General features: G+C 48.3%; 151 protein-coding genes, 4 pseudogenes and 1 CRISPR repeat array (1 of these 156 running past the window's edge). Of the genes and pseudogenes, 37 read left to right on the forward strand and 118 right to left on the reverse strand.

Features of this window, described 5'->3' with window-relative positions:
- Both ACFQZE_RS18475 and ACFQZE_RS18480 read right to left on the reverse strand, forming a co-directional pair.
- A protein-coding gene (locus ACFQZE_RS18475) for a DUF1648 domain-containing protein (RefSeq protein ID WP_379359704.1) crosses the window boundary here: on the reverse strand, window positions 1-741 show its 5' portion. 375 nt of this gene lie to the left of the window's left edge; only the first 741 of its 1,116 coding nucleotides appear in the window; its start codon is at window positions 739-741; its stop codon lies beyond the left edge, outside the window.
- A gap of 13 nt (window positions 742-754) precedes the next feature.
- A complete protein-coding gene (locus tag ACFQZE_RS18480; RefSeq protein ID WP_379359706.1) occupies window positions 755-1,135 on the reverse strand; it encodes a GntR family transcriptional regulator in 381 nt (126 codons plus the stop codon).
- A gap of 222 nt (window positions 1,136-1,357) precedes the next feature.
- Here ACFQZE_RS18480 and ACFQZE_RS18485 point away from each other — a divergent pair, with 222 nt between their 5' ends.
- On the forward strand, window positions 1,358-1,591 hold the full coding sequence (locus ACFQZE_RS18485; protein WP_379359708.1) for a hypothetical protein: 234 nt from the start codon (window positions 1,358-1,360) through the stop codon (window positions 1,589-1,591).
- Window positions 1,592-1,847: 256 nt separating this feature from the next.
- Here the strand turns inward: ACFQZE_RS18485 and ACFQZE_RS18490 are convergent, their stop codons facing one another.
- The 5 genes from ACFQZE_RS18490 to ACFQZE_RS18510 all read right to left on the reverse strand — a co-directional run bounded on the left by ACFQZE_RS18490 (window position 1,848) and on the right by ACFQZE_RS18510 (window position 6,413).
- On the reverse strand, window positions 1,848-3,173 hold the full coding sequence (locus tag ACFQZE_RS18490) for a 6-phospho-beta-glucosidase (protein ID WP_379359710.1): 1,326 nt from the start codon (window positions 3,171-3,173) through the stop codon (window positions 1,848-1,850).
- 14 nt (window positions 3,174-3,187) lie between these two features.
- Window positions 3,188-4,174, reverse strand: coding sequence for an N-acetylglucosamine kinase (locus tag ACFQZE_RS18495; RefSeq protein WP_379359712.1), 987 nt, complete (start codon window positions 4,172-4,174; stop codon window positions 3,188-3,190).
- Between the two features lie 103 nt (window positions 4,175-4,277).
- Window positions 4,278-5,126 carry an AraC family transcriptional regulator gene (locus ACFQZE_RS18500; protein ID WP_379359714.1) on the reverse strand — a complete coding sequence of 283 codons (849 nt, stop codon included), beginning with the start codon at window positions 5,124-5,126 and terminating at the stop codon, window positions 4,278-4,280.
- Between the two features lie 395 nt (window positions 5,127-5,521).
- Window positions 5,522-5,863, reverse strand: a complete 342-nt coding sequence (locus ACFQZE_RS18505; protein ID WP_379359716.1) for a cytoplasmic protein — start codon at window positions 5,861-5,863, stop codon at window positions 5,522-5,524.
- A 259-nt stretch (window positions 5,864-6,122) separates the two neighbouring features.
- On the reverse strand, window positions 6,123-6,413 hold the full coding sequence (locus tag ACFQZE_RS18510) for a hypothetical protein (RefSeq protein WP_379359718.1): 291 nt from the start codon (window positions 6,411-6,413) through the stop codon (window positions 6,123-6,125).
- A gap of 1,053 nt (window positions 6,414-7,466) precedes the next feature.
- Between ACFQZE_RS18510 and ACFQZE_RS18515 the strand changes: the two genes are divergently transcribed.
- Window positions 7,467-7,682 carry a hypothetical protein gene (locus ACFQZE_RS18515; protein WP_379359720.1) on the forward strand — a complete coding sequence of 72 codons (216 nt, stop codon included), beginning with the start codon at window positions 7,467-7,469 and terminating at the stop codon, window positions 7,680-7,682.
- Between the two features lie 159 nt (window positions 7,683-7,841).
- Here the strand turns inward: ACFQZE_RS18515 and ACFQZE_RS18520 are convergent, their stop codons facing one another.
- The 10 genes from ACFQZE_RS18520 to ACFQZE_RS18565 form a co-directional block, all read right to left on the reverse strand.
- On the reverse strand, window positions 7,842-8,171 hold the full coding sequence (locus ACFQZE_RS18520) for a hypothetical protein (RefSeq protein ID WP_379359722.1): 330 nt from the start codon (window positions 8,169-8,171) through the stop codon (window positions 7,842-7,844).
- A gap of 333 nt (window positions 8,172-8,504) precedes the next feature.
- The gene (gene guaA / locus ACFQZE_RS18525; RefSeq protein WP_379359724.1) at window positions 8,505-10,043 is read right to left on the reverse strand and encodes a glutamine-hydrolyzing GMP synthase; all 1,539 of its coding nucleotides are present in this window, start codon (window positions 10,041-10,043) and stop codon (window positions 8,505-8,507) included.
- A 148-nt stretch (window positions 10,044-10,191) separates the two neighbouring features.
- Window positions 10,192-13,056: a transglutaminase-like domain-containing protein gene (locus ACFQZE_RS18530; protein WP_379359726.1), complete on the reverse strand. Its 2,865-nt coding sequence runs from the start codon at window positions 13,054-13,056 to the stop codon at window positions 10,192-10,194.
- A complete protein-coding gene (locus ACFQZE_RS18535; protein ID WP_379359728.1) occupies window positions 13,043-14,359 on the reverse strand; it encodes a DUF58 domain-containing protein in 1,317 nt (438 codons plus the stop codon). The genes ACFQZE_RS18530 and ACFQZE_RS18535 overlap by 14 nt, the downstream gene beginning before the upstream one ends.
- Window positions 14,356-15,408 carry an AAA family ATPase gene (locus ACFQZE_RS18540; RefSeq protein ID WP_379359730.1) on the reverse strand — a complete coding sequence of 351 codons (1,053 nt, stop codon included), beginning with the start codon at window positions 15,406-15,408 and terminating at the stop codon, window positions 14,356-14,358. The genes ACFQZE_RS18535 and ACFQZE_RS18540 overlap by 4 nt, the downstream gene beginning before the upstream one ends.
- A 111-nt stretch (window positions 15,409-15,519) precedes the next feature.
- Window positions 15,520-16,869 (reverse strand): polysaccharide deacetylase family protein, encoded by a 1,350-nt coding sequence (locus ACFQZE_RS18545; RefSeq protein WP_379359732.1) that lies wholly within the window; start codon window positions 16,867-16,869, stop codon window positions 15,520-15,522.
- Window positions 16,870-17,068: 199 nt separating this feature from the next.
- Window positions 17,069-17,539, reverse strand: a complete 471-nt coding sequence (gene bcp, locus ACFQZE_RS18550) for a thioredoxin-dependent thiol peroxidase (protein ID WP_379359734.1) — start codon at window positions 17,537-17,539, stop codon at window positions 17,069-17,071.
- Window positions 17,540-17,642: 103 nt separating this feature from the next.
- Window positions 17,643-18,434 carry an ABC transporter permease gene (locus tag ACFQZE_RS18555; protein ID WP_379359736.1) on the reverse strand — a complete coding sequence of 264 codons (792 nt, stop codon included), beginning with the start codon at window positions 18,432-18,434 and terminating at the stop codon, window positions 17,643-17,645.
- Between the two features lie 3 nt (window positions 18,435-18,437).
- Window positions 18,438-19,232 carry an ABC transporter permease gene (locus ACFQZE_RS18560; RefSeq protein ID WP_379359738.1) on the reverse strand — a complete coding sequence of 265 codons (795 nt, stop codon included), beginning with the start codon at window positions 19,230-19,232 and terminating at the stop codon, window positions 18,438-18,440.
- Window positions 19,229-20,257 (reverse strand): ABC transporter ATP-binding protein, encoded by a 1,029-nt coding sequence (locus ACFQZE_RS18565; protein ID WP_379359740.1) that lies wholly within the window; start codon window positions 20,255-20,257, stop codon window positions 19,229-19,231. The genes ACFQZE_RS18560 and ACFQZE_RS18565 overlap by 4 nt, the downstream gene beginning before the upstream one ends.
- A 218-nt stretch (window positions 20,258-20,475) precedes the next feature.
- Between ACFQZE_RS18565 and ACFQZE_RS18570 the strand changes: the two genes are divergently transcribed.
- The 3 genes from ACFQZE_RS18570 to ACFQZE_RS18580 all read left to right on the forward strand — a co-directional run bounded on the left by ACFQZE_RS18570 (window position 20,476) and on the right by ACFQZE_RS18580 (window position 23,564).
- Window positions 20,476-21,600 carry an LCP family protein gene (locus ACFQZE_RS18570; RefSeq protein ID WP_379359742.1) on the forward strand — a complete coding sequence of 375 codons (1,125 nt, stop codon included), beginning with the start codon at window positions 20,476-20,478 and terminating at the stop codon, window positions 21,598-21,600.
- A gap of 147 nt (window positions 21,601-21,747) precedes the next feature.
- Window positions 21,748-23,058: a glutamate-1-semialdehyde 2,1-aminomutase gene (locus ACFQZE_RS18575; RefSeq protein WP_379359744.1), complete on the forward strand. Its 1,311-nt coding sequence runs from the start codon at window positions 21,748-21,750 to the stop codon at window positions 23,056-23,058.
- A gap of 20 nt (window positions 23,059-23,078) precedes the next feature.
- The gene (locus ACFQZE_RS18580) at window positions 23,079-23,564 is read left to right on the forward strand and encodes a GNAT family N-acetyltransferase (protein WP_379359747.1); all 486 of its coding nucleotides are present in this window, start codon (window positions 23,079-23,081) and stop codon (window positions 23,562-23,564) included.
- 233 nt (window positions 23,565-23,797) lie between these two features.
- Here ACFQZE_RS18580 and ACFQZE_RS18585 read toward each other — a convergent pair whose 3' ends face one another.
- The 7 genes from ACFQZE_RS18585 to ACFQZE_RS18615 all read right to left on the reverse strand — a co-directional run bounded on the left by ACFQZE_RS18585 (window position 23,798) and on the right by ACFQZE_RS18615 (window position 30,774).
- Window positions 23,798-24,958 carry a PQQ-dependent sugar dehydrogenase gene (locus tag ACFQZE_RS18585; protein WP_379359749.1) on the reverse strand — a complete coding sequence of 387 codons (1,161 nt, stop codon included), beginning with the start codon at window positions 24,956-24,958 and terminating at the stop codon, window positions 23,798-23,800.
- Between the two features lie 127 nt (window positions 24,959-25,085).
- On the reverse strand, window positions 25,086-25,928 hold the full coding sequence (locus ACFQZE_RS18590; RefSeq protein ID WP_379359751.1) for an inositol monophosphatase family protein: 843 nt from the start codon (window positions 25,926-25,928) through the stop codon (window positions 25,086-25,088).
- A 113-nt stretch (window positions 25,929-26,041) separates the two neighbouring features.
- Window positions 26,042-26,860, reverse strand: a complete 819-nt coding sequence (locus ACFQZE_RS18595; RefSeq protein WP_379359753.1) for a sulfite exporter TauE/SafE family protein — start codon at window positions 26,858-26,860, stop codon at window positions 26,042-26,044.
- A 6-nt stretch (window positions 26,861-26,866) separates the two neighbouring features.
- The gene (gene uvsE, locus ACFQZE_RS18600) at window positions 26,867-27,889 is read right to left on the reverse strand and encodes a UV DNA damage repair endonuclease UvsE (RefSeq protein WP_379359755.1); all 1,023 of its coding nucleotides are present in this window, start codon (window positions 27,887-27,889) and stop codon (window positions 26,867-26,869) included.
- A 3-nt stretch (window positions 27,890-27,892) separates the two neighbouring features.
- The gene (locus ACFQZE_RS18605; protein ID WP_379359757.1) at window positions 27,893-28,210 is read right to left on the reverse strand and encodes a hypothetical protein; all 318 of its coding nucleotides are present in this window, start codon (window positions 28,208-28,210) and stop codon (window positions 27,893-27,895) included.
- A 93-nt stretch (window positions 28,211-28,303) separates the two neighbouring features.
- The gene (locus tag ACFQZE_RS18610; protein WP_379359759.1) at window positions 28,304-29,479 is read right to left on the reverse strand and encodes a D-alanine--D-alanine ligase; all 1,176 of its coding nucleotides are present in this window, start codon (window positions 29,477-29,479) and stop codon (window positions 28,304-28,306) included.
- Window positions 29,480-29,508: 29 nt separating this feature from the next.
- Complete coding sequence (locus ACFQZE_RS18615) at window positions 29,509-30,774, reverse strand: amidase domain-containing protein (RefSeq protein WP_379359761.1); 1,266 nt, start codon at window positions 30,772-30,774, stop codon at window positions 29,509-29,511.
- 259 nt (window positions 30,775-31,033) lie between these two features.
- Here ACFQZE_RS18615 and acnA point away from each other — a divergent pair, with 259 nt between their 5' ends.
- Window positions 31,034-33,745 carry an aconitate hydratase AcnA gene (gene acnA / locus ACFQZE_RS18620; protein WP_379359763.1) on the forward strand — a complete coding sequence of 904 codons (2,712 nt, stop codon included), beginning with the start codon at window positions 31,034-31,036 and terminating at the stop codon, window positions 33,743-33,745.
- A gap of 310 nt (window positions 33,746-34,055) precedes the next feature.
- Here the strand turns inward: acnA and ACFQZE_RS18625 are convergent, their stop codons facing one another.
- Window positions 34,056-34,799 (reverse strand): IclR family transcriptional regulator, encoded by a 744-nt coding sequence (locus ACFQZE_RS18625; protein WP_379359765.1) that lies wholly within the window; start codon window positions 34,797-34,799, stop codon window positions 34,056-34,058.
- A gap of 311 nt (window positions 34,800-35,110) precedes the next feature.
- Between ACFQZE_RS18625 and ACFQZE_RS18630 the strand changes: the two genes are divergently transcribed.
- Window positions 35,111-36,169 carry an alpha/beta hydrolase gene (locus ACFQZE_RS18630; protein ID WP_379360115.1) on the forward strand — a complete coding sequence of 353 codons (1,059 nt, stop codon included), beginning with the start codon at window positions 35,111-35,113 and terminating at the stop codon, window positions 36,167-36,169.
- A 125-nt stretch (window positions 36,170-36,294) separates the two neighbouring features.
- Here the strand turns inward: ACFQZE_RS18630 and folE are convergent, their stop codons facing one another.
- The 8 genes from folE to ACFQZE_RS18670 form a co-directional block, all read right to left on the reverse strand.
- Window positions 36,295-36,888: a GTP cyclohydrolase I FolE gene (gene folE, locus ACFQZE_RS18635; RefSeq protein WP_379359767.1), complete on the reverse strand. Its 594-nt coding sequence runs from the start codon at window positions 36,886-36,888 to the stop codon at window positions 36,295-36,297.
- Window positions 36,889-36,925: 37 nt separating this feature from the next.
- On the reverse strand, window positions 36,926-37,147 hold the full coding sequence (locus ACFQZE_RS18640; RefSeq protein WP_379359769.1) for a YneF family protein: 222 nt from the start codon (window positions 37,145-37,147) through the stop codon (window positions 36,926-36,928).
- A 102-nt stretch (window positions 37,148-37,249) separates the two neighbouring features.
- Window positions 37,250-37,777, reverse strand: coding sequence for a methylated-DNA--[protein]-cysteine S-methyltransferase (locus ACFQZE_RS18645; RefSeq protein ID WP_379359771.1), 528 nt, complete (start codon window positions 37,775-37,777; stop codon window positions 37,250-37,252).
- Window positions 37,764-38,939: a tRNA epoxyqueuosine(34) reductase QueG gene (gene queG / locus ACFQZE_RS18650; RefSeq protein ID WP_379359773.1), complete on the reverse strand. Its 1,176-nt coding sequence runs from the start codon at window positions 38,937-38,939 to the stop codon at window positions 37,764-37,766. The genes ACFQZE_RS18645 and queG overlap by 14 nt, the downstream gene beginning before the upstream one ends.
- A gap of 3 nt (window positions 38,940-38,942) precedes the next feature.
- Window positions 38,943-39,377: a ribonuclease HI gene (rnhA, locus tag ACFQZE_RS18655; protein WP_379360117.1), complete on the reverse strand. Its 435-nt coding sequence runs from the start codon at window positions 39,375-39,377 to the stop codon at window positions 38,943-38,945.
- Between the two features lie 56 nt (window positions 39,378-39,433).
- Window positions 39,434-39,958, reverse strand: a complete 525-nt coding sequence (gene lepB, locus ACFQZE_RS18660; RefSeq protein ID WP_379359775.1) for a signal peptidase I — start codon at window positions 39,956-39,958, stop codon at window positions 39,434-39,436.
- Window positions 39,955-40,515 carry a DUF402 domain-containing protein gene (locus ACFQZE_RS18665; protein WP_379359778.1) on the reverse strand — a complete coding sequence of 187 codons (561 nt, stop codon included), beginning with the start codon at window positions 40,513-40,515 and terminating at the stop codon, window positions 39,955-39,957. The genes lepB and ACFQZE_RS18665 overlap by 4 nt, the downstream gene beginning before the upstream one ends.
- A 114-nt stretch (window positions 40,516-40,629) precedes the next feature.
- Window positions 40,630-41,052 (reverse strand): GNAT family N-acetyltransferase, encoded by a 423-nt coding sequence (locus ACFQZE_RS18670; RefSeq protein ID WP_379359780.1) that lies wholly within the window; start codon window positions 41,050-41,052, stop codon window positions 40,630-40,632.
- Window positions 41,053-41,407: 355 nt separating this feature from the next.
- Here ACFQZE_RS18670 and ACFQZE_RS18675 point away from each other — a divergent pair, with 355 nt between their 5' ends.
- On the forward strand, window positions 41,408-42,019 hold the full coding sequence (locus ACFQZE_RS18675) for a superoxide dismutase (protein ID WP_379360119.1): 612 nt from the start codon (window positions 41,408-41,410) through the stop codon (window positions 42,017-42,019).
- Between the two features lie 54 nt (window positions 42,020-42,073).
- Here the strand turns inward: ACFQZE_RS18675 and ACFQZE_RS18680 are convergent, their stop codons facing one another.
- The 5 genes from ACFQZE_RS18680 to ACFQZE_RS18700 all read right to left on the reverse strand — a co-directional run bounded on the left by ACFQZE_RS18680 (window position 42,074) and on the right by ACFQZE_RS18700 (window position 48,256).
- Window positions 42,074-43,243 carry a response regulator transcription factor gene (locus tag ACFQZE_RS18680; RefSeq protein WP_379359782.1) on the reverse strand — a complete coding sequence of 390 codons (1,170 nt, stop codon included), beginning with the start codon at window positions 43,241-43,243 and terminating at the stop codon, window positions 42,074-42,076.
- Complete coding sequence (locus tag ACFQZE_RS18685) at window positions 43,240-45,117, reverse strand: sensor histidine kinase (RefSeq protein ID WP_379359784.1); 1,878 nt, start codon at window positions 45,115-45,117, stop codon at window positions 43,240-43,242. Before ACFQZE_RS18685 ends, ACFQZE_RS18680 begins: the two co-directional genes overlap by 4 nt.
- A 3-nt stretch (window positions 45,118-45,120) precedes the next feature.
- Window positions 45,121-45,954: a carbohydrate ABC transporter permease gene (locus ACFQZE_RS18690; protein ID WP_379359787.1), complete on the reverse strand. Its 834-nt coding sequence runs from the start codon at window positions 45,952-45,954 to the stop codon at window positions 45,121-45,123.
- Window positions 45,955-45,972: 18 nt separating this feature from the next.
- The gene (locus ACFQZE_RS18695; protein ID WP_379359789.1) at window positions 45,973-46,866 is read right to left on the reverse strand and encodes a carbohydrate ABC transporter permease; all 894 of its coding nucleotides are present in this window, start codon (window positions 46,864-46,866) and stop codon (window positions 45,973-45,975) included.
- Between the two features lie 67 nt (window positions 46,867-46,933).
- On the reverse strand, window positions 46,934-48,256 hold the full coding sequence (locus ACFQZE_RS18700; RefSeq protein WP_379359791.1) for an extracellular solute-binding protein: 1,323 nt from the start codon (window positions 48,254-48,256) through the stop codon (window positions 46,934-46,936).
- A gap of 212 nt (window positions 48,257-48,468) precedes the next feature.
- Between ACFQZE_RS18700 and ACFQZE_RS18705 the strand changes: the two genes are divergently transcribed.
- A complete protein-coding gene (locus ACFQZE_RS18705; protein ID WP_379359793.1) occupies window positions 48,469-49,518 on the forward strand; it encodes a hypothetical protein in 1,050 nt (349 codons plus the stop codon).
- Between the two features lie 146 nt (window positions 49,519-49,664).
- On the opposite strand, the gene ACFQZE_RS18710 is transcribed toward ACFQZE_RS18705, so the two are convergent.
- From ACFQZE_RS18710 to galU, 3 genes are all read right to left on the reverse strand, one after another.
- The gene (locus tag ACFQZE_RS18710; protein ID WP_379359795.1) at window positions 49,665-50,783 is read right to left on the reverse strand and encodes a S1C family serine protease; all 1,119 of its coding nucleotides are present in this window, start codon (window positions 50,781-50,783) and stop codon (window positions 49,665-49,667) included.
- A gap of 19 nt (window positions 50,784-50,802) precedes the next feature.
- On the reverse strand, window positions 50,803-52,098 hold the full coding sequence (locus ACFQZE_RS18715; RefSeq protein WP_379359797.1) for an FxLYD domain-containing protein: 1,296 nt from the start codon (window positions 52,096-52,098) through the stop codon (window positions 50,803-50,805).
- Window positions 52,099-52,313: 215 nt separating this feature from the next.
- The gene (gene galU, locus ACFQZE_RS18720) at window positions 52,314-53,189 is read right to left on the reverse strand and encodes a UTP--glucose-1-phosphate uridylyltransferase GalU (RefSeq protein WP_379359799.1); all 876 of its coding nucleotides are present in this window, start codon (window positions 53,187-53,189) and stop codon (window positions 52,314-52,316) included.
- Between the two features lie 216 nt (window positions 53,190-53,405).
- On the opposite strand from galU, the gene trxB reads away from it, so the two are divergent.
- Entirely contained in the window at window positions 53,406-54,347 is a 942-nt protein-coding gene (gene trxB, locus ACFQZE_RS18725; RefSeq protein ID WP_379359801.1) for a thioredoxin-disulfide reductase, read from the forward strand.
- A 240-nt stretch (window positions 54,348-54,587) separates the two neighbouring features.
- The gene (locus ACFQZE_RS18730; RefSeq protein ID WP_379359803.1) at window positions 54,588-56,513 is read left to right on the forward strand and encodes a glycoside hydrolase family 13 protein; all 1,926 of its coding nucleotides are present in this window, start codon (window positions 54,588-54,590) and stop codon (window positions 56,511-56,513) included.
- Between the two features lie 261 nt (window positions 56,514-56,774).
- Here ACFQZE_RS18730 and ACFQZE_RS18735 read toward each other — a convergent pair whose 3' ends face one another.
- The 4 genes from ACFQZE_RS18735 to ACFQZE_RS18750 all read right to left on the reverse strand — a co-directional run bounded on the left by ACFQZE_RS18735 (window position 56,775) and on the right by ACFQZE_RS18750 (window position 61,007).
- A complete protein-coding gene (locus ACFQZE_RS18735; protein WP_379359805.1) occupies window positions 56,775-57,056 on the reverse strand; it encodes a hypothetical protein in 282 nt (93 codons plus the stop codon).
- Between the two features lie 421 nt (window positions 57,057-57,477).
- On the reverse strand, window positions 57,478-58,323 hold the full coding sequence (locus ACFQZE_RS18740) for a sugar ABC transporter permease (RefSeq protein WP_379359807.1): 846 nt from the start codon (window positions 58,321-58,323) through the stop codon (window positions 57,478-57,480).
- Window positions 58,320-59,633 carry a carbohydrate ABC transporter permease gene (locus ACFQZE_RS18745; RefSeq protein ID WP_379359810.1) on the reverse strand — a complete coding sequence of 438 codons (1,314 nt, stop codon included), beginning with the start codon at window positions 59,631-59,633 and terminating at the stop codon, window positions 58,320-58,322. Before ACFQZE_RS18745 ends, ACFQZE_RS18740 begins: the two co-directional genes overlap by 4 nt.
- 84 nt (window positions 59,634-59,717) lie before the next feature.
- The gene (locus tag ACFQZE_RS18750) at window positions 59,718-61,007 is read right to left on the reverse strand and encodes a sugar ABC transporter substrate-binding protein (protein ID WP_379359812.1); all 1,290 of its coding nucleotides are present in this window, start codon (window positions 61,005-61,007) and stop codon (window positions 59,718-59,720) included.
- A 562-nt stretch (window positions 61,008-61,569) separates the two neighbouring features.
- Between ACFQZE_RS18750 and ACFQZE_RS18755 the strand changes: the two genes are divergently transcribed.
- The 3 genes from ACFQZE_RS18755 (at window position 61,570) to ACFQZE_RS18765 (ending at window position 65,755) form a co-directional block, all read left to right on the forward strand.
- Window positions 61,570-62,598, forward strand: a complete 1,029-nt coding sequence (locus tag ACFQZE_RS18755; protein WP_379359814.1) for a LacI family DNA-binding transcriptional regulator — start codon at window positions 61,570-61,572, stop codon at window positions 62,596-62,598.
- A 4-nt stretch (window positions 62,599-62,602) separates the two neighbouring features.
- Complete coding sequence (locus tag ACFQZE_RS18760) at window positions 62,603-64,552, forward strand: glycoside hydrolase family 15 protein (protein ID WP_379359816.1); 1,950 nt, start codon at window positions 62,603-62,605, stop codon at window positions 64,550-64,552.
- A 768-nt stretch (window positions 64,553-65,320) separates the two neighbouring features.
- Window positions 65,321-65,755: a Dps family protein gene (locus ACFQZE_RS18765; protein ID WP_379359818.1), complete on the forward strand. Its 435-nt coding sequence runs from the start codon at window positions 65,321-65,323 to the stop codon at window positions 65,753-65,755.
- A 137-nt stretch (window positions 65,756-65,892) separates the two neighbouring features.
- Here ACFQZE_RS18765 and ACFQZE_RS18770 read toward each other — a convergent pair whose 3' ends face one another.
- Window positions 65,893-66,528: a fumarylacetoacetate hydrolase family protein gene (locus tag ACFQZE_RS18770; RefSeq protein ID WP_379359820.1), complete on the reverse strand. Its 636-nt coding sequence runs from the start codon at window positions 66,526-66,528 to the stop codon at window positions 65,893-65,895.
- Between the two features lie 40 nt (window positions 66,529-66,568).
- Window positions 66,569-68,524 carry an ABC-F family ATP-binding cassette domain-containing protein gene (locus ACFQZE_RS18775; protein WP_379359822.1) on the reverse strand — a complete coding sequence of 652 codons (1,956 nt, stop codon included), beginning with the start codon at window positions 68,522-68,524 and terminating at the stop codon, window positions 66,569-66,571.
- A gap of 154 nt (window positions 68,525-68,678) precedes the next feature.
- Here ACFQZE_RS18775 and ACFQZE_RS18780 point away from each other — a divergent pair, with 154 nt between their 5' ends.
- Window positions 68,679-69,257, forward strand: a complete 579-nt coding sequence (locus ACFQZE_RS18780) for a guanylate kinase (protein ID WP_379359824.1) — start codon at window positions 68,679-68,681, stop codon at window positions 69,255-69,257.
- 55 nt (window positions 69,258-69,312) lie between these two features.
- Here the strand turns inward: ACFQZE_RS18780 and fumC are convergent, their stop codons facing one another.
- On the reverse strand, window positions 69,313-70,698 hold the full coding sequence (gene fumC / locus ACFQZE_RS18785) for a class II fumarate hydratase (RefSeq protein ID WP_379359826.1): 1,386 nt from the start codon (window positions 70,696-70,698) through the stop codon (window positions 69,313-69,315).
- Window positions 70,699-70,850: 152 nt separating this feature from the next.
- Entirely contained in the window at window positions 70,851-71,519 is a 669-nt protein-coding gene (locus tag ACFQZE_RS18790; protein WP_379359828.1) for a bifunctional 2-keto-4-hydroxyglutarate aldolase/2-keto-3-deoxy-6-phosphogluconate aldolase, read from the reverse strand.
- A gap of 228 nt (window positions 71,520-71,747) precedes the next feature.
- Between ACFQZE_RS18790 and ACFQZE_RS18795 the strand changes: the two genes are divergently transcribed.
- Entirely contained in the window at window positions 71,748-72,425 is a 678-nt protein-coding gene (locus ACFQZE_RS18795) for a class I SAM-dependent methyltransferase (RefSeq protein ID WP_379359830.1), read from the forward strand.
- Between the two features lie 737 nt (window positions 72,426-73,162).
- On the opposite strand, the gene ACFQZE_RS18800 is transcribed toward ACFQZE_RS18795, so the two are convergent.
- Entirely contained in the window at window positions 73,163-74,341 is a 1,179-nt protein-coding gene (locus ACFQZE_RS18800) for a multidrug effflux MFS transporter (protein WP_379360121.1), read from the reverse strand.
- A gap of 179 nt (window positions 74,342-74,520) precedes the next feature.
- Between ACFQZE_RS18800 and ACFQZE_RS18805 the strand changes: the two genes are divergently transcribed.
- The gene (locus ACFQZE_RS18805) at window positions 74,521-75,420 is read left to right on the forward strand and encodes a 3'-5' exonuclease (protein ID WP_379359833.1); all 900 of its coding nucleotides are present in this window, start codon (window positions 74,521-74,523) and stop codon (window positions 75,418-75,420) included.
- Between the two features lie 336 nt (window positions 75,421-75,756).
- On the opposite strand, the gene ACFQZE_RS24380 is transcribed toward ACFQZE_RS18805, so the two are convergent.
- Window positions 75,757-75,969, reverse strand: coding sequence for a DUF6199 family natural product biosynthesis protein (locus tag ACFQZE_RS24380; RefSeq protein ID WP_483874780.1), 213 nt, complete (start codon window positions 75,967-75,969; stop codon window positions 75,757-75,759).
- 148 nt (window positions 75,970-76,117) lie between these two features.
- Between ACFQZE_RS24380 and ACFQZE_RS18810 the strand changes: the two genes are divergently transcribed.
- The 6 genes from ACFQZE_RS18810 (at window position 76,118) to ACFQZE_RS18835 (ending at window position 83,195) form a co-directional block, all read left to right on the forward strand.
- Window positions 76,118-77,032, forward strand: a complete 915-nt coding sequence (locus tag ACFQZE_RS18810) for a DMT family transporter (RefSeq protein ID WP_379360123.1) — start codon at window positions 76,118-76,120, stop codon at window positions 77,030-77,032.
- Between the two features lie 171 nt (window positions 77,033-77,203).
- Window positions 77,204-78,853, forward strand: coding sequence for a PTS transporter subunit EIIC (locus ACFQZE_RS18815; RefSeq protein ID WP_379359835.1), 1,650 nt, complete (start codon window positions 77,204-77,206; stop codon window positions 78,851-78,853).
- Window positions 78,854-79,693 carry a PRD domain-containing protein gene (locus tag ACFQZE_RS18820; RefSeq protein WP_379359837.1) on the forward strand — a complete coding sequence of 280 codons (840 nt, stop codon included), beginning with the start codon at window positions 78,854-78,856 and terminating at the stop codon, window positions 79,691-79,693.
- Between the two features lie 292 nt (window positions 79,694-79,985).
- Window positions 79,986-81,341 (forward strand): extracellular solute-binding protein, encoded by a 1,356-nt coding sequence (locus ACFQZE_RS18825; protein ID WP_379359839.1) that lies wholly within the window; start codon window positions 79,986-79,988, stop codon window positions 81,339-81,341.
- 81 nt (window positions 81,342-81,422) lie between these two features.
- Window positions 81,423-82,331, forward strand: coding sequence for a carbohydrate ABC transporter permease (locus ACFQZE_RS18830; RefSeq protein ID WP_379359841.1), 909 nt, complete (start codon window positions 81,423-81,425; stop codon window positions 82,329-82,331).
- Window positions 82,332-82,343: 12 nt separating this feature from the next.
- Complete coding sequence (locus tag ACFQZE_RS18835; protein ID WP_379359843.1) at window positions 82,344-83,195, forward strand: carbohydrate ABC transporter permease; 852 nt, start codon at window positions 82,344-82,346, stop codon at window positions 83,193-83,195.
- Between the two features lie 82 nt (window positions 83,196-83,277).
- On the opposite strand, the gene ACFQZE_RS18840 is transcribed toward ACFQZE_RS18835, so the two are convergent.
- The 29 genes and pseudogenes from ACFQZE_RS18840 to ACFQZE_RS18980 form a co-directional block, all read right to left on the reverse strand.
- On the reverse strand, window positions 83,278-85,047 hold the full coding sequence (locus ACFQZE_RS18840) for a sensor histidine kinase (protein WP_379359845.1): 1,770 nt from the start codon (window positions 85,045-85,047) through the stop codon (window positions 83,278-83,280).
- Window positions 85,044-86,609 (reverse strand): response regulator, encoded by a 1,566-nt coding sequence (locus ACFQZE_RS18845; RefSeq protein WP_379359847.1) that lies wholly within the window; start codon window positions 86,607-86,609, stop codon window positions 85,044-85,046. The genes ACFQZE_RS18840 and ACFQZE_RS18845 overlap by 4 nt, the downstream gene beginning before the upstream one ends.
- A gap of 141 nt (window positions 86,610-86,750) precedes the next feature.
- Window positions 86,751-88,418, reverse strand: coding sequence for an extracellular solute-binding protein (locus tag ACFQZE_RS18850; protein ID WP_379359849.1), 1,668 nt, complete (start codon window positions 88,416-88,418; stop codon window positions 86,751-86,753).
- A 72-nt stretch (window positions 88,419-88,490) separates the two neighbouring features.
- Complete coding sequence (locus tag ACFQZE_RS18855) at window positions 88,491-89,378, reverse strand: carbohydrate ABC transporter permease (protein WP_379360125.1); 888 nt, start codon at window positions 89,376-89,378, stop codon at window positions 88,491-88,493.
- A gap of 41 nt (window positions 89,379-89,419) precedes the next feature.
- On the reverse strand, window positions 89,420-90,394 hold the full coding sequence (locus ACFQZE_RS18860) for an ABC transporter permease (protein ID WP_379359851.1): 975 nt from the start codon (window positions 90,392-90,394) through the stop codon (window positions 89,420-89,422).
- 354 nt (window positions 90,395-90,748) lie between these two features.
- Window positions 90,749-91,660 carry a proline dehydrogenase family protein gene (locus ACFQZE_RS18865; protein ID WP_379359853.1) on the reverse strand — a complete coding sequence of 304 codons (912 nt, stop codon included), beginning with the start codon at window positions 91,658-91,660 and terminating at the stop codon, window positions 90,749-90,751.
- A gap of 206 nt (window positions 91,661-91,866) precedes the next feature.
- Window positions 91,867-94,092, reverse strand: coding sequence for an ornithine--oxo-acid transaminase (locus ACFQZE_RS18870; RefSeq protein WP_379359855.1), 2,226 nt, complete (start codon window positions 94,090-94,092; stop codon window positions 91,867-91,869).
- A 441-nt stretch (window positions 94,093-94,533) separates the two neighbouring features.
- Complete coding sequence (locus tag ACFQZE_RS24385) at window positions 94,534-94,773, reverse strand: DUF7674 family protein (protein WP_446786401.1); 240 nt, start codon at window positions 94,771-94,773, stop codon at window positions 94,534-94,536.
- Between the two features lie 225 nt (window positions 94,774-94,998).
- Window positions 94,999-95,754: a barstar family protein gene (locus tag ACFQZE_RS18875; RefSeq protein ID WP_379359857.1), complete on the reverse strand. Its 756-nt coding sequence runs from the start codon at window positions 95,752-95,754 to the stop codon at window positions 94,999-95,001.
- Between the two features lie 14 nt (window positions 95,755-95,768).
- Complete coding sequence (locus ACFQZE_RS18880) at window positions 95,769-97,331, reverse strand: polymorphic toxin-type HINT domain-containing protein (RefSeq protein ID WP_379359859.1); 1,563 nt, start codon at window positions 97,329-97,331, stop codon at window positions 95,769-95,771.
- A gap of 10 nt (window positions 97,332-97,341) precedes the next feature.
- Complete coding sequence (locus ACFQZE_RS18885; protein ID WP_379359861.1) at window positions 97,342-97,560, reverse strand: hypothetical protein; 219 nt, start codon at window positions 97,558-97,560, stop codon at window positions 97,342-97,344.
- A 115-nt stretch (window positions 97,561-97,675) separates the two neighbouring features.
- Window positions 97,676-98,086: a hypothetical protein gene (locus ACFQZE_RS18890; RefSeq protein WP_379359863.1), complete on the reverse strand. Its 411-nt coding sequence runs from the start codon at window positions 98,084-98,086 to the stop codon at window positions 97,676-97,678.
- A 493-nt stretch (window positions 98,087-98,579) separates the two neighbouring features.
- Window positions 98,580-98,885, reverse strand: coding sequence for a hypothetical protein (locus tag ACFQZE_RS18895; protein ID WP_379359865.1), 306 nt, complete (start codon window positions 98,883-98,885; stop codon window positions 98,580-98,582).
- 24 nt (window positions 98,886-98,909) lie between these two features.
- Window positions 98,910-99,188, reverse strand: a complete 279-nt coding sequence (locus ACFQZE_RS18900; protein WP_379360127.1) for an Imm30 family immunity protein — start codon at window positions 99,186-99,188, stop codon at window positions 98,910-98,912.
- 204 nt (window positions 99,189-99,392) lie between these two features.
- Window positions 99,393-99,716 (reverse strand): hypothetical protein, encoded by a 324-nt coding sequence (locus ACFQZE_RS18905; protein WP_379359867.1) that lies wholly within the window; start codon window positions 99,714-99,716, stop codon window positions 99,393-99,395.
- A 217-nt stretch (window positions 99,717-99,933) separates the two neighbouring features.
- Window positions 99,934-100,152 carry a DUF4274 domain-containing protein gene (locus ACFQZE_RS18910; RefSeq protein WP_379359869.1) on the reverse strand — a complete coding sequence of 73 codons (219 nt, stop codon included), beginning with the start codon at window positions 100,150-100,152 and terminating at the stop codon, window positions 99,934-99,936.
- 48 nt (window positions 100,153-100,200) lie between these two features.
- Window positions 100,201-100,620, reverse strand: a pseudogene (locus ACFQZE_RS18915) (SUKH-3 domain-containing protein).
- Window positions 100,621-101,215: 595 nt separating this feature from the next.
- Window positions 101,216-101,650, reverse strand: coding sequence for an SMI1/KNR4 family protein (locus ACFQZE_RS18920; RefSeq protein ID WP_379359871.1), 435 nt, complete (start codon window positions 101,648-101,650; stop codon window positions 101,216-101,218).
- A 199-nt stretch (window positions 101,651-101,849) separates the two neighbouring features.
- A complete protein-coding gene (locus ACFQZE_RS18925) occupies window positions 101,850-102,281 on the reverse strand; it encodes an SMI1/KNR4 family protein (protein WP_379359873.1) in 432 nt (143 codons plus the stop codon).
- 53 nt (window positions 102,282-102,334) lie between these two features.
- Window positions 102,335-102,700: pseudogene (locus ACFQZE_RS18930) on the reverse strand (SMI1/KNR4 family protein); the annotation flags it as partial.
- 72 nt (window positions 102,701-102,772) lie between these two features.
- A pseudogene (gene imm47 / locus ACFQZE_RS24390) lies at window positions 102,773-103,566 on the reverse strand (Imm47 family immunity protein).
- A gap of 86 nt (window positions 103,567-103,652) precedes the next feature.
- On the reverse strand, window positions 103,653-103,994 hold the full coding sequence (locus ACFQZE_RS18945) for a hypothetical protein (protein WP_379359877.1): 342 nt from the start codon (window positions 103,992-103,994) through the stop codon (window positions 103,653-103,655).
- A gap of 31 nt (window positions 103,995-104,025) precedes the next feature.
- A complete protein-coding gene (locus ACFQZE_RS18950) occupies window positions 104,026-104,502 on the reverse strand; it encodes a hypothetical protein (protein WP_379359879.1) in 477 nt (158 codons plus the stop codon).
- Between the two features lie 302 nt (window positions 104,503-104,804).
- Window positions 104,805-106,205, reverse strand: coding sequence for an aldehyde dehydrogenase (locus tag ACFQZE_RS18955; RefSeq protein ID WP_379359881.1), 1,401 nt, complete (start codon window positions 106,203-106,205; stop codon window positions 104,805-104,807).
- 138 nt (window positions 106,206-106,343) lie between these two features.
- A complete protein-coding gene (locus ACFQZE_RS18960) occupies window positions 106,344-107,717 on the reverse strand; it encodes an MATE family efflux transporter (RefSeq protein WP_379359883.1) in 1,374 nt (457 codons plus the stop codon).
- 171 nt (window positions 107,718-107,888) lie between these two features.
- The gene (locus tag ACFQZE_RS18965) at window positions 107,889-108,470 is read right to left on the reverse strand and encodes a TetR/AcrR family transcriptional regulator (protein WP_379359885.1); all 582 of its coding nucleotides are present in this window, start codon (window positions 108,468-108,470) and stop codon (window positions 107,889-107,891) included.
- Window positions 108,471-108,674: 204 nt separating this feature from the next.
- On the reverse strand, window positions 108,675-110,561 hold the full coding sequence (locus ACFQZE_RS18970; protein WP_379359887.1) for an LTA synthase family protein: 1,887 nt from the start codon (window positions 110,559-110,561) through the stop codon (window positions 108,675-108,677).
- 183 nt (window positions 110,562-110,744) lie between these two features.
- A complete protein-coding gene (locus ACFQZE_RS18975; protein WP_379359889.1) occupies window positions 110,745-112,523 on the reverse strand; it encodes an ABC transporter ATP-binding protein in 1,779 nt (592 codons plus the stop codon).
- A complete protein-coding gene (locus tag ACFQZE_RS18980; protein WP_379359891.1) occupies window positions 112,520-114,271 on the reverse strand; it encodes an ABC transporter ATP-binding protein in 1,752 nt (583 codons plus the stop codon). The genes ACFQZE_RS18975 and ACFQZE_RS18980 overlap by 4 nt, the downstream gene beginning before the upstream one ends.
- Window positions 114,272-114,403: 132 nt before the next feature.
- On the opposite strand from ACFQZE_RS18980, the gene ACFQZE_RS18985 reads away from it, so the two are divergent.
- Together ACFQZE_RS18985 and ACFQZE_RS18990 are read left to right on the forward strand one after the other, a co-directional pair.
- The gene (locus ACFQZE_RS18985) at window positions 114,404-114,820 is read left to right on the forward strand and encodes a DUF4190 domain-containing protein (RefSeq protein WP_379359893.1); all 417 of its coding nucleotides are present in this window, start codon (window positions 114,404-114,406) and stop codon (window positions 114,818-114,820) included.
- 24 nt (window positions 114,821-114,844) lie between these two features.
- Window positions 114,845-115,600, forward strand: coding sequence for an exodeoxyribonuclease III (locus ACFQZE_RS18990; RefSeq protein WP_379359895.1), 756 nt, complete (start codon window positions 114,845-114,847; stop codon window positions 115,598-115,600).
- A gap of 103 nt (window positions 115,601-115,703) precedes the next feature.
- Here the strand turns inward: ACFQZE_RS18990 and ACFQZE_RS18995 are convergent, their stop codons facing one another.
- Window positions 115,704-116,384, reverse strand: a complete 681-nt coding sequence (locus ACFQZE_RS18995; protein ID WP_379359897.1) for a TIGR00266 family protein — start codon at window positions 116,382-116,384, stop codon at window positions 115,704-115,706.
- 241 nt (window positions 116,385-116,625) lie between these two features.
- Here ACFQZE_RS18995 and ACFQZE_RS19000 point away from each other — a divergent pair, with 241 nt between their 5' ends.
- From ACFQZE_RS19000 to ACFQZE_RS19010, 3 genes are all read left to right on the forward strand, one after another.
- Entirely contained in the window at window positions 116,626-117,492 is an 867-nt protein-coding gene (locus ACFQZE_RS19000; protein WP_379359899.1) for an aminoglycoside adenylyltransferase domain-containing protein, read from the forward strand.
- A gap of 267 nt (window positions 117,493-117,759) precedes the next feature.
- Window positions 117,760-119,541 carry an ABC transporter ATP-binding protein gene (locus ACFQZE_RS19005; protein WP_379359901.1) on the forward strand — a complete coding sequence of 594 codons (1,782 nt, stop codon included), beginning with the start codon at window positions 117,760-117,762 and terminating at the stop codon, window positions 119,539-119,541.
- On the forward strand, window positions 119,541-121,394 hold the full coding sequence (locus ACFQZE_RS19010; protein WP_379359903.1) for an ABC transporter ATP-binding protein: 1,854 nt from the start codon (window positions 119,541-119,543) through the stop codon (window positions 121,392-121,394). Before ACFQZE_RS19005 ends, ACFQZE_RS19010 begins: the two co-directional genes overlap by 1 nt.
- Before the next feature lie 157 nt (window positions 121,395-121,551).
- Here the strand turns inward: ACFQZE_RS19010 and ACFQZE_RS19015 are convergent, their stop codons facing one another.
- From ACFQZE_RS19015 to ACFQZE_RS19030, 4 genes are all read right to left on the reverse strand, one after another.
- A complete protein-coding gene (locus ACFQZE_RS19015) occupies window positions 121,552-122,448 on the reverse strand; it encodes a helix-turn-helix domain-containing protein (protein WP_379359905.1) in 897 nt (298 codons plus the stop codon).
- Between the two features lie 157 nt (window positions 122,449-122,605).
- Window positions 122,606-122,740 carry a hypothetical protein gene (locus ACFQZE_RS19020; protein ID WP_379359907.1) on the reverse strand — a complete coding sequence of 45 codons (135 nt, stop codon included), beginning with the start codon at window positions 122,738-122,740 and terminating at the stop codon, window positions 122,606-122,608.
- Window positions 122,741-122,905: 165 nt separating this feature from the next.
- Entirely contained in the window at window positions 122,906-123,265 is a 360-nt protein-coding gene (locus tag ACFQZE_RS19025; protein WP_379359909.1) for a Lin0512 family protein, read from the reverse strand.
- Window positions 123,266-123,280: 15 nt separating this feature from the next.
- On the reverse strand, window positions 123,281-124,048 hold the full coding sequence (locus tag ACFQZE_RS19030) for an SDR family NAD(P)-dependent oxidoreductase (RefSeq protein ID WP_379359911.1): 768 nt from the start codon (window positions 124,046-124,048) through the stop codon (window positions 123,281-123,283).
- 233 nt (window positions 124,049-124,281) lie between these two features.
- Between ACFQZE_RS19030 and ACFQZE_RS19035 the strand changes: the two genes are divergently transcribed.
- Complete coding sequence (locus ACFQZE_RS19035) at window positions 124,282-125,055, forward strand: MerR family transcriptional regulator (protein ID WP_379359913.1); 774 nt, start codon at window positions 124,282-124,284, stop codon at window positions 125,053-125,055.
- A gap of 131 nt (window positions 125,056-125,186) precedes the next feature.
- Entirely contained in the window at window positions 125,187-126,776 is a 1,590-nt protein-coding gene (locus tag ACFQZE_RS19040) for a stalk domain-containing protein (RefSeq protein WP_379359915.1), read from the forward strand.
- 146 nt (window positions 126,777-126,922) lie between these two features.
- Here the strand turns inward: ACFQZE_RS19040 and ACFQZE_RS19045 are convergent, their stop codons facing one another.
- From ACFQZE_RS19045 to ACFQZE_RS19090, 10 genes are all read right to left on the reverse strand, one after another.
- Window positions 126,923-127,348: a hypothetical protein gene (locus ACFQZE_RS19045; RefSeq protein WP_379359917.1), complete on the reverse strand. Its 426-nt coding sequence runs from the start codon at window positions 127,346-127,348 to the stop codon at window positions 126,923-126,925.
- Window positions 127,349-127,364: 16 nt separating this feature from the next.
- Window positions 127,365-127,895, reverse strand: a complete 531-nt coding sequence (locus tag ACFQZE_RS19050; protein WP_379359919.1) for a hypothetical protein — start codon at window positions 127,893-127,895, stop codon at window positions 127,365-127,367.
- A gap of 139 nt (window positions 127,896-128,034) precedes the next feature.
- Entirely contained in the window at window positions 128,035-129,771 is a 1,737-nt protein-coding gene (locus tag ACFQZE_RS19055; protein WP_379359921.1) for an alkaline phosphatase, read from the reverse strand.
- Between the two features lie 306 nt (window positions 129,772-130,077).
- Complete coding sequence (locus ACFQZE_RS19060) at window positions 130,078-130,236, reverse strand: hypothetical protein (protein WP_379359923.1); 159 nt, start codon at window positions 130,234-130,236, stop codon at window positions 130,078-130,080.
- Window positions 130,237-130,417: 181 nt separating this feature from the next.
- Window positions 130,418-130,762 (reverse strand): hypothetical protein, encoded by a 345-nt coding sequence (locus ACFQZE_RS19065; protein ID WP_379359925.1) that lies wholly within the window; start codon window positions 130,760-130,762, stop codon window positions 130,418-130,420.
- A 173-nt stretch (window positions 130,763-130,935) separates the two neighbouring features.
- Window positions 130,936-132,225: an MFS transporter gene (locus ACFQZE_RS19070; protein ID WP_379359927.1), complete on the reverse strand. Its 1,290-nt coding sequence runs from the start codon at window positions 132,223-132,225 to the stop codon at window positions 130,936-130,938.
- A gap of 211 nt (window positions 132,226-132,436) precedes the next feature.
- The gene (locus ACFQZE_RS19075) at window positions 132,437-133,228 is read right to left on the reverse strand and encodes a class I SAM-dependent methyltransferase (protein ID WP_379359929.1); all 792 of its coding nucleotides are present in this window, start codon (window positions 133,226-133,228) and stop codon (window positions 132,437-132,439) included.
- A 130-nt stretch (window positions 133,229-133,358) separates the two neighbouring features.
- The gene (locus ACFQZE_RS19080) at window positions 133,359-134,357 is read right to left on the reverse strand and encodes a hypothetical protein (RefSeq protein ID WP_379359931.1); all 999 of its coding nucleotides are present in this window, start codon (window positions 134,355-134,357) and stop codon (window positions 133,359-133,361) included.
- A gap of 298 nt (window positions 134,358-134,655) precedes the next feature.
- Entirely contained in the window at window positions 134,656-135,618 is a 963-nt protein-coding gene (locus ACFQZE_RS19085; RefSeq protein ID WP_379359933.1) for an acetylxylan esterase, read from the reverse strand.
- A 111-nt stretch (window positions 135,619-135,729) separates the two neighbouring features.
- Entirely contained in the window at window positions 135,730-136,347 is a 618-nt protein-coding gene (locus ACFQZE_RS19090) for a hypothetical protein (protein WP_379359935.1), read from the reverse strand.
- A gap of 354 nt (window positions 136,348-136,701) precedes the next feature.
- Here ACFQZE_RS19090 and ACFQZE_RS19095 point away from each other — a divergent pair, with 354 nt between their 5' ends.
- Complete coding sequence (locus ACFQZE_RS19095) at window positions 136,702-137,136, forward strand: methylglyoxal synthase (RefSeq protein WP_379359937.1); 435 nt, start codon at window positions 136,702-136,704, stop codon at window positions 137,134-137,136.
- Window positions 137,137-137,152: 16 nt separating this feature from the next.
- Here the strand turns inward: ACFQZE_RS19095 and ACFQZE_RS19100 are convergent, their stop codons facing one another.
- The 13 genes from ACFQZE_RS19100 to ACFQZE_RS19160 all read right to left on the reverse strand — a co-directional run bounded on the left by ACFQZE_RS19100 (window position 137,153) and on the right by ACFQZE_RS19160 (window position 156,471).
- Entirely contained in the window at window positions 137,153-138,304 is a 1,152-nt protein-coding gene (locus ACFQZE_RS19100) for a Ger(x)C family spore germination protein (protein ID WP_379359939.1), read from the reverse strand.
- Window positions 138,301-140,031 (reverse strand): spore germination protein, encoded by a 1,731-nt coding sequence (locus ACFQZE_RS19105; RefSeq protein WP_379359941.1) that lies wholly within the window; start codon window positions 140,029-140,031, stop codon window positions 138,301-138,303. The genes ACFQZE_RS19100 and ACFQZE_RS19105 overlap by 4 nt, the downstream gene beginning before the upstream one ends.
- Entirely contained in the window at window positions 140,028-141,125 is a 1,098-nt protein-coding gene (locus ACFQZE_RS19110) for an endospore germination permease (RefSeq protein ID WP_379359943.1), read from the reverse strand. The genes ACFQZE_RS19105 and ACFQZE_RS19110 overlap by 4 nt, the downstream gene beginning before the upstream one ends.
- 216 nt (window positions 141,126-141,341) lie before the next feature.
- A CRISPR array of direct repeats spans window positions 141,342-145,563; the repeat unit is 33 nt; unit sequence ATTTCAATCCACTCACTCCGAACGAAGTGAGAC.
- Window positions 145,564-145,869: 306 nt separating this feature from the next.
- Window positions 145,870-146,307 carry a riboflavin biosynthesis intermediates N-glycosidase gene (locus ACFQZE_RS19115; protein WP_379359945.1) on the reverse strand — a complete coding sequence of 146 codons (438 nt, stop codon included), beginning with the start codon at window positions 146,305-146,307 and terminating at the stop codon, window positions 145,870-145,872.
- Between the two features lie 222 nt (window positions 146,308-146,529).
- The gene (locus ACFQZE_RS19120) at window positions 146,530-146,964 is read right to left on the reverse strand and encodes a hypothetical protein (protein ID WP_379359947.1); all 435 of its coding nucleotides are present in this window, start codon (window positions 146,962-146,964) and stop codon (window positions 146,530-146,532) included.
- A gap of 29 nt (window positions 146,965-146,993) precedes the next feature.
- A complete protein-coding gene (locus tag ACFQZE_RS19125; RefSeq protein ID WP_379359949.1) occupies window positions 146,994-147,482 on the reverse strand; it encodes a hypothetical protein in 489 nt (162 codons plus the stop codon).
- 711 nt (window positions 147,483-148,193) lie between these two features.
- Window positions 148,194-148,565, reverse strand: a complete 372-nt coding sequence (locus ACFQZE_RS19130) for a hypothetical protein (protein WP_379359951.1) — start codon at window positions 148,563-148,565, stop codon at window positions 148,194-148,196.
- A 333-nt stretch (window positions 148,566-148,898) separates the two neighbouring features.
- On the reverse strand, window positions 148,899-150,563 hold the full coding sequence (locus tag ACFQZE_RS19135) for a response regulator transcription factor (protein WP_379359953.1): 1,665 nt from the start codon (window positions 150,561-150,563) through the stop codon (window positions 148,899-148,901).
- Window positions 150,538-152,520 carry a cache domain-containing sensor histidine kinase gene (locus tag ACFQZE_RS19140; protein WP_379359955.1) on the reverse strand — a complete coding sequence of 661 codons (1,983 nt, stop codon included), beginning with the start codon at window positions 152,518-152,520 and terminating at the stop codon, window positions 150,538-150,540. Before ACFQZE_RS19140 ends, ACFQZE_RS19135 begins: the two co-directional genes overlap by 26 nt.
- 25 nt (window positions 152,521-152,545) lie before the next feature.
- Entirely contained in the window at window positions 152,546-153,379 is an 834-nt protein-coding gene (locus ACFQZE_RS19145) for a carbohydrate ABC transporter permease (RefSeq protein ID WP_379359957.1), read from the reverse strand.
- Window positions 153,379-154,260 (reverse strand): carbohydrate ABC transporter permease, encoded by an 882-nt coding sequence (locus ACFQZE_RS19150; protein ID WP_379359959.1) that lies wholly within the window; start codon window positions 154,258-154,260, stop codon window positions 153,379-153,381. The genes ACFQZE_RS19145 and ACFQZE_RS19150 overlap by 1 nt, the downstream gene beginning before the upstream one ends.
- Window positions 154,261-154,358: 98 nt before the next feature.
- Window positions 154,359-155,744 carry an ABC transporter substrate-binding protein gene (locus ACFQZE_RS19155; protein ID WP_379359961.1) on the reverse strand — a complete coding sequence of 462 codons (1,386 nt, stop codon included), beginning with the start codon at window positions 155,742-155,744 and terminating at the stop codon, window positions 154,359-154,361.
- A 232-nt stretch (window positions 155,745-155,976) separates the two neighbouring features.
- Window positions 155,977-156,471, reverse strand: coding sequence for a GyrI-like domain-containing protein (locus ACFQZE_RS19160; RefSeq protein WP_379359963.1), 495 nt, complete (start codon window positions 156,469-156,471; stop codon window positions 155,977-155,979).
- Between the two features lie 135 nt (window positions 156,472-156,606).
- On the opposite strand from ACFQZE_RS19160, the gene ACFQZE_RS19165 reads away from it, so the two are divergent.
- Window positions 156,607-156,900 (forward strand): RNA polymerase alpha subunit C-terminal domain-containing protein, encoded by a 294-nt coding sequence (locus tag ACFQZE_RS19165; RefSeq protein ID WP_379359965.1) that lies wholly within the window; start codon window positions 156,607-156,609, stop codon window positions 156,898-156,900.
- Window positions 156,901-156,902: 2 nt separating this feature from the next.
- Here the strand turns inward: ACFQZE_RS19165 and ACFQZE_RS19170 are convergent, their stop codons facing one another.
- The 6 genes from ACFQZE_RS19170 to wsfD form a co-directional block, all read right to left on the reverse strand.
- Window positions 156,903-158,105: an outer membrane protein assembly factor BamB family protein gene (locus tag ACFQZE_RS19170; RefSeq protein WP_379359967.1), complete on the reverse strand. Its 1,203-nt coding sequence runs from the start codon at window positions 158,103-158,105 to the stop codon at window positions 156,903-156,905.
- 309 nt (window positions 158,106-158,414) lie between these two features.
- Window positions 158,415-161,378 (reverse strand): S-layer homology domain-containing protein, encoded by a 2,964-nt coding sequence (locus ACFQZE_RS19175; RefSeq protein WP_379359970.1) that lies wholly within the window; start codon window positions 161,376-161,378, stop codon window positions 158,415-158,417.
- A gap of 76 nt (window positions 161,379-161,454) precedes the next feature.
- A complete protein-coding gene (locus ACFQZE_RS19180; protein WP_379359972.1) occupies window positions 161,455-162,387 on the reverse strand; it encodes a hypothetical protein in 933 nt (310 codons plus the stop codon).
- 219 nt (window positions 162,388-162,606) lie between these two features.
- Entirely contained in the window at window positions 162,607-163,059 is a 453-nt protein-coding gene (locus ACFQZE_RS19185) for a YdeI/OmpD-associated family protein (protein WP_379359974.1), read from the reverse strand.
- Window positions 163,060-163,771: 712 nt separating this feature from the next.
- A complete protein-coding gene (locus tag ACFQZE_RS19190; protein WP_379359976.1) occupies window positions 163,772-164,713 on the reverse strand; it encodes an alpha/beta fold hydrolase in 942 nt (313 codons plus the stop codon).
- A gap of 90 nt (window positions 164,714-164,803) precedes the next feature.
- A complete protein-coding gene (gene wsfD / locus ACFQZE_RS19195; RefSeq protein WP_379359978.1) occupies window positions 164,804-166,225 on the reverse strand; it encodes a glycan biosynthesis hexose transferase WsfD in 1,422 nt (473 codons plus the stop codon).
- A gap of 210 nt (window positions 166,226-166,435) precedes the next feature.
- Here wsfD and ACFQZE_RS19200 point away from each other — a divergent pair, with 210 nt between their 5' ends.
- On the forward strand, window positions 166,436-167,278 hold the full coding sequence (locus tag ACFQZE_RS19200) for an ROK family protein (RefSeq protein WP_379359980.1): 843 nt from the start codon (window positions 166,436-166,438) through the stop codon (window positions 167,276-167,278).
- 58 nt (window positions 167,279-167,336) lie between these two features.
- Here the strand turns inward: ACFQZE_RS19200 and ACFQZE_RS19205 are convergent, their stop codons facing one another.
- From ACFQZE_RS19205 to ACFQZE_RS19215, 3 genes are all read right to left on the reverse strand, one after another.
- Window positions 167,337-168,659, reverse strand: a complete 1,323-nt coding sequence (locus ACFQZE_RS19205; RefSeq protein WP_379359982.1) for an ABC transporter substrate-binding protein — start codon at window positions 168,657-168,659, stop codon at window positions 167,337-167,339.
- Window positions 168,656-171,373, reverse strand: coding sequence for a putative bifunctional diguanylate cyclase/phosphodiesterase (locus ACFQZE_RS19210; protein WP_379359984.1), 2,718 nt, complete (start codon window positions 171,371-171,373; stop codon window positions 168,656-168,658). The genes ACFQZE_RS19205 and ACFQZE_RS19210 overlap by 4 nt, the downstream gene beginning before the upstream one ends.
- A gap of 146 nt (window positions 171,374-171,519) precedes the next feature.
- Window positions 171,520-173,256 (reverse strand): ABC transporter ATP-binding protein, encoded by a 1,737-nt coding sequence (locus ACFQZE_RS19215; RefSeq protein ID WP_379359986.1) that lies wholly within the window; start codon window positions 173,254-173,256, stop codon window positions 171,520-171,522.
- Between the two features lie 219 nt (window positions 173,257-173,475).
- Here ACFQZE_RS19215 and ACFQZE_RS19220 point away from each other — a divergent pair, with 219 nt between their 5' ends.
- The 4 genes from ACFQZE_RS19220 (at window position 173,476) to ACFQZE_RS19235 (ending at window position 178,977) form a co-directional block, all read left to right on the forward strand.
- Window positions 173,476-174,912, forward strand: coding sequence for an ABC transporter permease (locus ACFQZE_RS19220; RefSeq protein ID WP_379359988.1), 1,437 nt, complete (start codon window positions 173,476-173,478; stop codon window positions 174,910-174,912).
- A 14-nt stretch (window positions 174,913-174,926) separates the two neighbouring features.
- Complete coding sequence (locus ACFQZE_RS19225; RefSeq protein WP_379359990.1) at window positions 174,927-176,435, forward strand: ABC transporter permease; 1,509 nt, start codon at window positions 174,927-174,929, stop codon at window positions 176,433-176,435.
- A 127-nt stretch (window positions 176,436-176,562) separates the two neighbouring features.
- Window positions 176,563-178,392 carry an ABC transporter substrate-binding protein gene (locus ACFQZE_RS19230; protein WP_379359992.1) on the forward strand — a complete coding sequence of 610 codons (1,830 nt, stop codon included), beginning with the start codon at window positions 176,563-176,565 and terminating at the stop codon, window positions 178,390-178,392.
- 126 nt (window positions 178,393-178,518) lie between these two features.
- Window positions 178,519-178,977 (forward strand): hypothetical protein, encoded by a 459-nt coding sequence (locus ACFQZE_RS19235; RefSeq protein WP_379359994.1) that lies wholly within the window; start codon window positions 178,519-178,521, stop codon window positions 178,975-178,977.
- A 133-nt stretch (window positions 178,978-179,110) separates the two neighbouring features.
- Here ACFQZE_RS19235 and ACFQZE_RS19240 read toward each other — a convergent pair.
- A pseudogene (locus ACFQZE_RS19240) lies at window positions 179,111-180,235 on the reverse strand (collagen-like protein); the annotation flags it as partial.

Genomic DNA, 180,235 nt, shown 5'->3' on the forward strand with positions numbered 1-180,235 from the left:
CGCAAAGCCGCTGACCACCATATAGGTTGACCAATAGCGGCGGAATTTTCTGTTGCGGATAAGCGAAGCTTCCGGGTTTGCGCCTTCCACCACCTGCTTGCTCCAGCCAATGGAAAGATTGCCCAAAATAAACACCAGAAGCAAAAAGGATTGAACCATCGACTGCCAAAGGACCGCCACATACGTCTTGTCGATGCTGCGAACGACGGTACCGTCCAGATCGTATTTCATTGGGATTTGGTTAGGAAAAGCATCGTAGTTCACCAAACAGATGACCACAGTAGCCAAAATGACAATAGCATGAGGAATGAACCAGTAGCTGGACAGAACAAGCTTTTGATTGCGGAAGGAAGTGCTGGCCATGATCCGCTGAGTTTGATCCGTCAGCCATCCTTTTTGCTCTTTCATCCGCTTAACGGCGTTATGCTGTTTCAAATAGACCGCAAAGGACAACAAGAGATAACCGAACACGTGGACAATAAGCAGAGTCGCCCATCTCTCTTCACTGCCTCCCGTTTTCGACCACCACATTAATGAAGCTGTCAAAATAACGCCCGCACCCGCATTCAGCCACACATATTGGCGGCGCAGCTTAACGATAGACGCGTCACCCTGCGCTTGCTCCGGCACAGTTACGCCAAAGCTTTCGATTTTACGAGTCAACAAAGGCATAATGGTCATCAAACATACGAGTGGAAATAAAATCATCGCCGACAAACCAATCATCAATCCGTTAGTCATGTCTATACTCCCCCTAGCTTCTCATATTCGAAAAGACTTCTTTGCATACTTCGCCAAACTGCTCTTCCGTCATGCCTCGGCAAATCGCTTCAGCAATGAGCGGGCGGAGCTGCTCAGCCGCTCTTTTTCTAAATGCCTGATCCGCTGGCGGGAACGCGTCGGGCTGAATGACGACCCCTTGCTTCCGGTTAATTTGCACGTAGCCATCCTGCTTCAACTGATGATACGCCTTGTTGACCGTATGCAAATTAATGCCTAAATCCGCCGCCAGCGCCCTCACGGACGGCAGCGCTTCGCCGGGAAGCAGCTGCTTTCTCGCTATGCCTTCAATAATTCCGTTCACAAGCTGCGTATATATCGGCGTCTCCGATTGGAGATCCAGATCGAGCATCATAACTCCTTCACCTCAATTCACCTATCTGTTATATATCAAGTATAACAACTATAACGAATATATTCAATATGGTAAAATGCCTTTTTTGTAAGATCCTTTGTTAAACTAATTAAAGCAGCAACTGACCTTTTTTTTTTTGCTGGCCGTTTAGTGCAACAATCAGTAAAAGTAAACCGTTTACAATATATGAAATACATGACATGCAAAGAAAGGAGGCCGACATTGAAAAAGGCGTTTAAGCTAATAGCAGTAGTGTTAGGACTGTATCTTATTTACGAAGCCTACTCCATTTATACATTTACCGCCAGAAGTCCTGACGGTAGTATGGGAATGCATAAATTTAATCTTTTCATTCCAGCGACGGATTTTCACTTACAAGCGTACGGAATTTCCTTTTTCTTAGCAGGAGCTTTAATCGCATTGATCCCTTTTATTCGTATCAAACGAAAAAGCTAGCTGGACATAATAGCTCAATGAACCGCCTTTTCACAAAGGCGGTTTTCTTATGGTCAAAAATCAATATTAGAATTTAAGTCATACACTTGTAAAAACAGTTGGTCATTCCGCTATCCCGCACAAAAAAACGCGTTTCCCCAGCCTCCCTTACTAAGGGAAACCGAAGAAACGCGAGTTTAGTTCTGCTGAAATCCAAATCCATTCAATTCAAAATGGATTCAATTGAGCTATATGCTCGAATGATCGCTTTGTTGCTTTAGTTTTTTACCGCTTCATTTTTGAAGTAGTTCGGCAAATAAGATTTGTTCGCTTCCAGCATCTCTTCCATTAGCACTTTGGCTACGGATACGCTTGGTACAAGCGGATGATGAACAAGCGCTTGAAGCGTAATGCCTTTGTCGCCGGAAATAGCGGCTTCGATTGTAAGCGACTCATATGTTTTAACGGCATGGATCAAGCCTTTTACATGCTCAGGTACATTTTGCAGCGGGATTGGAATTGGACCTTGCGCCGTCACGACACAGTTGACTTCAATGCTTGCGTCTTCCGGAAGGAAGTCAAGAATTTTGCCGTTGCGCACGTTCAGTGTTTGAATGTCCCGTTTGTCCGTGTAAAGGGAATGCATCAGGTTTACAGCCGCTTCGGAATAATAAGCTCCGCCGCGCTGCTCCAATTGCTTCGGCTTTTCTTTCAGATTAACGTCTTTGTACAGCTCGAACAATTCAGCTTCCACGCGGCTTACAACTTCTGCGCGAGTGCCGCTTTTCTCAAGCGATGCTTTCATATCTTCAAGCATTTTGTCCGTCATGTAGAAATAACGGAGGTAATAAGTCGGGATAGCGCCAAGCGAGCTTAAGAAATCCGCATCCCAGTCGAACGCCGTCACGTTAGAAGCCGTATATTCGCGGCCTTGACCGATCAGCTCAGGCAGCTTGTCTTCGCCGTTGACATAAGCGGCGGTTACCCAGTGCAAATGGTTAATGCCGACAAACTCAGGCAATACTTCTTTTTCGGTTACGCCGTATTCTTTTGCCAAAAATTTCGAGAAGTTGATTGGCGAGTTGCAAAGACCGACCGTTTTCACTTTGCTGTACTTTTGTACCGCTTCCGTGACGATACCGGCTGGATTAGTGAAGTTGAACAGCCATGCGTCCGGCGCCAGTTCTTCGATATCCTTGCAGATGTCCAAAATAACAGGTACCGTTCTCAGAGCCTTGAACATGCCGCCCGGGCCAGTCGTCTCTTGGCCGATCACACCATGCGAAATTGGAATATGCTCGTCGCGTTTACGCGCCTCCAGCAAGCCTACGCGCATTTGCGTCGTAACAAAATCTGCGCCTTTGATCGCTTCACGGCGATCCAGCGTCAAATGAACTTCAATCGGCAAGCCGGACTGCTCAACCATACGCTGCGCCAAAGCGCCTACGATTTCCAGCTTATGGCGTCCTTCTTCGATATCAACAAGCCATAGCTCGCGGATTGGCATCTCGTTGTAGCGTTTAATGAATCCTTCTACGATTTCCGGAGTATAAGAGGAACCTCCGCCGATAACAGCTATTTTAAGCGCTTTTTTGTTTTGCATAATGATTGCCTCCCTTAAAATGTAATTTTTCTAAGCGTTGCATCCGTTTCTTCGTCAATTACAATACCGCTGCAGTCCATTGCGCTCATAACCGCTCCGATAACGGGGTCAACCGTCAATTGAACGACTGTAGCATTTGGAGCTGCCTCAGCTACTTTCTTTTTGATCGCGTCAACCATATGCGGAGAGCTTCCGCGCGACAATACGCTGCCTGTGAGCACTACGTCGAATACATCGTCTTGCATGCCGAGTCGCTTAATTAAAGCAATGGCGGAGTTTGCGTGCTCGCTGCCCGCTTCCTCCAAAATGTTGATGGCAACTTCATCGCCCTGACCAGCCGCTTCAAACACCAGCTTGGCTAAATCCTTGGACGGCCGTTTGCCGTTGTCGAGGGCGTCGTCGTACATTTCTTTAACGGAGGAGTAGCCCATCTTTTGCGGAACAAGCTCTGTCAGCAGCGAAGGCTTCTCTCTTCCTTCCCAGCTGCGCACCGCAGAACGGAAAGCGTGGATCGCAAGATCCGTTCCCGAGCCGTGTCCGTCGCCGAACAAATATCCGAAGCCGCCGTATTGCAGCTCTTCGCCTTTTGAATTGCGCGCTGCCGAGTTGAAGCCGGTTCCGCTAATAATAACGGCTCCGTACGCTCTGCTCGTACCCGCTCGCATTCCGATCATCGTATCGCAAGCGATGGAGTATCTTTCGTAGCCCAGGGATGCGATCATCGGACGCAAAATATCGTAATCCGGCTCTCTGTCCGCGCCCGCTAGTCCAAAGTAAGCGAACGTGACGTCTTCTTTTGTTACTCCTGCCTCTTTAAGCGCATCGTTGCACGCATTTTCGATATTGGTTCGAGCGACCTGGAACGCCGTTTGATGGTTGCCGTTGCCGCTAAGGCCTTGTCCAAGCACCTTGCCTTTCTCATCTACCAGCAGCGCGTGCGTTTTACTGCCACCTGCATCTATGCCAAGAAATAAAATGTCGTCCACTCCCCTTAAAATCATGCCTGTGCTTCATCATCCTGTTCCTTACACCTTTATATTAATGCAAAAAACACCGTTCCTCTAATAATAAAGAACGATGTTCTAATACTATATTACTATTTTGTTAACGCAGCTCGGAAGGAAGTTTGCCAATATACTGTTTAAAAAGTCGATTAAAGTTAGATAAATTACGAAATCCGCATTCCGCGGCAATATCAATAATTTTACGATCCGTCGTTTCGATTAGATCAACAGCGTGAGACAAGCGGAGCTGAATCAAATAATCCATTGGTGACGTGCCGACTACTTGAGTAAACAGCGTGCTGAAGCGCGATGTGCTAAGATGGGCCGCCTCGGATAGCTCTTTAAGCGTCCATGGATGCTCCATCCGTCTTTCCATTTCTCGCAGCACGGCGCGTATCATTTCCATGCCTCTTGTATGATTCGATTTTTGGTCGGTATCTTTGGCAAAATAACGGTTCACATAGGCGAGAAAGCGGACAAGCTGCGCCCGCACGACCGCCTCGTAATGCGGTTCCTTGCGGATATACTCCTCGCGCATTTCCATTAGCAAGCCGCGCATTCGAGCAAGCTCCGGATGCTCGCGGTCCAGAACATTTTCGAATCTGACGCCCATTTCCCGAAAAGGTCCCAGCAACTCCGTATCATATCGCTGTTCCAGCGCTAAATAGGAAGGGTCGAACATAAGGATGCCCATGACGAGCGCCTCAGATTCCACCGCTCGGTGCAGATCGTTGGAGTTAATGAGTACAATATCACCTTGCCGGAAATCATATCTGCTGCCGTTGATAAGATAATAACCGCTACCGCTATATATAAAATTAATTTCAAGGGCCGTATGCCAATGAAGTCTCTGGAACGGGGGACTCACTCCCTCCGTCTGCGACATTATAATCGGAAAATCATGGGGTAAATCAATTTGGTCCCGGATGACGGGAGGGAACAGCTTCATGTTCTCGGCCTCCTGCTCGTTAAGCTGCATTCGCTATTATTATAGCAAATTTGAAGGGAGGTATCAGCGGGGGCGAGTTTAATCCAGCAGAGCAACTTTAGCGGCTTCTTCAGCAGTTTTAAAAGTGCTGCTGCTAATCACTTATTTTCAAAGCTTACCCATTTTATTATTCTAAATGCTTCTTCCTCGGTAACTATCTCAGAATTGTTATAGTGCCCCGTATCACTCCGAACAAATCGGGGTATTCGATCCAAGCTTTGTCGACTTCGCTATCCAGTTCAATATGCACTAGTTTGCTCCTGCAAATCCCAATAACTTTAGTGAAATTTCCATTCATAAGTTTGTAATAGCGATATGCCATTTTCTATCACCGCTCATCATTCAAAGGTATCGCTCTATGGGGCATAACAAATGATTTTTCCAGCAGGGTACTTACCGTCCCATCCGCATGGCCATCCACCTGATTGATAAATAAGGAACATATTTTCGAATAAATTATCTGTTCTCCCGTTTACCAGACGATTAATCGCACATTTATAAAGATCGGATTCTACTTCTTCAGCAATATCCCAATAATCCATAGAAATAAAGTCAGACGCATAGTTATCAATAGAACCAAAAATAGAAGACAGCTTTTCATCCATTGATTTTAAACGATCATCACTAGCAATAACACTAAGCAAAAAGCCGCTTTCTAAGGATTTAATATCCTGCCATATCGTATCAACAACGTCCAAGTCTTGAGACCATGCAAACTCTTTGGCCCTTTCAACATCCTTGATAAGCCTACTGTTTGCAAGGGGGAATCAAGATTTTTAAACAATTCTCCATTTCTAATAAAGTCAATTACCTCTTGTACCCATTTTGTATGTTCACCATAGCTCATCTTATCTATATTAATCGCCCTTTCCATGGTTTTTCAGTATAACCTCAGCCCATATGACTGATTAGAAAGCTCTTTTGTTTTTTGTCGCGCACTCCCCAATGAGTAATTGTTTAATCCGGCATTCTAAGTAATCCCTCTTTTAGCGCTTTAATTCCTTCTTCCGTAACTAATAAATCTATTGGCTTATTACCGCTAAACGCATCAACATTTTTATGAATCCATGTTTCTGCATTAGCTCCTAGACGGTAGATTATAACTGTCTTAATATCTGCTGGAATATTTTCTTCATCTAAGCATGTTAAAACTTCAACGGGAAATGAATTTATTTCTTCTTTACTAAATTGTACAAACTTAGCCCAATGAACTTCTCTAAATTCCCTTGAAAGTGTTTCAATGCTCATTGAACGCACCTCGATTCAATGTTTTTCCTTGATGGATTAAAAGTGGCACTTTTACTTGTTTTCAAGTTGTATCCCTTTACATAGTCCATTACGAACTGTTTATCTTTCTCACTTTTTGAGAAAACTCCTAGATATTATAAGCACAAAGGAAATGACAATACTTTAATAAGACCATTCAAGGATCTTAAAAGCTGCCTCTTTTCTCTTTTCTCTTTTCTCTTTTCTCTTTTCTCTTTTCTCTTTTCACTATCTCCAATATATTCAAAACCAAAATTAGAACTAAAACAATTCGGGCAGTTAATCTTGGTCACATCAGGAACAGTTTCATGAACAACAGCCGATAACTTCACCCATTCCATAAATTTAAGACTAGTCTTTTTTATTTCCTTTTTCCTTTCTTCTTAATAATCCATATCATGTGATTCAATAATTCGGTTTCCCTTTGCCATAGCTATGTCCATTTATTTTCTATTGTATGGTGTGATTGTGCAAGACTATCAAGGCGGTTTATGCTAGGATTGTGCAGTGTTTTTAAAAACCTTAGAAAACGTCTCCAGTTAAACCGATTTGCTTTTCGAATGAAAAACTCTCTTTTGCTTGCTGTAAATCGCAATAAAAAGAGAGTTTTCACACTCTAAGTACTGTTAAATTGTTTCAAATTAACTGTACTTTCAAAGTCCTTTATTAAAGGACATACCTATAACTCAGCCAGCGGTTTTAAGAAGTAAAATAATTCTGAATACACTTTAGCTGCAGAGCATAAATCGAATTATGGTCAAAGAAGCCGTTAAATCATCTTTATTCGAATAAAACGGATTGCTAAATCCTGTTCGCCTCTGTAAACCTTCTAACTAAACCCAAGCAGTAAATAACCCCTCAGAAACTAGAACTTCTATGTTTTATGTAAATAGTAAGTATCCCTACAAATCAACTAAGTTTAGTCCGATATCACAAAACAGAAAAAAAATCAAGAGTTTTTTCTTGACCCAATAGGAAAAATATAGTATCTTTTGAATGTACTACATAAACTCATTTAGAAAGCGGTGTATTTAAGTGGAAAAGATGGCGATGAACATGATGATGACAATGTGTATGCAAGACATGATTTCCCGTATGAACGGCATGATGACGATGATGGAGTGTATGAAATCCGAAGATATGATGTCGTGTATGGACATGGACATGATGATGAAGAACATGCAAAACTGCGATGAAATGATGACAAAAATGATGAGCATGATGGCTGAAGCGAAACAAATGTCGATGTAAGAAATGATCGTCCATCGAATTTCCCAGATTCGATGACGAATGTATGGCAGAGCACACAAGTGCATGCTCCCCTTGAATATTCCTAATGATGGCAGAGTAGATTAACTACATGCTGTTATCCCCTCAAAAATATGGCTATAGCTTTAAAATCCCCGATGCCTACAATAAACGACGCCCAACTTCAAGCCTTCTTTGTTTCAATGACTGAATCATATATTTCGTCGATTCGATCTCGTACGAGCTTAAGCTTGATTTAATGATTGAGAATAGCTCCAGCAGTTTATGATTAAGATCATTGAATTCACGCCATAATTGATCCTTTACCACTAATTTATCGTTATCCTCTTGCTGGTCTTGTTGTTCCGAAGGGCCACTTCGCATGATTTGCAATATTTGTTCCTGCCACTGTTTGTCGTTAATCCCACCTGCGAAGTTATACAAATCCAGATAGTCATCTAACCATTTTTTGTGTCCGCTACTATTGCTCATCAGAGGCTCCTCCTTCATTTGTTCGCTTCCTATACCTAGTATTATACTCGGAATTATAAGGAATGCAACATCATTTTTTGAAGGGATACTCCATTTAGTTGCGATAGTATAGTGTATATCGATTAATAACTTTTTATGTGCATTAAGCCGGTAGGGTCACTAGGAACACTAGCAATCCTTTATTGGATAATCCCTCACCTCACTGCCGCTTGGAATAAATGACTTCATGAAGTAATTTGCTTCTTTTAACAAAAAAACTCCCTTCTATTTGCTCATTAAGCCAAATAAAAGAGAGTGATTTCATCAATCAAATATCACTGAATAATGCTCGTCCTACTCCCACTCAATCGTAGCAGGAGGCTTCGACGTCACGTCGTAAACGATACGGTTGACGTTGTCGACTTCGTTAACGATACGAACGGAGATTTTCTCCAGCACGTCCCAAGGGATACGTGCCCAGTCTGCTGTCATACCGTCGATGGACGTAACGGCACGGATGCCGACTGTGTACGAATACGTACGCGCGTCGCCCATAACGCCAACGCTCTTCATGTTCGGGAGCGCCGTGAAGTATTGCCAAATTTCGCGGTCCAGACCGGCTTTAGCAATTTCTTCGCGCAGGATCGCATCGGATTCGCGAACGATTTGCAGCTTGTCTTCCGTTACTTCGCCAAGCACGCGGATCGCAAGACCCGGACCTGGGAACGGCTGACGCCATACAATCGCTTCAGGCAAGCCGCACTCTTCGCCCACTTTGCGAACTTCGTCCTTGAACAAAGCTTTAAGCGGCTCAACAAGCTTAAATTTGATATCTTCAGGCAATCCGCCTACGTTGTGATGCGATTTGATCGTTTGAGCTGTAGCTGTGCCGCTCTCTACGATATCGGTATATAGCGTTCCTTGCGCAAGGAATTCGAAGTCGTCCAGCTTGTCCGATTCTTCTTGGAACACGTAAATAAATTCGTTGCCGATAATTTTACGTTTTTGCTCCGGATCGTCTACGCCTGCCAATTTGCCCATAAATCTATCGCGCGCATCGATTTTCAGAACTTTCATATCGAATTTGCCTACAAATGTTTCCATAACGCCTTCGGCTTCGCCTTTGCGCAGCAAGCCGTGGTCGATGAACATACAAGTAAGCTGATCGCCAATCGCTTTATGCAGCAAGATAGCTACTACAGAGGAATCTACGCCGCCGGACAGGGCGCAAAGCACCTTTTTGTCTCCGACCTCGTTGCGAATATCCCGAATCGTATCGTCGATAAAAGACTCCATCGACCAGTTGCCTTCGCATTCGCAAACATTGTACAAGAAGTTGCGAATCATTTCGTTGCCGAACTGGGAATGGCGAACTTCCGGGTGGAACTGAACCGCGTACAGCTTGCGCTCCGCATTGCTCATGCCCGCTATTGGAGCATGCTCCGTGCTTGCATCCACTTGGAATCCAGCTGGAGGCTCGATAACGAGGTCGCTATGGCTCATCCAAACCGTTTGAACGCGGTCCAAACCGTGTGCAATATGGCTTCCTTCCACAAATTCCACTTCTGCCTTGCCATATTCGCGCTTGCCCGCACGCTCTACTTTGCCGTTCAACTGGTGAGACATCATTTGCATGCCGTAGCAGATGCCGAAAATTGGCAGGTTCAAATCATAAATCGCTGGATCTACCAGCGGAGAATTTTCTTCATAGACGCTTGCCGGTCCTCCCGAGAACACAATGCCTTTCGGCTGTAGTTCGCGGATCCGTTCTACCGGTGTGTTGTATGGCAGCAACTCGCTATACACGCCCAAATCGCGAATACGGCGCGCAATTAGCTGGTTGTATTGTCCTCCAAAATCAAGAACAACGATCATTTCATTTTGCTTAGTCATTACCGAGCCTCCCTCAATTGATGTAGTAATTATATATAAGGCGTCTCAAGAGAGTCAAGGCGCGAAGGACATACAATGTATGCCGAGAGCCGCATCATCATTTTCCTTGATGAAATGCGGCCCGAAGGCAAATGTTTTGAAACCGTTTTTATGGTGTGTCTTCGGTCAGCACAGGCAAAGTTCTTTTGAGCAGTTGTCGGTTTTTCGGCAGTGCGGCGAGCGCCAAACATAATGGCTTCAACTCTTCGTATGCAGGAGCGTCCATGAGCCGACCCGGCAAGCCGAATACCGCTTCCTCACGCAATTGAACCAACCGGTCGAGCTTTATCCGATCCTCTGAATCCCATATCTCGCTGACCGCAAGCGCAAACTCGCGCAAGGTGAGAACAGCTGGGTTAAGCGGCTCCAATGACGATGCAGCAACTCTTCGTCCCTCCAAGCGAGATTCCATTTGATGGGATGATCCCCAGCGCATCCTGTCCGCATGAAGATTGTCCATTCCATCCCCCGTACCATACCGAGGAAAATGTCTGCCGCGCAGCAACGCAAAAAGTGCGTCTGCCGCCCCGATCAGCTCTCGGCGCTGCTTTTCCGATGCGGCCAATAGAGCCGCTCGCGATTTGGTTCGCCGCGATAGAGGCTCCACCAAGTCGGCAAGCTGCACCTCAGCTATAGCCGATCCAATCTCGCCCAACTGTCCATAGACGTGCTGCGTCTCATGGAGAAGAGATCGCGCCGGGACGAAATCGTCGCCCGCTGCTCCGAGCCTCGGCGCAACCGTGGCAAGCTCCGCGCACGCCTTGCGGTACCGCCGCAGCGCAAGCGCAAGCCGCAGCCGCTTGCGCTGCGCAAATGCAACAGCGGCGCAAGCGGCTGCGAGCGCCGCGCACAAGGCGGCTGCCGCTGCCGCAGGGGCAGCCGCGGCAGCTTCCGCGGCGTCCGACGCGCCGCGCGACAGCCCGCGCGCGAAGCGCGCTATAGCGGCGGCGCCGACCTCCGCCGCCGCCTCCATCCGTTCGGCGAGGCCCGCATCGCTCGCCTCGCCTCCCGGCCGCGCGGCCGCGCCAGCTTCCGCGGCCGCCGCTTCTGCTCCGCCGCCAGACATCGCGGCTGCGGCAACGGCTTCTCCGCCGGAGAACCCCGGCGTCGGATCGAACGGCACCCAGCCTGCGCCTGGGAAGTAGACTTCGACCCAGGCGTGCGCGTCCGAATTTTTCACTTCGTACAACGAGGCATCGCCGGCTAACGTAATTCCAAGCTTCTTTGCAGCCGCTCCCTCACCATCTGGGGCAGGCGTTCCAGATGCAAATCCTTTCACCCACCTCGCCGGAATCCCTTCTGCGCGCAGCATGACGACCATCGCGGTAGAGAAGTGGACGCAATAGCCGCTTTTTTGCTCGAACAAGAAATGATCGACAAAATCCGCTCCTGCGGGAGGCGGCTCGCTGGCTGTTTTTGAATACGCATACGCAGATTCCAAATATTGCTCAATCGCTTTGACCCGGTCATAGCGGCTCGTTACGCCGCCTCCGGACACTTCAGCGGCCAGTGCGGCAACTCTAGGCGGCAGCGATTCCGGCAGCTGCAAAAAAGGCTCCAGCTCCGCTTCCGTCCAAGCATCCCTCGCATCGCTCCTATTCGAGGATACGAAACCTCCTCTTCCATCCAGCGACCGCAATACATCGGCATCCGCAACCGGGAGTCGGCTCTTCACGGAGTAGCTTTCCAGCTTAACCGTTTCGGTATGAGCATAGAGCGTGCCCGAAGTGGCATTTTCCAAGTAGCTTCCGAGCTTCCGTCTAGGATCGGCGGCAACGATTTCCGTCGCCCTTCCGCCTTGTCCAGACATCAGCAGAGGCATCGCCGCTCTGGGCATCTCCCATAACACAGTCTGAGAAATCCACTGCTGCTCAGGCGATGCGGCAGCTTCGAGAACACTTTCTTTTCCACCGCCTGCTTCATTCCCGCCTTCCATTTCTTCAACCGCAGCTGTCGCACCATCGGAACTTATCGGCAGCAAAGTCAAGCCGCTTATGGAATGGCTCCAGCCTCTCCCGTCGTATACCGACTTCGTTTCGCCACGCCAGTACGCTTTGACAGGGGAATATCCCCAAAACGCTGTCGTATCGTCATCGGCTATCGCCCCGCCAAGCTCCGTATCGTCAAAGCCGTATCCTGTAAGCGAGCTACCAAGCTGCTCTCCCCGCATGCTTTGCACCGTAGTTGTACTGGCACCGCTTCCCCATGAAGATACCTCTTGACTGAGCTGTTCCGAAAAAGCAGCCGTCCATTTCGCTGGGGGCAGCTCGCTTTCCTTCCCGCTGGAGAGGAGCAGAGACAACCCCACAACGGTTACAGTGAGAAATAATGCTCCTCCTAGCCATTTGCCGCCGGACTGCTTCATTTTCATGGCGCTTGCATCCATAATGCGGCGTACCCGCGGAATTGATACAAGAGCGGCCAGCAGCAACCCTTCGGCCGATACTCGCAGCAAACCGCCCATCACGTCCATGCCTAACCAGACATGAAGCAAGATTAAATAAAGCAGCGTAATTCCAGCTAGACCAAGCGATGCTTGTCTTTGCCAGATCAAGGCTTGCAAGGCGGGGGCCAGCATCGCCCAGCCAACAAATAAAATAAGGGTACGCAGCTCGCCGGACATGGCCCATAGTTCGCTTGATGCGATGACCGACAATTGTTCCGCCAGCAAACCTGGAAAAGCGGTTAGCCACTGTATAGCGCTCCCCTCTCCTTTAAACAGCCACGCTAGACTAAACAAAACGAGCAAAGTATGGACGAGCAGCGATACTGCCCCGTTCAATCGGAACAGTCCTACGGTCATAATACATGCGATCACCGTCAGCAAAGGTCCGATATGATAAACAGCCGACCATTGTCCGGAATCGCTCCAGGGCAGTAGCCATTCCGCCAACAGTCCGAACAGCAGAACGGATGTTGCGAGGCGATACAGCGGCAGTTCTTCGGCTCTCCTCCCTCTTTTATCCCAAAGCATAAGCCCCCTCCTCTCCGCCCGTAGAAGCGTGGGCATCTGGACGGTTTGCCACATGCGCCCAGCGAACCCGGATGCCGGCTTGCGACAGCAGCCGCTCCTGCTCGCGCATGGCGAAAGTAAGCACAGCGCTTTGAACAAAAAGATGAAGCTCCAAAACAATTCCCTTCACTGAAAACCGTTCCGCTATCCCGTTCCAGCGCTGCGTATTTTGCCAATCCCCCGTAAATATCGCGATTGTCCCTTTCGACAAGCCGGAGAGCTCCCTCTCCAAAACGGTGCCCAGCACATCCCCCTCTTTAGTTGAATGGATGGAAGCCGCTGACACTGCCAGCTCTTCCAGCCGTTCCAGCAGCTCCTTGCCGGAGGCGCCGCTCAGCCGATGCGTCCACTCATCCGTAGCCGCCGTCGTTTCTCCTCCGCTCACCGCGGCTTCGTAAACAGAGTGGAGCGCCCCTCTTATACAGGCGTCGAATAAACGATTCTCTTCTCCATAAGGAGGGCCGTACCTGTCGATCAAAACGAGGCTGTGCCGAGGCGACCCGCCCGAGCGGATTTTCGTATAAAAACCTCGTCCCCGAGCGGCGGCGCGGAAATCAAGATGGCGAATCGGATCGCCGTCCCGATAAGGCCTCGTTTCAAAGCCGTGTCCGGCTTGTCCATGGGGAACCGTCTCCAGCTCAGCCTCCCAATCTGAGCTAGCCGTCCAATCGTTTGAGTGGCTATAGCTCGAAAGGTTCGAAGCTCGATCAAGCATCCTTTTGCCATCCGGCCCCTCTTTCGAAAACGATGGAACTACGGCAAACTGGGTGGCTAGAGGAAAAGTGCGAGTAACGGCGGTCAGTCCTAACCAATCTCCGAATGTCACTTCAACAGTCTCAAGCCGGTATATGCCTCGCGACAAGCCCTTAAGCGCATACTCCAACGTCACCTTCCGACTGAACATCGGGACAAACAAAGTGCGGTATTCCACAGTTCTTTCCTTTACGCCGCATTCATTTACGGCGCATTCCCGAACGGCACCCCACAAAAAAGGAATCGGCCATTTGCGGGTTAACGAGAGGCTGATGCAAACCTCTCCTCCTTCCTCCGCCACAGCGGAAGAGGGGGCTCGCTCCGCCGTTAGCCCTCTTGCTGCCCAAAGCGGCAGTCCGATACTAGGCAAAGCAATACCCGCTAGCAGAGCAAAGAAAAACCACTCCACAGCTCCGCCTCTTGCTACTACGGAGACAGCGGCTGCGGCGAATGCAATCGCGATCAGCGCCCAAGCGGTTCTGCGAGTGCGGTAACGAGTTTGCTCCCTCATCGCTTGGCCTCTTTCCTAGATAAGCCAACCGACAACTCCGCCGGGAAAGGCGTCTCCCTTACCGCTTTTCGAATAACGGAAACCGCATCCGCACCTCTCAGCCCGGCGCCTCCTCGCAAGGACAGCCGATGGGCAAGCACAGCTTCAGAGGTTGCAAGCAAATCGTCCGGGATCACATAGCTTCGTCCCTCGACATAAGCAAAGGCTTGAGCAGATCGCAGCCAATCTCTTAATGCGCGGGGACTGAGGCCAAGCGTGACATCCGCAGAACGTCTTGTCGCCTCCGCTGCCGCAACCATGTATTGAAACAACGCGGGGTGGACATGGTTCTGCCGCGCTTCCGCTTGCATTTGCAGCCACTCTCCCACGGAAATAACCGGCCTGAGCCTATCCGGCTCCACCCTCCTGCCCAATGCGTACTGCTCCAGCAGCCGCTTCTCCTGATCCGGGTCGGGGTAGCCGATGGACAACCGCATCATGAACCGGTCGAGCTGAGCTTCCGGCAAATCGCTCGTCCCCTCAAAGCTAAGCGGATTTTGCGTCGCAATGAGCATAAACGGAACGGGCAGCCGCCTCGTCTTGCCCTCCACTGTAATGCGCCCCTCCTCCATAGCCTCAAGCAAAGCGGATTGGGTGCGCGGCGACGCGCGGTTTATTTCATCCGCCAACACCACATTCGCCATGATGGGACCGGGCCGGTAAACAAGCTCATGGCTCCGGGCTTCCAGCACCATTCCACCGATGACATCGGCAGGCAGCATATCGGACGTAAACTGAATTCGCTTGAACTCTCCTCCCACCGTTCGGGCGAACGCTTGAGCCAGCATCGTTTTCCCTACTCCCGGCACGTCTTCAAGCAGCACATGTCCGCCTGCAAGCAAAGCGGCAAGCGTCCGTTTAATCGTTTCTTGCTTGCCTAGCAGCACGCTTTCTACCTTTGCCAGCAAACGCCTCAGAAGCACCTCCGGCGCTTCCGGCCACTGATGAGCCCTCGGCGTGCGTCCGTCCTCATGCTCATGCTCCGGTTCTAGAAATTGGGGATTGATCATCGAATTTTCGCCTCCTGAAAAATAAATCTATCTACTTTTCAGTGTCCCCAGCTTTTCCGCCCTTTAGACCTGCTAGATTCCTTGCCCGGCCTCGCATAATAGGCTCTAGCGCTATTCCAGCCAAACCTCTCTGCGCTCTTTGGAATACACATAGTCTTTAACAGCGACTCCAAGCTCGCCAAGCGTCGCCCTAAGCGGAACGTCTATTCCACCTTCTTCCGCTTGCCCGTCCGTCTCGCCGCTCACATTGGCAGGCGGAGCATCGGCCATCCAAAACAGCTTTTTGCCAAGCAAAGTCGCTTCCACTACGCCAGTCGATTCGTCAAGCTCCGCTTCCCCGCCCAGCCACTGGGCAAATGGTTTAAGAGAAACATGAATGGAACCGTTTAATAAACGATAGCTTCCAGCGTCAAATACGATTTGCTCGTCTCCCCAATGAACCGTTAAGTCCGGCTCTTGAAGGGAGACGGCCTGACGCGCGCCGCTTCGGTCGAGAGAGGCGCCAAAACGAACGAGCGGCTCCGTTTGCTCCTCGGTTACAGGCCCCCTGCTCCATTTCGACTTGGAGGCCAGTCGGAACTGCATCGGCTGAACCTCTTCGCTTAATGTTTCGAAACGATATCCAAGTTTTTTATAGTAATGAATGATAGACGGCAGCGCCTTGACCGACTCTTCATGACCTACGCCGTCATGCAGCAGCACATTAAGCGTATCCGCAAGCTTGGAATGTTTAATCGTATTTACAATGTCGGCTGCCGGAACTCCGATCCTTTTGGAATCCCCGCTATCTACATTCCAGTCGTGCACCCGGTATCCGCTAGCCTCAAGCGCATCGAAATAACCTTGATCGAAGTTGCCGTGTGTTCCGCCGGGAGCTCTAAGAAGCGTTGTGCGAATGCCCGTTGCGTTGAAAATGGCGTTATCCGTTTTTATGACTTGCTCTACGAAACCGGAGAAGCTCCCATAAAGACGCTCGTACTTATGATCATAGGTATGATTGCCTATGGAATGTCCTTCTTCGATCATTCGCTTTGCCAGCTTCGGATTGCGCTCCACTTGCTCGCCAAGCACAAAAAAAGTCGCTTTGATCCCTTCTTTTTTCAAAATATCGAGCACTTCGGGAGTCCGTTTGCTAGGACCGTCGTCGAAGGTTAAATAAACGACTTTTTGCGAATCCGCGGCGGCTCGTGCGGGCGCTTCCGCACTGTCTGCAGCGGCGCCTATCGGCGTTGCCCCTCCGCCCCTTTGCTGCGAACCGGCAGTAATCGAGCTTTTTTCGGTTTCCTCGTTTGCATCGCCAAACAGCGGCTGAGTTTCGACTTGATAGGCCACGACGGCTTCCGACAAGACCGCCGGATTGTCGCGAGCCGCTTCTCCTTTGTACAGCATGCTTCCTCCAAACTCCATAACGCCAAACCACAAAACAGCTGCACAAATCGAAGCTTGTACCACTCGCCGCATCGCCATAGCCACCCTTCTCTATCATCCAAAGTTTGCAACGGATTCAATTTGGTAGAGTATATGAAACTTTACTCTATGAAATGACAACGCCGTTCATCTTTTATGGCGTAAAAAAAATCTCAACCCCAAATAAAAAAAGGATATCCCCAGCCATCGAAATGACCGTGAATATCCCTTTGAATTGCTCTGCACAAATTGGTTAACCTTTAAGGCTTTTAACGGCATCAAGCACTTCGCCGGCATGGCCCTTTACTTTCACCTTGCGCCATTCCCGGACGAGATTGCCTTTGGCGTCAATGAGGAAAGTGGAGCGCACGATGCCCATATATTCGCGTCCGTACAGCTTTTTGAGCTGCCATACGCCATAGAGCTCGCAGACTTTGTTGCCTTCATCAGAGAGCAGCAAATACGGCAAATCTTTCTTTTCGATAAAGTTCCGATGGGACTTCACGCTGTCGCCGCTAATTCCGAGCACAATCGTATTATGCTCCGCAAAATCGCTGTAGGCATCTCTCATATCGCAAGCCTGTTCCGTACACGTAGGCGTCATATCCTTCGGATAAAAAAACAGAACGACATGTTTGCCCCGCAGCTCCATCAGTGAGACGACTTCCCCGTTTGAAGCCGGAAGTTTAAACTTCGGCGCCTTTCTCCCAATGGCGATCGTCATGCTCTCTTCCCTCCTTTGATTAAGATCAAGCTAACTAAGTTCGCTGCTCTCCTGCTTTAGGTTAACTTCAAGCCCGCAAAGTCCGCTGCTCTCCTGCTTTAGCTTAAGATCCCGCTCCACGGTAACGTTTCACCCCATGGTTCCAAAACGCAAGCCCGAGTCCAAATACGATGAGTCCCACTACAGGGGTGAGCAAAGCGAGCTGCGACAGATCATCCGTTTTTTTCTCCAAAAAGTAGGACGCCGGAATGACTCCGACAAACGCAAAGGGCAGCACCCACGTTAATACGAACCGGATGGCCTTGTTATAAATGTTAACAGGATAGCGGCCGTAGTTTTGAATGTTGTACATTAACGGCACGATGCCCGTCGGCGCGTCCGAATAAAACGATACCGCATTCAGCGCCGTATACAGCCCAGCGTAAATGAGGACCGCTCCCCCAATGAGGAGCGCCATAATCAGCAAGTCCATCGCTTGGAACGGCAAGCCCATTTCCGCCCAGCAATAAACCATAATGCCTGCGCCTACAAACGAGCCGATAAGCGACGGCGGGTCCACATTTTCGAATAAAACTTGGAACAGGCTATGGGCGGGACGAGTTAACACCCGGTCCATTTCCCCTTTTACAATATACCGCTCGCTGAAATTCCAAATGCTGAACAAGGTGCTGAAAAGGCCATAAGGAATCATAAAGAAGCCATAGACAAACACCACTTCGAGCTCGCTCCATCCGCCTAGCGACGGGGTATGCTGGAACACGATCAATATAAAGATCAAATTCATTCCTTGGAACAACAAATCGGAAATGACCTCAATCCAAAAATCGGCTCGATAGGTCAGCTTTGTTTTCGCATAGTTTTTAATGTATTCCCAAAATAAAGACGCGTATCTCACCCGTTACCCTCCTTGCACGAACAGACGCTTACGCGCCGAACGCCACGTCAGCCCGATAGGCAGCAGCAAAATGGCAAACCATAACGCCTGAATGCCTAGCACGCCAGCCGCTTCTTCCAGTTGCGTCCGCCCCGTAAATACGGAGCTCGGCAAATAAGTAATCGCCTGGAACGGCAGCCATTGCATAATGCCGGACAGCCACCCCGGGAAAAAGGCGATCGGCACAACGACGCCGGAGAACAGGTCTACCATCACCCTCTTCATCCGCATCATTCCCTCATTGTTTTCCACAAAAAAGGCGAACAGCCCTGTCAAAATGTTGAGCTGCGAATTAATCAAAAAGCTGAAAAACAGCATTACAAAATAAATGAGCCATACGACGGGGTCTGTAGGCAGAGAAACCGGAAAGATCAAACAAACGATCCCAAGTCCCGGCACCATAAACAGAATAAAACGGAACAATCCCTCTCCCAGCCCCTGCATCATTTTCACCAGCAAATACGAATACGGACGAATGAGCTGAACGGCAACGCTGCCGTCCCGAATTTCATTGGCAATTTCCCTGTCTAGATTGTTGAAATAAAAAGCTCGCGCCATCCACGATACCGCAATGTAAGTCGTCATCTGGGGAACGGTAAATCCGGCAAGCGACTCTTGGCTGCCATAGATGGCCTGCCAAAGAAAGTAGTAAGCTCCAATGTTAATGGCATAAATCACAATTCCGCTATAATAATTGACCCGATAGGCGAGCATCATCAAAAAGCGGATCCGGATAAAGTCGAGATAAGCGCTCATCATGGGGTTGCCGCTTCCTTCTTGCTAGCATCGGCCGAACCCGAGCTGTAGATGCCCCGGACGATTTCGTCCGTGTTCGTTTCGAATATTTTAATATCGCGGATTTCCGCTCCGCCTACCACTCTCGCCATCGCATCCGAAACGCTCACCTCATGGGGAACGAACAGCTTGGCCGTTACATCGTTTTCCATGCTCCAGCTGACCTCAAGTCCCTCCGTGAGCGATTGCAGCTTGGCAACCGGCGTTTGAGAGGCGAATTGGAACTGGATTTCACGTCCTTTGCTCCACTTTGTTTTAAGCTCGTCCAAACCGCCATCATAAATAATCCGACCGTCGTCCAACATAATAACACGTGAGCAAAGCGCCTCGATATCCTGCAAATCATGCGTAGTCAGAAGAATTGTTGTTCCTTCTTCTCGATTCATTTGCATGAGAAAGTCGCGAATTTCCGTTTTGACAACGATATCAAGACCGATAGTCGGCTCATCCAAAAAGAGAATAGAAGGATTGTGCAGCAATGAAGCGACCAGCTCGCATCTCATCCGCTGGCCTAGGCTTAGCTTCCGCACGGGACGGTTCAGCAAATCGCCAAGCTGCAGCCTTTCTACCAGATTGTTCAACCGTTTGCGAAAATCGCTTTCCGGCACCCGGTACACTTTGCGAAGAAGCTGGAACGATTCGATGACCCCGATGTCCCACCAAAGCTGGGAGCGTTGGCCGAAGACGACGCCAATTTCGTTCACAAACTTTTCCCGGTCCCTATAAGGGACATAACCGTTCACTTTAAGCTGGCCTGATGTCGGAACCAAAATGCCGGTCAGCATCTTGATCGTTGTCGACTTACCTGCTCCGTTCTCGCCTATGTAACCGCAAATTTCCCCTTGTGGGATTTGAAAAGAAATATCTTTGACCGCTCTCACTTCGCTATACTCTCGCTTGAACAGGTCTTTAAGCGCGCCCGACAGGCCCTCGCGATTTCTCTGCACGCGGAAGTCTTTGCGCAAATCCTTTACATCCATAGCCAGCATGCTGTTGTCAGCTCCTCTCGCTTCGACATTTCCTGGGAAATAGCGACCGAATCGTCCTCTAAATGATAAAACTTGCAACGAGTCGGTCATGAGCTTTATAATTTTATGATATGTAATCATACATCAGTTATCTCGATGCGTAAACTGCGGGACAAGCTGCGCAGCTGGATACGGGAACCTCAATTTAGGCGTACTTTGAAAGGAGACCAACGAACGCAATGCGTACACGGTCAAGCGAGCCAACAAAAAAGAAATCAAAATGGAAATGGGTCATTATAAGTGCGTCTATCCTCCTTGCGCTCATCATTACGGCGGCAGTCGTATGGGGCGCGGGCGTTATAAACGAATTGGACAGTTTCCAAAAGAAGCCCGAGAACTCAATCTTTAAGGACATCAAACCGGAAAATACCGTTGAGGTTCCGAAATGGGAAGGCAAAGAACGCGTCAACATTTTGCTGCTGGGCGGAGATGCGCGTGACGCTCAAGAAGGAGAAATCGCCCGTTCCGACTCCATTATGGTCGCTTCCTTCGATCCCGTAACAAAAAAGGCCCATCTGTTCTCGGTACTCCGCGATACGTATGGACCAATCGAAGGTCATGGGGAAGGCCGCATCAATTCCGCCGCCACCATCGGAGGTCCAACGCTCGCGATGAAAACAGTCGGCGATTTGCTTGGCCTCGAAATTCAGTATTACGTCTATACTGACTTTGAAGGCTTTAAAGCTCTAATCGACACGATCGGCGGCATCTACTTTGATGTCGAGAAGGACATGCGCTACACGGACAATGCCGACAAAAACCGTTACGACATCGACCTCAAGAAGGGCTATCAGCTGCTAGACGGCGACAAAGCGCTTCAGTACGTCCGCTTCCGTCACGATGCCTTGAGCGATTACACAAGAACGGAGCGCCAGCGCAACTTCTTGAAAGCCGTAGCCAAAGAACTTCAATCGACTTGGAATTTGATTCGGATGAAAGAAATTTTGGAGAGCGTCTCCCCGTATATCGAAACAAACTTGAGCGTCAATGACATGCTCAAGCTCGGTCAACTGGGAGTTGAAAGCCATGTTGGCGGAACAGCGCAAATTCCTCCAATGGAGCTGGTTAGCGAAGAACAGCGCGGCGGCGCTTCCGTTATCGGAATTCGCGACCACGACGCCTTGCTCGGATTTGTACAGGAAACGTTGTCGAAGGACGAAACGGTTCCAGTTCCTTCGGAATCGCCAAGCCCCGACAGCACGGATGCGAGCAGCAACGGCGGAAGCTCGAGCAGCTATAACAGCTCCAGCAGTTCTAGCCAGTCGAGCAGCAGCTTTAACAGCTCCAGCAGTTCTAGCAGATAGGGCGGGTCCCGAAGCGTTTTCCTGCCCCATTTACGCACCATTATCGGAAGGTCCCACAAGCCGCGAGTGGCCTGCGGGACCTTTTTTATGCCGCAAGATGTACTTAAGACTTTAAAATTCATCTATTTTTGAAAGGAACCTTTTAAAATGACTACACAAAGACCTACTTCCGAATCGCTATACAGCGAAGCTCTTCAACATATCGTAGGAGGCGTCAACAGCCCGTCCCGCTCGTTCAAAGCGGTTGGCGGCGGAGCTCCCGTCTTTATGAAACGTGCGGAAGGCGCTTATTTCTGGGACGTGGACGACAACCGCTACATCGATTATTTGGCCGCTTACGGCCCTATCATTACAGGCCACGCCCATCCGCATATTACGGAAGCGATTGTGCAAGCCGCACGCAACGGCGTGCTGTACGGCACTCCTACCGAACTCGAAATCAAATTGGCCCGCATGATGAAAGAAGCGATTCCTTCCCTCGATAAGGTTCGTTTTGTCAACTCGGGAACGGAAGCCGTCATGACGACGATTCGCGTAGCTAGAGCCTATACCAAGCGCAACAAAATCATTAAGTTTGCCGGCTGCTACCACGGCCATTCCGATCTCGTTCTCGTTGCGGCGGGCTCCGGCCCATCGACGCTTGGCATTCCCGACAGCGCGGGTATTCCAACCAGCATCGCCCATGAAGTCATTACCGTTCCATTCAACGACCTTGAGGCGCTTGCGGAAGCGTTGCAGCGTTGGGGCGACGATACAGCTGCCGTAATGGTTGAGCCGATTGTCGGCAACTTCGGTATGGTCATGCCTCATGAAGGCTTTTTGGAAGGCCTTTGCAAGTTGACGAGAGAAGCAGGAGCGCTTGTCATTTATGACGAAGTCATCAGCGCATTCCGCTTCCATTACGGTGCCGCGCAAACGTACGGCGTATTTGCCGACCACTCAGCCATTGAGCCGGATTTGACCGCACTGGGCAAAATTATTGGCGGCGGCCTTCCTATCGGCGCTTACGGCGGACGCCGCGAAATTATGGAGCAGGTCGCTCCGCTTGGACCGGCCTACCAGGCTGGCACGATGGCAGGCAATCCGGCCTCCATCTCCGCAGGCATCGCCTGTCTGGAAGTACTTCAGCAGCCGGGCATTTACGATCGCATGGACGCTTTGGCGACGAAGCTTGCAAACGGCCTGCGCGAAGCAGCGGCAAGCAACGGCATTCCGCTTACCATTAACCAAATTCGAGGCTCCTTCTCCGCCCATTTCTGCGATCATCCCGTCACCAACTATGACGAAGCGCAAAATACGGACGGCGAAAGATTCGGCAAGTTTTTCCGGCTCATGTTGGATCAAGGCATTAACCTCGCTCCGTCCAAATACGAAGCCTGGTTTTTCACCATCGCTCACACGGAAGAAGACATTGAAGCTACGCTGCAAGCGGCACGCCTCGCGATGGCTAAACTATAATAGGACTAGGAGTGTCTGCGATGAGCTTAGTGACCACCCGTTTTTCGGAGCAGGGCGATATGGGGGCTCTAGTCGACTTAAACAATAAGGTTTGGCATGACGGCAATGCTCCCGCTCCCCTCCACTGGGAAAGCCCTGAGGAATATGCCAGCATCAGTCCGCCGGGAAGTCAAATCGTTGCCGTGCTGGAGAACGAGCTTTGCGGATTCCTCAGCTTGAGGCAGCCGCTCAAGATGCTTCCTTCCAATTCTCATGTGCTGGAAATCGTCATTGCCGTTGACGACAGGTTTAGAGGCTTAGGAATCGGCATGAAGCTGCTGGAGGCGGCAGAGAATTGGGGAAAAGAGAACGGCAAACGCAAAATGTCGCTCCGCGTCATGTCGACGAATGAAGCTGCGATTGCCTTTTATCAAAAGTTCGGTTTTGAGGAGCAAGGGCGGCTGGTCGAAGAGTTTTGCATCAACGGCCGGTACGTAGACGATATTTTGATGTATAAATGGATTTAAACTAGAGATAGATTTACACAGAAAAACGGCCGTCAGAACGGAGTGTTGGCACTCCTCTGGCGGCCGTTTTTGTTGGTTTCTTTTGTTGGTTTCGTCTGTTAAGGTTTTCGGTTTCAATCGTTTTCGCTTTTTTATGTTTTCGCTTTTTTATGTTTTCGCTTTTTTATGCTTCCGCTTCTTATCGTTTTTAATCTCTATCGTTTTCACTTTTACGGATCGATATTTTCCCGCCCTTATGCCGGGTAATCCATTACAATAAGCCTATCGTCTGCTGAGGTCGGAGCACCGCGTCCATCCCGATTGTTTGTAATAAAATATAACTTGCCGTCCCTCAGCTTCACATCGCGGATGCGGCCTTCTCCTTTATGCAGCACTTCCATTTTTCCGGTTTCCGGCGTATAGCGGTAAATGGCTTCCCCTCGCAGGGCGGCGATGACCAGCCTGCCTTCCTTGTCCGCAACAGTACCGGAAGGAGCGATCGCTTCATCTCCCGTATGATAAATCGGCGCGGTCATTCCCTCGCCCCGCTCATCGCCGATAAGCAGCGGCCAACCGTAATTAAGCCCCGGCTCCAAACGGTTTATTTCATCATGCCCTCCCGGCCTGCCGGACGGTCCATGCTCCGTGCTGTACATCGTACCATCGGCGGTCCATGCAAGACCCTGAGGATTTCGATGACCATAGGAAAATACGTATGAGCCAGAAATCGGGTTGTTTTCCGGCACTTCGCCGTTCAATCCCATCCTTAGTACCTTCCCCGCTAGGCTGCTCCGATTCTGCGATCTCCCTTCCTCCATAGCGTCGCCAGTTGTCACATAGAGGTATCCGTCAGTCCCAAACGCCATTCGGCCGCCATTATGGTAAAGATCTCCCGGTATTTCCTCCAGCAGCGCCTTTTGCTCCGTCCACTCCTTACCGGCCTGCTTCAAAACTACAACTCGATTCAAAACCGTGCCATTCTCTAAGTACGTATGGTAGGCGTAGGCTTGTCCGGTCGTTTCAAAATCGGGCGCGAGCAGCAATCCCAAAAAGCCGCCTTCTCCCTCGTGATGTACCGCCTTGGACAATTGTACCGTCTCCCGCTCCAGCTTGCCGTCCTCGATCCGCACAATCGCGCCTTCCCGCTCGCTCAAATAAATCGTCTCCCCGGCGAACTCGATCGACCACGGAATGGAAAGGCCTGTGCCCAATACTTGATAAGGTTCAGAGGATGACGCCGGACTCTCCGTTTGAACCGCTGTGGCGCTAGCAGTCGCTTGCGGCGCCGTTCCCTTTTCCCCATTTGCATTGTTTGACGGATGGACCGCACCTGATTCCTTTCCTTCGCAAGCAGACAGAAGAAGAGCCGTGCATGCCGCTACCGCCGCCAATTTCATATACTGCCTGTTTTTCATAGCCAAACCTCCTCCTTTTGATCAAAATGAATTCTATTGAAAAAAGGACAACTTCGCTGCGCTAATGCGCCTCTTACGTTGTCCTCTTCGCTGTTAAGCCTGTATTTTATTATTGCTAACGGTCTCCTTACGATTTCGCAAGCGCTTGCAGAAACTCATCGTGAATGCCGTTATTTGTTGCCACAACATCCCTGACGCCTAAAGTATACGGAGCTCCTTTGCTGTCGGTAACCCGCCCTCCAGACTCCTGAATAAGCAAGGAACCCGCCGCCATATCCCAGCTGTTAAGTCCCACTTCCCAAAATCCGGTCAAACGGCCCGCTGCCACATAGGCCATATGAAGCGCTGCCGAACCCGCAATTCTTAAATTGCGCACTTGCGGCGCTATCGAAGCTATTTCTTTCAGATTGCGAGGCAAGGCATGTTGACTATCTGCCGGAAGCCCGGTAGCGATAAGACTTTCTCTCAATGCGGCGTCCGTTGAAACGGCCATTTTTTTGCCATGTACGTATGCGCCTTTTCCCTTCTCCGCTACAAAAAGCTCGTCCTTAATCGGGTCATACACAACTCCGACTATAATTTCACCTTTGTAGGCAAGCGCTATGGACACGCAAAAAAACGGAAAGCCGTGCACAAAGTTGGTTGTGCCGTCAATCGGATCGACAATCCATAAGTATTCCGCATCGCTTGCATCAGCAAGCGCCTTGGCCGAAGCTTCCGCTCCTGGCTCTACGCCTTCTTCTCCCAAAAAGGAATGGTGGGGAAAATGAGTCCCTATCAATTTGCGAATGAGCCTCTCGGACCCCTTGTCCACTTCCGTGACAAGATCATGCGCCGATTGCTTTATTTCAAGTTTGGCATGATTGCCAAGCTTCGTTGTAATCCATTCCCCCGCTTTCGCCGCGCAATTGATGGCGACTGCGGTAAAGCTTTTGCCCCCTACGACGAAGCCGTTCGTTCCGTCATCCACGCTTGATCACATCCTTGATTGTATTAGTGGCTGGAATAGCTTTATCGATACTTATCTTATTGTAATACGGCCAAACCCGTTCCAAGTTTCGCGCAGAACAAGCGTATGTCCCGCTACAGATCACGAAAACCTTGGACGATTAAGCGAATCGCGAGCACAAACAACGTCACTCTAAGCAACCATAAGAGCCCTTTCCCGCTCATGCGGACGGCGATCCATGCTCCCAGCTTGCCACCCACCCATGCCCCCGGTATAAGGGCGAGCGCCAGCAGCCAATTGATTTCCCCGAGAGCGATATGCATGCCGCCTCCCAAAATGGACGATAAAAAAATGATGAACATGGAAGTGGCGGACGCCACATGCGGCGGAAACCGAAACAGCAAAACCATTAGAGGCACAAACAGCGAACCTCCCCCGATGCCGAACAATCCTGAGATTAAACCTACCCCAAATCCAATCGCAAGCGCCGGCCATAGACCATAGCTGTATGTATACTGATCTCCCGTAGCGATCTTAATCGTGCGGACGATCGGCCATTGTTTCGTAAACGGTTTCAAATAATCTCGGGCAATGAGCAAACCAGCCATAAGCAGCATAAAAAAACCAAATGCAAGCTGAAATGTCCCGCCTTTCAAATAGCCCGTAGCCACCGATCCGATCATGGCGGCCGGTCCGCTTGTAATAAAGAACAGCCAAGCGCTGCGGAAATCGACGAGCCCTTTCTTTTTGTAGGAAAGGGTTGACGCTAGTGCCGTAACGACCAGCACGGTAAGAGAAATGCCAACCGCCGTCGCATGATCAACGGGTTCTCCGATCAAAGCCGGCGCAAACAGCAGCAAAGCGGGGACGATAATGATGCCCCCGCCAAGTCCGACAATGCTACCGAACATGGCTGCGACAACACCAAGAAGCACAAGCAAAATCCATTCCATCGTCGTTTATATCGGGGTAATTTCGACGCTTCCTCCATCGATTACCTTTACCCCTGCTCCTCTCTGTTCCCATTGTTTCAAATCTTCCATGAGCTTTAGAAGCGCGGCATCTTTGCTTTTGGCCTCCAGCATGCAATCCAGATGGTCCGTCGCGTGAGCTGCTCTTCTTAAAAAGCGCAGCAGCGGCTCCGCCTCCACAAAATCGGCATGGCCGCGAGGATCGCTTGCGCTTTTGGGACTGGACGCATGGATTTTGGGAGGCAGCCGCAAGGAAGAGCCCATCCCGAGCCTGTCCCGCTCCGCTTGCCAAGTGCGAACGATGCGCGGCCAAATGGCTTCCGCCAGCTCGTCCTCAGTAACACCGCCCGTATTGACGGCATGATGATGAATATCGAGCACCATAGGGACGCCTACGCTTTCGGCGGCGAACAACGTTTCTTTTACATTAAACGTTTTGTCGTCGTTTTCAAGCGTGGTTCGATGTTTGATTTCTGGAGGCAAAGCTCCAAATTGCGCAATAAATCTCGCGCTGGACGTTTCCTTGTCCCCGTAAGCTCCGCCCATATGAATATTGTTTTTGGCGGTCTCATCCAGCCCCATCATCTCCAGCATCCGGACATGGTGAACCAAATCTTTTTTCGAGTTGCGAAGCACTTCCGGCCGAGGGGTGCTGAATACGCAAAAGTGGTCGGGATGAAAAGATACTCTCATCGCTTTTTCTTTCACATAATCGCCGATTGCCCGGAACGATGATGCGAGCGGCCCGTAAGGGTCCCATTCCGCAAGACTTTCGTGTGTAGCCAAAGGAATGAGTTTGGAGGAAAATCGGTACATCGCGATATCGTGAGCTCTGCCGTGCTTAAGAATACGCAAAGTGCTCGCTAGATTCTCTTCGGCAATCCGCTCCAATTTGCGAATGCCCGCCTCGCGGTCATCCAGCTTGGACAACGTAGCGTAGGTCATCGTTCTTGAAGGAGACGCATTTTCCAGCAGCGTGCTCATCGCCACAAAACCGAACCGGACGATCATGCCTTAAGAACGCTCCCCAAAAAACATTTCGAACGCAAGCGCCGTTTGAATGCGGGCTTCTTCTTCCGTCAGCTTTCGCACCAGTTCCATCTCCACTTGGGTCACTTCTTCGCCTTGAAAATTGATTTCCGCAATGGAGGCCGAAATGCGTACAATCGCAATCGCTTCGTTATTTGGCGTATAGGCGATCACTTTTTGTCCTGCCGGATAGACGCGGAACCCGCTTTTGACCATCTTGCCTTTGCCGTATTCGAGCAATTCATAAAGCTCCTGCTCCGATTTGAACTTGCATACCGAATTAAACTCCGTCTGGAATCCCATAGTTTGTCGCCTCTCCTTATTTAAGTGAATAGCTCAATCGGCGCGCCGAAGCCCTAAACAAGGTTTCGACGCGCCGGTTGTCGCAAAAAAAGTTTAATTGGTTAAGGACTCGCCTGTAAAATCGATCCGTTGCTTATCTTTGTGACGATCCAGCGCAAGCTCGATTAGCGTTTTTAACAGCTCCTTATAAGGCAAGCCGGTTTCTTTCCACATAAGCGGATACATGCTGAACGGAGTAAAGCCCGGCAGCGTATTCACCTCGTTAATGAAAAGCTGATTGTCTTCTTTTCTGAGGAAAAAGTCGGCGCGCGCAAGGCCCGAACCGTCAATCGCCTGAAAAGCGCGTACCGCCATTTCACGAACGGAATCCGAGATTCCATCCGGCAACTGGGCTGGGATCATCATCGTCGATTTGCCGTCGATATATTTTGCCTTGTAGTCGTAAAATTCATTAGAAGGAGCGATTTCGCCAACTACGGAAGCTTTCGCCTCATCATTGCCAAGCACGCTGACCTCAATCTCCCTGGCGTCCACAAACTCCTCTACAATGACTTTACGGTCAAAGCGGAGCGCATAGTTGACGGCCTCGATCAATTCCTCCCGGTTTCTCGCTTTGGACACGCCTACGCTTGAGCCCAAATTGGCCGGTTTGACGAAGCATGGATAACCGAGCGAAACTTCGCATTCCATAATAAAGAAGGAAGAGTCCTTTTCCCACTGGGTCCGGTTAAAATAACGGAATATACATTGCGGCAGCCCTTCCTGGGCAAATACTTTTTTCATCATAATCTTGTCCATGCCTACGGCAGAAGCAAGCACCCCAGCGCCTACATAAGGGATGTTCGCCATCTCAAAAAGCCCTTGAATCGTGCCGTCTTCACCAAATGTGCCATGCAGCAAAGGGAACATAACGTCAACCGAACCCTCATTACCCGCTTGAACGGCAGGTTTCCCGCTAATTTTCGCTTCCTGAAGCGCGCTCTGCGCAGCTTGCTGGGAAGACGAATCAAGAGCGTTGAACAGCGGGGAAAGCGACAACGTGGACGAGCCTCCGCTTGCGTTGTCAAATCTAAGCGACTCTACGTTTTCCGGCGGGGACAGCAATACGCTTCCTGTTTTCCACTCGCCTTGTTTTGTAATATAAAAAGGTTTAATTTCGTATTGGCTATAGTCAAATTCACGCATAACGGCAAATGCCGTCTGCAAGGACACTTCGTGCTCGCCGGATTTACCGCCATACACCAGTCCGACTTTTATTTTGCTCCCCATAGTCTATCCTCCGGTAATTATAAATTTCGTTATAAAACATCGGGAATATGAAAAAAACGATAACGCGTGTTCCTGGTCCATGCATAGGAATCCCGATAATCCCAATATCTGTGCCGACTCGCAACCGTATTGGCGTTCACAAGCGGCTGGCCCGAGGAATCAAAGGCCGTTACGATCGTGCTGTGCTCGAAGCGTCCGTCGCCATTCCAATCATATGTAATGACGTCGCCAAGCTGCAGCTCATCCGCCGATTGGACGGTGACCGCCTTCAGCCCCGATTTGCGCGCAGCGGATAAATATTGGTTCAGTGCATGGGATACGGCCCAGCTGTAGCTCCACCATTCCTGGCCTTTGCTGCGCCCTTTGTACCACCAGCCGCTGCCCCTTTTACCAGTATAGTTCATAGGAGCATTACCTGCAAAGATGCACTGGGAAACGTAATTGGTGCAATTGACGTCGAACAACTCGTAAGCTGAATTGCCTTCGTTCCACCATCTATCCGCATAAGCGGCGGCCAAATCTCTTCTGTAGCGGGTCGTTCCCGTCCGATTTTGAAAATTCGGCATCACTTCATAATTTAAAAATGGCGTGGACGGCGCAAGGTAAACGCTGCTCTCCGATTCCCCTTCCGCCTCCGCAAGCCATTGATGGACAGATGCTCCATAGCGCGGGCGGCGTTCCGCAATAATGGGCTCCACTTGAAGCACGTTCCAATCGCGCCCTTCGGAAGTAAGCCATATCCGTTCGTATTCAGAACGCTCCTCCATATAATAGAGACCCGATTGCTCCATCCTTCTTTTGATATGCAGCTTCACCAGCACCGATACTTCATGGGTCGACTCGTTGACACGGATAATATCCGCTTTGGTTTCACTTCCAGCAGGCAACGCTCCTCTATATAAATCCCGTTCCCTTATTCGATCCAGTCTTTGCATCAGCCGCTCGGCATGCACTTCATCCGTTACAAAATCGGTCAACACGCGGGCATGCTGCTCCGTTTCCGCTTGATTGTACAAGCTGACATAGCGGTGAAGGGCCGATTTCCAGCCGCTGTCGCTCGATGTACGAGCGCTTCCTGCGAAATCGGAGGCTTGCGGAAGCGCGCTTAATTTTAGCTGGCCCCTCCCGTTGTTCCCCTGCTGTCGCTTCCCGCCGCTAACGACGCTGGCATTTTGCACACGAGCATCCCCCGCCCCCGCTGACTTGGAACTTGCCGAAGCTGGGTGTTTATCCGCTGCCTTGCTATTGCGCTTTGTCCTGCCGCTGCCGGAGTTCCGGCTGTCCGATCTCGACATCGCTACCCCTCCCGACCTAAATTCGATCATGCCGAACATGCATCAAAAAGGCATGCAACAACTGCTTCATTATATGACCGTGATCGGCGGTTCATGTACCATTTCTTGTTCGGGCGGGCAAGGTTAATTACAGGTTCGAAAGGACATAATTGGACTTTACGGAATGACCATTTTAACGCTATACTAAAGACATAAAGTTTTTGAAATCGTGTTTCAACTAATGAAACAGCATCCTTACTAACCGAAGAGGAGAATAACGATGTCTAAACAAAACGAATATTCTGTTCGCACAACACTGGAGTCGGGCGGCAAGTCTTACGCTTACTACCGTCTCGGCGGACTCGAAGAGCAAGGCCTTGGCGATATTTCCAAGCTTCCTTTCTCCATCAAAGTATTGCTGGAAGCAGCCGTTCGTCAATTCGACGGCCGCGCAATCACACCTGAGCATGTTAAACAATTGGCCAACTGGGCAAATGGCCGCGAAGACAAAGAAATTCCTTTTATCCCTGCACGTATCGTTCTTCAGGATTTCACGGGCGTACCGGTTGTCGTAGACCTTGCGGCTATGCGCGACACTGTGAAAAAAGCAGGCGGCGACCCGAAAAAAATCAACCCGCTCGTACCCGTCGATCTCGTTATCGACCACTCCGTTATGGTTGACGCTTTCGGCAGCCCGGAAGCTTTGGAATACAACACAAAAGTGGAGTTTGAACGCAACGAAGAGCGCTACCGTTTCCTTCGCTGGGCGCAAACGGCGTTTGACAACTTCCGTGCGGTTCCTCCTGGAACAGGTATCGTTCACCAAGTTAACTTGGAGTACCTCGCATCGGTAGCCGCTACAAAAACGATCGACGGAGAAACCGTTGTTTATCCGGACTCCCTCGTGGGTACCGACTCCCATACGACAATGATCAACGGTCTTGGCGTAGTTGGCTGGGGCGTTGGCGGCATCGAGGCGGAAGCGGGCATGCTTGGTCAACCTCTGTACTTCGTAATGCCGGAAGTTATCGGCTTTAAGCTGACAGGCAGCTTGGCAGAAGGCTCCACAGCAACTGACCTTGCGCTTACTGTCACTCAAATTCTTCGTAAAAAAGGCGTTGTCGGCAAGTTCGTCGAGTTTTTCGGCCCAGGCTTGTCCAACATCAGCCTAGCTGACCGTGCAACAGTTGCCAACATGGCTCCTGAATACGGCGCAACAGTCGGTTTCTTCCCGGTTGACGGCGAAACGCTTGACTTCCTTCGCCAAACAGGCCGTAAAGAAGATCAAATCGCTTTGGTTGAAGCATACTATAAAGCACAAGACATGTTCCGTACGGACGAAACTCCGGACCCGGTATTCTCCGACGTGATCGAGCTTGATCTTTCCACAATCGTACCGTCCCTTGCTGGTCCTAAGCGTCCGCAAGACCGCGTTGAGCTGACGGCGATGAAGGAAGCTTTCAACAGCATTATCCGCACGCCAATCGACAAAGGCGGATACGGCCTGACGGAAGAGAAAATCGATCAAGTCGTTCCAGTTCCTCACCCGAACGGCGAGCAGTCCCAAATGGGCACAGGCGCAGTCGTTATTGCGGCGATTACGAGCTGTACGAACACTTCCAACCCAAGCGTTATGCTTGCGGCGGGTCTCGTAGCGAAAAAAGCGGTTGAGCGCGGCCTGACTAAACCAGGTTACGTAAAGAGCTCCCTGACTCCAGGTTCCCTGGTCGTTACGGAATATTTGAAAAAAGCAAACTTGTTGGAGTCGCTTGAAGCGCTTGGCTTCCACGTTGCTGGCTACGGCTGCGCGACATGTATCGGAAACTCCGGTCCATTGCCTGACGAAGTAAGCAAAGTGATCGCTGACAACGATATGACGGTAGCTGCTGTATTGTCCGGCAACCGGAACTTCGAAGGCCGCGTACACGCTCAAGTGAAAGCCAACTACTTGGCATCTCCGCCGCTTGTTGTCGCTTATGCGCTTGCGGGCACTGTCAACATCGACCTTGCTCACGACCCAATCGGCCACGACCAAGACGGCCAGCCGGTTTACTTGAAAGACATTTGGCCGACAAACGCGGAAATCAAGGAAGCTGTTGCTTCGTCCTTGAACCCAGAAATGTTCAACGCCAAATACGAAAACGTATTTACGCAAAACGAGCGTTGGAACGCAATCGACGTACCGGAAGGCGAAAGCTACGAGTGGGATGCAAAATCCACTTATATCCAAAACCCTCCGTTCTTCGAAAACCTTGGTTCCGACCTGTCCGACATTGCCGACATTCCTTCGGCTAGCGTACTTGCTCTCATGGGCGATTCCGTTACGACGGACCATATCTCCCCTGCCGGCAACATTACGGTTAACAGCCCTGGCGGCAAATATTTGATCGACAACGGCGTAGATCGCAAAGATTTCAACTCGTACGGTTCCCGTCGCGGCAACCACGAAGTGATGATGCGCGGTACGTTTGCGAATATCCGTATTCGTAACCAAGTGGCTCCAGGAACGGAAGGCGGCGTAACAACTTACCTGCCAACTGGCGAAGTCGAGTCCATCTATGACGCTTCTATGAAGTATCAAGAGAACGGCAAAAACCTTGTCGTTATCGCTGGCAAAGAATACGGTACAGGAAGCTCCCGCGACTGGGCGGCAAAAGGCACTTACTTGCTGGGCGTTAAAGCCGTAATCGCCGAAAGCTTCGAGCGTATTCACCGCTCCAACCTTGTTGGAATGGGCGTTCTGCCGCTTCAATTCCAAGAAGGCCAAAGCTGGAAAACGCTTGGCATTACCGGCCGTGAAACATTTGATATCGTCGGACTTTCCAACGATGTTCTGCCAGGTCAAACGGTTGTCGTAAAAGCGACTCGTGAAGACGGCACATCGTTCGAATTCTCCGCAATCGTTCGTCTAGACTCCCTCGTTGACGTAGATTACTACCGCAACGGCGGCATCCTGCAAACGGTGCTTCGTCAAATGATTGCTAATATGTAACAAGAAACAGGGCGTGATGACCACGCCCTGTTTTTTTGTCTTTTTGAGGGGCTTCGCACGCATTGAAAAGCGCCAGGGAAATCCCTGGCGCTTTTTTTCTGCTTATTTTTCCTGCTTGGATGGATATCTACTTGAATATTATTGTTAGATAACACTCTGAATCATGTATAAGATTCTGATACCGCTAATTTCATTTTCGGCTGATTCGCTCGATTTTCGCTTTCTTGCTCAACCAACTGCCCACGGTGTTTTCGAACACATTTAGTGGTTTTTGGCACAACTAGGCGCCACAGTTGGTGCCCCCGAGTTACTACCTAATCATAGTCCCCATCCGTTTGGCAGCTTCCATCATAATTGGCGCGTATTCCCGCATCGTATCCGGCTTCAGCCTGCTGGCTGGGCCTGAAATCGAAAGCGCGGCTGCAAGAACGCCAAATCGGTCAAATATAGGGGCAGACAGAGCGGCCGCGCCCAGCTCCCGTTCTTCAAAGCTTGTCGCATACCCTTGAACAACGATCTCCTGCAACTGATGATTGTATTGCTCCATATCGATAGTAGATGGCCAGGTGGGCGATGCAAATATGTTTTCTTTTACAGAAGCATCCGAATATGCAATGAGCACTTTACTCGAAGCCCCCGCGTATAAAGGAAGTCTAAGCCCTACCGGAGCCACTCTCCGAACAGCCTGGTTGCTTTGCACCGCCTGCATCCGAATTCTCTCCGAACCGTCCCTAACATAAATGCTGACCGTCTCGCCAAGTTGATCTCTTAGTCTGACCATATCCGGAAGCCATATCGTCGCCTGATCGTCTGAACGGGACAGGTTGGCAGACAGCTCCCACACCTTTAATCCTAAATGGTATCGCTCGGTCGACTGATCGCGTTCGATAAAGCCTTTCTCCTCAAGCGTCGCCAGCATACGATGGACCGTGCTTTTGTGGAGCCCCACATGTTCCGCGATTTCTGTCATTGCCCAATCCGTTTTGGCTGTAAAACACAACAAAATATCAAGTGCGCGGTCAACTGCGCGTACCGTTGATTTACCGTCTTCCATGCGGCGGCACTCCCTTCCATCCTTTATGCTAACTCTCTTTTATATGCTATTTCTCAGCAGCTCATTTGTTGGCTATCCTATTTATTCGAGTTTCACCGTTTGAAACCCTTTTTCAAATTCATTGAAATCGATTCTCAATTAGTATACCTCAAAAGCTCCGTTACCGTAAAGTATTCTCTCTACATTACAGAACGATTACACCGTCCTAACAATCCGTCGACATGAATTGACAGGCCGGAACTCCCGCACTACCATGAAGATACATTAAAAATATAGCGCTTACATTATAGATTGCGGGAGGAACATAGATGATGAATACAACGATGACCCATTCCCCTGCTTTAGACGGCTTTGCTCCGCAGCATCCATTGCTGCCTTCCCTGCCGGCTCTGCCCGCACCGCAAATTCCGTTTCCTACCAGAAGTGCCGGACGCCGCAAGCATCTGCTTGTCGCTTCGCTCACCTCTCTTCTGGCGATGTGTTTAATTGTGGTCCTTATTTTTCACGGCTACGTCGCTTGGATGCTGGCATACCCGTATGTGGCCCCGCTCTCCTCCAATCCTCAGCAAGCAATAGGCGTTGCTTATGAGGATGTCGTATTCCCCAGCTATAGCGGAGAAACGACCGTAAGCGGATGGTATGTCCCTGCTGCCGTACAAGAGGAAACGGCCAATCGCACAGTCGTGTTCAGCCACGGCTATGGCGCCAACCGGGAAGAAGACTGGGTTCCTATGTACGATTTGACCAAGCTCCTTCATGATCTGCAATATAACGTTTTGTTGTTTGACTACGGATATGCTTCCCAGCAATATAAAGCGCCCGCTACAGGCGGTAGAGAGGAATCCCAGCAGCTCTTGGCAGCTATTCAATACGCCAAGTCCAGAGGAGCGGACGATATCGTCGTGTGGGGATTTTCTATGGGAGCCGGAACCGCCCTGCAAACTGCATTGCAAACCGATGAAATCGACGCGATGATTTTGGATAGCCTTTTTGTCCCAAGCTCTGAAGCGTTGTTTGAAAATTTGAACCAGTTTGTCCCGCTACCGCGCTTTCCGTCGCTCCCTTTAATTGAAGCGATGATCCCGCTTTGGACAGGAAGCGGCTTCGGGTCTATCCCTGCCGAGCAAGTGGCTGCGAACCAGTTTGACATGCCGATCTATATTATCCATGGGACAGACGATGCGAAAGCGCCTGCCGCAACGGCCGAACAAATCGCAGCCAATCAGACCCATTCCCTTTCCCGCTCTTGGATTGTAGAAGATGGCCAGCATGAATTGCTGTTCCGAAAGCATCCGAGAGAATATATTCAAAAAACCGCCCTGTTCCTCAGCCAAGTGGACAATGGAATTCAAGCGGAACGAATCAATTAAAGGAAAAGCAATCGTTCAAGTACGGAAAACGGCGAGGCGAAGGAACCATATAAAAAAGAAAAACGAGCATTCCCATAGCGCCTAAGGCGAGGGGGAATACTCGTTTTTTTACTAGTTCATAATATCTATTGTTTCAGCAAAGAAAGGAACTCCGAGCGAAGCGCTGGGCTGGACCGGAACTCTCCGCGAACCGCCGATGTAACGGTCATGCTGCCGGGCTTTTTGACGCCGCGGGAGCACATGCAAAGATGCTCGCCTTCCACGACAACCATTACGCCATGCGGAGATAGCTCCTTGTCCAAAATATCCGCGATTTGCGACGTAATACGCTCTTGTACCTGCAGCCTGCGAGTAACAGCCTCAACTAAACGAGCCAGCTTGCTAAGTCCGGCAATTTTCCCGCTAGGAATGTAGCCGATATGCGCCTTGCCGAAAAACGGCGCCATATGGTGCTCGCATTGGCTGTAGTAGACAATATCTTTCACAATGACAAGCTCCTCATGCTGCTCATCAAATGTGACGCCAAGCACCTCGCGCGGATCGACTTCATAACCCGCAAAAATTTCTTCGTACATCCGGGTAACCCGGGCAGGAGTTTCCAGCAGCCCTTCGCGCTCGACATCCTCACCGACCAGCTTCAAAATCTCTTTAACATGGAATTCAATCTTTTCCCGGTTTTCCGACACTTTTGAATTGACGTAATCCTTTTTGCCCGCCAATACTATCCGCTCCTTCCGGCGATTGCTTCGTTATTGCTTACTTACGAGGGAACTTCTGGTTTTTCATCATATTTTGCGCACGCGACATCTGTTGCTTATTCAAGTTGTAACCCATTTGCTTCGCCATACGCTGGATCATATCGGGATCGTTCTGCATTTTCTCAATTTGCTTGCGAAGATAAAAAATCCCCACAAAAAAACCGCCTGCTGCTCCAGCAATCAACGTTACAATCGGGATAACAATATTGTACCATTCCATCTATGTCACCTGACCCCTTCAATCTATAATTTTATAAAATTCAACACCCTGTATCATAGCATGTCCATGCCCATTTTCGCAATGAATCCGCAGCTTTCAGCCCTATTGCAATTGCTCTAAATCCAAGAGAGCGAGCTTGATCGGCAATCCGCCGCCATAGCCGACCATCTTGCCGCTTGCTCCGATAACCCGATGGCAAGGAACGATAACGGAAACCGGATTTCGGTTGTTCGCGCCGCCGACTGCCCTCATAGCGCCAGGTTGGTATATTTTAAGAGCGATATCTTTATATGAACATGTTTCCCCATAGGGAATCTGACGCAGCGCCTCCCATACCTTCAACTGAAAGGGCGTTCCTGACATATGAAGAGGGAGATCGAACCTATGCAGCCGCTTGGCGAAATAGGCATCCAGCTGCTGCGAAGCCTCATGCAATAGAGGATGATCCCCAGACGGGACCAATGCAGGAAGCTCGTTTAAATCCTCAAAAGCTCGTCCCGCCCACTGCTCCAGCTTATCTCTCTGTGCATCATAACGACCAAAAGACAAGTGGCATATCCCCTCATCCGTCGCCATTACAACAATGGGCCCTACTGGGGACGAGAGTTCCACAGCTCTAATCTCCGTCATGTTCCTTCTCTCCTCCCATGAGGCTCTTCTCCAGCATGGCTAACGCATTTGCGATCATATCTCTCGCTTCCGCATCCTGTTCCTTTTCAAAAGCGAGCCGGAGCGCTTCCTCCCCAAGCGGACTGCCGATTCTGCCAAGCGACCAAGCGGCCGTTCCTCTCAGCACAGGCCTCGGATCGGATTGCAGCACCCCGATAAGATCAGGTACAGCGCTTGCTTCTTTAAAATTGCCGAGAGCAATTACAGCGTTGCGCTGGATCGGCTTTTTGCCCCGCCAGGCCGAGGAAGTGAATCCGTATCGTTCTTTGAACTCCTTGTTGCCAATTGTAAGCAGCGGCGTCAACAGAGGTTTGGCAAGCTCTACGTCCGGCTGCAGCTCCGGATGCTGCGTCCAGTTTTTCCCCCGGTTAACGGGGCAAACGACTTGGCAAGTATCGCAGCCGTACAGCCGGTTGCCGATTTTGCGCATGAACTCGTCGGAAACCATTCCCTTTGTTTGCGTAACAAAAGAAATGCATCGCTGGGCGTCGAGTTCACCGGGCCCAACAAGCGCGTTTGTTGGACAAGCGTCAATACATTTCGTGCAAGTGCCGCAGCCCTCCGTTACCGGCACATCCGGCGGAAGCGGCAAGTTGGTAATCATTTCGCCCAAATAAATCCATGAGCCTAATTCTGGAGATATAATGGAGCAGTTTTTGGCGCTCCAGCCGATTCCAGCCCTCTCCGCAACGGCCCGGTCGGAAAGCTCTCCGGTATCGACCATGCTCTCGCTTCTAAAGCCCGGTACCCGCTCCCTCAGCCAAGCCTCTAGTCTCGCAAGCCGGTCGCGAAGCACCTTATGATAGTCTTCTCCCCATGCGGAACGAGACATAATGCCTCTGCGCGCTCCCGGCTCCGATTTCGGCGGATCGATGAGCTTGGATGGATAGGCTACGGCTATCGCGATTATGCTCTTCGGCTTGTCGAACAGCAGCGAAGGATCCGTCCGTTTATCGAGATCCGGCTCTTCGAATCCAGACTCCCTTCCAAGCTCGCGATGACGAATCAGCCGTTCTTTCAATATGGTAAAAGGCTCCGCCGAAGCTACGCCCACGGTGTCGATACCAAGCTCCTTCGCGGCCGCTTTCATCTCCTGCTTCAGCTTCAGCCACTCGTCTGTCATACTCTACAACCTTTTGACCGCTTCGCGCGCAAGCTCGTCGCAACGATTATTCCAAACGTTATCGCTATGGCCTTTTACTTTGACGTATTCAACCGTGTGCTTCTGCATAAGCTCCCACAGCTGCTTCCACAGGTCTTGATTTTCCACCGGGTCCTTTTTGCTATTTTTCCAGCCGTTGCGCATCCAGCCATGAATCCACCCTTGTTGAAAGCAATTGACGACGTAGGCGGAATCGCTGTATACCTTCACGCTGCAAGGCTCCTTCAGCATGCTTAGCCCTTCAATAACGGCTTGAATTTCCATTCGATTGTTTGTTGTCGCCTTTTCCCCGCCCGATATTTCCTTCTGATGCGCCCCATAAAACAAAACGGCACCCCAGCCGCCTGGACCGGGATTTCCAGAGCAAGCTCCATCCGTATAAATCATAACGTCTTTCATCATTGCACCTCCTATATATAAATAGCGATCGCCCGCAAGCTACCGGCTCCTATCTTTTACAAGTCCCTTATCCTCTTAAGAGGCCAAACCGCAAAATCGGCTTTGCCAACAAGGATTGTCTCCTCCACAGCGCCGAAGGAACGGCTGTCTAAGCTGGCAGCTTCCCTGCGATTGTCTCCCATCACAAAATATTGATCGTCCAAAAGAGTGACGGGACCAAAATTCATCCCTTCTATTGGGAAGTCGGTATACGGCTCGTCTACGCTAATGCCATTCCGGTACAGCTTCGCACCCGATATTTCAATCTGGTCGCCCGGTTCTCCTACAATTCGCTTCACCAAATATTTTCCTTCGCCCATCGATGGCCGAGGGTCCTTTAACACCACAATATCCCCCAATTTGGGGGCTTTGAACCGGTATATTAGTTTATTTACATAAAGCCGCTCATTCCCCTTAAGCGTAGGCTCCATCGAATGGCCTTCCACCCTTGAGAAACTAAATACAAAAACGTTAAGCAAAAGCACAACCAGCAATGCTACAAGACAAGTTTTCGCCCAGCCGAACAAAAACTTCATTCTCATTGTTCGGCACTGTCTGGATGAGCGGCCAGCCACTGCTCGTAATAACCGATGGCCACCTCATCCGAAAATGGCGGTTCGCCCTCTTCAATTCGTGCAAGCAAAGCGTTCAGCCCATTCATGACCTTCGACTGTACAGTCTCCGGATAATGATATTGCTGCTTATGCTGCTCATACTCGTCTTGATCTACAATGTAGCGGCTGCCATCGGCCGTCCGAATAACATCTAGATCGTAGTCGATATAGGTAAGCACTCCTCCCTGCAAATACGGAGGAGAAGCAATATTGCAATAGTAGCGAACACCGCCCGCCTCAAGCAAGGCGACGACATTGAACCACTGTCCGGGAATAAAAAAAGAAACCGCCGGCACACGGCTAATCCATTGCTTGCCATCGGATTCCTGAATCGGCGTCTGCCTGTTGATGACCACAATCATTGATTGCTCTTGATGCTGAGCGATTAGGTAGCGGCTGGGAACAAGCCAATTCTGCTGCCACAGCCGATGGATATGTCCATTGTGCTTGAAGCTTTTAATGATGCATTGTTCATAATTGTCCATGGCTGTCCGTGCTCCTCAGATTCCTTATAGTAATAAGAAAAGCATATCCGTGCGCCAATTGCAATGGCGCGTTCAGATATGCCCTTTGTAAGACTCAAATTACGTTTATTTAATCTACCCCGTGACGATGCTGAGCTTCTGAAACGATCGAAAAAAATCAGTAGCCGCGTAACCCATAGATTCATAGAGCGGCAATACCGGCTCGTTGTGCTCGTCTGCGGTAATCAGAATTTTGCTGACATTGCGTCCTACGAAACGTTGGCGCAGTGCCGATACGAGCGCCCTGCCGACTCCGCTTCGCTGATGCTCTGGCGATACCGCAATTCGATAATAATAACCTTTGTTGTTATCGATTGTTCCGATAATCATACCAACGATTTCGGACTCTTTGACAGCGACTAGAACTAGATCGCTATCCCATGACAATTGACGGGCAAATGCTTCCATTGTTTGCTCATAGCATTCCGTTGTCAGAACTTCTTCTAGCAATTCAGTAAGCGGTTTGTAATCGGACAACTGGAAGGAACGGACGTTCATTCTATTAACACCTTCTACCATGTCATAGTCTCGTACTAGACTAGTATACAACGAATTTTAGCATTTTCACTCTTTTTTCTTAAAATTTCTTTAAAAATAGCGAAAAATCTCCCTCATTCTCGTGAAAGCGCTTAACATTAAGCGCTTTCAACCGAAATTCGTTCGTTTTTGTCGACAAATCTTATTTTCGCACCGCTGGAATAAAACAAATTGTCCCGTGAAAACCTATCATCTGGTTATGAAAATAACCCCCTTCCGGGAAATTCGACTTTTTCAACAGTAATGTTGATTTATTCGTTCCGATGGGGGATAATGGACATGATTAACTACATATTATTTTGGGAGGTAATTCATGATGGCACATCAACTGCCTGCTTTGCCTTATGCGCACAACGCTCTTGAACCACATATCGACACCACTACTATGGAAATCCACCATGGTCGTCACCACAACGCTTATGTAACAAACCTGAACGCAGCTCTGGAGTCCGCTCCTGAATTGCAAAACAAATCGATCGAAGAACTGATCGGCGACCTTGCAAGCGTACCGGAAGCGATCCGTACAGCCGTTCGCAACAATGGCGGCGGACATGCCAACCACAGCTTGTTCTGGGAAACGATTGGTCCTGACGCAGGCGGCGCTCCTACTGGCGCTCTTGCAGCAGCTATCGAAAGCGAGCTTGGCGGCCTCGAAACGTTCAAAGCTGACTTCGCTAAAGCTGCGGCTACCCGCTTCGGCAGCGGCTGGGCTTTCCTTGCTGTAGCAAACGGCAAATTGAAAGTTTACAGCTTGCCTAACCAAGACAGCCCGATTATGGAAGGCGAAACGCCAATTTTGGGCCTAGACGTTTGGGAGCATGCATACTACCTGAACTACCAAAACAAACGTCCTGACTACATCGCGGCGTTCTGGAATGTAGTAAACTGGGCTGAAGTAGGCAAACGCTACGAAGCTGCAGTTAAGTAATTCTATACGAAGAAGCCTCCCGTCAGTTTAGGCGGAAGGCTTCTTTTTTGCCTCTTAAATCCCTATTTTGCCTGAACGGTATTGGCTTGGCGTGCAATCATGCTTTTTACGGAACACTTGAGTAAAGTGCCTCACATCGGGATAACCCGTCAGCTCCGCGATACGCGTGACCGACATGTCCGGGATTGCCAGCAGCTCCTCCGCCCGCTCCATCCTTAGTTTAGTCACATACTCCTTGTAGCCGATTCCTGTCTTTTGCTTAAACAGCTTGCTGAAATAAACCGGATTCAAATAAACGATGGAGGAAACAAGCTCCAACGATAAATTTTGCTGAAAGCTTCCTTTAATATATTGGATCGCGATATCGATGGCGTCATTTTTGTTGTCGGCAGCGGAATCGTCCCGCTCGATCGCTTTTGTGGTATGAAACTTTTTCAGATGATGCGGAATGGAATAAAAGTCGGTCAGCCGGCCTGACAGCTCAAGCTGGAAAGGCATCTTTAGACACCGGCCCAGATGGGCTTCGGCCTCCTGTTTGAAGGCCCCCGCGCCGCTTTCTTCCGAAAATGTAACGACGCCAACCAAAAAGTGGCTTTCCAAGTTGACAATAAATCCTTTTCCATATTGGGCAATGAGCTCTGTCATTACATTTTCGGCAACAAAATTGACAAGAGACAGCTCCGGGCCGCCTTCCAGCTTGAGGCACAGCAGTTGAAACCGGTCATGCTCCTGCTGAAGGGAACTTAAGTCGAATCTCCCGATATCGAGTCCTTGCACCCATCTGCGGAATACCGCTTCCCGCAAATATTTCAGATGAGACGACAGCAGCCCCAGATCGGATTGCTCGCGCCGCCCCCGCTGCCACTCCCCGTACAAGACGTCAACCGATTTGATGATTTGTTCTTTGCCCAAAGGCTTTAAAATATAATCTCTAGCCCCGAGCCTCAAAGCTTCTTGAGCATATGAAAATTCGGAATGAGCCGACACGACAATCCATTTGATGTCTCTATACGTATGACGCGCTTCGGCAAGAAGCTCAAGCCCGTTCATACCAGGCATCATAATATCTAAGAAGACAACATGGATTTGTTCACGAATAAGCGTCTCGAGCGCCTCTGCAGCAGAAGCCGCCGTCCATAGGCGAATATCCGCAAATGCGGAGCCGATTGTTCGCTTTAGCCCTTCCCGAATCGTTTTTTCGTCGTCGACGACCAAGATGTTCATGCCTTCTCCTCCAATCTGGATGGCAAAAGAACAGGAACAATGACCGTAACCGTCGTTCCTTCGTTCGGCTTGCTGTCTATGCGCAGTCCATAGCCGGAGCCGTATTCCAGCACCAAGCGCCGATGCACATTCAGAAAGCCCGCTCCTGAGCCGCGAGACGAGCCGTAAATGGCGGGTTCCACAGTCATGCTCCTCCGCTCCTCTTCCAGCAGCTCGCTCCATTCCAGCCGCTCCGCTCGCACTAGCGAAGCTTTAAGCTCCTCCAGCTTTTCCCACGTGATGCCTGCTCCATCATCGGAAATATGGATGAGCAAAGTTTGGCCTTCGCCAGCCGTAGAAATGCGGATTGTGCCATCCCCTGCACGGCCGGACAAGCCGTGAATGACTGCGTTTTCGATGAGCGGCTGAAGCGTCATTTTGGGAAGCGTTACATGCAGCGAGCTTTCATCAAGATGATGCACGATAGAAATTCGGCCGTCTGATCTAGCGCCAATAATGGCCATGTAATGGCCGACCTGCTCCAGCTCATCCTCGAGCGTCGCGACCGAGCTCCGCCAGTCGCTGCTGTAACGGAACATACGAGAGAGCGACAACACGAGCCCTGCCAGCTTTTCATTCTCCTGCTCATCCAAAAGCCAATAAATCATATCCAGCGTGTTATATAGGAAGTGAGGATTTACTTGCGACTGCAAAGCATGAATTTGAGCGTTCTTTTCGCTTGCGGCCGCAATTTTATTCCGTTCCAGCAAGCTGTTGATTTCGCCCATCATCCGGTTGAAATGCTGGTTTAAGTAATTAATTTCTTCGTATGAGCCCGCCGCATGAAACGGATGGCTTAAATCGCCCCGCTCCACTCGTCTCATCTCTTGAACGACAGATTTGATCGGCCTCGACACCGAGCGGGAAAGAATGAGCGCCACTAAGGCGGCAAGAAAAACAACGGCAACCGTCACCATAACGAAATACCGGTTCGCCGCCGCCTGCTCTACTTTGGCGACCGGCTTGGGCGTAACCGACACAAGCTTCCATCTCAGTTTCTGCTCCGAGACGGTCACGATCAAGTTCTCTCGATCCTCTACGATTTGCGCCCCTTCCTCGTAGGGATATTTTAGATGCTCTGCCCGAAGCAAAGGATCAATCCCCTCAGCGGGGTGATGGGAACCGATAAGAAGCGCTCCTGAATCCGCGTAGACGAAGGAACGGCTCTCCGGCTTGATCATCAAGTGGTTAAGAGAGGTCAGGAATGTTTCGGGATCGGCTTCAATAATAAGAACGCCAAGCGGCACCGTTGTATACAAATTGGTCATTAATCTCCCGAACGTAAAGACGGGATCGTCCTCGCGAACGGTCAGGGAGCCGTCGCCAAGCATTCCGCCCCACTTCAGCGTTCCGTCGGAGAGGCGAATTTCTTCCAGCCAGCCGCTTTTCAAAAATAAAGGGTTAATGGCATGAGTCGTCGACTCATAACTGTATACATGGCCCGCCGGAGAAATAATATGAATGCCTTTGACGTCGTTGTAGCTGTGAAAGATGGTGCCAAGCGCTGCCATCATTTGCAGCTGCTTATGAAACTCATCCTGTTCGTTCGCCGCCTCGCGGGAGAGCAGACGCTGAATTTCCGAATTGCTCATGATGGATTTGCCAAGCCCTTCATATCCCCGAGCAAGCAGCGCAAAGCTGTCCATCGCTTGGGACACGTTCCGCTGCGCGGCCTCCCCGACTCTCATATCGATTTGCTGCGCCGTATAGTGATAGAAAATGCCCGTTAAACCGATTAGCAAAACAAGCGTCGAAGACAATATCCAAATCAATAGACGCGCTCGCAGCGTATTCAGCTTGAGTCCAAACAACCCGGCGCCCCCCAGTAGGGCCATTTCTTATCCTTTGACGGCGCCCGCTACCATCCCTTTTGTAATCTTGTCGGACAGGATGAAATAAACGATGACGACCGGAAGCGCGCCAAGCACAAGGAACGCTCCAATCGCTCCGTAATTCGCCGTATATTGGCCGACAAAGCTGTTAAGGCCAAACGGCAGCGTCTTAAGCGAGTCGCTGGATAAGAAAATGGCCGCGATAATATATTCGTTCCAGATGGAGATAAAAGTTAAAATCGTAACGGTCATAATCGGCGGCACCGTAATCGGAACGACGATGGAAAAGAAAATTCGGTAAATATTCGCGCCGTCGATCATCGCCGACTCCTCGATTTCGCTCGGAATGCCCCGCAAAAAGCCCGACAGAATAAATACCGCCAGCGGAATCGAAAACGCGACATACGGAATAATAATCGATGCATGCGTATTAATGAGATCCATGTTTTTGAAAATAATCATAAGCGGCAGCAGCGTCGACTGAATCGGAATCATAATCCCGATCATAAAGACAAGCATGACCAGGTTGCCATAACGCCATCTAAATCTTGTAATGGCATACGATACCATCCCGGCGAGCACAATGGTAATGACGAGCGTGATGCCTGTCACCCATATGCTATTGCCAATATACTTCAAATAGCTCCCCGACGTAAATGCATCGGCGTAGTTGACCCACATAAACTTTTTTGGCAGCGCAAAAAATTGTCCCGACAATATTTCGCTGTTCGTCTTAAGCGAATACAGCAGCAGCCAAAGCAGCGGGTACAGCTGCGTAACGGCTAGAAGGGCCATAAACATCCAGGCCACGGCTCGTCTGATCGAACGAAAATCTTTCATCTTCCCCATCTCCTTTCTTTAAGAGGCCGCTTCCTCTGCCCGTTTAAACGCGAGGTTCAGCAAAACCGTCATAACGAGGCAAAACATAACCAGAAATGTCGATATGGCGCTGCCGTATCCGTATTTGAACGAGTTGAACGTCATGTTGAACATATGAGTGGAGATCACTTCCGTCGCATTGGCAGGACCTCCTCCTGTCATCACAACGATTAAGTCAAATGCTTTTAAAGAACCGATGACCGCAAGTACAGTCGATATTTTAATAACCGGCGACAGCAGAGGCAGCGTAATGTAGCGGTCCGCCTTAAACCCTTCGGCTCCGTCGATGCTCGCCGCTTCGTAAATGTCGGAGGAAATGTTTTGTACACCCGTAAATTGAATCAGCACGTGATACCCGATATATTGCCAAAAAATAACGAAGCACAGGGCGAAAATCGCCACTTCGGTGTCGCCAAGCCACGTCTTTGTCCACGATTCCAAGCCAACCTTCATCAACATTTGATTCAACATGCCCCCGAGCGAAGCCGGGTTATAAATTGCTTTCCATAGCTGGCCGATGACAACAACCGATAATATGACGGGCAAAAAATAACTGGATACTAAAAAATTAGGCCGTCTGACATATCTGCTAAGCAAAATGGCAACAGCAATCGCAATCGGAATTTGAGCCAGCGAGGCTGCTGAAATATAAAGCGTCCTTAGAACGGAAGGCCAAAAAATGGGATCCTGCGTAAAAAGCACTTTATAATTGTCCAGCCCGACAAAAACTTTGTCGCCCATGCCAGCCCATTCTACTAAGGAGTAGTAGAAGGATACCGCAATAGGCGCAAACACAAACGCCAAATAAAACAACAAGCAAGGAAGAACGAATACCGCCAACGTCCATTTGCTTACTCTCAGTACACCGTTCATTCGTTAACCCTCCCGCGCCTTTAGCAGTGGCAAAGGGAACCTTTCGGTTCCCTTCGCGTGACCTTGCTTATTTTTTGTTAAGCTCCCATGTTTTCTGATGCTCGGCTGCAAGCTCTTCTACATTGACGTCTTGAATGAGCAAGCTTTGCAGGCCCGTCAAATGAATTTGCGTCGTAGCCGGTTCAATCACGTTGTCAAAGTTCATGTCGCCGCCTTGAACTTCGTTGAAGCGCCCCGTTACTTCAATTGCCAGGTCGGAGTAGCCGGCCGCTTTAAAGTCGCCTTCTACCTTTTGAGCCAAACCAACCGCAGATTTCTTCTCAAAAGCTACCTTCGGATAATTGGTCATAAAATATTTCAAAAACTTTTTGCTTTCTTCCAAATTGTCGCTGTTCGCGCCAAGAGCATAAGCTGTGCCCGGAGCGATAACGTAATCTTTGGGATCTCCTTTGCCTCCTACAGTCGGGAACGGCAAGAATCCTACTTTTCCTTTGACGGCAGATGCATCTATAGAGGAAACCTCCCAAGTTCCCATGAAGTACATGGCCGCTTTACCGTCGCGGAATTGCTGGGATGCCGTGTTGTTATCGTAAGTAGCCGCTCCTTCTTGGTAAGCGCCGGCCTGAATCAGGTCTTTTGTTTTTTGGAGTGCTTCAACAAATACAGGATCTGTAAATTGCTTATTGCCCTTCACAACCTCATCCAAAAACTTCGGTCCGCCGTTAACGCGCTGAAGAACGTTTGTAAACATAAAGGAAAGTGGCCATTTATCCTTGCCGCCCAAAATAAAGGCCGGAATACCCGCTTCTTTGAACTTAGGAACGGATGCGATAAGGTCTTCGAAAGTTTGCGGCGGCTGTACTCCCGCTTTTTCGAACAGCTCTTTGTTGTAGAAAATACCTGCAATGTTCATATCGTATGGCAATGCGTAAAGGTTGCCGTCGACAGTATAGTAATCGAGCACGCCTTCCAGAAAGCTGTCGTTCAGACCGTCTGCAACAATGTCGTTCAAAGGAGCGAGAACCTTGCCATTGGCAAAAGGCAACAGCTGCGCACCAGGATTAACCATCGTAATATCGGCCACCTCGCCTGATGCGGCTTGTGTTTTCAGCTTTACCTTTTGCTGCTCCGTATCGAGGCGGTCCCACTCAATTTTAATATTTGGATTTTCAGCCATATAATCATTAACCAATTGTTCTTCTACTTGATATGGAGGAGTTGTCTTGTCCGTTTGGAGCGTTTGCAGGGTGAGCGTAATTTTTTTTCCTTCCGGTTTTCCCGTTGGTTTGTTGCTTCCAGCAGGCGTTTCGCTATTGCCGTTTCCGCAAGCTGCAAGTGCGAGTGTCAACGCCGTCGCAAGCAGCAGGCTTAGTGCGCGTTTCTTTTTCATCTTTTTTCCCCCTCGGTCTTGTGATCGCTTACATTCCTTACTTTACTCTTAATGCCGGGGCCGCGTAATACAAAAAATCAACATCTTATGTTGAAATTTTCTATTTCGTGAAGAAGTAAAACGGGGCTCCAGACACGGCTTAGGCGTTTGCCGCATACGATACAGCAGGATAAACACCTAATGTGATTTTTAGAAGGAGATGAACGTCTTACATGTCACATACTTATGAAAAACCCGCCTCTCAGCCAAAGCTGTCATCCACTCGTCAGTCTTCCGGTGCGGGCGGCTGCGGCTGCGGTCAAAAAAGAGCCTTTGTTCCGACTCCAGGCGTTGTCGTTGATCCCGATTTGTATCCAGCGCCATACCCATACCCGCTGCCTTGGATTCCAGGCCCTTGGATCGGTCCAGGTCCATGGCTCGGTCCGGGCCCGTGGGGTCCAGGACCTTGGCATGGCGGGCTGGGCGGGTTCCATGGCGGGCCCGGTGGCTTCCACGGTGGCGGCTTCCACGGTGGCGGCTTCCACGGCGGCGGCTTCCACGGCGGCGGTGGCTTCCACGGCGGTGGTGGGTTCCATGGCGGTGGCGGTGGACATGGCGGCGGTGGACATCGTGAACCGGAAGTGCTTCCACGGCCAACATCGCCGTCTCAGCAGCCAAGTCACTCCTCAGGTCAAGGAGGACACGGAAGCCAGGGCAGTCATGGCGGGCAAGGAGGTCATGGCAGCCAAGGCGGACATGGTGGGCAAGGAAGTCATAGCGGCCAAGGCGGACATGGTGGGCAAGGAGGTCATGGCGGGCATGGCGGGCATGGCGGACACGGTGGGCAAGGAGGTCATGGCGGGCATGGCGGACACGGTGGACATGGCGGGCACGGACATCACCCGCATGGCCCATTTTTCCCCGGACCTTTTGCCCCTTTTCCACCGGTTCCTATTCCTGTGCCCGTACCTGTTCCCGTCCCGATTGCGCCTGGGCAGCCTGGCTTTGTAACGGTGTTCATTAATGGCGGACGATTGTTCCCTAGCCTTACAAATAGCTATACGGTTCCTTATCGTCCCGGTCTTACGGTAGGAGAAGCGCTTGCCGCAACAGGAGTCGTTTATTTTGCGCCAACCGGCAATGTCGTGTCCGTTAGCGGAGTGCCTATAGCCGGAAATGTAAGCTATCGCATTTTGCTGAACGGACGCATTATCCCGTCCACCCTGCTGCAAGCTCCGGTTCAGCCAACGGATACCGTATCGCTTGAGTTGTTCTACGGTTAACAATTGTTCTGCGATTGACTAACCATTGTTCTGCGATTAGCACAGCGGTTCAAGCCACTAAAAAAGACGCCTCCATTCCACTTTCATAGTGGATTTGGATGCGTCTTTTGCATAGTGGGATGACCGTCTACTCTAAATCTGTACGTTTATTTGCGAATCGCTTTCCCTTTGCCTACAAGCAGCTTTAGCTGATCGTTTTCATAGCCGACTTTGTAAGTGACCTGATATTTGCTGAGCACGTTTTCCCCTTCTCTCCGCTCATCGACGGAAAGTACGGCCGTTACGGAAGCTTCCTCGCCAGTTACCGAAACATGCATATCGTCAATGACGACATTCCGCGTCGTCATATAGCCTTCGCGAAACTTCTCGTAGCTTGTGCCTTCCTTCCAGTTGCCCCCAAGAAGCGAATATGCGTACACGTAGTCGCTGTTGTTCAGACTGTCGTAAAAATGGGTGACCAAATAACGGGCCAGTTGGTCGAGCGATGCATCTTCGTCTTCGTGCCGGTTTTCCGTTTCCTCCGATAATGAAAGTTCAGGCAGCATAGTCATCGGTTCCTTCGACCAGCCCTCCGCCATCGCAAGCACGTTCGAAATCGGAATGCTGAAGCCGATTGCGCCTTCCTCCAATCCGGCGGAATTGATGCCGAGCACAGCCCCCGTTCTCGTATCGACAAGAGGTCCTCCGCTATTGCCCGGAGCAATAGGTGCGGAAATTTGATATAAATCCCTGTACGTGTACGGTTCAATTTTCAGGCTTCGTCCAACTCCGCTAATGATGCCAGTTGTCACTGTATTTTGAAAGCCAAGCGGACTTCCAACGGCAATGACATCGTCGCCCACTTCGCCCATTTCATACCGGACAAGACTAAGCGGCTGCGTACCCGCCAAATCCTTCACCCTGACGACCGCAATATCCGTGTCCGTGCTAATTCCGATCACTTCGCCCACCAGCTCTCGTGCGTCCGACGTTTTGACCCGCACTTCTCTGACGCCGGACACCACATGCGCATTAGTGAGCAGATCGCCTTCTTTATTGTACAGAAAACCTGAGCCTTGATTGCCGGTTTCCGTTTCAATCATAACGACTAGCTTCTGGGTTTCAAAAATAATGTCTTTGAGCGATTTTTTCACATCGCCCACCGCAAGCAGAGGTGAGCCCTCAAGCTGTTTTGGCACTTCCGCGCGAATGGCTACCGCAGCAGCGGCCCCCCCTCCCAAGATAAGAACAGAACCCAGGATGCCGACCCATATCCGTTTATTCATTCCAGTGTTCCTCCTCATCCTAATCCAGGTACCATGTCGCATGGTCGATCACAATCTCGACCTCTTCCGTCAGTACACCGTACACGGTGGATTGAAATTTCATCTGCTCTCCCGGCTCAATATAGTTTGGCGTTGCGCTGGCCGTTCCTTTGCCGAGCTCCTCGCCCTCTTTGCTTTTGACCGTAAACTCCACAGTAACGGAATAAATGGCTCTTGTAGCCGCATTGCGCAAAGTGCCATCTATCGTCAAATCTCCGAATTCATCCAGCGTCGTATCCATAGTGACCACTTCTACCGCCGCCGTTTGGTTAATAAGGTCTTCCTCTGCCGCCCGCTGCATGGCCTGCTCGATTCTTTGCTGCTCCAGACGCTCGTATTTCGCCTGCTCGTCTTGAATATCTTTCCGAAGCTTCAAAAGCTCTGCGTCATCCTTCACCAAAGCCAAGGACCGATTAACCACGGACAAAGCGTCGTTATAATCTTTTTTATTCAACAAGTGCTCCGCATCGCCGATCGTCATTTCTCTAATTCTGGATACGAGGCGTTTTTTCAAGGAGGCCGCTCCCTCGCCTGTCATGCCGTTGACGAGATTAAGCATGTCTCCATGCTCCTTAATCGTCGCCAGCGATTCAAATTGTTTATTGAGCTTTTGGAGCGTCAAATCCATATCCAGCTTATCCAGCCGCTCTCGCAGCTTTATATAGATAGGTTCCTTATGGCCGTTAAATTCGGTCAGAAGCTTCTGCAACGTCTTATCCGCCTCTTGTGTGTTATGTGAGGATAAGCTTGTTTCCACCTCTTTGATCATACGCTCAAGCTCGCTAACATGCTGAATGATTTCCGCATCCGCCGCAATAGCGGCAAAACCAGGACGAGCTTCCGCAGCTTCGACCAGCAAATCCAACGCTTTGTCGTATTCTCCGGCAAGCGCAGCCGTTTTGGCATCGTGTTGAAGCCGCAAGACGGATTCATTCACGTTTTTTTCATAGAGATACAAAAAAAAGACGGCCGCCGCCACCACGAAAACAAGTCCCGACAAGCCCGCAGTCAACAACCAGCCTCGTCCGGACGTTGCTTTTTCATTGCTTTGAAAGGAATCAACTGCTCGGGAACGCTTTTGCAAGCTGGGCTCGCTCAAATCTGGGTTATGACTGACGGCGCTGGTTATTTCAAGAGACGCCGCATCTTCCAAATGCGCGCTCCGTTCGTTATATTCACTGTTTTCCACTATGCGATGGGAATGAAGCCTTCTCCCGCATTGGCTGCAAAAAACGGCGTCTTCCGCAAAGTTTCTGACACATTGATGGCAATACAATTGCTTTCAACTCCCAACCCCAAGTTACTCTCTCTATATATAAACATATGTATCTATTCTATAACAAATAGTAAATAATCTCCATTTCAAAATAGTGGGAAACAAAAGAGGCAGATAGCAAGCATTCCTTGTACAAAAGGAAATGCCACTACCTGCCGATATTTTGGTTTCAACTTCCAAAATGAAATTTTCCCGCCTATCGGAATTGGACAGCCTTATTCGCGAATACCTAGCCTTTCCAAAAGGTATCGCCTTACGTCATCCGCCAGATCCTCTCGTTCCAGTGCAAAGTCAATCGTCGCTTGCACAAAACCAAGCTTATCGCCGACATCATGACGCTTCCCGTCAAAGCAGTAAGCGTAGAGCGAAGAAATTCGCTTCAGCTCCTGCAAACTGTCCGTCAGCTGGATTTCTCCCGCTTTGCCCGGCTCCGCCTTCTCAAGCAAGCGGAAAATATCGGGGTGGAGCACATAGCGGCCCACAACGGCATAGTTGGATGGCGCTTGCCCGGCAGCCGGCTTTTCGATAATGTCCCGAACGGCTGCGACGCGCTTGCCCCGCTCAATATCGACAATCCCGTACTTATGAGTTTGATCCCATGGCACCTCCATAACGGCCACAACGGAAGCTTGCTGCTCTTCGTAAATGTCCATCATTTGCCGCAGGCACGGCGGTTCAGACGTTAAAATATCATCGCCTAGCAATACGGCGAACGGCTCGTCGGCAATAAACCGGCGCGCGCACAATACGGCATGGCCAAGCCCGAGCGGCTCCTTCTGCCTCACATAATAAATATCTGCAAGCTTTGAAATGTCTTTAACAATAGAAAGCATCGTTTCGTTATTTCGTGCCTCAAGCTCCGCTTCCAGTTCCATCGATTTGTCAAAATGATCCTCAATCGCCCGCTTATGCCTTCCGCTAACGATAACGATGCTTTCAATGCCGGACTGCACCGCTTCCTCAACAATATATTGGATCGCCGGCTTATCGATGAGCGGCAGCATTTCCTTCGGCTGAGCCTTCGTCGCAGGGAGAAACCGCGTGCCGAGTCCGCCAGCAGGAATAATAGCTTTCCTAATCGAGTTTTGCATGGCCAATAGACTCCTCTCTCCTTAATAGGGAGATTGTTCATTGCGGACTATTATACCAGTTATTGCAAAGGCAAACCATCCGGCTCTCCCCCATATTGTTGAAAAAAGAAGCAAGATGAATGTTGGATGAACTGTATTGACATTCGTTACAGTTTATACTACCTTTGAGTTAAGATGAAATGACCAGAATAACTTACCCCATTGGAGGAGTGCCACATGCACAAAACCATTATTATCGGCACCGGTCCTGCCGGATTAACTGCCGCCATTTATTTAGCCCGAGCCAATATGGAGCCGCTTGTTATCGAGGGCTGGCAGCCGGGCGGGCAGCTGACGACAACGACAGAAGTTGAAAACTTCCCCGGTTTTCCGGAAGGCATATTGGGAAGCGAATTAATGTCCAATATGCGTAAACAAGCTCAGCGCTTCGGGGCCGCTTTCAAAACGGGCGCCGTCAAAAGCGTCGATTTCAGCAAACGCCCTTATACGCTTGAAGTGGAAGGGCTAGGCCAATTGCAAGCGGAATCGGTCATTATTTCCACTGGCGCTTCGGCCAAATATTTGGGCATTCCCGGCGAGCAGGAAAATATCGGCCGCGGAGTCAGCACCTGCGCGACATGCGACGGCTTTTTCTTCCGCGGCAAAAAGCTCATCATCGTCGGCGGCGGAGATTCCGCTATGGAAGAAGCCGGCTTCCTTACCCGCTTCGCTACTGAAGTTCGGGTCGTAAACCGCCGCGAAGAGCTGCGCGCCTCCAAAATTATGCAGGATCGCGCTCGCAGCAACGAAAAGATCGCTTGGAGCTTAAACCGTACTCCACTTGAAGTTGTTGCCGGAGAAAACGGGCTGAAAGGACTGCTTGTCCGTAACAACGAAACCGGCCAAGAAGAGCTGCTGGAAGCGGACGGTGTGTTTGTCGCTATCGGTCACACTCCAAACACAGGTTTTCTCGGGGGCCAAATTACAACGGATGATCATGGCTATATTATCGTCAAGCCGGGAACTTCCGAAACGAATATTCCGGGAGTGTTTGCTTGCGGCGACGTTCAGGACAATATTTACCGCCAAGCCATTACAGCGGCAGGCAGCGGATGTATGGCCGCGCTCGACTGCGAGCGTTATCTGGAATCGCTAGTTCATGAGACGCAGCACACATAAACTTTTTGGCCAAGCTACTGGAATAAAAAGTGCAATTCATGTATAATAAACGTGTTGAGAGTTCAAAATATAAAGGCACTGCTACCGCATACCTATGTTCGATATATGCCTCGCGAGAGCGGCGCTGGACATTTTCAGGAAAAGGTACAACCTCGGCTAAGTGAGCAGAGGTTGTGCCTTTTTTCGTTGTTGCTTTTCGGAAAAGAAGTGCCAAAACGGAGAAGAAAAGGAGAAACCGCCATGTTATTAGAAGCTATCTACCACAGGCCTAAACAAAATTGGGCTTACGCTTACGACGGTCAAACGCTGCATCTTAGAGTTCGCACAAAACGCGGGGACGCTACGCGCGCCCAAGTTATCGCGGGAGACAAATATGCTTGGGGGCAAACTGTTGCTTCCGTTGATATGCGCATTCTTAGCTCCGACGAAAGGTTCGATTACTGGGAAGCGGCGGTTAAGCCTCCCTTTCGCAGACTTAGATACGCATTCCGTTTTTTTAACGATCAGGAGACGGTCATTTTGACCGAAAAAGGATTTGAGCCGGAACTGCCGGACAATCCGAATACGTTTTTTGATTATCCGTTTCTAAACCCCGTCGATATTTTCGAGCCGCCGGCTTGGGTGAAAGACGCTGTATTTTATCAAATTTTCCCTGAAAGATTTGCAAATGGCGATCCGTCGCTTGATCCCGCAAACGTTGAGCCTTGGGGGGGCGAGCCGACTCCGCAAAACTTTTTTGGCGGCGATCTGCAAGGGGTAATCAACCATCTGGATTATTTGTCGAAGCTGGGCATTAACGCGATTTATTTTACGCCGATTTTTGAAGCGACAACAAATCACAAATACGATACGGAAGATTATTTGAAGGTCGATCCTCATTTTGGAACAAATGATACGTTGAAGGAGCTTATCGCTCAGTGCCGCAAACGTGGAATTCGCGTTTTGCTGGACGCCGTATTCAACCATTCGGGACGCACGTTCCCTCCTTTTGTCGACGCCCAGAAAAACGGGCAGCAATCGAAATATGCCGACTGGTTCCATGTACGCGAATGGCCTCTCGCCGTTGTGGACGGGGTTCCGACTTACGAGACGTTTGCCTTTGAACCGATGATGCCTAAGCTCAATACCGAAAACGCGGAAGTAAAAGCTTATTTGCTGGAGGTTGCCCGCTACTGGGTAGAAGAAATCGGCATTGACGGCTGGCGGCTTGATGTAGCCAATGAGGTTGACCATCAGTTTTGGCGCGAGTTCCGGGCGATTGTCAAATCGGTAAATCCGGAAGCCTATATTTTGGGGGAAATTTGGCACGACTCCATGATGTGGCTGCAAGGGGATCAATTCGACGCCGTCATGAACTATCCGTTCACTAACGCGGTGCTCGATTTCTTCTCTTACGGCACGATCGACTCTGCCGCGTTTTCAAGCGCTATCGGCACTCAGCTTGCAGCCTATCCGCAACAGGTAACGGAAGCGGCATTCAACCTGCTGGACAGTCACGACACGCCAAGACTGTTGACCCTATGCGGGGACGAAAAGAAAAAGCTGAAGCTGGCTGCTTTGTTCCAGCTTACTTATCCCGGAACTCCGTGCATTTATTACGGCGATGAAGTCGGGCTGGACGGCGGAGCCGACCCTGGCTGCCGCAAATGTATGGTGTGGGAGCCTTCCGAACAAGACGGGGAGCTGCTCCAATTTTATTCAGATACGATTCATTTGCGCCACGCGCATGAAGCACTGCGCAGCACGGAGCTGTCTTTCCTTACGAGCGGACCGGAGGATGGCCTGCTCGTCTACGAGCGCCGCTCCGGCGAGGAACGTCTGTTGATCGCGCTTAATGCGCGGGAGTCGTCTGTGGAGACGACGGTGACTATCCCGTCTGCCGTATGTGGCGGGCCAGCCGTACACGCCATTCCTTTCCGCGGGTTCCAAGCCGCTAGCTCCGCTGCGGAGGATGCAGCAAATGCTATTAATGAAGCAATAACTGCTGTTGCTAATGAAAAAGAGGCTGCCGCCCATGCGCCGGAAGGTGCCGCTTCTACTGGGTGGACGGTTCTTCAATCGGGAGCGGCAACGTTCCAAGCAGGCGGTTCGATCAGTACAGACCAACTGGGCCAGCTTAAGCTTCGTCTCGATGGCTACGAATATGTCGTTTTGAAACAAGTATAGAAATTTGTAAGGGACTATTGAAGCATTGAAGGACTGTCCCAAAAAGTAGGACATCTGCTCGTTTGCTTGATAAACAGTTCCCTTAACGAAAAAACACCAAAAATGGCGATGCAAGGGTAGTAATGAACTGTGAATCGCAAGATAGACACTTCAAAAGAGTGATTATCTTGCGGGTCGCCTTTCAATTCATCCCTACATCGCCATTGCTATTTCTTGTTGTTCTATAGTTGTCTTCTTGAACAGATTGTGGGTGAGCGGAAGCTACGAGTTCACCAAGGCAATTGGCACAATTAAATTACCGAAACGGGCTGCTTTGAACGCTCCAGTGGTTTCTGGTACAACTAAATGCTCGAAACGGGCCGGTTTGAACGCTCCAGTAGTTCCTGGCACAACTAAATTACTGAAACGAGGCACTTTGAACACTCCAGTGGTTCCTGGCACAACTAAATTACCGGAACGGGCTGCTTTGAACGCTCCAGTGGTTTCTGGCACAACTAAACGCCCGAAACGGGCTGCTTTGAACGCTCCAGTGGTTTCTGGCACAACTAAATGCTCGAAACGGGCCGGTTTGAACGCTCCAGTGGTTTCTGGTACAACTAAACGCCCGAAACGGGCCGGTTTGAACGCTCCAGTGGTTTCTGGTACAACTAAATGCCCGAAACGGGCCGGTTTGAACGCTCCAGTGGTTTCTGGTACAACTAAATGCTTGAAACAGACCGACCTGAGTGTCTTAGTGGTTTCTCACTCAACTGCGGGCATTACTCAGTCATAGTTGTGCTTTTTCCCAAAAAAGCAGACAAGGGGCTGCCCCAAAGGCCTAGGCAAAGGCAAAGGCAAAGGCAACTAAGGATAAACCGGACCCAAATGCAAAGCCAAAAAGCCTTCAAATCCACCGCTACGGTGGGTTTGAAGGCTTCTTTTTGAATCAAAAAAGGCTTTTGGAACTGCCCCTCACGCTTTATAATTAACCCTTCGATGCGCCGGAGGTCAAACCTTGAACCAGGAAGCGCTGGAGGAATACGAACAGCAAAGTGATCGGAATCGCAATCAGCACGGCACCAGCAGCAAACATGGTAAAGTTGCTGTTTTGGGACGAATTGACAAGATCCCACATGCCTACAGCAAGGGTCCAGTTCTCTTTGCTTCTCAGCACGAGGCGGGCAAAAATAAAGTCGACCCACGCCCCGGTAAACGTCGTAAGCGCAACATACGTCAGCATCGGTCTCGAAAGCGGAAGCATAATGCGGATGAATATTTGAAAATGCGATGCGCCGTCAATACGCGCTGCCTCATCGAGCGTACGCGGAATGGTGTCGTAGAACCCTTTTACGATAAACCCTGAAAGTACGGAACCTGCGGAATAAACCAAAATCAACGCAAAATGCGTGTCCAGCAAGTTAAGCTGAAGCAACACGATAAAGATCGCGATCATACTCATGAAACCAGGGAACATACCTAGCACGAGCAGCAAAGTAAGCGATGTTTTTCTACCTTTAAAACGGAATCTGGACAACGCGTACATGCTGAGCGTTACAAGAATGGTTGAAAAAATCATCGTAAACGTCGCAATTTTGAGCGTGTTCAAATACCATTTCCCATATTGGAAGCTCGGATTGGTGAACAGCTCTTTATAATGAACAAGCGTAAATTTATCCGGTATAAGCGTCGGACTGAACAGCGACGTTCCCGGTCTTAACGAGGATAGCACGACCCAAATAGCCGGGTAAAGCGCACAAACCGCAAGAATAATCAAAATAGCGTAGCTGATCGTCAGACGAAACGCATTTGCTGATTTTTGCCCCATTTTCATTGGATCATATCCTCCTCTTTGTAGGATTTCGATCGACGGTAGCTCCAGATCGACAGCGATGCGATGATCACAAAAATAATGATGCCGATTGCCGATGCCATATTAAACTGGCTGTTGTTCAACGTCAGTTTATACAGCCATGTGACAAGCAAGTCGGTGCTTCCCGCAAACTGATAATCCCCTTTGACCGGATCGCCGTTTGTCAGCAGGAAAATGACGTTAAAGTTGTTGATGTTGCCGGCGAACTGCATGATCAAAATCGGTGCCGTAGAGAACAAAATAAATGGCAGCGTAATGATTTTAAACTTCTGAAAGCCTGTTGCGCCGTCCACGTCGGCCGCTTCGTACATATCTTTTGGAATCGCCGTCAAAATACCCATAATGAGTACCATAGAAACCGGGATGCCGACCCACATGTTTACGAGTATAACGGTTACCTTCGCCCAAAACGGATCCGTGAGCCAAGGAAGCTTGCCCAGTCCGAAATAGCTCAAGTATTGGTTGATCGGACCAAATTGACCGTTGAACAGGTTTCTCATAATAAGTAAGGAAATGAGCTGCGGAATCGCATATGGCAAAATAAAGATCGTACGCCACATTTTTTTGAAACGAACGCCTTTCGATTCTACGATCAAAGCGACGATCATGCCGCCAAAATAGGTGGTAGCCGTAGCAATGACCGCCCAAATAATCGTCCAGGTCAAGACGCCTAAAAATGTATGGCTCCATGTTTTAAGACTGAGCAAATTCGCAAACGTTTCAAAACCAACCCAATCCACCAGCGATTTCGGTGGGATATGATTTGGCGAGGAATAGTTCGTAAACGCCAGCAAAATCATAAATACGATTGGCATTATAGTGAGGAACAACACGCCAAGACCTGGCAGCGTAAGCATCAAATACGGGAAATTGCGGTCCGTCATATAAGCCCACGATTTTTTGAAGTTAGCAGGAGTGTTCCCTTTATCTCTTAAGCTCCCCGTACGATACGCGTCGCGAATATTCATATAGTAAATAATCAAAAAGAGAAGAAACAGGAATATGGTAATCAAACCGCTAATCAGCAAATAGATGGAATGATCTCCTTCCACCCGAACCATAAGCTTGCCTACTTTTTCAAAACCTTGCGTCTTTTCGCCTAGGGTAACAACGCCCCAAACTGCTCTTCCCAAATTCGGGATAAAAAACATTAATGCCGCCGCTTCAACAGCGATAAGTATGAAGCCTTTAATAAACTGACGATTGTACAATTGGCCAAGTCCCATAAACAGGACTGACAAAGTTGCCGCCATGCCGCGATGACGATTCATACCGCCTAGCTCCCTTCCCTTCATGTAAACGTCGGTTCACCCGCCCGGTTAGATCAGGCGGGTGATTCCGACGTTCATCCTAAATTATTTTGCCGCAACGCCATTGTTTGCGTCTTTAATTTGTTGTACTGCGTTGTCCAAAGCTGCTTTCGGATCTTTGCCGGAGTTCCACACATCGGAGAACGCCGCCGCAATCGGGCTCCATACGTTGCTCATCTCAGGGATAGAAGGCATTGGAGTGGATTGGTTAAATTGCGCCAAGAAACCTTTTACGATTTCGTCGCTTTGTACTTTAGGATCGTTAGCCGCTTCTGTATTGGAAGGGATAGCGCCTGTAATTTCAAAGTTTTTCAATTGAGCTTCTTTAGTCGATGCAAAGTTAGCGAACAGACGAGCCGCGTTCGGGTACTTCGAGAAGCTGTTTACATACCATGCTTTAACGCCGGAGAAAGAAGAAGCCGCATGACCGTTAATGCTCGGAATTGGAGCTACGCCAAAGTCAATGCCCGCTTTTTTGTAGTCGGCGATTGTCCAAGGACCATTGATGTCCATAGCCAGCGCGCCGGAAGTAAATAGACCTTTTTTGATGTCAAACGTGATGTCGCCGGAATTCAGCGGCAAAATGCTCTTTTTTAAGGAACCGTAGTATTTCATGCCCGCTACTGCGCCTTCGTTGTTCATACCGATATCGTCTTTGTTTTGGCCGTTGTCGCCATATACATAACCGCCAGTGGAGATGAACGGGTAGTTGAAGTAGAAATTGCCGACTTCCCACATCAGAGCGTATTTATTGTTTTTTGTATCGTTGAATGTTTTTGCAAACTCAACCACTTCGTCAAACGTTTTTGGAGCTTCAGGGATCAACTTTTTATTGTAAAATAGCGCGTATGTTTCTACGGAACGCGGGTATCCGTACATTACGCCGTCATAAGATACTGCATTGTTAGTCAGTTCGGAATTTGCTTTTTTGGATTCTTCTTCAAAGTAGTCGTTCGGCAATACAAGACCGGCCGATACTGCTTTGCCTAAGTTGTCATGAGGGAATAGAACAACGTCTGCGCCAAGTCCCGCAGGTCCGTCGGAAACGAGCTTGTTGACTTGGTCCGCTGCAGGAAGCTCTTCGAATTTAATTTTAACGCCGTATTTTTCCGTAAATTCTTTACCGATTGCTTCTACGAAAGGACGCTCTTCTTTGGATTCCCAAATGAGAAGCTCTGCGCCTTTTTCTGGAGCCAGCTCTCCTTCAACTGCCTCGCTGCCGGGACTGCTCGTAGGAGTCGCGCCGTTGCCAGCGTTGCCGCCTTTGTTTGCATTACCGCACGCAGAGACGATGAATAGTGCAGCGATCATGGTCATAACAAGCCATTTTTTCATTCCTGTAAACCCCTTCCAAAATGTAAGTATGTTCGGATAAGCCGCTTTCATTTCCCGACACCAAACGTCCTGTCCATAAAATGCGATTAATGACCGCTTTTTATGCGATTTGCCCGGCCGCACCCAAAATTGCAGCCTTTTTGTGCCACTGCCATAAAAATTAGAAGCTCAAAGAAACTAATATTAAGCAGATAATTATGCAACTCATTTGCGCAAACGTTTGTACATTTTTCACAAAAAATGCGAGTCTTTCAAGGGATAGTCACTGAAAAGGCTCGTTTTTTCGTAAAAAAGGGTATTGAAAGCGTTATATTCGTGTTTTCAATATACAACATTGATGCCATTTTGTTAAAACGTTTGCACAGTCATTTAAAGCACTCTGCCCTGCACAACCTTCGTTATGCTCCCAAAAGCTCCTCACGACACATTATTTCGTCATTTGAACAGCAAGGCTTCAAGATATATATTTACATGTGAGCAACAGTTGCATTAGGATGAACATAATATTCGTATTATGGACGCGGCGATTGTAAATCGTTACTCATTGGGGGATCTTAATCATATGGTCACAATAAAAGATATAGCTAAAGCTGCCGGGGTTTCTCCTTCCACCGTATCCCGCGTAGTTTCCAATCATCCTAGAATCAGCAAAGCAACTACGTTAAAGGTTAAAAAAATTATGGATGAGATGGGCTATCACCCCAATGTCATGGCCAAAAGTCTAGTTTCCAAAACGACTCGGACATTAGCCATTATGCTGCCGAGACCGGCCGAAGAGCTGTTTCAAGATTTTTTCTTCGGCGAGTTGTTGCGCGGCATTTTAACTCAATCGACTAGGGCAGGCTACGATATGCTGCTGGCGACAGCCACATCCCCACATGACGAAAATGAGACGATTTCGCGCCTCGTATTCGGAAGACGGGTTGATGGCATTATTTTATTGTCCGCAAGAATGAATGACCCTTTAATCGATCTATTGGACAAGCATCGTTTCCCTACTGTGCTGATCGGCCGGTCCGACGGACATGAAAATATTTTGTCTGTGGATAATAACAATGAACAAGCCGCTTATGACGCCACTTCGCATCTTATCGTGCAAGGGCATGAACGTATCGGCTTTGTGAGCGGTCTCCCTGGCCTAACTGTCTCCCATGACCGAATGGAAGGCTACAGACGAGCTATGAAGGACGCCGGCATTGCGATTAAACCCGAATGGATTGTTGAAGGGGAGCTTTTGCAGCAAAGCGGATACCGGGCCATGTCTATGATGATGAGCTTTCCGGAGAGGCCTAGCGGCCTCGTCGTAATTGACGACGTCGTAGGTTTCGGCGTTCTTAGAGCATTAAGCGAGCTCGGTTATTCCGTACCTGAAGATTTAAGTTTGGTCAGCTTCAACAATATTGCCTTATCGGAACTAGCCACACCGCCGATCAGCTCCATAGATATCGGTACGTATCAGCTTGGCTACACCGCTTCGCAATTGCTGATTAAACGCATTATGGAAGAAGATATTCACCAAAACCGCATGGTCATCCCGCACCGGTTAATTGTCCGGGAATCATCCATACAAGCTATACAAAAGAGGAGCTGAACGCATGAATTCAAACAAACCTTTTCTAGTGGACGCTATTATCGGCAACTCGTCCTTTTTGGCGTCGATGGGCCAAACGGGCCGTATGTACAGACTTTGGTGGCCAAACATTGATACTCCGCAGCATGTAGACACTATGCGCACAGGACTGCAATGGGAAAACGAAAAAGATATTGCTTGGTTCGATGGCACAGAAGGCGGCTGGAGCCACAATGCCGCTTATGTTCCGCGCAGCAATACACTTTCCGTTTCCGCTCGTTCCGAAAAACACCCCGTATCGGTAGAAAGCTTGCATTTTGCAGTGCCGAATACAAACTTCATCGTTAGGCAATACCAATTTACAAACACTAGCGAGAGCACGCAATCGTTTTCGTTTATAGTTCATTCTTCGTTTCTTATTAGCGAAAACGGCTTGTACAACACAACGATGTTCCAGCCTTCCGCTGACGCTTTGATTCATTTCCGCAACGGCTACTTTTTTGCGATTTCGAGTGCAAACGTGTGCGCAAAATTCCAAGCCGGACTTTCATGGGAACATGTTCAGTCTGCCGAGCTAAACGGCAACATGATTGATATGCGTCCTGACGGCGCTATGTCTTGGAAAATCGAGGGTCTTGCGCCGGGCGCGAGCGTTACGATTCCCGTTTATATTGCTGCTGGCCGCAATGAAGAACAGGCTTTGAATGAGCTGGCCACAGCAAAAGGAAAAGAAAGCTCCATCTGGGCTTCGGAAACGGATCAATATTGGAGCGACTTTATCGATGCTGCTGCTCCATGTCCGCTGGATGAGCCTGACGTAAAAGAGCTGTATGAGCGCTCTATTCTTATGTTTAAATTGATGTCCGACGAAAAAACAGGCAGCATTATTGCCGCTCCAGAATTCGACGAGCTGTTCCAGCGCTGCGGCGGATACTCTTACTGCTGGGGCCGGGATGCCGCTTTTATTACGACTGCCCTTGACAAAGCCGGTCTATCCGAGCTTTCCGACCGTTTCTATGCTTGGACGCTTACGGCGCAATCGCCGGACGGCTCTTGGCAGCAGCGCCATTATCACGATGGTGGACTTGCTCCTTCTTGGGGATTGCAAATTGACGAAGGCTCCTCCATCATTTGGGGCATGTGGGAGCATTACAAAGAGAAAGAAGATATCGCTTTTGCCAATCTGGTATGGCCTGCTGTTGAGCGCGGTGCCTCCTTCCTGCTCGGATTTATTGATGAAGAGTCTGGCTTGCCCAAACCAAGCATCGACCTTTGGGAAGAGCGCGAAGCGTCCCACACTTATTCTTCCGCTGCCGTTTATGGCGGCCTGACGGCTGCCGCCAGCTTCGCGGAGCTGCTTGACCATCCGTCACTCGCCGAGGCATGGCGCAAGGCGGCTGAGCGCATTTCTTCCGCTATTATGGATGAGTGCTGGAATGAGGAAGCCGGCAGCTTCTACCGCGGCGTTAACCTGAAGGTTGGCAAAGATAAGTTCGATGCCGCCTTGTCTGCTGGATTGCAGGGACAAATCGTCCAATTGGACAAAGGGTATGCCAAGCACGTATTGAAGCATGATCCGATTATCGATATTAGCCTTCTCGGCATTTCCGTGCCGTTTGGCGCAGTTCCGTCGGAGCATGAGCGCATGCGCCGCACAGCTGACGCCGTTGAAGCGGCTTTGACTGTACCTGGAGTAGGCGGCATCAAACGTTATGAGGACGACATCTACATCGGAGGCAACCCTTGGATATTGACGACGCTGTGGCTCTCCCACTACCGTATCGCTACCGGCGATCTAGCGGCAGGCCGTGAGCTGCTGCGCTGGGCGATGGATCATCGCACTGCGACTGGTCTTCTGCCTGAGCAAGTCGACAAGACGACAGGCGAAACGGCATGGGTCGTGCCGCTTACGTGGTCGCACGCGATGTTTGTGCTTACGATTTTTATGCTTGCCGAGGCGGAAGCCGCTTCTTAAAAGGCGGGCGGGCTGTTAAAACAGATCGTTTATGTTTAAGCTTTCAATTTAGAAAAATGGTTAGAAAATGTTTGGAAACACAGCCTGACAAGTCGGGCTGTGTTTTGTTTTTTAAGTAACCTTGCGTATTTGATTTTCGTGGTTTCTGGCGCAACCGGGGACTTCATTTGACGCCCTCGCACACATTTAGTGGTTTCTCGCGCAACTAGAGGCTCCATTGGGCGACCTCGCACACATTTAGTGGTTTCTGGCACAACTAGAGGCTCCATTCGGTGCTCTCTGACCCGTTTAGTGGTTTCTGACACAACTAGAGGCTCCATGGGGCGCCCTCGCACACATTTAGTGGTTTCTGGTACAACTAGAGACTCCATTGGGCGGTCTCGGCCACGTTTAGTTGTTTCTGACACAACTAGAGACTCCATTTAACGCCCTCGCACACATTTAGTGGTTTCCGGCACAACTAGAGACTCCATTGGGCGGTCGCGTCGAGCTCTCCTTTTACACGAAAACATCTCGCTGCTGAACTCCCACTCCAAATTCTGCATACGCTGCTTACATACTGCCTCAAAAAATTTGCTAATAAAAACCTGAGCTGAAAACTTGACAAACGACCATTAATTTATAATAATTATAAATAAGGATTTGATCTAAATATTATTCATTGTATTTCGCTTTGACAATTGGCACAGACTAGCTTGAGTGCTAAAAAGCCGAATACGGGAGCCCTACTCCCCTCAATCTAATAAACCATTTGGAAGGATGATAAACATGACTATTCAACATCATTTAAACCGTCAAATCGCAAACTGGAGCGTACTTTACGTTAAGCTTCACAATTACCACTGGTATGTCAAAGGTTCTCAGTTCTTTACGCTTCACGAAAAATTTCAACAATTCTACGAAGAAGCAGCCCTACATGTCGATGAAATCGCTGAACGACTGCTCGCCGTCAAAGGTCAGCCGCTAGCCAAAATGAGCGATTATTTGGATGCTTCAAGCATCAAAGAAGCTTCGGGCAACGAAACAGCCGTCGAAATGGTCGACCAGCTCATTAGCGATTTCACCGTCATTATCGGCGAGCTGAAAGAAGGCATGGAGGCTGCTCAAGCGGCAGGAGACGAAATTACCGCCGATACACTGCTCGCAATTCACACAGGTCTAGAGAAACACGTTTGGATGCTAAGCGCCTTTAACGGAAGATAAAACTTAAGTTCCCCTATCACACAAACTAAATCTAAATGAACTCGCCATACAAAAAGGGCTGTACAAGGAGAAACGAACAAATCTCCTGTACAGCCCTTTTTTTAAAATACAACTGTCTTACGCATCATCGACACCGATCATCTCAATTGAATACTGCAAGCCCCAAGCCGTTCCGCTCCCCAATAGGCCTCCAGCTTGTCCTCATCCTTCACTGCGGCGACTCCCGCAGGCGTTCCTGTATAAATAATATCGCCAGGCCCTAAGCCGTAGCTGCTCTCGATATATCTAAGCAATTCGGATACGCCAAATATCATATCATTCGACCGGCCGGTCTGAGCCGTTTCGCCATTTCGCAACAATTTGAACTCGACGTCCGCTAGTGCCGCCTCGCCAGGATAAGGGATCCAGCTTCCGAGCGGCGCCGAGTTTTTGAATCCTTTTGCAGAGATCCATGGATGGCCCTTTGCTTTAAGCTTGGATTGAACGTCGCGCAGCGTAAAGTCCAGCCCCAGCGTCATTGCATCGATACAATCTACATCAGCCGCTCCAGGCACATACGATTCGCCAATTCGCAAAACGATCTCAAGTTCAAAGTGAACTTCGCCAACATGAGCAGGAAGAGTAATTTCCTCACCATTCATTCCAGCAACGGAATGTGTCGGCTTCGTAAACACAAGCGGCTCCTCCGGAATTTCATTACCGAGCTCAAGCGCATGCAGTCTATAATTGCGTCCAATGCAATAAATGTTTTTAATGTCCGTTTTGCCGCTCATTGGAATATTCCACCTTTTCCTTAAGTTTCGTAAAATCGGGTTAGCTTTGCTTCTGAGCCGCGATGCGCTCGGCCAGCTCGTTCAGCTCCGTCCAGCGATCCATAAGCTCCTCCAGCTTTGCCTCCAGCCTCTGCTGCTCCTGCATCAGTTCCTGCAGCTTTGTGGAATCGCTGCTGGCCGTTTCCATAGCCTCAGCGTTTCGCGCCAGCTCAGCTTCCGTATCCGCAATCCAGCCGTCTATCGCATCAAAATCCTTTTGCTCTTTGTAGGACATTTTTAGCCCGCGTTCTTTCGAACCCGCTCTCGCCTCGTCAGACGATTTTTTTCCAGCATCCATTGCAGATGTGCTTTTACCGGTACCTCCGGAAATCGACTTCTGTTGAGCGCCCGCTTCAGCCGTCTTTCCTACATAAGTCTGGTAATCCGAATAATTTCCAGTATGGTGAGTAATGACGCCATTTCCTTCAAAAGCGATAATTTTGTCCACCGTCCGATCCAAAAAATACCGGTCATGGGAGACAACAAATACAACTCCCGGGAAGTCGTCCAAATAATCTTCAAGCACAGTCAGCGTCGCAATATCCAGATCGTTCGTAGGCTCGTCCAAAAGCAGCACGTTCGGCGCGTCCATGAGCACTCGGAGCAATTGAAGCCGGCGCTTTTCTCCCCCGCTCAGCTTCGCTATCGGCGTCCATTGCATAGTAGGCGAAAATAAGAAGCGCTCCAGCATCTGGCCCGCGGAAATAGCCGTTCCGTCCGCCGTTTTGACCTGCTCCGCCCCTTCGCGGATATATTCAATGACCCTCAGCGACTCATCCATCTCTTCCCGCTCCTGCGAGAACCAGCCCAGCTTGACGGTCAGCCCAAGCTCTACCGTCCCCGCATCCGGTGCCAGCTTGCCGGAAATGAGTTTCATCAGCGTAGACTTGCCGCTTCCGTTCCGGCCTACGATACCGACCCGATCCTCCGGTACAGCGATATAGCTGAAATCTTGAATAAGCGTGCGGTCTCCGTACCCTTTGGACACGTTGTCGATTTCTACGATCTTTTTGCCCAATCGGGTGGAGGCGACAGACAGGTCCAGCTTTCCTTCCGCTCCTTTTGGCCCGGCAGCCTGGAGCGCTTCAAAACGGTCGATCCGCGCCTTCTGCTTGGTCGTTCTCGCCTTCGCTCCGCGCCTGATCCAAGCCAGCTCGTTGCGCAGCAAATTTTGCCGCTTCGCTTCGGAGGACGCCTCTCTTTCCTCCCGCTCCAGCTTCAGCTCCAAAAACCGGCTGTAGTTGGCTTGATAGAAATAAGCTTCGCCCCGGTCCAGCTCAATTACCCGGTTGCTCACACGGTCAAGGAAATAACGGTCATGCGTAATCATGAGCAAAGCGCCTCTGCGCTTTTGCAGCATGCCTTCCAGCCAAGCAACAGAATCGTTGTCGATATGGTTCGTAGGCTCGTCCAAAATGAGCACATCGGACGGCAGCAATAGCGCTGCCGCCATCGCTACGCGCTTGCGCTGCCCGCCGGAAAGGGTCTCCACCTTGGCCGCATAATCGGAAATGCCGAGCTTGGACAACGCCGTTTTCGCCTCATTTTCCAATTGCCATGCGTCTAGCTCGTCCATCTTTTGATTGGCGCTAATCAGCTGCTCCTGCAGCTGTTCGCTTTCCGGGTTTACAGCAATGGCTTCCATGGCGGAAGCATAGGATTGTACAGCGCGAAGCTGGGGCGAATCCCCTCCAAGCACATGCTCCAAACAAGTTTCTCCCGGCTGAAAAACCGGGTCCTGCGACAACATCCGCACAATAACGCGGCTTCCGACGGAAACGATGCCCGAATCCGACTGCTCAATGCCGGCTATCACTTTAAGAAACGTTGATTTTCCCGTTCCATTCACACCGATAATGCCGATTTTATCCCCGTCCTCAACGCCAAAGGTGACGTCTCGGAACAACGTTTTTTCTCCATATGTTTTTGTTATATGTTCAACCGATAATAAATGCATCCCACAAACCTACTTTTTTAGAAGATAGAGCCGACTAGCACGGCTACCTGTATCATAGCATAGAAAAGCTTGATTCCGCACGATAGCGATTCCCGATTTAACGGATTGAACGAAGCATACCGATAATAGAAATAAGCGAAAGGAGTGTACCGCCATGGCCAATAGCTCCCCCTATCTGTTCATCTTTACCGGAACAAGCGGCTCCGGCCGGAAGACGTCCGCTCACAAAGCGCTTAAAGGCAGCGGCATCGTCCATATTCCGTCCTGCACCGATCGTTCCCCGCGTAGCAAGGAGCATCCAGACAGCGACTACCGCTACGTTAGCGAAGCGCAATTTGATCTTATGCTGCTTAACGATTTTTTTGCCGAGGCGGTTACCATCGACAGACACCGTTATGGCGTTGGAAGACGATTGCTTGAATCTTCTTTACAAGAAGGCAGCCATGCCTACCTTATCGTAAACAAAGAAGGCGCCGAGATGCTGCGCAAGCAATATGGCGAGCGGGTTATCCGCATTTTTCTATACGTGGACAAAATCACGCTGACAGAGCGACTGGAGTCCAAAGGCTTCTCTTACGAGGTGATTGACAATTACTTAAGGCATTATGCGGATGAAGTCGTTTACCGCAAAAGCTGCGAGCATGTAATTGAAAATATAAGCTTGGAGCAAACGGTGGAGCAAATTCGCTCTATCGTTGCAGGGTATGAGCTTAGCAACCGAAAAGATTCATAAAAAATGGCCGGCCCGCACTCGTCTCTGGACGAATGCGGGCCGGCCTTTATCGCAACTAGCGTTTGCCGATCATATTTTCAGGGCGCACATATTCATCGAATTGCTCGGAAGTAAGCAAGCCGCTTGCAATGGCGGATTCCTTCAAGGTCAATCCTTTTTTGTGTGCGTTTTTCGCGATGGCAGCCGCATTTTCGTAGCCGATATGCGGGTTAAGCGCCGTCACGAGCATCAAGGATTGCTCCAGGTTGCGCTGAATAACGGCTTCGTTCGGCTCGATGCCTACTGCGCAATTGTCGTTGAACGAAATCATCGAGTCCGCCATTAAAGCGACGGATTGAATGAAGTTGTACAAAATAACCGGCTTAAAGACGTTAAGCTCAAAGTTGCCTTGGCTTGCCGCCATGCCGATCGCTGCGTCATTGCCGATCACTTGGCAAACCGCCATCGTCATCGCTTCGCTTTGCGTCGGATTTACTTTGCCCGGCATGATGGAGCTGCCCGGCTCGTTTTCCGGAATCGAAATTTCGCCGATGCCGCAACGAGGTCCGCTTGCCAGCCATCTGACGTCGTTCGCGATTTTCATCAAGTTCGCCGCAAGAGCTTTGATCGCACCGTGCGTATAGACCATTTGGTCATGGCTTGTCAGGGAATGGAATTTGTTTCTTGCAGTAATAAATGTTTTGCCGGTCAGCTTCGTTACTTCCTCAGCAACCGCAACCGCATAGTCGGGATGTGCGTTAAGGCCTGTACCAACCGCTGTGCCGCCAAGAGCAAGCTCGCGCATCGTGTCTACGCTTTGGACAAGCATAGCGCGCGTATTGTCAAGCATGGAGTACCAGCCGCTAATTTCTTGGCCAAATGTAATAGGAGTCGCATCTTGAAGGTGAGTACGGCCGATTTTGACCAGGTTGTCAAACTTCTCGGCTTTTGCGCGAAGCGTGCCGTTCAACAGGTCGAGTGCCGGAAGCAACCGATCTTCGACTGCAATTACGCCCGCAATGTGCATAGCCGCAGGGAATGTATCATTCGAGCTCTGGGAACGGTTTACATCATCGTTCGGGTGAACGCGGGTAGCGCTTCCACGAGTCTCAAGAATTTGGTTTGCACGGCGGGCAACAACCTCGTTTACGTTCATGTTGGTTTGGGTGCCGCTACCTGTTTGCCATACGACCAACGGGAATTCCGCATCCCATTTGCCGCTAAGGATTTCGTCTACCGCCTCGCCGATGACAACCGCTTTTTCCTCATCCAACACGCCTAGCTTATGGTTGGCAAATGCGGAAGCTTTTTTGACAATCGCCATAGCGTATACAACTTCAATCGGCATCTTCTCGCCGCTAATTTTAAAGTTTTGAAGGCTGCGCTGTGTTTGCGCTCCCCATAGCTTGTCAGCTGGAACTTTGATTTCCCCCATCGTGTCCTTCTCAATCCGGTAATCCATTCAAGAAACGACTCCTTTACGATTAAAATTAGTCCAAACGGGCAACCCTTTTTCTGTTATAACGCTAATCGCTCCGATAATCAAGCCAAGAACTGGCGAAAGACGAAGACGCCGCTTGGATCTGAGGCTCCAAGGGCGTCTTTTTTGTCTGTCTATAGACCTTTTGCTTCGCGGTAAGCAGCTATATAAGCGGCAGCTTTTTTCTCAATATGAGAGAAATCTCCCGTTTTGACGGCTTCTTTCGTCAGGTCCGAACCAATGCCGACCGCTACCGCGCCAGCTTTGATCCAATCTTTCAAATTATCGAGCGACACGCCGCCAGTTGGCATAATGTTAGCTTGAGGCAGCGGGCCTTTGATCGATGGAATGACGCTTGGCGAATACAGGTTGCCTGGGAACAGCTTCACTACATCTACGCCCAGCTCTAGCGCGCTTTGAATTTCTTGAATCGTCATCGTGCCCGGCATAACCGGAATCGCATAACGGTTGCAAAGCTTGATCGTATCCGGGTTAAGCGCAGGTGCTACCACGTATTCGGCTCCTGCCAAAATAGCGGCGCGCGCCGTCTCCGCGTCCAGAACGGTACCTACGCCAATAATGGCATAGTTGTCCGCATCCGGCTCAGCATCGCTAGTGAATTCCTTCGACAATTGCTCGATCGCCTTAAGCGCAAACGGTACCGTCATCGTAATTTCAATAGCTTTAATCCCGCCTTTAATAGCGCGTCTTGCCATTTCCGCTACTTCTTCTGGGGAATCGGCGCGAAGTACCGCTACCACTCCCGCTTCCGTCAATTGCTGCAACACTCTAAGCTTCTTCATGATCCAGCCTCTCTTCCCTTTGAAAACATCTAGTCTCGTTGAAAACATCTAGTCTCGAAAAAATTTACTAGCGCCATTATAGTCCTTTTAGAGCAGCCCTTCAACAATTTAGAAGAGACTTCAAAGATTTGTCATAGTTTCAACCTATAAAAGTTATAAGTTTTATATATTTCTTCTATATCCTTCCAAGGCGTATGATGATGGTAATCAATTGAAGGAGTGATCGAAATGGATAAAACGTTAAAGGCTCAATTTGATGCAGGCGCCAAAAACTACGACGAGCAGCGGAAAAGCTTGATCCCGTGTTTTGACGACTTTTACGGCGCTGCTGTCGCCTGGACCGAGACGTCGGCGGAGCGCCCTCGCATCATGGACGTTGGAGCTGGAACAGGCCTGCTGGCCAGTATGGTATTAAAAAAATATCCGAATGCCGAGCTTACGCTTATCGACTTTAGCGAAGATATGCTGGCGCAAGCCCGAGCCAGATTTGCCGATCGCGGAGATTTCGTTTATGTGAATGCGGATTATATGACGTATCCTTTTGAAGCAGCTTCCTTTGACGCCGTCGTCTCCTCGCTGTCGATTCACCACCTGCCCCACGGGGATAAAAAACAGTTGTTTGGCACCATTCGCAAGCTGCTGAAGCCGGGAGGAGTTTTTGTAAACGCGGATCAATCCGCCGGCGCCACGGACGCCTTCGATATCGAATACCGGAGACAGTGGGATCAAGCGGTGGAGGCCAGCGGACTTGAGTATTCTCTCATTGAAGCGTCCCGCGAGCGTAGAAGCTACGATATGAACGCCGGACTACCCGAACAATTGAAATGGCTGCAAGAAGCAGGCTTCGCCAGCGCGGACTGCGTCTATAAATATAACGAGTTTACGGTGTATGTGGCGAAGGTTTAAGCAAAAAGCTGGCGAATGCTGGTGAAGGCTTGATAGCAGATTGAGAAGCTGAAAAAGCTGAAAAAGCTAAATAAGCTTCACAAGCTTCTGCTTGCGATTAGGAGTTTTAATCTTTGGGCTTTACCTTTCAGTTACAGGCTCTTAGCATTTATTTCTATAATCCGTGAGCCTATCAACCTGTAGGGCATATGCTTGCATTTGATTAATTAGCCAATTGTGCAATTGGCCGCTAGTCTGACTTGTTCGCCGAAAAAAACGGGAACAGTGGTTTGTGAAACCACTGTTCCCGCTATTCTGCCTTGTGCAAAAAACCACTAACTCCCTCGAAACCCACCAAACGGGACCTCTAGTTGTTCCACAAACCACTAACTCCCTCGAAACCCACCAAACGGGACCTCTAGTTGTTCCACAAACCACTAACTCCCTCAAACCTCACCAAACGGGACCTCTAGTTGTTTCACAAACCACTAACTCCCTCAAGCCTCACCAAACGGGACCTCTAGTTGTTCCACAAACCACTAACTCCCTCGAAACCCACCAAACGGGACCTCTAGTTGTTCCACAAACCACTAACTCCCTCAAACCTCACTAAACGGGACCTCTAGTTGTTCCTCAAACCACTAACTCCCTCGAAACCCACTAAACGGGACCTCTAGTTGTTCCTCAAACCGATAATCCGCTCGTTCAGCCTCTGTATCCAACTTAGAAAATAGCCCTCTCACAAGCGTCACACACAACTACTTCTTTTTAGTTAAAAACAAATAACTCATAATAGCCGCCAAAACAAGCAGCGCAATAACGATGGCTGTCGGCCAAGCCGTCCCTTCTCCGCCAAGCCCCACGAGCGGAGCCGCCGCGCCTCCAAAAATAAAGGACAACATGCCGAGCAGAGCCGAAGCGCTTCCCGCCTGGCTTCCCTGATCTTGCAGAGCAAGCGAAGTCGTGGTGGTTGAAATAATGCCAACGCTGGATACGACAAAGAAAAATCCGGCGATGACCATAGGTAAGCCGACATCCATTCCAACAGCGACCATTAACAAAACAGCTCCCAGTGACGCTATGGATAGTCCCGTTCCAAGCATCGCTCTGGCCTGCACCTTTCCGGCAAGCCTACCGGCGATCTGACTCGCCACAATAATGCCGACACCATTTAAGCCGAAAATCAGACTATATCCTCTCGGAGATACGCCGTAAATTTCCTGCAACACAAACGATGATCCCGAAATGTAAGCAAACATGGCTGCCATAACCAGCCCTTGAGTAATGGCATATCCCATAAAAACAGAGTTGCCGAGCAGCTTTTTAAACGTCTGAAAAGTATTTCGCAACCCTCCGCTGGAACGTCTCTCTACAGGCAATGTTTCCTTGAGTCCAATAAAAACAGCCAAAAATATTAACAGACCCGATACGCTAAGAACGGCGAATACTCCCCTCCATGAGGTAAAGGTCAATATTTCCGCTCCGATCATAGGCGCCAATATCGGCGCTGCTCCGTTAATGAGCATAAGCAGCGCAAAAAACTTCGTCATCTCCGCTCCAGAATACAAATCCCGAACGCTGGCTCGGGCAATGACAATACCAGCCGCTCCCGCAAGTCCTTGAAGGAACCTGAGGGCGATAAAGGCCCAAATATTCGGCGAGATGACGCAAAGCAAAGAAATGAGCGCATACAAGACCATTCCGATTAATAGCGGCCCTCTCCTTCCCCTTACATCGCTGATAGGACCTACTACGAGCTGGCCGAGAGCAATGCCAAGCAAACAAGCTGTAAGGCTAAGCTGCGATAGGGAAGCCGTTGCGCCGAGATCCTCGGCAAGCGCGGGAAGCGCAGGCAAATACATATCAATGCTAAGCGGACCAAGGCCCGACAATGAACCCAATATGGCCGCAATAAGCAGCCTTCTGGAGCGCGGCATCGGTTGCGTGATCGATTTTGAGGTGTTCAATTTTGTTGCTCCTTTCCCTGCAGCCTCCAAAAACGTTAGCCACATTTTATACCCGAACTCCTAATCTGGCAATAACCTCTCCCTTCGCGCATTTGCGGAGCAAATCTGATAGAATAGAGGATACGAGTCAAAAATCGGAGGTTATCCTTTTGAACTATATTGTATTGGACATTGAATTTAACGGACGCAAATTTGCCAGCGACCTTCCAATGGAAGTGATCGAAATAGGGGCGGTTCGGCTGGATGCCGAGCTTCAACCCATAGATGAATTTACCGCGTTTATTAAACCCGTTTATTTTGCCAAGCTTAATTCGTTTATCCAGAAAAAAACCGGCATCCCTCAACAATCGATCGATACGGCGGACAGATTTCCCAAAGTAATTAAAAGCTTTTTGGAGTGGCTTGGAAAAAGCGAAGACCTCCTTCTCGTCACATGGGGTGGCGAAGATTTGAAACGAATCGTGCTCGATACCCGCATGCACACACTCGACGACGCTTACTGGCTGTCCACTCCTTACTTCGACCTGCTCAAAGGATTTCTGCGCGTTCGCGGACTTACGAATGATGTCAGTGTAGAAGCGGCGCTGGCATATGTGGGGCTGTCTTCGGAAGGTTCAGCGCATCGCGCGCTCGATGATGCCCGTATGACGGCCGACATTTTTCGAAAAGTTTTTGCAGAGCTTGATTTCAGCTACAACCAGCATTATAAGGATATGTACACAAATGCAAAAGAACGCAGGCTGGTCAAAAATGCAATCCGACTGCTTCGTTCCCAGAAACAAGAGCCGACTTGGGAGTCGTTTGTTGAACATGTCCTCAAAGACAAAGTAAAGCTCGACGATCCGCGCAAAGCTGCGGAGATGAAGGAATATTTTGCAGCCGAGCTGGCAAAAGCAGCGACAAAAAAAGAAGCGCCCGCTAAGCTTGAAGCTCCAGCAAAAAAGGCGGATGATCCTCAGACGGAATGGAATGAGAATGAGCAATCTCACATTCCAGCAGATCAGAAAGAAGCGGAGAGAGAAGCAATTAACTCTCAGACTGAAGCGTAGGCAAAATGAATGTCCAATGCTCAGACGCAATTGAAGATACAATGGTCCATCGTTTAGACAAAATTTAAAGAAAAAATTAAGACAGGATTTTAGAGAAGTTCAGGCAAAATTGAAACAGCCAGTAACGTCTGGTTAGCATTGCTACGGTACGTCATGACCGGGAGCATCTCAACCAATGTAAAAAAATAAAAGCACATGAAGCTGTTATCTCCAATTTCGGCTTCCTGTGCTTTTATTGATGTTACTTAAATCCCAAAATCTTTGTTTAAAACAAAGGTCGGAAGTTTGAAAATAAATACTTACATTAAAAATATTCATGATCAATGACCAGCATTATTAAACTCGAAACGCTCCTAACAGCGTACAAGCAATTAATCCAACCGCAACCAATACCATTATATAACCGCTAACTTTTGCTCGTTGAATTTGTTTGCGAGTTGGTTTTTTCTTTAGGTGATTTGAAGCTGTAGTTCTAACCGTAAATTCTGGAAAGAAAATGGATAGAAGACCCCACGCAATAAAAATAAGAAATGAAGCACTCAGAATTATTTATCGCTCATTCACTTGCTCTTTTTGCTCTAAATAAAAACTTATTAAAGCCCCCCTTTCCCCGAGGCAAAAATTGCTTTGACACCCGGTGCAGCGCGGAGTATGATCACTTTTGTGCGCATATCAAACGACTGGAGAGAACGTCATCATGACTGGCAACACGAAGGGCATAACCGGATATGAAATTTTATATGTAATCGGCATTATCGCTATTTCTTTTTCATCTATATTTGTGCGGTGGTCGGAAGCGGACGTCGCCGTGATCGCGATGTATCGCCTCCTCCTCACCAACGTGCTGCTGCTACCGCTTGTATGGAAATACAGAAGCGAGCTTTTCGCTCCCTCCATCCGTCAATGGGGATGGCTAGCCGCGTCCGGCTTTATGCTTGCCTTGCATTTCTTGCTTTGGATGGAATCGCTGCGTCTGACGACGGTCGCTAGCTCCACCGTAATTCTTACTCTTCAGCCATTGATGGTCATGTTAGGCTCATACTGGCTGTACAAAGCCAAAGCAAACAAGCCGATGCTGTGGGGAATGGGAATCGCCATTGTCGGCTCTGTCATCATTGGAGCAGGCGATTTCAGCTTATCCGGCACGGCGCTGCTTGGAGACGCGCTTTCTTTCTTTGGCACGCTCGCCATCTCCATCCATATGCTCATCGGCAAAGGGCTGCGCGAAGGCGTCAGCGCATTCGCCTACAACTTCTGGGTGTTTGCGATAGCCGCTTTCTTTTTAGCCGGGTACAACTTGTTTGAAGGAAATGATTTTACAGGCTACAGCGCAAACGAATGGGGTATTTTCCTGCTGCTTGCCATCGTGCCAACTCTGTTTGGACATTATTTGTTCAATTGGCTTCTAAAATATATGAACGCCACCGCGGTATCGATGGCCGTTCTCGGAGAGCCGGTAATCGCTTCCCTGCTGGCCTGGGTTTTGCTCAAAGAAGCTTTGACAGGCTATCAGCTTGGAGCCGGCGTATTTATCCTCTTTGGCGTTTGGCTGTTCATCCGATACGGCAGCGACAGGCCAAAGTTGCCCTCTTCCAATACGGTTTCTTCTTAATGTGATAACTAAACTTTATTTTGACAGATTCGAGGTCTCAAAGGTATAATTTTTGTAAATTATCATAAAAAAACGAACGTGTTACCTATTAAGGGCATTAGTTCAAGAATGGAAATTGTTCTTGGGCTGCGCCCTTTTTTTCTTATACGAAAACGGGGTGTATAGCAAAATATGAGCTACATTCAGCGCATTGGCCGCTCTTTTATGATCCCGATTGCCGTTATGCCGGCGGCCGCCCTTTTGCAGCGTTTTGGAAAAATAGAATTTGATCATCCCATTTTGCAGCAGATCGCCGCTATTTGCGAGGCGGGCGGCGGAGCGATTTTTGACCATCTCCCTCTGCTCTTTGCGATCGGAATTGCAATTGGCCTTACTCAAGGCAAAGGAGTGGCTGCCCTATCGGCCGCAGTCGGCTACACCGTATTTCAAGAAGTAATGAAAACGTTTGAAGCTTCCGCTTCAAGCGATCTAGCCGGGGCCAGCTTCCAAATGGGCGTGCTCGGCGGCATGATTACAGGTGGAGTAACCGCTTATTTGTACAACCGCTTTAAGGATGTGCAGCTGCCGCAAGCGCTTGGCTTTTTCTCGGGCAGACGGTTCGTCCCGATTGTAACGGCACTGACGATGACTGTACTCGGCGGCTCGCTCGGTTTTATATGGATGCCTATCCAAGAAGGTATTCTAGCCGTTGGGTTATGGCTGCAATCGACGGGCGGCATCGGAACCTTTATTTACGGAACGATTAATCGATTGCTGATCCCGACGGGGCTGCACCATATCGTAAACAATATTTTATGGTTTCAAGTGGGCGAATACGCGACCGCCGGCGGCAAAGTCGTTCAAGGCGACTTAACGCGCTTTTTTGCGGGGGATCCGACCGCGGGCACCTACATGGCGGGCTTCTTCCCGATTATGATGTTCGGCTTACCCGGAGCGGCTATTGCGATGGCTCAGTGCGCAAGACCAGAAAACCGCAAAGTCATTATGTCGATCATGCTGAGCGCCGCCCTCACTTCCTTTTTGACAGGGGTGACGGAGCCGATTGAATTTGCGTTTATGCTGGTTGCGCCTCTATTGTTCTTCATTCATGCTGTGCTGACGGGCTTGTCCATGATGATTATGCATTTGCTTGAGGTGAAAATCGGCTTCGGCTTCTCCGCCGGCTTTATCGACCTCGCCATTAACTGGCATTACGCGACCAATCCTTGGCTTATTCCAATCGTTGGCGCAGCCTATTTTGTACTCTACTACTTTACGTTTTACATTGTCATTCGCGCATTCAACCTGTCTACGCCGGGAAGAGCTGTCGACAAATTGGAAGCCCCTATCGACTCGCAGCTAAATTCGGAAGCGGTTGCAACTGAGACGGACCTTCTAACTATACCTGAAGCTTTGGAAGCGTCTCCGAGTGCATCCGGTACAGGCCATACAGCGGCTAGGTCGGATTCGACGCAAGCAGAAGCCCCAGCCGAATCCATTCCGGGAACGCCGCCTGCGCAGGGAGCATCCGGATCGATTGTGCCGTCGCTTAGAATGTCCAGCACAAAAATTATTGCACAAAAATCAACTAGTGTTATAGAATTTATTGGTGGATATAGCAATATTTTAGAAATCGATGCCTGTATTACCCGACTTAGACTTACTTTGCGCGAGCCGACTCTCGTCAAGGAGCAGAGCTTAAAGGATTTGGGCGCGGCAGGCATTATCCGAATCGGCAAACAAGGCGTTCATGTCGTGTTCGGCACGGATTCCGAGCTGATTAAAGAAGAGGTTCAAAAGCAAATGGCTCAGGACGCAAAGCCATCGGAGGAGGTTGAGTAAATGGCGGCAGCCGATAGAAAGATTATTCATGTGCTTTCCAACAATGTCGTAATGACCAAACTATCCTCCGGCAAAAATTCCATTGCATTCGGCAAAGGAATCGGCTTTAAGAAGCAGCCCGGGATGTGCGTCTCTACGTCAGAAATTTCACAGGAGTTTTTGCTGCATACCATGGAAACAATTGAACATTACGAACAAATTTTAAATAACGTCGATACCCGAATTGTCGGTGTGACCGAAGAAGTTATCGCTATGGCCCAGCAGCGGCTGGAGGGCGAATTTTCCGAAACGATCCACGCCGCATTGGTCGATCATATCAATTTTGCCATTGAACGCTGCCGCCGCGGCGTTCTTATTACCAATCCGTTTTCTTACGAAATTCGGCTCATGTACAAGGACGAATATGACGTTGCTGCGGAAGCGGTCAGCTATTTGAATGAGAAGCTGGATGCTAGGCTGCCGGAAGACGAGATCGCTTTTCTAGCGATGCATTTCCACGGCGCACGCAACCGGGAGCGCGGCACAGAGACACTTGCGGTCGTCCGCCTCGTTGCCAAAGTCATGGACGAAGCGAAGGAGCTTGGCCTTCAATTTGGCGATTCGTTCTCCTCCCTTCGCTTTATTTCTCACTTAAAAGGGTTGATAGATCGGATCAAAAAAGAGGCGCATATTAAAAATCCTCTGCTCTCCAAAATTAAAATCGAATACCCTTTATCCTATGAACGGTCGCTTGTTTTGACGGCGATTTTGGCGGAGCAATTGAAAAAAACGGTGCCGGACGACGAGGTCGGTTTCCTCACTCTCCATATCGAACGACTCAATCAGCGCGAGCAAATTTAAAATTATTTTCACATGTAAAAATAAAAAAGATTGACAGAAAAGTTTTTCTTTAATATTATTGCATCGTAAAACAAAATACAGTCTCGCACGATAATGTGTTACCGAAAGGGCATTAGTTATCGAAGCAAGCTAGTTCACTCTAGCTCCGCGCTTCGTTACTATTGTCCTTTTTTTTATTTCCGGAGAGGGGGATCGCATTTCAGCACCCGGGACTGTCGCTTAGCTTCTAAGTTTAGACATTTACGAAATCGCATTCATTTCCAAACACAAACGATAAGGGGAGATTGTACCAATGAAAAAATGGAGAAGCAAATCTTTGGTCATCGCAATGGTAATGGCCTTGACGTTCAGCTTGCTGGCAGCATGTTCCGGAGCCAACAAGGAAGAGCCTAGTAAAGGCGAAAGCTCTGCGAGCCCAAGCGCTAGCGCTGACAACGGTGGAGAAGCAGGCGGACTGACAGGCGATTTTGAAATCCAGTACTTTGTAGGCGGCTACGGCGACACTTGGTGGAAACATGTCATTGCTGAATTCCAAAAGCAAAACCCTAACCTCAACATCAAGCAAACAGCAGGCTCCCAAATTAACGAGCAAATGAGACCGCGCTGGATTCAAGGCACTCCTCCCGACTTCGTTTATATCGACGGCGCTGGCTCCAACGAAGCGCAAATGGTCGCTGACGGACAGTTGCTCGACTTGACGGATTTCCTGAAAGACCTGACAAATGCGGACGGCAAAAAAGTTCTCGACATCGCGATCGGCCAACCAACTGACTACAGCGGCAAAAACTACACGATGCCACTCGTATTCGGATCGTGGGGAACGTTCTACGATAAAGCTTGGTTTAAAGAAAAAGGCTGGGAGACACCTACCGACTTCGAAAGCTTCATGGCTGTGAGCGCCAAAATTAAAGAAGCCGGCATCTCCCCTTACATCCATACAGGCGTATACCCTTACTACATCAACGGCGGTCTGGTCAACTCCGCTATCGTTGCGGCAAACGGCGGCGACGGCTCCATCATCTCCAGAATGGCTGCTCTTGAGGAAGGCGTATTCAAAAGCGAGCCAGTTATGAAAGCTCTAGACAAAATCGTACAGCTTCGCGACGCAGGCTTCATCGATCCAGGCTCCATCGCACTCAACCACACGGATTCGCAAATGTCGTTCCTTCAGCATAAAGCGGCTTTCATTCCGAACGGCCTCTGGCTGGAAAACGAAATGAGCAAAGACGTACCGGAAGGCTTCGAATTTGACTTCGTTCCATCCGTTATGCAAAGCAAAGGCGAAAAATATGTAGCGATCCCTTACACAGCATCTGTAGCGATTGCTGAAAAAGCGAAAAACCCTGAAGCGGCTAAAGCGTTCCTGCAATTCATCTTTACTGAAAAATTTGCTGTAGACTGGGCGGAAATGACTGGCGCGATCATGAACGTAAAAGCGGACCTGACGAACTCCAAAGCAGGCCCTGTCGTTAAATCGGCAATGAGCTACTTCAACAGCCCTAACCTGGTTGTTGCTCCGGCGCTTATCGTTAACGCCGATGTAGAAACGGCTCTGCAAGACAGCATTATCGCTCTTCTAGACAAACGTATCACTCCTGCTGAGTGGGGCGAGCGTTTGGAGAAAGCGGCAGCGGCAGCAAGAAAATAATCGGATTCACCATCTGGGCTGAGGCGAGGCTAACCCCCTCCCTCCGCCCTTAAAAAAGATTTTACAAGGGGCGTGCAAGCCATGACAGCCAAACCAACATCCTATCGACTGAAACGAACCTTGTTCATTCTGGGATTTATACTGCCGACCTTCGTCTTGTTTAGCGTAATTACCCTCTACCCTATGCTTAGAGGCTTGTACATCAGCTTTTTCAAATGGTCGGGCTACTCGGGAAATATGACGTTTATCGGTTTTGATAACTACACAAGAATGTTCAAGGACGAAATTATCGGAACGGCCATCTTCAATGACTTTTTCCTTGTTTTTTGGAAGGTCGTGCTCATTTTGGCGATTGCCACTTTCCTGGCGGTTGCTCTCACTCGTATGAACATCAAAAGAACCGGCTTGTTCCGGGTCATCCTGTTTTTCCCGAACCTCATCTCGGTCGTCGTTATCGGAGTATTGTGGAGATACATTTACAACCCGTCCGATATTGGCTTCTTGAATTCCTTCCTCTCCTTGTTCACCAGCGAACCGGTTACTACGGTTTGGCTCGGGCAAGCGAATACGGCGATGTGGTCGATCCTCGCTCCCGCGGTTTGGGCTGGCATCGGGTTTTATATGATTCTTCTGATGGCCGCAATTATGAACATCCCTGAGTCGTTATACGAGGCTTCCAATATCGACGGCGCCTCCAGATGGCATCAGTTCAAGCATATTACGATTCCGCTTATTTGGGAGCAAATGAAAGTTTCCATCATCCATATCGTCATCACGACGTTGAACGGCTCCTTCATCATTATTTTCCTTATGACGGAAGGCGGGCCCGACAATTCAACGCAAGTGATGGGCTCCTATTTGTATCAAATAGGATTCCAGCAATACCATATGGGCTACGCGTCCGCTATCGGCGTTCTTATTCTGGTGCTGACGCTGATTACATCGATCATTCTGAACCGCTTGCTTAAGCGGGAAACGATACAAATGTAGGGGGCATCCATCATGAAACTAACTAAAAAAGAATCGTTCGTGACGTGGATTTTCCGTATCCTCCTGCTCGTATGGACGGTTGCGGTCGTATATCCGCTAGTATGGACGCTGCTCTCGTCGCTGAAGGACAATAAGCAGTTTTACGGCAACAAGCCGTGGGCGCTTCCGGAGTTTCCGCTGCAATGGTCAAACTTCTCCTATGTGTGGACGGAATACAAATTCGGCGGCTACTTCCTGAACTCCGTTGTGGTCACTGTCGCGGCGACGGCGCTTGCGGTGCTGCTATCGGCCATGACGGCTTACGTCATTGCTAGATATCCGTTTAAAGGCAGCGGCATCCTTTATTTCATTTATATTTCCGCTATGATGATTCCGCTTATTTTGAGCTTAATCCCGCTCTTTTTCCTGCTCGACGGAATCGGCCTCACGAACAATCTGCTAGGCTTGATATTGGTTTATGGAGCCGGAGCTTTGCCGTTTGGCATTTTCGTACTGGTGTCGTTTTACAAATCGCTCCCGAAAGAAATGGAAGAAGCGGCGGCTATCGACGGCAGCTCCGAGGCAGGCACCTTCTTCCGCATAATGCTTCCGCTGTCGAAGCCAGGACTTATGACGGTTGCGATCATGAACATTTTGACCATCTGGAACGAATATATTTTGGGTACGATCATCATGAACGACCCGCTTAAAAAGATATACACGTTGCCCGTTGGGATCGCCGTTATGCAAGGCGAAATGCAGTACAAGACGGAATGGGGCCCGTTGTTTGCCGGACTGGTCTTCTCCATGATTCCGATTATTATTTTGTACACGCTGTTCCAAAGACAAATAACAGGCGGCATTACGGCCGGAGCGGTCAAATAAACGGTTTCTCGTTAACTAAAAAAGCATCGCCCTGCGCTGCAACCGATAATCGGTTCTCGCGCAGAAGCGATGCTTTTTTTCGTTACTCCAGCCTCATATCTTTGGGCTTCTCGGTCGGAATGCGGATCGACACCGTCGTTCCGATCCCTAGACGACTGTAAATACTCACCCCATAAGAGCTGCCGTAATACAGCTTAATCCTCTGGTTGACGTTGCGGATGCCGTAGCCGACATTTACGCTTTCTTCCGGGTCGTTCATTTGCTGAAGCAGCTCCGCGCTAATGCCTACTCCGTCGTCGATCACTTTAAAGAGGATGCTGTCCCCTTCCAAGGAACCGACGATTCGAATATGAATCCGGTCGGCGCACCAAGCATGCTCCAGCACATTTTCAATAAACGGCTGAATGACAAGTTTAATGGTCGTATAGTCCAAAATAGCGGGATCGATATCAAAGCTGACGCTCATCCGTTCCTCGTATTTCGTTTTCTGAATGTTAATATACGCCTTGGCTTGATCCAGCTCGTCGCTGATCGGCAGCAAAGTGCGTCCTTCGTTCAAGGACAGCCGGTAAAACTTCGCTAAATCCATGACCATCCGCTGCAGCTTGTCAAGCTCGCCAAATTTGGCCAACCGGCTTATTGAGCTGAGCGTATTGTACAGGAAATGGGGATTAATCTGCGCTTGCAGCATATCCAGTTCCGCTTCCTTTTTGTCCAGATCGGCCACGTAAACCTTATGGATCAGCTCGCCGATATTTTGCCCCATTTCGTTAAGCGCTCCGGAAATTTGACTGAACTCGTCGCTTCCTTTAAAGTTGATCCGCTTATGGAAGTTACCCTCCTGGAAAGCGTTCAGAACATAAACGATTTTGTTCACTTTTCTGGAAAAATAGTTGGAGAGCAATGCGCCAGACACAAAATAAACGACTGTAAAAATCAAGCAGATAATGAAGGTCAACATCCGCACGTCATCGATCTTTTCTTCAAAGATGGAATTCGGAATGACCGCTGCGATTTTCCAATTGAGCGACGGAAGCGTCTTATCGATCATTAAATAATTTTCGAATTCCGCCGGATTCCACACCTCGCCGATCTTGTGTTTGGATTCCCCCGATTTCATCATCACTTGGCCTTTTTCGTTCAAAATAAAGATGGTCGCGTTGTTGCCGATTTTCGTATGATCAACCGACTGGAACAGCTCGCTTAAATAAACCGTTTGCCGCATAAAGCCGATTTCCTCTGTCGTCCCGACGATTTGTACGCTGACCAAACGGCGAAGAAGAGAGATTCGATCATATTTGGCATCATCTTCGACTTGCTTCCACTGCATGGTCTCCCCGAACACTTCCTCTGGATATTCGGTATACCACTCCTTCCCCTCGATCCGGGACATTTGGAAAACGTCATAAGGACCGTCCATGTTCCTGAGCGGATCATTCCCTTTGTAATCGCGGTAAATTTCGGGGAACAGCGTGTTATGCAAGTAGATCGACAGCCACAGCCGCATGTTGGACGCTTTTTTGTAGGCCTCGATTTTCGGAATAAAAAAGTTCATGATCGCCTCGTAGCCGACCCAGCCCTCCTCGTAGCTTCGCAGCTGCCTTGCAATCGTATGGTCAAAATAAAAAAAGTCGGATACACGAACCACATCTTCCTTCTTGTAGCTTACATTGTCGCTCATTTGAACGAGCGTTCCGTGTACGCTGCTTTCGATTTGCTCGCGAATCGACTTGACGTAGATGGAGTTTGCAAAAAAACCGATGACGACAACCGGAATGACGATAAAAAGACAATAAGACAACATCAGCTTGTAGCCGAACGGCATATACCTGTATTTGCGAATTACGCTCATAGCTTCCGCCTGTATTCCAGCGGCGTCTTGCCGTGGTAGTCTTTAAACTGTCTGCTGAAATAAGGCAAATAGCGGTAGCCGATCAGCCCTGCAATCTCATATACCTTCAGGTTCGTTTGCAGCAGAAGCTCGCCTGCCTTTTCCATTCTGAGCATGGCGACGTAATCGCTGAAGTTGGTGTTCATCTCTTCCTTAAAAATTTGTCCCAAATAATTGGGGGAGAACGAATATTTCTCGGCTACATCTTTAAGAGTAATATTTTCATGAAGCCTCTGCTTGACATCGCCTATGATATCTTGCACCAGCTTCCAATTTTTTTTAAGTTTTTTGGTTTGAAGCATCTCCGACAGCTCATAAATACGATATCTGAGCCATGAGTGAATGTCGTCGATCGTTTCATATTTCAGCAAAACGTCAAGGCCGTTAAAGTCCAAATTCAACATTTGGAACAAATCCTCATTCATCTTTTGCAGGTGGGCATCCAATTTCATAAGCAGGAATATCGTAAAATTTTGAATCGTATATTTGGATCTCATATTGTTTGCAAGTCCGTAAAGCTGGTTCAACTCGTCGTGAACTTTCACCAGCTCATAGTTTGTCATCGCTTCGAACAAGGCGTCGAGCTGAATGTCGAGGCTTTGCACCTCTTTCATCTGTACCGATTGAACCGCCTCGTGATGAATCACTTTTCCTTTGCCGTAAAATACTTTATAGTCAAGCGCCGACTGGGCTTGCTTATACGAATCTTTGAGCGCATACGGGCCGTTTACAGCCACTCCCACTCCAATCGTAGCGGAGAACGAGGCTTCCTTCTCTTTGCCCAGCCGATCTCTGAGCTGCTCCAACCGATGGCCGCTATCGACTAGAAGCGCAATTCGCTTGTCCGTTATTCGGCAAAAATGAGCAATCCCGGCCTCCCCGCATAATGCAAAAAGGGTATCCCAAAACACGTTCGCGAGCTTGCCCTCGTCAAACGCCTCTTCGTTATACCGCATTTTCACCCAATCATCCCGCTCGACGATGACGACGCTGACCGGCCATGACATTTTGGTCAATTCGTATTCTTCCAGCAGCGAGTCCAGCGTTTCCATACTCCACTTTCCTTCTAGGAGCTGGAGCAAATATTCATTTTTCGCCATGGGGATCATTCTTTTGTATAGCTGCTCGGTCTCGATCTGCTTCTTTTCCTCATCAAGCTCCAGCCGCAGCTTGCGCAGCGACTCGATCAGCTCGTTGTCGTCCATCGGCTTCACGACGTAGCTGCATGCGTTAAGAGCAAGAGCCTGTTTCACATAATGAAAATCTTGATAACCGCTTACAAAAATGATTTTGATCTTGTCTTGAATGTCCAGCGCCATGCGGGCGAGCTCCAGCCCCGACATATTCGGCATACGGACATCGGTCACCAAAATATCGATCGGCTCGTTTGCAATCCGCTCACTGGCGGCAAACCCGCTGGTGACGGCATCTACCACTTGCATGCCAAGTTCTTCCCATGGAATAAACGTCTGCATGCCCTTCAAATCCAATATCTCGTCGTCTACCAGCAATACCTTATACATCGGCGTCATCTCCAGGTCAATAAATCAAGTCGGCAAGCTAATAGGCCAATCCTGGGACTGACCGACAACACAATCTATGAAAGAAATAATCCAAAAAGGGTATACCTATTACAGTATACCCTTTCGGAAGAAAGATTTAAATTAGCCGCCCGCGATGATTTCTTTGTTCTTTTTCCATCCTTCGGTACGGTACTCAAGCAATTTTGCATAACCAGCGTCTTGAGCGTCTTTTTCTGCTTTATCAAGAATTTTCTCCACTTCCGCATCGTCTTTCGCCATTACGGATTGAGCGTAAGCCAGTGTGAAGATATCGTCTACGCGTTGCTTGATAATGCCAAGCTCGCTGTCCGGAGCCGGATCAAGGTTGATAAACTCCGTTGCGTTCGCTTGAGTCGGCCAAGTGATTTCGCTTTGGTAGCGAGCTGCCCAGTTTTGTTCAGCAACTGGAAGCGTGCTTTCGTATTTCATTTTTGCAGGGTCGATGTAGCCTGTGTTACCGTTCCACATGATTGGGTCATGCGCTTTTTGAAGCTCTAGAACTTCTTTTGCATCGTATTCAGGCGTGAAGTTCGGGTATCCGTTTTCGTCAAAGCCTTTCCAGTTCTTGCCCTCTGGTCCGAAGAACAATAGGGATTGACCTTCTGGGCCAGTGTACCAGTCAAGGAAAGCAAAGATTTTTTCAGGGTCTTTAGCTGTTTTCGTAATTACGCTTACGTTCCAGCCAAGAGCTGTGTATGTGCCCGGATAAACTTTGTTTTTGTCCAAACCTTCTTTGTGAATTGGCCAGATCATGAAGTAGCCGGAATTTGGATCTTGCTTCGCCATCTCTTGGTGAGCGTTCATCGCAATAACCGTCGGGCTGGACGCTGCGAATACCGCAACGCGGCCTTGCATTACTTTTTCTTCGATTTGGTCAACTGTTTGAGTAAAGGCATCTTGGGAAACCAGTTTTTCTCTGTACAGTTTCGCGATGTACTTTTGCGCTTCGCGGAATGTCGGATCCGTAAATACGGAAGTCAGCTTATCGCCTTGCGGAATAGCGCGAAGGCCGGCATTCAGGTACGAATAAAGTGCATTTTCGCCAAAAGCGGTATAAAGAACGCCGAGTCCTTGCATGTCTTTAGCCAAATGCGGCTCGAAAGGAACGATCTTATCGCCGTATTTTGCTTTTACAGCCGTCAAGTAGGTATACAAGTCGTCTGTTGTTTCCAGCTTAGGAGATCCAAGCTCTTCGTAAACTTTTTTGTTGATTACATAACCGGAGTTGCCGTTCGGACGGCCTGTGTACCAGTTAGGGAATTGATAAAGCTTACCGTCTTCGGAACGAAGCAGGTTGAGGTCGTTGCCCATCCATTTTTTCAAGTTTGGATATTTGTCGAGGTAATCGTCGAAAGCGACCAGCATGCCAGCTTGACGAAGTCTTTCCACTTCAGGTCCACGGTCCATCCACATCACGTCTGGAAGATCGTTCGAAGCGATCATCGTGCTTAGCTTTTGATCCGGGTTGCCGCCTGCGGAAACCGGTTTAATGTTCAGCTTTTTATTTTCGATTAGCCATTTACCAGCAACGGTGCTGTCCCATGCAGGAACATCGTACCAGTTGTAGTGGCCGTACATCGAGAATTCAAGTGCTTCGGAGCCGAATTCCCAAACGTCGGAAGGCTTTTCGCCCGTTGCGTTGCTTGGCTGAGCAGATGCTGAAGGACTTGGAGTTGTCTTCGCGTTGTTCGAGCTGCATCCTGCAAGTACCGTTCCCAGTACTAGAATGGCAGATACGACAAGCAGTGCTGTCTTTCTAACTTTCGTCATGCTTGTATTACCCCTCTCATAGTCGTTTTTTTTATATGTCCAAAGCGCGAACGCTTTAAACCAAATGGAGTGCTACTCTTTCAGAGAGCCGATTAGTACGCCTTTTACGAAGTACTTTTGTACAAACGGGTAGATGAGTACGATCGGAAGCGTCGCAACCATCATCGTCGCCATCGTCAGTGACTTGGTCGTAATCGTCCGCATTCCTTCAAGGCGAGCCTGTGATGCCGTATCGATATTGTTCGAAATATTCGTAACGACGTTAGCGTTCAATATCTGCTTCAGCATCGTTTGAATCGGAACAAGATCTGGGTTTGTAATATAGATACTTGGCATAAACCAGTCATTCCAATGCGAGATAGCCGTGAACAGCGACAACGTTGCGATAACCGGGCCCGACAGCGGCAAAATGATGCGGAAGAAAATGCCCCAGTTTGTACAACCGTCGATTTGCGCGGATTCCTCCAGGCCGAGTGGAAGGCTTTTGAAAAACGTTCTGAAAATGATCATATTCCATACGCTGATAAGCGCCGGGATAATAAATACCAAAAACTTGTTCATAAGGCCAAGCGAGCTGATGAGCAAGTACGAAGGAATGAGTCCTCCGCCAAAATACATGGTGAAGATGAAGAAAAACATAAAGTAATTTTTCCCGATTAGTTCCCTTCTCGTCATGCCGTAGGCCAAAATGGCCGTCATAAGAATGGAAGTTATCGTACCGACCACCGTACGGGAAATGGAAACCAAGAAGCCGTTAACCAGGCGTTCATCTTTGAATACAATTTCGTAATTTTCCAAGGTGAACACGCGAGGCCAGAATGTAATTCCGCCTTTCGACGTGTCAATACCAAGGTTAAACGAAATGACAATCGCGTTCCAAAACGGATAAAATGCACTGAAAGACAATACAATCAAAAACGTATAAATAAAAATCATCATGAGCTTATCGCTAAATCCCATTCGTGCCAAAGCTGTTCGCCTCCCTTTTCGTCAAATTCCTACTACCATAAGCTGTTTCCGGATCTGCGGGCTATATAGTTCGCTATCGTCAGCAAACCGATGCTGATAATGGCTTTGAACAGCCCCACCGCTGTGGCATAGGAAAAGCGGAAATTGGATAAGCCTACCCGATAGACATACGTGTCGATAACGTCCGCTACCGGCATGAGCACGGGGTTCGTTGCCAGCAGGAGAATGTCCTCAAAGCCTGCATTGAGCAAGTTGCCGATCGACAAAATCATGAAGATAATAATAACCGGCATAATCGTTGGAATCGTAATCAAATAAATTTGCTTAAACTTGGTTGCGCCGTCGATGTCGGCTGCTTCGTACAGATGCGGATCGACGCCGGAGATGGCTGCCAAGTATACGATGGAACCAAACCCGATTTCTTTCCAAACATTCGCCGAAACGAGAATCGACCAGAAGTATTCTTTAACCGATAGGAAGTTGACCGGTTCGTCGATCAAGTTAATGCCTTTCAGAAGCATGTTGACGCTGCCGTTTTCCGTTGAGAGCATGGACATAACCAGTCCCGCCACAATAACCCAAGACATAAAATGCGGCAGATACGTAATCGTCTGAACGACGCGTTTGAACACCATGTGGCGAATCTCGTTCAGCATAAGCGCGAGTATAATCGGCGCTGGAAAACCGATTACGAACTTCAATAAAGCGATGACGATCGTGTTGCGCATAACCGTATAAAACTCAGGAGACTCAAAAAACATTTCAAAATGTTTAAATCCTACCCAAGGGTTAGCCCAGATGTTCCCTTTAGTGAAAATGCTATAATCCATAAAGGCGGTCAAAACTCCGTACATCGGGATATACGCGAAGACGAAGACGAGCAGAATTCCCGGCCATACCATGAGCTGAATATCCCATTGCTTGAAAATACGCTGGAAAATATTCTTTTTGCCCTTTGGCAACTGTTGCAATGCTGCATTGCTCTGCCCTATTTTTGCTTGCGACATTTGTATCCTCCTTGCTCCTGTCTGTTTATAGCCCTATTGTAAAACAGGGAGCGAGAGGGATACTATTTGCCTAAACAACAAAAAATGATACTTTACAATGATTATGTATAAAAATAGAGACGAAAGCTTCGTGACATCATTGGAATGTATCATATGTCACAGTTTGAGGGAAATATAGATGAAATAAATGACATTTGGAAGAGGAAAGAGCAAAAAAACCGCGTTCCATAAAGGAAGCGCGGTTGGCGGGATCGTTGATTTTTATCATATTTTGAGATAGATATTGATTTGGATGTTGAGTTAGATATTGAATTAGATTTTAATATTGAATATTGAACATGCGGGCCTTGGTTGCTATCTCCTCCAATGTTTTAATAAAAACCAGACGTTGGCTGGTCGCTCCGCTAGTCTCCGCATAAAATAGCCGAACCAGTCCTCTCCAAAAGGCACATAAATTCGTACTTTATACCCCTCTTGCGCGAGTTTGTTTTGCAGCGCTGTTCCTATTCCATACAACATTTGAAATTCGAAACGATCTAGTTGAATTTGCTTCTCTGTTACTCTTCGCAGCGTTTGATGAACTATTTGGGGGTCATGCGTAGCTACAGCCGCATACCCTTGATCTAGTTGAATGTGAATGAGCTGAAGGAAGGTTTCGTCTACAGTCTCCTTTTTCGGGAAAGCGACCTCCGGAGATTCTTTGTATGCGCCTTTGACCAGGCGAAGATTAGCATTCGACCCAAGCTCGTAGAGGTCCGTTTTGGAGCGGTGCAAGTAAGCTTGAATGACGAGGCCTAGATTGGGATAATCCGGCCGGAGCTTTTTATATAAATCAATGGTCGACTGGCAATGACTGTAGTCTTCCATATCGATGCGGACAAAACGGTTTTGCGTTGCCGCTAGGCTTAAGATAGAGCGCATGTGACGCTCGCATATGGCAGGGTCGAGGTCGAGGCCGAGGCTGGTTAGTTTAAGCGAGAGATTCGCTTTAAGGCTATGGGCTTGCATAGCTTCGAGAGATTTGAGGCATATGTCCGCTGATCGGGCGGCATCAAGTTCATTTTGGACAAATTCGCCCAAATGGTCGATTGTCGCTTCCTTGCCTTCAGCTTCTAGGCGCTTTACGGCTGCAATAGCATCCTGTAAAGTCGTTCCGGCTACGAAGCGACTTGCGCCTAGTTGGGCTCCGTATCTGCGCATGAGCTTCGCTGCCGTTTTGTTTTTTCCTATAGTTAGGAAAATAAGTTTAAGCCCCTTTTCGAGCATATGGTATGCTCCTTTCACTCTAAGTTCAAAGTCAAGGAAATTGAATGATAGTTGCCATTAAGGGCTACCTTTATATCTACTAATTAACTGCCGCTGCAACTACTTCTATAACTGCTTTTATAGCTGCCTTTTTAACTTCTTCTTTAATTGCTTCTATAACAGCTTCTTAGCTGCTTCTATCTGCATGTAACTTGATTTAATGGTTGCTATAGCAGCCGTTTGCCGAACAACGTTTCTATCAGCCGAAGGGCAAGCTCTGCTGTTTTGCTCTCTGTTCCGTCCAGCTTGGGATTGACCTCCACAACATCCATAGAAGTGATGCGGCTTGATTGACTCAGCAACTCCATTGCAAATCGTGCCTCGCGGAAGGTCAGTCCGCCCGGAACCGGAGTCCCAACCTCCGGCGCCTCGCGTGGATCAAGAACATCCATATCCAAGCTCAGGTGAACGCCATCTGCCCCTTCTCTGGCAATAGAGAGCGCCTCGCTCATGACTGCGCTTATGCCAAGACGGTCAATATCGCTCATCGTAAAGCAGCGGATTCCCGCTTTGGATAAGTTATCTTTCTCCCCTTCGTCCAGATCACGGGCGCCGACTAACACGATGTTGCCCGGTTGGAGAAGATTCGGAGTGTCCGAGATATCCGTCAGCTTAAATTGAGCTAGGCCAGTCGCGATAGACAGGACCATGCCGTGAGCATTGCCTGTAGGAGAGGTGTCCTCCGTGTTAATATCGCCGTGAGCGTCAAGCCAAATGACACCAAGCCGATTGTATCGCCGGACAAGTCCGGCAAGCGAGCCGATAGAAACGCTGTGGTCGCCTCCCAGCAAAAGAGGAAACTCTCCTTTCTCAACGGCATAGCTTACGGCTTGGGATATTTTTTGGCAAATCGATTGTACCTCTTTATGGTGTTTGATGAATTTGGTGGTTGTGTTTGATTTGTTGGGGGTTTTGTTTTGTCTGCTTGCGATTGTATTTGGTATGTTGGGGATTGTGCTTAATTTAGAGGTTCTGACGGGTTTAGAGGTTGTGATGGATTTAGAGGTCTTATCGAATTGAACGATTCCCGTGACATCCGTGCAAACAATTTCTTCGGTCACACTCCAACCCAACAGACTAAGACGCTCAGTCAAACCTTTTGCCGTGATCGCATCTGGTCCGTTTTCCGCCCCCATCTCTGCGCCTCCGAGTCCAAAAGAAGCTTTTATAACAGAAATCTTCTTCCGTTTGGGCTGCTTATTAAGTAGGTCTGAAATTTTGTCTAATGCCCAGTCTAGGTGGCTTTTTTCCACAATAAGAGGAGGCGCTATCCGAATTGTCGTATCATGCGTTTCTTTGCATAGCAACCCTGACCGCATCAATTGTTCGCAATAAGGCCTTGCCGATTCGGTTAGTTCAATGCCAATGAACAGCCCTCGCCCGCGAATTTCTTTGATTACGGGGGAAGAGATGACTTTTAGTTTTTGGGTCATGTACTCGCCAAGCTCCTCCGAACGTTCAGCCAGTCCCTCGTTAATCGTCACGTCGATAGCGGCCGTCGCTACCGCACATGCCAACGGATTGCCGCCAAATGTAGAGCCGTGAGAGCCCGGTTCAAACAGCCCCAATATTTCCTCATCTGCCGCGATAGCCGAAATCGGCATTACACCGCCGCCTAACGCTTTGCCTAAAATGTATATGTCAGGAGTCACGCCTTCCCAATCTACCGCGAACCTGCGACCCGTCCGGCCGAATCCTGTCTGAATTTCGTCAGCTATTAGCAGCACTTGACGTTTTCGGCAAAGCTCTGCCGCTCTTGCAAGATAGCCACTTGGAGGAATAATGACTCCCGCTTCCCCTTGAATCGGCTCGACGAGGAAGGCTGCCGTATGAGAAGTAATCGCTTTCTCAAGTGCTAGCAGGTCGCCGTATGGAATGATTTTGAATCCTGGAGTAAAGGGGCCAAAATGACTCCGATATTGCTCCGTAGAAGACATCGATGCGGCCGTAACAGTCCGGCCATGAAAGTTTCCTTCACATACGATAATTTCAGCCGTATTTTCAGGGATGCCTTTAACCCGATAGGCCCAGCGCCTTGCCGCTTTAATCGCCGTCTCAACTGCCTCCGCTCCCGTATTCATGGCTAGTGCCCCGCTTTTCCCGGTGTATGAGGACAACTTTTCATAAAATCGGCTAGCTGCATCATTGTGGAAGGCTCGAGAGACGAGAGTTACTTTGTCCGCCTGATCATGCAACGCTTTGATGATTACGGGGTGGCGATGGCCGTGGTTTAAAGCAGAGTATGCGCTCAACATATCCATGTGGCGTTTGCCTTCCACATCGGTAACCCAAACACCCTGGGCCTCCGTAATAACAATAGGCAGCGGATTGTAATTGCGAGCGCTGTACCTCTCCGCCAGCTCCACCATTTTCCGAGATTCCTCGCCCATCATTGTCCTCTCCCCTTCCACATGTTGCGGATACTGCATTGTATTCAGCTTTTGCCTATTGGGCAACAGCAATGACGGTGTTGAGAAGTTTAGATGTTGTAGGGTACAGAATTAGTTAAAAAGATCAATGAGTTATCTAATTTTATTATTAATATGACAGTGTCCAAATTTTAAAAATGTTCTTCTGACGGAATCGGCTATCCTATCTGGGCGGCGTCTACAGTTGCGTAAAGTTTTGAAATTCCTGAAAGAAAGCAAAAGTAACAAAAAGCAGCCCAATCATGGTAATATCTGACCATAATCGACCTGCTTAGCATAACGGAATAGCGTTAGTTAGATTTATTGATTGATGAGCACATTTGTAATTGACCCCCTCCGCCTCGAAATAAATCAAAACGGTTATCCATCATGGATAACTGTCAATATCTTATGAGTCTTTGCTGACTAGATTCTGTCCAATGCTCTATCAGCTTCTATTTGAAGTTGTATCATTTTGGTTCCCATGTACTTCTGTGCAATACCTAAAATCGATCTGTCATTTTCGAGTACTTCCAACACCGTATTTAAAAAAATGCTTTTTAAGTGAACATCTTTATCAGTAGATACTTCTTCAAAATATTTAAACATACTTTCTAGCAAATTGATGTTTCTTTCCTCGCTTAATAATTTAATTATTTTCGGCATAAAAAATGGATGCAACTGGAAATTTTAGCACTATTCAAGAAGAAGAACGTTACTACAAATAGGTTATAACGTCCGAGCATGTAGCTGTGCGCACACTATTTTGTTGGAATTTTGGTACGGAACTGATAAGGGTAAAGTTCTTTCTGGATGTGCCGCCCGATTCATTCGGCACTGGGTGGGGGGTAAAAGAAAGACCTTGAAGGGGATAACTTCAAGGTCACAAAACTAAAGTCTAACAATTTTCACTTGTTTATCTGCAAATATCTCATTTAATTGGGTTAAAAAAACATTATCTGTTTCAAAAAAATCACAGTCATTTTGTACATTAAGGGTAAATGGGGGAACTACACCAAATCCGCCACAAAAACAATCTTCTAGACTCATTAGATCAAAACCAAAATACCCACCTGAGCCATTAATTGCCTCTCCTAAAGCACAAAAGAAAGAAGTTGAATCCTTTACGTAAGTTGCATCAAAAGAATAGACCCCATGTTTTTCATCTTGTTGATTAGAACTTCTCTTGAAATATAAACGCGCAACTTCTAACCATCCTTCTCTTTGTTGCTCTGTGAGACTAGACCATAAGTTAGTGGATTCAGGCGGTGATTGTCTCCACATTTCCCAAATCTCTAAGGCTTCTTTTGACGCCTTTGATAATAGTGTTCCAATTAGTTCCACATATCTCTGTTTATTCTCAGCCCCAATTTTATGAATGTACAATGGAACTTTCAAGGAGAAATAATACGAACCTATGGAATTTCCATGTACATCAATGATACCTAAATGAATATTTGTAACACTGGATTTCGTCTTAATACAATATTCTTTAAATGATTGCGTTAATTTTAAGTCCTCTAGGATGATTTTGTGGAAAGATTCATTTTTCTCGATTATAGTACATTCTCCTGTAAGCCCTACGATGTCTTCGCATGTTCCCATAATCAAATTACTCTCATCATCTAATATTAAATACTTAGCCATTGTACCTCCCAAATCTATTTTCCACCCTCAGGATACCATGGTCCAGGGAATAATTTAGGTTGTGAATAGTCATGATTTAACACGTATCCAAGTTTTCCGTCTGGTCTTTTTAATATTCTATGGTTTGTTCCAGGTACGTCATATTCTAACGAACCTGCCCACACATTGGTTCCACCACCAGATTTATTTTTCAACTCATTCGCATTAAATACCTTTTGTTTACCAGTAGTAGAGTCAATTCTTGGCGTTCCACCGCCTAAAATAATTTCTTCGTATTGTTCCCGAATTGTTTTTGGCAGAGGATTGGGACTAGAAAGTTTACTATTACTGCATTTCGTATTATGAACCCAAATTCCTAAATTCGTAACATAATAAGTATGGAAGTCAGCAACCGTAAAGTTATAAACTGTAACAGGTTTATCAAGCTTAACGAACTCAATCTTGTCTATTATCAGATTGCTTCCATCAGCCTTTTGAAGTTTATTGCCCACTTGAAGTTCATCGGCGAACATCCACCCTTTACCTTCCACCCAGAACGGATGGTTGTCGGTCGTTTCTATGACTTGCTCCCCAACATACAGCTTAATTATATCATCACGTTGGTTACGGTAAAGTTTTGTTACTTCCTTGTAAGCCAATTCTCCATCAGGGTTATTCTCATCCTTGGCGAGAACCATATCTCCGACTTCAATGTCTTCGATATTCTTCTCTCCTTCATCTGTTAAAACTTTAGTCCCAGCGGTAAAGCAATTACATTCAACGTTTGCATTTCCATCAGGTTTTGGACTTTTATTCGAACCTCCACCAAATCCAGTAGATGATGAATTATTGGATGGGCCACCACCAGATTTCTTTATTCCAGGAATACCGAGCCCAATTGAAGCTACAGTTTCTATACGTTGCCAGATTGTCATGCATGGTTCAGAAGCATGGGCTAAAGCATTAGCTGCATCATATGCAGCAAGTCCATTATCGGCCCATTGGAAGCCTCTGCCCAAAGAACCTCTTATGTTACCGAGGGAGTTCGATATACTCCTCATTATAGGTCGAAATAAGGCTCTGGCAAGAGCATTAACAAAGTGCCCCGTCGGGTCCGTATACTTTAACGGATTATTCTGCACGTAAGCATAGCGATTCTGAGAGCCTGGTTCCATAAACTCTCCGGTATACGTATCTTCGGTCATCATACGGCTAATCTGCGGATTATAGTAGCGTGCACGCAAATATTGCATTCCCGTCGCATCCGTCTGTTCACCAGAATAACCAAAAGGATTATCCCATGTTCCTGTACGATCCGTTACATTCCCCCATGGATCGTAATCCAAAGTCAACAGCGGGTTCCCCACTTGTGGAACAATGGAGCGTACATCTCCATGAGAATCATAGAGATAGAAGCCCGTGACATCAGTATTAGCCGTAAATGATGGAGAAGCCGGGCCCAAAATACGCGCAATACGCTGCATCCCGTACAAATTGCGCGCTATAGGCGTAACTAATCCATCCGTCTCTAGCGATATCTGATCTTGATCCCAATAATACTTCGTAGTGCCTTCACTCGTTATCTGCTCGACTCTCATGTTGTCTCCGTTATACCGGAAACTTGTCCCATAAACGAGTAACCGAAGTTGCTTCGCTTCCGGTTCCATAAACGGCGTCAGTCACGGTTAATCCGCCTTCGTTGAAAGCCTCATTTTCCGGCTGCGTGACCATTAACGGATCATTTAAGGCCATTGGCGACAAGTTGTCTACAACAGAAGTCACCCGGTTCAAAGCGTCATACGTATAAACGCGGCTTCCGTCATCCACTTAATTACCATTTAGATCATAGAGGTATGCAACACTTTCCGCACCACTTGCTATGCTGGTTAACTGATTGAGTGCATTATAAGTAAATGTTTCGCTTATTCCTGCTGCTGTGCTTTTAATATAAATATTGAGGGTTCACCAAGTTTAAGACTTCTCTCATATATGGCGTTATGTGCCAACTATCTTCTAACTCTTCTTCTACTCTTGACCAATACAGGATTGTATTCATGTGAATCTCTATATCACTTACAAGATTACGCTTAATTTGTTCCCAAACCGTAAACTCCATTCCTTTTTCGCTTAGTAAGTCGTTGAAAGAGGAGATGATCACAATCATTAATGCAAATTTCTCTTCACATTTTAATATTAAATTTTCGTAGGAGAAAAGGAATTCATTAATTCTTGAAGTGTCGGCTACTTCATATTCCCAATCTTGACTATATTCATCTGGTTCAGGTAAATTGAGCTTCTCTGCAAGTTTATACATTACTTCTCTTGTAACATATTTAGGGTAATTATTTTCCATAGTTCCTCCAATATCATTTACTGTATGATAGTAAAGGTAAGTTGTAATTATCATTCCGAGGTGGCTGACGAAATGCCTGCCCGATTCATTCGACACAAGGTTGGGTAAACAAAGACCTTGAGGATTAAACTCCCCAAGGTTCAATTAACTATTATTCACTAATTTTTTAATTGTCTAATTCTAAAAAACTGACAAATCCTTCTTTCCATTTGTCCTTATCTATATCATATTCATCTATAATAAACTCAGCAGGATAGTCTTTGAATCCAGGGAGTGCTTTATACTTATTTACGACGGACTCGGCTATTTCCTTGAAGAGTAACTCCCAATTATTTTGGAATTTTCAATACCATTATTTTCATAACTGTGTTGTAACAAGAAGACAGTAACCATCTTTGCTTACCTCCAATCTCTGATAGACACATATCTTCCCATACGTTTATTCGCCACTCTTTCACCTGTCTTGGACAGTCGGTTCATCAGCATCTTGTCATTAACATGGATAATCCTCAATAAATGAAATTACTTTCCCTCTAGCAATAACTCTTTTTCCGGTATTTAATGTAAAACAAAAACCAACCGAAATAACGTCTTGATACTCCTCACCGTAGGGCAAGTAGATCGTTACTTTATGATACTGTCCTCTTTTAATAGTATCTTGATTATGACTCGAAATCACTTTACACATGACCAAATCATTTGCCACACTAAATGATGTCATCATTCCTGAGAAACCTTCTTTTGTCATTCCGCCTTCATCTTCACGTTTCAAATAAATCTCAGCCTCAAGTTCTAGCATTAGAATCTTCTCCTATAGCCATTATTATAAACCATTCCCAGCCATAATAATTTCATCTATCGGCTTCCCGAATTTATCTATTCCCTCTTCTTTAATTTCATTTAATAGTTTAACTATTTCACCTTTTGTTTCCTCATCTAACCTAGACAGCACTTTGCCGTAACTTAATCTGGTTGGTGGATGGTTTAAAATTCTATAATGTAAAATCTCGACCCATTCTTTAGCCTGATTTATGATTTGAGGCACTGATATTGCAAGCAATTGCAATCCTTCTTCAACCTTGTCTCCGTATAAATACTCAATTTCATGTAAAAACCAAACATAACTTCATGATGTTCTGTTTTCTACCTCGAAACGTCTATACGTAACCACATGTTAATTTCATCATAACCAACGACTGTCCCGACAACTGATTCACCGCAACTATAATGGCGCCTGTCATCACTGCAAAGACCGATCAAATCTTCTTCTTTTAAAATCCATCCCTGAGGATAATAATAGACTGCTTTAAAGCGAGCGTACTCTTTTGCCAATCGGGTTTCTCACTTTCTGACTAACCCACAACTTCCTTTTCGTTAGAGTTGCGTTGTTCCATTTTTTCTCAAATTTACTCTGAGAAACGATTTTTATTGTTCCATCCAATTCGCTTTCATCTATACTGCCCTCGAATAAACAATCTTCCAGACATGAAACATGCATATTCCTATCTTTATCAATTATAATCTGCCTCGATGCATAACCATCCGATCTTACTTCTACCCAAAACTCCTCATCTTCAAATTTAATGAGCAAATATCTCGTATTCCCTTTAGCGCTAGAAAGTTGGGACATCTATATCATCTCCAGACGACTTTTCAAAAAAGGAATTTGAATGAGTAGGGTTTAGCTTTCTTAGTCTAAAGACTTGTACTTTTGTTAATGGGGGTGTAAAAGAAATCATCTTATACTCAAAATCGTTACCTTGTATTCTTTTATACAAAAGTGAAATAAACGCTCCCCATTCGCTCTGAGAGAAATCATGGATAATATCTCTTGATTCTAGTAAACGCTAGCCATCGGCACGAAAAAACAGGAATAGACCTGTTCCAAAATCACATTTTTTATTGCTTAATATAGCCTTAGGAATTTCAAAACCACTGTCCCAGTTATAATTAGCAGCAACTATATGAAGATGTAGTGCGTCCTGTATGTTATTCAGTACCGCAGCAGTACTTTTACAATCTTCACTATATAGCAGGTCCTTCAACTTCTGAATTTCTTCATTCATTGCACGAACGAGTCTCCTTTATGTCACTTATCCGATGACCATCAAATTCTAGTCCACAATATTCGTGTCTTTTCCTTCACATAGGGTTTCCAATGCTGTTACTGAATCTTTTCCTAAAAAAATAATAGACTCATCATATGCGGCATAGACTTGTCTGGCGGCAAACATCAAAATCACCATGTGATTATTGTAGGCTTCACCTATAACCACAATTTAATCTCCTATTCGCTGCTCGTACGATTCCACCTTTTCTCGATACACGCCTTTAATTGCACGTATTAGGTTTAAATGAAATTGATCATCTTCCGTGGGAACAGCATGATCCAGATGATCAACAATTAAGCCACCAAACTCCTTTAGGAAAGATACCAGCCCATCATGAATGAAGTGTCCTTCTTCGGTTAGAGCTTTTTGGTATGGTTCAATGTCTATATTCCGTCCTTTATACCATCCGGATTTTAATAATATTCTTTAAGTTTGTTTAGATAACCTTACTAGTTTTCCCAGCTCCATGTATAAACTTTTGTGTTTGAACTTTTAACTTAGGGGTTAATTTTTTTGAGGGTTGGGATGTGTGAAAGAAGCTTAGATTCGCTATCATGGTATGTACCCTTGCCTAGTTTTATCTATTTTTATCTCAACAATAATATCTTGCTCCACTCTTATCGCTACCCAAAAATCTTTGTCACAAAGTGGATTGGGACAGCATACATACCCCTCTCCAGTTAGACTCCCGTCTTGTGGTCTTGCCTGATGTAGTTTGCGTAAGTCAATATCCCATTCTAGTGTATCCCTTAATCTATACCTATCCAGATTGAGTAGACCCATTTTGAATTCGATTTCTGCATCGATAAAGACTTTACATCTTGGACATTCTAAATTTACTAGCAGCAAATTAAACATACCCAAAACAAGCCGCTCCCTTGTACATAATCAGTTGGATTCACGAGACCTTTAATAAACTTCGATTGAACCTCTAACGAAAATCTTTGCTTCAGCAGTAACAATTATTTAATCATGAAGAGAATTAACCAGGAAATACTCGGTATCCCCGCACCGACGCTCAATCTAAGCAGTTAAAATATTCAACTAAAAAATCAAAGAAAGTGGGCCAAGTCTCCTTTAACTCCCCCTTCTTTAACATTTCATCTCCACCTTCAAAATCCACCTTATACACTCTATCCGTATAGGTATCAAGGACAAGCACTGCATTGGCCGACATCTCACTGAGTACAAGATACTGTTCCGGAAAACCATGTTCTTGGCGAGAAATCATCGTGCAGGATTCTATAGTATGAATATCTACAACAATATCTAACAATTCAAAAGAAACATATTCTTCCCAAAAGGGGCCCTCATATTTACTATAAAATTCAAAAAAAGTTCCTGATACAGTTACACCCAAGCGACTAATAGCATTCTGTACTTCGCCTTTATTTTTACGTACGTATATTTCTTCTTCAAGAACCTCTTCAAGCCCGTCAGGAAGATTAGCCAATTTAATATGCCCCCCTCATTCGTTAAGCCCTATGCAATCTCAATAATTATTGATTCTAGTTTTTTAAAGGCTTATTTCGCTGCTACTTAAAATTTCAGAAAAAATAGGGGCTGGCTTATCAATTATCAAAATTAAAAATAACCTATATGACGATGCATCAGAGCAGCCAGCACTCGGTATTCTGTCTTTTTGTTCATGTTTATAACTCCAACAATAGTTTTACCCCGGTTTTACTAATGAACAAATCCTTTAGAGAAGACGCAACGAAGACAGCATCTGCATAATCCAGATCACCAAATCCAACTAAATAAAGACCTAAGCCCTTTTTTCCACTGAGGTAAATCAGTGCCTTTCCGCCCTCATTATCACCAATTGCAAGTGAAGAAGGGATATACTTTTGAATGGAATAAGCCTCGTTCATTTCAATACAAGTAATAGGTCCCCAAATACGAATGTACATCTCGTTTTTTACACTTATCTCCACTTCGGAAGCCTCAAGAACAATGTCCAAATAATCTGGAGGTACTTCAATTTCCGATATTTTTTTGACCCTATTAATATCTTCCACAGAAGCAGGCGGTTGCATAGAAACCACTGAAAACTCATTGCTTAATGAACCGAGTAATCCCATTTAAAATTCTCCATTCTATTTTGGGGTTGAGTCTATACTCCCGAGCTATAAGACTATAGGTTGTCAATCCCTTCTTGAAACAGATCAAGTAAATAGTCATCAAAATTATCATAACTAATGGAGAGCTCTTCCCCTCTTCTAACCCAGACAAACACCCTGTCATCATTAACATCAGCGGAGTACATGCAGCGGACAAACTCTCCCGTATCCTCGATTACAAATAGGTTTAAATCTAATCCTATTCTTCTCCATCGTTTAGTTGCCTTTACGACGGACGCTCCAAAATTTCCTTCGACTCCTCAGACCTCTACCCCACAAATTCCACCTGAGCCATAGTATTTAATAAAATTCCGAGAACTTTGTGGAAATACTACATTAAGCATTTTATCAGCATTACGAATATCCAACTCAGATACTCCTCCAACGAAAACCTCTTCTTGTCCTTACTCTTCAATCATATGTAATATTTGTTTATTCACGGTGTTCCTCCATTATAGTTTGTATCCGTAAAAATATTTCTGTTTCTTCCCCCAGTCTTTCTTCGAAAGCCCTTCAACATAATCAATAAACTCTTTATAATTTTTAGAGTTATTACAGTATAGTAATCGCCAGGCACTTTCTCCCCTGACCAAATCGATAATAGAGAAGGAATGACTTCCATCTCAAGTGCGTATCCGTTTTTAGCAGCAATTAGTACTCTTTCAATCAATTTTTTAGTTAATTCACCCGGAAAAGAGAATTTCTGATTGTAGTAATACTTTTCCGAATCACGGCCGTTGATGTATTCCAAATAAAATTGACCAATCTCTTCCACGGATGATTCTTCACCTAAATGCTCTTCAAAATTAATAAAAGCATCAATAGAATTCCTTATAGCGATCGCAATATCATCCATTTCCCCCACTCTTCAAGTAACGCCAAAAGATATGAAACGACTTCGAGAGAGAGCGTTGCAACTGCCGCTGACGCAAATGTATAAACCATATCTTCTTTAGCTACTTCTAAAAACCGCAAATGAATAGGGTCTCTTAAATCTTCATGAGTGCAAATCGAGCAAAAAATCCGGATACACAAATTGATTACTGCTTCGTCTTGAGAATGATTTAACAAGTGAATTAAAAGTACTTTTTGAGAAAAATCTCCTAGCTTAAAAAGCTCTAAGAGTTGAAGTATACTATCTTGCTCCGTACTCGAAAGTAGAATTCCTTCCTTTTATTTCTTCAATGTTGGAATATGCTCTCTCACCGTACCAACTGCTACTCATAAGGTTCGTATAGCTGGCCATTTCTCACAATCCTTTTCTTAAACCCCGAATCTCTCAACTATTTCAATCGCAATATTCCAAGTCTTAATCTGAACATTAATCTTGCCTTAATCATCTTCTTCTATCGAAATGGCATCCATTCTTTCTCTATCTTCCGCAATTTGCCGTGACAGTTCAAAAGCATTCATGAGTTGTTCAAGCGACAATTCTTCTTCATAGTCTACATTCAGTTTAAACAAACAAAAGTCCACTTTGTATCTTATTAATTCTTCGATTAACTCTTTCATTCTCCTCATATCATCTTTATTTCTCCTACAGAACTCCTGAATAGGACTACGATTTGCAATCCGATTTTTAATATCTAAAATTCCTAAACCTGTCTGTTTCTTAATGGTCATTAACAAATGACTTGAAACTTCAGATCGTAGTATCACAGTGAATCTAACCACTGGGAATTCCTCCTCCTAAAACTTAGGTAGATTATGCTAAACCTATTCGTCTAAGAAATTGATACCATTCTTCTAAATGAGCACCAGGTACAAGTTCCTCATATTTTCTACCAAAAGCGTAGTTAAACAGAAAAAAATTGAAATCTCCTAAAGGTTGACCTACCATATCTGGATGTCCTTGATAGAAACAGTATACTTGTCCAGAATTCTTCTCAATTACTAATGGTTCATATAAAACTTGTCCAACCTCAAGCCATCTTTCCGTTCCTCCAAAAAATTCAGATAAACGAAACTGATGTGAAGATAAACCATCAAATGACCATAAATCAATTGCTCCAAATCTTGCCCCATCGGATTCAGTTAAAAACTCGTAGTACTGTTTAAAAGTTTCCTTGTCGGACTTAATGCCTGTGTTGCCATCATTCAGTTCTCCATAAATGATACTATCTGACAAGACAGCTAGTTCTTCTTTTATTTTCCCCATTATAATTTTCAACTGTCCATTCATCTTTGTTTATCCCCAAATCGTATTGACATCTTCATCTAATACCGCTTCAATTTCATCTTTTTCAAAGATAACAAGATAAACTCTAGGAATGGCTAGCGCTTTAAAGAAACACGATCTAAGGTTTGATTATTCATACAGAGATTTATTAAATTGTAAAATACCAATCTTCCAACTGTCAATTTTTAACTAAATTAATTTATCTTTGATAATTAATAAAAAAAGACCCCATCACCGTCCCACTGGACGATAACGGAGTCTATCACACTACAATTATTAACCCGCTATGCTATTGCTCTTCCCTACTATTTCAAAACCTTCCGAATCCACTTCAGCTTCCCTTTATAAGGTGGAAAAAGAATGCCCGTCTCAAATCTCGTACTCCGCTGCAGCACGCTTTTGTGATGCGAGAACAGATCGAAGCTATGCTTCCCATGATAGCCTCCGATACCGGAACTGCCAACCCCACCGAACGGGAGGTGATGGTTAATAATGTGCGACAGCGTATCGTTCACGCAGCCTCCGCCGAACGACAGCGTCCCCATAACGCGCTCTTGAATCGCCTTATCCTCTGAGAAGAGGTAGAGCGCCAGCGGCTTCGGCCGATTTTGAACAAAACGAATTGCATCATTCAAGTTTTCGTATGTGATGATCGGAAGCAGCGGCCCGAACAGCTCATCCTCCATCGCAGCCCCGCCGACCTTAACGTCGATTGCCCTCCCCACCTCAATTAAAGTAGGCTCAATATACAGGTCCAAACGATCTACTCCGCCGCCGTGCACGATCTCCCGCGCATCCGCTTCCAATATCGCAGCAAGCCGGTCAAACTGCCGCTCGTTAATAATTCTCCCATAATCGGGACTTTTCATCGGATCCTCGCCGTAAAAAGTCTTAATCGTCTCTACCAGCTTTTGAACAAAAGCTTCCTTCACCTCTTCATGCACGAGCATATAATCCGGAGCGATACATGTTTGCCCCGCATTCATACATTTGCCCCAGGCGATCCGCTTAGCCGCAAGCTCCAAATTGGCGGTACGGTCGACGATGACGGGGCTTTTGCCGCCGAGCTCAAGCGTAACGGGCACCAAATTTTTGGATGCTGCCTCCATGACGATTTTGCCGACGCCAGTACTGCCAGTGAAGAAAATATAATCAAAAGGCGAATGAATAAGCGCCGAAGTCGCTTCCTTTTCCCCTTCAACCACCCGAATATAGGCCGAATCGAAAGTATCGGAAATCATTCGGTTAATGACTGCCGATACATGCCGCGAGCTTTCCGATGGTTTAATGACCGCACAATTGCCTGCCGCAATCGCTCCAACAAGCGGCTCCAAAACAAGCTGTACGGGATAGTTGAACGGCCCGATAATAAGCACCGTTCCGTATGGCTCCGCCATAATCCGGCTTTTCGTGCCGAACAGCTGAATGGGCGTTTTTACTTTGCGCGGCTTCATCCATTTCGAGAGCTGCTTCATCGTATAAGAAATGCTGTTTAATACAAGCCCGATTTCCGAACCGTAAGCTTCCGCCTCGCTTTTGCGCAAGTCGCGATGAAGCGCTTCGATCAAATCTCCTTCATAACGAATGATGGCCCGCTTCAGCTTGCCAAGCTGCTCCAGCCGGAAAGCCGCCGAAACCGTCATCCCTTGGCGAAAATAATTTCTATGCTCCTCTAGCATTTCGAGTACCGCATCCTGTGTAGTCATGTGGAGCCCTCCTGTAGCATCAATCAGCGAATTAGCGCGCCGCCCTTTTTCCGAACGACACACCCTTCGCCTCCCGTTCCATTTCCTTTCTCCGCGGGAAAGCCCGTTTCCTTCCTCAATACGAAGGCTCTCCGAAATTTATCCGGCCTTTAAAGCCCCTTGGCCTTTAAGGTAGCTTTTTTGAACCCGGATCAGCCGTACCATAAATCCAATCGCTGCGCAGGTCAAACCGATAATAATGCCGACCCAGAAGCCATATGCGTTAAGATCGGTATAAACCGACAGCGCATACCCGACCGGGATGCCGATCACCCAATAGGAAACAAACGCAATAATAAACGGCTTTTGAACGTCTTTATAGCCTCGCAGCACGCCAAGCAGCGCCGCTTGGGCCGCGTCCGACAGCTGATAAAAGATCGCAAAAATAAGAAACTGCGCCGCCAAAATCGCGACTTCCGGCTCCTTCGTATACATATACGCAATCGGCTCGCGGAAGAAATAAAGGCCCACCGCACACAAAGCCATAAACCCGACTCCGCCGCCAACTCCAAGCAAGCTGTACTGCCTTGCGGCCTTCATCTTCTTCCCGCCAACTGAAAACCCGACAACAATCGTAAGGGCCATAGAAATACTAAGTGGAATCATAAAAATGAGCGATGAGAAGCTAAGCGCAATCTGATGCGACGCAATCGTCAACGTATCGAACAAGGTGCCCATGAGCAGCGTCACAACGGAAAAAATGCTGACTTCAAAAAAGATGCTAAGCCCAATCGGCACGCCGATGACAAATAGCTCCTTCCAAGCCTTCCACGACGGTTTAGCCCACTCCAAAAACAAACGGTATGCCTTAAGCGCAGGCACTTTAAACGTAACGCCGATACTAATAAACAGCATGAGCCAATACGTAATGGCCGTCGCATAACCCGCCCCGATTCCACCTAGCGCTGGCAGCCCGAAGTTGCCGAAAATAAGGCCGTAGTTCAGCAAAACGTTGAACGGAACCGCGAGCAAAGTAATGTACATCGAAATTCGGGTAAACCCTTGCGCATCGAAAAAATAACGCAACACATTAGATAAAAAGAGCGGCACTATGCCGATTAATAAGGCCAGCAAATAATAGTAAGCGACATGCTCTACTTTCCCCGTTAAATCCATTATTCCGAGTATAGGTTTAAAAGCAAAAAGGCCAACGACCACAACTGTAAGCGCAATGACTACCGCGACATACAGTGCCTGATTGATCGAACGGGCAATGGCCTCCCGCTTGCCGCTGCCGATAAGCTGCGAAACGATTGGAGTTACAGCGAGCAGTATCCCGTTGATCCCCGTAATAATCGGCATCCATATGCTCGACCCGATCGCAACACCCGCAAGATCCTCCGTTCCAACATGCCCCGACATAATCGTATCCGCCAGGTTCATCGCGTACAACCCAAGCTGTGTGACCATGATCGGCCATAAAATTTTAAGGAACAAAAACGTTTTTTCCTTCCATGTTTCTGCATGATACATCTTCTAATACCCTCCGTCTGTCTGATTGTGCCGGTTTGATGCAGGTCTCCCGCTGATGATAATGACTAATTACCGCACCTTGTTGCTTGTAAATTTTATGATTTATCTTATTGCTTACCTATTTCGCATTCGCCTCTCGATTACTGCTCACCGCATTCCGAGCAAGCTGAACTACCGAATCCCGCCTGACAAGCTGTTCCAAAAGACGCCCCAAGCCGCTTTCAGCCGTCTCTCCGTCCGCTCGGAACCGCCGTAAACAAGCTCCAAGCAAATGGAATCCACCAAAGCGGAGAAAGCCAAACTTACCTCTTCCGGCTCCAACCCTGCGAGTTCATCTTTAGCTGCCGCTTGTTGAAACTTCCCAAGATATAGAGCGCTGATTCGATCCACATGCTCGTTTGAATAGCGGTTGATTTCCTCGTACAAATGAGACGGCGGATAAAAAGAGATCCGTAAATAAAACCTCAAATGGTTCGAATCATGAAATCGGTCAATATAGGCGCGCAGAGTGGCATACAAACTTTCCTCCAAAGGAGCCTCCGCATCCTTTTCCAACAACGCTGTAACCCTTGCGGTCTCTATGGCAAAAGAATCCCGAACGACCTGGAGAAACAAGTCGTCCTTCCCTTTAAAATGCGCATAAATCGACTGCTTCTTCAGCCCGACTTCATCCGCGATTTGCGACAGAGAAGTTCCTTCATACCCGTATTGCGAAAACAAATGCAGTGCCGCTTTTTTTAGCGCCTCGCTCATTCCAATCTCCTTCCCGTTCCAGCTTAACGACCGTTCGTCAATTTCTCCACTTTAACATAGCGTTCCCGTTCCTTCAAGACATTATGGACTGACTATTTTTGTGAAAATGATGCGCTCCATAAACCGCCAACACAAAAAGCCGCCTCCAAAGTAGTCTAAAACTACCTTAGAGACGGCTCATCTAAAATATGATCAAAATAATGACTATCGCTTAGGAAGCAGCTTCGAATACTCATTCGAAAGCTTCATCAGCTCCATAACATAATCGTAGTCCGCGCGATATTTACTGAAATCCGCTACAGGCTCGTACGTTTCGAGATCAATTGCCTTGCCATCGTCGAAGCCTTTGCCCGGAATAAACATAATTTCGTCATTGTAGAATGTGCCTCTTGGCGAATAAGCTCCGCTCATGCCTACCACGTTTTTCGTTGTGTTAAGCAAATCTTTGCCGAATACCGTATAACCTTCGTCCTTTAAGGAAATACCAAGCACATTAGCCAGAGTCGGCATCATATCGACTTGACCGGCTACGCCCTCGTGAATTTTCCCTTTAACGCCCGGCACATGCATAATAAACGGAACGTTGAAGCGGCTGATTGGGTCCGCATAGTTAATGCCAAGCGTTTGCTCTACCCAAGCCGGATCGTTTTTGGCGCTTTCCAGACCGTGGTGGTCGCCGTAGATCATCATAACGGTATTTTCCCACATGCCTTTTTTCTTCAAGTCCTCTATAAAGCCGCCCAATGCCTTATCGGCATAGTTCGTTGCAATAACGTAGTGTCCAAGCTGCGTCCCGCTTAAATTGGAAGGAACTTCAATATTTTTAAATTCCTTTTTTACGTAGTACGGATGATGGCTGGACGTTGCGACGAAATGCGCATAAAACGGCTTGTCTGCATCATGAAATGCGGACAGCTTTTCTAAGCCTACGCGGTACATTTCTTCATCCGACGCGCCGAAGCCGTCGAAATGGTCGTTTTTGAACGCCGGCCGGTCGTAATACTTCGTAAAACCAAGCGCCGGATACAAATTGATACGATCCCAGAATGTAACATCGTTGATATGGAACGTATTGGATTCGTAGTTCTGCTTAGCCAAAAGTCTCGGCATACTTGGAATCTCACGGTCGCCGAACGCTTTCGACATCGCCATCGAGCCGATTGGATAAATGCCCGTGTTCGCAATAAATTCAGCGTCGGATGTATTGCCGTAGCCGATTTGCTGGAACATGTTCGGGAAATAGAAGCTGCCGTTTTGCACGAGGTCGTTCAGAACAGGCGTTACTTCTTTACCGTCTACTTTTAGGCCGATCATCATGTTTTGGAACGATTCCAACTGGATAACAATAACGTTTTTCCCTTTGGCCACGCCAAAGTAACTAGGGGAGCCCGCCTCTACTTTCCCGCCTTCTTCCCCAACAAAACCTTGCTCAAGCTGTTCAAGCGTCTCGCGCGTTTCTTCCGTCGAGCCGTTTTTGATCGCTTGATTTTCGATTCTTTCGTTAACCGCCTTAGCGACCTGGAAATGGAGAACGCCTAGGCGCTCCGCCTGTACCAGCTCATTCGAGATATCGAGGTCAGCTCGGATGTACAGGAACGAACCCGCCAAAGAGACAGCCATCGCTATTCCGACGAAAAGCGGCTTTGCCGCAGGTTTGCTCTTTTCCTTTTTCCCTTTGCCGATCAAAGACGCTGCATACAAAATAGCGAGAACAGCCAAGTCTAGGAACAAAGTGAAAAACTTCAAATCGATAATGGACTCCACGCTTTCCTTCACTTGTCCAACTTGATCTAAACTGTGCAGAGCCATATAGGTAGGTATGCTTCCAAAGAACGAGAAGTATACCGTACATGCAAACAGTATTAATGAGATCACGATATTGACGATGGTGAAGACTAACGTTTTCCATCTGGCCGTCGTTATCAGTTCGAACAAGCATAACAGTACAAGCAGCGCCGAAGCGTCCGACAGCAGCCTGTCCACCTGTACTCCACCGAAATTGAAGGCTCTGAACAGAACCATCTTGAGCATTAATACAATAAACGTTGTCCAAAATGGCGCTTTGCGATAAACATTTAAAATAGCGTTCATTTCAACTTCACTCCTCTAAAGATTGCCGCTTCAAAAAAGAAAACCGTCAACGTTTGACGGTCTCAATAAACCTATTTGTAAATCTAATATTAACTCATTCCCAATCAGAAATAAATAGGGAACATTAGTTAAACATCTTCGATCAAAAGCTGAATAAATTAATAAAATTGCATTAAATAATGATTAATCTTGGGGCATTTCCCCATCTCCGCGCCATAATTGCCGGAAAGTTTCGCTTGTGGACAGAAGCTGATCCGCCGTCCCCTCCGCTTCAATTCCCCCATCTTTCATTACAATTATATGGTCGGCTCTTGCCATCGCCGTTTTGCGGTGAGAGATGACGAGGCAGGTGGCATCGCCGCGCTCATGGAACAGCCGCTCCCATAGCTTTTGCTCCGTCTCCACATCCAGAGCGCTGGACAAGTCATCGAACACATAAAGCTCCGCTTCTCTAACCAGCATTCTGGCGGCAGCCGTCCGCTGCGCCTGTCCACCGGACAGCTTGACGCCCCGTGGACCTATGACAGTATTCAGTCCTTGCGGGAAATGGGCCAAATCCTCGTCCATGACAGCGGTATGAAGCGCCCGGCTTAGCCCGCCGCCCTCGCCTGGATAACCTAACAAAATATTTTCCTTAAGCGTATCGCTATACAATCTCGGAACTTGCGCCGTATAAGCGCTGATCGGAGGGACGAAAAACGACCCCGGATCGTCCACTTCTTCCCCGTTCCAAAACACTCTACCCTTATCCTTTGGCAGCAAACCAAGCAGCACCCTCGCCAAAGTCGTTTTGCCGGAGCCGATTGGGCCTGTCACCACTGTAAATGTGCCTCTCCGAAGAGACAAATCTACGTTTTCGATCCCTCTCCCCGTTTCCGGATAGCGATACGTCAGCCCCGATGCCGCCAACCGCTGCAATTGATCATGTTTCGCCAATGTGGCGGCAACCGCTCGCTCCCCCTCGGCATCCTTGCGCAAATGAAGCCATTTATGTGCAGTCAGCACCGCTGCGGAAGCTCCTTGCAGAAGAGCTGTCAATCTGGACAGCGCAACGCTCATCTGTTTGAAATAGGTTAAAAACTTTCCGAAATTAGATATGAACTGAGTAACGAAGGTCAAATAATAAACGAATAAGGCAAAGTCTCCGACTGCAAAGTCGCCGCCTCGCATCTTAGACCCGGCAAGCAGCAAAATGAAGCCTGTACCAAGATTCACCGTATTGGAAAAGATGGAGTCCAGCCCTTCCGTCATCAGTTTATCTTTAAGCATCGTTTTCCGCCGGGTGTCGTTCAGCCCTCTGAACCGGTCCACAACCCGCTTCTCCGCTCCCGCTACCTGAATCGCCTGCACATTGCCGAACATATCGCTAATTGCGCCTGTCACTTGGCTCGTCGCCTCGCGGCTTGCGGAGCGGTACTTTTGCAGCCTTGTCGTCGCAAGCTGAGCCGCTATGACAACAAGAACGAGCGGCAGGAAAACAAGAAGCGTCATTTGAGCATCGATCTGAACGAGAATGAGTCCGGACACTACGGCAAAACAAGTCATGCCGAACACATCGACCGACCAGCTTACCGCTTCTTCGGTCTGATCCACGTCGTCGCGGAAATGGCTAATCGCCTCGCCGGGCGAGCAAGGAATCGCCTTGGCCCCCGGCTCCTTCAGCACATGCTCCAGCAAATTTCTTCGAATAAGCATTCCGATACGGAACCGAAAATTGACGTCGGTAATAAATCCGATCCAGATGCTGGCGCTCCGGGCAAGCGCAGCCCCTATCAGCAAGGCGACAAGCGTCCCTATGCCGATTGCAGCCGGATTGTCCAGAGACAACGAGTCAAAAAACGCTTTCGTCAGCAATCCCGGCAGAATAGGCATCAAATAAATAAGGGTCCACATAATCGCATTGGCGATGTACCATAACTTCCGATACCCGATCAAGCGCATCATATATTGAAAAGTACTCATACCGCAGCCTCCTCCAGTCCTGCCGCAAGCATCCGGCTAAATCTCGAAGAAGGGTCTTCCGCGAGCTTCGTTCTCTCTCCTGACTCTACCATTTGCCCCTGTTCCAAAATAACGATCCGATCGGCACGTTGAATGGTCGAGAGACGATGAGCGATAATGACACAAGTCCTCTCTCGAAGCAGCTTGTCAATCGCTTTTTCCAGCCGATGCTCCGTGAGCGGATCGAGACGCGACGAAGCTTCGTCCAGCACGACCAATCCCGGATTGTTCAAGAAGACTCGGGCAAAAGCAAGCAGTTGGGCTTCTCCCGCCGACAAGCTGCCCCCGCCGGAATCAAGCCGGGTATCGAGCCCTTGGGGCAATGAGTCGTACCATTCCGAAAGCCCCAAATCTTTAAGCACTTCAATTATGGCTTCATCGCCCGCTTTATCCTGATAAAAGGTCAGATTGTCTCTTACGCTGCCTTGAATAATTTCAATGTTTTGCGTCACAAGCGCAACTTTGCCGCGCAGTTCTGACAGTTTGCAGTCGCGAATATCGATTCCACCGAGCTTTACGCTTCCTTCTTGTGGATCGTAAAATCTAAGCAGAAGACGGCCAATCGTCGTTTTGCCGCTGCCGGTTCTGCCGAGCAAGCCTAACACCTCTCCCGGCTTAAGCTCAATATCGACATTTTTTAAAATAGGCTCCTCGTCATAACCAAAAGTCAAATGATCGAGCTCCACCGCAAGAGGTCCTTCCGGCAGCTTCGCCCCATGTCCATCCTGTACGCGCGGTGTCATCGCAAACAGCTCTTTAATTCGATGGAGACTGGCATCCGCTTTTTGCAAATCTTCAATTTGCGTCCGAATTTTTTCAATCGGCTTGGCAAGCAGCTCTGTATAAAAGAAAATCAGATATACGGTACCAATCGTAATTTGACCCGTTTTCCATAAATGTGCGCTTATAATAAATGCCATCGCATTGCCGAGCGTAAATACTATGATGGTCGTAATCCACATGGAAGCGAAGCCGAGAAACGCCTTTTTGCGCAGAGGCAGCATTCGTCGCAGCATGGAGTAGAAACGTCCCATTACAAAGCTGGAAGCGCCGTTCGCCCTTGTATCCTCCGTCCCTTCCAAATGCTCGCCGACAAAGCCGTAATATTCAGCGTTTACTTGGCGCCAGTCTTTCCAAACAGGAGCCGCGAATTTGCGAATCCATTGAATAATAAACATCGCAAAAACGACAAACAGCAGCATGCCTGCTCCGATCCATATATTTTCCCGAAATAGGAGCACAATAATGCCAATCATCAGAATGACGTTGCCGGCAAGATGAATGATGAAGCTGGAGAAAAAATTGGCCAGCGCGTTTACATCCCCATCCACTCTCTCGATTAGCGAGCCCGACGTATTCGATTTGTGAAACGACATGTCGAGCTTCATACAATGTTCGGCCAAATCGCCACGCAGCTTGTTAGTGGAGCGCCACGCCAAGTTTTCGCTCACGTAGGTTGCGGTTACGCCAATGATTTGACCGACCAGTGAAAATCCGATAAACATAAGCGCGGCATACATGAGCAATTCAAGCGGCTTATCCGATTGAGCCGTATCAATAAAATATCGAATGATTTGCGGATTGATCAGCTGCAAAGCAATGGATGAAAACAATAATAGCGTTAAACCGATCAGCGCAGACTTCTGAGGAAGCAAATATTTGCGTAACATAAAATAATAATGGTTTGAAGCTTTTTGTCCCTTCTTCATGTCCAAAGTCGTTCCTTTCCAGTCTAGATGCACAAACTTTTGTTGTAAGCAATAGACATGTCTGATATTATTTTTACAGATTGGGCGAATAATCGACAACTTTCGCTCGAGATTACAAAGGAGGAAAATGCATTGACTCAATTTTCCAACCAGGATGGACAGAACAACCAGAACAACTATCAGTATCAACAAAACGGTTATCAGCAGCAGCAGTTCCAGCCGCAATTCCAACAGCAATTTCAACCGCACTACCAGCCGCCAAAAACAAACGGAAAAGCGATTGCGACGCTCGTGCTCGGCATTCTATCGCTCGTTTTGTTTTATGTAGGATTCGTACCAGGTGTTGTCGGTATCATCTTGGGAGCCATTTCGCTTAAAGAAATCAAAAAGTCGGGCGATCAAGGCCGCGGTCTTGCCATTGCCGGTCTTGTGTGCAGCATTATCGGCACCCTTCTATGGGGCATCATTTTGCTGGCCATTGTGGCGGTATTTATATTCGCAGCTGCGGAAGGCAGCAGCTCATATAGCAATTATAGTAGCTTCTACTAAAGCTTTAAGGAGTCTCATACTAATATGACAAAGCTGGTTTCCTGGAATGTAAACGGCCTTCGCGCCTGCGTGGGCAAAGGTTTTCTTGATTATTTCAAGGCGACGGATGCCGATATCTTCTGTCTTCAAGAGACGAAGCTGCAAGCCGGCCAAATCGAGCTCGACCTCGGCGACGAATACGAGCAATATTGGAACTATGCGGACAAAAAAGGATATTCCGGGACAGCGGTTTTTTCTAAGAAAAAGCCGCTTTCTGTCTGTTATGGACTGGAAGAGGATTCGGAATTCGAAGGCCGTGTCATCACACTCGAATTCGAAGAATACTTCCTTGTCAATGTGTATACGCCTAATGCAAGACGCGATCTGTCTCGCCTTGACTACCGGCTGGAGTGGGAGAATCGGTTTCTCTCCTACCTAAATGGAATGAACGCCCGCAAGTCCGTCGTCGTGTGCGGTGATCTCAATGTCGCTCATCAAGCCATCGACCTCAAAAACGCAAAGTCCAACCACGGAAATTCCGGTTTTACCGCTGAAGAGAGGGACTGCATGACGAGGCTGCTCTCGTCCGGCTTCGTCGACTCCTTCCGCTATCTCTACCCGGATAAAACGGATGCCTACTCTTGGTGGTCGTTCATGCCCAAAGTAAGGGAGCGGAACGTGGGCTGGAGAATCGACTATTTCCTCGTTTCGGAAAAAATGGCGGAGAGCATTATAGACGCTGGGATCGAGTCCTCTATTATGGGCAGTGATCATTGTCCTGTTACATTGACCTTGAAATGACCAAGCCCTTCCTAGCGGGAGTCGACGGTTCACCCGTCTGCTGCGCTATACGAAGGGCTTTTTCTTTGTTCGACTAAGAGCTGCATTCCACTGGCCGCTAAAGTTAACCGGAAGTCGGTATGAAGCGGCGCAGCCAATGACCGAAGCCGGAAGGATTGCGGCTTTGAATAAGTACCGTACCTTCTCCGCGGAAGCGGCAAACGAGCATCTCTCCGCTCTTCAAGCTGGAAACCCATCCTTTGGACGACTTTTCAATCCGGTAGTCCATCGTGCTCGACCAAGCGACCAAATGTCCGTTATCGATAACGATTTCCTCGCCCGCTCCAAGCTTTACCTCGTGAATGGCACCAAAGGAAGAAAGAAAAACAGTGCCTCTCCCTCTTATCTCCACTACAAACAAGCCTTCACCGGAAAAAATGCCTTTGCCCAAGTTTTGCATTTTGGTGCTGACTTCAATACCGTCAGTGCTTGCCAGAAAGCCGTCTTTCTGCACGAGCAGCGTCTGAGTCCCATCCAGCTCTACGGCATGGATATCGCCAATCGTCTTAGGCGCGAGCATGAGCACGCCACCGCCGCGTTCCGCGCTGACCTCTTGGAAGAAGAAGCTCTCCCCGCTAAGCATCCGGCCAAGTCCGCGCATAATTCCGCCGTCCGTTGTTCCCCTCAATTCCAAGGAAGGCGACATGCTAACCATCGCGCCCGACTCTGCCTTAACGCGCTCTCCTGCGGACAATTTCAAATTCAGCATCGCAAATGAACCTCTACTTAATATCTCGTATTGCATTCCTATTCCCTCCTGAATTGGCTTATGTATGGAATTATTATGTCCAGTATAGATCATTTTCAGGCAATAGAAAACCTAAAAACCGAACGTATGTCTTCATTTATAACTATATAGCCTCTAGAGAGGAAGGACAAGGTAGAAATTAACTATAGCTTTTGTTTCACCTTGCGCACCTGCCCGCCATGCCTTAAAGTTCACCTTAGTGCTTTTACAAAAATATGAAAACCAAAGGGGTTGCCGCATGAAAGGGCTACACTACGAGGACTGTTCGAACGACGTAAAACGTCAAGCGAGCCTCGCCAAACAATATGTTGAAGATTATTTGAAAGACGCGCTAGTCGGTTTTTATTTACATGGATCGATAGCTCTCGGAGCCTTTTACGAAGGTCGCAGCGATCTCGATATGCTGATTGTCGTGAACAGGGAATTGACAAAAGAAGAGCGATACCAGCTTATGTACGCTTTCCTCCTGCTTCACAAAAAACCGATTCCGATTGAAGCGAGTATCGTGCTGCAGCAAGATTTGCAGTCATGGAAGCATCCCCTTCCTTATCAGTTCCACTTCAGCGACTATTGGAGGAAGCATTATGCCGAAATGGCGTATTGGGAAGACAATCGCTTTTGGGATTTTGAAACGGAAAGAACGGACATCGATCTCGCCTGCCACGTTTCGGTTGCAAGACAAGTCGGCATCGCCCTGTATGGTCCTGCCCCGGAGACGATACTGCCGGTTGTTCCGGAGGTCGACTTCTGGCATTCCATTGCTTCCGAAGCAGATACACTCATGGCGCTTCAGCCAGCACAAAAATCGGAGGAAGCCGCAGCCGGGCATAACGATAACGAGTGGACATTTGACGCATCCGATGCTTATGGAGTGCTAACGCTGCTTCGCATTTGGTCTTACCGCGAGCTAGGCATCCTGTATTCCAAAAGCGCAGCCGCCCTATGGGCTTCTGAAATCCGACTCCCCCAGCATTTGCGCTATATCCCGCTTAGCGCACTTGATGCCTACCTTGGCGCCACCCCATCCTTCCATTGCCAAATGGAGAACTGGATCGAGCTGCGGGCGTTTCTACTAAACGCCTGCCCGATTGCCAAAACCGCATAATCTCAAGGGGCGGGTATCCGCGCTCCTTGAGAAAATACACAGTCAATTGAACGATTCTTACCTACTCCAACCCTCTCTCCCTTTCCACTGACTGCACTCGCTCATTTCATTCGACAAACCTCTGCAAATAAGCAGCTAACTATAAATTCCTTCTATATGATATAAATCTACGCCAATAACTATAAATTTCTCCCCCTCTCTATATCTATACTCTACTAGAATTTTATGGCATCATAGGATATGGAAGTCATTTTGGGAGGTACCGTCGTGAATCCATCATCCAAACCAAAAAGCATCTTCATCGTTAAAAACATGTTGACTCGCGCCAAAAAGCATTGGTTTGCCTACACTTGTGTAAGCGCTATAGCCGTTATTTCTTCCTTGCTCCCCGTCGGTTGGGCGGAAGCGATGCGCCGGCTGTTCGACTCTGCGAATAACCTGGACTTGGTCGCCCTTCAATCCGCTGCCCTATGGTTCGGCGGCGTTTTCCTCGCTGAGCTGGTCATTTCGACTGTTAGAGCTTTTATGATGCAGCGGCTCGCTAATCTCACTACAAAAGAATTGCAGCGCGAAGTGCTGCAGGGGCTTTTTATAATGCGGCTAGCCAAGTTTAAAAGCTGGCATACGGGCGACAAGCTGCAGCGGCTGAATCAATCCGCCGTGAGCGCTCAAACAGGCATGAACCAGAAGTTTCCGGAGCTTGTGCAAAATATTCTTTCTATTATATTTCTATTTATTTACCTCACCGTATTGTCTTGGCAGCTTATGGCCGGAGCGCTTGCCGTAGCCCTTCTTATTCCCTTGCTTAGCAACTTGTTCGGCAAACCGATTCGAGTAGGGCAGAGTCTGACGAACGAAGCTCAGTCCACATCGGATTCCTCGCTTCTCGACCAGCTTCAAGGCTCTGAAGTTTCCCGCAGCTTCGGTCTTAGAGAATCCTTTAATCAAAGGTGGGGAGAGGAGCTGGAGACGACCAGACGCCGCTGGCTTCGAACGGATATGTTTAGAACGGCAACAAACTCCTCCATTACGATCGGCTTTTCTTTCGGCCAAGCCTATATTTTCGGTATGGGAGCGTGGATGGTCACGCAAGGAACGCTCAGTATGGGGGCAATTGCGGCTTTTATTCTTTCCTACGAACGTATCGTATTTCCGCTCGCCCTTATTGCAAATTTATGGGCTGCCGTACAGGATGCATTTGCCCATGCCGGCCGAGTGCTTGAGCTTGCCGAAGAACCTTCCGCCAAAGAAACTCATCATCGCGAGCCCTCATCCCAGAAGCCCCTTATTCAAGGAGACATTCATTTAGAAGGCATTCATTTTCAATATGGCGATCACCCTATCATTCAAAACTTTACCGCTACATTCCGCCAAGGATCTATGACAGCCATTGTCGGTCCAAGCGGCAGCGGCAAAAGCACTCTGCTAAAGCTGCTGCTCGGACTGTACCCGTCAGAGTCGGGCTTGATTCGTTGCGGCGTATCGGAACTAGGAGCTGCGAGCTGGAAGCAATGGCGCGAGCAAGTCGCTTATTTGCCCCAAGACTCCGCCATGCTTGACGCCACTGTCGAGGACAACATCCGAATTGGCCGATTGGATGCAACAGAAGAGGAAATAAAAGAGGCGGCCATTTTGGCTAACGCCCATTCCTTCATCGAAGCGCTTCCCGAAGGATACAAGCATCGTCTCGGCGAAGGCGGCTCCAGGTTGTCTGGCGGTCAAAAGCAGCGGCTGGCGCTTGCCAGAGCGTATGTCCGTAATCCGAATGTGCTTTTGCTCGATGAGCCGACCTCCGCGCTCGATGCGGCCAATGAAGCTTTGATGCAGGAAGCGCTGCGCTCTATTATGCAAAACCGCACTGTTGTTGTCGTAGCCCATCGTCTCTCTACCGTACGCGATGCCGATTGTATTTTATATGTGGAAGACGGGCAGCTTGCGGAATCCGGTACACATGAAGAGTTAATGAGTCTACAGGGCCGGTATGCCGCGCTTGTCCAAGCGGGCGAATGGGCAGACGGCGCCGCATTGCCTGAAGGGAGGCTGGCCTAATGAAAAAGGAGTTTCACATAAGCGCCGTCCCCCGTGTCCGTGAACTTGTCCCGATGATGTGGAATCGGCTTGGCGGCTCAAAGTTTATATTTGTCCTTGCCGTACTGTTTTGTCTGAGCGATATGGTCATTTCCATGCTAATTCCGTATACGATGGAGCTTTACTTTAATGCGTTGGAATCCGGAGATTTGCAAAAGGTTCAATTTTTGCTTATCGCTTTTAATATCGGCTTGCTGCTTCTAAGCGGACTTGGATTGCTAGGCCATTACTTGAAGCAATCCACGATGAGCACTCTACACCGGAAAGTACAGCTGGATCTGGCCGATCAGGCACAGAGAATGCCGCTGGAAAAAGTGCAAGCCACCCCTTCGGCGGACTTATCCCATCGCATTATTTGGGACACGAATCAAGTGACCTTGCTCTTGACCAAAATTTTCAATACGATGGCCGGCCAAGTTTTTATGCTTATTCTTGCCGTCCTTTACATGTTCACTCTGCAGTGGCAAGTTGCTCTCGGCGTCATGCTGCTAATGCCGCTTTGTTTGATTGGAAGCCACTTGATGCGTTACCGTTTGCAAAAAATTGCAAAGGAAGTATCGGATCAAGAAAGCATAATGAAGCAATGCCAGCAGGACGCTCTGCAAAATATGGATATGCTCCGTGCATTCGACGCCGGAGATTGGATGGTGGAACGGTTTACAGTGGAGCGGGATAAACTGAACGCTTTATATTTGCGTAAAATATGGTGGGATCAGCTCGTACATAACGTTTCGGTTACGGCGGCGCTTCTCATCTCTTGGGGCTCCATTTTGGTAACCGCATGGCTAGCCGTTCAAGGAAAAATCCAGCTTGGCGCATTAATGGCCTTCTTTATATTAATTTGGCGTGTTTACGATCCTCTTCTTAAGCTGGGGCAGCATTGGGGCGAGGTTCAACAAGCGAAAGGAGCGGCCTCCCGTATCGCGAAAATATGGAACGCCAAAAGAGAGTCTGCCGCAGCGGTCGATACGGAGCCACCATCCGCAACACCGGTCGAACATTCCGAAGAGGTATTGGTTTGGAACGATATTCGCTTTCATTATGAAGAGAATGCCGGCATTCATGAAGAAAAGGCTGAAGCATCCAAGCTTCATGCCGTACCTGAACCGTTGCTGAATGATTTTCACCTTTCGCTGGGACGCTCAGCCTTCACTGCAATCGTAGGAGCGAGCGGCTCTGGCAAATCGACCGTGGCCAAGCTGGGAGCGTCCCTGCTCTTCCCCATCCATGGCACGGTGAGCATTTGCGGCGCCGCTTCCACGGATTCAGCGGACAAGGCCCGTACATTCGTCTCTTACGTCCCGCAAAATCCTTATTTATTTTCAGGTACGATCAAGGACAATTTGCTTATGGCCAAGCCGGGAGCGACGGACCAGGAAATTCGCCAAGCCGCGGAAATAGCGGAAGTCCATGCTTTTATTGAGTCTCTACCAAACGGCTATGATACGCCGATGAGCGAGCACGGCAGCTCTTTGAGCGGCGGCCAGAAGCAGCGTATGGCTATTGCAAGGGCAGTGCTTGCGGATCGTCCCGTTTGGATATTGGACGAAGCCACCTCCGCGCTTGATATGGAAACGGAACGGCGTGTCATGGATGCGGTGCTGAAGCGGGCCAAAGAACGCGGCAGCTCCGTTCTGGTCATCGCCCATCGCCTAACGACGATACAGGATGCAGACCGCATCATTGCGATGGAGAACGGAATCATTGCAGAAGAAGGCACTCACCGCGAACTGCTGGGGAAACCAAACGGGCTCTATCGCAAGCTGTGGAGTCAAATGGAAGGCAGTGAATTCGCAGCCGTTCATTCGGCATAGCTCTAGAATTCATCGATGGCATATGAAATAAACAAAGAAACCGTTCCTTTCGTAAATGGCGAGTCGCACTTCCATTTACCGAGAAACGGTTTCTTTTTTTCGCAAAAGGAAGAGAGGCTTCCCTCAATCAAAACTTTCCTCCGTCATTTATCGCTTATCATTCTTCTTCGAACTTGAGATTTTCCGGTTCATCGTTTAGATCGCCGTTAATCTGCATATTTGTACTTGGCGTCTTATGGTCCACCACCTCAAAAGCAAAACCGTCCATCCATACATGGCCGCGTCCCGTCAGCAGCACGCCAAACGAGATGCTCGCGCTGTTGTTCGGAACATCCAATACAATGGAATATAGATGCCAGGGCGAAGTGCCGTTGATCGGCCTGTCGCTCATATTGTCAAATTGGATGGAATCCCCTTCCGTATTGTCGACGCGCATCCAAAGCCCGGCAAACGCCTCCACCTTGTCGGCTTTAATAAATGCAGACAACTTAATGCGCTGCCCCCTGTACTTGTCTGCTTTGAATTGCTGCATAATGGTTGCAAATTGGCCACCGGACGTAGCGGTAATGGATTTCAAATACCCCGATACTTTCCCCATATGAACCGTTTCCCGATCCGTTCCCATTTCGTAATGCGATGGATCGCTCCCGCTCAAAATCCAGCCTTTAACGCGGCTTGTTGTGTTCATCGTTTTTGGCTCCTCTCCGCTTGCGGCAACCCCCTGCGCAATCCCCATCAGCTTGCGGTATCGGCCAGGCGGCATGCCAAATTGTTTTTTAAACGCCCTCGTAAACGCTTCTTGCGATTCGAACCGGCAATAAAAAGCAATGCCGATGATGTTTTCCTCCGAGTGCATAAGCAGCGACGAAGCGCAGGCCAGCCTTCTTCCCCGAATGTAATCGGCGACTGTCATACCAACCTCGCTTTGGAAAACGCGGTGAAAGTGAAACATCGAGAAGCTCGCAGCGGCCGCTACGCCCTCAAGTGTCAGCTCCTCCTCCAAATGAGCTTCGATATGTTCTAAAGCTTGGCGAATAGTAGGATGGTAGTTCACGTGATCACCTCTTGCTTCTAAATATAGCATAGAAAAAGGCTGTTCTTTTTGATCAAGATTGCTGCTTTTCAACCTAAAAAAGAGACCTCCGCATCCACGCGAAAGCCTCCTATATATTAATAATTGCTCCAAATCTGCAACGCTGGCTAAAATGCTCTTAGGCTTGCGCCTTCCTTCTGGCGTCGATACCCGCCTGCTCTTCGGCAAAGGCGGAATGGTTTCGACCGGTAAAGACAATACTAAACAAGCAGCTTAGAACGATTGCGGCGCTTTTGAAAGTAGCTTTGTGCATGTTGTCATCTCCTTTGTCGTTGGCCTATGTCCTTATCTTAAAGGAACACCGGCTTACGAACCATCGAACTGGCTTTCAGGAGCATGACAATTTTGTAAGCTTCGCAAATGCCGTCAGTCGATGCCGATCCAAAGAAACCGCTGCTTTGCCGTTTTCGGGGTTGGTTTAGTATCCAACCTCAACCGAAGCTATAACGACATAAGCATCATCATTCCTGTCGTCTTTGTCTGCGAGAACAATCCCGCTTGACGTCAACATGCCTCCATCGACGATATCGAATGTCACTTGCCCGTATGGCAGCTCCGCACGCACCGCTTCCAGATCGAGCCGATCTTTGTCCGCCGGTACGGCGAGCCTAACATTCACTTTCATCCGGTTCAAATCACCGTCCGGAAGCACAGAACGAATGCCGGGCATCGAATTATGATGGATCGCATTTTGAACGGCGCGTACCGCCGCTTTGGTCACATTTTGCCCATGGAGGTCAATGCCCATCCCGATTTCAATAAACATCAGCTTGTCCAATCTATTCGCTCCTCTCTATTGGGAAGTCCAGCCGCCGTCTACCAGCAGCAGCGTTCCCGTCACCAAATCGGAAGCCGGCGAAGCCAAATAAACGACCGCTCCCGCTACATCTTCAATTGTTCCGATCCGGCCAGCCGGAATGCGGGAGAGTACTGCTTCTCTAAAATCCGGTTCATCGAGACGATCCGCCGTTCCCGGAGTATAAATAAACGTTGGGCCTACCGCATTGATATTGACTCCCCGGCTCGACCATTCCAGCGCCAGCACTTTGGTGAGTTGGTTTACTCCCCCTTTGGAAGCGCAATAAGCTACGCCGTCCGGTATGCCTACGATGCTTACTTGAGAGCTGACATTGACAATTTTGCCGCTTCCTTGCTCCAGCATATAACGTCCAGCAGCCTGGCAGCAGAAGAAAACGCCTTTCAAATTAACGTCGAGCATATCGTCCCAATACTTTTCCGTCACCTCTTCCGCGCGCATGCCCTCCCCTAATCCCGCATTGTTGACCAAAATATCGATTCCTCCAAAATGCTGCACGATCCGCTCGAACGCCAATCGAATATCGTCCACCTTGCGAACATCAAGCGCGAATCCTTCCGCTTCGCCACCGGCCGCGCGAATTTCATTGATGACTCCAGCGAGGTCCTCCTTTTTACGCGCTGTAACCGCCACCTTTGCTCCGGCTGCCGCGAGCGATTGCGCCAGTCCGTATCCGATTCCTTTGCTTGCTCCCGTCACGATGGCGACCTTACCCTCTATGCTGAAATTAGGCTGTTTCGTCAACTTTATTCCTCCATTTCATTTTGCCGCGAATAGGCGGACATACGTTTTCTACCTGCATTTTACCATAAGCGGCTGAAGCCAACGCCCCCAATTTCAAAAATGACCCATTTGAGGTTGATAAATATGAATTGAGCTTGTAAGTTTGAGATAGATGTCCTGTTGCACCTCACGTTACGTCAGGTTGTATCATAAGAAATAAACCTCGCATGAAGGAAAGGTAGTGGGCTCTAGTTATGGATCAAGAGACGAAATACGGAATCGGACAATTTGCCAAGCTGACCGGGCTATCCATCCGTACCTTGCATTATTACGACCAAATCGGCTTGTTGAAGGCAAAAAAAGACATCCGCTCCGGTCACCGCTACTATGATCGGAACGATATTGTCATCATTCAAAAAATCGTAACGCTAAAATTTCTTGGCTACAGTTTGGAGCAAATTATTCCTCTTATTGAGCAGCCTCAATTCAATACCGATTTGCTGGAAACCTTGCATGAGCAGAGACGCGAGCTGGAGGCGCAAAAAGAAAAAATCGAAACGGCGCTTAAATCGATTAACCGGGCCGTTTATATTTTAGAAGAGTCCAAAGAAGTAGAAAGCAGCTTGTTAATCAATATTATTCGCACGATACATACGGAAAAAGAACAGCGAGAATGGATGGAGCAATATGTGACGCCGGAGATGCTGAGCGGGCTTTTTGATCGAACGGAAGAAGAGATGGAGGAGCTGGACAAGCTGTTTGTGCAAACAGTACAGGAAGCGAAACGGCTATTCGGACGACCTATTGATGATCCCGAGGTTCAGGCGCTAGTCGAAAAAAACATTCAAATGAGTCTTCAACATGTGGGCGGGGAGGATTCCCTGAAGGAGCTGTTCGAGCTGACAAAAATTGAAGACGATAAAATCAAGGAGTTGGAGGCGCTGACTCCCTCGCCTTTTACACCCGAGGAGGATATATGGGTGCAGCAAGCAATTGAGTTTTATATGAAAAGGAACGGACTCTCGTAGTCCGTTCTTCCTTTTTCCCCTTCAAATCTTAAAAAATATTCATATCCGCTCTTCTCCGCAACCTTTTTCCAGAGGATACGTCTATGTGAGCAGCAACAAAAACAATAAATAAATGTTAGGAGTGGAAAAAAATGAATCCTATTGAACGCCCTCTATTATCCCGCGCTGCATCTGGCGCGACCAAGCTGCTCGTCGCTTCGACCATCGCTTTCAGTACAGTTGCCGTCGCCCTGCCTGCCGTCTCGCCTAAAGTCGAAGCGGCGACCGTTCAAATTTCAAACGCCGAAGGGGCCATTAATCAAGCCAAAAGCTTGAAGCTGCTGCCGGAGGGCGCCACTATAACCTCTACAACGAAACGTCCGAACTACTGGGAAATCTATTATAAGACCGATAAAAAAGATAAAGAAGGCAGGGACCGGCATTTTGGCGAAATTTGGCTTAATCCCGCAGACGGCTCCGTTCTGAAATTTTACGAGCGGTTAGATTTATACGAATATAGCGGCACCGGCGTACAGCCCCCCTTTGATGAGAGCAAGCAAAAGGTGAGCTTCGGGCAGGCTTCTGAAATCGCCAAAAAATTTATCGGCGACCAAGTTTGGAAGCTCGACACGGAATGGAAGCAAAACCTATATCCCGTCTCCGACTATGTAACGCGCACCGATGAAAAGTCCGTCCACTGGGTCCGCTTCGACCGCTCTCATAACGGCATTCGCTATGTCGGCAACCATTTTAAAGTATTGGTTGATCGGGTAACAGGCGAAGTGAGATCGTATGAAGCGTTCTGGAGCAAAACCGAGTTTGTGTCCGCCACAAACTTGATGACAGCGAGCGCCGCCGCCAAAAAGATCGTTAGCAGCGTTAAACCATTCCTTCAATGGAGCGATCAGGGCAATGCAGGAGATCCAGCGAAAAAGCTGGTATACGCGCTTCATCCTTACTATCATATGGATGCAGCATCCGGCGTTTTTCCAAAACGCGAAAATGTAGAGACGCCTCCCTTTACGGATAAGGTCAAGCCGCAATGGAATGCCGAGCTCGCTCAAAAGAAACTGCTTGCTCTCTATGATTTGGAGCTTTCGTATATGCCCGACGAGAAGCATGTCTTAAGACCTCATTACACGCTTCGAATCAAGCCGGGAGTCCCTCTCTTCTATACGGGGCAACATCCGTATCTTGACGCCAACACCGGGAAATGGATCGACTTTGAAAACAAACCTGTCACGAAGCCGCTGCCTCCGGCTGGCGATTGGCTCATCGATACGATCGCTCCGGTCGGCAATGTCGGCTATAAGGCCGCTGTCGTTTGGAACAACGAGCCGCTTAAGCTCGCGAACGAGCCCATTATTCAAAACGGCTTTACTTTGGTGCCATTCCGCGAGCTGCTAGAGAAGCTAGGGGCGCAAATCAAATGGGATGCGGCCAAACGAAAGGTGACCGCCAGCAAAAACGGCACGACCATTGAACTGACCATCGACTCTAAAACGGTCAAAATAAACGGTAAAACGCAGTCGCTCGACGCTCCAGCGCGTATCTCGAACGGCCGGACTTACATCCCTGCCCGTCTAGTGCTGCAAACCTTCGGGGCTAAGGTCGGATGGAATGCCGACTCCAGACTTGTCATCGTCACAACCGACGACAAGCTGCCAGCGCTTACGGCAGGGGATATAAAACAGCTTCGATACAAATCTCATTTGAACGCTTGGGAAGCTAAGCTCAAATAGACGGAAATTCTCCCGCCGGAGTCTCTATTGTTAGAAACTCTTTAGAGCTCTCTGGAGCTCCCACAACAAAAAGCCCCTTGAGCAGGTTGCTAGAACAACTAACTAGTTCTCTAGAAACTGGCCAAGGGGCTTTTGTATTACGGGGATTAAAGTGTAGATACGATCTTATCCAAAAAGACTTTTTCCTGATCGTCCAGCGTCTCCGCTAAAGCGTCCCCCGCCAAACGATAAGCTTCCAAAAGGTAAGCTGTCGCATTTTCTTCATAACCAAGAGCGAAATACGACCTGCCTAAGCAGATGGAAGGCAACGGTACGCCGTTTGCTAGCGTCCACTCCCTCGCAGCGAGCGAAGCCGCGATGCTTCCTTCGTAATCTTTTAGCTGAAACAAGGTGTCGCCTATTCCGCTTTTGATCCAATAGTACATGTCTCTCAGCTCGAACTCGGCTTGGATGATCCGTTCAGCCGCTTCCCAATGATCCAGCGCAAGCTCGTACTCGCCTTCCGTCGAATAACGAATGGCCTCGTTCGCCTCCGTCATTGCCTTGTCTTCCAACTCTTTTATTTTGGTCAACTTAAATCCCTCCTATTTAAGAGTTTCTATTTAAAATATGCTCATTAATAATGTCTATAAATGGCTTTAACGGGTAATGATCGTGCATGACGAGCCAATCTCCGCCTTCTTCCTTTTGCAAAACGATCGTGCCGGACAGCGGAATTTTACCATCTCCCACCACATCGACAACAACATCGTAGCTGAGATCGATCCGATTATCCGTTACCGATTTTTGCTGAAACTTAATATCGTCCAGCTTGAGGTCGCTTTTTTTAATAAACGCAACTTGCAGCGGAAGCGCGTATACTCTGTCCAGGTATCTTTTTTGAAAATAAGAAGCGGTTGCGTAAGGACGAATCTGTTCTTCCTTCTCCTTGTATTGATCTGGGGTAACCTCTGCGGCTCCTTCCCTATATGTCGCTCCAAGCTCCGCCTCCTTATATTTTGTAGCCGTGAATATCGCTTCGTCAAGCTCCTTTTTGGCTGAGCGTTGCTTGTCTGAACATCCAGCGGCCAGCCCCGCGCACAAGATAAGAGCTACAAGGATAGTCATAACTTTCCTCACCTTTATTTCCTCCCTCCATTCACTTCTACCTTCTACGAATTGGAAAAGGAATGGGATTCGTTTTGCTTGTGCGGCAGCTTCCAACGGCATGAAAAAGCGACGCTCCGCATAGGGAACGCCGCTTCTTTTTGCTATCCTGCTATTCTAGAACAATTCGTTCGGACAAGGCGTCCCATATCAGGTTTGTTTCTGTAAGCTCATTGAACGCATCCAGAGACAAATACAACTTTCCTTTGTCCACGTGGCCCGCCAACTCGGTTTCCGTTCCGTTCACCGCTGCTTTGAGCGAATCGAGGCTGACTTTAATGACCTGTTTACCGTAAGCTAGCGTAGCCGTGCGGGAAGCTTCATCCCACGTCACTTTGGCGCCCAAAGCTTCACCTAAAGCTTTAGCCGGGAACAAAGGCCCGCCAGCGCCAGACGATTTGAATTTCGGGTACAGATATTTCTCTTGAAGTTTGGCGCTTGCAGCCGCCAGATCGACGCCGATGACTTCAGCTGAAGCGGTGGCGACACGCGTATTGTCAATTTGGCCTTTGACCAAATCGGCAATCGGACCGTACGCCCATACGCCGACGTCTACTGCGGAGTGGCCGTGGCCGCTCCAGCCGATTAGAAGTCTTTTGCTAATAACCGCGTTATATGCACCCTCTTGACCATAATCCGGATCGCTGCCACCCGTTAAAATCTCCGTCGCTTCCTCGTCCGTCAAATCCGTAATCCAAGTGTTCGCTTGGACAATCGCTTTTACTTCGGCAATCGTTGTCGCCGCTTTTAGCTTGCCTGCAATAAATTCGGAGGAGTTTTTTTGCTTATCCCACAAGCTGAGGTTCAGCTCGTAAATATTGTCGCGGGACAAGGACAACCCGCCCGTCTCGTGGTCGGCTGTAATGACGACGGAAGTGTTGCCGTCTTTCTTCGCAAAGTCGAGCGCCGCCTTCACAGCCGCATCAAAGTCGAGCACTTCTTGCACCATCGTCGGAAAGTCGTTGGCATGGGCAGCGTGGTCGATACGCCCGCCTTCAATCATAACCGCAAAACCGTCCTCGTCTTCGGACAAAATATCGAGTGCAGCATCCGTCATTTCAGCCAAAGAAGGAGTCTCAGAAGAGCGGTCCGGCACATAAGAAACATGCGAGCCTCCGAATAGTCCAAGCACCTTGTCATCCTTATCGGACAAGCCCTTTAGACCGGACTTGTCTTTTACATAAGTGTAGCCTTCCGCTTCGAAATCGGAAATAATGCTTTTGTCAGAGCGCTTTCCTTTATCCGCTTTGCTTAGGAAATTAGCGCTGCCGCCCCCAAGAAGCACGTCCACTCCGCTGTTCAAATATTGCGAAGCAATCGCGCTTTCATTGTCGCGGCTTCTCACGTGAGAGGCGTATACGGCCGGAGTCGCATGCGTGATGCGAGCCGTGGACACAAGTCCTGTAGCTTTGCCCGAAAGCTCGGCCGCTTCAATAACAGATGCATACGGCTTCGCCACATCTTCGTTCGAAACGCTGATAGCCGCGTTATATGTTTTATGTCCCGTGGCAAATGCCGTCCCCGCAGAGGCGGAATCCGTAACGGCGCCGGAAACGATAATGCCCCCGTCTTCGCCGCGATCGGCGTATGTAGTCGCTTGACCGACATAAATGCTGTCCAGCGCCAGCGTGTCTATCCCTTTGTTGTACATTAAGTAATTGCGAGCCGCAGACACTTGAGCCGGCCCCATTCCATCGCCGATCAGCACAATCAGGTTTTTGGACGGCGCGCCCGCCTTTGCCGTGAGTGTCGGCTCGGCACCCTCAGCGAATACCGCTGCTCCTGTGGACGCGGATAATACGGTTAATGCTGCACAGCTTGCCAGAAACGTTCGTGTTGCTTTTTTCATCAAAATAATCTCCCCCATTTCATTTCGTTAATAGGTAGCTTGGAATGCTTCCCATTATGGAGGCGTTTCGTCAAGAGAGCATTAGATGGGCGTGAAGAATGTGTAAAGGGCGTCGCCTAAGCAAAAGAACGAAAAAAAGCCCCCCAAGCATCATGAGGGCAGCTTTAGCCAAACCACGGAGACGTTTATGAATAGACTAGCTAGCCATTCATCAACTGATCCCGTTTGCGACTAAGTAAGCATTCCCATTCGCTTGAGGGTTATATGGAAAGAGATAGGGTAGGAAACCATTTACAGAGGGATCGACTATTCCGCGTAATACCAAATCGTATCCAAGCCAGTTATAGGGCAGTATGGAAGTCTGTCGCCTTCTTTGAACGATTGACGGCGTCCGGCTTCACAAATGTAATCTCCAGCTTGCTCGACCTGTTCACCTGTGCGGTAAGACGTTTTCGTTTGACTCATCCTTCATGCACCTCTTTGCTATAAATTTGCAGATGATTGTTGGACTTCCAATCCGTTCCTGGGAAGCTCTCACCTGCTTGCTTCTTACTTAACCTTCTTTTCCAAAAATGAAACACAGGGCTGCCCCGCAAGGTCACACGACCTTCGAAACAACCCTGTCTAGATGAAGAGCTACCTTCATTTAAAGCGGAATACGATATTCCGAGTTCAACTCCACAATGTGCTCTCCCTGATCATACACCCAACTGAAATGAAACGAGTTGCCTTGATAGTTAGTACGGCTTTGAATATCGGGCACAATCGTAGAGCTCATATGGCTAATCACAATCTCTTCCATCTCTTTCAGCCTTCTTATCGTTTCCGACGCCAAAGCGAGAGCCTGCTCCTCGGGCTGAGAATGCAGAAAATATTGCAGCGCCACCTCTTCGCTCGTTGCCCCATCTTCCACAACATAACCGGAGCCTCGCAGCACTTCCTTCGCCGTATTTGTCCAGTCGGTTACCAAATCAATTGTAATCTCATACATAGCGTATACCCCTATTCCGATTTCATCCCCAGTCAAACGGGTTTCTTCAAATGCAGATTATCCGTCTACCCTACCACATCCAGACGAAAACTTGCAATACGAGCGACTAGGCAAAAGCTTATCTGCTAATAAGCCAACTTAAAGTATAGTTTCTCTGCCCCGTATGTTCGGTGCTAACCGACTTTTTCCTCATCGCCCTTAAGTTTGACAAAACAGGATATCGTATACGAAATAACCAGCAATAGAAAAGGAACCGCGCTAATCAAAACACGGAAAGTCATTTCCGGATTATCGCCGGGCTCATCGCCGCTTTTATACCCGAAGATGACGCCTACGATCAGGAAGGCTAGTGCGGAAATTAGGCCGCTTGAACGGATAATAAAACCGCTGACCGCCGTATAAACGCCCTCTCTTCTTCGTCCCGTCGCCGCAAAGTCTCTATCGATAATGAGAGACGCCACGACAGGAGGCGTAACCAAAAACCCGGCAAGTCCAAATCCGACAATGACGCCGGAGAGAATACCGGTCAATAGCGAGCTGCCGAACCACATTGGGATAACTGAAAGAGCATAAGCAAGAATCGAAATCCGCCATGCTTTGACAGGGTCCATTTTACGAATGAGCCAGTACCAGACACCCACAAGCGGAATAACGGAAACAAAGATGGAAGCGAGCAGCAAAGAGACTTGCTCTTCCGGAATTTTCAGCACATATTTGGCGTAAAACGGAATCATCGAGCTAAGCAATCCGTTCACCGTCTGAGCGAATGAGTTGGAAAAGTTGAATACCCAAAACGGCTTATTGGACAGTGTAGCCGAAAATGCTTCCTTCAGCCCGATTTGCGGAGTTTGCCGCGCTTCCTCATTTTCCTGGGTATACCTCATGCACAAAAGCATAAATACGGCAAACAGCGCTCCAAACACCCACGCCATCTGACCAAATCCAAGTGCGCCGAATACAATTGGCGCTGCCGCCGTCCCGATCAGAATGCCTACGATTTGATACCCTTGCTGAATAGAAGAGGCTTTGGTCCGCAGCTTGCGCTCTCTGAACAGCTCCGGAAACAAGGCTCCGTAGTTCACCCAAAGAATTGTAGCTACAGCCTCGAACAATAGCAGCGCAGCCAAAAACCAAATAAACAAGCTCGTTTGGCCAAGGCCTTCCGGCGCACTGAAAACGAATACAAAAGCGAGCACAAATAATGGAATGGCCGCATAAATCCAAGGTTTGCGACGTCCGTACTTCGTATTGGTCCGATCCGACAAATAACCGGCCAGCGGCTGATTGACCGCATCCCAAATCATAAAAATAACTCGGGCCAGCGCCGCAAGCCCCAGTCCAAGCCCAAGCTTCTCTACATAATAATAGCTGTAAAATGCGCTGAACGCCTGACTCGGTATCATCATTGCCAGCATTCCAAACGCATACATCCACGGCGAATTAACCGCCCTGCTTCTTGCCATTATGCTTCACCCATCCCCCAGAAGTTTGACAATCTCTTCCTCAAGCATACTGTGATTGCCATCCTGTTGCAATGAAAAGATGTACAGGACAAACTCGAAATTTTGCTAGTAAAAAGGGATGTAAAAACAAAGAGCAGCTCATCGTTTCCGCTTCATCCAGCCAAATGAAACAGCCGCTTACCGCCATAAGCGGCTAAGCGGCTGAATCACCTTATTCGGCTTGCGCCGAACTTCTTTTCCAAGCACGGAAAATCATAAACGTCCCATCGTTTGACAGCGGGCTGCGGTCATAACCGCCGTAAACCTCAATATCTTTTAACCCTGCCGCTTCCAACATGAGCCAAAATTCATTCCGGGAATACCATCGAAGCTTGGAGCTTGCAAAGCTGGATTCCGTCAATATGCCGTCCCTATAAATCTCATACCGGTTCCAGTTCGTTTGAATTTGCTCGTTGAACGCAAGATCGGACGCTTGATTCAGCACAATCGTCGTGCCGTGGGGCTGCTCCGCTACGCGGCGGACTGTCCATTCCTTCTTCGGCGCGGTCAAATGCTCCCGTGGAATGAAGAGAGGAACAATCAACTGACCTCCCTCTTCCAAATGAGCATACATCAGCTCCAAAGCTTTCCGAGCTTCCTTCCAATCGGCAACCAGCATAAAGGAGGCCAGCGGAATAAAGATCGTTTTGTACGTATCCGGCAAATCAAGCTCTTGCATCCATTGGTCGTACACGACAGGCGCAACCCCATCGCCCGCTCCCTTTTCCTTGCATATTTCGCGCATTTCAGCCGACGGCTCCACACCATGCACAGGAAGGCCCTTTTTCAAATAGGGCAGAAGCAGCCTTCCCGTACCGCAGCCGATTTCCAGCGCCAGCCCGGGGACTTCCCTCATACACTCCTCGTAAAAGGCCGTGTCCTCAAAGCTATCGCCTGCAAACCATAGATCATATGTGTCAGCTACAATACCTTCATAAGCGCCGTTGTTTTGTCTCGTTTTCAAGCTGGTTTTCCCTCCACCGTATCTTCTTTTTCTCTACCTTTCCATTTTAGCCCAAAGGAAGATACAACTGGAGAGAAAGATCACCTATATCTATTGTTTACCGTCCGCTTCATTCAGGAGATCATCCGATTTAGGAAGCCACATAAGTTTTAAAATAATGCACTCCGTCGTGAGTGGTATCTGTGGAATTTATTCTACGATTCGTGTTGAAATAAAGCTTGCCTCCGCTGCCGATCCCAACGCCCTCTATCTCAAAGAGATCCGAATACGTGGAGGAAGTAATGCGGAAGGACAGATCATTTTCGGATGTGATGATTCCCGAAGCGGATGTTATATTGCTATAAACAAGAACTATACTAACATTTCCTTCTTTAAGAGTTAGCGGAACGTAAATCTTATTGTTATGGTAGCCGAATCCTTGATGGGCAAAAACGCTGGGATTATCGAGATCCGCAACGATGTCGCCGTTGACTTTCGCATCCGCTACATTAATGCTGAAATCTGCCGTAAGAGCAATAGAGCCGCTGTTTGCCGTCAATGGGAGCGTTCCTCGATAAAAGTTTTTCCCGGTTTTGAAGAGAAAGGTAAGATTGCTAGCATCTTTCCCTATAATTTCTACGCCCGACATCGCTTTGTTTGCGCCATTTAATTGAATGCTGTAATTTCCTACTTTTGTATAAGTAGTGCCCACATAATGAAATTTGACAAGACTTAGGCTGCCGCTTTCCATAGTCACTACAAACATATAGAATTCTCCGTTAATAGTGGCGAGCACCAAATCATTGGCATGAGAAAGATACGTCACGTAATCTTTGAGGACGCCTCCGTCATTGTTTTTCATCACCGTAGTCGTTCCGTTGTCCATATGAGTCCGATAAATAACGGCCTTCGTATTGGGCTTGTTTACTTTAATGGAATAAGCGTAAGTTGATCCCGTGTCAAATCCTTGCGTAATGTTGGCGCCCTCAATCGTGCCAAGCGTTGCTACGTCCGCGTAGGTGTTGTGGTAAGCCGCACTCGCTGTAACAGGCAGCATAACGACCGAGATAACCAGCGCTAAAAATAAAGCCAGTCCTTTTTTAGCTCCCATTGCCTTATTGAATAAGCTGATTTCAATTCTCTTCTCCATTCTCTATTCCTCCTAGATTTTTTTGTATGGATTACCCTGCCTATTAATAGTAACCCAAATAATGGAAGAGATATAGATTAAATGGCTATCAAAATACCCTCATGTTCCCAAAAGAAATCCGCTGGCATTGCAGCAAATGGCCACCAATTTGCCTAAGACTAACTTGAAATCACATAAGAAACCACATTAAAACTTAAAACCAATCGTCTTAAAATCAATTGCCTTAATACCAATTACCTTAATACCAATTACCTTAATACCAATTACCTTAAAAGCAGTAGCCCTAAATCCAGTAGCCCTAAAACCAGTCGACAAACCGGTTGGCCAAATAAGCCAGCTTCGCTTCCCTTTGCCGCGCGCCGCCGCCCTCGTGGCCGTTAAAGGGATAGATGTTGATTTCCTTGTCGCTCTTTATTCGGTTGAACGTTGCAAAATACATTTTGGGAGGGCATATTTCATCCTTCAACCCTACCGATGCCAGCACTGGACAATCTATCCGCTCCGCCATGTTCATCGTATCGAAATAACTAATCGTATCCATAACCTCGTTCGTTTGCTCCGGATGCCGTCTTAAATAGTCCGCGATGCTGCCAAAAGCGCCATGATTGCCGTCAATTCGGCTAATCAAATCGCTGTTGCTTGGAACATCGACCATAGCGAGCTTCGGTCTGCCATCCAGCGCCGCTACCGCCATGCCAAGACCGCCGCCTTGACTTTCGCCTTCTATTATAATGCGATTGCCATCCACCTCAGGCTGAGCGCAGGCAAAATCAATCGCTTTTATGCAGTCCATATAGACTTGTCTGTAATAGTATTCGTATTTATTATGGATACCTTTGCTCGCCACATTGCCCAAAAACCCATAGGAATAACTCGCATGGTTGCCCGTGCTGCCGCCTTGGTCGCGGCAATCGACGGACAATACCGCCATCCCCATCATAATCCAGTGCATAAAGTCGGACGGCTCGCCGCGGTTGCCAGTAAACCCGTGGTAGTGAACCAAACAAGGATAGCCGCCATCCTTCGGGCGAGCAGGTACGATGAACCAGCCGTTTATTTTCGTCTCGTCCATCCCATGATAGGAAATCTCGTATACTTTAACGCCTGGAATCGGGTAACGAAGCTCCGTTCGAGTCGGCTCCAGTGGGACCGTTGCCGCCTGCCGAATCGTCTCCTCCCAGAACGCATCAAAATCCGCTTTTTTCGTCAATTCAGGAGCATATTGATACAGCTCTTTCACCGCTTCTTCCATATATCCCATACTTTCCTGCCTCCTGCGCTATACGTTGCTACTTTATATTTGAAAACATCATACCATAGAGGCAAAAAAAGAGGCTAACCGGAATGATCCGGCTAACCTCGCAAGCTTATCTTATTTAAAAGTAACAGAGTAAATAATGTCATGGACTTCTTTTCTGGAACCGGCATCTGAATAGGTACCGATTAAATAAAAGGCGTGCTCATCAATAATGGTGACGTAAACTTCCTGGTTAAGGGCCACATCGCCATTACTCACGGAATTTAACATGACAAAAAAGTCTTTGCCACCCACTTTGACTTCGGAGATGCCGTTAAACTTATATGGCAAATCACTGTTGCTCAGTTCCTCTTTAAGAAATTCAAAAGAATCTTTGTCTAACTTTTCGCCCGAGCCCACCTTGTGACCTCCGACTAAAATGGATGAGCCTAGTTGATTAATGCCATCCGGATATTTGGTTGCCCCCATCAAATACACTAAATCGGTATTCTCTCCATCCGTTTTTTCTATTTTCAATTTATTAGGATCTTCCATCTGGCTGTTGACGGTCTCCGAATCGTGAACTATCCATTCGTGTGGAAATTGAAAAGATACGCCAAAAAAGTCGTTGGTGTAGATTCCATTTGTCACGGTTCCGGTGCTCATCACTTTCTTTTCCCCGCCGCATGCGGAGACAAGCATAAATGCGAGCGCAAGAACCAAGGATGACAAGAGCCGCGTTCTGCTAAACATGTAAATTCTCCTATTCCTATAGTTTTAAAGTCCTACTTCGGAATAGTTTATCACATTAAATATAATATACCAACTATAGAAAAAAATAGATTAAGCAAAAGAGCAACGGGCATAGCCAACCCTCTCATGCCTCTCGCCTCGTTTTTGGACCTCTTCATTTTAAAATGCCTGATTAAAAGACTGGTTTTGAACCGTCCATTCTATGTGTCTGCCATCGCTATATCGGCATTTAAAATGTAATTTTATCTAACATTTAAACAGATTATTATTTCAATTTTGAATAATTGTGTTATATTATATAACATAAATCTTACCTATAATTAACTCAACTACCGTTCGAGAGGGAGAACGCTCATGAAGATCGCCTTAATTGCACATGATTCCAAAAAAGATGAAATGGTCAACTTCGTTATTGCCTACAAGCATGTTTTTGACGCTCACGACATCTATACGACAGGAACGACAGGGGCAAGGATTGTGATGGAAAGCGGGGTAAGGGTTCACCGATTCAAGTCAGGCCCGCTCGGCGGCGATCAGCAGATCGGCTCCATGGTCGCGAGCAACGAAATGGATCTCGTCATTTTTTTGAGAGACCCGCTCGTCGCTCAGCCTCATGAACCCGATATTACGGCACTCCTTAGACTTTGCGACGTTCAATGCATCCCTCTCGCAACTAACATTGCAACGGCGGAGCTGCTCGTCAAATCGGCGGAAAGAGCGGACTTCGCATGGCGCGACCTCGTCAAAGACAAATACAAAACAAGCGCCAAAACAGGGACGGATGGTTAATCCCCTCTGACGCTTGTTACGGAGGCGTTCCTTTATATTTTCCAGTAGTCGTAATGACGACCTCGATTTCAATTTTGCCCAAGTGATCCTCTGTCAAAAAATACGGTTTCCCATCGGCCTCTTTCTTGAACAGCCGGGGATTCCACCGATAGAGCGCTTCGCCAAGCCGAAATGGATCGCACTCCGCCTTCAGCGCTTTGCGGAAGGTCGCAATAATCTCTTTGCGAATATCGTCTTCGGCGCAGTCGCTCATCTGTTTAATACTCGTTTTCTGCACCATGTCCATTACAATGGCTTTTGCCTCGACGTAAATGTTGAACTTAACGGAATCCCCCGCGGCTACCGGCTGTGCAAACAGCTTAGGGTGAGCAAACATAAGCACGGCGATCGGCTTCTCATCCCTTTTAATTTCAAGCGGGGTACGCTCAAGCTTGCTCTCCGCCCAACGGCTTCCAAGCAGATCCCTTTCGGACATCCAACCGCTCATCTTTTTGTTGCGGAAAAAATATTTCCCAGACACTTTAAACATAGGCTTTGGCTTTTTGTCTTCCGTCCAATCCAGCGAATCAATATCAATGGAAGGGATGTAGGCGGGCTCACCCGTTTCGTTCAAAGCCGCAATCACCTGGTTGCCCGCCACAGGAATAACCGTAGAATGAGTCGAGCCCATGTGCGTGTCCATAAATAAAGTGGCATCCAGCGGCGACAGGTTCAATATCGATTTTTGCGTCAAAATATCGGGCAGCTCACGCTTTGTTCCATAGACAAGTACGTTATACCGAACCTCGCGATACCGGTTGATGGTCGCATAGACGTCTTTGACCCCTTTTTTCAACACGCTTTCCGTCATGACGACGGCCTCTACATGGCCCCAGAACATTTTGATTTGAGATGTTCGGCTAATATCGGTCAGAGCCATGGCGAGCGTATCCCCTTCCCCTTTGCCGACCCATACCGGAACCGACTTGCCAAGCGCCACTTGCTCCGTCCGGGCTATGTTGGTGAAGTTCAAAATTTGCGCATACGCGATCCACTTGCCCTTTTTAAAATCCACGCCGATTGCCGTTGCATAAGCCATATCCTGAATTTCCGGCGTATGCGTGCAGCTTCCGAGCAATAATGAAAAGCAGGACAGCGCGACAAGAAGCTTACGGCAAGCCATTCTCATTCTGTATCCTCCCCGCCTTTGTCGGAATCGACCGTATTTAGCGCCACCGGCCTTTTTTTCATCATGCTCCACGGCATTCTAAAAAAGGACAGAAGCAGCTCCTTCGGATTAAGCGGGGAAAGCGGCGCCAAATACGGAAGGCCAAAGGGCCGCAAGCTCGCCATGTAGCCAATCAACAGCACCATCCCAAGGATGACGCCGTACATGCCGAAGATGGCCGACAACACAAAAAAGAAAAAGCGCATAATGCTCACTTGGGTACTTAGCGTTTGGTTCACCAGAGTAACGCCGGATACCGCCGTAATAGCTCCCACCACAACGACAGAAGGAGAGACGAGTCCTGCGCGAATCGCCGCATCCCCTATAATCAAACCGCCAATCGAAGTTAGCGTTTGACCAATCGCACTCGGCAGCCTCACTCCCGCTTCGCGGAAAATTTCAAGCAGCATAAGCAGCAGAAACATTTCCATATGTGAAGAGAGCGGCAGCCCTAGCCGCGTAATGGAGATGGTCGCCATCATTCGGAACGGGATTTGATCCTGATGGAACGACATCAGCGCGACCCAAATCGCAGGCAAAAAAATCGACAGAAATAAGCTGATCCCTCTAATGACTCTCGCAAAGGAAACATAGGCGTAATTAAAATGAGCGTCCTCCGGCGATTTCAAAATAAGCGATATGCCAGCCGGAGCAATGAGCACCATCGGCAGGCCGTCCACAATAATGACGAGCCGCCCGGATAATAGGCTATTGACCGCAAAATCCGGCCTGCCTGTAAAATCCATGATCGGCAGCAGCTTAAATTTTGAATCCGTCATCATCTCTTCCAGATGGCTGATGCTGAGAATGCCGTCAACGTCGATTTGGTTTAGCTTCGTTTTGATCCCTTTCAAAATCGCCGGGTTAACAATGTCGTAAAAGTACAGCAACCCGATACGCGTTTTTGTCCGTGCGCCAAGCGTCATGTACTCGACATGCAGCGAGGGGCTTCGTAATCTTTTGCGAATAAGCGCTACGTTAACCGTTACATCCTCAACAAATCCGTCCCGCGGGCCCTTCACCGATATTTCCGTACTGGACTCAAAAGGAGTTCTGGTCGGCTTGTCCGAAATGTTGATGGAACAAGCCTCACCCGTTTCAGTAAATAGAAGCAGCAAGTCGCCGTTAAAAACAACCTCCGTCAACTTCTCGTCCGTCAGCTGATGAAGCGGAGAAATCGGCAGCACTTTCGACAAACCAAGGAGCGGCCCTTGCGAAAGCCCGCCTTCCCCATAGAGCCTACTTACCTCCGGGAGAATGTATCTTCCGATGTCAGTGGAATGGCTTAAGCCCTCTGCATAGACCATGATGACTGGAGGAGCTGCTTCCCGGTCGTTCCCATAGCAGCAAGCCTGGATCAATACGTCGGCGGAGCCCGCAAATATTTTTTTTATTTGGGATTCCGTCCAGCGGTACTGCTCTTCCGGGTTGTTTGTGCTGCTGTCGCTGGTGTTAGCAGCGTCCTCTTGGCTCTCGTTCGTGTTGTTACCTTTCGATTTACTCTCGTCTGGCTTACTCTTATGTGTTTTACTATTTTCTGGTTTACTCTCATCTACTTTACTCTGGTCTGCTTTACTCTGGTCTTCTTTACTCTGGCCTGTTTCACGCTCGTCTGTTTTTCGCTTGTCTATTTTCACATCTTTATTGCTTTCGTTTGTTCCGCTTCCGTTTGTTCCGCTTCCGCTCATGACGCTTCCTCCGTGCGGGGTGATCCCGCGAACCATGCTACCGCTAGCCAGATGAAAGAAGCGGTCAATAAAACAACCAGCGATATCGGCATGTAATAGTGGTACATCCATAAATAAAATGTGTACTCGTTGACTGGAAACAAAGAAAGAAGAATGTAGCTAGCCATGATAGCGCCGATGGTGATGTAGTGGTTTCGTTTCTTTTTGAACCGAAACAGTTCCACTAACAGATAGACCGATAAGCTAATGCGGATGCTCGCGCCCGACAACCATTGAAAAATCGATAAAAAATCGAGATGCTCAATAAATTGGCCTATTTGTACTAATCTCCATTGCTCGTAAGGGGAAGCCATTTGCATCGACGCCTCCTCGGGACCAAATTCTGTAATCGCACCAACGATTGGACCGAGCGAAATGATGATTGAGAAAATCCCGTATAGGAGCAGGTGCCAAAGGCGAACCTTAGCCTTCAAATGATGCTGGAGAAGAACGACGACCAGAAGCTCTACAAACCCGGCTCCCGCGTAAATGATGCCGTCAATAACAGGGTTCATCCCATGCTCTAAGATGGGACGCAGAAGCTGGTAGTTTTTCATTGGTGAATTAAAAGCTCCGACAAAAATGCCGAGAGATGCCACAACCGGAAGCAGAACCCCCGCCACAATCGCGATGACACGCAGCCCCCACAGCGACAAGATTGAGCAGAAAATGACTAGCGCCACAACGAGCGCCAACTTTGGAGTGGCGGGCAAATAGTTGGTTACATGCCAAGTGGCCGTATGGATGACAGTCATGCCGCCGATTAGGTACATTTGCAAACATACGGGCAAAATGAGCAGCCATGCGACAACGGGAGAAAGGCGATTGGAGAGCCAATCTTTCCACGGCTTCTGCGCCGTTTTTTTCATAATGAAATACAACAGCACAATCCAAATTAGAAACATAGCTCCGGAAACAAGCACCGTAATCCACGAATCCCGCCCCGACGCATCCAAAATCATCGGATTTACAATGACATGGCTCGCCAGCCCGTTCGATAAAGCCAATACCATAAACAACTCTATAAAACTGATCTTGTCGCTCCCGCTCCTCATTTGCCCTCACATCCGTTTGCAAAATTTCCTAATGTATAATTTCCCAGTTGCGAGGCTTAGTTTGTCCTTTTGTTTACTTTTCATTCTTGGAACGGAAAGAAGACCTTGCATGGGGGGCAAGGTCTTTATGGTTCCATAATTAAATTGAAGTGTATACGCACTCAATAAGAAGTAAGAGAATCGATCGAGCTAAATGGCTGGGCAAAACACCTTTAAATTTCAATTCATTCACTCCGAACGAAATGAGACTTCTTTGTTAAATCCGAATTGCCAGCCAAATAATATTTAAATCCACTCACTCCGAACGAAGTGAGACCCGGCTACAGTCTTTGCTAACTGATCAGATAATGATTTCAATCCACTCACTCCGAACGAAGTGAGACATAGTGCTAGGAGGGCTTATCAAGAGGTTAACGATTTCAATCCACTCACTCCGAACGAAGCGAGACCTTCAGCGGACTGGGGTACGGTGACACATATCGATTTCAATCCACTCACTCCGAACGAAGTGAGACAAAGAATCCTGACTGGTTGGACTATGACAACAAATTTCAATCCACTCACTCCGAACGAAGTGAGACTTGGAAACAGGATCCGGAATTCGTGGCCTACAAATTTCAATCCACTCACTCCGAACGAAGTGAGACGCGATGGCCAGACCGTTTCGTTGTGTGGATTGATTTCAATCCACTCACTCCGAACGAAGTGAGACGTACGGGGAGCATTTAACAGAACGTACAATGCCATTTCAATCCACTCACTCCGAACGAAGTGAGACCTGTAACCGGTAAACAAGGTGCATTTCACGCAGATTTCAATCCACTCACTCCGAACGAAGTGAGACAAGCGGCCATCTCTTTCAACAATTGGATGATAGATTTCAATCCACTCACTCCGAACGAAGTGAGACTTTCTTCCGTAATGGCATACTTAAAAACACTTTGATTTCAATCCACTCACTCCGAACGAAGTGAGACTTCAACAAGGGGGGTTAACGGTAGGACCGACGAATTTCAATCCACTCACTCCGAACGAAGTGAGACGTTTGCCAGTGTGCGACAAATGTAAAGATACAGATTTCAATCCACTCACTCCGAACGAAGTGAGACCAATGCGTATGCGCTTCAATCTCATGGTAAAGAGATTTCAATCCACTCACTCCGAACGAAGTGAGACTACAGTCCCCGGCGTCACAAATGCCCATGTCTTATTTCAATCCACTCACTCCGAACGATGTGAGACTTTTACGCAGGTTGAGTTTGACGCAATGAAGCGTATTTCAATCCACTCACTCCGAACGAAGTGAGACCATCATTTTTTTCAGGAAAGCATCACTTGGACCACATTTCAATCCACTCACTCCGAACGAAGTGAGACTTTGCGTAATACCTGTTTTCTTATAAAGTTCTTATTTCAATCCACTCACTCCGAACGAAGTGAGACCAAACAGGTCGATGCGGAATACGACAAGCGTAAATTTCAATCCACTCACTCCGAACGAAGTGAGACTCAGGTAATAAAATCACACTTTCATTCAGAAGTATTTCAATCCACTCACTCCGAACGAAGTGAGACTTGTGGCGAAAGATGGGCAGGGAAATGTCGTTGGTATTTCAATCCACTCACTCCGAACGAAGTGAGACAAGCAAAATAACAAGTATTATAGCTACTCTTCTAATTTCAATCCACTCACTCCGAACGAAGTGAGACTTCAGCTCTCATTCGTGCAGATCAACGGGGAGCAATTTCAATCCACTCACTCCGAACGAAGTGAGACCGAAAAGCTGAAAAAGTATGGCGGCACAACTGCCATTTCAATCCACTCACTCCGAACGAAGTGAGACGGTACCTTTGTGATTTCACCTTGCTGCTCAACATATTTCAATCCACTCACTCCGAACGAAGTGAGACCTGGACAAACAATCCCAATTGGCTCAAGTTGCTGATTTCAATCCACTCACTCCGAACGAAGTGAGACTTTTGGTCCTGCGTAAAGTTGCTAAAACTCTTCGAATTTCAATCCACTCACTCCGAACGAAGTGAGACGACCAGTGTGGCACAAACTCTATTCTGGTCGAAATTTCAATCCACTCACTCCGAACGAAGTGAGACCCATCATCCGAGATAAATTCGTAGATAATCAGGATTTCAATCCACTCACTCCGAACGAAGTGAGACAACTGTCAGAGCTGCGGGGAGATAATCGACGGTATTTCAATCCACTCACTCCGAACGAAGTGAGACCCTGATGGAGCGAGAAGAGCTTAAAGATTATTTATTTCAATCCACTCACTCCGAACGAAGTGAGACTAGAAGCATTAGGTATATTTGCTTTTAATGGTAAATTTCAATCCACTCACTCCGAACGAAGTGAGACAAATATAGCGGAACGGGAATTGAGGACCTACAGATTTCAATCCACTCACTCCGAACGAAGTGAGACACTTCATAGTCGTCCAATGCATACCAAATAGCCATTTCAATCCACTCACTCCGAACGAAGTGAGACGCCTATGCAAATCCGTTTCCCAAACGGAAGCAAGTATTTCAATCCACTCACTCCGAACGAAGTGAGACCGGCTGTTCTTTCGTCGCGTACTCGTCCAGGACATTTCAATCCACTCACTCCGAACGAAGTGAGACTACCGAATAACCATTGCGGTGTTTCTGACATTTATTTCAATCCACTCACTCCGAACGAAGTGAGACCCGAAGCTCGAGGAGGCGCGGGCGGCCGTATTCATTTCAATCCACTCACTCCGAACGAAGTGAGACGCGCCGGGCCCCTAGATGGCGATCGGATACGGGGATTTCAATCCACTCACTCCGAACGAAGTGAGACCGCGCTCGGCTGTCTTATCTATGGACTGCATAAATTTCAATCCACTCACTCCGAACGAAGTGAGACGAATATGACATTGGCTGAGGTGGATCAAATATGATTTCAATCCACTCACTCCGAACGAAGTGAGACCGGGCTTGCTGTTGACCGTTTAGTCGGCATGGGATTTCAATCCACTCACTCCGAACGAAGTGAGACCAATTGTTAAAAAAATATTGATGGTATAACATTATTTCAATCCACTCACTCCGAACGAAGTGAGACGGCATACGCGAGTATGAAGATATGACGCCTCATATTTCAATCCACTCACTCCGAACGAAGTGAGACGACCACACAAGCTGACCGGGATCGGCTAAAGGCGATTTCAATCCACTCACTCCGAACGAAGTGAGACTTACTGATGCTGCTACAACGATCATGACAAAGGGCATTTCAATCCACTCACTCCGAACGAAGTGAGACCGCGAACGAATGGGATGCGGTCGCATAACTCGGATTTCAATCCACTCACTCCGAACGAAGTGAGACAGGCGCGTTGGAGCTGCTAAAGGACAATCGCAAATTTCAATCCACTCACTCCGAACGAAGTGAGACAGTATTTTAAAATCATAGCCGCATAGGGCGGCGATTTCAATCCACTCACTCCGAACGAAGTGAGACAATTGACGGTGTTTGGTGGGTGTTCGACAGGTACATTTCAATCCACTCACTCCGAACGAAGTGAGACCGGATTTATTATCATCGACCAAGATGGTGGAGAATTTCAATCCACTCACTCCGAACGAAGTGAGACCGCCCCCAGATTAATCTCTATGTTTTTTTGGCGTATTTCAATCCACTCACTCCGAACGAAGTGAGACCAGGAGGGGAAAACATCGTTGCCGCCGTTTCTGCATTTCAATCCACTCACTCCGAACGAAGTGAGACAAATACAGTTGTTGTCCGTAATACGTTTAATACATTTCAATCCACTCACTCCGAACGAAGTGAGACTCACTTGGCTCTTAGAGTTAAAAAGCACATCAGATTTCAATCCACTCACTCCGAACGAAGTGAGACCTTTTGGAAAAAATACAATACCGATATGGTCAAATTTCAATCCACTCACTCCGAACGAAGTGAGACAGTGATATACAAATTAGGTTTTACGATAAACTTATTTCAATCCACTCACTCCGAACGAAGTGAGACTTTGAAACGCAAAGAATTATTTAAAGAGGCCTTTATTTCAATCCACTCACTCCGAACGAAGTGAGACCTCCCATTAATAAGATGGAGCACGATCAAGGCAAATTTCAATCCACTCACTCCGAACGAAGTGAGACGTAAGGTTTTAACCATCATCGCAGTAGAGACCGATTTCAATCCACTCACTCCGAACGAAGTGAGACCCGCGAGAAGTCATTCAGCCGGCAACGGTGACTACATTTCAATCCACTCACTCCGAACGAAGTGAGACTCCCCATCACAGCCGCAGCCACTACAATCATAACATTTCAATCCACTCACTCCGAACGAAGTGAGACAGGGGCTTGCGCCCCGTTGATTACATCAATTCCGATTTCAATCCACTCACTCCGAACGAAGTGAGACAGCGAAAAGCAGATTAATTCATTCTTTTTTTGAATAAATCAACCTACCATTCACAACAACCCATATAGAACAAATATAGATGAAAGATTGACGAATGTATAGTAATATGCTGCTAACACTATTTCGACAAAATTCGAGGTGCGAATGTCCCGGGGTTTTTATGTGAGCTTCCCATTCGCACCTCGTTTTCTCTTCCCAACTTTAGATTTTTGTATTTCCGATACTTCTCTAAACGTCCACTCACAACTAAAAAAAGATAACCTAAAAAGGCATTTGCCTCTCAAGCTTATCTTTCCCGAAACTAGCTTATGCTTTATGCAGCAACTCACGAACTTCCATTAAAATTTTCCCCAGCATATTTTTACCGGTGCCGTTCGTCCCGCAACCCCAGTAGTAGTCGTTCGTGGTTTGTTCAATAAGCTCCTCACCAGCAGTGGAGAGCAATGTTTCACGAATATCACTATGGATTTGAAATTTTTGTAAAACAGCCTTTTTCATAATTTCATCTTTCACTTGCTCCCAATCTGGACGCAGAGGCTTCTTACGATCACGTCCCGAATTAGCCGCATCCTTTGGGGTTTTAGCTAATCGGACCTGCTCCTCATAAACAGTGCCAACAAACTTTTGCGCTTGAAAATAATGCTCACTGGTAGGCCAGTACTTCCCATCCAATTGAAACCCATGTTTTGAAAAATTCGAAAAGCATCCAAACTTCTCATTTACTTTATAAAACCTAATTGCCATAACCTTTACCCCCGAATAAGTGTTCCGCCTTTATTTTTTCTCTCTCTGTTTAACTCAAAGCTCTATTTATATCATAGCTCTTAAAAATAGAAATTAAAGGGATAAAATCTTTTAAATTAAACAGGCTGATTTTTGCACTCTGAACAGGTTATTTCTTAGACAATACTAAGGAAAGATTAGTTACCTACGGTTAATTGTTCATTAATGATCATTCAACTTAGTTTATTCGTCAGGCAATGCGTTCCAATATAAATGACCTTCCGGGAGATATAGTGGAGAATCGGGATCGTTTTGAAAAAACGATGGAAACTGGGTTTCACCCTCATTAGCTACTACCATATATGTTGCGTCTTCATTCTTCTTTTTAACGAAGTCCCCAACCCTTAATACAGACAATTCAGGATCTGTTATTTTTACGTTAATGAGCTCATCCGTCCAAGTTTCCCCTTTATCTCTACTTACCGAGCACAGTTCCATAAGCGGCACATGCTTCTGTTCCTCTACAAAAGATAAAAGATCACTCACAAAAAGTCCCTCTTCATCAATGTCTTTATCATTCATCTGATAGTAATTGGCGTTAGTCATCCCGCGTTCCCTATTGGCAGCCCTTCGCTTTAGCCTGCGTGCTTTTCGGGGGTCTAATTTGTTTTGGGTCATTTGTTTCAGCTCCTTTGTAATTATTAGAATCAGAATATATTGTCCTTCCTTATCTTTAAACGTTGGTAGATACTTATCATCGTATTACAAAATCCATATAAATTTATAGCAATCAACCCATAAACCTGATACAACATTGTTGAATAAAATGATTGCATGATCTGCACGCTCTTAGAAAAATCATACCCGCCAAAACTTTCCAAAACAACTGGAGGCTCGTCTTTATACAGGAAATATAATAAAATAATAATTTTAATTATGGAGATAATTAAGAATATAACCCCTGATATTTTTCTTCTCCTCCTATTTTTCTTTAATCCAATTGTCAAAAAAGTGATTGCCATAACTAAAAATATTGTAGTAAAAAAGATTTCTGACATATAAGCTAAACTATAAGGTTCGTCATCTCTATTGCCGTTAAGAAACATGCTGTATCCTATTATTAAGAAATTGAAAGTATAAAAAATAGTTAAAACTATCAAAGAAATAGAAATCCCATACCGTTCTTTTTTAAGCATATTTTGCATCCTTCCCGGTTCATTTTGGAAATTTACTCATAAACAAATGAATAACAATGTTATTTTGTTGCGCTTACTCTTAATAGTTGCCCCTAGAATTGTGAGGTTTTTAATTATGGATATGCCGACTCATATTGTTGCCGTTTGCGGTGTTTTTGGTGAAAACTCAACATAATGATTAAGTCTGTCCGGGAGGTCGAGTAGAAGTAGGCAAAAGCCTGACCGAGGTTTTAATCAGAGAGATTAAAAAGGAAAGTGAAATAGATGTTGTGGTTTCTTATTTATCCGGGGTCTATTCTAATATAGGGGTTAAGACGAAACATCAGATAGCCGCTGGGTTGCAAAGGATACAGCGCTCGATTTGATTACTTCTCAAGCTATGTGTACCCGTTATCAAGCTTATCTAGATTACACTGGAAATCCGCTTTATATGGATTTTGTAACTACGCCAAATTTTGAGCCGAAACATTTAATTATCCTGCTTGCTATAGTCTCTCCGCTCAAGAACTGCCGCTTCGCCAAGGCAGTTCTTGAACTCTGAAATCAATTTAGGACCCTTGTAAAATAAACTTCAGCTACTCTACTCTTTCATCACAATATAAATCAAAACCAATCCTTGCATTAATTGAAGCGGCAAAAATAACAATTTCTTTCGTCAAAACAAACTCTGGCCCATAGCCAACTTCCATTTCTCAAGGTAACAATTAAAAGTCATTCCTTCACAATCTCAACATGTCCACAAATCATTTTCACATCAATATCTCCACCTTCGAAACGAACATAATAGTATTCGTTATATTTAGGTGCAGAGCTGTAAGCATAATTTAGTTTTTTAAAGCATACTGAAACCTCATCAGGGTTCTTTAACTTAATAACGCTAACATCACATATAAAACATTGAAAAGGTGATTCCTCATCGGATTCAAACTGCGTATCAATTTTTAATGAAAGAACACTTCTACAAATAAGTGAACCCAAAAACTCATTTTCGATAGTCGAAGTATAAAAATCAAATTTAAGATCGTTTCTGTTTTTCACAAAATCAATTACATCAATATTCACATTTGAAAACACAGAACTCACACATGACCCTCCCTTTATGTACTTCTCTTTCATTGCCTCTAAATTTTTAAACTCTTCTATGTAACTAGAGTCGTCTACATAACGTACTTAGTCGCTGATTACAGCAAGGTGAATGATTGTCCACTCCTTTCAAATTTATCCTTAACTAAATAAATCTACGACTTTATCAGCATATAATGAACACTCAAATGATCCAAGAACATATTTTAAATTGCTTAAAACTCACTCATTAACTTATGCTCACTACGAATAAGCCCAAACCAAAAAGCCGCCCACGGCCAAAACCGTAAGCGACTCTATACAACTCTAGCTATTTCCCCAACTTCCCCTTCCCTACCGCTCCCCCCGCTCCCGACACTCCGAAGGAGTCATCCCATAATACTTCTGAAACACCTTCGTAAAATACCGCCTTTCCGCATACCCCGACACCGTCCCTATTTCCGTAACGGTTTTATCCGTCGTTAGCAGCAGCGACTGGGCCAGCTTCATCCGCTGGCTGGTGACGTATTCGACGAATGTTTCGCCGAAGTGGTTTTTGAACAGCATGCTGAAATAGCTGCCGCTGATGCCTAGGTGGCCTGCCAACTCCTCTACTCCGAGGTCGGTGGTCAGTCGTTTGAGGATGTAGTCTTTGGCGGCGATCATCAGCATTTCGCTCGATTTTTTGCTGAATGCTTTTTCCATCGCTTCCTCCATAAGCTGGCTAATCGCTCCCATCATATCCTTCATGCTTACACTGTGCTGAAGCTTCCGCCAGACTCGATCTTCTTCCTGCGTTGAAACCATCTGCATCTCCCGCATCTCGCGGAGAAGATGAATAAGCAAATAATGCAATATTTTTTCCGAGCAAACATAGGCCTGCTCATGCTGAGACAAACAATTGCTCTTCAGCCTTGCAAGCGCTCGCTGCATCGCGTTTTGATCCATTTTTCGTAGACTTGCCACGATAGCGTCCATCGCTTGCCAAAGCGACTCTCCAGCTCCTTGGCCTCCCTCTCCTGCCTTAGGATCGGCATATAAATGGCCGTCTCCCGAAGCTTGCAGCAAACTATGCTGCAGCTTCTTATACACAGATGAAAGCTCTCGCATCCCAACTCGCTTCGGATAAGCGATAACGCTGGCCTTCATCGGCAGTAAGTCCGCTATAGCTTCTCTCAACAAAAGCAGCCGTTCCTCGGCAAGCTTGCTATTCCAATAAACGCCGCTACCAACACCGCTTCTTCTATCGTCCACAAATATCCCATGCTCGGCTTGCCCTACTGCCATCCCCTCAAGCTCCGCATCATGCTGGACGAGAATACACCATTCCCCTTCCCGCAGCTGCAGCACGGAGCAAGGCAGCCTCTCCGCCAATGAAGCCGAACGAAGCGACTTCGTCATCTCGGCGTTGCGCCCTTTCCGCTCCGCATCGCTCCACTGCGCCGACAACTGTGCATAGCTGTCGATATCGACGAGCAGCATGCAGTAGCTCATATGCGTAAGCATAAACCCTTGATCCGCAAGCAGCTCCCATTCCTGTTCCGCATCAAAGCCGAGAAGCAAATGGTACAGATGCTGCTCATACGCCATGCTCGCCATCCGGCCCCATCTCTCATCCGCGAGCTTTCGATCTTGTTTGCGCGTCCGTATTTTTTCGCTAATTTGCCTGACGGACTGCTCCAACTGCTCGTAATCGATTGGCTTCAAAATATAATCCCGAACGCCCCTTTTAAGCGCCTCGCGTGCATATTCGAATTCTTGATAGCCCGTGAGCATGACCATTTCGCAATCCGTATCCGTCTTCCGCACCTCCGCGAGAAAGGCCATCCCGTCCATCACCGGCATACGAATATCGCACAGCACGAGATCGGGACGCTCATCGTGAAAATAATCGAGCGCCTCCTTCCCGTTCCGCGCTAGCGCCGCTACCTCGATGCCCAGCTCCTCCCACGGAAGGGCTACCCTCAAATTGTTCAAAATCGGAAGCTCGTCATCAACCAGCATGGCCTTTAATTTCATGAGTATCACCCGATCCCATCTTTGGTATGATGCATTGAATCGATGTGCCGCGTCCTTGCAGGGAACAAATGAAGAGGCCGTAATTCGCGCCGTATTGAATCCGAATCCGATCCGCTACGCTGCGAATGCCAAGCCCCCTCCTCTCCGGGTTGTGCATACGTCCTCCATGTCCGAAAACAGCATCCCCTTCGTCCTTTCCAGCCCCGTCTCCCTCTCCGTTCCCCGATCCCGATCCTGATCCTGGTCCTTGTCTTTGCCCCGATCCTTGCCCTGATCCCGGCACTTGTCTTTGCCCTTGTCCTTGCCTCTGACCGGAAGCATCGCCCCCATCATCCGAAGCCATATATTGAAAGTGGGCGAGCGTCTCATTGCCCATCCCGACCCCATTATCCTCTACACTGAGCAGCAGCCTCTCCCTCTCTTCTCTAGCCCGAATGACAATATGCCCCATTCGCTCAAGGCCGTCAAAACCGTGCTGAATGCAATTTTCGACGAGCGGCTGAAGCGTCAGCTTTTGCACATAACAGTCCAACAGGCTGTCCGGAATATCAAAGGTATAGTTGAAACTGTCCGCGAACCGAAACTTCTGGATTTCCAAATAGCTTTTGACATGCTCGATCTCCTGAAAAAGCGGTATTTCCTCCTGCCCCTTAAAGCTGATCCGCAAAATATTAGCCAGCCGCAGCACCATTTGGCTAACCTTTTTCCCTTCATTTTGCCGGGCAAGGATGTTGATCGATTCCAGCGTGTTGAATATAAAATGAGGCTTAATCTGCGTTTGCAGCAATTGCATTTCCGCCCGGTTTTTCTGCTCCTGCTCCTGCTTCACCCGTCCGAGCAAATATTGAATGCGGCCAATGAGGCTGTTTAGCCCTTGAGCCAGCAGCCCCAGCTCATCCCCGTCCCGCTCTCCCATTCTTATGCTAAGCTCGCCTTCTTCAACTCTTCTCATAAGCCGAACGGCCAATACGATCGTTTTCGCAATTCGATTGACGGAGAACAGCAGGAAATACATCGCCAGCAGCACCGTTACCGCCAAAAATCCGGCCAGCCACCACGCATACTTTACGATTTCGCTGGACAGCGAATTCCACGACGTGACAGACACCAGATGCCAGCTGTCCCGGCCTATGCTAACGCTGGATACGATGCTGTCTTCGCCATAAAAAGACTGTCTGTTGCTTGCAAAGGCCGTATCCATTTGAAAGCTGCTGTCCGTGAAATCGCCAATCGCTCCCCCGTTCATTTCTTCGCTGCTGTCATACAGCACCTTGCCCGCCTTATTGACGATAAAAAATCTCGTATTGTAATGCTCCTGATTAAACCTGAAATAACGGAATACCGCATCGATATTCGTATTTTTAGTCTGAACGAGCAGCACAGCGCGGTCCTGCAGCTTCTCCAAATCTTTGACGACCCGAATTTGCGTAAACAGCGGATCATCGCCCGTCAGCTCGGGATATTCATAAGGCCCGACCCATACCGGCTGCCCGGAGCGGCGGCGCACCTCTTGATATAGCGGATGTTCCTTAAGCTGCGAGAACGGCATCGCTTCAAAATAATCTTTTGTATAAATCGGAATAGCCCGTTGCTCCTCCAGCGGATACATCAGCGCAAAGCTGACGGAGGGATGATTGATTAACAGCTCGCGAAAGCTCTTTTGAATTTCGTTCAGCTCCAGCATCCGGAGCTGGGACAGATCGTTTACGGTAGAGCCGCGCTGGTCCAGCAATTGCTGCATCGCAATGCTCGCAATGGTGCTGTCGGTTACTTTGTTCATTTCGCTGAACACAAACTCGACATTTTGCCGCAGCGCCCGAAGCGTCAGCTCCGACTGCTGCGCATAGTTCTTCTCCACCGTTTGCGATATGAAGTAATAAGCCGCTATCCCTAAAAGGAATAACGGTAGAATGATCAATATGAGAAAGGCGGCGAACAGCTTGAAACGAAGCGACATAAGCGCCCTCCTTCTATTCGGTTCACTAACCCTTTACGCTTCCGGCCGTAATGCCCTCAATAATTTTCTCCTGCAAGAAAGCGTACAGAACGAGAACGGGCAATACGCTGAACACAATGCCGGTGCAAATATAAGCGTAATTCGTTTGGTACGCGTCCCGGAATCCGACCATGCCCGTCGGCAGCGTTCTTAGCGCATCTTTGCTGATAAAGAAGTTGGACAGCAAATATTCGTTCCACACGCCAAGGAAGTTTACGATAAACACGGTGACAAGTGCGGGTACGGTTACCGGCAAAATAATGCGGGTGAACAGCCCGATCGCCCCAAGTCCGTCGACGATAGCCGCTTCCTCCAGCTCGTTCGGTATCGCTTTCATAAACGCGGCGATAAGCAGAACGCTTATAGGCAGAGATCCCGCCGTATAAGGCAAAAACAGAGACCAGTGCGTATTGAGCAGCCCAAGGTCGCTCACCAAAATGTATTGTGCGATGAACAACACGTTGCTCGGAATAAGCATCCCGATCAGTACAACCTGGTACAGCACTTTGCTTGTACGAAGCAGGCGCATCCGCGTCAGAGCAAACGCCGTCCCCGCTGCAAGAATGACTCCCGCTACCCCGGACGTTAGAGACAAGTAAGCGCTGTTAAAAAAATATTTATTAATTTTGGCCGATACCCATGCGTCCACATAATTTTGATAGACGAATTTGGTCGGAAGGCCAAACGGATTTTCCGCAATATCGATGTTGTTGTCCTTCAGGGACGAAAAGACGACAAACACAAAGGGGGCCAGAACGGCGACGACATAGATCATAAGGACGATATGCGGCAGCGTTCTTTTTACCATAGTAAGCGGCATCAGTAGGTCACCTCATCTTTCGTGCGTCCGAAGGTCAATTGGTATAAGGCGGTCAACACCAGCGCGATAACGAAGATCAGCAGCGCCAATGAAGTGCCGTAGCCGTATTCGCCGTACCGGATCGCCCGATTCACCATGTAGGAAGCCATAACTTCCGTCGAACCGACAGGACCCCCGCGTGTCATCACGAGTACAACATCGACAACCCTCATCGCTCCGGCGATCGAAAGCATGACAATTACGGAAATAATCGGTTTAATAAGCGGTACCGTAATGGAAATGGCTCTTTGGAATCCGCTCGCCCCGTCGATTTCCGCCGCTTCGTTCAATTCCTTCGGAATCGCTAGAATGGCAGCCAGCACCAAGACGATGAAGAAGCCCATCCACTGCCAAGCATTTGTAATCAAAATCGCCCATATGGCGTACTTCGTATCCGCAAGCCAATAGATTGGTTCAATTCCGAACAAGCCTAGAAACTTGTTCACGATGCCCACTTCGGGATTGTACATAAACTGCCACAAAATGCCGATGACCGCAGTGGACAAAATAGCGGGCACAAACACCGTTGTTTTGTAAAAGCCTTGAAATCTCTTGACGCTGCCGATCAAAATGGCGAAAAAGATAATGAGCGGCACCTGCACAAATACGGAGAAAAAGATGAAATACATATTGTTTAACACTGATTTTCGAAAATAAGCATCTTTAATGGCATTGACGAAATTGTCAAAACCGATAAATTTAGGATCGTTTAAGCCGTCCCAATCCGTAAAAGCGTAATATGCCGAAGAAAGCATCGGGTAGATCGTAAACAGAAAGTACAGCCCGATCGTCGGAATGACGAATAACGCGTAGGCGTAAGGGTTTTTCAGGGCGCTTCTCATCTAGGGTCGTCCTCTCCTTCCGTCAAAGCCATCGAAGAAGGCGCCGCCCCACCGTGCGGCGGGAAGCGCCTTCCCTTCATTGGCCTGTTAGTTGCCCGTTATTTGCCCGCTTCCGCGTCCAATACTTTTTGAATCGCATCGGCCGCTTGCTGAGCGTTCGCTTGACCGGCAATAATGGCTTGAATTTGTGTTTCTGTCTCTGTGTATACTTTCATCGGAACGCTGATTTCGTAGTGGGAGAAGGCGCCGGCGGAAGCAGCCGCTACGTCTAGAACTTGCTTCACAACCGGATCTTGTACGCCGCTCATGACTTCTGGAGCCAGCTTCATCGCAGGCAATACGCCGTCTTCCAGCAAGCCGCGAAGCTGCATTTCGTCGTTGTACAAGTTTTTGATAAACGCTTTGACCGCTGCCAGCTCGCTTTCGTCGAGGTCGGCGGAGAAGCCATAGCCGTTGCCGTAGTTTCCGTTCAAATACGTTTGGTCGCCTTTGCCGCCAGGTACGGCAGGGAAAGCAATGTAGCCAACGTCTTCAGGCGTAATGTTTTTCGTCAGCTCGTCGTTTTTGAAAGCGGAGGAGCGCCAGCTGCCGTCGAAAATCATGCCGGCTTTACTGTTTAGAAACTCGTTAAGCATTTGGTCATACGTCATGCCAAGCTCGCCTTTGGAGAAGTAGCCCGCTTTGGACCATTGCTCGTATTTCCCGTAAGCGGATACAATTTCAGGAGCGTTGAATTTCAAGGATCCGTCCAAAATACGATCTACCATATCTGGTCCCGCATAACGTCCGATCAGAGTGTTGACTAACATGTTAGGCACCCATGCCGCTTGCGAACCCATTGCAAATGGCGTAATGCCTGCCGCTTTCAGCTTGTCGGCTGCCGCTTCCAGCTCTTCCAGCGTCGTTGGAGCCGCAATGCCGTGTTCGGCAAACAGCTTTTTGTTATAGAAAATGCCTTCGTTGTTGCCGCCGATTGGAAGACCGTAAATTTTGCCGTCCACGACGAATTGGCCGAGATTCAGAAATTTGTCTTTAATGCCCAGCTCTTCAAGAATTGGCGTCAGCTCCAGCAAACGGCCCGCTTTTGCATATTTTTGAGCGTCGCCCATGCCGCCGAACAAGTCGAAGATGACGGGAGGATTGCCGGCAGCCATTTCGGCAGGCAGCTTCGTGTAGCGGTTAACTTGATCCTCGACGCCGTCCAGCTCAAATTTCAAACCTGGAATTTCAGCTTCCGTCTTTTTGACCACATCGTCCAAAATGGCTTTGCGAAACTTTTGCGCGTCGCCGATTTGAATGTGGCGAAGCGACACGGTAAACGGTTCCACTTTCGGTTCTTCAGATGGCGTTGCCGATTCGGTGCCTGTATTGCCTCCGTTGTCGCTTGGCTTCGGTTCCTCTTTGTTTCCACCGTTGCCGCACGCGGCAAGCACAAGCGAAATGCTAAGCATGAAAACGAGCATCAGTACTAGACTTTTTTTCATCCCTTAGACCCTCCATGAATGGATTATTGTCGTTGCTCCCTCATTATAAAAGCGCTTTCTTAGGTGGAATAGGTATAGATTTCAATAATTAGGGACAAAAACATCCACTTTTTCGGGAAAATCATAGATTTATTATGCGAGAGTTTATTCTAGTACGATGAAGAGAGCGATTTATTCGAAAAAAATGCCGCCAGACCTCATCGGGTGCTAGCGGCATTCTCACAAGATTCTATTAAAAGTTTGCTTTCAAAGGCAAATAAATATCAATAACGGCCTCGTCTTCTCCAAGCGCATCGGGATTCGCCCAATATTCAAAATCGAATGGCCGGTCGGCTGCCACTCCGGTTTCCCGGATAGAATCATACGTATCGCCGATTTCCGATTCCGGCCCTTTGTGCGTAAATTTAGCGTATTCCCCGGCAACTAACGTATGCTGCACAGCCCCCTCAGGGATTTGCGCAAATTCGCTAACTTCCACTGCCGCTATGCTGACAAACGGAGTATCCGGCGTCCATTCACAATTAGGGTACTCTTGAACCAAATATATGCCAGCGTTTTCGAGCTGATTCGCGATTTCATGCCGGGTCTCCAGCAATTTCTGCCGCAGCTCGACTACAATGCCAGCTTCCATATCTTGATTTAATGAAGCCTCGACCGAATAACCGACCAGCTTCGTTTCTTTTCTAATTTCCACATGCCCCTTATCCATTCCAACGCCCAGCTCCATTCCGTATATATTGATCCTTCTTCCAGAAGATGTTTATCTCCTCTAACTTCTACTATACTAGATAAAGGACGTCTAAACTAGAATATCAGAGCATGCAACCGAACCCAAAAGAACGGGACCGAGAGGAGAATAGATATGGCGGCATCCAAAAAAACATTAAAAACTTGCGACTACGGCCATTCCTTTTATAAAAGCAGCGATTGCCCTACTTGCCCGGAATGTGAGCGCGAACGCAAGCCGGAGAGCGGATTTCTGGCCCTCCTGTCGGCGCCTGCAAGACGAGCCCTGCAGCATAACGGAATCAATACGTTGCAATTGCTGTCCGCCTACAGCGAAAAAGAGATTTTGTCCATTCACGGCATGGGCCCCAAATCGCTGCCCACACTTAGAGCGGCTTTAGAGGAAGCAGGACTGTCGTTCAAAAGCTAGCATTATTGAAAAGCATGGAGCGTTCCATTCAAGTCGGTAATATAGATCTTATTGCCGTCAACGAACGGAGAGGAAAAGGATCTCCCAATCGGCGCGCTCCAGAGAAGCTTGCCAAATTGCGAATCAAAAGCGAGCAGCGACTCTTCTCTTTCGGAGTTGTAGGCGTAACCCGATGCGATATAAACAACGCCCCCGGCTATAGCGGGAGAGGAGAACAAATGCGTTTTGTGCTTATATTGCCAGCGCTGCTCCCCTGTGACCGAGTCGAGCGCCGAAAGCGTCAGTGCATCGGAGCTGCCGAAATAAATAGTTTTGGACTGCGCGTCGATTGCAGGCGAAGACGGCATCCAGGAGCCCTTTGGGTCCACCTTGCTCCAGACCGTTTTTCCTGTTTCCGTATTTAAAGCCATGACCGCCGCATTGCGCCCGCCTACATAAAGCATATTTTCAAAGACAAGCGGAGATATGATCATGGGGCCTCCGAGGGAGACGCTCCACTTTTTGGTGCCGTTTTTTGCGGATAAGGCGTAAACGTACCCTCTCCAGTCTCCGAAATACAACGTATCTTCATGAACCGCCGCCGTCGTGCGGATCGCGGCCCCTTCCTTATCCGTTTTGAATTCCCATCGTTTCTCTCCCGATCCGGCTTTCAGAGCGTAGAACGTCCCTCCGCCATTGCCAATATATACAGTATCGTCGTAGATGACCGGGGACGAACGGTAATAATCCCATTTATCTATGTTTCTATCGTCATACTCTAAATTAAATTGCCACTTCAAGACTCCCGTCTCAGAATGAAGAGCGTAGACTACACCGGAATCGTCGGCAAAAAAGAGCAGCTTGTTCCATAGCGCAGGCGTCGTGCGTATCCCCGCTTTCGCTTGAAATTTCCACTTCTCCGTCTCGGTGGCTCCGTCAATCGCATACATCTCTCCGTGCTCGTTGCCAAAGTAGACGATATTGTTTCTTGCAATAGGCGATCCATAGATGGCGCTCTTGGTGCGGAACGTCCAGCTTGGCACTCCTTTTAACTCCGCAATCGCCTCGAACGAGCCGGAATGTGACGCATCCGCCCGAAACATCACCGCGTTGGACTCTACACTTTGGATTTCATTGCCGTCGCTGCATCCTCCCAAAATCAAGCTTAATACGATTGCGGAGCTAATCATTAACGGAAAGGGCCTTCGTTTGCGCCGAATCATCATCTCATCCACTCCTATAGTCATCTCGTATAGCAGAGACCGCACACTCGATCTATATCAAATGTGACATTATGAACGATAGAAATCTATATAACAGGATCACACTTTTTTATACATATCTCTGATTTCCCGCAGCGCTATTTGATTTGCCGTTTGCAATTGCAAAAAAGGGCTGGATGACAGCAAAAAAGCAAGCCCGCAAGACATAGGCCTTGTCGGACTTGCTTTTTTCATTTAGCTGTAATGGTTTAGCCGATTAGCGGCGTCGTTCAGCGGCCTGCTCTTCGGAGCTTAACTGCTGTCCGCTCGCCATTATGCCGTAAGCAACCGGAACAACAATTGAGCCGCCTGCGCTCTTGTCGTTTGGAGCAGAGGGTCAAGCTTATCGCCGTTCCCTTGAATAATACCGCTTTGTACCAAAGCTTGGACGGCGTCTTGAGCGTAAGCGGCAACACTGCCGTAGTCTTTAAACTCATCCGCTTTCAAGCCGGATTTCCCTTCAGGCAGTTCGCCTAGTTTTACCAAAGCCCGATAGAGCAATGTAAACAATTGCTGACGCGAAATGGCTTCCTCTGGCCTGAATTTATTGTTGCCCGTTCCGCTTGCAATGCCCAGCTTTTTGGCTGCGGCCAAATAATCGGTATAGTACTTATCGCCAGAATCGGCGAAATTGTCCGCTCCGCTAGCAGCAGGATCAATGCCATACGCCTTCAGCAGAAGCACGATAAATTGTCCTCTAGTGAGAGGAGCTCCCGGGCTGTAAAGCTGGTCGCTCGTGCCGCTGGCGATGCCTCTTGCCGCGAGGAAAGAAACGGCGTCACTGTACCAGAAGTTTTCCGGTACATCGGAGAAGCTAACCTTGTTATACCCGATAATATATTGCGAGAAATGATTCGTTACAAACTCGACGGAGCCGGAAGCCCCATTATAACGGCCTTGTACGGTTTGCAGTTCGCCCGACTCCGTTACATAGTAAACAATAACGGCCTCCGGGTCTTCGTTTGCCCCAAGCTTATAAGGGATGCTGACTTGCGCATTGCTTCCGCCAAAAGCGGTAATCGGCTGCTCGCCTGCAAACACTTGCAGATCGTAGACTGGCCGGTCTCCAAGCACCGCTTTTCCTTCTTCCGTAAGGGAGGAGACGGAAACAATAAAGCTGATGTCGCCAGCTGCTTTATTTTCGCTAATCGCTTTTAAAGCTGCCTCGTCGAACGACAACGATCCGAATTCCGCGTCGACTTTAAGCCCCACCTTGCCGCCCTTCGCGAGCTCGTCGAATGCCGCTCTCGGTACGGTCACTTGCGTCGAATCCGTATTGTCCGCCGCATCTACCTTCAGCTCAAGCTGAACTTTGGCGCCGTTTGCAGACTCTTTTTTCACTTTGTCTACCAGGCTTGCCGCCGCTTCTTTGGAAACAACCGCGACATTTGATCCCGTAGCCGAATCCGTTTTGGCCGGAATTGTCTCTGTTATTGTAACGGGTTTGCCCGATGGGCTTGTCGGTGCTGGAGTCGAGGTAGGAGCAGGAGTTGCGGTTGGCGTTGGCACTGTCGTTCCTCCGTCACCGGGACCGGTCGTCCCTCCGCCCGTCCCTGCCGGGACGGTCACTTCAACGTGCCTGCTCGCCCCGTAGTACAGTTCGGTCGGATTGGTTGCCCCTGCGTTGTATCCCGTTTTCGCTTTGTAACGGACATGATACGTTCCCGCAGCTAAACCTTCGATTGTATTTCCGCTAACCGGCAAATACGTTTCCGAGCTTGCCGCCTTATATTCTAGAGCAGCCGACGCTCCGGTAATTTTACCGTTTGCCAGCCCAGCGGATGTCGGAGCGACTCCCGCTAGTCCCGTCGGAGAAGCTTCGGCTCTGTCCGACAACAGCTTAAGCGCCGCTTTGTACCGATCGGTACGGCTGCCGAACTCGTCATTTTGATTAATATTGTTCCAGTAATACATAAGCTCTACATGTCCCAGAACCGGTGCTGCTTTGTTCGTGGCATCGATATGATTTTTGTTGTAAAGGAACACATACGGCACTTGCAGCCTTTTGGCATAAACGCGATCTGCGCCCTCACCATACCAAATGAGCCTGCTTCCGCTCGGGTTTTGCGGCGGATTGTCCGGGTTGCCGTTCGGATCGACGCTGTTGGCCGTCGTTAAGTTTTTCAAATGGGCGTTGACCAAATCCACATACAGCTTCGCATTGGAATTGTTCACGTCCCTCACATGCAGCTCGGATGATTTAAACGTTTGGGTAATCGGATCAAATCCGTTGTCCAGTCTTGTATCCCACGTATAAATCGTTTGAATGCCCTGCTCGATACCCCAGGAATTGATCAAATCGATGATCGGCTGAGTGTTAGGGCACCAAGGCCCGCCGAACAAAATCGCATAGTTTCCATCGCTTTGCAAAAGCTTCGTCAGCTCATGATACGTCAACGACTCGAATACGATACGATTGCCCGTAAACACATGCTCGCTGGTTCGGTCGGTTGCCGCCGCATCGTAAGTCGACCTGAAATAGCTCTCATTGTTCAAAACGCTATGAGTCGCCGTTTTTCGTCCGCCCACTTCCGTAGAAATCGTATCAAAAACGGCCCGTACCTTCGCTTTGTAAGCTTCCACTTTGACAGGATCGATTTCGCTAGCGGAGCCATCCTTAAGGAAGTCTGCGCGCGTAGCTAGCTCTTGAAGATCGGCTACAATCGGGGAAGCCCCTTGCCCATTGTTCTTGTTGTAAACAAACAAGTAGGGATCGTTCAGCTTATAGGCCGATTGAGTCACACTTGCGGATGTATAGCTTACATACTCCGGGTTTTGAACGGTCAAATTGGTCAAATGACGTTTTACTAACTCGACATAACGTTTTTTGAGCGCATCCGAATTGTTGTTGCCCGCAATATTCGCCGCTTCCGTAGCGCCGTCGAGCCGAGTGTCGAACTGATAAATCGCCGAAATGCCGTATTCTTTGGCCACTTCATTGATATAACCGATTACCGCTTGCGTACGCTCGCTCCACGCCCCGCCAAACAGAAACACATAGTTCCCCTCGCTGTTCAGCAAGTTCCATAGTTGATGATAAGTGACCGCGTCGTACACATGCCCGGAATTGCCAAGCCCAGGGTACACGTCTGTAAAATAAGTATCGTAAGTGTCATATTTGGCATTTGGCTGAACGCTCCCCGCCTCGGCCGCAGCTTTGCCCGTCTGAAAGACCGGCAATGCCACAGCGATGGCTAGCAATAGCGCCCACAATCGAACGGCTGGTTTTGCCCGCATAGCTTTTCCCCTCTTCTTTTGCAAAATGATTGAATGCTGCTAGTTATGTTGCATCAATAAATGAGCGTTGAATGAATTAGCATTCCTCTTCGCTGCTGCCGCCCGTAGAAGGCGCCGGTTCTGGGCTAGGCGTTGCTGGAGCTGGCTGGGTAGAAGAGCCTCCTGAGCCGGAAGAAGGGGAGGAGCTGGACGAATTCGATGAACCCGTCGATGCAGCCTGGCTCGGCGTTTTTTCCGTATCTTGAGTTAATACAGGCTTAGTCGATGAATCGGTTGTTTTTACAAAAGAAATGGACCCCGTCGGTTTATTTTCCTTAGCAGCCGCACCTTGATCCGAACCGCCGCTGCTTGCAGAAGCAGTGCTTCCGGACTGCTTGCCGCCTGTTGCCGTTTGTTTCGACGAATTGGCGTTTGCAGACGTGCCGGATTTAGTTGAAGCCGCTTTTTCGCCATTGTTTTGCGAAGAGGAAGCACCTGCCGCTGCTGCTGGCTTCGCTGCTGCATTCTTATCACCCGCATTGCTGCCGGATGGCTCTGAAGAAGCTGAGCCTTCGCTGCCGCTGCTGGATTGCGGCTTATCCGCTGTTTTATTACCGCCTGCTTCTTTCGAGGCAAGCGTAGCTCCCGAAACCGCTCCTTTGTCTGTGACTGGGGATGAAGCTGGATTCGCGGAAGCTTCTGCGTCAGCGGAGCTGTCTTCTGAACCGTTCGAAGTTATATTTACATTCGCAGTTTGCACGACTGCGCTTTGCTGTACTGCTTTTTGCCCGGAGTCCGATTGCGCCGCTGACGCTTCTCCTTGACTCGAAACGGTTGTATTTTGCCCGCTGTTAGCCGTCTCTTGAACCGCAGCCCCTTGAGCTGGTTTTCCTTGATCGGAAGCAGCCGCATAAGCCGCCTTATCGCCTTGCCCCTGCTTTGAGGCGGCAACTCCTACGGTTAGAAGAGCAAATGCGCTAACTGCACAAACGGTAATCAACGTAAATTTAGAAATGGCGAACTTTTTCATCTGATTAATCCTCCTGTCGTTTCCATCGCTTTTTTTGGGCAAAAAAAGAAGATCCAACCTCGAGCTGCCTTCGCTCGCGTTGAATCTCTGGTCATCCAGTAGATTGTCGTCTTTTCTGCGTTGAACTTATTTTAGGGTGGACGACTACCCAATGTCAATGGTTATTTTATATTTTTCCTATAAGTTTTATCGGAATTAAAAATTTTTCCCGATTTTAGACTAAATGATCTTGCTGACGCTCAGCGACTCAACCGCCTTTTCAATACGTCTTTGGCGGGTTTCGGCCGATTTGGCTCCCTCGATTTGAAGCACGATGCGGCGCTTGTTGCTGTAGGACAGCCCTTCGAAAAAAGCTTTGGCGGCATCGTTCTGGTTAAGCCTGTCGGCAAAATCTTCGGGAACGGCCACCACGCGAGGCTCCGTATCCAGCTCAATCCGTACCGTCACTTCGTCCCCCGCGGAAACGCCAGCGGCTTCCCGGTTCTCGCTGCTAAGCGGGATCATGAACTTGCCGCCCATCACAGCAACGGTACTGCGGTAAGTATGGCCTCCGACCGTAACGTTTACAGCTGGTTTTTTACCCGTGCCCAGCCCCTTAACGATTTCTTCAGGCACTTCAAATCCAGTTGCCGTCTTGCCTTCCAATATGATGACCGAACGAAACTCCAACACCTGCAATCGCCTCCTTATTTTCCACCATTATAACATGTACAGTAACGCCATCTATTTTGCACTACGATTGCTCGAAAATGGGCCGATTTCGCGGCTTAGTTGTTCCTGAAACAACTAGACCACCCCAAGACCCCGTTTCCGCACGTTTAGTGGTTTCTGAAACAACTAGACCACCCCAAAACCGCGTTTCCTCACGTTTAGTGGTTTCTGAAACAACTAGCCCACCCCAAAACCCCGTTTCCGCACGTTTAGTAGTTTCTGAAACAACTAGACCACCCCAAAACCGCGTTTCCGCACATTTAGTGGTTTCTGAAACAACTAGCCCATCCCAAAACCCCGTTTCCGCAATTTTAGTGGTGTCTGAAACAACTAGACCACCCCAAAACCCCGTTTCCTCACGTTTAGTGGTTCCTGAAACAACTAGCCCTTCCCAAAACCCCGTTTCCGCACGTTTAGTGGTTTCTGAAACAACTAGACCACCCTAAAACCGCGTTTCCACACGTTTAGTGGTTTCTAAAACAACTAACCCATCCCAAAACCCCGTTTCCGCACGTTTAGTGGTGTCTGAAACAACTAGACCACCCCAAAACCCCGTTTCCTCAAGTTTAGTGGTTTCTGAAACAACTAACCCACCCCAAAACCGCGTTTCCGCACGTTTAGTGGTGTCTGAAACAACTAGCCCTCTCTCTGCTCAAAATTCAGCCGCTCCCTCTCAACCGTTCATCAGCTCCAGCGCTGCATCCACCACCGCTTTAGGCTGATAGATTTGAATGGAGTGCCAGCTATCCTCCACAACCGTTTGTTTGACCCTTTCCGTTAGCTGAAGAAGTTTCCGTTGATCCAGCTTCCATTCCTCCGATTGATAACCGGCGGTCAGCACTCTAACGGGCATTTCACTCGGCAATGGTTCGGCAGCCAGAAGCTCGTTGGCGCTCTCTTCAGCATTCAAAAACTCGGAATACACCGTTTCATATGCACGGCTTCTAAACCCTAGCGCGTGGATGGCCGCTTGCGCATTTGCATGCAGTCCTCTCATTCCGATATGCTTCCCAAGAAATCTTGGAATGGCGATCGGCGCCAGGCAGTAGCCCCATCTGTACAGCTTTCCATGCTTCTTCCTCTCCCTCATTCGCCGCTCGCCAAGCTGAGCGGGAATGAACCGATGTTCGGCAGTAGAGTCGACCAGCACAATGCCGAGCACATCCTTCGGATAACGAGAAGCGAACAGCCGCATCACCATCCCTCCATAGGAATGCCCTACGAGCAAGTAAGGCGGCTTAAGCCCAAGCTGGTCCAGCAGCGCCTTCAAATCGTCCACGTATCCGCTGCAAGTGAGGCGCTCTGCTTTGCCTTTGCTCCATCCCACTCCCGCCCGATCATAGGATAAAATGGTCCCGTGCTTAGCCAGCTCATGCTGTACATAGGACCAGCCCAAGGCGCAGCCCCCCATCCCTGCCTCCAAAATGACCGTTGGCCCTCCTGCTCCTGCCACACAGGCATGCAGCTTTTTCGATCCAATATCGACCAGCCTTCCGGCGGGTTTGAACTTAAGGGACTCGATGCCCGAAATAGCAAGCTGATACAAAAACAATGGAAAACCGGCAACGGACAGTGCCGTCCGCATGAACTTATCTTGAAGCGGTATTTGTGCCATGAGCGCATCCTCCCTCCTCCGTGCAAATGGTTATCTCCATCTTAAAGAGGAACCGCATCCGGAAAAAGAGTTACTTTTATCTCGGTTTTTTCATATTTTACGAAGAAGCGCACTCGCTTTAAACAGTAGCCAAACGGCGCTTGTCACCGCCATCATATCGAACACAACGTTAAATAAAAATAGATGTTTGCTTAAATCGGCGACTCCATCCCCAAGAACAGGGATCATAAAAGAAAAGACGCCCGTCAGCCCAAGCAGCGCAAACAATTCCGCCGCAGCCCGTTTCCGCTCCGCATCCGCCCTTGCCCACTCGTAAACCGCCCCGGCAAAAAATAGGACAAAAAATCCGGCCACAAACCAAAGCTCATTCGGAATAACATGCCGTTTGAACTCGCTCCATCCGCTGAACTGGAACGAGAGAGCACGCGGCGGCTTGCCTTCGCTTTTTTCATAGCTGCCTAAATAATAGGGCCGAATTTCCATACTATAGTTTGCCGCATATTCCAGCTTGTCCAGCAAGCGTCCAGGATGGGCTGCATAATAGGCCAGCACGTCGAAATGAGAAATGCGGCTATAAAAGTCGCCTTCCAAAGAAGGATCATTTTGAGGAATAGCCGTCCCTTTCTGAAAATAGTTCGTACCCGCCAGCACGCTCAAATGCGGGGGCAACCCAAGCGTCTTCAGGTCTCCCTCCACGTCCGGCGACTCGTGCAAAATGCCAAAAAACACAGTCTGATACAAATTGATCCGTTTAAAATCGCCCGGAGCCGCGACATACATGACCAAAGAGGCCAACATAGTCGTCCCGGTCAAAACGAGCGCAAGCTTCCGCCAGCTCCGATCCCGCCTCAGCCGCAAAAAGCGCAATCCAATCAGGGCGAACCCTATCCCGATGGGAGCGTTTTGCGTTTTGGAGCAGGCCAGAAAAATAGCGGCCGCAAAAAACAACGCCAACATTAAGCGCGAAGGAGCCTCGCTCCGCGAAATCATAAGTGCTAGCGCCAGTGCAAGCAGCATAAAGACAAGCGATACCGGCTCGCCGTACAACGAATTAAAATAAGCTAAATAGGCGATGTCCATAAACACAATCAGCATAAGGCCCGCAAACAAAACATTCGCAACCGCGAATTCCGATTTATTCCATTTTATGATGAGATAACCCGCAGCCAAATGCAGGAGCGTATAGAAGACTCCTACAACCCGGATATCAAAATATTCGCTATTCAGCAGCTTCCCCACAAATCTAGCCGCAACTACAAGTGCAATTTGCGATGATAAATAAAAGCCTCGAAAAAATGAATCGTAAGCGAATCGGGAATGAGAGTAGGAAAAAAACCGCTCCTCGAAGCTTTCAGCCGCATTTCCGTAATTTAATCCCGCCGTTCCCATAATCCGCAGGAAGTCTCCATTGTCCGCCACCCCTACAAACGTCTTCCCGAGCAGCAACACCGCCGCAATTGCCGCAGCCGCCAGCAAATAAACATTTTCTACGGTAAAAATCCGTTTCGCCATCTCCCGCAATTCCCGCCCTTCGACTGGTTCCGGCCTATCCAATCCCGTAGCATCAAAACGCTCTGAATTAGAAAAGCCGAATATGGCTCAGTGTATCCCTGCCCGCAGCCTTTAAACCGTCATTGGACGGAATTGCCAATTCTATCAGTCGTATGCTAGCATAATTTCGGAAAGCATCTCGCCCCGAATCGAGAAGGAGGCAGCAAGACGATGAATCATTATGTTGGAATCGAAATCTATGGCGACAAAATCGGTTTTATTGCGGAAACGCCGGACGGGCTTATGGAGTATGAAACATCAATCGAAAAGGATTGCAGTCTGGAGTTTTTGCAAAATGAGGTCGAACAATTTATGGCCAGACTTCCCATTGTGCCAAAAGGAATCGGCATGGGGATGCCGGGTCTCGTAGCCGGAACCTACAAAGTAGAGCTTAGCCACGTCGTACCGGCTTTAAGCGGCGTGACAGCGGAGCAATTCGCCACGTCTAACGGCATTCCCGTCGCTTTTATCAATGACGTAAAGGCATCTACTTTGGCCGAAGCCGCCTACCGACAAGACCGCGATACGGTTGCCGTTATTATGGTCGATACGTATATCGCCTCCGGAGTCGTCGTTAAAGGCGAATTGCTTCTAGGCGCAAAAGGCTGGAGCGGCGAGCTTGGCTACATGCTGATGTCGGTCGACGGAAAGCCGACGGCTCTCGATTTTTTAGCCAGCGGCTACGCCATTGCGAATCAAGCGGGCGTAGACATCGACACTTTACACCATAATCTTGAGCAGGGCGATGAACATTCAGTTGCAATCGTTCGTCATGCCGGAACCTTTTTGGGCTATTCTCTAGCCAATCTGCTCCATCTATACAATCCCGACGTTATCGTATTAGGCGGCAGCACGCCAACGCTACACGGATACAGAGAAGCGGCAATCGCTGCCCTGGAAGCTCACGCTTTACCGGAGCTGTTGAAATGCTGCTCGATCGAAGCTCCTAAAATAGAGCGGAAGGTTATCGCTCACGGCGCTAAGGAATGGGCTCGCAAGCTGACTCTGGCCTAATGAATATCAATAATAAAAGCAGTCCACCGGCTCGCTGAGCGGAAGGACTGCTTTTTTCTTATTGCACAATCAAGTGATTTTGCAACAAATAGTTTTCTAAAATATGAATCTCTTTGCCGAGCGTTGTAAATATTTCTCTTTCCGCTTCCTGTATTATCGACTCCGCTTCTCGATTCCGCTCGATCCCCGAGTTAATCACTTTCGACCAAATGGCTCTCGCCTGCGCATCGACCGGTGTCGCCGAATATTCCCTCATTCTATCCGTCAGCTTTTCGTTTAACGCATAAAGATTTTGTCCTCCGTAAAACGCATTGGATTTGCCGTCGCTCACTTGCTGCGCCCTCGCCGGCAAATAGGACGGCACGCCGTTTCCGCTCCCTTTCATACTCCACTCCGTTACACAAAATTCAATGAATAGATAGGCCCATTCCTTCTGATCCGCAGCGCTCGGAATCATGAAGCTGGAGCTGTTCGCCCAGCCGTACAAATTAAACGGCAGCCTCGTCTGGCGCCATAGGCCGGTTGTGCCCGGAGCCCATTGGGCAATTTGATTAGCTCCCCAGGTGCCCATATAGAGCATAGCGAACTTGCCTGTACGGATTCCTTCAATACCGGATTGCGTCCATACATCGTTTGAAGAAACTAGATTTTCGTTGTACATCGTTTTGGCTATGTTGACGCCTTTTTTCGAAGCGGCCGTGTCTCTGGCAAAGCCCATCTTGTAATCGAACAAACCTTGCGTGCTATCGAATAGCTGGATGACGTCCATCGGCCATGACGCAATGTAACTGTCCCTTTCTTTCAGCTTTCTTGCTATCGCAATCCAATTTTCCGGACTTTCCATAAATTCGGCCAACTCCTCCGGTTCGGAAGGAAAGCCGTGCTGCTCCATAATATCGGCGCGGTAATAAGTGACTAATGGAGAGCTGCCTGAAGGAAAGCCAATTAGCGATTTGCGGTCGAAGGACAGGTTGCTCGCCCACAAGCTTTCGCTGAAATCGTCACGGTATTTTTCAGCACCGAACTCAAACAAGTCTTCGAGCCCCGCTATCCCTGTAAAAGAACCAAATTCCTCGCTGTCCGCTATCATGACATCAGGCGTATCCCCTTTGGCAATCGCTCTATGATAGGGTCCGACATAGGAATCGTTAGAAAAGGTTTTAAGCCGAACGGTCACATTCGGATATTTTTTTTGAAAAGCTTCAATAATCGGCTCCCATCCGCCGTAATAAGACCAGAACTCAAGCTCGACAGGCTCCTTGGACAAATGGACGGCCTTCACGCTAGACGAATGGCTCTCGCCTCTTGGCGTATCGGAGGCCGAATTGCAGGCGGTCGTAAATACAAGCATTGCAATAAGGAGTAAACCTAACCTTCTCATGCTTCCTTCCCCCGTTTCGATTGATTGACGCGGAGCATTTCGCTTCTGATATAATGCTCAAACTGTGTGCTGCGCAGCGGTCTGCTGAAGTAATAGCCCTGAAGCTCGTCCACTCTCAGCTTTTTAAAGAAAGCAAGCTCATCCTCCGTCTCGATTCCTTCCGCAACGACCTGAAGGCCCATACTGTGCGCCAACTCGATGACCGCCCTTACAACAGACGCTTTCCGGCCGTCATGCTCGGCATCTTTTATAAATGTTCGATCCAGCTTTACGATGGAAACCGGCAATCTCTGCAACTGATTCAAGGAAGAATATCCCGTTCCAAAATCGTCGATTGAAATATGAATGCCAAGCCTTCTAAGCTCCGTTAAGATTTCAATAACGCTCTCCATTTGGCGAATAAACACCGTTTCCGTTATTTCTATATTGACATAGCGAGCGTCCAGTCCCGTTTCCCGCAAAATATGAACGATATTATCGACTAAGCTGCCTTGGTAAAAATGTTTGGCGGACAAATTAATCGAAACCGGGATAGCGGTCAGCCCTCTGTTCTGCCACAGCTTGGTTTGCCTGCAAGCTTCCCTGAATACCCACATATCGATGTCCAGTATCATGCCGGAAGATTCCGCGAGCGGAATAAAGCGTGTCGGCTGAATAAGCCCTCTTTCGGGATGATTCCATCTGACGAGAGCCTCAAATCCGATCGTCCCGCCTGTTTCCGGGCACACCTTCGGCTGGTACATAAGGAAAAACTGTCCTTTTTCCAGCGCCCTGCGCATGCCGCTTTCCAAATGCATATTTTCATGGAACGTACGCTCAAGCTCATGATCAAAGAAATGAAAGCCGCTTCTCCCTTGCTCCTTCGCCAAATACATCGCCATATCCGCTTTTTTGACAATATCGTCAATCGTCGATCCGTGATCCGGATAAAGGCTGATCCCCACACTTGTTGTCGTATAAACGATCGATTCGTACAACTCGAATGGCGCTTCGAAGCAGCCGCAAATTTTCTCCGCGAACAGCCTTGGCGACTCTGGATGAGAGAACGTAAGCACAAATACAAATTCGTCTCCTCCGAGTCTATAGACGCTGCATCCTCCATCACTGGCGATGGCCGAAAATCTTGCCGTAACTTGTTGCAGCAGCACGTCGCCTGCGGCATGTCCAAGCGAGTCGTTAATTTGCTTAAAGCGGTTCAAATCCACAAACATGACGGCAATTTTCTCATCCGCTTCCCGGGTAGACTCAATTAGACCAACGAGCGACTGCTGAAAATGATAGCGGTTCGGCAGTCCTGTCAATCCGTCAAAATAAGCCATCTGATGCAGCTTCTCCTCCGAGTCCCGCAGCTGATGGTTCATCCGCTCTGATTCCTGCAGCATCTGTGATAAATTATGAGACATATCCTTGAAATTGTGGACGAGAGAATCAACCTCAACAATTCCGCTGCGAGGCCAATCGAGCGGCACTCCTGTCTTCAGCTTGATCGGCAGGTTGGTAGTCGATCCCGCGAGCTGCTTCAAGCCGTGGCTTAGCCAGCGATTTATGCCGAACGCCAGCATGCCGGCTACGAGGACGCTGCCGAGCGTGTACAGCAAATGGTAGATGTACTCACGGAAGATTTGTTCCTTATAAGTGACGACAGGTACGCTTACTGAGATCGCTATTGGAAGTTGATCCAGCTTCATCTTGTATACATATTGCGCATGGCGCCATTGCTGTGTAGGCAACAAGGGGATCGCTTCCTGTGTCGGCATTTCGATTGTGAAATGATCCGCAATCGGCTTGACGCTTAGCACGTTTGCCTCTTCCAGCTTTTTCGCCTGGTCGGAAGTGGCGACCAGAACCTGGTCTTTATCGCTTACGATTGAAATGTCAAACAGCTTCTGGGAAGTATGTCGATTGATGATTTCTTGTAAATATCCGAGGTGTATAATGCTTTGCAGCTGTACGCCGAGCATATCGTTCTCGCCCCATTGGGCAAGCTCGTCCGATATGCTGGCAGCCGTATTGCTGGCTGTTTGCAGAGTAGAGTCCGTGGATGATTGGTAGGAGTTCCAGCCGCTGATCATCATAATGGCCAAAAAAGGCAGCGCCACTATCGTGATCGATAAATGGAACAAAGCCCGACTGAACGGGATTGGCCTTTGCTTGTCCATATCTAGCCGCAGCCAACGCCGCAGCGGCACATAATCGACCAATATTTCAGCTATTAGCGCATTGAACATGCCATTTGCTGCCGTAACGGCAAGCAGCAGTATAAATTCTGTCGTCGAGAAGGGCCCTGACAGATAGCATGCGAGCAGCGTAAGAGGCAGGCCTAGTATGCACCAGTAAACCATCCCCGGCACAAGCACGGGTCCTGGCCGTTTTTTTTGCCAAATGCCGATCCAGCACGCTTCGAACAAAAAAATAAGCATAAATATCGGGGCGTGAAAAAAAAGCAAGGCCGCACCGTAAGCGATGAACGCGGCAGTCATCCCTGTACGGAGGCCGAAGAGCATAATGAGGACAAGCAGCATAATATTAGTAAAAGCAAACGTGATGCCGTAAATGAGCTGCAATTGTTCCGAGGCGCTGAATAGCGCGAGCAGAACCATACTTCCAATAAAAAAATAACTCCGTTTGGAGCGAGGGGTGTTCATCCACTTCCTCATATTCACACGGTCCTTCCGAGTCGGCATCGGCGTCTTTTTTACGCCAACGCCTTCCATTCCTTACTTCATTTTCCCCATCATAACACGATTGTTTGCCGCTGGGGATAGGAAATGTATACGACTGGAAGGGGGATTTTTCTATTATGTCAGGGATCGACAAAAGCCGAGGAAACTTCCCAAAAAGCTCCCTCGGCTTCGTCAAATTATAGCTTTTCCAATGCGACCCAATGCCCCTTCTTCACCTCTACAAACTCGGAGCCTTCTAGTCCATACGGGTCCGCTTTGTGTCCTTCGGAATGAGCCGCATATTTCTTTTGCGATTCGATTGCCGGGTCAGGCACAGGGATGGCTGCAAGCAGAGATTTGGTATACGGGTGGATAGGGTTTTCGTACAGTTCCTCGCTTTCGGCCAGCTCTACGATTTTCCCACGGTACATGACCGCAACCCTATCGCTAATATGCTTCACCATCGACAGATCGTGGGCGATAAACAAATAAGTCAGGCCTAGACGCTGCTGAAGCTCTTCCAGAAGCTTCACGATTTGCGCTTGAATGGAGACATCCAGCGCAGACAGCGGCTCGTCGCAAATAATAAACTCCGGCTCTACGGCCAGCGTGCGCGCAATACCGATTCTTTGGCGCTGTCCTCCCGAAAATTCATGAGGATACCTTAGAGCGTGGGAGGAGTTCAGCCCCACCATGTCCAGCAGCTCCTCGATCCGCCTTTGACGCTCCTTCTTCCCGGAAGCCAGTCCATGCACATCCAGCGACTCGCCGATAATATCGGCTACCCGCAATCTGGGATTAAGCGAAGCGTACGGATCTTGAAAAATAATGCCCATATGCTTGCGCATCGTCTTCATCTCAGCCCGGTTTAGCCTTTGCAGCGGGATGCCTTTGAACAGCACTTCCCCGCCAGTCGGCTCATTCAGCCGCAAAATCGCCCGGCCGGTCGTCGATTTGCCGCTGCCCGATTCCCCGACGACGCCAAGCGTCTCCCCCGCTCTTATATCGAAGCTGACCTCGTTCACAGCTTTTACGATTTGACCTTTGCCCATATCGAAATACTGTTTTAAAGAACGCACCTGAAGCAAAGGCACATCGTCCGCCGATTGAATCGCGGTAGATACAAGCTTCGGCTTCTTCTTTTCGTCGAGGCGAGGCAGCGCATTCAACAGCTTAACGGTATAAGGATGCTGCGGATTGGCAAAAATGTCGGCGGTTGTACCCGTTTCTACAATTTCTCCATCCTTCATAACGACCACTCGGTCGCACATCCCCGCTACAACGCCCAAATCATGAGTAATCAAAATAATGGACGTGCCTAAGCTTTGCTGAAGCTCTTTCATCTGATTCAAAATTTGCGCTTGAATAGTAACGTCGAGCGAGGTCGTCGGCTCGTCCGCAATAAGTAGGGACGGACGGCAAGCAAGCGCAATGGCAATCATGACGCGCTGCCTCATCCCGCCGGAAAATTCATGAGGATACTGGGCATAGCGGGCTTCGCTATTCGTAATGCCGACCATTCGCAGCATTTCAATCGCTTCCTTGCGCGCCTCCGCCTTGCCAAGCTTTCTATGCTTGATGAGACTTTCCTCAATTTGCTTTCCGATTCTCATAGTCGGATTTAAGGAGGACATCGGGTCCTGAAAGATCATCCCGATTTCTTTACCGCGGATGCTCTCCATTTCGGAATCGGTTTTGAAGGCCAGATTTTCCCCTTGAAACAGAACCTCTCCATTTTTAACCATTGAAGGAGGGGACGGAAGCAAGCGCATAATCGTTCTTGCCGTGACGCTTTTTCCGCTGCCCGATTCTCCTACTATGCCAAGCGTCTCTCCCTTTCGCACTTCAAAGCTAACGACTTTTACCGCCTCTACTTCCTTGTCTCTCGTAAAAAAAGACACCGATAAATCATTTACTTTCAACAATGCATTCATGCTGTCACCTACATAGTTATAATTTAATAAAATGATTTATTAAGGGAATCCTTATAAAACAACTCTATTCACGCTTAATTCATTATATAATGTATAATATACCATGTGTTATTTTCCAAAAATAAGGATTTGACTTTTTATGACCCTTAAAATAAAATCTACTATATCGATCGGAATAATGCAATTAAAAAATATTGGCATACAAAGGAGCGGACTAGCTTGACAGGGAACGCTACTGCAACGGGGATCGGGAGCCGAATTTCCTCCATTTATCGCAAAATGTTATTACATAGAACTTACCGCCTGCTGCTATGGCTGACCGGAGCGCCTATCGCTCTCATCGCGCTTGGAGTTCATCTAGGCCGCAAATCGAAGCACAATTATGCCGCTCTTACGCGGGAAGCGGAGCAAAGCCTGCTGCAATCCGGCGTCAAAGCGAAGCTCCTTGCGGAAGCGCGGGACCAGCTTATTCGCAAGCATCGCTTCTTCGGTCAACCTATATCCGACGAGCAGCTCCAGCGTGAAGCCGAAAGCTGGGCAGCCGTAGCATTCGATGAAGCGGTGAAAAAAAAGCTGGCTACGCAAACGTCAGACGGAAACGGCGCTAAGCTGTCGTTCGGAGACACCTTCCAGTCGCTGATGGAAAATCAGGCCTTTTTTGTATTATCTCTTCTGCTCGCTTTTCCTATGTATTTGCTAATGGCTATATACGCAAATCCCTACATGAAATATATTGCCGAACGTCTCGTCATGACGATTTTTGTTATTTTCGGAGTCGCTATACTCGTCTTCAGCATTTTGTATATTTCTCCTATGGACCCTGCGAGGAACATTTTGGGAGAAACGGCAACCCATGAACAAATAGCCGCTTTCAATAGTCTTTATGGGCTTGACCAGCCTTTTCTTTCTCAGCTTTGGAATTCGCTTAGAGGCATCATCACCTTTGACCTCGGCAAATCATTTGCCGGCAACGAAGATGTAACGACCGCTATCGCTAACAAATTTCCAGTTACTCTTACTTTGACGGTCATTTCGACGCTGATCGCCGTTTTGATCGCACTGCCGATCGGAATCATTTCCGCGACGCGGCCCAATTCATTTCTCGACTACACGTTTATGTTCATTGCCTTGCTCGGTCTATCTATTCCAAACTTCTGGCAAGGGCTTATCTTTATTCTAAACTTTTCGATCAAGCTGCCTTGGCTTCCGGCCACCTACAATCCGGATAATTGGCTCTCCGCCATTATGCCGATTGTCGTTCTCGGAACCGGTCTTACCGCGTCCGTCGCACGGATGACCAGATCCTCCACCCTGGAAGTCATCCATGAGGATTATATGATTACCGCCAAGGCGAAAGGACTCGCCAGCAGGCATGTTCTGTGGAGACACGGTGTCGGCAATGCTTTAATTCCGATCATTACCGTTATCGGGCTGCAATTTGGCGCCATGCTTGGCGGAGCTGCGGTTACGGAAAAAGTGTTCAATATTAGCGGTATCGGCAGCTACATTGTAGACAAGCAATTTATTCCCGACATTCCGGCCATTATGGGCGGGGTCGTGTATACGGCGATTACCATTTCAATCATCAACGTTATTGTCGATTTGATGTATGCCTTCTTTGACCCAAGAATCCGTTCCAAAATGAAACAATATTAAAGCAGGTGCTGACCGTGATAAATCCTACCCTTACTAAGCAACAAATCAGGTTTCGACTGAAGTCTGCGCCGGAATACGGCCAAGCCAGCTTTGCCGGCATCGTCTCTTTCGCTTTGGCGCTTGTCCTGTTTCTTAGCGGCTATGTACCGGAAGAAGGAGCCTTCAAACCGGCTTTGTTTTATGCCGGAATGGCTTATCTCGCTTTCGCCCTGCTGCAACTCGTAGTGTGGGCGCTTATTCGCAGGGATCTTATCCGCAGCGGCGAAATTAAGCGGTCTACTCGCTCGCTTGGGTACATTCAAGTGTTGGGCTTGTTTACCGCCAACGTGTTTGTCGCTACTGCCGGATTCCAATTAATCAAAAAGAAAAAAAGCGCGTTATACACGCTTTCCGTCTACACGGTCATTACTACGGCGCTTGTATTCGCCGTATCTGCGCTTAATCTGTTTAAGCCTTATGTGGCTAACGGCTTCCTTCTAGGCATGATTCTGATGCTCGCCGCTTTGGCTATTCAAGTGGCCGGCCTCTTGCTCATCGCAGCCTTTGCCGATCGCCCGGTTATGCCGAGCTGGCTGTATGCCCTCGCCGCCATTTTTATCGCCACTTCAGCCACAGGCAATCTGTTCGCGCTTTTCCTCGGCCTGCTGATCATTGCCAAGCTTAGAGACAAAGGACACTCCTCCGGCTCCAAGCTCGGAGATGTCGTTGACCGGCTCGCCCGCAGCTCGACTTCTATGCTTGGATTGCTGTTTATCGTCTTTTTGTTCTCCTTGTCCATTATGAGCTACATGACGTTCGATTATGGACTTGCGATCGACAACAATTACGGCATGATTTTGCAGCCGCCTAGCCTTGAATATCCGCTTGGCACGGACAATTTTGGCCGGGACCTGTTTGCGCGCATCGTATTCGGCGCCCGAATCTCGCTCGTCGTCGGTCTTCTGTCCACGCTCATTCCAGTCGTCATCGGAGGCGTCCTTGGAGCCTTGTCCGGCTATTATGGAAGGCAAACGGACAATATCATTATGCGTGCGCTGGATATTTTGTACGCGATACCGGGCATACTGCTCGCAATTGCCATTATCGCCGCTTTTGGCGCCAGCACCGTCAATCTGATTATTGCGCTCAGCGTCGGCGCCATTCCTACTTACGCAAGAACGATGCGAGCGAATGTGATGCTCGTCTCCACGCTTGAGTATGTGCAGGCTGCCCGAGCTTTCGGCTCCAGCGACCGGACGATTTTGTTCAAGCATATTGTGCCGAACTCGCTTGCTCCGATGATTGTCAAATCAACGCTAACGATCGGTACCGCGGTTATCTCAACGAGCAGCCTTAGCTACCTGGGACTAGGCGTCGAGCCGCATATCCCGGAATGGGGCAATATTTTAAAGCTAGGCAGCGCCTATTTGGAAACGCACGCTTTTACAGCGATTTATCCCGGCATTGCCATTATCGCTTTGGTATTGTCGTTTAACTTCCTTGGAGACGGCTTGCGGGACGCTCTAGATCCTAAGCTCGATTAAGGACTTTTTCACCCCATAACCTCATTCATATTCCGTCGACCTCTACGTTACGAAACCAAGAATGGACGATGAATGAATGTGAGTTAACATAATGATTCACCCACATAAATCACAGGAGGGGAATACAATGAAGAACAAAGGCAAATTAGCCGCCGTATTGTTGCTTAGTCTTTCCATTATGCTCAGCGGCTGCAAGCTTACCACCAAAAACGAGGCTACGGAAAGTCCAAAGCCGACAGCGGGAGAGACGGTCGTCGATACTAAGGCGGTCGATATTGAACTGCTTGGCATGAGCAATAACGAAGCCGATCTGAATATTGTGCGTGACCAACTGGCGAAAAACGGCTTTAACGTCAAGCTGAACATTCAAGCCGATTACGGCACTTTTAAAGCGCAAGAGGATGCAGGAAACTTTGATATTTCCTTCTCCGGCTGGACGACGGTAACGGGAAATCCCGACTATGCGGTTCGTTCCCTATTTAAAACTGGCGGCGACTACAGCATTCTGTCGGATTCCGAAATCGACGCGCTGATCGAAGAAGCTTCCGCGCAAACGCCAGAGCAATTCAAAGAGACGTACAAAAAGTTTGAAGAAAAGCTCGTATTCGAAAAAGCGTATATCGCGCCTCTTTACAGCTCGCTGAAAGCGCAAGCGTTGAACCAGGATGTGCTCGACAAAGGTTCTGTACGCATCTCGAAATCCCGCTCCTTGCCTTGGGAAGATGTTGACTTTAAGGACAAGTCAAAACGTGCCAAAGACTTTTTGGTGCTGCAATCCATGATGCCAACGCTAACGTCGCTTGATCCAATCAAAGGCAACGACGGCTCCATTAACATCATCAACACCAATCAATATGTAAGACTTGTCAACTTGACGGATGACGACAAAATTACGTCGACCGGCTCCCTTTCTCTGAACCATGTTATTGCGGAGGGCAACTCCGATTACTATTTCATTCTGCGCGACGACATCAATTTCGCTCAAATCAAAAACAAGCTTGCTGTCGATTCCGGGGAACGTGTAGGCGCAGAAGACGTCATCTTCTCCATGAACCGCGCCAAGGACAAAAACTCGGTACCGGATCACCGGACGTACACGCTTCACGAGCATATTAACACAGTCGAAGTCGTGACAGACGTTGCAGCTTTGGAAAACCTTAAAGTATCCGGCGGCAGCGACACGGTAAAAGCGGCTCTTGAAAAAGGGCTGAACGGCAAAATTTCCGAGCTGGTAGCTGACAAAACAAAAGCCGATAATAAATCCGGCAAATACCAAGTCGTTAAATTGACTACAACTCAGCCGTTCCCTCAAGTTCTGAACTACTTGGCGCATCAATCGGCAGGTATCGTATCCAAAAAACAAGTGGAAGCTATTAATACGTACGACGTTGCCAACTTCGACGTCAACAAAGATATTCCTTACGGCGACCAAAACACGGTAACGGAAGGCGCGAAATACAACAACACGCTGTCTACAAGCGGACCTTACATTTTGGCTTACAAAAATGATTACGAAGCTATTTTCTACAAAAACCCGGCTTACATGAAGGGCACAGAAAACGAGCCTCTCATTGAAAAAATCAAAATCCGGTTCATTAAAGATGCCGACAGCTCTTTGGCGGCGCTTCGCAGCGGCGAAATCCATATTTACTATGGCGTAAACGAAACCAAATTCGACGTCGTAAAAGGCGACAGCAAGCTGGCGCTTCAGACGCTTCCTAGCAATGCGGTATCGTACCTGCTGTTCAATACGAAAAACCGTCCGGTAGCGGAAAGCGCCGATTTGAGAAAAGCGGTTCTGTACTCCATCAATCAAGAAGAGTTCTTAGCTTACTATAGCGGCAATAAGTTCAAGGCAATCTCTACGCTTAGCCCGCTTGTCCAAACGGGACTTGAGCTCAAAGCCGATCCTGCCAAAGCAAAAGAACATTTGAATGCTTACAAAGCAAGCAAATAATGCGACATAACAGCAAGAGACCGCTCCGTACCTAACGGGGTTGTCTCTTGCTTTCGCATATCGGACGAATGCCTAATGGCAAACCGATCTGCATCGTCGTCTACACAATGAGAAGGAGCGTGCAATATGGGGAACGATTCACAATTAAAAGCCAAGCTGTCGCAATGGGATGCGCTCATGCTGGAATCTTTAAAAGCTTACGGCTGGCCTGATGATACGCTAATCGAAAAGGTGCGCACTGGCGATTTGCCTAGTGACAACAGTAAATTCCAATTCGATTACGCGGCGCTTACCGCCTTGGCCACGGACAGTCCTGCCGTTCTGGAGCAGGCTGTGCGACATGGCTATCAAATCAAATACAATACGATTCGAGGCATTCATAGCTGGATTTTGGTAGCCTTGCAACTGGAAGCCGAGCTTCTCCTTGAACCAGGCAGCGAAGCGGTTATTGCCGCTTTGACGCCTCAAGAAGCAGAGCTTGTTGGCTCTGTGCTCTCCTTTGGCTGGAGTCTGTCCCCTGCAACGGGTGACGAGAGCGACAGACGTTCGTATAAAATTGAGCCGGCAGGAAATCTCTCCGTTTAAACGGCTGCCTTTTCAAACCGGAATATTGCTTTTTTCATAATATAAAAATCCCGCAAACTTGCAGACGCTGCTCCTCTTGCCCCTATGGGCATTTTGGAGCGGCTTGCCTGCCGTTTACGGGATTTTTTAATGATTACACAACTGGGCCATCCGCAAATCGGAACATGCAGAAGTGGCCGGCGCTTCCAACAAAGCCGCCTCCATTAGAAATCGATACGGCGTTAGGCGATAGGTTAATAATTTGAATAACGTCGCCAGCCGAATAGTTCGATACCCGAATCACTTCAATTTGCCCTGACGTGTTGGCGTTTGCGCTCGGCGAAAAGCTGATGCCGTTAACCGATACCCCAAATCTGGAATCGGCTGTTGTTCCTACGGCGAAATTAAGAGCGCAGTCTAAATAGTACAGGCCACCCTCCTCGAGGATAAAAGTGTTCGTTCCGTTAAAGGTAATTCCTGCTACAGCCGTTAAACCGAAAGTGACAACACCGCCAGCAGCAATTGTTTGAGCATCAATGTTTGCATTGGCGAAAGGCTGAAGCAACTCCTCTAGAGCTCCCGTTGCACCAGTCGCTCCTGTTGCTCCTGTGGCGCCTGTTGCTCCTGTACTGCCGGTTGCACCTGTGCTGCCGGTTGCTCCCGTGCTTCCGGTTGCACCTGTGCTGCCGGTTGCTCCCGTACTGCCAGTTGCACCTGTGCTTCCGGTTGCTCCCGTGCTTCCGGTTGCTCCCGTGCTTCCGGTTGCTCCAGTGTCTCCGGTGTCACCCGTTGCTCCTGTCGAACCAGTTGCCCCTGTACTGCCAGTTGCTCCGATGTCTCCTGTATCACCTGTTGCTCCTGTTGCACCTGTAGCCCCAGTTGCTCCCGTGCTGCCAGTTGCTCCCGTGTCTCCGGTGTCGCCCGTTGCTCCAGTTGCACCTGTAGACCCTGTCGCTCCCGTGCTTCCGGTTGCTCCGGTGTCACCAGTGTCACCCGTTGCTCCTGTAGCCCCAGTAGACCCTGTGCTTCCGGTTGCTCCAGTTGCGCCAGTAGACCCTGTTGCTCCCGTGCTTCCGGTTGCTCCGGTGTCGCCTGTATCACCTGTTGCACCAGTCGCTCCCGTCGCGCCAGTTAGACCCGGTTCGCCTGTCGCTCCCGTTGCTCCCGTCGCGCCAGTTGGTCCTACATCGCCTGTCGCTCCCGTTGCTCCCGTCGCGCCAGTTGGTCCTACATCGCCTGTCGCTCCCGTTGCTCCCGTCGCGCCAGTTGGACCTACATC

Origin of the sequence: Paenibacillus sp. GCM10027627 (assembly GCF_042675505.1) — a bacterium.
In the GTDB taxonomy this organism is placed as follows: domain Bacteria; phylum Bacillota; class Bacilli; order Paenibacillales; family Paenibacillaceae; genus Pristimantibacillus.

What these genes read in the sequence shown, in the direction of transcription:
- ACFQZE_RS18480 (WP_379359706.1), bottom strand. Translation starts at nt 1,135, where the DNA reads ATGATGCTCGATCTGGATCTCCAATCGGAGACGCCGATATATACGCAG.
- ACFQZE_RS18490 (WP_379359710.1), bottom strand. Translation starts at nt 3,173, where the DNA reads ATGCAAAACAAAAAAGCGCTTAAAATAGCTGTTATCGGCGGAGGTTCC.
- ACFQZE_RS18495 (WP_379359712.1), bottom strand. Translation starts at nt 4,174, where the DNA reads ATGATTTTAAGGGGAGTGGACGACATTTTATTTCTTGGCATAGATGCA.
- ACFQZE_RS18500 (WP_379359714.1), bottom strand. Translation starts at nt 5,126, where the DNA reads ATGAAGCTGTTCCCTCCCGTCATCCGGGACCAAATTGATTTACCCCAT.
- ACFQZE_RS18510 (WP_379359718.1), bottom strand. Translation starts at nt 6,413, where the DNA reads ATGAGCATTGAAACACTTTCAAGGGAATTTAGAGAAGTTCATTGGGCT.
- ACFQZE_RS18520 (WP_379359722.1), bottom strand. Translation starts at nt 8,171, where the DNA reads ATGAGCAATAGTAGCGGACACAAAAAATGGTTAGATGACTATCTGGAT.
- guaA (WP_379359724.1), bottom strand. Translation starts at nt 10,043, where the DNA reads ATGACTAAGCAAAATGAAATGATCGTTGTTCTTGATTTTGGAGGACAA.
- ACFQZE_RS18530 (WP_379359726.1), bottom strand. Translation starts at nt 13,056, where the DNA reads ATGCTTTGGGATAAAAGAGGGAGGAGAGCCGAAGAACTGCCGCTGTAT.
- ACFQZE_RS18535 (WP_379359728.1), bottom strand. Translation starts at nt 14,359, where the DNA reads ATGAGGGAGCAAACTCGTTACCGCACTCGCAGAACCGCTTGGGCGCTG.
- ACFQZE_RS18540 (WP_379359730.1), bottom strand. Translation starts at nt 15,408, where the DNA reads ATGATCAATCCCCAATTTCTAGAACCGGAGCATGAGCATGAGGACGGA.
- ACFQZE_RS18545 (WP_379359732.1), bottom strand. Translation starts at nt 16,869, where the DNA reads ATGCGGCGAGTGGTACAAGCTTCGATTTGTGCAGCTGTTTTGTGGTTT.
- bcp (WP_379359734.1), bottom strand. Translation starts at nt 17,539, where the DNA reads ATGACGATCGCCATTGGGAGAAAGGCGCCGAAGTTTAAACTTCCGGCT.
- ACFQZE_RS18560 (WP_379359738.1), bottom strand. Translation starts at nt 19,232, where the DNA reads ATGATGAGCGCTTATCTCGACTTTATCCGGATCCGCTTTTTGATGATG.
- ACFQZE_RS18565 (WP_379359740.1), bottom strand. Translation starts at nt 20,257, where the DNA reads ATGCTGGCTATGGATGTAAAGGATTTGCGCAAAGACTTCCGCGTGCAG.
- ACFQZE_RS18570 (WP_379359742.1), top strand. Translation starts at nt 20,476, where the DNA reads ATGCGTACACGGTCAAGCGAGCCAACAAAAAAGAAATCAAAATGGAAA.
- ACFQZE_RS18575 (WP_379359744.1), top strand. Translation starts at nt 21,748, where the DNA reads ATGACTACACAAAGACCTACTTCCGAATCGCTATACAGCGAAGCTCTT.
- ACFQZE_RS18580 (WP_379359747.1), top strand. Translation starts at nt 23,079, where the DNA reads ATGAGCTTAGTGACCACCCGTTTTTCGGAGCAGGGCGATATGGGGGCT.
- ACFQZE_RS18585 (WP_379359749.1), bottom strand. Translation starts at nt 24,958, where the DNA reads ATGAAAAACAGGCAGTATATGAAATTGGCGGCGGTAGCGGCATGCACG.
- ACFQZE_RS18595 (WP_379359753.1), bottom strand. Translation starts at nt 26,860, where the DNA reads ATGGAATGGATTTTGCTTGTGCTTCTTGGTGTTGTCGCAGCCATGTTC.
- uvsE (WP_379359755.1), bottom strand. Translation starts at nt 27,889, where the DNA reads ATGATCGTCCGGTTCGGTTTTGTGGCGATGAGCACGCTGCTGGAAAAT.
- ACFQZE_RS18605 (WP_379359757.1), bottom strand. Translation starts at nt 28,210, where the DNA reads ATGGGATTCCAGACGGAGTTTAATTCGGTATGCAAGTTCAAATCGGAG.
- ACFQZE_RS18610 (WP_379359759.1), bottom strand. Translation starts at nt 29,479, where the DNA reads ATGGGGAGCAAAATAAAAGTCGGACTGGTGTATGGCGGTAAATCCGGC.
- ACFQZE_RS18615 (WP_379359761.1), bottom strand. Translation starts at nt 30,774, where the DNA reads ATGTCGAGATCGGACAGCCGGAACTCCGGCAGCGGCAGGACAAAGCGC.
- acnA (WP_379359763.1), top strand. Translation starts at nt 31,034, where the DNA reads ATGTCTAAACAAAACGAATATTCTGTTCGCACAACACTGGAGTCGGGC.
- ACFQZE_RS18625 (WP_379359765.1), bottom strand. Translation starts at nt 34,799, where the DNA reads ATGGAAGACGGTAAATCAACGGTACGCGCAGTTGACCGCGCACTTGAT.
- ACFQZE_RS18630 (WP_379360115.1), top strand. Translation starts at nt 35,111, where the DNA reads ATGAATACAACGATGACCCATTCCCCTGCTTTAGACGGCTTTGCTCCG.
- ACFQZE_RS18640 (WP_379359769.1), bottom strand. Translation starts at nt 37,147, where the DNA reads ATGGAATGGTACAATATTGTTATCCCGATTGTAACGTTGATTGCTGGA.
- ACFQZE_RS18645 (WP_379359771.1), bottom strand. Translation starts at nt 37,777, where the DNA reads ATGACGGAGATTAGAGCTGTGGAACTCTCGTCCCCAGTAGGGCCCATT.
- queG (WP_379359773.1), bottom strand. Translation starts at nt 38,939, where the DNA reads ATGACAGACGAGTGGCTGAAGCTGAAGCAGGAGATGAAAGCGGCCGCG.
- rnhA (WP_379360117.1), bottom strand. Translation starts at nt 39,377, where the DNA reads ATGAAAGACGTTATGATTTATACGGATGGAGCTTGCTCTGGAAATCCC.
- lepB (WP_379359775.1), bottom strand. Translation starts at nt 39,958, where the DNA reads ATGAGAATGAAGTTTTTGTTCGGCTGGGCGAAAACTTGTCTTGTAGCA.
- ACFQZE_RS18665 (WP_379359778.1), bottom strand. Translation starts at nt 40,515, where the DNA reads ATGGACAATTATGAACAATGCATCATTAAAAGCTTCAAGCACAATGGA.
- ACFQZE_RS18670 (WP_379359780.1), bottom strand. Translation starts at nt 41,052, where the DNA reads ATGAACGTCCGTTCCTTCCAGTTGTCCGATTACAAACCGCTTACTGAA.
- ACFQZE_RS18675 (WP_379360119.1), top strand. Translation starts at nt 41,408, where the DNA reads ATGGCACATCAACTGCCTGCTTTGCCTTATGCGCACAACGCTCTTGAA.
- ACFQZE_RS18680 (WP_379359782.1), bottom strand. Translation starts at nt 43,243, where the DNA reads ATGAACATCTTGGTCGTCGACGACGAAAAAACGATTCGGGAAGGGCTA.
- ACFQZE_RS18685 (WP_379359784.1), bottom strand. Translation starts at nt 45,117, where the DNA reads ATGGCCCTACTGGGGGGCGCCGGGTTGTTTGGACTCAAGCTGAATACG.
- ACFQZE_RS18690 (WP_379359787.1), bottom strand. Translation starts at nt 45,954, where the DNA reads ATGAAAGATTTTCGTTCGATCAGACGAGCCGTGGCCTGGATGTTTATG.
- ACFQZE_RS18695 (WP_379359789.1), bottom strand. Translation starts at nt 46,866, where the DNA reads ATGAACGGTGTACTGAGAGTAAGCAAATGGACGTTGGCGGTATTCGTT.
- ACFQZE_RS18700 (WP_379359791.1), bottom strand. Translation starts at nt 48,256, where the DNA reads ATGAAAAAGAAACGCGCACTAAGCCTGCTGCTTGCGACGGCGTTGACA.
- ACFQZE_RS18705 (WP_379359793.1), top strand. Translation starts at nt 48,469, where the DNA reads ATGTCACATACTTATGAAAAACCCGCCTCTCAGCCAAAGCTGTCATCC.
- ACFQZE_RS18710 (WP_379359795.1), bottom strand. Translation starts at nt 50,783, where the DNA reads ATGAATAAACGGATATGGGTCGGCATCCTGGGTTCTGTTCTTATCTTG.
- galU (WP_379359799.1), bottom strand. Translation starts at nt 53,189, where the DNA reads ATGCAAAACTCGATTAGGAAAGCTATTATTCCTGCTGGCGGACTCGGC.
- trxB (WP_379359801.1), top strand. Translation starts at nt 53,406, where the DNA reads ATGCACAAAACCATTATTATCGGCACCGGTCCTGCCGGATTAACTGCC.
- ACFQZE_RS18730 (WP_379359803.1), top strand. Translation starts at nt 54,588, where the DNA reads ATGTTATTAGAAGCTATCTACCACAGGCCTAAACAAAATTGGGCTTAC.
- ACFQZE_RS18740 (WP_379359807.1), bottom strand. Translation starts at nt 58,323, where the DNA reads ATGAAAATGGGGCAAAAATCAGCAAATGCGTTTCGTCTGACGATCAGC.
- ACFQZE_RS18745 (WP_379359810.1), bottom strand. Translation starts at nt 59,633, where the DNA reads ATGAATCGTCATCGCGGCATGGCGGCAACTTTGTCAGTCCTGTTTATG.
- ACFQZE_RS18750 (WP_379359812.1), bottom strand. Translation starts at nt 61,007, where the DNA reads ATGAAAAAATGGCTTGTTATGACCATGATCGCTGCACTATTCATCGTC.
- ACFQZE_RS18755 (WP_379359814.1), top strand. Translation starts at nt 61,570, where the DNA reads ATGGTCACAATAAAAGATATAGCTAAAGCTGCCGGGGTTTCTCCTTCC.
- ACFQZE_RS18760 (WP_379359816.1), top strand. Translation starts at nt 62,603, where the DNA reads ATGAATTCAAACAAACCTTTTCTAGTGGACGCTATTATCGGCAACTCG.
- ACFQZE_RS18765 (WP_379359818.1), top strand. Translation starts at nt 65,321, where the DNA reads ATGACTATTCAACATCATTTAAACCGTCAAATCGCAAACTGGAGCGTA.
- ACFQZE_RS18770 (WP_379359820.1), bottom strand. Translation starts at nt 66,528, where the DNA reads ATGAGCGGCAAAACGGACATTAAAAACATTTATTGCATTGGACGCAAT.
- ACFQZE_RS18775 (WP_379359822.1), bottom strand. Translation starts at nt 68,524, where the DNA reads ATGCATTTATTATCGGTTGAACATATAACAAAAACATATGGAGAAAAA.
- ACFQZE_RS18780 (WP_379359824.1), top strand. Translation starts at nt 68,679, where the DNA reads ATGGCCAATAGCTCCCCCTATCTGTTCATCTTTACCGGAACAAGCGGC.
- fumC (WP_379359826.1), bottom strand. Translation starts at nt 70,698, where the DNA reads ATGGATTACCGGATTGAGAAGGACACGATGGGGGAAATCAAAGTTCCA.
- ACFQZE_RS18790 (WP_379359828.1), bottom strand. Translation starts at nt 71,519, where the DNA reads ATGAAGAAGCTTAGAGTGTTGCAGCAATTGACGGAAGCGGGAGTGGTA.
- ACFQZE_RS18795 (WP_379359830.1), top strand. Translation starts at nt 71,748, where the DNA reads ATGGATAAAACGTTAAAGGCTCAATTTGATGCAGGCGCCAAAAACTAC.
- ACFQZE_RS18800 (WP_379360121.1), bottom strand. Translation starts at nt 74,341, where the DNA reads ATGCCGCGCTCCAGAAGGCTGCTTATTGCGGCCATATTGGGTTCATTG.
- ACFQZE_RS18810 (WP_379360123.1), top strand. Translation starts at nt 76,118, where the DNA reads ATGACTGGCAACACGAAGGGCATAACCGGATATGAAATTTTATATGTA.
- ACFQZE_RS18815 (WP_379359835.1), top strand. Translation starts at nt 77,204, where the DNA reads ATGAGCTACATTCAGCGCATTGGCCGCTCTTTTATGATCCCGATTGCC.
- ACFQZE_RS18820 (WP_379359837.1), top strand. Translation starts at nt 78,854, where the DNA reads ATGGCGGCAGCCGATAGAAAGATTATTCATGTGCTTTCCAACAATGTC.
- ACFQZE_RS18825 (WP_379359839.1), top strand. Translation starts at nt 79,986, where the DNA reads ATGAAAAAATGGAGAAGCAAATCTTTGGTCATCGCAATGGTAATGGCC.
- ACFQZE_RS18830 (WP_379359841.1), top strand. Translation starts at nt 81,423, where the DNA reads ATGACAGCCAAACCAACATCCTATCGACTGAAACGAACCTTGTTCATT.
- ACFQZE_RS18835 (WP_379359843.1), top strand. Translation starts at nt 82,344, where the DNA reads ATGAAACTAACTAAAAAAGAATCGTTCGTGACGTGGATTTTCCGTATC.
- ACFQZE_RS18840 (WP_379359845.1), bottom strand. Translation starts at nt 85,047, where the DNA reads ATGAGCGTAATTCGCAAATACAGGTATATGCCGTTCGGCTACAAGCTG.
- ACFQZE_RS18845 (WP_379359847.1), bottom strand. Translation starts at nt 86,609, where the DNA reads ATGTATAAGGTATTGCTGGTAGACGACGAGATATTGGATTTGAAGGGC.
- ACFQZE_RS18850 (WP_379359849.1), bottom strand. Translation starts at nt 88,418, where the DNA reads ATGACGAAAGTTAGAAAGACAGCACTGCTTGTCGTATCTGCCATTCTA.
- ACFQZE_RS18855 (WP_379360125.1), bottom strand. Translation starts at nt 89,378, where the DNA reads ATGGGATTTAGCGATAAGCTCATGATGATTTTTATTTATACGTTTTTG.
- ACFQZE_RS18860 (WP_379359851.1), bottom strand. Translation starts at nt 90,394, where the DNA reads ATGTCGCAAGCAAAAATAGGGCAGAGCAATGCAGCATTGCAACAGTTG.
- ACFQZE_RS18865 (WP_379359853.1), bottom strand. Translation starts at nt 91,660, where the DNA reads ATGCTCGAAAAGGGGCTTAAACTTATTTTCCTAACTATAGGAAAAAAC.
- ACFQZE_RS18870 (WP_379359855.1), bottom strand. Translation starts at nt 94,092, where the DNA reads ATGATGGGCGAGGAATCTCGGAAAATGGTGGAGCTGGCGGAGAGGTAC.
- ACFQZE_RS24385 (WP_446786401.1), bottom strand. Translation starts at nt 94,773, where the DNA reads ATGCCGAAAATAATTAAATTATTAAGCGAGGAAAGAAACATCAATTTG.
- ACFQZE_RS18875 (WP_379359857.1), bottom strand. Translation starts at nt 95,754, where the DNA reads ATGGCTAAGTATTTAATATTAGATGATGAGAGTAATTTGATTATGGGA.
- ACFQZE_RS18880 (WP_379359859.1), bottom strand. Translation starts at nt 97,331, where the DNA reads ATGAGAGTCGAGCAGATAACGAGTGAAGGCACTACGAAGTATTATTGG.
- ACFQZE_RS18890 (WP_379359863.1), bottom strand. Translation starts at nt 98,086, where the DNA reads ATGGAAAATAATTACCCTAAATATGTTACAAGAGAAGTAATGTATAAA.
- ACFQZE_RS18895 (WP_379359865.1), bottom strand. Translation starts at nt 98,885, where the DNA reads ATGCTAGAACTTGAGGCTGAGATTTATTTGAAACGTGAAGATGAAGGC.
- ACFQZE_RS18905 (WP_379359867.1), bottom strand. Translation starts at nt 99,716, where the DNA reads ATGTCCCAACTTTCTAGCGCTAAAGGGAATACGAGATATTTGCTCATT.
- ACFQZE_RS18910 (WP_379359869.1), bottom strand. Translation starts at nt 100,152, where the DNA reads ATGAATGAAGAAATTCAGAAGTTGAAGGACCTGCTATATAGTGAAGAT.
- ACFQZE_RS18925 (WP_379359873.1), bottom strand. Translation starts at nt 102,281, where the DNA reads ATGGGATTACTCGGTTCATTAAGCAATGAGTTTTCAGTGGTTTCTATG.
- ACFQZE_RS18950 (WP_379359879.1), bottom strand. Translation starts at nt 104,502, where the DNA reads ATGAATGGACAGTTGAAAATTATAATGGGGAAAATAAAAGAAGAACTA.
- ACFQZE_RS18955 (WP_379359881.1), bottom strand. Translation starts at nt 106,205, where the DNA reads ATGACTACACAGGATGCGGTACTCGAAATGCTAGAGGAGCATAGAAAT.
- ACFQZE_RS18960 (WP_379359883.1), bottom strand. Translation starts at nt 107,717, where the DNA reads ATGTATCATGCAGAAACATGGAAGGAAAAAACGTTTTTGTTCCTTAAA.
- ACFQZE_RS18965 (WP_379359885.1), bottom strand. Translation starts at nt 108,470, where the DNA reads ATGAGCGAGGCGCTAAAAAAAGCGGCACTGCATTTGTTTTCGCAATAC.
- ACFQZE_RS18970 (WP_379359887.1), bottom strand. Translation starts at nt 110,561, where the DNA reads ATGAACGCTATTTTAAATGTTTATCGCAAAGCGCCATTTTGGACAACG.
- ACFQZE_RS18975 (WP_379359889.1), bottom strand. Translation starts at nt 112,523, where the DNA reads ATGAGTACTTTTCAATATATGATGCGCTTGATCGGGTATCGGAAGTTA.
- ACFQZE_RS18980 (WP_379359891.1), bottom strand. Translation starts at nt 114,271, where the DNA reads ATGAAGAAGGGACAAAAAGCTTCAAACCATTATTATTTTATGTTACGC.
- ACFQZE_RS18990 (WP_379359895.1), top strand. Translation starts at nt 114,845, where the DNA reads ATGACAAAGCTGGTTTCCTGGAATGTAAACGGCCTTCGCGCCTGCGTG.
- ACFQZE_RS18995 (WP_379359897.1), bottom strand. Translation starts at nt 116,384, where the DNA reads ATGCAATACGAGATATTAAGTAGAGGTTCATTTGCGATGCTGAATTTG.
- ACFQZE_RS19000 (WP_379359899.1), top strand. Translation starts at nt 116,626, where the DNA reads ATGAAAGGGCTACACTACGAGGACTGTTCGAACGACGTAAAACGTCAA.
- ACFQZE_RS19010 (WP_379359903.1), top strand. Translation starts at nt 119,541, where the DNA reads ATGAAAAAGGAGTTTCACATAAGCGCCGTCCCCCGTGTCCGTGAACTT.
- ACFQZE_RS19020 (WP_379359907.1), bottom strand. Translation starts at nt 122,740, where the DNA reads ATGCACAAAGCTACTTTCAAAAGCGCCGCAATCGTTCTAAGCTGCTTG.
- ACFQZE_RS19035 (WP_379359913.1), top strand. Translation starts at nt 124,282, where the DNA reads ATGGATCAAGAGACGAAATACGGAATCGGACAATTTGCCAAGCTGACC.
- ACFQZE_RS19040 (WP_379359915.1), top strand. Translation starts at nt 125,187, where the DNA reads ATGAATCCTATTGAACGCCCTCTATTATCCCGCGCTGCATCTGGCGCG.
- ACFQZE_RS19055 (WP_379359921.1), bottom strand. Translation starts at nt 129,771, where the DNA reads ATGAAAAAAGCAACACGAACGTTTCTGGCAAGCTGTGCAGCATTAACC.
- ACFQZE_RS19060 (WP_379359923.1), bottom strand. Translation starts at nt 130,236, where the DNA reads ATGAGTCAAACGAAAACGTCTTACCGCACAGGTGAACAGGTCGAGCAA.
- ACFQZE_RS19065 (WP_379359925.1), bottom strand. Translation starts at nt 130,762, where the DNA reads ATGTATGAGATTACAATTGATTTGGTAACCGACTGGACAAATACGGCG.
- ACFQZE_RS19070 (WP_379359927.1), bottom strand. Translation starts at nt 132,225, where the DNA reads ATGGCAAGAAGCAGGGCGGTTAATTCGCCGTGGATGTATGCGTTTGGA.
- ACFQZE_RS19080 (WP_379359931.1), bottom strand. Translation starts at nt 134,357, where the DNA reads ATGGAGAAGAGAATTGAAATCAGCTTATTCAATAAGGCAATGGGAGCT.
- ACFQZE_RS19085 (WP_379359933.1), bottom strand. Translation starts at nt 135,618, where the DNA reads ATGGGATATATGGAAGAAGCGGTGAAAGAGCTGTATCAATATGCTCCT.
- ACFQZE_RS19090 (WP_379359935.1), bottom strand. Translation starts at nt 136,347, where the DNA reads ATGTTTAGCAGAACGCGGCTCTTGTCATCCTTGGTTCTTGCGCTCGCA.
- ACFQZE_RS19095 (WP_379359937.1), top strand. Translation starts at nt 136,702, where the DNA reads ATGAAGATCGCCTTAATTGCACATGATTCCAAAAAAGATGAAATGGTC.
- ACFQZE_RS19100 (WP_379359939.1), bottom strand. Translation starts at nt 138,304, where the DNA reads ATGAGAATGGCTTGCCGTAAGCTTCTTGTCGCGCTGTCCTGCTTTTCA.
- ACFQZE_RS19105 (WP_379359941.1), bottom strand. Translation starts at nt 140,031, where the DNA reads ATGAGCGGAAGCGGAACAAACGGAAGCGGAACAAACGAAAGCAATAAA.
- ACFQZE_RS19110 (WP_379359943.1), bottom strand. Translation starts at nt 141,125, where the DNA reads ATGAGGAGCGGGAGCGACAAGATCAGTTTTATAGAGTTGTTTATGGTA.
- ACFQZE_RS19115 (WP_379359945.1), bottom strand. Translation starts at nt 146,307, where the DNA reads ATGGCAATTAGGTTTTATAAAGTAAATGAGAAGTTTGGATGCTTTTCG.
- ACFQZE_RS19120 (WP_379359947.1), bottom strand. Translation starts at nt 146,964, where the DNA reads ATGACCCAAAACAAATTAGACCCCCGAAAAGCACGCAGGCTAAAGCGA.
- ACFQZE_RS19125 (WP_379359949.1), bottom strand. Translation starts at nt 147,482, where the DNA reads ATGCTTAAAAAAGAACGGTATGGGATTTCTATTTCTTTGATAGTTTTA.
- ACFQZE_RS19135 (WP_379359953.1), bottom strand. Translation starts at nt 150,563, where the DNA reads ATGAAATTAAAGGCCATGCTGGTTGATGACGAGCTTCCGATTTTGAAC.
- ACFQZE_RS19140 (WP_379359955.1), bottom strand. Translation starts at nt 152,520, where the DNA reads ATGTCGCTTCGTTTCAAGCTGTTCGCCGCCTTTCTCATATTGATCATT.
- ACFQZE_RS19145 (WP_379359957.1), bottom strand. Translation starts at nt 153,379, where the DNA reads ATGCCGCTTACTATGGTAAAAAGAACGCTGCCGCATATCGTCCTTATG.
- ACFQZE_RS19150 (WP_379359959.1), bottom strand. Translation starts at nt 154,260, where the DNA reads ATGAGAAGCGCCCTGAAAAACCCTTACGCCTACGCGTTATTCGTCATT.
- ACFQZE_RS19155 (WP_379359961.1), bottom strand. Translation starts at nt 155,744, where the DNA reads ATGAAAAAAAGTCTAGTACTGATGCTCGTTTTCATGCTTAGCATTTCG.
- ACFQZE_RS19160 (WP_379359963.1), bottom strand. Translation starts at nt 156,471, where the DNA reads ATGGAGCTGGGCGTTGGAATGGATAAGGGGCATGTGGAAATTAGAAAA.
- ACFQZE_RS19165 (WP_379359965.1), top strand. Translation starts at nt 156,607, where the DNA reads ATGGCGGCATCCAAAAAAACATTAAAAACTTGCGACTACGGCCATTCC.
- ACFQZE_RS19170 (WP_379359967.1), bottom strand. Translation starts at nt 158,105, where the DNA reads ATGATGATTCGGCGCAAACGAAGGCCCTTTCCGTTAATGATTAGCTCC.
- ACFQZE_RS19175 (WP_379359970.1), bottom strand. Translation starts at nt 161,378, where the DNA reads ATGCGGGCAAAACCAGCCGTTCGATTGTGGGCGCTATTGCTAGCCATC.
- ACFQZE_RS19180 (WP_379359972.1), bottom strand. Translation starts at nt 162,387, where the DNA reads ATGAAAAAGTTCGCCATTTCTAAATTTACGTTGATTACCGTTTGTGCA.
- ACFQZE_RS19190 (WP_379359976.1), bottom strand. Translation starts at nt 164,713, where the DNA reads ATGGCACAAATACCGCTTCAAGATAAGTTCATGCGGACGGCACTGTCC.
- wsfD (WP_379359978.1), bottom strand. Translation starts at nt 166,225, where the DNA reads ATGGCGAAACGGATTTTTACCGTAGAAAATGTTTATTTGCTGGCGGCT.
- ACFQZE_RS19200 (WP_379359980.1), top strand. Translation starts at nt 166,436, where the DNA reads ATGAATCATTATGTTGGAATCGAAATCTATGGCGACAAAATCGGTTTT.
- ACFQZE_RS19205 (WP_379359982.1), bottom strand. Translation starts at nt 168,659, where the DNA reads ATGAGAAGGTTAGGTTTACTCCTTATTGCAATGCTTGTATTTACGACC.
- ACFQZE_RS19210 (WP_379359984.1), bottom strand. Translation starts at nt 171,373, where the DNA reads ATGGAAGGCGTTGGCGTAAAAAAGACGCCGATGCCGACTCGGAAGGAC.
- ACFQZE_RS19215 (WP_379359986.1), bottom strand. Translation starts at nt 173,256, where the DNA reads ATGAATGCATTGTTGAAAGTAAATGATTTATCGGTGTCTTTTTTTACG.
- ACFQZE_RS19230 (WP_379359992.1), top strand. Translation starts at nt 176,563, where the DNA reads ATGAAGAACAAAGGCAAATTAGCCGCCGTATTGTTGCTTAGTCTTTCC.
- ACFQZE_RS19235 (WP_379359994.1), top strand. Translation starts at nt 178,519, where the DNA reads ATGGGGAACGATTCACAATTAAAAGCCAAGCTGTCGCAATGGGATGCG.